Source organism: Pseudomonas sp. PSB11 (genome assembly GCF_014596605.1).
In the GTDB taxonomy this organism is placed as follows: domain Bacteria; phylum Pseudomonadota; class Gammaproteobacteria; order Pseudomonadales; family Pseudomonadaceae; genus Aquipseudomonas; species Aquipseudomonas umsongensis.
The window spans coordinates 1-225528 of the sequence record NZ_NOIO01000007.1 but is presented as its reverse complement, the minus strand read 5'-3'; the positions used below and the strand labels follow the sequence as shown (position 1 = coordinate 225528).

Here is a 225528-nt window from a genome sequence, read left to right as displayed (position 1 = left end):
AAGGCGAACAACGGCAGGATGCCGTAGGCCACCCAGGGGTGCAGCGCGTGTTCCAGTGTCAGCAGGGGCGACGGTTCGGCGTTTTTCGTGCGCAACGGTATGCAGAAGGCCAGGGTCACCCCCGCCAGCGTGGCATGCACACCGCTCTTGAGTACGCAGACCCAGAGGATCAGGCCGATGATCATGTACGGTCCGAGCTTTACCACGCCGAGCCGGTTCATTCCGATCAGCGCCGCGATGCAGGCTGCAGCCAGTGCCAGGGACAGGGTCGATAGCTCGCCGGAGTAAAAAATCGCGATGATGACGATGGCGCCGAGGTCGTCGATGATCGCCAGGGTCATCAGGAACAACTTCAGCGACACCGGAACGCGTTTGCCCAGCAACGCCAGTACACCCAGCGCGAAAGCGATGTCGGTGGCTGTCGGGATCGCCCAGCCGTTCAGCGCCGGCGGGTTGTCGCGGTTGAGGAACCAATAGATCAGCGCCGGCACGACCATGCCGCCAATGGCGGCTGCGCCGGGCAGGACGATCTGTGACGGCTTGGACAGTTGCCCGTCGAGGACCTCGCGCTTGACCTCCAGACCGATCAAAAGGAAGAACATCGCCATCAGCCCGTCATTGATCCATAGCAGCAGGGGCTTGGCGATTTTCAGCGCGCCGATCTGGGCGACGACGGGGGTTTCCAGCAGGCCGTTGTACAGCCACGACAGCGGGGAGTTATTGATGATCAGCGCGAGGATAGCCGCGGCGATCAATAACAGACCGCTGGCAGCTTCCAGCTGAAAGAAACGCGTGAACGTGCTACGCAGAGGCATAGTCGCTCTCCATCGATAAAGTCAAAAGGTGGCACACCCTAACCCGTACCGTTAGTTGTTAAAACAAAAGTTATATTCTTTTTTGTTATATGTCGTAACAGCACGATTTTTCGGCAAGGTCTTGAGCCTAGCAGTTGCCCGATGCATTGGAACCCAGCTGTATCTGTGCTGGATGTAGGATTTTTCCTAAGCTTGAAGGTTGAGGCTTGTGAAAAGGCCGCCAATTGCCCGATCCATCGAGATAACTACCATGAGCGACAACCGACAGTGGTCCCGCGAAGCCATCCGGATCATCGAAGCCGATTTCCAGCGCAGCGCCGACACTCACCTGATCCCCTTGTCGCTGCCAGGCTTTGCCGGCATCGAGTTGTACTTCAAGGATGAATCGAGCCACCCCACCGGCAGCCTGAAACACCGCCTGGCGCGGTCGCTGTTCCTGTACGCGCTGTGCAATGGCTGGCTCAAGCCCGGAGCGCCAGTCATCGAGGCGTCCAGCGGTTCGACGGCGATTTCCGAGGCGTACTTCGCGCGTTTGCTGGGGGTGCCGTTCATTGCGGTCGTGCCGGCCAGCACGTCGAAGGAGAAGATTGCGCAAATCGCTTTCTATGGCGGGCAAACGCATCTGGTCACGGACCCTACGCAGATCTACGCCGAATCCGAACGCCTGGCGCGCGAACATGATGGTCACTTCATCGACCAGTTCACCTACGCCGAGCGCGCGACCGACTGGCGGGCGAACAACAACATTGCCGAATCGATCTTCCAGCAGATGCGCTTCGAAAAGCAGCCGGAGCCGAGCTGGCTGGTGTCCAGCCCCGGTACCGGGGGTACGACGGCGACCCTGGGACGTTACGTACGCTATCGCCAGCACGCCACCCGCGTGTTGTGTGCCGATGCCGAACGCTCGGTGTTTTTCGATTACTACCAGAGCGGCGATGCCAGCCTGCGCCTGTCTCACGGTTCGCGGGTCGAGGGCATTGGACGGCCCCGGGTGGAAGCGTCATTCCTGCCCAAGGTCATCGATGCGATGGTCAAGGTGCCGGACGCGTTGTCGTTGGCAGCCATGCATTACCTGGCGAAACGCCTGGGGCGTCACGTCGGCGGATCGAGCGGGACGAACCTGATCGGCGCCCTGATGGCCGCGCAGCAGATGGCAGCGGCGGGGGAGGAGGGGTCGATCGTGGCGATTCTGTGCGACAGCGGCGAGCGTTATGCCACGACGTATTACGATCAGGCCTGGCTTGAGGCCGAGGGGTTTGAGTTGAGCGGGTTGATCGATGCGGTTGCCGCGACGGTCGAACGCGGCGAGGCGCTACCGGCGAGCGTGTTGCGCGCCAATATCTGAATTAATCATGCGCAGAAATCACTGTGGGAGCGAGCCTGCTCGCGAAAGCGGTAGACCAGTCAACATTTCTGTTGAGTATTAATCCGCCTTCGCGAGCAGGCTCGCTCCCACAAGGGATATGCGTCAGGCTTGGAGGCCGAGGATATCCCGAGCCACCGCTTCGGCGATGCGAATGCCATCGACACCCGCCGACAGAATCCCGCCCGCATAACCCGCGCCTTCGCCGGCCGGGAACAGGCCCTTGACGTTCAGGCTCTGCATCGACTCGTTTCGCGTAATTCGCAGCGGCGACGAAGTGCGGGTTTCGATCCCGGTCAACACCGCGTCATGCAGCGAGTAACCGCGAATCTGTTTCTCGAATGCCGGCAAGGCTTCGCGAATCGCCTCGATGGCGAAGGCCGGCAAGGCCAGCGCCAGGTCACCCAGGGCAACGCCCGGTTTGTAGGACGGTTCAACGCTGCCCAACTCGGTGGACGGCTTGCCGGCGATAAAGTCGCCGACCAGTTGCGCCGGTGCCTCGTAGTTGCTGCCGCCGAGCACAAAGGCGTGGGATTCCAGGCGTTCCTGCAACTCGATACCGGCCAACGGACCGCCCGGGTAATCGACTTCCGGGGTAATCCCGACAACGATCCCGGAGTTGGCGTTGCGCTCGTTACGCGAGTACTGGCTCATGCCATTGGTCACCACGCGATTTGGCTCGGACGTCGCCGCCACCACCGTGCCGCCCGGGCACATGCAGAAGCTGTAGACGGAACGGCCATTCTTGGCGTGGTGCACCAGTTTGTAGTCGGCGGCGCCGAGTTTCGGGTGGCCGGCGTACTTGCCCAGGCGCGCGCGGTCGATCAGCGACTGCGGGTGCTCGATGCGGAAACCTACCGAGAATGGCTTGGCTTCCATGAACACGCCACGGCCGTGCAGCATGCGGAACGTGTCCCGGGCACTGTGGCCGAGGGCCAGGATCACGTGTTTGGAGTGGATCTGCTCGCCGCCATCGAGTTCGACGCCAACCAGTTGGCCGTCCTCGATAAGCACGTCGGTAACCCGCTGCTGGAAGCGCACTTCACCGCCCATGGCGCGAATCTGCTCACGCATGTTTTCCACCACGCCTGTCAGACGGAACGTACCGATGTGCGGTTTGCTGACGTAGAGGATTTCTTCCGGGGCGCCGGCCTTGACGAACTCATTGAGGACTTTGCGCCCGATGAACTTCGGATCCTTGATCTGGCTGTAGAGCTTGCCATCGGAGAATGTCCCCGCGCCGCCCTCGCCGAACTGTACGTTGGACTCGGGGTTGAGCACGCTTTTACGCCACAGGCCCCAGGTGTCCTTGGTGCGCTGGCGCACTTCGGTGCCGCGTTCGAGGATGATCGGCTTGAAGCCCATTTGCGCGAGCAGCAGGCCGGCGAAAATCCCGCACGGACCAAAGCCGACCACGACAGGGCGCACACTCAGGTCGGCGGGGGCCTGGCCGACCATTTTGTAGCTGACATCCGGTGCCACGTTGACGTTACGGTCATCGGCGAACTTGTGCAGCACCGAGGCCTCATCGCGAACATCGAGGTCGATGGTGTAGATGAAGCACAGCTCGGAGGACTTTTTGCGCGCATCATAACTGCGCTTGAACAAGGTGAAATCGAGCAAGTCATCGCTGGTGATGCCCAGGCGCTGCAGGATGGCAGGGCGCAGGTCTTCATCGGGATGGTCGATTGGCAGCTTGAGTTCGGTGATTCGTAACATGGCAGGATCCGGTTCGCGGGGCGCACAACTGCGCCAGGGCGTTTGAAACCGGCGATTATAAGCCTCAAAGGCTCAGGCCCGTGAGGCTTAAACGATCAGTCGTCGCGCGATCCGCCGAAATACCCACAACCCCGTTGCACCTGGCCGTTGATTCGCAGTTCAGCACTCATGTGCTGGATGCTGCCGGTGCTGTTGTCGACGCAGCGTTGCGGTGCGACCCACAGTTCGATGTGCTGCTGGTTGGCTTCGGTGCTGAGGTTGAAGCGGCCTTCGCCCAATTGTTCCTCGACATAGGGCACGGCCAACGGCGCCTGGCCGGCGCGTTCAAGGACCATGCCTTTGCCCGTGACTCTCACGCTCCACTCAGGGGCATGGCCGGCGGCGCGCAGGATCAGCTTCTTGAAGTCGGGATGGGCACAGGCATTGCCCGAACGCTCGATGCGATACAGCTGTTCGAGGTCCAGTTGCCCATCACCGGAGCCGGAAACGATTTGCCCGCGCACATCGGCAAACAATTTGCCCTGGGCATCGGCCAGGCTCGCGGCCTGTTGCAGGACGCTGGTACCGCCCGTGTCGTTGACCGCATAACGTTTCTGCTCGCCGCATGGCTGGAACAACAGCTTGCCATCGGCTGCGCTCAACTGGCCCTGCATGCGGGCCTGGCCGACGTGGGAAGCGCTTTCCCGCGAGCCATCGAACAACTGGCATGCGGCGAACAGCGGAAGAAGGGCAACGAGGACTAAGGAACGGGCAGCACGCATCTTGGGGTCTCCTGACAGGTGCCGTCACGTTACTCAGGCTGACCGTTCATCACAACCCATGAGTGAACTTGCTTTGGAAACGCCGCCGCGCAAGAAACATTCAGCTGTACTTGAACCACCAGGGTGAAAGGCCTTTGGCCGTAACCTGTCGGTCTTGTTTATGCAGGAGGTGTTATGAGGGGCTCAGGCAAGCTGATTTTTGTGGCATTGGGAATGTTGGCAGCGATGCAATGCCTGGCGGCAGACATCGATCTTTCGTCCAGGTCGGACTTTACGGAAATGAACCTGGAGCTTAAGCGGGTCGATGATCCAAATCCGCAATCCATTGCGCTCAGGGTCATGCTCTGCCCTGATGCGCAAGGTCGCCTGGAGCAGGTAACGCGTCAGCAAATGCATCAGCCTTTGCGGCTGTCCATCAACGGCATCCTGGTCTCGACCGCGACGATCCAGACGGTGATCAAGGGTCCCGGTCTGATGATATCCGTACCGCGCGAGATCGCTGGCAATCTACTGCCTACGCTGCTGGAACCTCCGGCAACCTGATGCGACGCTGAGTCAGCGCCGCACCTTGGTCTGTTCAGATGTGAAAGGTCTGACCTGTCTGCAAGCCTTCGACGCTCTTGGCGTAGGCCAATGCCACGTCGGCCGCCGGAACCGGCTTGAAGCCGCGGAAGTAGGGTGCGTATTTGCCCATGGCTTCGACCAGCACGTTCGGGCTGATCGAGTTGACCCGCAAGCCACGCGGCAATTCGATCGCGGCGGCACGGACAAAGCTGTCCAGGGCACCGTTCACCAGCGCTGCGCTTGCACCGCTGCGGATCGGGTCGTGGCTGAGCACGCCGGTGGTGAAGGTGAACGACGCGCCGTCATTCGCGAACTCGCGACCGATCAGCAGCAAGTTGACCTGGCCCATCAACTTGTCTTTCAGGCCCAGGGTAAAGCTCTCTTCGGTCATTTCATCCAATGGCGCGAAGGTCACGTTGCCGGCGGCGCAGACCAACGCATCGAACTTGCCCGTTTGTTCAAACAGTTTGCGAATCGACGCACTGTCACTGATGTCCACTTGGAAATCACCGCTATTGCGGCCGATGCGCACGATCTCGTGGCGCTGGGACAGTTCCTTGTCGACGGCCGAACCGATGGTGCCACCTGCACCGATCAAAAGAATTTTCATACTGGCTGATCCTCGTATCGATTGAGTGAGGCCTCAGTTTAGAGTGGTTTTTTCCACGGATAAGCGAGCTAATAGGCAACCTTTAGTTTTCAAATGGAAACAATCCATGAGCGAGATGGATGACCTGGCGGCATTCGCCGTGTTGGTCGAAGCAGGCAGCTTTACCTTGGCGGCGCAGCAATTGGGTTGCAGTAAGGGCCAGCTGTCCAAGCGCATAAGTCAGTTGGAAGCGCAGTTTTCCGTGGTCCTGCTACAACGCACTACGCGACGCTTGAGCCTGACGGCGGCAGGCGCTGCGTTGTTGCCCCAGGCCCAGGCGCTGGTGGTGCAAGTCGAGCGCGCGCGCCAGGCCCTGGCACGATTGAAGGATGACATGGCGGGCCCGGTGCGGATGACCGTTCCTGTGTCGCTTGGGGAAACGTTCTTCGATGGCTTGTTGCTGGAGTTCTCGGCCCGGTATCCCCAGGTGCAGATCGAGCTGGAGCTCAACAACAACTACCGCGATTTGTCCCGTGACGGCTTCGATCTGGCGGTCCGCTCCGATGTGGCGATTGACCAGCGCCTGGTGGCGCGCCCGCTACTGGCGTGGCGGGAGTTGACCTGTGCCAGCCCGGCCTATCTGGAGCAATACGGTGAACCGCAGTCTCCTCAGGCGCTGGCCGAGCATCGCTGCTTGCTCAACAGCCACTACAGTGGTCGGGAGGAGTGGTTGTATCACCAACAACACGAGTTGTTGCGGGTGCGGGTTTCGGGACCGTTCGCCAGTAATCATTACAACCTGTTGAAAAAAGCCGCACTGGCTGGCGCCGGCATTGCCCGCTTGCCGTCCTATGCATTGCCAGAGGAATTGGCTGACGGGCGTTTGCGCTGGCTGCTGCGTGATTATCAGACACGCAGCATGCCGATGTATCTGGTGCATCCGTATCAGGGTGGGCTGCCCAGGCGTACGCAGGTGCTGGCGGATTATTTGATGGGCTGGTTCAAGCGCAGCGGCGAGGCGCTGGACAGGCTTTGAATCATCACACGCCCCCTGTAGGAGCGAGCATGCTCGCGATGAGTCCGACAGCGCCGCGGGGCATCAGGTTTCCAGCGTTATCGTTGACGTCCATCGCGAGCATGCTCGCTCCTACAGGGGGCAATGTCGTTGTTGAAGTTTGGTGGGCATAAAAAAACGGCCCGCAAAGGCCGTTTTTTTGTTTACCGCAAAGGCTTAGCCACCGAGGTACGCATCGCGCACTTTCGGATCGGTCAACAGCGCTTCACCGGTGCCTGTCATCACCACTCGCCCGTTCTCCAGCACGTAGGCGCGGTCAGCGATTTTCAGCGCCTGGTTGGCGTTCTGCTCGACCAGGAACACCGTTACACCGTCCTTGCGCAGCTGTTCGATGATATCGAAGATCTGCTGGATGATGATCGGGGCCAGGCCCAGTGAAGGCTCGTCGAGCAGCAACAGCTTGGGTTTGCTCATCAGCGCACGGCCGATGGCGAGCATTTGCTGTTCGCCGCCGGACATGGTGCCGCCACGCTGGCTAAAGCGCTCTTTCAAGCGTGGGAAAAGTCCGAGGACCTTGTCCATCTGTTCCTGATAGTCGCCTTTGGCGGTGAAAAAACCACCCATCGAGAGGTTTTCTTCGACGGTCAGGCGGGAAAACACCCGACGACCTTCCGGCACCACGGCAATGCTCTTGCGCATGATCTGCGAAGAATCCTGCCCGACCAGCTCCTCACCCATGTAGCGGATGCTGCCGCTGTGGGCCCGCGGCGAACCGCACAGGGTCATCAGCAGCGTGGACTTGCCGGCACCGTTGGCGCCGATCAGGGTCACGATCTCGCCCTGGCGGACTTCGACGTTGACGCTGTGCAGGGCCTGGATCTTGCCGTAGAAGGTGGAAACGTTTTCGAACTGCAGCATTTACGCTTCCCCCAGGTAGGCTTTGATCACTTCAGGATTGTCACGGATCTGTTCCGGCGTACCGTTGGCCAGAGGCGTGCCCTGGTTGATCACGACGATGTGGTCGGAAATGCTCATGACCAGTTTCATGTCGTGCTCGATCAGCAGCACGGTGACGTTGTGCTCTTCACGCAACACGCTGATCAGCGCCTTGAGGTCCTCGGTTTCCTTCGGGTTCAGGCCGGCGGCCGGTTCGTCGAGCATGAGGATCCGCGGACGGGTCATCATGCAGCGGGCGATTTCCAGACGCCGCTGTTGACCGTAGGCCAGGGTGCCGGCCGGACGGTTGGCGAACTCCTTGAGGTTGACCTTTTCCAGCCAGTACTCGGCAAATTCCATGGCCTCGCGTTCGCTCTTGCGAAACCCCGGGGTCTTGAACAGGCCGGACAGGAAGTTGGTGTTCAGGTGGCGATGCTGGGCGATCAAGAGGTTCTCGACCGCGGTCATGTCCTTGAACAACCGCACGTTCTGGAAGGTACGCACCACGCCCTTGAGGGCGATCTTGTGGCCCGGCAGGCCTTCGATCGGCTCGCCATCGAGCAGGATGCTGCCGCCGCTTGGCTTGTAAAAGCCGGTGAGGCAGTTGAACACGGTGGTCTTGCCGGCGCCGTTGGGGCCGATCAGGGCAACCACTTGTTTCTCTTTCACGCTCAAGGCAACGCCGTTGACCGCCAGCAAGCCGCCGAAGCGCATGCTCAGGTTTTCTACTTTAAGGATCTCGCGGCTCATTTGCGCAGCTCCATGTGAGGACGTTGCATGGGCAGCAGACCCTGAGGGCGCCAGATCATCATCAGTACCATCAAGGCACCGAACATCAACATGCGGTACTCACTGAACTCACGCATCATTTCCGGCAGCAGGATCATTACCACGGCGGCCAGGATCACACCCAGCTGCGAGCCCATGCCACCCAGTACCACGATGGCGAGGATGATCGCCGACTCGATGAAAGTGAAGGACTCCGGCGTCACCAGGCCCTGACGGGCAGCGAAGAAGCTACCGGCGAAACCGGCGAAGCTGGCACCCAGGGTGAACGCCGACAATTTGATCACGGTAGGGTTCAGGCCCAGTGCACGGCAGGCAATCTCGTCCTCACGTAACGCTTCCCACGCGCGGCCCAGGGGCATGCGCAGCAGGCGATTGATGACGAACAGCGCTCCGAGCGCCAGCAACAGCGCAACCAGGTACAGGAAAATCACCTTGTTGATCGAGTTGTAGGCGATGCCGAAATACTCGTGGAACGTCTGCATCCCTTCAGCGGCCTTACGTTCAAAGGTCAGGCCGAAGAACGTTGGCTTCTCGATGTTGCTGATGCCGTTCGGACCGCCCGTGAGGCCGGTCAGGTTACGCAGGAACAGACGGATGATCTCACCAAAGCCCAGGGTCACGATCGCCAGGTAGTCACCGCGCAGACGCAGCACCGGGAAACCGAGCAGGAAACCGAAGGTGGCGGACATCAGGCCGGCAATTGGCAGGCAGATCCAGAAGCTCAAACCGTAGTAGTGCGACAGCAGCGCGTAGCTGTAGGCGCCGACGGCGTAGAAACCGACGTAACCGAGGTCGAGCAGGCCAGCCAGGCCGACCACGATGTTCAGGCCCAGGCCCAACATCACGTAGATCAGCACCAGCGTCGCGATATCCACTGCGCCGCGAGAGCCAAAGAACGGCCAGACCAGGGCGCCGGCGATCAACGCAATGATGATCCAGCGTTGGGTGGTCGGCAGGGTCAGGAAGTTACTGGCCTTGGCCGGAATCAGCGGCATGCTCGGCGAGGAGCGCCAGGCCGAGCTGATCTGCTGGTCGAACAGAACGCGCAGGAACATCAGCACCGAGCACACGGCGATGGTGATCAACGTGGCGGTGCTGGTGCCATGGACTTCGAGGTTGATGCCAACGATGCTCAGCTTCAAACCCAGTACCGGATAGGCGACGGCCCATACCAGCAAGGCACTGAACAGCGCCTGTTTAAGATTCCTAGTCATACTTTCTCAACCTCCGGGCGGCCCAGCAGGCCGGTTGGCCGGAACAACAACACCAAAACCAGGAGGCCGAACGCCACGACGTCCTTGTATTGGTCGCCGAAGATATCGGCACCAAAGGCTTCCGCCACACCCAGCACCAGTCCGCCAAGCATGGCGCCCGGAATGCTGCCGATACCGCCCAGTACCGCGGCGGTGAAGGCCTTGAGGCCGACCAGGAAACCGGCGTTCGGGTTGATCACGCCGTACTGCATGCTCAGCAGCACGGCCGCGATGGCCGCCAGCGCGGCACCGATGACGAAGGTCAGGGCGATGATGTTGTTGGTGTTGATACCCAGCAGGTTGGCCATCTTGATGTCTTCGGCACAGGCGCGGCAGGCGCGACCCAGGCGAGAGCGGGAGATGAACAGCGTCAGGCCGAGCATGGCGATCAGGGTCACCACGAACACCACGATTTGCATGTAGGAAATCAGCACTTCATGTGCGCCACCTGGTCCGAAGGCAAAGTTGCCCGGAATCAGGTTGGGGATGGATTTGTCCTTGGAGTCTTGCGCCAGCAGAACCGTGTTCTGCAGGAAGATCGACATGCCGATGGCGGAAATCAGCGGGATCAGACGGTTGCTGCCGCGCAAGGGGCGGTAGGCGATCCGTTCGATGCTGTAGCCGTAGGCACTGGTGACGACGATGGTCGCCAGGAAAGCGGCGGTCATCAACAGCGGAACACTGTCGAGTCCCAGCATGGCCAGCCCGGCGATGGCGATGAACGCCACGTAGGAGCCGATCATGTACACCTCGCCGTGGGCGAAGTTGATCATTCCAATGATGCCGTAGACCATCGTATAGCCGATGGCGATCAGGGCATACGTGCTGCCAATGGTCAAACCATTAACCAGCTGTTGGAAGAAGTGATAGATGTCAGGCATTACAGCGCTCCTAAAAACCTGATACGCATTTCACTGGTGGAGTCATTTTCCCGCCCGGGCCCCGTGGATCTGCATCCACTTCGAATCCGGGATTTGCCAGCGAACCGCTGATGACGGTTTTGAGATTTTCAGGTGGGGAGACTAGCGGATCACGCCAGCGCGGCCCAGATACGTTCGTAAAACAAAGCCCACGGCACGCCGTGGGCTTTGTTGGCAGTCAGTCAGGCAGGGCCTTACTGAGGCTTGGCTTCAGTTTTTGGTTTGCCGAAGTGCCACTCGTAAACCACGAATTTGAAGTCTTTCAGGTCGCCCTTCTCGTCGAAGCTCAAGTCGCCGGTAGGGGTCTTGAAGGTGCCTTTGTGGATGGCTTCAGCCACTTTGGCGGAGTCTTCGGACTTGGCCGCCTTGATGCCTTCGGCAATCACTTCCACAGCCGAGTAGGCCGGGAATACGAACGGACCGCTTGGATCTTCTTTCTTGGCCTTGAACGCGTCAGCCAGGGCGATGTTGGCCGGATCCTGGTCGAAGGATTTCGGCAGGGTCACCAGCAGGCCTTCGGAGGCGTCCTTGGCGATCTGCGAGATGGAGTCGTTACCCACGCCTTCCGGACCCATGAACTTGGCTTTCAGGCCTTTTTCCTGGGATTGACGCAGGATCAGGCCCAGTTCCGGGTGGTAGCCGCCGTAGTAGACGAAGTCGACGTTGGCTTGCTTGAGCTTGGCGATCATCGACGAGAAGTCCTTGTCGCCGGCGTTGACGCCTTCGAACACGGCAACCTTCACGCCTTTGCCTTCCAGGGTTTTCTTCACGGCAGAGGCGATGCCTTCACCGTATTGCTGTTTGTCGTGCAGGACGGCGACGATCTTCGGTTTTACGAAGTCGGCGATGTAGTTACCGGCGGCAGGGCCCTGGGCGCTGTCCAGGCCGATGGTGCGGAACACCATTTTGTAACCACGGTTGGTGATGTCCGGGCTGGTGGCTGCCGGGGTGATCATGATCACGCCTTCGTCTTCGTAGATGTCCGAAGCCGGTTGAGTGGAGCTGGAGCACAGGTGGCCAACCACGAATTTCACGCCGTCGTTGACGACTTTGTTCGCGACCGCTACCGCTTGTTTTGGATCACAGGCGTCATCGTATTCAACGGCTTCGAGCTTCTTGCCGTCTACGCCGCCTTTGGCGTTGATCTGTTCAATGGCCATTTTGGCGCCGCTGAACTGCATGTCGCCGTATTGGGCTACAGGGCCGGTTTTTGGGCCGGCGATGCCGATCTTGATGGTGTCAGCTGCGAACGAATGGCTGGCAACCCCGGCCAGAACCATAGCGGCAAACAGTTTGGAAATCTGCTTAGTAGCCTTAGTCATAGTGCTCCACTCTTACTGTTGTAATTTTTATAGTCCTGGCGCCGTCGGCGGCAGAACCGGGTCAGTATCTACGACATTCCCCGGAAAAGCCCCTCGGCAACTGTACCGGTACAGTGTAGAGCGCCGATCGTCAGCCTGGGAAGCTGGCGTCAGGGGGCAAAACTTGGGGGTGTCGCTTATTTGAAAGAAAAAGTCAGAATTGCGGCGGGGCTTTGACGGGCTTATAGCCAGATTCCGTGCATTCCTTGGCATTCCTGCGCTTTTCATTCAATCCTGCAAATTGCATCTGGGTTTTTCTGCCTGATCACCGACGTTATCATTGCGTCGATTTCTTTTCCGGACCGGACCCATGATTGAAGAACCTAGCACCCTCTATGCCAAGCTGCTTGGAGAAACCGCATCTATTACCTGGAAGGAGTTGGAGCCGTTCTTTGCCAAGGGTGCCCTATTGTGGGTCGACCCCGGCCTTGATTTGATCGCTGCCGCCGAAGCCATGGCGACCGATGACGGCGAGAAAGTGGCCGCCTGGCTGGCTGACGACAAGGTCGCCAAGCTGTCTGAATCGCGGGCGCTGGATCTTTTCGAGCGCGATCCGTCGTTGTGGGCAGTGGTGGTTTCGCCGTGGATTATGATTCAGGAAAAGGCGCAGGGCTGATTGACTGCACCCTATTGGTGCGATGACCTGGCAGGGATAAGTGTGTAGCCGAGTAGCGTGATGGCACGTTGCCGTAGAGAAAGGCCACAGGTTCACGGTGACGTAAACGTAACGGGAACAGTTGGGGGGACAATTAAACAGCTGCTCAATTGTTTCTGAATGTTGTTTACCTGCAGTTTACGCGGTGAATGTCAGATCGCTTTCGCGAGCAAGCCCGCTCCCACATTCGACCGCGTTCCGTCAGTAGGGATGCGGTCGAATGTGGGAGCGGGCTTGCTCGCGAAGGGGCCGACTCAGTGTTGCGCCGGGCTTAGAAAGTCTTGCCCGTATGGTTATTCAACGAAATCACCTTGGTCTTGCCAATCCGGTGACGATAGATCTCCCGCAGGTACTTGATCGCTTTCTTCACGCAATCGCGAGACAGGCGGATGTCGTTGATCGAGACAAACTTGTCCTTGTCGTTGATCAGCTCGCGATACTTCTTCTCGTACATCGGTTTGATCGCATACCAATTGGTATCAAGAATTTTCGCCGGGTTCTCGAACTCGTTGAGCAGGTCGTCGATCAGGTCTTCGTCGAATTGTTCGTTGATGATGAAGTCCAGGACCGAGTTGTCCAGGGTGTCATCGAAGCGGTAAGGGGCGCGCGCGAAGCAACGCTTGATGAACGCCACGATCAAGGTCAGGAAATCGTCCGACAGGCATGGGCTCTTGGCGATCAGGGTGGTCAGCGACAGGTTGGCCGAGGCGCCGATCACCAACGCATAGCGCTTGAGCGTGGTGTTGGGAAACAGGTTGTTGAGGTGCGTCTTCAGCCGGTTCAGGTCCATGTAGGACAGCTTGTAGTCCTTGGGCAGGGAAACGATCGACACCACCGACGAACAGTTCTTGAAGAAATGCAGGTCGTGCAGGGCCGCTGCGTCATATCCTGAATTCTTGTATTGCTCCAGCGACGCACGATAGCGCTTGGACTCGATCGGCAAGAGGCTAATGCCTTCGATGGCCTGGGTGACCTTGTTGAAGTGCGGCAGGTCGATGGACCGGAAGAACAGATCGTCGATGTTCAGGCGCTGTGGCTCTTTCTCGAACACCTTGAACTTGTCGCCGGCAGGCGCCTGGGTTTCCGGCACCACGGACTCGGCGTAGGCAATCGCCACGGGGCCGGCCAGACTCATGAACAGGTCGTTGGCATCCAGGCGAATGGTTTCGCCGATGTCGATGCCGGCACGGCGGAAATAGTTCTGGTCGTAATCGGTCGTGACAGCCTGCGCGGTCAGGATGTTGAAGATCTGCTGCGAAATGTACTGGTTGGCATGCTTTTCCATGGCGTTGACGTCGATGTTCTGGATGTTGCCGTCATCGCTTTCCTCGGCATAACGCATGATGTCATTGGAAATCAGCATCATGGCGTTCCATGGGCGGATACGTCCCATGACACTGGCTTCGCTGCTGTCTTCGTTGGCGAAGTTGTAGGAGAAGTCCCACTCTTCCGACAGGTATTTGCACAGCAGGCGACCGGCGTTGATGTGCAGCGCTTCGGACATTTCACTGCGGTGATCGGAGATGTTCGGCAGTACGCAGATACCGCTGGTGAAGATCGGCTCGAAGACGAAGGCGTGGCCGCTCTTGCTGTCGTGCTCGTCCATCGGCTTGGTGTCGAACGTCTTGTTCATGTACGAGTGTTGCTGGGCCAGGCCGAACTCCGAGGCCATGCCCGAACCGGTGCCGCCACCGGCACTGAAGATCGAAAAATACAGGCGCGACTGGTTGGCCTTGATGCCACAGCTGTCGATCAAGTACGAGTGAATCATCTTCCAGTCCGGGCTGGAGAAGCGCTGGGTGTCCTTGTTCAGGATGATCTTGGCCAGGTACTGGCCGAGGATCGGTGCGTTACCGGCACCGCCGGCATGGACTTCCGACAGGTCCATGATTTTCATCTTGCTGTAGTCACGCAGGAACCCGCTCTTTTCGCCCTTGCGCGAGAAGCGGATACGCCCCGCAATGTCTTTGTCCAGGTCGCCCAGCATCACCAGGGGTTCTACCAGGAACACCGGCTTGGTGGCCTTGTTCGACCCCAGGCGCAAGTTGTTACGAATCCATTGCGCCGGGCTATAGCCTTTTTCCGCATAGCGTTTGTCTGGCGAGAGGCGATCTTCGTTGTTGAATTCGTTGAGGTAGAACTTGCGGGCGTTGTAGACCAGTTCTGCGACATCCAGCGCGATGTTCGAACCGCAGCGGCCCAGGCCAATAAGGCACACCGACGGGAATTGCTGGTCGTTGTGCTGTTCGTTGTCGCCTTCCAGATGCGGCGGGCGGGGGAATACCATGTCGCGCAGGCCGTCGAGGTTGTCGAGGATGCGATCGGTGTTGGTTTCGGTGAAATACAGGTATTGCTGGGTCGCCAGGGGGCGCGACGGGGTCAATGGCTTCGACGGTGCGGGGCTGTTCGCCGCCGGGCTCAACGTCAGGTCGGAAAGCGCAGGGGCCGGGTTGTTTTTAGAAGTCATCGTTCGCCATGTACCTGGACTGGTTGGTCGGGGGACATACTGTCGTCGACCATCACGGAATGAGAACTCGCGTCTTTTATCAGCGCGTATTAGTCCCGGGCGGCACAATCAGCTTGCGCGTCGCTCGGCGGAATCCTTTCCTGAGTCTTGATGAATCGGCCAATATTCGGTGTTCTTTAATAAAAAGGAGGCAATATGATGTCAACGCTACCGGCCCTGGGGTTTGCAGGAATCGGCCTGATGGGCCTGCCAATGTGTCGGCGTTTGCTCGCCGCGGGTTACCCATTGACGGTGTGGAACCGCAATCCGGCCAAGTGCGCGCCACTGGTCGAGGCCGGTGCACGCCAGGTCGCAACGCCTGCCGAGTTGTGCCAGCACGCCGAAGTGGTCATGTTGTGCCTGGCGGATACCTCGGTGGTTCGCGAGGTGGTTTTCGGCAAGTCGGGCATTGCCGAAGGGGCGAAGAAGGATCAACTGCTGGTGGATTTTTCCAGCCTGGAACCCACAGCGACCCGGGAAATGGCGACAGAGCTCGGCAAAACCGGCATGGGCTGGCTGGATGCGCCGGTGTCCGGTGGCGTGGTGGGTGCCGAAGCGGGTAGCCTGGCGATCATGGTCGGCGGCACCGTGGCAGACCTTGAGCGGGTCAAGCCGGCCTTGTTTACTCTCGGCCAGCGCGTGACGCACATGGGCGCCGTGGGAGCAGGGCAGGTGACCAAGGCCTGCAACCAGATGATCGTTGCCTGCAATGCGCTGGTCATCGCCGAAGTGGTGGCCTTGGCGGAACGCTCCGGGGTCGACGCCAGCCTGATCGCCGAGGCATTGGCCGGTGGGTTTGCCGATTCAAGGCCCTTGCAGTTCCTGGCGCCGCAAATGGCCGAGAGCCGTTTCGAACCCATCAAATGGCACGTGCGGACCTTGCTCAAGGATCTGGACAGCGCGGTGAAATTTTCCCGCGAACAAGGTTCGGCGACGCCGATCAGTGGCCTGGCCGCGCAATTGATGCGCCTGCACGGGGGGCAGGGGTTCCTGGAGAAAGACCCTTCTACATTAGTGCAGTTGTACCGTGAACCAGACCCAAGTGCGTGACGCTGTACGATGCCTTGCGCTGGTTGATTTCGTTCAGCACCGGTTGAAGTTCGGTCAAAGGTATCGGGCGGCTGAGCAGGTAGCCCTGGACGAAATCGCAACCGTGGCATTCGAGAAACTGGTGCTGCTCGAAGGTTTCTACGCCTTCGGTAACCACCTCCAGATGCAGGGTGTGGGCCATGACGATGATGGCCTGGACGATCTCCATGTCCTGGGTGGATTTCGGAATGTCCTGGATGAAAGAACGGTCGATCTTCAGCGTGTTCAGCGGTAAGCGCTTGAGGTAAGCCAGGGATGAATAACCGGTGCCGAAGTCATCAATCGACAACGAAACGCCGAGGGCGCGTATCTGCTGCAGCAGCACCAGCGTCTCGGCAATGTTGCCCATCAGAGCGCTTTCGGTGACCTCCAGCTCCAGTCGATGGGGCTCCACCCCGGCGCTGCGCAACGCCAGTGAGATTTCGTCGCTCAGTTCTTCGCGTGCCAGGGTCAGGGGTGAGCAATTGATGGCGATCTTCAAGTCCCCGCAGCCCTGGCGTGCCAGCTCGCCCAGGTCGGCGCAAGCCTTGCGCAGCACCCAATTGTCCAGCTCGGTAATCAGCCCATTGGCTTCCGCTATGCCAATGAAGCGGTCCGGCGTGAGGAATCCGTGGACAGGGTGTTGCCAGCGGATCAACGCTTCGAGCTTGCTGACCTGGTCGGTCTTGAGGTCAAGGATCGGTTGGTAATAGAGCATCAGGCCGGTGTCTTCGCGCAGGGCGTGGCGCAGCTCTTCCTCCATTTGCAGTTCGAGCATGGCCCGTGCCTTGAGGTTGGCACTGAAGAAATTCAGGCCATTACGGCCACCGTCCTTGGATTGATAGAGCGCCAGGTCGGCGTTTTTCAGCAGTTCTTCACAGGTCTTGCCGTCTTCGGGAAATACGCTGATGCCGATGCTGGTGGTCATGACCATCCGCCGCCCGGACAGCTCGATGGGTTCCTTCATTTTCAGCATGATGCGTTGGGCCATCTGTCGCGCCTCATCACGGTCATGCAGGTCGATGAGAATGCAAAATTCGTCGCCGCCAAAACGTGCTACTACATCGTCATGGCTGCGCACTGAACTTTTGATGTGCCGGGCGAGCACCTTGAGCAATTCATCGCCGGCATCGTGGCCGAGGCTGTCGTTGATACGCTTGAAATGGTCGATGTCGAGGAACAGGACGGCGAGCATGCCGCCTGCGTGAGTGCGCTCCAGAAGCTTTTCGGCGAAGAGCTGGTTGAACCCGCGACGGTTGAGCAGGTTGGTCAGTGCATCATAGTGCGCCACCTGTTGCAGGGACATGCGCGCCTGGTCCAATTGGGTGAGTAGCGAATTCACCCGCAGCAGATCGCGATCCTTGTGCTGCAGCTTCTTGTCCGCCAGCGCCGCACTAATGCAACTGCCTATTATCAGGAGCGTCATGACGGCTACCGTCAGGCCCAGTTGTAGATGGTTGTTTTCGCCAGGCTGGGTTAACAGGCTGCCAGTTGGCAGGGCCAGGTCGAAGGCGGCCATGCCGGTGAAATGCAGGCTCATGATGCCTGCGCCCAGTACCAGGCTGGCGGCGCATTTACGCAGTTGGTGAAAAATACCCAAGCCATTACGCAGGTAGCTCGCCAGCATCAGTGCCGCCAGACTGGCTCCGATGCCGATCATGATCGAAAGGATGAACAGCCCCGGATGGTAGTAGGGCGTCGCTTGCGAGCGCATGGCGGCCATGCCCACGTAGTGCATGGTGGCGATACCCAGGCCAATGATGATCGACGCCTTGCAGCATTGTCGAAAATTCAGGGTAGGCAAGCTGAGGGTGTGCATGGCCAGCCACGACGCACACAGGGCGATCAGTAGCGACAAGAGTGTGATGGGCAAATGGTAATGCACGTCGATCGGCGCCTGGAACGCCAACATGCCAATGAAGTGCATGGCCCAGATTCCGCCGGCCAGGCACCCGGCGCCGATCCACCGCCAGAGGCGTTGGGACGCTGGTTTTTGCGCATGATTGATCCGTTCGGCCATATCCAGCGTGGCAAAACACCCGGCGCAGGCGACCAGAAAAGCCAGCAGCACCAGAAAAGGGTCATGTACACATTGGAGTATGACCTGTCCGCTTTCTGCTAGCCCTGTAGTGAAATGCAGACCAAGCCACTCCATTAGCATGCCCCGTGTTTGTCTCCCTGGCCGACGTAATCAACGCTGGCGAATGTCTTGGAGTATAGAGGCCGTGGATTGAACGCAAGGGATGGTGGCACATTGTCTCCCAATGATTTTGGAATGAACCTTAGTCCGTTTGGAAATAAAATGTTGCCTGGGCCGCGTCTGTCCCCATGGGCGGGTATCAGCTTTACGAATAATTACAGACAGTCCCGGCCTGCCTGACTAGATTGCAGGTTCCGGGCTCGGATGCACTGGCAGTGAAGCCCCCATAACAATAAAAGAGACGGACCCATGCAGAACTCGACCCAAGCGGCGAATGCCTGGCGCATTCTGTTCCTGCTGTTCCTGGCCAACCTGTTCAACTTCTTCGACCGCACGATCCCAGCCATCATCATTGAACCGATCCGCATGGAGTGGCACCTCAGCGACTTTCAACTGGGGATCATCGGTACTGCCTTCACTATTGTCTACGCGATCGCCGGCCTGCCACTGGGACGAATGGCCGATACCGGCTCGCGCAGCAAGTTGATGGGGTGGGGCCTGGCGGCGTGGAGCGGCCTGACCGCCGTCAACGGCATGGTCGGCAGCTTCTGGAGTTTCCTGATCGTGCGCATGGGCATCGGCATCGGTGAAGCCAGTTACGCACCGGCCGCCAATTCGCTGATCGGCGACTTGTTCCCGGCGCATCGCCGGGCGCGGGCCATGGGCATTTTCATGCTCGGACTGCCGTTGGGCTTGTTGCTGGCGTTCTTCACCATCGGCGCGATGGTCAAGGCTTTCGACAGCTGGCGTGCTCCATTCTTTATTGCCGCAGTACCGGGACTGATCCTGGCGATCTTCATGTTTTTCATCAAGGAGCCGAAACGCGGCGCGGCTGAAAGCGTGCAGGTGTCGCAAGAGAAGATTGACCGGCCGATTCGCCGGGTGCTGGCGGTGCCGACTTTCCTGTGGCTGGTGATGGCTGGACTTTGTTTCAACTTCGCCACCTATGCCTGTAACTCGTTCCTTGTGCCAATGCTGCAGCGTTATTTCCTGATGCCGTTGCAGGAGGCTGCGGTGGCGACCGGGGTGATTGTCGGTGTGACAGGGTTGTTCGGACTGACACTGGGCGGTTGGGTGGCGGACAAGATCCACCAGCGCGTCGCCAACGGTCGTCTGCTGTTCGCCGCGTTCAGCCTGATTATCTCAACGCTGTGCACGGCGTGGGCGCTGCATTCTGGGCGAATAGAGATCGGCGTATTCGTGGCGGTGTTCAGCCTGGGCTGGTTGTTTGCCTATAACTTTTACACCTGCGTCTACACGGCGATTCAGGACGTGGTCGAGCCGCGGTTGCGGGCGACGGCCATGGCGCTGTTCTTTGCCGGGTTGTACTTGCTGGGCGGTGGTCTTGGACCGGTCGTGGTAGGCGCGTTGTCCGATCACTTTGCCCACACGGCGATGCTCTCGGCCGGTGCCGGGCAGATGACCGAGGCGTTCAAGGCGGTCGGCCTGCATGACGCGATGTACCTGATTCCGGTGGCGCTGTTTTTCACCATGGTGTTTCTGGTGTTGGCGTCGCGGTGTTTTGTGAAAGATGCCAAGCGTATGAAGGAAGGCTTGGTGGCGGTGGTTGAGCCGGTGGGTTCTGCAGCGACTGCCTAGCCGCCTTCGCGAGCAAGCCCGCTCCCACACTTGGCCTCTGTCGTATACAAATCTTGTGTCCACCGAAGATCCAATGTGGGAGCGGGCTTGCTCGCGAAAGGGGCATCAGCAGCACTACAAAACTCAGATAAATAAAAAGGCCCGCATCACTGCGGGCCTTTTTATTTACCGGTAGAGCAGGGGGGGCTTAACCCGCCACCAACACCCGAATCGCTTCCAGTCGCAGCGCAGCCTTGTCGAGCATCGCCAGGCCTTGTTCGCGTTGCTTGCGCAAGGCAACCAGTTCGCTGTCACGAACCGTCGGGTTGACCGCTTGCAACGCGGTCAGGCGTGCCAGTTCTTCGTCGGTATCGGCGGCCAGGCGGCGTTGCGCCTCTGCCACGCGTTCGGCGTGACGTGGGTAGATCTTGTCCTCGCCAGCGTTGATCCGTGGCGTCAGCTGGTCGCGCTGGGCCTGGATGAACTTGTTGGCGCTGGCGCGCGGCACGCTTTCCAGTTGATCGTTCAAGGTCTCGAACGACACCCGGGCCGACAGGTCGTTGCCATTGGCATCGAGCAGGCAGCGCAGGGCGGCCGGCGGTAGGTAGCGGCCCAGTTGCAGTGAGCGCGGGGCAACCACTTCACTGACGTAGAGCAGTTCCAGCAACACGGTGCCAGGTTTCAGCGCCTTGTTCTTGATCAGCGCCACGGCGGTGTTGCCCATGGAGCCGGACAGTACCAGGTCCATGCCGCCCTGGACCATCGGGTGCTCCCAGGTAATGAACTGCATGTCTTCGCGAGACAGCGCCTGGTTGCGGTCGTAGGTGATGGTCACGCCTTCGTCGTCGCCCAGCGGGAAACTGGCGTCGAGCATTTTTTCGCTCGGCTTGAGGATCAGGGCGTTTTCCGAATGGTCTTCGCTGTCGATGCCGAATGCATCGAACAGGGTTTCCATGTAGATCGGCAGGGCGAACTGGTCGTCTTGCTCAAGAATCGCTTCGACCAGCGCATCGCCTTCGCCAGCGCCACCGGAATTGAGTTCCAGCAAGCGGTCACGGCCGGTGTGCAGTTCGGCTTCCAGGCGCTCGCGCTCGGCACGGGCTTCGTCGATCAACGCTTGCCACTCGCCATCGTCGGCTTCTTCGAGCAGCGGCAGCAGGCGCGGGCCAAACTGATGCTGCAGGGCGTTGCCGGTCGGGCAGGTATTGAGGAACGCGTTCAGGGCTTCGTGGTACCACTGGAACAGGCGCTCTTGCGGGCTGGTTTCCAGGTACGGCACGTGCAGTTCGATCGTGTGCTTCTGGCCGATCCGGTCCAGACGGCCGATACGTTGTTCAAGCAGGTCCGGGTGCGATGGCAGATCGAACAGCACCAGGTGATGGGAGAACTGGAAGTTGCGGCCTTCACTGCCGATTTCCGAGCAGATCAGCACTTGCGCGCCAAACTCTTCGTCGGCGAAGTAGGCAGCGGCGCGGTCCCGCTCGAGGATGTTCATGCCCTCGTGGAACACCGTGGCCGGGATGCCGGAACGCACGCGCAACGCGTCTTCCAGGTCCATGGCGGTTTCGGCATGGGCGCAGATCACCAGCACCTTGGTGCGCTTGAGCATTTTCAACTGGTCGATCAGCCACTCGACACGCGGGTCGAATTTCCACCAGCGCTCTTCTTCGCTGGCGTCCGGCTGGGCCTGGAAACTGACTTCCGGGTACAGCTCGGCGTGATCGCCCAGCGGCAGTTCAAGGTATTCGTCCGGGCACGGCAGCGGGTAAGGATGCAGTTTGCGCTCCGGGAAACCCTGGATCGCGGCACGGGTATTACGGAACAGCACGCGGCCGGTGCCGTGGCGGTCCAGCAGCTCGCGCACCAGGCGGGCGCTGGCTTCGGTGTCGCCATCGTTGACGGCGGTCAGCAGGGCTTCGCCTTCGTTACCGAGGAAGCCGTGAATGGTTTCATGGGCTTTCGGCGACAGGCGACCTTTTTCCAGCAGCTCCTGAACGGCCTCGGCCACCGGGCGATAGTTTTCGCTCTCGGCGCGGAAGGCGGCCAGGTCGTGGAAGCGGTTCGGATCGAGCAGGCGCAAACGCGCGAAGTGACTGTCCTGGCCCAACTGTTCCGGGGTCGCGGTCAACAGCAAGACGCCCGGGATCGTTTCGGCAAGTTGCTCGACCAGAGAGTATTCAGGGCTGACCTGATCTTCGTGCCACACCAGGTGATGTGCTTCGTCGACCACCAGCAAGTCCCAACCGGCTGCGAACAGCGCGTCCTGGGCTTTCTCGTCGTCGACCAGCCACTCCAGCGCCACCAGGGCGAGCTGGGTGTCTTCGAACGGGTTGGAGGCATCGCTTTCGATGAAGCGTTCTTCGTCGAACAGCGCGACCTGCAGGTTGAAGCGACGGCGCATCTCTACCAGCCACTGGTGCTGGAGGTTTTCCGGTACCAGGATCAGCACGCGATTGGCGCGGCCCGAGAGCAGTTGGCGATGGATCACCAGGCCGGCTTCAATGGTTTTGCCCAGGCCTACTTCGTCCGCCAGCAACACCCGTGGCGCAATCCGGTCGGCCACTTCGCGGGCGATGTGCAACTGGTGCGCGATCGGTTGCGCACGCACGCCACCCAGGCCCCACAGCGACGACTGCAGTTGGCGGCTGGTGTGTTCCAGAGTGTGATAGCGCAGGGCGAACCAGGCCAGGGGGTCGATCTGCCCGGCGAACAGACGGTCGCTGGCGAGACGGAACTGGATGAAGTTCGACAGTTGGGTTTCCGGCAGGGTGACTACTTCGTTCTGCGCGTTGAGACCGTGGTAGACCAGCAGGCCATCGATGTCGTCGACTTCGCGAACGGTCAGTTTCCAGCCTTCGAAGTGAGTGATGGTGTCACCCGGCGAAAACCGTACACGTGTGAGGGGCGCATTCCGTAGCGCGTACTGGCGAGTGTCGCCAGTGGCCGGGTAGAGCACGGTCAGCAAGCGGCCGTCCTGTGCCAGAACGGTGCCCAAACCCAGCTCCGCTTCGCTGTCACTGATCCAGCGTTGCCCCGGTTGATACTGCTGCGCCATGCTGCCTGACTCCCACCTTGAAAAAGCGGGCTATCTTAACGGAATCAGGTCTCCAGACCAAAGGAATACCTGTGCGGGAACTGCCTTTGGCTACGATCCTTTGATCTTGCCAGGCTGAAGAAATCGTAGCCTGTGACAGTTCTTGTCGTGCCCGTGGACACACAGTTTGCGACCGATGGCTCAAGTCAACGTCGCCGCGGCCGACAGCCTGCAGACAGGAGACCGAAAAAATATGCTGCCACCCATGCTCCCCTTGAGTGCCGTGCCGATCACTTCCCAGCACGACCCGGTCCGCCCGCGCCCGGACATCGCGCCCGTCGTGCCGATGCAGGAAAGTTCCAGCGACAGCACCATCGACCTGCAAAATCGTGATCCGGAGGAGGCCGCCCTGCTGCTGCGCGAGGAGCAGCGGCGCAAGCAAGAGCAGCAAAGGCGCCGCCGTGAGGCCGATGAAGACCCTGAGGCGCACCTGGCGATCCCGGGCGACGAACTCAATGCCGACAAAACCGTGCCGGTGGCCCCGCTGATGGAAGGCCAGACTCGCCAGGGGCTGTGGGTCGATATCGAGATTTGAGTCGGTGGCTGGTCAGCGCCGTCGCCAGACCGCATTATTGGCACAGTCCCGCCGATCCCTGCGGCAATTGAATTTCATTTCAAGCGATGCACTGACGCCATGAGCCAAGATGACAAGCTGATCGACCTTAATGCCGAACGCGCCAAGCGTGTCCACGATCTCAACGACAAGCGCCTGAATGAAGTGCGCCAGGCGTTCGAGCAGGCCATGCCGTTGGGCAAGGCGAAGAAGAAGCCGAAGAACAAACCGAAAAAGCGTTGAATCCCCCTGCATCGATTGATGCAGGTCAGTTTTTCCCTCCTTCTATGCCCGGTCCCGGGCAACATTGATCCCGGTCAATATTCTCTCCTGCCCGAATGGTTACCTTGGCTCCATCGCAACAGGGCAACTGCAGGAGACGCGTCATGTTTTTCGACAACGTGGTGATCGCCGGAGTGCTGACCGTCAGCCTCATGCTGGTGTTTTTTGCAGGGTTCGGATTCTTTATCTGGAAAGACTCGCACAAGCGCAAAAAGCCGTAGGTCTTTCTGGATGCAATGAGCACGCAAGGCATTTTGGGCAACTTCGGTTGCCCTTTTTTTTGTCTGCGATTCCTGTCGAGACGTAGCAAGCCCAATGTGGGAGCGAGCCCGCTCGCGAAGACGGAGGTCGTCGCAATGAAAATGGCGACAGGTTAATCGCTTTCGCGAGCAGGCTCGCTCCCACATTGGAACAGGGGTGATTGAACGAAAGCGGTAATAAAAAAGGCGCGGTCCTCACGGAGCGCGCCTTTTTCCGTACGACTGCGTATCAGCTACCCAGCGCCTTCGATGCCAGCCAGAACAGGCCGGCCGACAGGGCCACGGTTGCCGGGAGGGTCAAGACCCAAGCCAGCAGGATGGTCTTGACGGTGCCGCCTTGCAGGCCGCTTTTGTTGGCGACCATGGTGCCGGCCACGCCCGAGGACAGGACGTGGGTGGTGGACACTGGCAGGCTGAAGATGTTGGCCATGCCGATCAGGCTCGCCGTGGTGATCTGCGCCGACATGCCTTGGGAATAGGTCATGCCTTGCTTGCCGATCTTCTCGCCGATGGTCAGTACCACGCGCTTCCAGCCAACCATGGTACCCAGGCCCAAGGCCAGGGCGACCGCCAGAATGACCCAGAACGGAGCGTATTCGGTGGTGGTGGTCAGGTCCTTGCGCAGCTTGTCCAGGTCAGCCTTTTCACGGGCGCCCAGGATTGGCAACTTGCTGACTTTCTTCGCCGTGTCGTCCAGGCACAGCAGGTAACGACGTACTTCGATGCGGCTTTCCGACGACAGCGAGTGGTAGTCGGATACACCTTTGAGGGTGCCAAGCAGTGCGTCGATGGTCGGTTCGGTCTGCTGAGGGTTGCAGCGGAACTTCTCCGGCAGGTCGCCTTCGACACTTTTGCCCAGGGCCAGGAACTCGCCCAGGGAGTCGGCATTGCGCTTGTAGAACTGGCTCAAGTGCAAGGTGGCGTCGCGGGTACGTTCGATCTGGTAGGTGGTGCTGTTCAGGTCGAGCACGAATTGCGCCGGCACGATACCGATCAGCACCAGCATGATCAGGCCGATACCTTTCTGACCATCGTTGGAACCGTGCACGAAGCTCACGGCCATGGCGGAGATCACCAGCACCAGGCGGTTCCAGAATGGCGGGTGTTTCTTGTCGTCGATCTTGCGGCGCTGTTCCGGCGTCTTGTGCATCTTCGACAGCGGACGCCACCATTTAAGGCCGATCAGTACCAGGGCGGCAATCAGGAAGCCTGCCATCGGCGAGAACACCAGCGACATGGCGATATCGATCGCCTTCTGCCAGTTCACCCCGTCGGCCAACGCAATATCGTTGATCAAGGCATTGGCCAGGCCTACGCCGAGGATCGAACCGATCAGCGTGTGGGAGCTGGAGGCCGGGATACCGAAGTACCAGGTGCCCAGGTTCCAGGTGATGGCCGCCGCGAGCAGCGAGAAAACCATTGCCAGGCCGTGGCCGGTGTTCACGTTGATCAGCAGTTCAACCGGTAGCAGGTGAACGATGGCATACGCCACGCCCACGCCACCGAGCAATACGCCGAGGAAATTGAACACACCGGAAAAGAACACCGCCAGATGGGGTGGCATGGCTTTGGTGTAGATAACAGTGGCTACCGCGTTAGCGGTGTCATGAAATCCATTGATGAACTCGAAGGCGAGGACAAAAGCCAGGGCGAGCAAGAGGCTCACAAGCACCCAAGCATCCAGTCCGCTGAATAAATCGATCATGAAGGTTTTCTGACCCGGTCATAAGGGGGCGCGATTATGCCAGAAAAGACTGGAAATCGATGCACTTGCTGCTCATCGGTAACATTCTTCAACGAATTATTTTGCAACGGTGCCGATAACCCCCGTGAATTACAGGGTTTTGCAAGTGATTGAATTTCTTTGAGAAGCCCGCAGGCACAGGGGTTTGCCTCACCTGAAGGGGGTGTGAGCATGCTTGTATGAAATTTCTGAAAAAAGGGTCAGATTCGAGCCTTCAACCTCGTCCGGTGGGAAAGGCGGCCGCTGCCCGCTCGTAGCGGGCGCAAGAGGCAACATCTATACATTCCGCTTTTAACGGATGCAGCGCAGACCCCGGCAGGCATTCAAGCCCAAGCCTTCATGGCTCCTCGGCTTTGAGTTCCTTTTCCATTTTTTCCAGTTCTTGCTTGAAAACCTGATCCTGAACGGTGGCGCGTTTGCGCCATGGCTTGCGTTCCGGTTCTGGCTGGGCGGCGTAGGTGGTGACTTCCCCGCCGTAAACTTCCTTGTAACGTTGTTCCTGGCGCTCAAGTTCCGCGCGCAGTTCGTCTTTTGTCACGGTGCTACCTGATTGAGTTGAGATGAGTTCTGGTGAAACGCACTGCACCTGATGTATTGACCGCACGCGTCGAATGCAAAAAGCCTTTGCAGGCATCGCGTTTACGACAGGGCGATCATACTTCCATGTTGCAGGCGGCCACGGCACCAGAGATATACAGCTGACGTAGCATCAGATCCTGTTTCAGCGAGCGCGTTGGCGCGATGCGGATGCAGTCGGCGTCAGGTGCTTGCTGTGGAGAGCGGCGATGGAACATCGCGCCACCGGGTAGCGGGATCGGCCAATAAAAAACCGAATGGCTACTGAACTACATTATAGCGAGCGATTTAGAGAACACTATCACGATAGAGTTAAAAGTGGATCTTGATGTGTGACTGTTTTCACTCATCACCGTTACTGGCAACTAGGGCATTGGAGGATGCCACACTACGGTGATGTCTTTCTGACGTCATTAAGTCGCACAACTTAAGACAGTTACATTGCGTCATGAAGTCTGCAGCGCCTGCACAAAAAAACTTGTATCGATGGCTGCATGGTCGATTGCATCGTGAGCAGTATCGATTGCGATTATCGCGCAATGGTTCGATAATCGCCCGATGTTACCAGGCCGGGCTTGTATACCCTGCACCCAGTGCCCTGTAATAGCTCGCCGATCCGGCCGGGAAAAGGACCTTGTATGAACGATCAATTGCGCAACTCCTTCGCTTCGGTGGCACCGCCGATCGTAGCTTCACCCGCCAAGCGAATCCAGGCCCTGACGGGTGATCCGGATTTCATGACCTCGCTGGCGCGTGGGCTGGCCGTGGTGCAAGCCTTCCAGGAGCGCAAGCGGCACTTGACCATTGCGCAGATCAGCCATCGTACGGAAATTCCCCGCGCCGCCGTGCGACGTTGCCTGCACACGCTGATCAAACTCGGTTATGCCACGACCGATGGCCGAACGTATTCGTTGTTGCCCAAAGTGCTGACCCTTGGCCATGCCTATGTGTCCTCGACGCCGCTGGCGGTTTCTGCGCAACCCTACCTGGACCGTATGAGCGAGCAACTCCATGAGGCCTGCAACATGGCTACCCTGGAAGGCGATGACATTTTATATATCGCGCGTTCGGCGACCACCCAGCGCCTGATTTCGGTCGACCTTTCGGTGGGCGGGCGCCTGCCGGCCTATTGCACGTCGATGGGCAGGATCCTGCTCGCCGCCCTCGATGACACTTCATTGCGCGAGTATCTCGACCACGCCGACCTGCAAGCCAAGACCAGTCGAACCATTCATACCCCCCAAGCCTTGCTGGAATGCCTGCAGGAAGTACGTCAGCAGGGTTGGTGCATCGTCGATCAAGAGCTCGAGCAGGGGCTGCGTTCGATCGCCGTCCCCGTGTACGACGCTTCCGGTCAGGTGGTTGCGGCGCTCAACGTCAGTACCCACGCCGGTCGGGTCAGCCGCAGCGAGCTCGAGCAGCGTTTCCTTCCTGGCCTGCTGAGTGCCAGCCGTGACCTCAGTACCCAGCTGTTTTCCTAAGCTGTTCGATAAACGCACAGACTCGCGTTTGACGAATTGACGCTCTTTACCTTGCCTCATTAATGTCGCGCCAGCGCCACCCGGCGCTGTCGATCTCGATCCGGCACCGGCCGGCGACCCCATAATAATGAGAAGAGGCACCCATGCGCACATTCCCAGACTGTCGCCGTTCTCCCTGGTTTTTTTGCCGGAGCTCGATCACCTGATCCTGGCTTCCCCCTTTCTCGTGACAGCCTCGTTAGAGGTTGATATCTGTTCGACTGCGTTCTTTGCGTGGGAAAAAAATAATGAACCAGCCCCAGTCTGCTGTAGGTAACTGCCTCGACGTGCAGTCCTTCATCAATGCCCAACCCATTTCGCGTTATCAGTGGCGAGTGGTGATCCTGTGTTTCCTGATTGTCTTCCTAGATGGTCTCGATACGGCGGCGATGGGCTTCATCGCGCCCGCCCTGTCCCAGGATTGGGGTATCGATCGCGCCAGCCTTGGCCCGGTGATGAGTGCGGCGCTGATCGGCATGGTCTTCGGGGCGTTGGGCTCCGGGCCGCTGGCTGACCGGTTTGGGCGAAAGGTCGTACTGGTCGGGGCTGTGCTGCTGTTCGGTGCCTTCAGCCTGGCGTCGGCCTACAGCACCAATGTCGACCAGTTGCTGGTGTTGCGCTTCCTGACCGGCCTCGGCTTGGGCGCGGGCATGCCCAACGCCACGACCCTGTTGTCGGAGTACACCCCGGAGCGCAAGAAATCCCTGCTGGTGACCAGCATGTTCTGCGGCTTCAACCTGGGCATGGCCGGTGGCGGATTCATTTCGGCCAAGCTGATCCCGGCGTTCGGCTGGCATAGCTTGCTGTTGATCGGCGGGATCCTGCCGTTGATCCTTGGCGTCGTGTTGCTGATCTGGCTACCCGAGTCGGCGCGTTTTCTGGTCGTGCGTAATCGCGGCACCGACAAAGTACGCAAGACGCTGGCCCCCATCGACCCGAAGGTGGTGGCCCAGGCATCGAGCTTCAGCGTGCCGGAACAGAAAACCGTGAAGGCGCGCAACGTGTTTGCCGTGATCTTCTCCGGCACCTACAGCGTCGGCACCTTGCTGCTATGGCTGACCTACTTCATGGGCCTGGTGATCGTTTACCTGCTGACAAGCTGGCTGCCGACCCTGATGCGCGACAGCGGTGCGAGCATGGAGCAGGCCGCGTTCATTGGTGCGCTGTTCCAGTTCGGCGGGGTGTTGAGCGCGGTGGGCGTTGGCTGGGCCATGGATCGCTTCAATCCGCACAAGGTCATCGGTACTTTCTATCTGTTGGCCGGGGTGTTTGCCTACGCGGTAGGGCAGAGCCTGGGCAATATCACCTTACTGGCGACCCTGGTGTTGGTGGCGGGCATGTGTGTCAACGGTGCGCAATCGGCGATGCCTTCGCTGGCGGCGCGGTTTTATCCGACTCAAGGGCGTGCCACCGGGGTGTCATGGATGCTCGGGATTGGCCGCTTCGGCGCGATCCTGGGTGCATGGATGGGCGCGACACTGCTGGGACTGGGCTGGAATTTCGAGCAAGTGCTAACGGCACTGGTGATTCCGGCGGCTTTGGCGACTGCGGCGGTGGTGATCAAAGGTGTGGTCAGTCATGCGGATGCGACCTGACATTTAACCTTGATCGTTCCTGCGCTCTGCGTCCGCTTCGGCAGGGATGCGGTGCGTCCCGGGCTGCATTCCCACGCAGAGTGTTGGGAACGATCATAGGCAAGGCAAAACGGTAGCCTGACAACAATGTGTTCGATAAACGAACACTCAGTCGATTATCGGATTGTTTGGTGTGGGGCACGCGCTTAATCTTTAACCACTCCGGCGCTGCGCATCGGCGCCTTTTTATCAGTTGGTTAATAACAAACGGGAGCCTGCCCCGATGGCTGAAATTCTTTCGCTGCACGACGCGGTTAAGCAATTCGTGAACGACGGCGATACGGTCGCACTCGAAGGCTTTACCCATCTGATCCCGACAGCGGCGGGTCACGAAATCATTCGCCAGGGCAAGAAAGACCTGACCCTGGTGCGGATGACCCCCGACCTGATCTACGACCAGTTGATCGGCGCCGGTTGTGCACGCAAGCTGATTTTCTCCTGGGGAGGCAACCCGGGTGTCGGTTCGTTGCATCGTCTGCGTGACGCCGTCGAGAAGCAGTGGCCCCATGCCCTGGAAATTGAAGAACACAGCCACGCCGACCTGGCTAACGCCTATGTTGCCGGCGCATCCGGCCTGCCGTTCGCGGTGCTGCGTGCCTACGCCGGTTCCGACCTGCCCAAAGTCAACCCACTGATCAAGTCCGTCACTTGCCCATTCACCGGTGAAGTGCTGGCCGCCGTGCCTTCGGTACGCCCGGATATCACCGTGATTCACGCGCAAAAAGCCGACCGCAAGGGTAACGTGTTGTTGTGGGGTATTCTCGGCGTGCAGAAAGAAGCCGCGCTGGCTGCCAAGCGCTGCATCGTCACCGTTGAGGAAATTGTCGACGACCTGAACGCACCGATGAACTCCTGTGTCCTGCCCACCTGGGCCCTGAGCGCGGTTTGCCACGTCCCTGGTGGCGCGCATCCGTCCTACGCACACGGTTACAACGAGCGGGACAACCGTTTCTACCAAGCCTGGGACCCGATTGCCCGCGACCGTGAAACCTTCACTGCGTGGATTAACGAGTACATCCATGGCAGCGCTGACTTCAGCGAGTTCCAGGCCAAACTGGCCGCTGCTTCGGAGGCGAAGTAATGACTTACACCACCAATGAAATGATGACCGTTGCTGCCGCCCGCAGGTTGAAGAACGGTTCTGTGTGCTTCGTGGGTATCGGCCTGCCGTCGAAAGCGGCCAACCTGGCGCGCCTGACGTCCTCGCCGGACGTGGTCCTGATCTACGAATCGGGCCCAATCGGCGCCAAGCCGAGCGTACTGCCACTGTCGATCGGTGATGGTGAACTGGCGGAAACCGCTGATACCGTGGTCCCGACCGGTGAGATTTTCCGCTACTGGCTGCAGGGCGGGCGTATCGACGTCGGTTTCCTCGGCGCTGCGCAAGTCGACCGTTTCGGCAACATCAACACCACCGTGGTCGGTGATTACCATGCGCCGAAAGTGCGTCTGCCGGGTGCCGGTGGCGCGCCGGAGATTGCCGGTTCCGCCAAGAGCGTGCTGATCATCCTCAAGCAGTCGTCGCGTTCGTTCGTCGACAAACTCGATTTCATCACTTCGGTCGGCCATGGCGAGGGTGGTGATTCACGCAAGCGTCTAGGCCTGCCGGGCGCCGGTCCAGTGGGAATCATTACCGACCTGTGCATCATGGAGCCGGAAGCCGGCACCCACGAGTTCGTGGTCACCGCACTGCACCCGGGCGTGACCCGCGAGCAAGTGGTCGCGGCGACCGGTTGGCCGATCCGCTTTGCCGATAGCGTCGACACCACTGCCGAGCCGACCGAAGTCGAGCTGACCGCGCTGCGTGATCTGGAAGCCCGCACCGCAGCCGCCCACGGCCAAACCCCAGGAGAAGCATGATGCGTGAAGTTTATATCTGCGACGCGATTCGTACCCCTATCGGCCGTTTCGGCGGTGGCTTGTCGGCGGTTCGCGCCGACGACCTGGCCGCCGTGCCGATCAAGGCCTTGATGGAGCGCAACCCGTCGGTGGACTGGAATGCAGTGGACGAGGTGTTCCTCGGCTGTGCCAACCAGGCCGGTGAAGACAACCGCAACGTGGCGCGCATGGCGCTGCTGCTGGCGGGTCTGCCGGAAACCATTCCCGGCGTGACCCTTAATCGCCTGTGCGCTTCGGGCATGGATGCCATCGGTACCGCGTTCCGCGCCATCGCCAGTGGCGAAATGGAGCTGGCGATTGCGGGTGGCGTCGAATCGATGTCACGCGCGCCGTTCGTGATGGGCAAGGCCGACGCCGCGTTCTCGCGCAACATGAAGCTGGAAGACACTACCATTGGCTGGCGCTTCATCAACCCGCTGATGAAGGCCCAGTACGGTGTGGATGCGATGCCGCAGACCGCCGACAACGTCGCCGACGATTATCAAGTGTCCCGCGAAGATCAGGACGCTTTCGCCCTGCGCAGCCAGCAACGCACCGCTGCCGCGCAGGCGGCGGGCTTTTTCGCCGAAGAAATCGTCGAAGTGCGCATTGCCCACAAGAAGGGTGAAACAGTGGTCAGCCAGGATGAGCATCCGCGCGCCGACACGTCCCTGGAAACCCTGGCCAAACTCAAACCGGTCAATGGCCCGGACAAAACCGTCACCGCCGGCAACGCTTCCGGTGTGAACGACGGCGCGGCGGCCTTGATCCTGGCCTCGGCCGAAGCGGTGAAAAAGCACGGTCTGACTGCTCGCGCCAAAGTATTGGGCATGGCCAGCGCCGGTGTTGCACCTCGGGTGATGGGTATTGGCCCGGTGCCAGCGGTGCGCAAGTTGACCGAACGCCTGGGTTTGGCGGTCAGCGATTTCGACGTCATCGAACTCAACGAAGCGTTCGCCAGCCAGGGCCTGGCGGTGCTGCGCGAACTGGGGCTGGCGGACGACGCACCTCAAGTCAACCCGAACGGTGGCGCCATTGCCTTGGGCCATCCGTTGGGCATGAGCGGTGCGCGCCTGGTTTTGACAGCCCTGCATCAGCTGGAAAAAAACGGTGGCAAGAAAGGTCTGGCGACCATGTGTGTCGGTGTCGGCCAGGGTCTGGCCCTGGCGATCGAGCGCGTCTGACGCGCTCGAAAAGACTTATAAGCACTGAGGAATGTTTCATGACTGACAAGCCTGGTTACCGTCGCCCGCAGGAAGGCACCCAGCCTGCCTACCTGCACCCGACCTATCAATCCACCAACCTGCGCTCGCCGTCCAAGCCGCTAGTGTTCTTGCCGCACTCGTTGTCGGAAATCACCGGTCCTACCGTTGGTGCCGAGCGCATCAACGAGAAGGACAACGACCTGACCGCCCAGCACGAGGGGCAGCCTCAGGGTGAGCGCATTATCATCCATGGCCGTGTGCTGGATGAAAACGGTCTGCCGGTACCGGGGATTCTGGTTGAGATCTGGCAGGCTAACGCCGCCGGTCGCTACAACCATCCCCGTGACCTGCACGACGCACCGCTGGACCCGAACTTCACCGGCACCGGCCGCACCGTGACCGACGCCGATGGCTGGTACCAGTTCCAGACCATCAAGCCCGGCGCGTATCCGTGGGGCAACCACCACAACGCCTGGCGTCCGGCGCACATCCATTTCTCGCTGTTCGGGCCGAGCATCCTGACGCGCCTGGTCACGCAGATGTATTTCCCCGGGGACCCGCTGCTGGCGTACGACCCGATCTACAACTGCGTGCCCGATACCCGCGCCAAGGAGCGTTTGATCGCCACGTTCGATCTTGAAAAAACCATCCCTTCCTATGCCCTCGGGTATCGCTGGGACATCGTGTTGCGTGGCCGCGACGCCACGCCGATGGAGAAATAAGATGACGCTGACTGCGACCACGTCCCACACCGTAGGGCCTTACTACCACATCGGCCTGACCTGGCTGAATCGCGAAAACCTGACCGTCGAGCAAACCCTGGGCGAGCGCGTGGCGATCACCGGGCAAGTGGTCGATGGCAACGGTGATGTCGTCAACGACGCGATGCTGGAAGTCTGGCAGGCCAATGCCGCCGGCAAGTACGACCATCCTGAAGACGATCAGGACAAACCCCTGGACCCGAACTTCGAAGGCTTTGGCCGGGTGCCGGTGGATGCCGAAGGGCGCTTCCGGTTCACCACCATCAAGCCGGGTACGGTCGAAGGCCTCAAAGGCACGACCCAGGCACCGCATCTGGTGGTGCTGGTGTTCGCCCGTGGTTTGGTGAAGCATTTGCTGACACGGATCTACTTCGATGGCGAACCGGCCAACGTGGACGACCCGTTGCTCGAATGCGTTCCGGCCGAGCGCCGCAGCACCTTGCTGGCCAAGCAGGATGCCAGCGGTGTTTACCAGTGGAATGTGATTCTGCAGGGCACTGACGCGGAGACGGTGTTCTTCGACTATTGAGCGAACACCACAAATCCCTGTGGGAGCGAGCCTGCTCGCGAAAGCGGACTGACAGTCGACATGGATGTTGAATGGAGCGGCCTCTTCGCGAGCAGGCTCGCTCCCACAAGGGATATGCATTGGTGATCCATCTGCGGAACGGGACTATTGCAAAGTGTGTCTAGACTCTCACTGTCCCCATTGAGTGAACAAAACAATGACAACCCCAACTACAGCTCCTGAAGCGCTATACACGGGTGAAGAACGCAGCAAGCGGATCTTCGCCATTGTCGGTGCTTCTTCAGGCAACCTCGTCGAATGGTTCGACTTCTACGTCTATGCGTTTTGTGCGATCTATTTCGCGCCAGCCTTTTTCCCGTCCGACAACCCCACGGTGCAGTTGGTCAACACCGCGGGCGTATTTGCCGCCGGGTTCCTGATGCGCCCGATTGGCGGCTGGATATTCGGCCGTGTCGCGGACAAGCACGGGCGCAAGAATTCGATGCTGATATCGATTCTGATGATGTGCTTTGGCTCGCTGCTCATCGCCTGCTTGCCAACCTACAAGGATATTGGTGTCTGGGCCCCGATCATGCTGCTGTTCGCGCGCTTGCTCCAGGGCCTGTCGGTGGGCGGCGAGTATGGCACCACGGCCACCTACATGAGCGAAGTCGCCCTCAAGGGCCAGCGCGGTTTCTTTGCCTCGTTCCAGTACGTCACGTTGATCGGCGGGCAGTTGCTGGCGGTGTCGCTGGTGGTGATCCTGCAGCAGTTCCTCACCGAGGATGACCTGCGTGCCTACGGCTGGCGGATTCCGTTCGTGGTCGGTGCCATGGCGGCTCTGGTTTCGCTGTACCTGCGTCGTTCGCTGAAAGAAACCACCAGCAAGGAAATGCGTGAAAACAAGGACGCCGGCAGCATTCGTGCGCTGTTTCGCGACCATAAAGCCGCGTTTATCACCGTGCTCGGTTACACCGCCGGTGGCTCGCTGATTTTCTACACCTTCACCACGTACATGCAGAAGTACCTGGTGAACACCGCCGGCATGCACGCCAAGACCGCCAGTTACATCATGACCGGCGCGCTGTTCCTTTATATGTGCATGCAGCCGTTCTTTGGCATGCTCGCGGACAAGATCGGCCGCCGTAACTCGATGCTGTGGTTCGGTGCCCTGGGTACGCTGTGTACCGTGCCGATCCTGCTCAGCTTGAAAACTGTTAGCAGTCCGTTCCTGGCTTTTGTGTTGATCACGCTGGCATTGGCGATCGTCAGTTTCTACACCTCGATCAGCGGCCTGGTGAAAGCCGAAATGTTCCCGCCCGAGGTACGCGCCCTGGGTGTTGGCCTGGCTTACGCAGTGGCGAATGCAATCTTCGGCGGTTCGGCGGAATATGTTGCCCTGAGCCTCAAGGCAGTCGGCATGGAAAACTCCTTCTACTGGTACGTGACGGTGATGATGGCCATTGCGTTCCTGTTCAGCCTGCGTCTACCCAAGCAAGCGAAGTATCTGCATCACGACCTTTGATCTAATAAGCGGGCCCAAGCGGCCCGCGCTTCCAGGGACTGTTTATGAACGAGCGACCGGGCAATCAATTGTTCGATGCCTATTTCACTGCCCGCGATATGCGCGAAGTGTTCTGCGATCAGGGCCGGGTCCAGGCCATGCTCGATTTCGAAGCGGCGCTGGCCCGGGCCGAAGCGCGGGTCGGCGTGATTCCGCCTACCGCGGTGGCGCCGATTGAAGCGGCGTGCCAGGCCGGGCATTACGATTTTGCCGCCCTCGGCGAGGCAATTGCCACGGCGGGTAATTCGGCGATCCCGTTGGTCAAGGCGCTGGGCAAGCAAATCGCTGCGAGCGATGCGCAAGCCGAACGCTACGTGCATCTGGGCGCCACCAGCCAGGATGTAATGGATAGCGGCCTGGTGTTGCAATTGCGCCGGGCGCTGGCATTGATCGACAGCGATCTGGCGCAACTGGGCGACACCCTCGCCACCCAGGCCCAACGTTATGTCGCCACGCCACTGGCCGGACGCACCTGGTTGCAACATGCGACGCCGGTGACCCTCGGCATGAAAATCGCCGGTTGGCTGGGCGCCGTCACCCGCAGCCGTCAACGTCTGCAAGCGCTCAGGCCGCGCCTGCTGGTGCTGCAATTCGGTGGCGCCTCCGGAACCCTCGCGGCCCTCGGTGAACAGGCGATGCCGATTGCCCAGGCGTTGGCCGAAGAGCTGCAACTGAGCTTGCCGGACCAACCCTGGCACACTCAGCGCGATCGCCTGGTGGAGTTTGGCTCGGTGCTCGGATTGATCGCCGGAAGTCTCGGCAAGCTCGGTCGCGATATCAGCTTGCTGATGCAAACCGAAGCCGCCGAGGTGTTCGAGCCTTCGGCGCCGGGCAAGGGTGGTTCTTCGACCATGCCGCATAAACGCAATCCAGTCGGTGCGGCGGTGCTGATTGGCGCGGCGACTCGCGTGCCAGGCCTGCTGTCGACACTGTTCAGCGCCATGCCGCAGGAGCACGAGCGCAGCCTGGGGCTGTGGCATGCCGAGTGGGAAACCCTGCCGGAAATTTGCTGCCTGGTGTCCGGCAGTCTCAAGCAGGCGCTGCTGGTCACGGGCGGACTGGAAGTGGACGCCGAACGCATGGCCCGCAACCTCGACCTGACCCAGGGCCTGGTGCTCGCCGAAGCGGTGAGCATCGTCCTCGCACAACGGGTCGGCCGCGACACCGCGCATCACCTGCTGGAACAATGCTGCAAACGCGCCGTCGCCGAACAACGCCATCTGCGTGCCGTACTTGGCGACGAACCGCAAGTGACTGCCGAACTGTCGGCCACTGAACTCGATCATCTGCTGGACCCCGCCCATTATCTCGGTCAGGCCCGTACCTGGGTCGAGCGAGCGGTGGCTGAACATTCTGCATTGACTGCCTGAAGGAGACTGCTGTGGCTTTCGTACAACTCGCCGATGGCGAACTACATTACCAACTAGATGGACCGGTCGATGCGCCGGTGCTGGTGCTGTCCAACTCGCTGGGCACCGACCTGCACATGTGGGACGCGCAGATTCCGGCGTTCACGGAGCACTTTCGTGTACTGCGTTTCGACACCCGCGGACACGGCCAATCGTTGGTGACGCCGGGCCCTTACAGCATCGAACAACTGGGCCGTGACGTATTGGCACTGCTGGATGCCCTGCACATCGAACGCGCACATTTCTGCGGCCTGTCCATGGGCGGCCTGATCGGCCAGTGGCTGGGGATCAACGCTGGCGAACGTCTGAATAAGCTGATCGTGTGCAACACGGCGGCGAAAATCGGCGATCCGTCGATCTGGAACCCGCGTATCGAAACGGTGTTGCGTGACGGTCAGGCAGCGATGGTCGCCTTGCGCGATGCATCGATTGCACGCTGGTTCACCCCGGATTTCTCCGAAGCCAACCCGGCGGCGGCCAAGCAGATTACCGACATGCTGGCGGCGACATCGCCTGAAGGCTATGCGGCCAACTGTGCGGCGGTGCGCGATGCCGATTTCCGCGATCAGTTGTCTGCGATCAAGGCGCCGCTGCTGGTGATCGCCGGCATCCAGGATGCGGTCACGCCGCCGTCCGGCGGGCACTTCATCCAGGAGCACGTACCGGGTGCGGAGTACGCCGAGTTCTATGCCGCGCACTTGTCCAACGTCCAGGCCGGTGCTGATTTCAGCGACCGCGTACTGGCCTTCCTGACGGCTCGTTGAGGGGAATTGCGTGGACGAGAAACAACGTTACGACGAGGGCATGAAGGTCCGTCGCGCTGTTCTGGGCGATGCCCATGTCGATCGCAGCCTGACCACCCTGACCGAGTTCAACTCGGAGTTCCAGGAAATGATCACCCGCCACGCCTGGGGTGACATCTGGACCCGTCCGGGCCTGCCGCGTCACACCCGCAGCCTGATCACCATCGCCATGCTGATCGGCATGAACCGCGAGGGCGAACTCAAACTGCATCTGCGCGCTGCCGCCAACAACGGCGTGAGCCGCAGCGAGATCAAGGAAGTGATCATGCAGAGCGCAATCTACTGCGGGATTCCGGCAGCCAATGCGACGTTCCACCTGGCTGAGTCGGTCTGGGATGAGTTGGGGGTTGAATCGCGGGAGTGATCCCCTGCGATTGATCGTTCCCACGCTCTGCGTGGGAATGCCTCAATGGACGCTCTGCGTTCGGCTTTGGAAGGGACGCGGAGCGTCCCGGGCTGCATTCCCACGCAGAGCGTGGGAACGATCGGCCTCTAGAGCAGGCTGATCGGGTAGCTGATGATCACGCGATTCTCATCGAACTCGTTGTTGCTGTAGTCGCGACGTATCGTCGAGTTGCGCCATTTCACGTTCAGGTCTTTCAGCGCACCGCTCTGCACGGTGTAGCCCAGTTCACTTTCACGACCCCATTCCTTGCCATCGGTGATGGTGCCGGTGTGCACGTTATCGCCGCTGATGTAGCGGTTCATCAGGGTCAGGCCCGGCACGCCAAGGGCAACGAAGTTGTAGTCGTGGCGCACTTGCCAGGATTTTTCCCGGGCGTTGTCGTAGCTGGAGTTGTAGCTGTCGTTGGCCAGGGTGCCGCCGCTGGTGCCGTTGACCCGCATCCACGGGCTATCGCCGGTGAGTTTCTGCAAGCCGACGTAGAAGGTGTTGCCGCCGTACTTGGCCGAGAACAGGCCAAACATGGTTTTGTTGTCCAGCTCGCCGGCCCGGGCGCTGCCGTCATCCTTGCCGTAGAAGTAGCCGAGGTTGGCACCGAGGGTCCAGGCACCGATGGGTTGGCTGTGGGTCAGGTTGATGAATTGCTGGCTGTAGATGTCCTTCAGTTCGGCGTTCCACACACCGATCTGGGTGCGTTTCTCGTTGAACAGGTACTCGCCGCCCTGGAAGTTGAAACGGTCGGAGGTGAACGCGGCTTTGCCGGTCATCGACATGTCGCCCATGCTGCTGTCGTCGCGCGGGCTGTTCTGGCGGAACTGTCCGCCGTACAGCGTCAGGCCGTCGATTTCCTTCGAGGTGAGTTGCCCGCCGCGGAAGGTTTGCGGCAGGGAACGACCGTCGTCCGAACGCAGGATTGGCAGCACTGGCATCCATTCGCCGACTTTCGCTTCGGTTTGCGACAGCTTGGCCTTGAACGCCACGTTGGTGCGACCGAAGTTGTCGGCCGGGCGGCCGTCACTGTCCAGCGGCAGCAACTGGGTACCGCCAGTACCTTTGCCGCCATCGAGTTTCACCGAGTACAAGCCCAGCACGTCCATGCCGAAACCGACGGTGCCCTGGGTAAACCCGGACTTGGCGTCGAGAATGAAGCTTTGCGTCCACTCTTCGGCCTTGCCCTGGGCCTTGGTGGGGTTGGTGAAGTTGCGGTTGATGTAGAAGTTGCGCAGGTTCAGGTTGACCTTGGCCCCTTCGACAAAACCCGACTCTTCGGCCTGGGCGGGCAGGGCTGCGCTCGCCAGGGCTACGGCGATCAAGCTGGGAACGAAATACTGCGCGGAAGAAGGCGTCATGGGCTTGGGTCTCTCTAATTCTTGGAGATGAAACAGGGTGATGCCGCAACCCAAGGTTGCAGACGTGCTGGGAAATCAGGGCAAGCGAGGCGGATCAGCCGGAGAGGGCAGGGCGCGGGGGCATGGCATCGAACCTGTTGTTATTGGTTTTGTGGGTCGAATGGTGATGTGAATGTACTAGATGGTTCAATCTGTGAAAACAGATTTTGGGCGATTATCGAACGTTAGATTGCCCAGGGTTTGCGTTGTTAGTGCTGGCCCCTTCACGAGCAAGCCCGCTCCCACATTGGCCGCATTCTTTCTGGAGGAACTCGGTTGAGTGTGGGAGTGGGCTTGCTCGCGAAGGGGCCAGAACGGTCCTCACACCTTTTCCGGCGGTCAACAAAAAGCCCACCGAAAGGTGGGCTCCTTGTTTTCACAGCACTATCAGAAATACTTCATCTTCGGCGCTTCTTCTTTCAACGGCTCGTTCTTCGCCGTCTGTTCGTTCCAGCCACCGCCCAGGGCCTTGTACAGGTTGACCTGGCTGACCAGTTGCGCCAGACGGTCGGTGATCAATGCCTGTTGGGCACTGAACAGCTGGCGCTGGGCATCGAGGAAGGTCAGGTTGCTGTCGACACCGATGCGGTAACGACGCTCGGCCAGGCGGTAGTAGTCCTGGTTGGCATTGACGAAGTCCTGCTGCGCCTGCAGCTGCTGGACGTAGGTCTGGCGCGCGGCCAGGCCGTCGGCGACTTCCTGAAAGGCGGTCTGGATGGACTTCTCGTAGTTCGCCACGCCAATGTCTTTCTGGATTTTCGAGTAATCCAGGCTGGCACGCAGGCTGCCGGCGTTGAAGATCGGCAGGTTGATCTGCGGCTGGAACAGCCAGGTACCCGAACCACCCTTGAACAGGCCGGACAGGTCCGGGCTCAGGGTCCCGGCATTGGCCGTCAGGCTGATGCTCGGGAAGAACGCTGCCCGCGCCGCGCCGATGTTGGCGTTGGCGGCCTTGAGGTTGTACTCGGCCTGCAGGATGTCCGGGCGACGCTGCAGCAAGTCCGACGGCAGGCCAGGTGGCACTTCGGCCAGCAGGTCGTCGTTCAGCGGTTTGGCCGCTTGCAGGTTGGCCGGGATGCCGGTGCCAAGCAGCAGCACCAGGCTGTTTTCATCCTGGGCGACCTGACGGGTGTACTTGGCCAATTGCGCACGGGCGTTTTCCACCGAGGTGCGCGATTGTGCCAGGTCCAGGGCCGAAGCGACGCCCACTTCGTTGCTGCGCGCGGTGAGCTTGTAGCTCTCCTCGAACGCGGCGAGGGTGTCCTGGGTCAGCTTGAGCAGTTCCTTGTCGGCCTGCCAGGTCAGGTAGGCATTGGCCACGCTGGCCACCAGGCTGATCTGGGTGCTGCGCCGGCCTTCTTCGGTGGCAAAGTACTTCTGCAGGGCTTCTTCGTTCAGGCTGCGAATCCGACCGAACATATCCAGTTCATAGGCGCTGATGCCAACCGTGGCCGAGTAGGAACTGGTGATGCCAGCCTCGCCGGTCTGCGAAGCGTCAGCCGGCAAGCGCTGGCGGCTACCTGTACCGTTGGCCGAAACGGCCGGGAACAGATCGGCTCGCGAGATGCGGTATTGAGCCGCAAAGGCGTCGATGTTCAAGGCCGCGACACGCAGGTCGCGGTTGTTTTCCAGGGATACCTGAATCAGCTGCTGCAGCGCCGGGTCATGGAAAAACTGCTTCCAACCCTGCTCGGCAGCGGCCTGCGCCGGTGCCTGGGCCGGCGAATACGCCTGGCCCTGCGGGTACTGATCTGCCACCGGTGCTTGCGGCCGCTGATAGTCAGGTATCAGCGAGCAGCCACCAAGCACGAACGCGGCGACGGCCAGGGAGAGTAGCGACTTGCTCATTAGCCAGCCTCTTTAGAAGTTTCAATGGCGTCTTGCTGGTCGACGTTTTTACGCTGACCCAGGGCCGACACGGTGACGAAGAACAGTGGGACCCAGAAGATCGCCAGAACGGTTGCGGTGATCATACCGCCAATCACGCCGGTACCGATGGCATGCTGGCTACCGGAACCTGCACCCGTGGATATCGCCAGGGGCACCACCCCGAGCACGAACGCGAGCGAGGTCATGATGATGGGGCGCAGACGCATGCGGCAGGCTTCGATGGCCGCCTCGCGCAGGCTGCGCCCTTGTTCGTGCAGTTCCTTGGCGAATTCGACAATCAGGATGGCGTTTTTCGCCGCCAGGCCGATGGTCGTCAACAAGCCCACCTGGAAGTACACGTCGTTGGACAGGCCGCGCAGGCTGGTGGCCATCAGCGCACCGATGATCCCCAGCGGTACCACCAGCATGACCGCGATCGGAATCGACCAGCTTTCATAGAGGGCCGCCAGGCACAGGAACACCATCAGCAACGACAAGGCGTACAGCGCAGGCGCTTGCGAGCCCGACAGGCGTTCCTCGTAGGACAGGCCGGTCCAGGAAATACCGACGCCGGCCGGCAGTTTCTTGGCGATGGCCTCGACTTCGGCCATGGCTTCACCGGTGGAGTAACCCGGTGCCGGGGCGCCGAGGACTTCCACCGCTTCCACGCCGTTGTAACGGGCCAGTTTCGGCGATCCGTAGATCCACTCACCCTTGGCGAACGCCGAGAACGGAACCATGGTGCCGACGCTGTTGCGCACGTACCACTTCTGCAAGTCCTCAGGGCTCATGCGCGCACCGGGCTGTCCTTGCACGTAAACCTTCTTCACCCGACCACGGTCGATGAAGTCGTTGACGTAGCTACTGCCCAGGGCGATCGACAGGGTGTTGTTGATGTCGGCGATGGTAATGCCCAGGGCACTGGCCTTCTCATCGTCGATTTCCAGCTGGTATTGCGGCTCATCGTTCAAGCCGTTCGGACGCACTTGAGTCAGGATCTTGCTTTGCGCCGCCATGCCGAGGAACTGGTTACGGGCTTCCATCAGCTTGTCGTGACCGATACCGGCGCGGTCCTGCAGGAACACGTCGAAACCGGTGGCGTTACCCAATTCCAGTACCGCCGGTGGCGCGAAGGCAAACACCATGGCGTCACGGAAGGTGAAGAAGTGCTGCTGGGCACGGGCTGCGACCTTGAACACGCTGTTGTCGGCGTTACGGTCTTCCCATGGGCGCAGCATGATGAACGCCATGCCCGAGCTTTGGCCACGGCCGGCGAAGTTGAAGCCGGTCACGGTAAACACCGAGTTCACCGCGTCGCCTTCACCGCCATCCTTGCCCGGACGCAGCAGGAATTCACGCATTTCGTCCACGACCACCTGGGTGCGCTGGGACGTCGATCCGGCGGGGGTCTGTACCTGGGCGAACAATACGCCCTGGTCTTCTTCCGGCAGGAACGCGGTTGGAATGCGGGTGAACAGCCAGATCATGCCGACGACGATGATGATATAGGCCAACAGGTACGGCGCCTTGTGCGTCAGCATGCTGCCGACGCCACGCTCGTAGCTTTTGACACCACGGTCGAAGTTGCGGTTGAACCAGCCGAAGAAACCGCGTTTCGGGGTGTGGTGCTCGCCCTTGGGAATCGCCTTGAGCATGGTGGCGCAGAGCGCCGGGGTGAAGATCAGGGCCACCAGTACCGACAGGGCCATGGCCGAGACGATGGTGATCGAGAACTGCTTGTAGATCACACCGGTGGAGCCGCTGAAGAAGGCCATTGGCAACAGCACCGCTGACAGCACCAGGGCGATACCAACCAGTGCTCCCTGGATCTGCCCCATGGATTTCTTGGTCGCTTCCTTGGGCGACAGGCCTTCTTCGCTCATCACCCGTTCGACGTTTTCCACCACGACGATGGCATCGTCCACCAGCAAGCCGATGGCCAGCACCATACCGAACATGGTCAGGGTATTGATGCTGAACCCGGCCGCCGCGAGGATCCCGAATGTACCGAGCAATACCACCGGGACCGTCATCGTGGTGATGATGGTGGCGCGGAAGTTCTGCAGGAACAGGAACATCACCAGGAACACCAACCCGACCGCTTCGACCAGGGTGTGAACCACGCCCTTGATCGATTCGGTTACCACCGGCGTGGTGTCGTACGGGAACACCACTTCCATCCCTTCAGGGAAGAACGGCTTGAGGTTGTCGATGGTGGTGCGCAGGGCCTTGGCGGTATCCAGGGCGTTGGCGCCAGTGGCCAGTTTCACGGCCAGGCCGGACGCCGGGGCGCCGTTGAACTGGGCGTTGATGCTGTAGTTCTCACCACCCAGGCCGACGCTGGCGACATCCTTGAGGCGAACCTGGGAGCCGTCCTTGTTGACCTTGAGCAGGATCTTTTCGAATTGCTCGGCGGTCTGCAGGCGGGTCTTGCCAATGATCGTCGCGTTCAGCTGCGTGCCGGGCAGGGCGGGCAGGCCGCCGAGCTGGCCGGATGAGACCTGGACGTTCTGTGCGGCGATGGCGGTTTTGACATCGATCGGGGTCAAGTTGAAGTTGTTCAACTTGGCCGGGTCGAGCCAGATGCGCATGGCGTACTGGGAGCCGAATACCTGGAAGTCGCCGACACCGGCGGTCCGCGAGATCGGGTCCTGCATGTTGGACACGATGTAGTTGGACAGGTCGTCCTTGGTCATGCTGCCGTCACGCGACACCACGCCGATCACCAGCAGGAAGTTCTTCACTGCCTTCGTCACGCGGATACCTTGTTGCTGCACTTCCTGCGGCAACAGCGGGGTGGCCAGGTTCAGCTTGTTCTGGACCTGGACCTGCGCGGTATCGGAGTTGGTGCCTTGCTCGAAGGTCGCGGTAATGGTCATGGTGCCATCGGAGTTACTTTCCGAAGACACATAACGCAAATTGTCGATACCGTTGAGCTGCTGCTCGATCACCTGGACCACGGTGTCCTGCACGGTTTGCGCAGAAGCGCCCGGGTAGGTCACGGAAATGGCGATGGCTGGAGGGGCAATGCTCGGGTATTGGTTGATCGGCAACTTGAGGATCGATAGAGCCCCGACCAGCATGATCACCAGGGCGATTACCCAGGCGAAGATCGGACGGTCGATGAAGAATCTGGACATGAATTACTCCCCTTGGCCGCTGGAAGCCTGCTCAGCTGGCTTGGCGGGGGCCGGGTTTTTTGTGCCGACGTTGGTGGCGTCAGTGGGCTTGACTTCGATGCCCGGCTTGACGAACTGCAGGCCTTCGGTGATCAGGCGATCGCCGGCCTTCAGGCCGTCCTCGATCAGCCATTGGTTGCCGACGGTGCGGTTAGCCTTGAGCTGACGCAGTTCGACCTTGTTGTCGGGACCTACGACCAGCGCGGTCGGCATGCCTTTGAGGTCGCGGGTGACGCCTTGCTGCGGCGCCAGGATCGCGGCGCTGTTCACGCCTGCCTGCAACTGGGCGTGCACGAACATGCCCGGCAGAAGGGTGTGGTCAGGGTTCGGGAACACGGCGCGCAGGGTGACGGAGCCGGTGGTCTGGTCAACCGAGACCTCTGAGAACTCCAGCTTGCCGTCGAGCTTGTACTGGCTGCCATCCTCGAGGGTCAGCTTGACTTTCGCGGCGTTGTCGCCGGCCTTTTGCAGACGACCGCTTTCCAGCTCGCGGCGCAGCGTAAGCAGCTCGACAGAAGACTGGGTGACGTCGACGTAGATCGGGTCCAGCTGCTGGATCACCGCCATCGCTTCGGCCTGGCCATTGCTGACCAGTGCACCTTCGGTGACCGACGAGCGACCGATCCGACCGGTCAACGGCGCATACACCTTGGTGTAGCGCACATTGATCTGGGCCGTTTGCAGTGCGGCTTCCGATTGCAGGCGGTTGGCCACGGCGGTGTCGTATTCCTGGCGGCTCACGGCCTGTTCGTCGACCAGTTGCTTGTAGCGGTCAGAGATCGACTTGGTCGAACGCAAGTTGGCTTCGGCGCTTTTGAGCGTAGCGTCATAAACCGATGGATCGATCTGATACAGCTGCTGGCCGGCCTTGACGTCGCCGCCTTCCTTGAAAAGACGCTTGAGAATGATGCCGTTGACCTGTGGGCGCACTTCGGCAATGCGGAACGCACTGGTGCGTCCCGGCAGATCGGACGTCAACGTAAACGTTTGCGTCTGCAGGGTGACGACGCCGACCTGAGGCGGTGGTGCGGCCGGAGGGGCCTCTTCTTTTTTACATCCGCTGAGCAGCGATGCCAGGGCGACGGCGGCGACCAGAGCGGTAACAGCTGGCTTGAATTGCATGAAAATCCTCGGGTCAGGCGCGAAACAAACGCACAAGAAAAAATTGAAAGGTTAAAAAGTGGGGGCCGAGTGGATAAGTAGCATGCTAAGGAATATACTTACGTTCATGGCTGTTTGTAAATACCTTGGTCACGTACCCATCCCGTTACAAACGCCGTCGCAAGGTTCGAATTGTAGGCCCGGGGACGAAACCCAAGAGCACTCGCCCCGCTTTTATTCAGCTGATATCCAGACATCGCTGAAGCATCCTGATTGAGGTTGTACTGCCATGGTCCGTCGTACCAAAGAGGAAGCCCAAGAAACCCGCAACCAGATACTCGAAGCGGCCGAGAAAGCCTTTTTCGAGCGGGGCGTGGCGCGCACGACCCTGGCGGACATCGCGACCCTGGCCGGCGTCACTCGCGGGGCGATTTACTGGCATTTCAGCAACAAGGCGGACTTGGTTCAGGCCATGCTCGACACCCTGCACGAGCCTCTGGATGAAATGGCCAAGGCCAGCGAAAGCGCAGATGAACCCGACCCCCTGGGTTGTATGCGCAAGCTGTTGATTCATTTGTTTCATCAAGTTGCCCTGGACCCGAAAACCCGGCGCATCAACGAAATTCTCTTTCATAAGTGCGAATTCACCGATGAAATGTGCGACCTGCGCCAACAGCGCGTGGCAGCCAGCCTGGATTGCAATGTACGAATCGGCCTGGCCCTGAGCAACGCGGTGAATCGCGGGCAATTGCCGGAAAACCTGGATACGGCGCGCGCGGCCGTCAGCCTGCATGCCTACATCGATGGCATCCTGTACCAGTGGCTGCTGGCGCCCGAGGGTTTCCAACTGCACATCGAAGCCGAGCGTTGGGTCGATACAGGGTTGGACATGCTGCGCTTGAGCCCCAGCTTGCGCAAATGAAACAAAATGCATGATTAGAGGCGAGTGCTGATCATTCAACGCTCGCCTGTACGCCGTGGGCTACTTTTATATACGCGCGCTCGCCAGGTTGAAAGGTAGCGGGCTTCGTATTTTGTAGGAATTTTGTGTCGTATAGGGTGTGGGCCGGTCGCAAGAGGTGAGTCCTCAAGTGACATTCCCAGACTGGCCTGGCTGTGGAACAGGCGGGTGGGTTGCCCTCAACCCAAGGTAATTTCTACCTCGAAGTGGAAGGGCGCACCCTCACCCATCCGGGTTGTTTTGGTCGAGCACTTGATTGGGGATGAGCCAATCGACTTGACGGTGTTTTTTACACTGGGCCTGAGTGTTGGCGAAAGAAGGCCAAACGAAGTATTCATTATCAGGCCTAAGTCAAAGCGGACGCCGATAGTGTCATCGAAGAAGTCTACAAATTGATTGAACATGATTTTGTTCTTGGGCCAAGGGTAGGCATAGTTGTAGTTGAATTCGGATTTGAACGCAGTTTGTTGCTCGCAGGGGATCTGGAACGATTCGCGCTCTGCCTTGCTCAACGGCAGAGTGGTCTGGGTAATGTTGAATGTATGAGTTGTTTGATTGATGATTCTGACAATAACACGTGTGGTTCTCGTGCCCCTTGCCTGATTTCGCCATTGGTCGATTTTCTGGTTCAGCGCGTGCGTATATTGCGCATGCTCCAGCAGATTGATGACTTCTACCTTGGCGTTGCCCAGCATTTCATCCAGCAGCGCCTGGTGCTCCTCGCTGAGCAGGTTGGGCAGAAGCTGGTAAAGCATGCCGATGGAGGTATTGTTGAACGTTGCGAACAGTTGGTCGTAGGGTTGGCCAACTTCACTGTCAGGGTTGTCGCTAATATTCATGTCGATTCCTTTCGATGAATTGAGTGTGGCATTCAACATTAAGTGCAGGATTGTCCTGCTGTTGAAAGTTTATTATCTGTATTGGTAGTGGGGGCTGGAAGAAAAGGATGGTGTCTGGATGTGTTAAATGCTTATTTAATGCATGCGAAAGTTTTGTATAAAAAAGCCCCGGCTCTCTCGAGTCGGGGCTTATACATTTTAACCTTGACGTTTACAGCGTTGGGTAGTCGATGTAACCCACCGGGCCCTTGGCGTAGAACAACTCGGGACGCGCCTCGTTCAGCGGCGCATCCGCTTTCAGGCGTGCCGGCAAGTCCGGGTTGGCAATGAACGGCACGCCGAAGGCGACTGCGTCAGCCTTGCCGCTGGCCAGCCAGGCATTGGCGCTGTCCTTGGTGAAGCGTTCGTTGATGATGTACGGACCCCCGAAGGCTTCCTTGATTTGCGGACCCAGGCTGTCGGTGCCTTCTTTCTCGCGCGAGCAGATGAAGGCAATGCCACGTTTGCCCAGTTCGCGAGCGACGTAGGTGAAGGTTTCGGCCAGGTTGTCGTCACCCATGTCATGGGAGTCGGCGCGAGGTGCCAGGTGCACACCGACACGGCCGGCGCCCCAGACTTCGATGGCGGCATCGGTCACTTCCAGCAACAGGCGGGCACGGTTCTCCACCGAACCGCCGTATTGGTCGGTGCGCTGGTTGGTGCTGCTTTGCAGGAACTGGTCGAGCAGGTAGCCGTTGGCACCGTGGATTTCCACGCCATCAAAACCGGCGGCCTTGGCGTTTTCGGCACCCACGCGGTAAGCGTCGACGATGTCGGCGATTTCAGCGGTTTCCAGCGCGCGGGGCGTTGGGTAATCGGCCAGCGGACGCACCAGGCTGACGTGGCCTTTAGGCTGGATGGCGCTCGGGGCGACCGGTTTTTCGCCATTCAGGTACGACTCGTGGGACACCCGGCCGACGTGCCACAGTTGCAGGAAGATCTTGCCGCCCGCGCCGTGGATTGCCTTGGTGACGTTGGTCCAGCCGCGCACCTGGTCGTTGGACCAGATGCCCGGGGTGTCCGGGTAGCCGACGCCCATCGGGGTGACCGAAGTGGCTTCGCTGAGGATCAGGCCGGCCGAAGCACGTTGTACGTAGTACTCGGCCATCAACGCGTTGGGCACACGGCCTTCATCGGCGCGGCAGCGGGTCAGCGGGGCCATGATGATGCGGTTGGCCAGCTCGAGGTCGCCCAGTTTGATCGGATCGAAAATAGTCGTCATGAAATAGCTCTCTTGTGAAGATCAGTGGGTAACGGGGGCCAGTTCGGGGTCGCCGCTCTGACGGAAAGTGATCAGGGTCGCCAGCAGGGCGAGTACCGCCAGGGCGGCTGCCGCGAGAGGCACGCTGGTCAGGCCGAAACCGTGGGCGATGACGCTGCCACCGACCCAGGCGCCCAGGGCGTTGCCGACGTTGAAGGCGCCGATGTTCAGGGTCGAGACCAGGTTCGGTGCCGCCTTGCCGTAGGTCACCACGTTGACTTGCAGGGCCGGCACGGCGGCGAAACACGCGGTGGCCCAGAGGAACAGGGTGATTTCGGTCGGGATCAGCGCGACGCTGGTCCAGGTCAGTACGGTGGAGACCACGGCCATGGCGATGAAGACGCCGATCAGGGTCGCCGCCAGGCCCTTGTCCGCCAGCTTGCCGCCGATGATGTTGCCGACGGTCAACCCCAGGCCGATGAGCATCAAGGTCCAGGTAACGCCGCGGGGCGAGACACCGGTGACTTCGCCCAGCAGTGGTGCCACATAGGTAAACAGAGTGAATACCGAGGCGGCGAACAGTGCCGTCATGCTCAGGGACAACCAGATACCGGCGCCTTTGAGGGCGCGCAATTCGGCGCGCATGTCGAGTTTTTCTTCATCGCGCTTGGCCGGCAGGAAGCGGATCAGGCCGATCAATGCGATTACGCCGATGACGGTCACCGCCCAAAAGGTCGAGCGCCAGCCGGCTTGCTGACCGAGCGCAGTACCCAGCGGCACGCCGAGGACGTTGGCCAGGGTCAGGCCGGTGAACATCAGGGCTACTGCCGAGGCGCGCTTGTTGGCGGGCACCAGGCCTGCCGCCACCACCGAACCGATGCCGAAGAACGCACCATGGCACAGGGCGGTCACCACACGGGCAAACATCAGCACGTTGTAGTCACTGGCAACCGCGCAAAGCAGGTTGCCGACAATGAAAATGCCCATCAGCGCCACCAGGGCGGCCTTGCGCGGCAGCCGGGCGGTGGCCAGTGCCATGAAGGGCGCACCAATAGCCACGCCCAGGGCGTAGCCGGTCACCAGCCAGCCGGCACCAGGGATCGACACACCGAGGTCGGCCGCCACGTCAGGCAGCAAGCCCATGATGACGAACTCGGTGGTGCCGATGGCGAAGGCGCTTAACGCCAATATGAGTAGCGAGAGGGGCATGGGTGGATTCCTTGTCGGCTGGCTGACGTAAAGGGTCAGAGCTCTTTGCTGAAGACTTTGAGGAACTCCTGGATGGTTTCCTCGTTACGTTTGAAAAAGTGCCACTGGCCGACCTTGCGGCTGCTGATCAGGCCGGCGCGTTGCAGGGTCGCCAGGTGTGCCGACACCGTGGACTGCGACAGGCCGCAACGTTGATCGATCTGCCCGGCGCAAACGCCGTGCTCATTACTGTGGGACTGGTCTGGAAATTCGACGTCCGGATTCTTGAGCCAGTGCAGGATTTCTCGCCGTACCGGGTGCGCCAGGGCTTTTATTATTTCGTCGAGTTCAATGGTCATGGTTTGGGGGCTCGTGATCAGTAAAACGCTATATCGCGATAAGGCGAACTTTAAATCGGTATTTCGCGATATACAAATATGATTTTGCTCTGAGGACAGAGCAAATCGATATATCGGGTTATAACGATATGTTGGTTGCAATGAATCAAGGGGGCAGTGCTAAGCTGCGCCCATGAACTATCTCGCACATCTTCACCTCGGTGGCCAGCGTCCCGGTCAATTGCTCGGCAGTCTCTATGGCGACTTCGTCAAGGGACGGCTGCAAGGGCAGTTCGATCCGGAAATCGAAACGGCCATCCAGCTGCATCGCCGCATCGACGTATTCACCGATCGCCACCCGCTGGTGGATGGCGCGTTATCGCGTTTTTCACTCACGCGCCGGCGCTACGCCGGGATCGTCCTCGATGTGTTTTTCGACCATTGCCTGGCGCGGGACTGGGCGCTCTACGCCGAGCGGCCGCTGGAGCTGTTCACCTCGGACGTGTACCGGGTGCTGTCCACCCAGACTCAACTGCCGGAGCGCCTGGCGAAAATCGCGCCGCACATGGTGGCCCATGACTGGTTGGGGTCTTATCGGGAATTCGAAGTGCTGGAGCAGGTATTGCGGGGGATTTCACGACGCTTGACCCGACCGGAGGAACTGGCGGCGGCGATGCAGGAGCTGCGGGTGTTGTATGAGCCGTTGAGCGAGGATTTTCGGTTGTTCTATCCGCAGCTTCAGGATTTTGCCCAAAACCAGCCAACACCATAAAGCTATTGTGGGAGCGGGCTTGCTCGCGAATGCGGTGTGTCAGTCGACATCTATGCCGGCTGACACACCGCATTCGCGGGCAAGCCCGCTTCCACAGGAGATCTATGTTTATGCCGCGATAGCGGGTCGCATTGGGACTTTCTGCGTTTGCGCGATCGCGCCAAACAACGCCTTCTGCACCGCCTGCTGCGCTTCGAATGCCAGCGCAGCACGTTCGCGGCCTTCGCATGGGATCGGCTTGAGCAGATGAATCTCCACCGCGCCGCGGTCGCTGGCAAACAAGCGCATCAGGTGCGACAGCAAATCATCATCGCCAATGAACGGTGCCAGTGTGTCGGGCTCACCGTTGCGCACATAACGAATCGCCACCGGTTGCAGTTTCACCTCGGAGTCGATTGCCGCCGACAGCAGGCGACCGTGAAAGGTGCGCAGCGAACGGCCATCGGTAGTCGTGCCTTCCGGGAACATCAGCAGCGGATGTGCCTGTTGCAGGTGGCGCGTCATCTGTTTGCGGATCAACTGGCTGTCACCCGAACCGCGACGGATAAACAGGCTGCCGGCCTTGGCCGCCAACCAGCCCGCCACCGGCCAGGTGCGCACTTCGGCCTTGGACAGGAACGACAGCGGTGTGAGCATTCCCAGCAGCGGGATGTCGGTCCAGGACACGTGGTTGCTGACCCAAAGCATTGGCGTCTTGGGCAACTCACCGTGCAGGGTCACGTCGAAGGGCAGGGCGTTGCCAAGGCGTGCCATGAAAAACCGCGACCAGCGCTGGCGGCGTTCCATCGAGTGAGCCAGCCCCAGGCGTTCGAACATACCGAACACGCTGGCCATGCTCAGGCCGAGCGCGACCACCAGAAGCACCCGGGCGACTCGCGCGTACACGCGCAAGCGACTCATTAGACAGCCGCCTTGAAGTGTTTGGCGTAACGCGGGCAGAGTTCGTCGCGCTTGAGCAGGATGAACACATCGGCCACCTGGAAATCTTCGTCCCAGCACGGCTCGCCGCAGATCTTCGCGCCCAGGCGCATGTAGGCCTTGAGCAGTGGCGGCATTTCGGCGATCACGTTCGAGGGAATATCCAGGGTGGGCAGCGGCTTTTTCGGTTCGGCCCGCAAGTGTTCGGTGCACAGGTAGCGTTCACGCAGACGCTGCATGATCGCGTGGGCCTGGATCCCGCCGTCTTGCATCGGAATGCTTGCGCAACCCATCAAGTAACTGTATCCGCCCTGGTTCAGGACTTCGGCCAGTTCGCCCCAGAGCACGGCGATGGTACCGCCATTGCGGTAGGCCGGATCGACGCAGGTACGACCGATTTCCAGGATCGGGCCTTTGAGGTGAACGAGCCCGTGCAGGCTGAATTCTTCTTCGCTGTAGAACTTGCCCAGGCTGCTGGCGGCGGCATGGTCGAGCAGCCGGGTGGTCGCCACCAGGCGCCCGGTGTTCAGGTCACGCACGCCGATGTGAGCGCAGTGAACATCGTAGTCGTCCATGTCCAGACCCAATTCCGCGCCCTTGAGCTTGGCGTTGAACTCGCCGCTGAACACGTTGAAACGCAGGGCCTGGGCTTCCTGCAAAGCCTCGGCGCCGACCAGGCGTTCGGCTTGCAGGCGGCGTTCGTTGCCGGTGTCGCTGATGCGTGCGATCTGAGTCATGGCGAATCTCCGTGCGGGCTGCTCACCCGTCTTGGGGTTACAGCGAATCGACTTTCTTTATCCAGCCGTGTTGTGCAAAGTCAGGCTATGTAGCCCCGGTGTCATCGCCGTTAAGCTTTGGTGATGCTTGTATGACAGCCCACGAGGAGCCTCTTATGCCCTGGCAAACCCTGTTGAAACGCCACGCTCGCTTGCCCGCCAACCCGGACCTGGGCGAGGGCTTCGCCACGCTGTTGCAGCAAGTGGGCAATGTCACTCCGTTCGAGTTGGCCGTGGTTGGTGCACGCATGATGGCGACGCCGGGGCTGGCGTTCCTGGTGGGCTATCAGGCGGCGTTGCGCATGCTGTGGCCAAGCGCGCCGTTGAGCCTCGGCGCACTGTGCGCGACCGAGCAACGCAGCCTGCGGGTGGCTGACATGCAGACCCGCCTGCACGATTTGCGCTTGAGCGGACGCAAGGATTTCGTCACCGCGGGCGATGCTGCCGACTGGCTACTGATTGCCGCCCGCAGCGAACAGCAAGGCGAAGCTCCGCGCCTGAGCCTGGCGGTGGTCTATCCCGATGAACCGGGCGTGCGGGTGGAAAAACTGCCGCCGATTCCGTTGATGCCGGACATCAGTCATGGCCGGCTGTTTCTCGACAATGCATTGTGCGAATTGCTCGCGGGGGATGGCTGGGATGCGTACGTCAAGCCGTTCCGAACCCTGGAAGACATCTATGTCTTGAGTGCCATGACCGCCTGGCTGTACGGCGTTGGCCAGGACAGTGACTGGCCGCAAGCCTTGCAGTTGCGCTTGTTGGCGCTGCTGGCCGGGTGCGCGGAAGTCAGTCGACATCCCCCCGTCAGTCCGGCGGGGCATGTGTTGCTCGGTGGTCTGTTTGCGCAGTTCGAAGGGCTCAAGGGTGAGATCAACGCAGCGCTGGCCGATGGCCCGCCACAGTGGGCGGCGATGTGGCAGCGCGATCAGGCGGTTATGGATCTGGCGGCCGGGGCCCGGGGGAAGCGGTTGGCCAAGGCACTATCCGGATCTTCGCTGAATTGACTGACGCCTTCGCGAGCAAGCCCGCTCCCACATTTGATCGCAATCATTCTGGGAACCCGGTTAAATGTGGGAGCGGGCTTGCTCGCGAAGGCGGTCGCAGTAACAACACAAATCCCGGAACTGTCATCAACCTCGACTAGGCTCAGCAGGTTCATCGCCACGAGCCCCCGCCATGCCAAAAGGCCTGTTCCTGTTTTTCATGCTGTTGCTCAGTCTCCCGGCCCACGCTGAAGACTGGCCCACTGAGCAATGGCCCACGGGTCCAGCCATCACCGGTCCGGCGCTTCAAGCACTAGAGGCATACGCCTTCCCACCCCGCGACGACACCACCCGCCGAGGCATCCGCAGCGACGCCTTGCTCGTCATCCGCGACGGCCAGTTGATCTACGAACGCTACGCCGGCCCGACCAACGCCCAGACGCCGCATCTCACCTGGTCCATCAGCAAAAGCCTGATGACCACGGTCCTCGGCGTAGCTTATGGCGACGGCCGGTTCAGGCTCCAGGACCCGGTGGCCAAATTTTATCCGCCAATGGAAAAACACCCGGACCTGACCATGGCCGACCTGCTGCACTGGGCTTCCGGCATCGACTGGCAGGAAGACTACGAATACGCACCGTTGAAGTCGTCGGTGGTGGCCATGCTCTACACCCGTGGTCGCCAGGACATGGCCGCGTTCACTGCCGATCACGACACATACGCCGCACCGGGGCAGGCGTTTCGCTATTCCAGCGGTGACAGCAATCTGTTGTCTGCCGCACTGAAAACCATCGTCGGTCCGGATCGCTACGCGGACTATCCGTGGACCGCGCTGTTCGAGCCTCTGGGCATTCGCCGAGCGATCTGGGAAACCGACGCCACGGGAACATTCGTTGCTTCGTCCTACGCTTACCTCACCGCCCGGGATCTGGCCCGCATCGGTCTGTTGATGGCGCGGGACGGTCGCTGGGGCGATAAGCAATTGCTACCCAAGGACTGGGTTGCATTCAATCGCGAACCCTTCATTGGCTATCGCGCCAATCAGGATGAGGCGGTTCCCGGCGGCCACTGGTGGCTCAATCGTGCAGCAGGCGGTGGCGCCCGACCCTGGCCCGATGCACCTGCCGACACCTTCGCTGCGCTGGGCCACTGGGGTCAGGCGATGTACGTGATTCCCGGTGCAAACCTGGTGATCGTCCGCTACGGCGATGATCGCGACGGCAGCTACCGGCACAATGAGTTGCTCAGGCTTGCGCTCAAGGCGTTTGCCGGGAGTGAGCAGCCATGAGCAGCTTCATGCGTCGCCGTCCTTTCAGTGCGCTGCTGCTGGTCCTGTTGCTCGCCTTGGTCGGCTGGGTCTGGCATGAGCGAGTGGCGCTGATGGCGTTCCCCGACATCATCAGTGCATACACTGCGAAAGAATATTGCTCATGCCGCTACGTGATGGGTAACGACACCGAGTATTGCCTCAGCTATGTAAAGCAGTGGTTGCCCACCAGCGGTTTTTACGATGACGTCACCAACAAGCGCATCACCGTCAGCGGCATGGGGCGTACTAATCGTGCAGCCTGGATCGGTGAACGCCAGGGCTGCCGCTTGAACCCCTGACTCCACACACAACACCTGTGGGAGCGAGCCTGCTCGCGAAAGCGTCGGCAGGCTCAACGCAAGCAGTGGGGCTGGCAGAGCATTCGCGAGCAGGCTTGCTCCCACAGGGTATTGGGCGAATTTCAATTGATCGGCCCCCCAGGTTCCACGCAGTGGAACCACATTTGATTGTCCTCGTGCGTGACTCGCGGTTATCTGGTGGCGAACGCGACCTGCCGTTGATACGTCGCGCAATCACAGCGAACAAAAAGAACGGGAATACACCCGGCCCGAGGACATTCGACATGACCCGACATCAGCACATCCTTGCCTGGCTCAACGACGTCGCCAGCGACCTGCATGCCACCCGGCAGGATATCCACGCCCATCCGGAACTCGGTTTCGAGGAAAGTCGCACCTCGGCGCTGGTCGCCAAGTCTCTCGAAGAGTGGGGCTACGAGGTTCACACAGGTATCGGCAAGACCGGCGTAGTTGGCGTCCTGCGCAACGGCCGCAGCCCGCGCAAGTTGGGGATACGTGCCGACATGGATGCACTGCCGATCATCGAGAACACCGGGGCGGCCTACAGCAGCCGGCATCAGGGCTGCATGCACGCCTGTGGACACGATGGCCACACCGCGATGTTGTTGGGCGCGGCGCGCTACCTGGCGGCGACTCGCCAGTTCGATGGCACGCTGACCCTGATTTTCCAGCCAGCCGAAGAAGGCCAGGGCGGCGCCGAAGCGATGCTCGCCGATGGCCTGCTCGAACGTTTCCCTTGCGACGCACTGTTCGGCATGCACAACATGCCGGGCTTGCCAGCGGGACACCTGGGGTTTCGCGAAGGGCCGATGATGGCTTCGCAGGATTTGCTCACCGTAACCCTCGAAGGCGTGGGCGGGCACGGCTCGATGCCGCATCTGGCGGTAGACCCATTGGTGGCGGCGGCCAGCGTGGTCATGGCGCTGCAAACCGTGGTCGCGCGCAACATCGATGCGCAGCAGGCGGCGGTGGTGACGGTCGGTGCATTGCAAGCCGGCGAGGCGGCCAACGTCATCCCCCAGCAGGCGACCCTGCGCCTGAGCCTGCGGGCGCTGAACGCCCAGGTGCGTGAGCAGACCCTCGACCGAGTGCGCGCGATCATCCAATCCCAGGCGCAAAGCTTCGGTTGCAGTTCGAAAATCGAACACCGTCCGGCTTACCCGGTACTGGTCAATCACGCCGCCGAAACCGAATTCGCCCGGCAAGTCGGCGTCGAGTTGGTCGGTGCCGATGCCGTCGATGGCAACACCCCCAAACTGATGGGCAGCGAGGACTTCGCCTGGATGCTGCAACGCTGCCCCGGCGCCTACCTGTTCATCGGCAACGGCGTGTCGCGGCCGATGGTGCATAACCCCGCCTACGACTTCAACGACGACATCCTGCTGACCGGGGCTGCGTATTGGGGCGCGCTGACCGAGAGCTGGCTCAAGCCGGCCTGACCCTTTCACTTTCTACTGCCGCTGGACCGGGCGCGTCGAGTCGCGTTCGGCATCACCCAACAGGTTATTGGAGAGTTCCCCATGCACACTTCGAGCACAGGTGTTTCGCGCACCCGGCAGGTGGTCGCTGCCGTTATCGGCAACGCGCTGGAATGGTATGACTTCATTGTTTACGGCTTTCTGGCGAGCATCATTGCCCGACAGTTTTTTCCGTCGGAAGACGAATACGCGTCGTTACTGATGGCCCTGGCGACGTTCGGCGTCGGTTTTTTCATGCGCCCGGTGGGCGGCATCCTGCTAGGCATGTATTCGGACCGCAAAGGCCGCAAGGCGGCGATGCAGATGATCATCCGCTTGATGACCGTGTCGATCGCGCTGATCGCCTTTGCGCCGAACTATGCCGCTATCGGCATGGGCGCCCCGTTGTTGATCGTAGTGGCGCGGATGCTTCAGGGTTTTGCCACCGGCGGCGAATACGCCAGTGCCACGGCGTTCCTGGTGGAAAGCGCGCCAGCGCACCGCAAGGGGTTGTACGGTTCGTGGCAGTTGGTGGGGCAATGCCTGGCGGTGTTTTCCGGGGCAGGGATGGTGGCGCTGTTCACCCATCTGCTGACCCCCGAGGCCCTGGACAGCTGGGGCTGGAGGATTCCGTTCATGATCGGCCTGTTGATCGGCCCGGTCGGCCTGTGGATTCGCAAGCACATGGAGGAACCGGAAGAATTTCTCGAGGCACGCAAACAAGCCAAAGGCGCGAGCCCGGGTTTGCTGCAAGTGATCCGCGAACATCGCCGCGCCATCCTGGTGTCGATGGGCCTGGCGTGCGGCGCGACGGTGTCGTTCTACGTGGTGCTGGTGAACATGCCGACCTTCGCTCACAAAAACCTTGGCTTGCCGCTGGATCAGGTGCTACTGGTGCAAATGCTCGCGGTGGCGGTGATGACCGTGGTGATTCCGCTGTCTGGCGCATTGTCGGACCGTCTCGGTCGCCGTCCGGTGTTGATGGCTTTCACCCTGGCATTTTTCCTGATGGTGTATCCGCTGTACGTGTGGGTCGCGGCGGCGCCCTCGGTGGAGCGCTTGCTGGTGATGCAACTGCTGTTGTGCAGTTCGATTGGCGGCTTCTTTGGTCCGGCACCGACGGCGCTGGCCGAGCAGTTTCCGATCGAAGTGCGTTCCACTGGCGTGTCGGTGGCCTATAACGTTGCGGTCATGGTGTTCGGCGGTTTTGCTCCGCTGATCGTCACCTGGCTGAGCAAGGTGTTGGCGACACCGGTGGCGCCTTCGTTCTACGTGTTGTTCGCTTGCGTGCTGACGCTGTTGGGCACTTACTGCATGCAGGAAGCACCACGGGCAAAGCGATCCGTTGCACTTGAACTTGGGGTGAAACCTTGAACATGAATCCGATTGTTGAAATGGACGCCGATGCATTGTCCCGCGCTATCCACGGGCGGCAGGTGTCCTGTCGTGAAGTGATGCAGGCCTACCTGGCGCAGATCGAGCGCTTCAATCCACAGGTCAATGCGCTGGTATCGCTGCGACCTGCCGAGGAGCTGCTGGCAGAGGCCGACGCCTGCGACCGACAACTGGACCAGGGCCAGTCCCGTGGCTGGATGCATGGCATGCCGCAAGCGGTGAAGGACCTGGCGGCCACCGCCGGGTTGCGCACGAGCATGGGATCAACGCTGTTCGCCGAACACATTCCACAGCACGATGCCATCAGTGTGGCGCGGGTTCGTGATTGCGGCGCGATCATCATCGGCAAGTCTAACGTGCCGGAATTCGGCCTCGGCTCGCAGACCTACAACAGCGTGTTCGGCACCACCACCAATGCCTACGACCCGACATTGATTGCCGGTGGCAGCAGCGGCGGGGCGGCGGTGGCGCTGGCGTTGCGCATGCTGCCGGTAGCCGACGGCAGTGACATGATGGGCTCGCTGCGCAACCCGGCGGCGTTCAATAACGTGTTTGGTTTGCGTCCGTCCCAGGGCCGCGTGCCGCATGGCCTGCAGCCGGAGGTGTTTGTCCAGCAACTGGCCACCGAGGGGCCGATGGGCCGCACCGTCACCGATGTCGCGCGTTTGCTCGGGACCCAGGCCGGGTACGACCCTCGCGTGCCATTGTCATTGACTCAGTGCCCGCAGGTTTTCCATCAGTCGCTGGCACGGGACTTCAGCGAGGTCCGCGTGGGTTGGCTGGGCAACTACAACGGTTATCTGCCGATGGAGCCTGGCGTAATGAGCTTGTGCGAGTCGGCGCTGCAGGACTTTGCGAGCCTGGGCTGCAAGGTCGAAGCCTGTCAGCCGGATTTCTCCATGGAACGCCTGTGGCAGACTTGGTTGGTGCACCGTCACTGGCTGGTGCACGGCAATCTCGGTGCGTTGTATGCCGACCCGCGCAAGCGCGAACAACTCAAGCCCGAAGCCCAGTGGGAAATCGAGGGTGGCCTGCGCCTGACTGCGGCCGATGTCTATCAAGCCTCGGTCAGCCGCAGTGAGTGGTATCGCGCCTTGAACGAATTGTTCGAGCGTTACGATTTCCTGCTGTTGCCCACTGCCCAAGTGTTCCCTTTTGATGCACAAACCCCTTGGCCGCGTGTGGTCGGCGGGCAAGATATGGACACCTATCACCGCTGGATGGAAGTGGTGATAGGTCCAACCCTGGCAGGTTTGCCAAGCATGAACGTACCGGTGGGTTTCAACCCGGCCGGACTGCCGATGGGCCTGCAAATCATTGGCCCGGCCCAGGCTGACCTTGCGGTTTTGCAGCTGGCTTACGCCCATGAGCAGCTAACGCAATGGGTTACGCGTCGGCCACCCGGTTGTCTGCAAACTGCGTGAAACCTTCGGGCAGGCCCGCATCTTGCTGTGCTTTTTAATAAAAAGAGAGCAGCGATCATCCGATCCGGGCTTGGGGATATCGAATCCATGGAAAACAAGGCAGAAACCGGCAGCGTACGTTCCGTCGAGCGCGCTTTGGCGATCGTCGAGTTGCTGGGCGAGCATCAGGCATTGGGCCTGGAGGAGTTGCACTACTTGACCCGCCTGCCCAAGGCCACGGTGTCGCGCATGTTGCTGACGTTGCAGGAGCAGGGCTGGATCTATCGCGGCTTGAGCGACCGGCGCTACCGCTTGTGTGCCAAGCGCCTGTTCGGTGACAGTCGGCAACGCTTCAAGCGGCGCCTGGTGGAAAGCGCCGCGCCGCTGTTGCTGGAGTTATGCGAGCGCACCGGCTTGGTGGCGGACCTGTCGTGCTTCGATGGCGAACGGGTGGAGGTGATGGAAAGTGCGATCCCCTCGGTGCTGCGCAAACGCTATCCGAACAACTGCCAGATCGTCGGCCAGCATGCCAGCCTGTTTCACTCGGCCATGGGCCGAGCCTGCCTCGGTGAACTGGAACGTCATGAGGTGGAACGCCTGGCCGAGCGTGAACGGGTGAGCGACGAATCTCTGTTCAGCGCCACCGAACAGGCATTGCATCAAGGTTTCGGCCAGCGCACCGAAGGCTACTGGGAATACCCGGTGCGCCTGCCCTTCCTGATTCGTGCGGTGGCCTTGCCGATTCACACCGATGGTCGGCTGGTCGGCAGCATGGCGTTGCACTGGCCGATGGACCAGGCACCGGTGGAGCGCGTGCTGAGCCTGCACCTCAACAGCCTCGCCGCCACGATTGGCGATGTGCAGCAGGCGATGGCTTGATTGACGCCTAACCTGTAGGAGCGAGCCTGCTCGCGATGGTCGTTAACGATAACGCGGGGTTGCAGGATAAACGTGGTGCTCTTGAGTCCATCGCGAGCATGCTCGCTCCTACAAGTTTGCAATTGGCTCGTGGGCAGTTAAGGTTCAGCACAGGTTTATCTGCCCCCACGAGTTTTTATGTTCAAGCGGTCTGTCACCCAAACCCTCGCCTGCCTGCTATTGGCCGGCGCTTCGCTGTCGGCCCAGGCTAACTGGTATCTGGACGGCGAATCCTCGCGGCTGTCGTTCGTCAGCACCAAAAACGCCAATGTTTCCGAAGTGCAGCGCTTTTTAGTGTTGCACGGCAAAGTCGATCCCAACGGCAAGGCCGAGGTAGAAGTCGAGCTCGAATCGGTCAACAGCGGCGTTCCCCTGCGCGACGAACGCATGCGCAAGGAGCTGTTTGAAATCCAGACCTTTGCCGAAGCGCTGATCAGCACTCAAATCGATCTGCGGCCGATCAACGATCTTGCGCCCGGTGCGCAACTGGAATTGCGCCTGCCGCTGACCGTTGACTTGCACGGCAAGCAACACACCTACAACGCCGAACTGCTGGCCACGCGGCTCGATGACCGGCGTTTCCAGGTGGTGACGCTGGAGCCGGTGGTGATCAATGCCCAGGATTTCGATCTGGCGCCCGGCCTGGAAGCGCTGCGCAAAGTTGCCGACTTGTCGGCCATCAGTCTGTCGGTGCCGGTGGGTGCGGTACTGATCTTCACGGCGCGTTGACATGGCCGGCCCGATCTTTCCCTGGCGTGAAGGCAATCGCTTCGAGTTGCTGGTCGATGGCCCGCAATTTTTCCCACGCATGCTGGTGGCGATTGCCCGCGCCGAAGAACAGGTAGAGCTGGAACTGTACCTGGTGGAGGCGGGCGCTTGCGCCGAAGCCATGGTTCAGGCACTGGTCCAGGCCGCCGAACGCGGTGTGCGGGTGCGCTGTCTGTTCGATGATTACGGCAGCCTCGCGTTTACCCTGACCCTGCGCCAGCGACTCATGGCCGCCGGCGTCGAACTGCGCTTCTACAATCGCCTGAGCTGGCGGCGCTGGGTCGGCAATTTCTACCGCGATCACCGCAAGCTGCTGCTGGTGGACCAGAGCATGGCTGTGGTTGGCGGCACCGGTGTGACCGATGAGTTCTGGACGCCAAACGAGGACGTCAGCGAGTGGCACGAGGTGATGGTGGAAATCACCGGCCCGCTGGTGCTCGACTGGCAATTGCTGTTCGATCGCCAGTGGATCGCCAACCGCCATCGTCGCGCCTGGCGACCGGCCTCGCATTTCGGTCTACCACGCCTGCCCCGTGTGCCGGCCATGGGCGAGGGCATGGGCCGGGTCGCCTATGCCGACGCCCGCCAGCACCGAGACATCCTGCAATCGCTGATTCGCGCATTGAACAGCGGGCAGAAGCGGATCTGGCTGGCGACCCCGTATTTCCTGCCGACCTGGAAAGTCCGCCGTTCACTGCGCCGCGCGGCCTCCCGCGGGGTCGATGTGCGGCTGCTGTTGACCGGGCCACGCACCGATCACCCGTCGGTGCGGTACGCCGGGCATCGCTACTACCCGCGACTGCTCAAGTCCGGAGTGAAGATTTTCGAGTACCAGCCGTGTTTCCTGCATCTGAAAATGGTCCTGATCGATGACTGGGTGAGCATCGGCTCGTGCAACTTTGACCACTGGAATTTGCGTTTCAACCTGGAGGCCAATCTTGAAGCGTTAGACCCTGAATTGACCCGTGACGTGGTGGCGAGCTTCGTGAAGGACTTCTCGCTAAGCCAGGAAGTCAGCCTGGAGGCATGGCAACGCCGACCGCTGTGGAAACGGGTCAAACAGCGGGCGTGGGGGTGGGTGGACCGGCTGGTGGTGAATCTGCTGGATCGACGGGGATAGTCGTTTCACCACAAACCAAATGTGCGAGCGGGCTTGCTCGCGAAAGCGGTCTGTCAGTCGACATCATCGTCGTTTGACAGTCCGTCTTCGCGAGCAAGCCCGCTCCCACAGTGGTTTTGTGTTGCTTCAGGGGTTAGAGCAGTTCGAAGCTCTGTTGTGTCACGTCCTGGGAGTCCAGGCCGATCTGCACGTTGAACTTGCCTGGTTCGGCTGCGTACTTGAGTTGGGTGTTGTAGAACTTCAAGTCGTCTTCGGTAATGGTGAAGTGCACGACTTTCTGTTCACCGGCCTTGAGCATGACTTTCTGGAAGTTCTTCAGCTCCTTGATCGGGCGGATCATCGAACCGGTCTCGTCCTGGATATACAGCTGCACCACGGTTTCACCGTCACGCTTGCCGGTATTTTTCACCGTGATGCTGGCGTCGAGCTTGCCGGTCTTGTTCAGGGTGGTCGACGACAGCGCCATATCCGACAGGCTGAAATCGGTGTAGCTCAGGCCGTAGCCGAACGGGTAAAGGGGCCCGGTGGTGTCATCGAAATATTGCGAGGTGTAATTGCCCGGTTTGCCCGGGGTGAACGGCCGGCCAATGGTCAGGTGGTTGTAGTAGGTCGGAATCTGCCCTACCGAGCGCGGGATGGTGATTGGCAGTTTGCCCGACGGGTTGTAGTCGCCGAACAACACGTCGGCGATGGCATTGCCGCCCTCGGTGCCGCTGAACCAGGTTTCCAGGATCGCGTCGGCCTGTTCCTTCTCTTCGAGAATCGACAGCGGACGGCCGTTCATCAGCACCAGCACCAGCGGCTTGCCGGTGGCTTTCAGGGCGCGAATCAGCTCGCGCTGGTTTGGCGGAATGTTCAGGTCAGTACGACTCGACGATTCGTGGGACATGCCACGGGACTCGCCGACGGCGGCAACGACAACATCGGCATCCTTGGCGGCTTTCACCGCTTCGTCGATCAGCACATTGGCCGGACGCGGGTCATCCACCACTTCCGGCGCGTCGAAGTTGAGGAAGTTCAGGTAACCGAGAATTTTCGGATCGCTGGTGATGTTGGCGCCACGGGCGTAGATCAGCGTCGATTTATCACCCAGGGCGTTGGTCATGCCGTCGAACAGGGTCACCGATTGCGCAGGGCGACCGGCGGCGGCCCAACTGCCCATCATGTCGATCGGCGCCTTGGCCAGCGGGCCGACCAGGGCGATTTTCGCGGTTTTCTTCAGCGGCAGGGTTTCGTTCTGGTTCTTCAGCAACACCAGGCTGCGACGGGCCACATCACGGGCCTCGGCACGGTGCAGGCGGCTGTCGGCGTAGGTGTCGGCCGGATCGTCCTCGGCCTTGCCGATGCGCAGGTACGGGTCCTTGAACAGTCCCATGTCGTACTTGGCGTCCAGCACCGCACGCACGGCGTTGTCGATGTCGCTCTGCTGGATCTCGCCGGCCTTGAGCAGCCCCGGCAGTTCCTTGCCGTACAGGGTGTCGTTCATGCTCATGTGGATGCCGGCCTTGATCGCCAGCTTCGCCGCCTCACGACCATCGCGAGCGACACCATGCTTGATCAGCTCGAAAATCGCTCCGTGGTCGCTGACGGCCAGGCCCTTGAAACCCCATTCCTTGCGCAACAGGTCGTTCATCAGCCAGGTGTTGGCGGTGGCCGGCACGCCATTGACTGAGTTCAGCGCGACCATGACCCCGCCGGCGCCGGCGTCAATCGCGGCGCGGTAAGGCGGCAAGTAGTCCTGGTACATCTTGACCGGGCTCATGTCGACCACGTTGTAGTCGCGACCGCCTTCGACTGCGCCATACAGGGCGAAGTGCTTGACGCTGGCCATGATGCTGTCGGCGGCGTTCGCGCCCGTGCCCTGGAATGCCTTGACCATCACCCCGGCAATACGTGATACCAGGTAAGTGTCCTCGCCGAAGCCTTCGGAAGTGCGGCCCCAGCGCGGGTCGCGGGAGATGTCGACCATTGGCGCAAAGGTGATGTCGAGGCTATCGGCCGCGGCTTCCTTGGCGGCGATGCGCCCGGACAGGCCGATGGCGTCCATGTCCCAGCTCGAGGCCAGGGCCAGCGGGATCGGGAAAATGGTGCGGTGGCCGTGGATCACGTCGTAGGCGAAGAACATCGGGATCTTCAGGCGGCTGCGCATGGCCGCGTCCTGCATCGGACGGTTTTCCGGGCGGGTGATCGAGTTGAACGTACCGCCGATGTTGCCTGCCGCGATTTCCTTGCGAATCAGCTCCCGGGGCATTTCCGGGCCGATGCTGATCAGGCGCAACTGGCCGATTTTTTCATCGAGGGTCATCTGCTTCATCAGGTTGCTGACGAAAGCGTCCTTGTTCTCCAGGGGTGCGGGCGTCGTGGCGGCCAGTGCGTTATGACTGGCCAGGCTGACGAACAGGCCCAGCAAACACAGCTTCTTCATGAATAGTTTTCTCAAGGGCCCAAGCGGCGATGTAAATGCCGGCCAGCCAAAATTTAGGGAGCGACTATTGTTGTTCGGGGGCTGCTTGGAAAAGCGGCAACCGAATGCCCGATGCGATTTTTGCGCAGGGCATCTTTTAGCCCATTGCCCGGATGCAATCCAGTGGCGCGGCCGATTATGCCCCAAGAGCCGGCCGAGAGGGTCGCCGGTTGTTTTTTCCATGAAATGTGAAGGGAGTACCACCCTGATGAATGTTCGACAGTCCTACCGGTCGAGGCTGCAAGTCGTCACCTTGCTGATGCTGGCCACGTTGCTGACCGCCTGCGGCATCAACAACATACCGACCCTCGATGAACAGGCCAAGGCGGCCTGGGGCCAGGTGCAGAACCAGTATCAGCGCCGTGCCGACCTGATTCCCAACCTGGTGGAAACCGTGAAGGGCTACGCCGCGCATGAGAAGGAAACCCTGACGGCCGTGATCGAAGCCAGGGCCAAGGCCACCTCGATCCAGGTCGATGCCTCCACACTCGACAACCCGGAAAAGCTCAAGCAATACCAACAAGCCCAGGATCAACTCAGCGGCGCCTTGAGCCGCCTGATGGTGGTGTCCGAGCGTTATCCGGACCTGAAGGCCAACCAGAACTTCCTGGCCTTGCAATCGCAGCTTGAAGGCACCGAGAACCGGATCAGCGTGGCCCGGCGCGATTTCATCCTGGCGGTGCAGAAATACAACACCGAGATCCGCACGTTCCCCGGTCGCCTGTGGCACAGCGTGCTGTACAGCAGTCTGCCGGAACGCGAGACCTTCGAGGCCACACCGGGGTCGGAAAAGCCACCTGAAGTCAAATTCTGATCTGGATGAATAACCCTGTAGGAGCTGCCGCAGGCTGCGATCTTTTGACTTTGCTTCTCAAGATCAAAAGATCGCAGCCTGCGGCAGCTCCTACGGTTGGATCGATGAGGTTGCCAATGCGAGCGTTGAAGATCGGCCTGGTGCTGTTGCTGTGGGTGTTTGCCCTGGCGGTCCAGGCTCAATTGAAGTTCCCGGAGCTGACCGGGCGGGTGGTGGACAACGCCCAGATGATCGAGCCTTCGGTGCGCGAGCAGTTGACGCAACAGCTTCAGGCCCATGAAAAAGCCACCGGTGAGCAGCTTGTGGTCGTGACTTTGCCGGACTTGCAGGGCACCGACATTGCCGATTTCGGCTATCAACTGGGCCGTTACTGGGGGATCGGCCAGAAAGACAAGAACAACGGCGCGCTGCTGATTGTTGCCCGTGATGAGCGCAAACTGCGCATCGAAGTCGGTTACGGCCTGGAAGATCGCCTGACGGACGCCCAGAGTTCGGTGATCATCCATCAGGTCATCACCCCGGCGTTCAAGGCGGGCAATTACAGCAAAGGCATCAGCGACGGGGTGGCAGCGATGCTGGTGGTACTTGGCGGCAATCCCCTGGACGAACCCTCGACTGTCTACGAGTCCCGCGGCGATCCGGGCGATGATTTCATGTCGCGGCATCCGGGGCTGTTCATATTCCTGGTGTTGTTGTTCATCCTGACAGTATTCGTTTGCCAAATGCTCGGTATCCTTCCGGCTGGTCGCGGCGGCTCCGGTGGTTCCGGTGGCGGTTTTGGCGGCGGTGGATTCGGCGGTGGTGGCGGTGGGGGCTTCAGTGGTGGAGGGGGCAGTTTCGGTGGCGGCGGTTCGTCGGGCGGCTGGTGATGACACAGTAAAAAAAACAATAGCGAGCAGGCATTCAACGACATGGCATTACTGACTGAACACGAACAACGCAAGGTTGCCGAGGCGATTGCCCGGGTCGAGCGCGACACCGATGCGGAACTGGTCACAGTGCTGGCGGCCCGTGCCGATGACTATGTATACGTCCCGCTGCTCTGGGCCAGCCTGCTGGCACTGGTGCTGCCCGGGATCGTGCACTACCTGACCGGCTGGTTGACCTTGCACAGCCTGCTGCTGGTGCAATGGATCACCTTCATCGTGCTGTGCCTGGTATTGCGAATACCGAAAATCACCACGTACCTGGTTCCGCGTTCGGTGCGTCACTGGCGTGCCTCGAACCTGGCGCGCCGGCAATTCCTGGAGCAGAACCTGCACCACACGGTGGGCAGTACCGGAATCCTGATTTTTGTCTCCGAAGCCGAGCGCTATGTGGAAATCCTGGTGGATGAAGGTATTTCCAGTCGGCTGGACAACAGCCATTGGGATGCGATTGTCGCGGCGTTCACCCGGCAGGTGCGACAGGGTCAGACGTTGCAGGGTTTTGTCACCTGCGTCGAGGCGTGCGGTGAGTTGCTCAGGGTGCACGTTCCGGTGACGCATGAGCGTAATGAGCTGCCAAATCGACTGGTGGTGCTCGGCTAGGGCTGGTTATCGAACACTTTTGTAATGCTTGGCGGTACAACTGCGGCAAGTTGTTTGGCTACTGTTCAGTCTTCAACATCTCCCTCCAATACCGAACGCCCTGTGATGGGTGTTCTGACGCAGAGGGAGTATTTATGTCAACGCATCTACCGCTCGACTCTTTTGCCGGTGCCGCCCCCAACGGCGGGAGAGATGTATCGCCGGTCCATCTGACAGCGAAAGAAATACAAGCCTTAATATGGTGTTACAAGGGCAAGACTTCCTGGGAGATCGCCAGGATCCAGAATTGCTCACCCACCACGATCAATTTTCACTTCTTCAACATTCGCCGAAAGTTTGCTGTCAGGTCCCGTCATGCCGCCTTGCTCAAAGCCATAGAATCGGGAGTTATTGTCATCGACGACGTCGATGAGCGAGGCCTCCATGAACTGGACTGATTCGGCTTATAACAGCATCAGTGGGCTCCTGCTGGGGTTGGGGGTCGCGACGCTGCCTGCAATTGATGGCGAAGCGCTATTCGGTGCATCGCTTGGAGCGTGGCTGGTCACTACCACTCGCGTTGACTTCAAGGCCTGGCAGCGTATTGGTTCCTGGGTGCTATCGGCGGGGGTCGGTTATCTATTTACCCCCGTGGCGTTGCCGCTGGCGCCTTTCCTGACTGCTGGGGTAACGGCATTTATGTGTGCGCTGATCATTATTCCCATCAGCATCAAGGTGATGCAGTGGGTCGACAGTGCTGGCCTGGGCGAAATTATTGAGCGCCTTAAAGGGCGACGCTGAGGGATGTTAATTCATCATGGTCAAGTGTCCTGGCAATATTGCCCGTCTTAAGTGTCTTCAAGTAAAGCGCATATGACCTTATGTTTCGCGCAGCTGTTGAAGTGTTGACAGGATAGACGCCATCTCTGAAAGTTTGAGTTCCATTTCACGCAGGCGGCGTTTTTCCTCCAGAGCATGTTGTATGGCGTTGCGATCTTCTTCATTGAGCAATCGCCACATCGCGAGAATTGTATTTTCCCGTGTGACTGTTTCCTGGTTTTGTTCCAAGGCATTGCCAGCAGTGCTTTGCCGCAGGATCGGTCCTTCGCCAAGCAATAACCAGTCAAGTGAAATGCCGCGGGCCTGGGCGATTTCTACGCATAATGAGTACGGTGTGCTGTCTCGACCTTTCCAGCTGCTGAGGGTTTGCGGACTGACTTTCAGCGCAGAAGACAGGGAGGCATCACTTTTTGTACCAGTAATTTGTTTTAGGCGGGCTAAAACAGTCTGAGATTTTTTGCTACGCAATTTGAGCCTCTACCTTTTGACACATGCTTTTTGAGTGCTTAATGTATGCGCAATGAGTATTTTTATAATGAGTAATCAATCTTCAACTATGAGTCAGATGAATGTGATGTCGAAACTTCCTAATGGTAGCAGGGTGATTTCCTACATGTTTGGTTCTTGCCCATCGCACCGTTTTCCGCTGCACTTGCTTTTATCAGGTGAGCGTCACTTGCAGCGCCAGGTTGCAGCGATCCTCGCTCGCAGCAGTATTGCGTTTGATTATGTTGATTACCACCCGATGAACAGTGGGACCCAAGCATGAGTACTTACAAAATGGTGTGTCCGCATTGCTTGAGCCGCATGCGAATCCGCACCAGCGAAGGCCGACATATTTTCCTGCGGGTGGCTTACTTGCAATGCACGTCGGAAGCCTGCGGCTGGTCGGTTCGGGCCGAGTTCGAAATGACCCACGAGCTCTCTCCCAGTGGCATGCCCAATCCTGCCGTACGCCTGCCTTTCGCCGGACCCGATTTGCGGCACGCCGCCCGGCCCGTTGCGCCAATTGAGTCGACGACGTCGGCGCCTCTGGAGTCATGAACATGGGCGCAACTGTTGAAGACGATGATTTGAACGAGCAATTGTTGACCATTGCCCAAGGGTTTTTGGCGCGCCATGAAAGCGATGCGGTCGTTGATGACCAGGTGCTGTTCTGTCGTGCCGTGAAGCACTTGCAAGGGATTGACGTGCCGATGCACCTGGCGGAGCGGCTGGTCAGCCATGCTTATGGGGAGCTCAAGTCCTGCAATGATCGACGACGCCTGGACATCGGCGCCAGCTCCGAAACCGTCGCTGTCATCACTGATCCGGCCAATGGCCTGACGTGGGCCGTACCGGTAGGATTGATCGTCAGGCATGTGATCAATTCACCGAGCAATCGCAAACTTCGGCTGGTGGAGCCCTGAGGTATCGGCCATTACACTGCAGGTCTGGGGGGGATGACCGGGCCTGCGAAAAATAACCCCGTGCCCAAAACCCGCATCCCCCCTAAAATACCGGGCATTCTCCGATTTGCTCTGCCCGAGGCCGTTTTTTCCATGTCCGTCACCGCCACCCCCGCCAGCCTCGCGCCGGACCATCACTCCCAGTTCATCGACCTGCTGCAATCGAGCCTGGATCAGAACGCCTTCATCAAGCTGGTGCTGGCCAAGTACGCTGGCGATGAAGCGGACTTGCAGCGCATCATCATCAAGCCGGTGACGGTCAAGGCGCAGGCTTGCCTGTCCTTCGTCTATCGGTACAAGACCCGCGACATCACCAAGAACCTGCCATTGGCCGAAAGTGTGGCCCTCATCAAAGACTTGTTGCCGGCATCGTTCAAGAATGCGCATTTGTTGTCATTGACGGATGAAGCCCAGCTCGAATACAGCAAAAAGGGCAAATCTTCGCTGTTCAAGAGCAAACCCCAGCAATTGCGTGAAGTGCCATCCGCCGGGCACAACCGTGAGAAAAACCGCTTTCTCGATTTGAACCGACCCTTTCTCGCCGACTTGGGCGTCACCAACAAGCAGCATGAATTAATCCCTGCGATGTCGCGCAAGTGGAAGCAGATCAACAAGTTCATCGAAGTTTTCAGCCATGCGCTGACCTCGTCGCCACTGGCCCTGGATAGCCCGGTTCGCGTGGCCGACTTCGGCTCCGGCAAGGGTTACCTGACGTTTGCGATCCATGACTATCTGCGCAACACCCTGAAGGCCGAGGCGCAAGTGACGGGTGTCGAGTTGCGTGAAGACATGGTCAGCCTGTGCAACGCCGCCGCGGCAAAGCTCGAGCACCCGGGGCTGGTCTTCAAGTGCGGTGATGTACGCAGCGTGGCACCGAGCGAGCTGGATGTGATGATCGCGCTGCATGCCTGCGACATCGCCACGGATTATGCGATTCACACCGGCATTCGTTCCGGTGCCTCGATCATCATGTGTTCGCCGTGCTGTCACAAACAGATTCGCCTGCAAATCCAGAGCCCGGCATTGCTCAAGCCGATGCTGCAGTACGGCTTGCACCTGGGACAGCAGGCGGAAATGGTCACCGACAGCTTGCGTGCGCTGTTCCTCGAAGCCTGCGGTTACGAGACCAAGGTGTTCGAGTTCATCTCGCTGGACCACACCAACAAGAACAAGATGATCCTGGCGGTCAAGCGTGCCGAACCGGGTGATCCGGCCCAGCTGTTGGCGAAGATCCAGGAACTCAAGGCGTTCTACCACATCACCGAGCATTGCCTGGAAACCCTGTTGCGGGCTGACGGTTACCTCTGAAAGCCGTTCGATTTACGCCGTGGCAATGCGTGCGGGCTTGACCGCCGTCTTGCATCCCAGCACGACGGTCAGGATCACCCCGCCAGCAAACAACCACGTAATCGGTTCGACGTGTTCGCCAAAGAACAGCGCGGAAAAGCCGATGGTGAAGAAAATCTGCAGCAACTGGATCTGGCTGACCCGGGCAATGCCACCGATGGCCAGCCCGGCATACCAGGCAAAGAACCCGATGAATTGCGAAAACAGCGAGACGTAGCCGAAGGCCCACCAGGTCTTGGACGAAATCTCGCCCTGGTGTTGCAACCCAAGGTACAGCACCGGCCCGATCAATAGCGGGGTCGACAGCACCAGTGCCCAGCAGATCACTTGCCAGCCGCCCATTTCCTTGGCCAACCGGCCACCTTCGGCGTACCCCAGGCCGCCGACCGCAATTGCGCCGAGCATCAACAGGTCGCCCGCCTGAATGCTGCCGGCCCCGCTGATCAGTGCGTAACCGAGCACCAGCGCACTGCCCAGCGCGGCGCAGGCCCAGAAGGCTTTCGACGGGCGTTCGTGGGACAACCACGCGGCGTACAGCGCCACACACAGTGGCTGCAAGCCATTGACCAGCGCGCCATGGGACGCCGGCAAGGTTTGCATGGCCCAGGCCGATAGGTCTGGAAAACCGAGGATCACCCCGGCAATCACCAGCGTCAGGCCTTTGACCTGCTTCCAGGTTGGCCATTTCTCGCGCCGCCACAACAACAGCAACGCCGCGGGAACAGCCGCGAACAGTGCCCGGCCGAGGCCATTAAGCAGTGGATGCATCTCTTGTACGACGATGCGCGTGAAGGGCAGGGTAAGGCTGAAGATCACAACGCCGAGCAGGCCCAGGGCCATGCCGGTGTTTTCGCGGGTGGACATGATGGCAACCAGAATTTAATAGATGCTGTTATCTAGCCATAAACCCAAGGTAGCCGGCTGTTACAGCTAGGCGCAGAGTTATCCGTACAGTTGGGAGCGAAGCTCCCAACGTAGGAGCTGCCGCAGGCTGCGATCTTTTGATCTTGTTTTTAAGTCAATATCAAAAGATCGCAGCCTGCGGCAGCTCCTACCAAGTGATCGGCGTAGTAGCAGGTTATTACCCACCCCCACGGATAAGGACTACCTTGAATACTCCTGCTTGCCCATGCATTTCCCAGAGGAGTCCTCCCCATGGCCGCGAAAAAAATTCTGATGCTGGTCGGCGATTACGTCGAAGACTATGAAGTTATGGTGCCGTTCCAGGCCCTGCTGATGGTCGGTCACACGGTGCATGCCGTTTGCCCGGACAAGAGCGCCGGCCAAACCGTGCGCACCGCTATCCATGACTTCGAAGGCGACCAGACCTACAGCGAAAAACCCGGTCACCTGTTTGCCCTGAACTTCGATTTCGCCAAGGTCAATGCGGCGGATTACGACGCCGTGCTGATACCCGGAGGTCGTGCGCCAGAGTACTTGCGCCTGAATGAAAAAGTGTTGGAACTGGTGCGCGATTTCGACAAGGCCGGCAAGCCGATCGCCGCCGTGTGCCACGGAGCACAATTGTTGGCCGCCGCCGGGATTCTTGAGGGGCGTGAGTGCAGCGCTTACCCGGCCTGTGCACCAGAAGTGCGCCTGGCGGGCGGTACGTTTATCGATATCCCGGTGACGGACGGCCATGTTCAAGGCAATCTGGCGACGGCACCGGCCTGGCCTGCCCACCCGAGCTGGCTCGCCGGTTTTCTCGGCTTGCTGGGCACAAAAATCACGCTGTAACAAAGGACCCGTCCATGTGCGAGCTCTACGTCAAGGCCGATCCGATTCTCTACGAATCACGCTCCCGCTCGCTGCGCATTTGCGGGGTGGTCACCACCTTGCGGCTGGAGAATCAGTTCTGGGACATCCTCAGCGAAGTCGCCGAGAGCGACGGTATGACCACCAATCAGTTGATTGCCAAGCTGTATGAGGAAGTCATGGACTACCGTGGCGAGGTGGTCAATTTCGCCTCGTTCCTGCGGGTGAGTTGTACGCGATATTTGAGCCAGCGGCGGATTGCTCCTCCTCAGATGAGTGTGGTGCGAACGGCGTGAAAATCAAAAGATCGCAGCCTTCGGCAGCTCCTACAGGGATCGATGTAGGAGCTGCCGAAGGCTGCGATCTTTTGATCTTGTTGTTCCGGTGGTCTTTACTCTGAAGCGCGCAACCTCTCAATCGCCAAGGAGAAAAGAACATGTCCGGATGGTACGAAGTGAGCAAGAGCAGCAGCGGTCAGTTCAGGTTCGTTCTGAAGGCGGCGAACGCCGAAACCATTCTGACCAGCGAGTTGTACAGCACCCGCGCCGCGGCCGACAAAGGCATCGCGTCAGTCCAGGCCAACAGTCCGCTGGATGAGCGCTACGAGAAGAAAACTACCAAGGATGGCCATCCTTATTTCAACCTCAAGGCGGGCAACCACGAGATTATTGGCAGCAGCGAAGCCTATTCCTCTGCATCCGCGCTTGAGAAAGGCATCGCCAGTGTAAAGGCGAACGGCCCGACCAAGGTGATCAAGGACAAGACCTTGCCGGTGCTCTAACACTCAACACAAATCCCCTGTGTGAGCGAGCCTGCTCGCGAATGCGGTTTAACAGTCAGCAAGATGTTGACTGACACGCCGCCATCGCGAGCAGGCTTGCTCCCACAGGAAGAATGCATGCCATTGTGGGAGCGAGCCTGCTCGCGAAGGCATCAGCTCAAACCACTAAACTTCCACTGGAACCGCTAGCTTCGGGCTACCCAGCGCATGGGTCTTGGAATCAAAAAACCGCAACTCAACCCCAGTCCCCTCGAACAGCTTCGCGTAATGCCGCTTCTGGTGCTGGACGAACGCCTTGCTGCGCGGGTAAATCGAGATGGCCACACTCTTCGGTTTCGCCACGCGCAAGGCGTGCACGATGTGACTGTCCTGCTCGCCCAATGCATGCCCGAAAATGCACAACCCGCCGCCATGGCCGAGTAACTGCTCGTAGCAGAACGACAGGTAGTCGGAACTGCGGATGGTCTTGAGCTTGTCTGCGCTCGGCCCTTCATTGATGAACAACGGTACATCGTCAAGGGTCTTGATCGTGTTGTTGATGGCGAAATTGCCCAGCAACGTGCCTTCGGTCGACATCAATTTGCGCGCCGTGCCGTCCTGGTTGCGCACCAGGTGCAGACCGCCGTGCAAGTACAGCAAACGGGTTTTGTCGGTGGCGGTAACGCTCAGGTCGAAGGAAGGTTCTGCCCCCTGGAACAGATCGCTGATCGCTTCGGGATGCTGCTGGATCGCCCAGTAATTGAGCAAGTCGTAGTTAGTGGTGAACACCGTACGATAACGGCCCAGTTCCTCACCGATGGTCGCCAGGCTCGAGGCCTCGACCAACCGCCAAGGAATGTGGACGGCGTGCACGGTGTTGATCAGCGCTTCCTTGATCGCGTAGTAACGATTACGCGGTGCGGCAGAGCTGACGGCCAGGGCCTTGTTGACCCGGCTGGTGGTTTTCAAAGCGCTGAGCACCTGCTCGAAACTGCGTGTCTGCAGCGCATCGAACACACTCAACTCGGATGGGCTGAGGGGTTTTTCTTCGACGGTGCGGGCGTTTTCGAACAGCGAGTCGTAACCGAAGTCATCCCACACCGCACGGCTGGCCCCATTACCCACCAGCAAACCGTCGAACGCAGCGCCGCTGCGCAAGACGTTCCAGTCTTCAAGTTGGGCGTCGACATCCTGGAAATCGGTCATTGCGGTGCTCATCTCGAAGCAAAAGGTCTGATGGGCGGCGACTTTATCATGGTCGGGCACTGAGCCTGGTCTGCATCACTCAGATCATCGCGCCAATCGCGGCAGCCGTCAGTTGATGGACGAATCCACTCAGCGCCATCGCATAAGCACCGCCGACCGGCGCTGTTGTGGGACTTGCCGCAGAAGCTGCGCACGCCCAACACGTTCTGACGGTTACTGAAACCTGCAGCGCCTGCAGATAGCAATGCATTCCCCTGTGGGAGCGAGCCTGCTCGCGAAGACTGACTGACAATCAACATTGAACGCTCGGTAACTACTTCAACCCGCAGCCGCCAAAGACTTGGCCGGCATGGCCCCAAACTGAATCAACACCACCCCGCCGATCAGCAACACCGCCCCAGCCAATCGCGGCAGCGTGATGTGCCGCTCCACCAACCCAAACCACCCAAAGTGATCCAGCACCAGCGAGGCCACCACTTGCCCCGCCAGCGCCAACGCCATGAATCCCGAAGCGCCAAGCTTGGGCAGCAACACCAGCGCCAGTGAAATAAAACACACCCCAAATGCACCACCGGCCCACATCCACAGCGGCGCCTTGCCGATGAACGCCATCGATGGCAATGGCAAACGCATCGCCAGCATGATCGGCAGCAACACCAGGATGCTCACCATCAATGAAGCGAGGGTCGCCCACAATGGATGACCCAGGCCGCGCCCGAGATTGGCGTTGATCGCGCTCTGGAACGGCACCACCGCTCCGGCGAATGCAGCAAGGAGCAACAGACCCACCCAATGCAACGTACTCATTTTCATTCTCCAACAGGTTTTGCTGGACTCTAGAGCATTCGTCACGCAGATTTAAATTCCGTTTTACTATCTAGAACATGCATCAGATGAATGATCTGCGGCGCATCGATCTCAACCTGCTGGTAATCCTTGACGCCTTGCTCAACGAGCAACACGTGACTCGTGCGGCCGAGCGCCTGCACCTGAGCCAGCCTGCTGTCAGCCATGCCCTGGCACGCTTGCGCGATCTGCTCGGTGATCCGTTGCTGGTGCGCGCTGGCGCCAGCCTGGTGCCGACTCCTCGAGCGCTTGAGCTGATGGTGCCGCTGGGTGAAGTGTTGGCCCAGGTGCAATCGCTGCTGGCACCGAATGCCTTTGATCCGGCCACGGCCAAACGCACTTTTCGCCTGGCGATGTCTGATTACGGTGCCGCTATCCTCCTGCCGGGTCTGATCCGTACGCTGCGCCGCGAAGCGCCCGGCATCGACCTGCAGATCAGCCACGCCAGCCGTGAAGGCATGCTCGAAGGGGTGCTCAACGGTGATATCGATGCTGCCGCTGGGGTGTTTCCGGAAATGCCCAACGAATTGCGCAGCACGCCGTTGTTCGAAGAGCACTATGTCTGCCTGCTGGACCGCAACAGCCTGGCTGACGCGAGCGTGCTCGAGCTTCGCACCTATTTGAGCCACCCCCACGTCTTGCTGGAAATGCGTGGCAGCGGTACTCCGGAAATCGAGCGCGCCCTGACCCGCCTACGCGAGCGTCGCCGAATCGCCGTCAGCCTGCCGCACTGGAGCGTCGCCCCGCAATTGATCAGCGGCACCGACCTGATCCTCACGGTCGCCTCCCGTGCCTTGCGCGATATCGACGAGCAGTCATTGATTATCGTGCCGCCGCCGTTTGATATCCCGTCGTTCACCTTTGTCCTGGTCTGGCACAAACGCCGGGGCAGCGATCAGGCGTTGAAGTGGCTGAATGCGCAAATCGAGCGAGCCTCAGCTGATATAGACTGGCGCCCATTCACCCAAACAGCGCAAAAGGACTTCCCATGACCTCCTCCCTGCTAATGGCCGTTCTCGCCTCGGGCTTCATCTATGGCATCACGCCAGGGCCTGGGGTATTGGCGGTGTTCGGCATCGGCGCCGCCCACGGAAGGCGGGCGGGGGCGGGGTTTCTCTGCGGGCATTTGTTGGGCGACGTGGTCTGGTGCAGTACCGCATTGATAGCGATTGTCGGTGCGCGGGAAATCGGCAGCACTGCCTTCGATGTACTGGGCGTGCTCAGCGGGCTCTACCTGTTCTGGCTCGGCTGGCGCGCGGTGCGCGCGCGCCAGCGGGTAGGCGAGGCGCCGCAGGGGCCTGCGCGGCAACCATTCTGGCACGGCATTCTGTTCGGCCTGACCAATCCGAAAGCTTACCCGGTGGCAGTGGCCACCTTCACTGCGCTATTGTCCAGCCGGGCAGAATTGCTGACCTGGTCGATGTTGCCGTGGCTGATCGTCTTGAGCTTCGTCGGCGGCCTGCTGGCCTACGCTATCCTCATCGGCATCGTTGGCGCGCGGCGGGTGCGCACCTTGTATCAACGCCATGAACTGGCTATCACCCGGTTATGCGGGCTGATGTTCATCGGTTTCGCCATCAACGCCCTGGCGCATGCACTGCCGGGGCTGGTGACGAACAAAGCGTAACGCTGATTGAAGGGATACGTCGGTTGTGCCGTCGGCGCTCAGGCGCCTGACCGGTCAGGGAGGGTTTCCAATGGCTGCAATGTCCGGACAAAATTACGGCACCATGACCAGCACAAACTCCGCGCCGTTGGCGAGCTACATTGATCTGCTGCTGGACGCCGTTTGCGCGGTCGACAAACAAGGCCGCTTCGTATTTGTCAGCGCGGCGTGCGAGCGCATTTTCGGCTATACCCCCGACGAACTGATCGGCCAGCCAATGATCGACCTGGTGCACCCGGCCGATCGCCAGCGCACCCTCGACGCCGCGCGGGAAATCATGGGTGGCGAACCCAAGCTGAATTTCGAAAACCGCTACCTGCGCAAGGACGGCCGGGTGGTCAATATCCTGTGGTCGGCGCGTTGGTCGGAGGTCGATCAGCTGCGCATCGCCGTGGCCCGCGACATTACCGAGCGTAAGCTGGCCGAATCCCGACAAGCGGCGTTGTATGCGATTTCCGAAGCGGCACATGCCGCGGAAGACTTGCTGGCGTTGTTCAAGCGTATCCATCTGATCATCGGCGAATGGCTACCGGCGTTGAATTTTTCCGTGGCGCTGTACGACGAGCAGTGTGGACAGCTGAATTTTCCCTATCACGTCGACGACCACGAACCGCATCCCGAACAGCCCGGAACCATCACCGCACGCCTTTGCGCGGAGGTCGTCCACAGCGGCCTGCCGATCCTGCTGACGCCGGATCAGAGCGACCTGCCCTTGGAGTTCGAGTCGCTGGTGAGTGGGCAGCATTCGCCGTGCTGGCTGGGTGTACCGCTGAACTCGCAAAACGGCACGATTGGTGCCCTGATCGTCAAAACCAAGCCGGGCGATGAGCGCTACACCGAACAGGACAAGGAGTTGCTGCAATACGTTTGCGCACAAGTCGCGACGGCGATCGAGCGCAAGCAATTGCACACGCGCCTGCAGCACATGGCCCAGTACGACCAGTTGACCCAACTACCCAACCGCGAACTGCTACGGGACCGACTGAAGCTGGCCTTGGCGTCGGCGCTGCAAGAGCGCGGACGCATGGCCCTTTTGTACGTCGATCTGGACCGCTTCAAACAAGTCAACGACACCCACGGGCACGCGGTCGGCGACATGTTGCTGCAAACCGTGGCCAATCGGCTCAAGGGCTGCGTGCGTGAGACCGACACGGTGGCGCGTATTGGTGGTGACGAATTCGTGGTGTTGCTGCACAGCATCCACGCCTCGGGGGATGCCGACTGTGTGGCCGGGAAAATTCGCCAGGTACTGTCTGCGCCCATGCGCCTGGACGGACACAGCTTGCATATCCAGCCAAGCATCGGCGTCGCCCAATACCCCGAACACGGCACTGAAGAAAAGCAGCTGTTCAGGCACGCCGACGAGGCGATGTACAGCGCCAAGCGCGAGCAACACCTGCGGCTCATCTGAAATTATCGCCACCGTTCGTCGTGGCGATAGCAGCTTTTCTAAACCTTTTGATGGATGGAAATTCAGATTCTATGCGGGCAATGGCTCGCCGAGATCATCATCAAGAGGTAGAGAATCATGCCTAACTCAAGAAACTCGAGCTCGGGACACGCCAACGATCGAACGAAGACGTCTGAAGCCGGTCGTAAAGGTGGGAAAACCACGACCACGACTGTTGATAAAGACTCCACGAAGTCCGAGATGGGCCGCAAACCCGGCCAGAAATCCAAGTAATGGATGCAGGTGGTTCTGATTGAGAAGCGGGAGCGAAAGCTCCCGTTTGAATTTTTACTGAGGAGGGCGCGACCATGAACCCTATGGCCACCCGATTACGCAACTGCGGTCTAGCCGCGTTACTGGGCCTGTGTGTCAACAGTGCCTTCGCCCAGACGCCCACCGAATTCATCAACGATGCGTCGGCCAAAGGCATCGCTGACATCGAAGCCAGCCGACTGGCGCACCAGAAGTCCGAATCCAAGGAGGTCAAGGACTACACCATCGTTGTGATCAACGATCGCACGACCGCCAACCAGCACCTGGCCAAAATCGCCAAGCAACTGGATCTGCCGGTGGCACCGCGTGAAGAAGTGATGGAAAAAGCCAAGGCGCTGATGCCGCAAGTCATGGAAGGCGAGACCTTCGACCAGGCCTACGCGGCCAGTCAGGTCAAGACCACCCAGGAAGCCATCGAGCAGCTGGAGCAAACGGCCCAGACCACCGAGGTGCCGCAAATCAAGGCGTTCGCAGAAGAGACCCTGCCAAAGCTGCAGAATCACCTGCAAATGGCCAGGGCCTTGCAAGCCAGTCGCTAACGCTTCGCGTGCGCGGGTGACGTGCGGTCACCCGCGCACGGTCGATCAGCATTTATTCAGATCCTGTTTGCCTTTTTCCTGGACCACGGTGCCATCAATGGAAATGGTCTGGCCTTCGCCAAGGCTGCGGTAGTGCTTTCTCAAGGCTTCCAGCTCCTTGAGGTCCAGGGCTTCGAGCCCGAGCATCGCGTTCTGCGCTTCTTTCGTCACTCGCAGCAACTCATCGACCTTCAGGTGCAGAATGTCGGTGTCGCGGTTCTGTGTGTTCTGGATCAGGAACACCATCAGGAAGGTGATGATGGTGGTCGAGGTGTTGATGACCAGCTGCCAGGTATCGTTGAAACCGAAGATCGGCCCACTGAATCCCCACAGCAAAATCAGGATGATCGCCCCGAGGAATGTCGATGGGCTGCCGGTCCACAAAGCAAGTTTCTGTGCGATTTTTGCGAATTTCATGGCCGTTTTCCTTATAAGAGGGCGCTTGAATTTCAGACAGTGGCGGCGGGGTGAAAATTCGGCTTATTTCAGATCAAAAGATCGCAGCCTGCGGCAGCTCCTACGGGTTGATCCGATGTAGGAGCTGCCGCAGGCTGCGATCTTTTGATCTTGAAGTTTTGCCCATTGAAAGGCTCGCAATGTGTTGCTGGCGTTGTATGGTTACGATTGAAATTTTTTGCCCGTGCTGAAAAAAACAAATGCACCGACAGGAGAACGCAATGAGTTGGTCGGCCAAACAATACGTCGCTTTCGAAGATGAACGCACCCGTCCCGCCCGCGACCTGCTGGCCGCCATCCCGGTTGGGACAGTGCGCTCGGCCATCGACATCGGTTGTGGACCGGGAAACTCGACCGAGTTGCTGGTGGAGCGCTTCGCTGATGCCACGGTGCGAGGGCTGGACAGTTCCACCGACATGATCGAGGCTGCGCGCAAGCGCCTGCCACAGGTGCGCTTCGATGTCGCTGACATCGATACCTGGAATGACACTGGCCCATTCGATGTGATTTTTGCCAACGCGGTACTGCAGTGGGTGCCCGATCACGCAACGTTGCTGCCGGCGCTGGTGAGCAAGCTCGCACCCGGTGGCAGTTTGGCAATCCAGATGCCCGACAACCTCAATCAACCCTCACACCGCTTGATGCGCGAAGTCGCGGCGGACGGTCCCTGGGCGGGCAAACTTGCCGAAGTTGCCGGACAGAGAACCGAAATGGCCGATGCCAGCGTTTATTACTCGATGCTGAAAGCCTGTTGCACCCGCGTCGATGTCTGGCGCACCACGTACCATCATCTGCTGGCGGGCGGCGCGTCGGGGGTGGTGGAGTGGTTCAAGGGCAGCGGATTGCGGCCCTTCCTCGAACCGCTGGATGAGGCCGAACGCACGCAGTTTCTGCAGCAGTACCAGGCTGCAATTGCACAGGCCTATCCGGCATTGGCCGATGGTTCGGTATTGCTGCCGTTTCCGCGGTTGTTTCTGGTGGCGACTCGCTGATTCATCCATCAGCGCGGAACACTGACCAACATCATCAGGCGGCTGCTTTTGGGCCAGTGCCGGTTGCGCGGCGACCTCGGTATCTGAGGGGCCCCATTCGTTGACGAAAAACCGGCCACGCGGGCCGGTAGATAGATCGCTGCAATCAGCTTATCAACGTTGTTGCAATACCTTGAGTGCGGCCGAAGCCAGAAAACCCGAACGGCTTTTCTCTTCCGGGTGGTGCAGCACATACTCATCAATACGGTTGAGCAGGTAACCGGGCAGTGTGATGTTCAGCTTCTGGGCCTTGCCTAGATACTTGGTAACGTCGATGTCCACCAGTGCCCATGCGCACCCCGCGTACTTGGGATTGGCTGCGTGCAATGTCACTTTATTCGCAGGAGGAATGGGTGAACCGTCTTCGGCCAGAATCTCGAAATGGCCTTCAATGGCTTCTCGGGCCATCGCCATCGCATCATCCAGATCTTCCCCGGCGGAAAAACAGCCCGCAATGTCAGGGACTTCAACACCCCAGGCATGCTCCTCATCTCCCATTGAAATCGCAATCGGGTAAAGCATTGTCATTGTCCTCCGAGGACTCAGCGCAGCGTTAATCAGAGCAGCGCCTGTTGCAAAATACTAATGGCCGTTTTCTTGAGAAGATCTTTCTTCGGGTGAGGGACGGTCACCAGCCCCGGTTTGGTCGGATGCTTGAAGTGATGGTGGCTGCCTCTGATACGTACCAGATACCAGCCGTCCGCAACGAGTTGGCTAATCAAAAATCGGCTATTCACATCACCTCCTTGTGGTGAGCTTGTGGTTACTATACCCACTGATTTTTTTTAATCAACACTATAACCACCAAAGTCTTCCTGGCTCGGTGGGGCAGCGATAGGAATCGAGTCTAGGGGGCGATGCGAAAAAGCCTTGGACAACCCAAATGGATGTATTGCGAAGGTTTTCCGTCAGGCTTTCCAGCCGATGCTCCTGTGCTCTCTGGAAGGTCCTGAAACCTAGGCGAAAACGCTAGTGTAAGCAGAGCGGCTGGGGGCACTGCAGTGGCGACCCGCGGAAATGACAAGCTGGAATCTCACCAAACTCAAGGCATAAAAAAACCGGCCCTGTAGGCCGGTTTTATTCATACCTGCATCCCCCGTCTAAAAACAACGTGAGATAAAAATTCGATTGGAGCGGGTGAAGGGAATCGAACCCTCGTTATCAGCTTGGGAAGCTGGAGTAATGCCATTATACGACACCCGCTCAGAGCGGTGACTTTGTACCAGATGTGCGCGTGGAAATGAAGTTTTTCTTTGCGTTTGATGGCTTTAGCTCGGGTGAATTACGTCACAGACCGCGTGACGGTCATTCGCGGGCAAGCCTCGCTCCTGCAGTGGAGGGTGGGGCTTGCTCGCGATGACGCTACTTCACAGGGACAATGCATGGTGGTCCTGAACGTGGTGGAAACGCGGTCGGCTTTCGTGCTGTGCTGGCTTCAGGAACCCCAGCAGTGCATTGCGGCTGTCTCGGCAGGCGGCTTTGTGCTCCATGTCGAGAAAGTGGCCAGTGGCATCCAGGGTCGTGAAGGTGGCGTGTTGCACGTGGTCGGCGAACAACCGTGCGCCCTCGGCGGCGGTGTATTCGTCCCATTCGCCGTTCATGAACAGCACCGGTACGTTGATTTGCTGTGCCGCCTTGAAGAAGCACTGGCGGTCGCTGTGCAGCAAGTCGTTGATGTGGAAGTGCATCTGCCCGTATTCGTGATCGGCCAGGCTGCTGACGTGGCGGTAGTTGAAGCGCTTGAACAGCGTCGGCAAGTGCTTGCCGATGGTGCTGTTGACCAGGTTGCCGACCCGGTCGCCGTCGCGGCTGCCCAGGTAATCCACGCCGCGCTCGAGGTAATCGAGCATGTGCGCATTGATCTCCGGGGAGAACGAGCTGATCACGGCTTTTTCGATGCGCCGAGGCTGTTGGGCCAATGCGACCAGCGTCGCGGCGCCACCCCAGGAAAACGACAGCACGTGTTCGGCGGCGAAGTGGTCGATCAGTTCCAGGAGGATCTGCCCTTCGACTTCCTTGGTTAGCAATTTCTCATGCAGGTTGTGGGCTTTGGATTTGCCCGCGTAGGGCTGGTCGTAGCAGACGACATTGAACTGTGGGTGGAGGTTTTTCACGGTTTGTGCAAACGACGCAGTCGTGGCAAGCGAGCCGTTGACCAGAATAATGGTCTTTTCTGCGGCGTCTGCGCGATAGAACTCCGTGTAAACCCGATACTGACCCTGTATATCCAACACAGCGATTTCTGGCCTCATGTCATAAGACTCCTGGCAAGCGGGTATGCGCGCAAATGAGATTGCACGAGCTTTGTGACAGGTAGGCATACGCCTTGAAATTGTTAGCCCATGTCGATCCATGCAGCCCGGTCGACGGGTATTGTTATTGGCGGGCAGTCTGCCGGGTGAGGCCGGAACCCAGGGGTTCCTACCGGCAAAAAGTTTCTTGGATGTAATCCGTGACTCATCGGTCACATTTCGGCCGACGTCCTGATTCAAGCAGGCGTCACGTCATCGCGCAAGTGTCTTTGGTAAATTGTTCGACAACTTCTGCTGAGCGGTAGATTGCTTAGATCAATTCGATCTCATGGTTGCTCAAAGGGCGGTATTCGCCTGGTTTCAGCGCGTTGTCGAGCGTCAGCGGGCCCATGCGTTCGCGGTGCAGGCGCGTCACTTTGTTGTTGAAGTGACCGAACATGCGCTTGACCTGGTGATACCGGCCTTCGACGATGCTCAGGCGCGCGCTTTTGGGGCCCAGAAGCTCTAGCCCGGCGGGTAGGGTGGTGAGGTCTTCGAAGGCGAAATACAGCCCCTCGCGGAATTTGATCGCGTATTCGGGGCCGATGTCTTGCTCGGTTTCAACGTAGTAGACCTTCGCCAGTTTGGTCTGGGGCTGGGTCAGGCGTCGCGACCAACTGCCGTCATTGGTGATCAGCATCAGGCCGGTGGTGTTGAAGTCCAGGCGGCCGGCGATGTGCAGGTCATCCTTGTCCGGCTCCGCGATCAGGTCCAGTACGGTGCGGTGTTGGAGGTCGCGGGTGGCGCTGACACATCCGGCGGGTTTATGCAGCATGAAGTGACGCAGCGCCTTGCCGGCTTGCAGCACTTCGTCGTCGACTTCGACGCGGCTGAATTCGCGGACGTCGGCGTGGGGATCGCTGACGGTCTGGCCGTCGATCCTGACGCGTTTTTCCACCAGCAACAGGCGCACCTGCTTTCGGTTGAAGCAGGGCAGGTTGCTGAGAAAACGGTCGACGCGCATGACTTGAAGATCGGTGAGAAAAGGGCGGCGTATCTTACGTGATCGGCCGGGCCGTTGCTTGCAACTGCGCCTCGACCTCGGCGCAACGCGGGCACAGGCAGGCTGCGTTGCGCAGCTCTGCAGGCAGCGCCTGGAGCACCGCCGGATCGATGCTGACGCCGTAGCACCAGCACGCCCGGTCCGCGGTTCGCGGGTCGGCCAGGGTGCAATCGTTGGGTGCGCCGCAAGCGGGGCAGAGGTCAGGCTGGGACATAGGCAGGGTGTGGGAGCTCCACGCAGGTTCGGTTGCGGCCCGATTGTTTGGCCCGATACATCGCATGATCGGCCCGCGACAGCAGGGTGTGCAAGGTGTCATCGGGTTGCAGGCAGGTCAGGCCGATGCTGACGGTCAGTTGCAAGCGGTTGCCATTGTACGCATAGGGCTGGTGTTCCACATGCTGGCGTATTTTCTCGGCGATCACTTGACCCGCCTCTGCGTCGGTGTCCTTGAGCAGCACGATAAATTCCTCGCCGCCCCAGCGACTGACGATGTCGGAGTGGCGCAGGCAGCTTTCCAGGTCACGGGCGAAGCCGATCAGCACCTGATCGCCGGCCAGGTGGCCGTAGGTGTCGTTCAAGGCCTTGAAGTGGTCCAGGTCCAGCAGCAATGCCGTCAGCGGCCTGGGTTCGCGCTGGGCTTCTTGCATCGCTTGCGCGGCCAGCAGGTCGAAGCCGCGACGGTTGGGCAGCTCGGTCAGGCTGTCGAGCGTTGCCTGGGTCTGGATCTGGCTTTGGTAGCGTTTGATCACGCGGTTGAGCAGGGCCAGCACGGTCAATGTGACCACCAGGCAAATCAGCAAGTTGAGGTATAACGAGCGACGGATGTCGTTGAGGTCGCCGTCTTCGCGCTTATCGACGAACAGGTACCAGTTCAGCTCCGGGATGAACCGCACGTTGAGGAAATGCCCCTGGCCTTGGCCCGAGTATTCGTAGCTGCCGCTGTGGGGCTTGGGCAACTGGCTGAGCAGGTTTTTCATGCTGTCGAGTTCGGCCAGGGTCTGCCCGGCCAGGGCACCTTGCGGTCCGCCCTCGGCCCCGGTGAGCACCAGGCGGCCGAAGGTGTCGACGAAGTACACGCTGCGCTGGTAGCGCTGCTGGTATTTGTCGATCAGCTTGATCACCGCGTCGACCGTTAGCCCGACACCCGCGGCGCCGATGAAGCGGTTGTGGTAGTCGTAGACCTTGTAGTTGATGAAGACGGTCAGGTTGTCTTTGTTGGCGAGGTCCGGATCGACGTTGATCTCGTAGGGGTCTTTCATGTCACGGACACGAAAGTACCAGGCATCTCGGGGTTCGGTGGTCTTGACCTGCTTGAGCACGCCTTTGGCGTGGTAGTAGGTCAGGCTGGCGTCGGAAACGAAAAACGCCGTGTAGGCGCCGTAGTGGGTCATGACCTCGTTGAGGTAGCGGGTCATCTGACCGGTGTCGCGCTCGCCATTGACCACCCAGTCGCGCATGAAGGTGTCGCGGGACATCATTGAGGAAATCAGGATTGGCCTGACCAGGTCTTTCTGGATTTCCGAGTAGACGGTGTCCGAGGTCAGCGGCAGTTCGGTATTGACGATGTTGTCGCGGATCGACGCGCGCGAGGCGTAGTAACTGAGAAAGGAGGTGGCCAGGAAGCCTGCACCCAGCAACGCGACCAGCGTGAGGACCAACGATCGTTGGGAGTACAGCGGCGAGCGAAGCGGCATGGCAGTTCCATTGTCAGCTATCCGGTGGCGAGCATTCTAAGGACTGTCGGGGGAAATAGCTGCTCCATGTACGTCGCGAATGGTCGTTCCTGTGTTTTGACACAGATCGTTCTCACGCTCTGTGTGGGAATGCCTCAACGGACGCTCCGCGTTCGGCTCTGGATGGGACGCGGAGCGTCCCTGGCTGCATTCCCACGCAGAGCGTGGGAACGATCTCAGGTCCGGGATTGCAGGTAGGCACGCCAGCCGCCCAGGTGGCTGATATCCACCGCCCCTTCCAACCCATAGGCCTCACAGATAAACCCGCTTTCCCAGCGACCATCCGCCAGTTGCACCTTACCCAACCCCAACGGTGCCGGGATGCCGGTGAGGAACGAGCCCAGTTCGCTACTCGGCAGTTCCCAGACTTCCACGGCAATCGCCACGCCGCCGTCCTTGACCCGAACCATGCCCGGACGAAACGGCGGGCCACCGGCCAAGGCATACAGTTGGTAGTCGGGTGAGCTGAACGTACTTTCCACCAGGCGCGCACCGCGCTGTTTGAGCTGCCAGTTCAACGCCAGGCCATCCAGGTGCGCGCCACAGACCACCAGCCGCGCCCGGTCATTGCGCGCAACAGCCGTCGGTGCCGGTGCCGCCAATCCTTGCTGGCGCTGCAAGCCATCGGCCAGGCTCAACAGGTATTGATCGGTGAACGCCCGTCCGAACAGGGTCACGCCCCAGGGCAAACCGTTGTCCATGAACCCGCTGGGCACGGCGATGGCGGCGTAGTCGAGCAGGTTCATGAAGTTGGTGTAGTAACCCAGTTCGCTGTTGCGCTGGACCGGTTCGGCGTCGAGTTCCGCCAGTGTGACCGGGCGGCCAATGGTCGGCGTGACTACGCAATCGAGGCCATCGAGTGCCTTGTCGCACAAGGCTTTCAGTGCTTGCAGGCGATACTGTGCGCGGAAGGTTTGCACGCCGTTGACCGCCGGCGCCTTGGCCAATACGGCGCGGATCACCGGCAACACGGCTTGCGGATTTTCTTCCATCAGCTCGCCGGCCACGCTGTAGCGCTCGGCCACCCAAGGGCCTTCGTAGAGCAAGCGCGCCGCTTCGAGGAACGGCGACAGATCCAACTCCACGGCCTGGCCGCCCAAAGCCTTGAGTTGCTCGACGGCGTCGGCGAACAACAACGGGCCTTCAGCGCAGCCGAAAAATGCCAGGTCTTGCGCCCGGGGCACACCGAAACGGAAGGCACGCATTGCACCGAACGCCGAGCCGTCATTCCACGACGGATTGCTGCGGCTGTACTCGTCCCGGGGGTCGAGTCTGGCGGTCAATGCAAGCAACTGACTGGCCTCCCGGGCGGTTGCGGTGAACGTCGTCACGCAATCGAGGGTGCGACAGGCCGGCACCACGCCGGCGGTGGAAATCAGGCCCTTGGTGGCTTTCATCCCGACCAGATTGTTCAACGCCGCCGGCACGCGCCCGGAGCCCGCCGTGTCGGTGCCCAGGGAAAAACTCGCCACACCGAGCGCCACCGCCAGTGAAGAACCGGCGCTGGAACCACCCGACGGATACTCCGGCAACACACTGTTGGGGCATGCTCCATAGGGCGAGCGAGTGCCGTTAAGGCCGGTGGCAAACTGATCGAGGTTGGTCTTGCCCAGGGGAACTGCGCCCAACGCCAGCAGTTGCTCGACGATGGTCGCCGAACGTTGCGGTACGTAGGCGAATGCCGGACAGGCCGCCGTGGTCGGTATGCCCGCCAGGTCGATGTTGTCCTTGATCGCGAACGGCACGCCGTACAGCGGCAGGCTGTCGATGTCGCGGCCGTCGAGGGCGGCGAGGTAGGGCTCCAGTTCTTCGGCGCTGAGCAAATGGATGAACAGGTGATAGTCCGGGTTCAGTGCCGCCGCTTTGTCACGAAGGCCCGGCAGCAGTTGCCGGGGCGTGGTGCTGCCATCGCGGTAGGCGTTGCGCAGGGCGTCGAGTTGCAGATTGATGTTCATGGTATTTGTCCTTTCGAAATGGCTTCAGTCGAGTTCCAGCACCACGACGCGTTGTCCGGCACGCACCGCCGAACCTGGCTGCACGCGAATCTCACGCACCACGCCGGCCACCGGCGCGAGCAGCGGGATTTCCATCTTCATCGACTCCAGGATCACCAGCACGTCTCCGGCCTCGACGCGATTGCCAGCCTGCACCTGAACCTGCCAGAGGTTGCCGGCGATATGGCTGTCGATGCTCTGCTGACCGTTGGCCAGAGGCGCGTCTTCGGTCACCTCCGGGGCCAATTCCTCGCTGTCGAAATGTGCCTGGCCGCTGGCGATCCAGCGTTCGCGTTCGGCATTGAATGCGCCTTTTTGCTGATCGCGAAACGCGTTGATGCCTTGGGCCTCCTGCGCCAGGAAGGCCTGGTAATCGGCGAGGTTCAGCTGACTGTGCTCGATGTCCAGGGGGAAGCGTCCGAGGGGGAAGTCCCGGCGAATGCGCAGCAGTTCATCGGCGCTGACCGGGTAGAAACGGATCTGGTCGAAGAAGCGCAGCAGCCATGGCTTGCCATCGAAGGCGGCGACTTCGCGGTAGCGATTCCACATCTGCAGCGTACGCCCGACGAACTGATAACCACCGGGGCCTTCCATGCCGTACACGCACATGTAGGCGCCACCGATGCCCACCGAATTTTCCGCGGTCCAGGTGCGGGCCGGGTTGTATTTGGTGGTCACCAGGCGATGGCGCGGATCGAGCGGAGTGGCGACCGGTGCGCCGAGGTACACATCGCCCAGGCCCATCACCAGGTAGCTGGCGTCGAACACCGTGCGCTGCACCTCATCGAGGTTCGGCAGGTCGTTGATGCGCCGGATGAACTCCAGGTTGCTCGGGCACCAGGGGGCGTCCTTGCGCACGGTGGTCATGTATTTCTCGATGGCCAGCTGACAGGCCGGGTCGTCCCAGGACAGCGGCAGATGGACGATGCGCGAGGGGACCTGCAGGTCCTTGGCGGCGCACACGGCGTCCCATTCGCCGGCAACGATGCCGAGCAAGTCGGCAAGCGGCAACTGCTCGGGTTGGTAGTGCACTTGCAGCGAGCGAATGCCCGGGGTCAGGTCGATCACGCCGTGCAGGTGTTTGCTTTCCAGGGCTTGCATGAGGGCGTGGGCGCGAAAGCGCAGGACGAGGTCGAGTTGGGGGGCGCCGATTTCCAGGAGCAGGTGTGTATCCCCCGACAGTCGCGCGACCAGCCGCGTATCCCCCTGGCCAATATCCAACACCACAGGCGACACAGCCCCCTGTGGGAGCGAGCCTGCTCGCGAAGAAGTTGATGCGGTGTCTGATCTGGCCCCTTCGCGAGCAGGCTCGCTCCCACAGGGGGTATTCCATTTCAAGGCGAGGTTGCGGGCAGTCTTGAGGTCGACCGGTTGGAACTGCACCTTGTCCCCAGCCTTGAGTTGCCCCAGCTGCCAGAGATCCGCCTCGATCACCGTCACCGGGCAGACGAATCCGCCCAGGCTCGGACCATCCGGGCCGAGGATCACCGGCATGTCGCCAGTGAAGTCCACTGAGCCGATCGCGTAGGGATTGTCGTGGATGTTCGACGGATGCAAGCCGGCTTCACCGCCGTCGGCGCGCACCCATTGCGGTTTCGGCCCGATCAGCCGTACGCCGGTTCGGCTGGAGTTGAAATGCACTTCCCACTGGGTCGCGAAGAAGGTGCCGATGTAGTTTTCAGTGAAGTATTCCGGTGCCCCATGGGGGCCGTAGATCACGCGTATTTGGCGTACGGCAGGCAACTCGGCGATTTCAGGCAGTTGCGCACCGACGCTCCGGTCGTTCAACGCCAGCACATGCAGCACATCACCCGCCCGCAATGCACGACCGCCATGCCCGCCAAACTGGCCGAGGGTGAAGGTACTCTTGCTGCCCAGGTAATCCGGAACCTGCAAGCCGCCGCGCACGCACAGATAGCTGCGCGCGCCAGCACCGGCAATCGTCCCGAGGCTCAACGTGGCACCGGCTGGCACCAACATTGCCGTGTTCATCGGCACGGTTTCGCCGTTCAACGTCAGCGCAATCACCGCGCCCGTGACGGCAACGACCGCGTCGCAATTGAAGCGTAGCAAGGGCCCGCTCATGGTGATTTCCAGCGCTGCGGCGCCTGCATCGTTGCCCAGCAGAAGGTTACCCAAGCGCAGCGCACGACTGTCCATCGGCCCCGATGGCGGCACGCCTACCGCCCAATAGCCGAGGCGACCGGGATAGTCCTGGACGCTGGTCTGGGTGCCGGCGCTGAGCACTTCGAAGGTGTTGGCCTGATACGCCAGGGCTTCCAGGCAACGGGTCCAGGGCTGACCGCTGGCGAAGGGCGCATCGAGCAGGATCTGCCTCAGGTAGTCCCGGTTGGTTTGCACCCCGTAGAGCAGGCTTTCGCCCAAGGCCTGATGCAGATCGGCTGCGGCTTGCTCACGGGTCGGGGCCCAACTGATGACCTTGGCGATCATCGGATCGAAGTAGGGTGGGATCTCGCAACCGGCCTCGACCCAGGTGTCGATGCGCAGTTCTACGCCGTTGGCCGGCGGAAAGTGCACCGCCGTCAGCAAACCCGGACTCGGTTGAAAGTCCCGCCCTGGATCTTCCGCATACAACCGTGCCTGAATCGCATGACCCTGCGCTTTCAAACCCTGGCTCAACGCGCTCAACGGCGGCAGGTCACCCGCTGCCAGTTGCACCATCCAGCGCACCAGGTCGACGCCCCAGACTTGCTCGGTGACGCCGTGTTCCACCTGCAAGCGGGTGTTCACTTCAAGGAAGTAGAAACGCTGGGCATCGCTGTCAAACACGAATTCGACCGTGCCGGCGCTGCGGTAATTCACCGCCTTGGCCAGTTTGATCGCCGCCGCGCACAGTTCATCGGCCATACCCTCTGGCAGGTTCGGTGCCGGGGTTTCTTCGAGGACTTTCTGGTTGCGCCGCTGCACCGAGCAGTCGCGCACGCCGAGGGCAATCACCTCGCCACGGCCGTCACCGAACACCTGCACTTCCAGATGTCGGGCGCGCTGGATGTACTTCTCGATGAACACCCCGGCGTCGCTGAAATTGTTCTGCCCCAGACGCTTGACCGCTTCGAAGGATTCGCTCAATTCGGCCGCGCTGCGGCACACGCGCATGCCGATGCCACCACCGCCGGCGGTGCTCTTGAGCATGACCGGATAGCCGACTTGCGCGCCGGCGATCAGTGCCGCATCGAGGCTGTCGAGCAGTTCGGTGCCTTCGAGCATCGGCACGCCGTGTTGTTTGGCCAGGGCGCGGGCGGTGTGCTTGAGGCCGAACACGCGCAACTGCTCCGGGGTCGGGCCGATGAAGGCAATGTCGGCGGCCTCGCAGGCTTCAGCGAACGCAGCGTTTTCCGAGAGAAAACCATAGCCTGGATGGATTGCGGTGGCGCCGGTGGCCTTGGCGATGGCGAGGATTTTTTCCACTGCCAGGTAGGTGCCGGCGGCGGCACCCTCACCCAGGCTGTGGGCCTCGTCGGCTTGCAGGATGTGCAGGCTCGCGGCATCGGCTTCGCAATACACGGCAACGCCTGCCACTTGCAGTTCGCGCAAGGTGCGCAGGATGCGGCAGGCAATGGCGCCACGGTTGGCGATCAGGACTTTTTTGAACATGGCATAACCCCTGGAGGGGTGCGGGCCGTCCCGCAGTTTTTCGATGAGCGCCAGGGTCGTCCCCGACGGAAAAATCAGTTTTTCTTCAAAACACCGCTGAACCCTTGTGGGAGCGGGCTTGCTCGCGAACGCGGTGTATCAGTTGGCATTGATGTTTCTGACACACCGCATTCGCGAGCAAGCCCGCTCCCACATTTGGATTTGTGGCGGGCTTATTTTTTGAGGCACTGCCCTGAGCGGGCCTGGCACAGGGCAAACAACCAGCGGCGCAAACGACTCAGTTCCATACCAGCACCTGCGCAGGAGTCGGGTTATAGGCATTGCACGGGTTGTTCAGTTGCGGGCAATTGGAGATCAGCACGATCACGTCCATCTCGGCGCGCAGGTCGACGTATTTGCCCGGTGCGGAAATCCCGTCCTCGAAGGTCAGCCCGCCGTCCGCCGTGACCGGTACGTTCATGAAGAAATTGATGTTCGGCCCGATGTCGCCTTTACCCAGGCGCCCGTCGTGGACGCAGGCACGCAGGTAGTTGTCGCGGCAACTGTGCATGTAGCGTTTTTCCAGGGCGTAGCGCACGGTGTTGCTCTCTTGCGCGCAGGCACCACCGAGCGTGTCGTGGCGGCCGCAGGTGTCGGCGATGATCGTCAGCATCGGCTTGCCGAGGTTGGAATACAGCACGCTACCGGTGCTCAGGTACACGCTGTTCTGGCGGCGCAACGTGCGCTGCACGTCGTAGCGCTCCCTGGGATTGGCGACGCTGTAGAACAGGGTGTCGACGGCCTGATTGCCTTCCAGATCGAGGATGCGCAGGGTCTGGCCGGCCTTGACCTCCATCAGCCAGGGTTCGCCGGCGGGGATGGTGGCGCGGTAGACCGCAGTTTCGGGTTGCCTGCTTGTAGTAACGTCGGCAGTGGCGATTGCGAGTGACATGGCAGCGATCCTCAGGCGAACAGACGGTCGGTGTTGATGAAGCCGCGCTCGTTTTCCGGGCGCGAGGTGCGGCAGTGTTCGGCGACGCTGGGGTCGGCGTTCATCCAGCTGAGCTTCAGTGGTTTGGGGGCATATTCCGGCGTCGGGTCCATCGGGTGCTGCAGGGCGGTGAGCACCACCAGGGTGTCCATCGGTGCGTATAACTCGATGTAGTCGCCAGCTTTGGAATTGCCTTCAACGAAGTGAAAGCGCCCGGCGTCATCGACGTTCACCCGGCTGAACAGGTTGAGGGTCATCAGCAGGTCGGACAGGCCCAGCCCCCACTTGCCCAGCTCCACCAGCAGGTTGTCGGTGCCGTTGCGGAAGAAGCCGTTGCGCAGTTCCTGATAGCGGCCCTGGCCGTATTTTTCGGCCACTTCTTCAGCGCAGAGCACGCCGCCGAGGCTGTCGCTCCAGCCGCAGGTGTCAGCGGTGATTGCGGCCAATATGCGGCCCATGTCCGAGTACAGGCAATGGCCGGCGGTGAGCTTGGCGGTGTGTTGGCATTTGAGGCTGTCGGGCAGGTTCAGGCGTTCGGTTTTTTCGTTGGCGTTGAGCAGCGTCAGGCTCACGTTGGCACCGCCGCGCAGGTCGGTCAGGCGCAGCAGTTGGCCGCGCTTGAGCACGAAGGAGCGATGGCCGCCGCCGGGCAGCATTTCTTCGGCGAAGGGCGGGAACAGTCGGGTCGAATCAGTCATTGTGCAAGTCCTCTCAAGCGGTTCTAAGCGCGCCTGCCAGTTGCACCGGCAAGGCATCGACGGCGGCACGGCAGGCGCGGCGGTCGCTGTTCAAAGGGATGTCGTAAGTGATGCGTGCGCCATAGGCGCCGGGGGCGTGCGGGTCGACGCGGACCTTGTCGAACACCAGCAAGCGGGTGCCGAGGCTGAAACCTTCGGACAGGTCATGGGTGACCATGAAGACCGTCAGTTGGGTCTCGCGCCACAGCTCCAGCAGCAAGGCGTGCATGTCCTTGCGGATGCCCGGATCGAGGGCGCCGAAAGGCTCGTCCAGCAGCAGCACCCGCGGTTTCATGATCAGCGCCTGGGCGATGGCAAGGCGTTGCTGCATGCCGCCGGACAGTTGCGCCGGGTACTTGTCCAGCGAATGACCGAGGCCGACTTTGTGCAGCAGCACCGAAGCCTGTTCGCGGGCAGCTTTTTTGGCACTGCCGAACAACCTGCCCAACAGCGCTGAACGCGGCAGTTCCAGGCCAAGGGCGACGTTGTCCAGCACGCTCAAGTGCGGGAACACCGAGTAGCGCTGGAACACTACGCCACGACTGGCATCGGGCTCGGCTGACAGTGGTTGACCGTCGAGGAGAATCACGCCGCGACTGGCTTTTTCCTGACCGAGCAACAACCGCAGGAAGGTCGATTTACCGCAACCGGAAGCGCCGACCAGGGTGCAGAACTCACCCTCGTTGACGCTCAGGTTCAGGCCTTCAAGCACCACCTGGTCGGCGTACTGCTGCCAGACATTTTTCACCGTGATGAAACTCATGCCCGCGCTCCTTCATACCAGGGGAATGCGCGCAGGGTCAGGCGCTTGAGCCCCCAATCCATCAGCCAGGCGAGCAGGGTGATCCACACCACGTAGGGCAAAATCACGTCCATCGCCAGGTAGCGGCGCACCAGGAATATCCGGTAGCCGAGACCGTCAGTGGAGGCGATGGCCTCGGCGGCAATCAGGAACAGCCACGCCGAACCCAGCATCAGGCGCAGCGAGATCAGCAGGCGTGGCAGCAACTGCGGCAGGACCACCCGCAACATCAGGGTCCAGGTCGATGCCCCGAGGGTCTGGGCCTTGATCAGCAGTTCCACGGGGATTTCCCGGGCGCGCTGTTCGAGGTCGCGGGCCAGGGCCGGGGTGATGCCGATCACGATCAGCATCACTTTCGACAATTCCCCCAGGCCGAAGACGATAAACAGGATTGGCAGGATCGCCAGCGGAGGCACCATCGAAAGCACGGTCAGTAACGGCGACAACGGCGCGCCAAACAATGGCAGGGTGCCCGCAGCGATGCCCAGGCACAGCCCGGCCAGCGCACTGATGCCCAGGCCGATGGCCAGGCGTCGCAGGCTCGCGGCGCTGTCCTGCCACAGCAGGTATTCGCCGGTGCGGCTGTCGGCAACGAAGGCCAGGCGCTTGACCGCGTCGCTCATTTGCAGGGCGCTGGGCAGCAGTTTGTCGTTGGGGTTGTCCGCCAGGCGCTCGGCCGAGCCCATGAAGTAGGCGAACAGCAGCAGGGCGAATGGCAGGATCACCAGCAGCAGGCGGCTCGAGCGATCCGGGTGGCGATTGATCAGGCGCATGGCCAAGTCCTCTGGTTACAACTTGGCGTCGGCGGCCATTTGCACGTAGCTGGGGTCGAAACGCAGCTTGAGGTTGCCCTTGTCGCCGCTGGTCACCCCATTGGCGAAGGCCATGCCGACCGCGCTGGTGTCCTTGGCGCCTTCACCGAGCAAGCCGTGCTGGAAGGAGAATTCCGCGACCTTGCGCATGGTTTCCGGCAGTTGCTTGCTGGTGCTGAACGCCAGGGCTTCCTGAGGAGTGGCGAACAATTTGGTGGTGTCCAGTTGCGCCTGGAAACCGGCCAGGTCGGTGCCCGAGGCTTTGGCCATGTGCTCCAGTGCGGCCTTGCCCGTGGCATTTTTCGCATTCATCAACTCGACCACTTCGAACCAGGCGCCGGTTAACGCCTTGCCCAAGGCGGGGTTGTCCTTGAGGGTCTGGGAGTTGACCACCATCATGTCCATGATCTCGCCGGGGATCTGGCTGGAATTGAACACCTCGGTCACCCCGGGCTTGGCCTTGATGTCCGAAAGCATCGGGTTCCAGGTGGTGACGGCGTTGACCTGATCAGTGTTGAAGGCGGCGGAGATGTCGGCGTCGGAGGTGTTGACCACTTTCAGGTCTTTCTCGGTGAGGTCCACCGAGTCCAGGGCCCTGGCCAGCAGGTAGTGCGACACCGAGAGCTCGACCAGGTTGACGTCCGCACCCTTGAGGTCGGCGACTTTCTTGCCTTCGCCCTTGAGCACGATGCCATCGTTGCCGTTGGAGAAGTCGCTGACGATCAGCGCGGTGCTGTCGACGCCGCCAGCGGCCGGAATGGTCAGCGCATCCATGTTGGTCATGGTGCAGCCATCGAACTGTCCGGCGGTGTACTGGTTGATCGATTCGACGTAGTCATTGAGCTGCACGACATCGATCTGGATGCCGTATTTCTTCGCCCACTTGTCGACGATGCCTTGGCTGCCTGCGTATTCCCAGGGCATCCAGCCGGCGTAGATCGTCCAGCAGACGCTGAAGTGGTCTTTTGGGGCGGCGTGGGACGAGACGCTCACGAGGGCTGCGAAGGCCGCGGCGAGGAGGACGGGTAAACGATGCTGGGACATGGTGGTTCTCCAGTTGATCAAGGGCGGACAGGAAGGCAGCGGCACCGCGAACGGTGGCTTGTCTCCCGGGCTTTTGTCCCGCCGTGTAACCTCAACTGGAGGTCGCCAACTCTCGGACCAGTCACTCGCGCTTGCGAGCCGGAACCCTAGTCAGCCATTGCAAATTGTGGTGCCGCGAACCTGTGATGACTCCTGCACGTCTCTGCTAAAGCGAGAGACGTGCCAAGTCGAGCGAAGCGCTCTGGCACGCGGGATTGGTCGATTGGTGATGTAGGCAGACAGTGTGTGTTTGCCTTGCAATGGTGCGCGACTGCACCGCAATGGGACGTGCCGGCCGCTGATCCGAAGGTTGCCGGGGCGTTGCACTTGGTCGGGGATAATGAGTCAAAACAGGTGTCAGCCGGCCTATACCGGTTGTGGGTCTTTCAGGAGGCCGCCATGTTTCGTCGATTGTTGCTCGGCTGCGTACTCGGCTTGGGCCTTGCCGGTTGTTATTACTATTCCGGTGGTTACGACGTCGCGTATCCCGCACCTTATTACTATCCCGGTTATTCGCCTTACTCCTACTACAGAGGCCCGCGTTTCTATGGGGGCTATCGCTATTACTATTGGGGTGGTCACGCGCCACGTTATTACGGCGGTGGATATCGTCATGGCCACCACTAGTCAGCGTGTGAATGGATGAAAAACCTTTCATCGGCGAGATGTTTCAACGTGTTGCGGGAGCGCACCGGATCGTCAATTCGATGTCTGATCTATCGACAGTCGCAGAATCTTTGACTGTCGCCTGCCAGCGTCGCTGGTATGGCTCACTCGCGGTCCAGGAGGCCGCCAATGTATCGACGAATTCTTCTGATTGCCGTGTTGGGTTTGTCACTGGGTGGATGCGTAGCTTATTCCGATGGAGGCGGTTACTACGGTTCAGAGGTCTACTCATCGCCGGCGCCCTATTACGCTGGCGGCAACTCCTACTACTCCAATGGCGGCGGTTACTACACGCCACCGCGCCGGTACTACGCGCCGCCTGCCCGGTATTACCAACCAACGCCGCGCTATTACCACCAGCCGCGGGTTTATCAACCGGCGCCGCGCTATTACCAGCCGGCTCCCCGTTACTATCAGTCCCGGCCGGACTACAGGGCGCATCAGAACCAGGGTTGGGACGGTCGCAACCGCGGCGGCTGGGACAATGATCATCGTCGCGGGCGAAACGACAATCACGATCGTCGAGGCGGCCGCAATGGGCGTGGCGATCACGACGGCCGGGGTAATCACCGCTAATCCGGTTGAAATCCATACCCTCCTGTAGGAGCGAGCATGCTCGCGATGGACGTCAACGATAACGCGTGCTTAAAGGTTAAACGCGTTGTCATGACGTTTTTCGCGAGCATGCTCGCTCCTCCAGAGTCATTTTTTTCAGTACTCTGACAGGTCCGCCAAGGGATGCCGACCTTCCCAGATTTTGTGAAAATGAGCCTCCACCACCGCCTCCGGCACATTGTTGACGTCCGGCCAATGCCAGCGAGGTTTCTGATCCTTGTCGATCAATCGCGCACGCACGCCCTCGCTGAATTCCGGATGGCGACAGCAGTTGAGGCTCAGGGTGTATTCCATCTCAAACACCTGCGCCAGAGACATATGCCGGGCACGTTTGATCTGCTCCCACACCAGATGCGCGGTCAGCGGCGAGCCTTCGCTCATGGTCTGCGCAGCGCGGTTGAGCAGCATGTCGGTGTGATCGAGCAGCGTGACAATGGCTTTCCAGGCACAACGCACATCACTGACGTCCAGCAATTCATCGATCTGTTCGCGGCGCGGCAACCACTGGGCCTCGGGCATTTGCGCAACGGCTTTCTGCTGCAAGGCCTTGAGCAGGCTGTTGAGCTGCATTGGCGTCTGTTCCTGCCAATTCAATTGCAGCAGGCCTTCGATCAGTTCCTGCTGCTGCTCGTCGAGCAGGAAACGGTCGGCCAGGTCCAGATCGATCGCGTCGCGACCGTTCATGTGGGCGCCGGTCAGGCCGAGGAACAAGCCGAGCTTGCCCGGCAGGCGAGACAGGAACCAACTGGCGCCCACGTCTGGATACAGGCCGATACTGATCTCCGGCATCGCCAATCGACTGCTCGGTGTGACAATGCGAATGCTTGCCCCCTGCAACAGGCCCATGCCACCGCCGAGCACATAGCCGTGGCCCCAGCAGATCAACGGTTTCGGATACGTGTGCAGGCTGAAGTCCAGGCGATATTCGGAGTTGAAAAAGTGCGCGGCCAGCGTCGGCACTTCGCCCGGATGGGCCCGGCAGGCCTCGACCAGGCTGCGCACTTCACCGCCTGCGCAGAAGGCCTTGATGCCGTTGCCGCGCAGCAGGACGCAAACGATTTGCGGTTCCTTGGCCCAGGCGTCCAACTTGTCGCGCATGGCATTGATCATCGGCAGGGACAGGGCGTTCAACGATTTTTCGGCATCCAGCGTGGCAATGCCAATGCGGGCGCCATCAGTGCCGGTGAGTTCTTCGAAGTGCAGATTCATCGTGACCTCGCTCGGGAATTTGAGGGTTAAGTATGATCGCTGTGTGGGAAAGTGCCGGATTGGTGTCAGATCAATTGACAAGCGTGACGGGCTTTCCTAGGGTGCGCCCCATTGCTTTTGCCGGATATAACCATGACTGCTGACGACCGTATCAAACTCGAACAGAGCTGGAAGGAGGCACTGCGTGCCGAATTCGACCAACCCTACATGGCAGAGTTGCGAAAATTCCTCCAGGACGAGCGCGCGGCGGGCAAGGAAATCTATCCGCCTGGCCCGATGATCTTCAACGCGCTCAATTCCACTCCGCTGGACAAGGTCAAGGTGGTCATTCTTGGCCAGGACCCCTATCACGGCCCCGGCCAGGCCCATGGCCTGTGCTTTTCGGTGCAGCCGGGCGTCCCGGCGCCGCCGTCGCTGGTCAATATCTACAAAGAGTTGAAGCGCGACCTGAACATCGACATCCCCAATCACGGCTATCTGCAAAGCTGGGCCGAGCAGGGCGTGTTGATGCTCAACACCACCATGACCGTGGAGCGTGCCAACGCCAATGCGCACAAGGACAAGGGCTGGCAGTTTTTCACCGACCGGATCATCGAAGTGGTCAGCCAGCAGCAGCCGCATCTGGTGTTCATGCTGTGGGGCGCCCATGCCCAGAGCAAACAGAAGTTGATCGATGCCACCAAGCACCTGGTGCTGACCTCGGTGCACCCGTCACCGCTGTCGGCCTATCGTGGCTTCCTCGGGTGCGGGCACTTCAGCCGGACCAACAAGTTTTTGGAGCAGAATGGCGAGACGCCGATCGAGTGGCGGTTGCCGCCAATTTGACGCGTTGAATGGTCGGGCCCCTTCGCGAGCAAGCCCGCTCCCACATTTGTTCCGTGTTATCCCTGTGGAATGCGATCAAATGTGGGAGCGGGCTTGCTCGCGAATGAGTCGACTCGGTCTGTCAGGTTGACTCAGACTGACGGTTCCAATACCTGAACAACGGCTCCGCCAGAAACAACACGAACAACAACCGCATCACCTGCATCGCCGTCACCAGCGGCACCGACAGTTGCAAGGTTTCGGCCGTCAGGCTCATCTCGGCAATGCCGCCGGGCATCATGCCCAGGGTCAGCGAGCGCAAATCCAGGTGGGTCAGCGCACTCAATCCCAGTGCAGCCGCCGTGGCGATCAGCATGGTCAGCAGCGTGCCGATCAACGTGCGCCCCATGAACGACGGCGCGCGACGGAAAAACTGCCGATTGAAGTGACAGCCCAGGCCGCTGCCAATCAGCCATTGGCCGATCTGGCTGCCGCCGTTGGGCAAGCCGATATGCAGGTCCCAGCCGATGCTGACCGCTGCGCTGACCAGCAAGGGCCCGAACAGCCATGGGTTGGGTTGCCGCAGGCTTTCCCAGATCCAGGCCGCCACCGCCCCCGCCGGAAACAATAGCGCCAGCCAGCGCCAATCGATGCTGCCGGCGTGGGACATCGGTGCGCCGTCCCCCAGCAGGTATTTGAACGCTGCCGGAACGCAAAGCACCACCACCAGTACCCGCAAACTCTGGCCCGCCGCCACCCGGCTGAGCACCGCGCCGTTGCGGGCACCGAGGTTGACCATCTCCCCGGAACCGCCGGGCATGCTGGAAAAAAACGCAGTGGCGCGATCTTCACCGGTGCGACGCATCAGCCAGACACCGACCACCGCCGAGAGGCTGGTGACCAGTGCACCGAAGAAGATCAGACCGAAATGACTCAGCACCTGCTCCATCACCACCGGGGTGAAGTGCAGGCCGATGCCGATACCGACGATCCACTGGCCGCACTTGCGGCCGCCAGGGATTTCCGCCAGTTGCCAGGGCGTCAGGCAGCGCACCAGGATGATCGCCAGCAACGAGCCGACCATCCACGGTAGCGGCCAGCCGACCTGGCTGGCGAGGAAACCGCCCAGCAGGCCGACCAGCGGTGTACCCCACCAGGCTTTGAACGGTGTTCGATCAGACATCGGCGATGGCGCGTTGCGCAGCCGAACGCTTACGCCAGATCCGCAGGATCGGCATCAACAGCATGATCGCTGTCAGGACCCAGCAACCGAAAGTGATCGGGCTCGACCAGAGGATTTCCAGCGCACCGTTGGAAATCGACAGGGCGCGGCGCAGGTTTTGCTCCATCAGGCCTCCGAGAATGAACCCCAGCAGCACCGGCGACAGCGGGAAGTCCAGCTTGCGCAGGATATAGCCGAAGATGCCGATGCCGATCATCAGGAACAGATCGAAAGTGGTGGCATGCACAGCGTAGACGCCGATCCCGGTAATGATCGCGATCACCGGCACCAGTGCCCAGTTCGGCACGGCGAGGATACGGGTGAAGATGCGGATCATCGGGATGTTGAGGATCACCAGCATGATGTTGGCAATGAACAGCGAGGCGATCAGGCCCCAGACGATGTCCGGTTGCTGCTGGAACAGCAGCGGGCCCGGGGTGATGTTGTACAGCGACAGGGCGCCGATCATCACCGCCGTGGTGCCTGAGCCTGGAACACCCAGGGTCAGCATCGGTACCAAAGCGCCGCACGCTGCGCCGCCGATGGCCGTTTCCGGAGCGGCCAGGCCGCGCATGTCGCCTTGGCCAAACGTACCCTTGGCCCCTGCGATGCGTTTTTCCGTCATGTAGGCCACGGCGCTGGCCAAGGTGGCACCGGCTCCCGGCAACACGCCCATGATGAAACCCAGAACGCCGCAACGGATGTTCACCACGAACACCGACGCCGCTTCCTTGAAGTTGAACATCATGCGCCCGGTGGCTTTCACCGCTTCCTGGCCGTGATGGGTTTTTTCCAGCAACAGAAGAATTTCACTGATGGAAAACAGGCCCAACACCAGCACCACGAACTGAATACCGTCGGTCAGGTGAATGTTGTCCCCGGTGAAGCGGTACACACCGCTGTTGGCGTCGATGCCGACCGTCGACAGGAAAAGTCCGATCAATGCTGCAATAAAGGTTTTCAACGGTCGGTCACCGGCCATGCCGCCCAGGCAAACGATCGCAAACACCATCAACACGAAGTATTCCGCCGGCCCGAAGGCAATCGCCCATTTCGCCAGCAGCGGGGCGAACAGCACCATGCCGCAGGTGGCGATGAAGGCGCCGATGAATGAACTCCACGCCGACAGCGACAGCGCCACGCCGGCCAGGCCTTTGCGCGCCATCGGATAGCCGTCGAGGGTGGTCATCACGGTGGAGGCTTCGCCCGGTATGTTCAGCAGGATCGAGCTGATCCGGCCGCCGTATTCACAACCCAGGTACACGGCCGCCAGCAGGATCAATGCCGATTCCGGCGGCAGGCCGAGGGCAAATGCGATGGGGATCAGCAATGCCACGCCATTGATCGGCCCCAGGCCCGGCAACAGGCCGACCACCGTACCGATCAACGTGCCGCAAAGGGCGGTTACCAGGTTGTACGGGCTCAGCGCGACGCCGAAGCCCTGACCCAAATAGCCAAGAGTATCCATATCAGTTCTCCAGAACGTCGAGCACGCCCAAGGGCAACGGTACGTCCATCAACTTGTCGAACAGCAGGTAAAGGCCGACGGCCATCAAGCTGATGATCACGATGCTGGGCAGCCAGCGGCCGCCATACAGGCGCGCCATCGGCACACCGATGAGGATGCTGGCAACGATGAAGCCAAGCGGTTCGAAGGTGCCGGCGAACACCAGCAGCAGCGCCACGCAGATGGCGATCTTGGTCAAGGTTTCGCGATCCAGCGGCGGCTCGTCATCACTGTGCTTGATCGGTGCGGGACGAAACACCATGTACAGCAGCGCCGAGCCCATCAGGCCGAGCATCAGCAACGGGAAGGCTCGAGGGCCCACCGGTTCGTAGGAAAAGGCCGCCTGATACGGCCAGGCCATCAGCGCCAGGCCGAGACAGGCCAGCAACAGCACCGAAGCAAAAATGCGTTGTAAGAGCATGGGGAACTCCTGGGTCACGGCGGCGCTAGCCCGCCGTGACCGCTAGACAGAGACGATCACTGGATCAGGCCGAACTCTTTGGCCAGCACTTTGTAGTCCGCTACCTGCTTCTTCACGTAGGTGTCCAGTTCCGGGCCGGTCATGGCGAACGGGAACAGTTCACGCTGATCGCGCAGCTTGGCGAACTCGGGTGAGGCCAGCAGTTTGTCGAAGGAGTCCTTCCACCAGGCATAGTCTTCATCGCTGACTTTTGGCCCCAGGTAGAAACCGCGAACCACTGGCCAGACGATGTCGTAGCCTTGTTCCTTGGCGGTCGGGATGTCTTTCATTTCCGGCTCGTCCAGGCGTTTCTCGGAGAACACCGCGAGCAGGCGCATGTCGCCGCTCTGGATGTGCGGCATGGAGTCGGAGATGTCGGTGCTGCCGACCTGGATGTGGCCGCCGAGCAAGGCAGTGGCGATTTCACCGCCGCCTTCGAGCGCCACGTAACGCAGGTCGCGCGGGTTGATCCCGGCGGCCTTGGCGATCAGGGCGGTCTGCATCCAGTCCTGGCTGCCGACGGTGCCGCCGGAACCGATCACCACTTTGCTCGGATCTTTCTTCAGCGCCTGGACCAGATCGTCCAGGGTCTTGTAGGGCGAATCGCTCTTCACGGCGATGGCGCCGTAGCTGGTGCCGACGGCGGCCAGCCAGCGCACGTTGGTTTCATCGAAGCGACCGAACTTGCCCTGGGCCAGGTTGAGCAGCGAACCGCTGGACCAGGCCACCAGCGTGCCGGCGTCCGCTGGGCGCTGGGCGACTACCGCGTTGTAAGCCACCGCGCCGACACCGCCAGGCATGTAGGTCACGCGCATTGGTTTGGTCAGCAGCTTTTCGTTGACCAGCGCGCTTTGCGCCAGTTTGCAGGTCAGGTCGAAACCGCCGCCGGGCGATGCCGGTGCGATGCATTCCGGGCGTTTGGGCTCGGCCATCAGTGGGCCGGCGAACAGCATGACGCTGGCGGCGAGGGCGAAACGGCGCAGTGATCGATTCATTGTTGTCTCCACAGGAGTTGTTGTTTTTTGGGATGTTTCAGATGCAGCGGTTTCGCTTCGCGCAGGCGTTGACGGCGCCGGCAAGCGAATACGAGGGGGTTCGAGAAAAGGGGCGGGACGGACAAATGTGGAACTGGGTGGACAGCATGGCGACGTACCTCGTTATTGTTCTTATTGGCGAAAACGCATCGAGGCGTTTTTCGGGAGCTACATTTCAAAGCACGATCGATGGCTGCGAGATAAACCATCCGTAGATCGACTCTAACGGTCCAACCTTTCGCTAACCTTTCATCGGGCTTTCACGGTTTTTCAGGCTTCACAGCGGCGGATGCCGCTGTAAACTCCGCGCCAAAGAATGGCGTCGACCATCCCTGAACGAGGTAATGATCCATGCGTGTCCTGCTCGTCGAAGACCATCTGCAGCTCGCTGAAAGTGTCGCTCAGGCGCTCAAGAGCACCGGCTTGACCGTGGATGTGCTACACGACGGCGTGGCGGCCGACCTGGCGCTGGGTAGCGAGGAATACGCCATGGCGATTCTCGACGTCGGCCTGCCGCGCATGGACGGTTTCGAAGTGCTGGCGCGCCTGCGTGCCCGGGGCAAGAACCTGCCGGTGCTGATGCTGACCGCCCGCAGCGACGTCAAGGACCGGGTCCATGGCCTGAACCTGGGGGCGGACGACTACCTGGCCAAGCCTTTCGAACTCACCGAACTCGAAGCCCGGGTCAAGGCTTTGTTGCGCCGCAGTGTGTTGGGTGGCGAGCGCCTGCAGCGCTGCGGTGTGCTGGCCTACGACCTGGAGACCCGGCGCTTTACCCTCGGTGAGGAACTGCTGACCCTGACCTCCCGCGAGCAGGCGGTTCTCGAAGCCCTGATCGCCCGTCCCGGCCGGGTGATGAGCAAGGAACAACTGGCGTCGCAGGTGTTCGGCCTGGACGAGGAAGCCAGCCCCGACGCCATCGAAATCTACGTACACCGCTTGCGCAAGAAGCTCGATGGCCACCCGGTGGCCATCGTGACTTTCCGCGGTCTTGGCTATTTGCTGGAAAGCCGTGATGCATAAGGCCAGCAGCCTGCGCTGGCGGTTGTTGTGGAACCTGGCGCTGTTGCTGGTGGTATTGATGCTGGCCAGCGGCTTGAGCGCTTACTGGAACGGTCGCGAAGCGGCCGACACGGCCTATGACCGCACGTTGCTGGCCTCGGCGCGAACCATCGCCGCTGGCCTGTCCGAGCGTGATGGCAGCCTCAGCCTGGACGTGCCTTACGTGGCCCTCGATACGTTCGCCTACGACAGTGCCGGGCGGATTTTCTACCTGGTCAACGACATCAACCAGAAGCTGATCTCCGGTTACGAAAATCTGCCACCACCACCACCCGGCACACCCCGCACCGATGATTACCCGGCGCTCGCGCGTTTTTACAACGCGACTTATCGGGGACAGAACGTGCGTGTGGTCAGTTTGCTCAAGGCGGTCAGCGAGCCAAACATGAACGGCATGGCGGAAATCCGCGTGGCGGAGACCGACGAGGCCCGCGTCAGCATGGCCCGCAGCCTGGCCGGCGATACCTTGCTGCGCCTGGGCATGCTGGCGGTCGGGGCCCTGATGATCGTGTGGTTTGCGGTCAGTGCGGCGCTGCGCCCGCTGGAGCGATTGCGCACCGCCGTGGAGGAACGTCAGCCGGATGACCTGCGGCCGCTGCCCCTGGTGGAAGTACAACGCGAGTTGTGGCCGCTGGTGCGTGCGCTCAACCATTTCACCGAACGCCTGCGCGGGCAGTTCGAGAAGCAGGCGCAATTCATCGCCGACGCCGCCCATGAATTGCGCACGCCGTTGGCGGCACTCAAGGCCCGGCTGGAATTGGGCTTGCGCTCGAACGAGCCGCAAACCTGGCGCAGCACGCTGGAAACCGCTGCCCAAGGCACTGATCGCCTGACCCACCTGGCCAATCAATTGCTCTCGCTGGCCCGGGTGGAAAACGGCGCCAGGGCGATTGCCGAGGGCGGCGCGCAGCTGCTCGACCTCAGTCAATTGGCCCGCGAGCTGGGCATGGCCATGGCGCCGCTGGCCCATAAACGCGGCGTGGCCCTGGCGCTGGAAGCTGACGAGCCGGTCTGGTTGCGCGGTGAACCGACCTTGTTGAATGAGCTGTTGAGCAATCTGGTGGACAACGCCCTGGCCCACACGCCACCGGGCGGCAACGTCATTTTGCGGGTCCTGGCGCCGGCGGTGCTGGAGGTCGAGGACGACGGGCCGGGCATTCCCCTTGATGAGCGCGATCGGGTGTTCGAGCGCTTTTACCGGCGCAATCAGCAAGTGGCCGGTTCAGGCTTGGGGTTGGCGATTGTTGGCGAAATCTGCCGGGCGCACCTGGCGCAAATCAGCCTGCATGATGGGGCGCGGGCGGGGTTGAAGGTGCGGGTGAGTTTTATGGCCGGGGATTGATGGTGTCTGGTCTGTCCCCTTTGCGAGCAAGCCCGCTCCCACATGGATTTGTGGTGCTGCATAGATCCCATGTGGGAGCGGGCTTGCTCGCGAATGAGGCGACTTTGATCAATAAAACATCAACCGCGTTTCTTCCAGATCGGCGCACATCGCCTTGTCGTCCGGATCGATCCCCAGCTTGACGAAGGCCGGTACGCTGAAGGGGTCGATTCGCGAGATCGGATGCTCGGTGTCTTTGTAGCAGTACAGGCTGGCCACCTGAACCAGGTCGACATAATCGATCTGCGCGGACTGTCGCTTGAAGTCCAGGTAAAGCTGCGGCACCTGCACCAGTGGCTCCGGAAACTCCCAAACGCGCAGCAGCTTGTCGCCGAGCAATGGATGTATGCGGTCAATCACATGATTGAGGCTGACCGGATCGGACAGCAGTTCATAGTGATCCTCGGCGTACGTCAGGATCGGCAAGATACCGATCTGGTGCACCAGCCCGCCAAGAGCCGCCTTATCGGGCTTGAGCTGGGTGTAGTGGCGGCACAGCGCATAGCTGACGCCGGCGATTTCCAGGCTTTTGCGCCAGACCTCGCGCATTTTCTGTTCCACCACCGCGGAGCGGGCATGGAAAATCTGTTCCATGACCAGGCCGATCGCCAGGTTGCTGCTGTAGTTGATGCCCAGGCGGGTGATTGCCGTGTGCAGATCGGTGACTTCCTGCGCTGCGCGCAGCAGTGGGCTATTGACCACCTTTATCAGCCGCGCCGACAGCGCGGCATCGCGGCCAATCACTTTGCTCAAGCTACCGATACTGATTTGCGGGTCTTCGGCGGCCTTGCGAATCTGCATGGCCACTTCCGGTAACGTTGGCAGAACCAGGTCATCGTTATCGATGGCCTCAACCAAATCCTGTTGGACCTTTTCCGCCAGCTCACTCATTACGCTTCTCTAGGTGTTGCAAAAAAGTACTGCGCTTAACGCTGGATTTCGCGATCGCGGTCCAGTTGGTACGGCAGGTCGAGCAATTTCAGGGCCGGGCCGTCGAGGGCGCCCAGATGAATGTCGCCGCCTTCGGCTGCTTCCGCTTGCAACACGGCCAGCAGTTCGATGTGACCGGCAGCATTGGCGGCCAGCACCACTTCACCGATCGAGCTGCCGTGACTGGGGGCAAACAGTTGGGTGCCGGGTTCCGGTAGTTCGTCGGCAACCAGTTGCAGGCGATACAGGCGGCGCTTGAGTTTGCCCAGGTACTGCATGCGCGCGACGATTTCCTGGCCGGTATAGCAGCCTTTCTTGAAACTCACGCCACCGACGGCTTGCAGATTGAGCATCTGCGGGATGAACAGCTCACGGGTGCTTGGCATCACCTGGCCGATCCCGGCCCGAACCTGGCCCAGAAGCCACTGATTGAGTTCCCCTTCGCTCAGTTGGGCGGACAGTTTGTCCTTGATGTCATCGGCTTGATCGGCCGCCACCCACAGCTCGGCGCGTCCAGGCGAGACGCGAATGGCGATCAAGCCGTCATGACGCACGACGCTGTCGGTGTCTTCCGGCAGTTCAAGGCCGAGGTTTTTCAAGGCCTCATCGCCTTGCTCGACGCCGAAGCGAACCCAGGCAGCGCTTTCATCGGTCAATTTGGACTTGGAAAACACCGCGTATTTTTTCAGGTCCGCCAATTGCGGTTCGAGTAATCCGCTGGCCATTGCCAGGAGTACGCCGTCACCTTCAAGCAGGATGCGGAAGCTCGACTGCATCCGGCCTTTCTGCGTGCAACGCGCGCCAAGGCTGGCCCGGGTGTCGCTCAGGTAATTGAGGTTGCAGGTCAGTTGGCCTTGCAGGAACTTGCCGGCGTCCGCGCCGCGGACCGCCAGGACACCTTCATGAGACAGCGTGCAGAAAATAGCAGAATCGGCCATGGGTCATCGCAGGGTAAAGAGTCTGGCGGACATGATAAGGGGCTGCCCTTGAAATGGGTAGTTCACAAAGGATCGTCCGTGCCCGACCAAAGCCGACTGTTCGATGAGGCGCGGCGCTGTATACTTGCGGCCTATTTGAGGAGCGCTCCATGGTCGAAGATGTTGAACTGAATCGCCTCTACTGGCACAGCCGCCGCGGCATGCTTGAGCTTGACGTGCTGCTGGTGCCATTTGTGAAAGAGGTTTATCCGCACCTCAACGAAGTTGATCGCGCCTGCTACGTCCGGCTGCTCGAATGCGAAGATCAGGACATGTTTGGCTGGTTCATGGAACGCGCCGAATCGGAAGATCCGGAGCTTCAGCGCATGGTTCGCATGATCCTGGACCGTGTCCAGCCCAAGTAACGGGTTCGAATGCCGCTGGCATGCCTCAGGGCAGTTGCTGGCGGCGTATCTTGTGGCCCAGCTGTTCGCGTTGGGTTCGCTGTTTCTTCTCGCCATGCCGCTCTGGGCCACTTTGCCCGGCGTTTTTTGCTGCCTGCTGCACGGTTTTTGGGTATTGCCTCGTCAGATCCTGTTGACGCACCCGCAAGCATTTTGCGGCTTGCGGCGCGATGCCGATGGCTGGCAATTATGGAATCAGGCGCAGGGATGGCAGCCGGTGCAACTGCGTCCGGACAGCCTGGCATTGCCATTGGCGGTGGTGCTGCGTTTTCGCCTGCGGGGTGAGCGGCGCACCAGGACTGTTTGCGTGCCCCGGGATTCGCAGGCGGCGGATGTGCACCGACGCCTGCGGGTGCGGCTCAAGTTCACTCGGCGTAGGTGGACGGCACCAGGATAGTGTCCAGGGCAACCGGCAGCATCTTCGGATAGTCGAGGGTGTAATGCAGGCCGCGACTCTCCTTGCGCTCCATCGCTGAGCGAATCATCAACTCGGCCACCTGGGCCAGGTTGCGCAACTCGATCAAGTCCCGGCTGACCTTGTAGTTGCTGTAGAACTCGTCGATTTCGTCAAGCAGCAAGCGCACGCGGTGCTGGGCCCGTTGCAGGCGCTTGTTGGTGCGCACGATGCCGACGTAGTCCCACATGAATCGCCGCAACTCATCCCAGTTGTGCGCAATGATCACGTCTTCATCGGAATCGGTCACCTGGCTCGCGTCCCAGACAGGCAGGGCAGCGGGGGCTGACACCTGCGGCAACTGTTCCAGGATGTCAGTCGCTGCCGAGCGGGCGTAGACGAAGCACTCCAGCAAGGAGTTGCTGGCCATGCGGTTGGCACCGTGCAGGCCTGTGAAGCTGGTTTCGCCAATCGCGTAAAGCCCTGGCACATCGGTGCGACCGTGTTGATCGACCATGACGCCACCACAGGTGTAGTGCGCCGCCGGAACCACCGGAATCGGTTGTTTGGTGATGTCGATGGAAAATTCGAGGCAGCGTTCGTACATCGTCGGGAAGTGCGACTTGATGAACGCTTCGGACTTGTGGCTGATGTCCAGGTACACGCAGTCGATGCCCAGTCGCTTCATCTCATGGTCGATGGCCCGGGCGACGATGTCCCGTGGCGCCAGTTCGGCCCGGGGGTCGAAGCGCTGCATGAAGCGCTCGCCATTGGGCAGCTTCAGGTGTGCACCTTCTCCGCGCAAGGCTTCGGTGATCAGGAAACTCTTGGCTTGCGGGTGATACAGGCAGGTAGGGTGGAACTGGTTGAATTCCAGGTTCGCCACCCGGCAGCCCGAACGCCACGCCATGGCGATGCCATCACCGCAGGCGCCATCGGGGTTGCTGGTATAAAGGTAGACCTTGGCTGCGCCGCCGGTGGCGAGGATCACGAAGCGGGCGCCGTAGGTGTCGACTTCCCCCGTGCCGCGATTGAGCACGTAGGCTCCCAGGCAACGATCACCTTCCAGGCCCAGGCGCTTTTCGGTAATCAGGTCGACCGCGACCCGTTGCTCCAGCAACTCGATGTTCGGCCTTTGTTGGGCTTGGGTGAGCAGCGTTCGGAAAATCGCCGCGCCGGTGGCGTCGGCTGCATGGATGATGCGGCGATGGCTATGACCGCCTTCACGGGTCAGGTGGAACTCGAATCCACCGTCTTCAGTGCCGGACTGTTCGTCGCGGGTGAAGGGTACGCCCTGGTCAATCAGCCATTGAATGGCCTCTTTGCTGTGCTCGACGGTGAAGCGCACGGCGTCTTCATGACACAAACCGCCGCCGGCGTTAAGGGTGTCATCGACGTGGGACTCGACGGTGTCGGTGTCATCCAGGACGGCGGCGACCCCTCCCTGGGCCCAGAACGTCGAGCCATTGGCGAGGTCGCCTTTGCTCAATACGGCGATGCGCAAATGACCCGGCAAGGTCAGCGCAAGGCTCAAGCCGGCAGCACCGCTGCCAATTACCAGGACATCGTGTTGAAACTGTTGGCTCATTTCAGGATTCCGCTCAAAGCGACCCGGGTCGGGGTAGGCGCCAGACATCTGGACAGGCATGCCCGGCAGCCGCACAGCCCACTAGTATATAGAGGGGGGGAGCGGCACAATAGCCGAGCCGATATGGCATTGTGAAACTACTGTGACGGAAAACTGCTGACGCTTCGTCGGATGTTTTTTCCACCGGTTCGGCGTCAAGCGAACTGTATCGTGGATTTAACACTCTTTTTCGGCTCAGGGTTGAACAATGTCGGTTCTGCCAAGCTATAAATATTTGAACTTTTGCCAAAGGCCCAATATCAATAGACGGTTGCCTGAATCAAGGGACAGTGTCGGTTTCATCGCTGGATCGCGGTTGGGTCCTTGCCGGTCAAGCCGATGACAAGATTATTTGCGCAGCCGGGGAATCTCGCGCTGCGCTTTTCGTGCGTGCCGAATCAGAGCCCGCAGGAAACTTGCCTGGAGGGGGAGAACTTTTGCGAAAAGCCCGAGTCTATGTTTGCAAGCCCGGTCGTTTAGTAATGCAAGCCTCCTCCGAGCTTATCGAGGAGTGTTCATGCTAACCCAGGAAGAGGATCAGCAGCTGGTCGAACGCGTTCAACGCGGCGACAAGCGCGCATTCGATCTGCTAGTGCTGAAATACCAGCACAAAATTCTCGGGTTGATCGTGCGTTTCGTGCACGACACCCATGAAGCCCAGGATGTAGCGCAAGAAGCCTTTATCAAGGCCTATCGCGCACTTGGTAATTTTCGCGGAGACAGCGCGTTTTATACGTGGCTTTACCGCATCGCCATCAACACGGCGAAGAACTATCTGGTTTCACGCGGCCGTCGGCCGCCGGATAGCGATGTCAGTTCCGAGGATGCAGAGTTCTACGATGGCGATCATGGCCTCAAGGATCTCGAGTCGCCAGAACGGGCTTTGCTGCGGGATGAGATCGAAGGCACAGTCCATCGAACCATTCAGCAACTGCCAGAAGATTTGCGTACGGCCTTAACTTTACGTGAATTCGATGGTCTGAGTTACGAGGACATTGCGAGTGTCATGCAGTGTCCGGTGGGTACCGTGCGCTCCCGGATTTTCCGCGCCCGGGAGGCCATCGATAAAGCCCTGCAGCCGTTGTTGCAGGAAAACTAAAGACAGCGGCGACAGCCAAGAGAGGAACGCCATGAGTCGTGAAGCCCTGCAGGAATCGCTGTCCGCAGTGATGGATAACGAAGCGGACGAATTGGAATTGCGTCGGGTATTGAATGCCTGTGACGATGTTGAAACCCGTGAAACCTGGGCTCGTTATCAGATCGCTCGGGCGGTGATGCACAAGGATCTCCTGCTGCCACGCCTGGATATTGCCGCGGCTGTTTCTGCTGCATTGGCTGATGAAGCCGTACCGGCAAAAGCCACTCGTGGTCCATGGCGCAGCCTGGGTCGCCTGGCCGTTGCCGCTTCGGTGACACTGGCGGTACTGGCAGGTGTTCGTCTGTACAACCAGGACGAGATCGCTGGCGTCGAACTGGCGCAGCAATCCACTCAACCTGGCCTGGCTGTTCCACAAGTCAAGGGCCCGGCTGTTCTGGCAGGCTACAATGAGAGTTCGGAAGCCACGGGCCCGATGGCCAATGGCGTATTGCAAGGTCAACCAGGCTGGAACGATCAGCGTCTGCCAGGCTACTTGCGCCAACATGCTCAACAGGCTGCACTGAAAGGTACTGAGAGCGCTCTGCCTTACGCTCGTGCAGCAAGCCTGGAAAACCGTTAAGGAGGATCATGCGCGCCATACCTCTACTTACGCTATTGCTCAGTGGCTGGTTCGTTGTTCCAGCCCACGCCGATCAGGCTCAAGACTGGTTGACCCGCTTGGGCCAAGCCGAGCAGCAGCAAAGCTTTCAAGGTACTTTCGTCTACGAGCGTAACGGTAGTTTCTCTACCCACAATATCTGGCACCGTGTCCAGGATGGCCAGGTCCGCGAGCGTTTGGTCCAGCTCGACGGGTCCGCCCAGGAAGTCGTGCGCGTTGATGGACAGACTCAATGCGTCAGCGGCAACCTGATGGCAGGGCTGGGAGATACTTCCAGCTCGGCTGCTCGTGCACTTGATCCACAGAAGCTCAAGAATTGGTATGACCTTGCTGTCATCGGCAAGTCGCGCGTGGCCGGTCGCCCGGCAGTGATTGTTACGCTGACGCCGCGTGACCAGCACCGCTACGGTTTTGAACTGCATCTTGATCAACAAACCGGCCTGCCTCTGAAGTCATTGTTGCTCGATGACAAGGGACGGCTGCTGGAGCGCTTCCAGTTCACTCGACTCGATCCCGTCGCGGTCCCGACCGACAGTGACCTGCAGCCAGGCGCGGATTGCAAGACGGTGAAGCTCGACAGCGACAAGGCTTCGGCGGTCAAGGAGGCACGGGCCTGGCATTCGGACTGGTTACCGCCGGGTTTCGAACTGACCAGCAGTACGGCCCGCAAGGATCCCCAGACCAAGGTCCAGGTCAACAGCTTGATGTATGATGATGGCCTCGCGCGGTTTTCAGTGTTCCTCGAGCCTTTGAGTGGTAGCGGGGCCACCGATACCCGTACTCAACTGGGGCCAACCGTTGCCGTTTCCCGGCGTTTGAGTACGCCTCAAGGCGAGATGGTGGTGACGGTGGTGGGCGAGATCCCCATTGGCACTGCAGAACGGATTGCGTTATCCATGCGCACCGACGCTACTGCAACCCAGCAGTGACGTGAAATCGAAATGTTTCGTGAGCATTTCAATTTGCAAATCCCTCCAATATTTTTTATAGGTCAGAACCCCTCGGCTCTGGCCTTGTTTGTTGTTCCCGGAACAAAAATACCGGCGTATCTTTCTCGGTGTTCCTTGCTCCATATCGCTTAACCATGCTCGTCGTAACGGGAGCCGTATGTCGATACCACGCTTGAAGTCTTACCTCTCCATTTTTGCCACCGTGCTGGTGCTCGGTCAGGCGGTCGCCGTTCAAGCGGTCGAATTGCCTGACTTCACGCAACTGGTCGAACAGGCTTCGCCTGCGGTGGTGAACATCAGTACCACGCAAAAGCTGCCTGACCGCAAAGTGAGCCAGCAGATGCCTGACCTCGAAGGCTTGCCGCCGATGCTGCGCGAGTTTTTCGAACGCGGCATGCCGCCGCAGCCTCGGTACCCCCGTGGCGATCGTCAGCGCGAAGCGCAATCCTTGGGTTCAGGTTTCATCATTTCGCCTGACGGCTACATCCTGACCAATAACCATGTGATCGCCGATGCCGACGAGATCCTCGTGCGTCTGTCCGACCGCAGTGAAATGAAGGCCAAACTCATCGGCACCGATCCTCGATCCGATGTGGCGCTGCTAAAAGTCGAAGGCAAGGACCTTCCGGTCCTGAAGCTGGGCAAATCCCAGGATCTGAAAGCCGGGCAATGGGTCGTAGCCATCGGCTCGCCATTCGGTTTCGACCACACCGTGACCCAGGGCATCGTCAGTGCCGTCGGCCGCAGTCTTCCGAATGAAAACTATGTGCCGTTCATCCAGACCGATGTGGCGATCAACCCGGGTAACTCGGGTGGGCCGCTGTTCAACCTCAACGGTGAGGTGGTCGGCATCAACTCTCAGATCTATACCCGTTCCGGCGGCTTCATGGGCGTATCGTTCGCGATCCCTATCGACGTGGCGATGGACGTTTCCAACCAGCTCAAAAGCGGTGGCAAGGTCAGTCGTGGATGGTTGGGTGTGGTGATCCAGGAAGTGAGCAAGGACTTGGCCGAATCGTTCGGCCTGGACAAGCCGGCCGGTGCGCTGGTTGCGCAGATACAGGATGACGGCCCGGCTGCCAAGGGTGGACTGCAAGTGGGCGATGTGATCCTGAGCATGAATGGTCAGCCGATCATCATGTCCGCCGATCTGCCGCACCTGGTGGGCGCCTTGAAGGCAGGCTCCAAGGCTAATCTGGAAGTGATCCGCGAGGGCAAGCGCAAGAATGTCGAGCTGACGGTTGGCGCTATCCCGGAAGAAGGCAAGGAGCTGGACGACCTGCCGCTGTCGAGCATCGAGCGCAGCAGCAACCGCCTGGGCGTCTCGGTGGCGGAGCTGACGGACGAACAGAAGAAAACCTACGACCTCAAGGGCGGTGTGGTGATCAAGGAAGTCCAGGACGGCCCGGCGTCAATGATCGGCCTGCAGCCAGGCGATATCATCACTCACCTGAACAATCAGGCGATCGGTTCGGCCAAGGAGTTCACGGACATCGCCAAGGCGTTACCAAAGAACCGTTCGGTGTCGATGCGCGTCTTGCGTCAGAACCGCGCGAGCTTCATCACCTTTAAGCTGGCTGAATAATCCACTCATCGGCTGAACGAAAAACCGCCTCGAAAGAGGCGGTTTTTTTTGGGGGGGGGCTTTCACCTGTCTCACGCCATTCCCTGTAGGAGCTGCCGCAGGCTGCGATCTCTTGATCTTGCTTGATTAAAATCAAAAGATCGCAGCCTGCGGCAGCTCCTACAGGTTGTGTGTTATCCGGGTTTTGTTGAAGCGTCAGCCCATCATGTCCTTGATCATGCGTTCCTGCTCCATCAGCTCTCGCTGGCGGGCATCGATTCGCGAGGCCAGCGGGAAATTGTTGCCGGCCTTGCGCTTGGCAAAATCGAGTTGCTGGATGGCCTGGCGATAGTCGCCCACCAGTGCGAAATACTCGGCACGCGCCTGGTGCAGGCCGATGATGTTGCCTGACAGGCCACGGGTTTCGGCAACCTGATACCATACGTCCGGATCGTCCGGGCGCGACTTGAGCAGGCCTTCGAGCGCTTTCTCGGCATCGGCGGCGCGGTTCTGTTTCAGCAGCAGGTCGACGCGTACCTGGTTCAGTGGATAATTGCCGGGGTATTGCGTCAGCATCCGGTCAACCCTGGACTGTGCATCCGGCAGGCGATTGTTGGTAATGTCCAAATCGACCTGGGCGAGGTTGTAGATAATCTCGTTCGGCGCCTTGGCCAGCAGCGGCTTGAGGTTTTCCCGTGCTTCGTTCAGTTGACCGCCTTTGATCTGCGCAATCGCAAGGCCGTAGCGCGCCGCATCGTTTTTCGGATTTTCCTCCAGCAGGGCGCGGAAACGCTTGGCGCCCAGGCCTGGGGTTTCCTCGTAGATCAACTGAACCCGCGTACGAATCAATTGATAACGCAGGGTGTCTTCGATGCCGCCCTTTGGGGCCTGCTCGGCACGGTTGCGGGTGTCGGCGATTCGCGATTCGGTGACCGGGTGAGTCAGCAAAAATTCCGGTGGCTTGGCGTCGAAGCGGTATTGGCGCCCCAGGCGTTCGAACATGGTTGGCATGGAACGGGGGTCGTAGCCGGCCTTTTCCAGGTTGAGGATGCCGATGCGGTCGGCTTCCTGTTCGTTCTGTCGGGAGAAGCGCCGTTGTTCCTGGATGGCTGCCGCCTGTGTGCCGGCAATCGCCGCAATACCGGCGTCGCCGGCGCCGGCCGCGGCAATCACGATGCCAGCCAGCAACGCGGCCATCATCGGTACCTGCATGCGCTGCTGGGCCTCGACACCGCGGGCAAAGTGGCGTTGCGACAAGTGAGCCAATTCGTGAGCCAGCACCGAGGCATATTCGCCCTCGGTCTGCGCATTGAGGAACAGGCCGCCGTTGACACCGACGATCCCGCCAGGCGCCGCGAACGCGTTGAGCTGTGGGCTGTTGATCAGGATGAACTCCAGGCGCCGGTCATTGACCTGGCTGGTCTCCACCAGGCGGTAGACGCTGGATTCGACGTAATCCTTGAGCTGCGGGTCGTTGAGCTGTGCTACCTGGCTGCGCAACAGGGCAAGCCAGGCGCGGCCCAACTGATACTCCTGTTGCGGCGAGACGATGGCAGAACTGGCGTCACCGAGTGACGGCAGGTCGTCGGCGAAGCCCGGTGAGGCGAGCAGGCAAGCGAGCGTCAGCAGGGTGGGGCGCAAAAAAGTCATGCACAAGGCCTTAGTCGACAAAGAGCTTACTGTAGCCGGACACCAGCCTTGCGACCAGATATTCTAGGCAGCTCAACCACCTGAACCGGAGTGATGCAATGATCGACGCTGTAGCCCATGACGTTGAACTCGACGCCAGTGGCCTCAATTGCCCGCTGCCGTTGCTCAAGGCCAAGATGGAACTCAACCGGATGGCCAGTGGCGCGGTGCTCAAGGTCATTGCCACCGATGCAGGCTCGCAGCGTGATTTCCGCACCTTTGCCCGATTGGCAGGTCATACGCTGCTTCGTGAAGAAGATGAAGCGGGCATTTACCGTTACTGGTTGAAAAAAGCCTGAAACCTGCTGCCTTCGATCTTAAGGATTATTGATGTTCAAAGTGTTGCGCGACTGGATTCAGCGCTATTTCTCAGACGAAGAAGCCGTGGTTCTGGCGGTCCTGTTGTTCCTGGCATTTACCGCCGTGCTGACCCTGGGCGGCATGCTGGCGCCAGTGCTGGCCGGGATGGTGCTGGCTTACCTGATGCAGGGCCTGGTGGTGAGCCTGGAACGAGTGCGCGTACCGGGCGGGGTCGCGGTGGGGCTGGTCTTCGCCCTGTTCATGGGATTGCTGCTGGTGTTCATCTTGGTCGTGGTGCCGTTGCTCTGGCATCAACTGATCACGTTGTTCAACGAATTGCCCGGCATGCTCGCCAAGTGGCAAACCCTGTTGCTGCTGCTGCCGGAGCGCTATCCGCATCTGGTGTCCGACGAGCAGGTGCTGCGGGCCATTGAGGCGGCGCGGGGCGAGATCGGCAAGTTTGGCCAATGGGCGCTGACGTTTTCGCTGTCGAGCCTGCCGTTGCTGGTCAACATCATGATCTACCTGGTGCTGGTGCCGATCCTGGTGTTCTTCTTTCTCAAGGACCGGCAAATGATCGGCCAGTGGGTTCGCGGCTACCTGCCCCGTGAGCGCGCGCTGATCACCCGCGTCGGTCGTGAGATGAACCGGCAGATCGCCAACTACATTCGTGGCAAGGTCATCGAGATTTTCATTTGCGGCGGGGTGACCTACATCGCCTTTGTCGTCCTCGAACTCAACTACGCGGCCCTGCTGGCCTTGTTGGTGGGCATCTCGGTGGTGGTGCCCTACGTCGGGGCGGTGGTGGTGACCGTGCCGGTGTTCCTGATTGCGCTGTTCCAGTGGGGCTGGAGCGATCAGTTCATCTATTTGATGGCGGTGTACGGGATTATCCAGACGCTGGACGGCAACGTGCTGGTGCCACTGTTGTTCTCGGAAGCGGTGAACCTGCATCCGGTGGCGATCATCTGCGCGGTGTTGTTGTTTGGCGGGCTGTGGGGTTTCTGGGGCGTGTTCTTCGCGATCCCCCTGGCGACGCTGTTCAAGGCCGTGCTGGATGCGTGGCCGCGCAAGGAGCCGATCGTGGCGCCGTTGCTTTAACGATCATCCCCGATCATTTCGTGGGGCTGATGGCCTCTTCCCGAGCAGGCTCGGTCCCACAGTTGATCCGCTTAACTGTGGGAGCGAGCCTGCTCGCGAAAGCGTCAAGACAGGCATCGAAGAAATCAGGCCTTATTCAATGCCTGCGCCGCCGCGAGAACCGCATCCACATGCCCCGGCACTTTCACGCCACGCCATTCCTGGCGCAACACACCGTCCTTGTCGATCAGGAACGTGCTGCGATCCACGCCCATGTATTCCTTGCCATAGAGCTTTTTCAGCTTGATCACGTCAAACAGCTGGCAGAGCGCTTCTTCCTTGTCGCTGATCAGCTCGAAGGTGAAGGCCTGCTTGGCCTTGAAGTTCTCGTGGGACTTGAGGCTGTCGCGGGACACGCCGAACACCTCGGTGTTGGCGGCCTTGAAGGCGTCCAGCTGGTCGCGAAAGCCCTGGCCTTGGGTGGTGCAGCCCGGCGTGCTGTCCTTGGGGTAGAAGTAGATCACTACCTGCTTGCCCTTCAGATCCGCGAGACGCACGGTTTGCCCGCTGGTGGCGGGTGCTTCGAAATCGGCAACCGGTTGGTCGAGTGCAACGGCCATGATGTTTCCTTACATTGGGTTCTGTGGGCGCCACGGTTCGATCAGGGCATCGAGGTTCAGCGCGTCGGCAAAGTCCAGGAACTGGTCGCGCAACCAGCTGATTTGCACGCCGGCCGGCAAGGTCACGGTAAACGTGGCATTGAGCATGGTGCCGCCGGTCTGGGGTGCCTGGTAGGTGTCACAGGTCAGGTTTTCCAGTTCGACGTTGTGGTCCATGAAGAACTGGCACAGCTCGTTGATGATGTCCGAGCGGTAGGCAGAGCTGACATACGCCACGTAGGGCAGGGCCTGGGGACGGTTCTCCAGGGCAGCGCTGCGCACCACGTTGACGGTAAAGGCGTGCCGTTTTGCCAAGGTCGGCAGGCTGCCCTCCAGGCGAGCCAGGGCGTCCCAGGTGCCGGAGATCTCGAGGACCAGCGCACTGCACTCGCCGTGACGCGTCAGGCGGGAGGTGACCACGGCGCAGCGATTTTCATGGCTGGCGCGGCACAGGACGTTAGTCAGCTCCATGGGGTTGGCGCCGAGGGCACTGATGACAAGGAATTGTTCGCGAACTGTGGGGGTGGACATGCAGCATTCCTAAAGCGATGAGCGGTCGGTACTTCTATCGGCTGGTTTTGCCGGGAGCGAGCCTGCGCATGCGAATCATCAAAGCCCCGGGCACAAGGTCACAACGTGGCTCCAGAGTGGCGGGAGCGGGGGTGGCAACGCTGGATCGGGGGCTTGAGATGTCGAAAATGGAGGCGCGAACCCGAAATACGAGCTTAGCAGTATCGATCAAAGTCTGAAGGGTAGCGAAAAGCAGCGCCAAGGGGAATGGCGGCAGCGCAGTACTTCGCTTGTGCAAGCATCTTGGCGCCAGTACCATTACGGCTCTCTTTTTCCGGCAGGAGCGGTTGCATGATTGCGGGCAGTATGGTGGCACTGGTCACACCCATGGATGCACAAGGTCGTCTCGACTGGGACAGCTTGAGCAAACTGGTGGACTTTCACCTGCAAAACGGCACCCACGCCATCGTGGCGGTCGGCACCACAGGTGAATCGGCCACCCTTGATGTGAGCGAACACATCGAAGTGATCCGTCGCGTAGTCAAGCAGGTCAACGGTCGCATTCCGGTCATCGCCGGCACCGGCGCCAACTCGACCCGCGAGGCGATCGAGTTGACCACCAATGCAAAGACCGCGGGCGCCGATGCTTGCCTGCTGGTCACGCCTTACTACAACAAGCCGACCCAGGAAGGCCTGTACCAGCACTTCAAGGCGATCGCCGAAGCCGTCGACATCCCGCAGATCCTCTACAACGTGCCAGGCCGCACCGCCTGCGACATGCTGGCCGAGACCGTGATTCGCCTGTCGAGCGTCAAGAATATCATCGGTATCAAGGAAGCCACCGGCGACCTGCAGCGCGCCAAGGCCATCATCGATGGCGTCGACAGCAACTTCCTGGTGCTCTCCGGTGACGATGCCACCGCGGTCGAGCTGATCCTGCTGGGCGGCAAGGGCAACATTTCGGTGACGGCCAACGTCGCCCCGCGTGACATGGCCGACCTGTGCATCGCCGCGCTGAACGGCGAAGCCGAGAAGGCGCGCGCCATTCACCAGAAGCTGATGCCACTCAATAAAACCCTGTTTATCGAGTCCAATCCAATTCCCGTGAAATGGGCGCTGCATGAGATGGGCCTGATGCCGGACGGAATCCGTCTGCCGCTCACCTGGCTCAGCGCTGAATGTCACGAACCGCTGCGGCAGGCCATGCGCCAGTCCGGCGTCCTGGTTTAATTGAGGAAGTACAACGCATGAAGCGAATGGCCGGACTTTCCGCACTTGCCCTGATCATCTCCAGCACCAGTGGCTGTGGATGGGTCTGGGGCCCGGAAGGTTATTTCCGTGACCGTGGTAGCGATTACCTGGAAGCGCAACAGACTGCACCCATGCAATTGCCGCCGGATGTCACCACCGCCAAGCGTCTGGATCCGCTGCTGCCGATTCCGCGCAACGTCGCCGATGACACCGCCAAGGGCGAATACATCGTGCCTCGTCCGCAGCCGTTGTCGGCCGCAGCCGACGCCAGTGCCTACTCCCTGCAAAAGAGCGGCGATACGCGCTCGATCCTGGCGCAGAACCCGCCGGCGGAAGCCTGGCCCGTGGCCGTACAGTTCTTCCAGGACAACGGTTTCCGCCTGGACGAACAGCGCCCGCAAACCGGTGAATTCACCACGACCTGGCAGCGTTCCGACGAGCTGTCCGCCGCCATGGCCAAGCGCCTGAGCGCGGCCGGTGTCGGCACCGACAGTGAAACCCGCGTGCGGGTGCGCATCGAGCCGGGCGTACAGCGCAATACCAGTGAAATCTACGTGGTCAGCGCCGAGCGTCCTGCCGGCAGCACTGCCGATGTCCCCTTCACCAACCGTTCGGTCAACACCGGCCTTGACGCGGCACTGGTCGACGACATGCTGGCAAGCATGAGCCGCATTTCCGAGAAGGGTGGTTCGGTCTCCATGCTGGCCTCTCGCGATTCCGACGCGCCAAGTCGCGTCAGCCTCAGCGAAGACGGCAGCGGCAACCCGGTGCTGAACGTCGGTACCGACCTGGATCGTGCCTGGTCGAGCGTCGGTCGTGCGCTGGAACAGGGCGAGTGGCGCGTTGAAGACATCAACCGCAGCCTGGGCCTGTACTACATCAACCTCGCTGAAAAAGCCGAGAAGAAGGACGACAAGCCCGGGTTCTTCAGCGGTCTGTTCGGCAGTGCGCCGAGCAAGGAAGAAGTCGAGTCCCGTGCCGAGCGCTACCAGGTTCGCCTGAGCAAGGTGGGCGACAGCGTCCAGGTCACCGTCGAGAAAAACATCAATACCGTGGCGCCGGCTGACGTGGCGCGCAAGGTGTTGAGCGTCATTCAGGACAACCTGGGCTGATCACATGCGTTTTGCCGTTCTCGGCAGCGGTAGCCAAGGGAATGGCACGCTGATAGCCAGCGCTGATACGTATGTGCTGGTGGATTGTGGTTTCTCCCTGCGGGAAACCGAAAAACGCTTGCTGCGCCTGGGTGTAGATCCTGCGCAGCTAAGCGCGATACTCGTGACCCACGAACATGCCGACCACGTGCATGGCGTGGGTTTGCTGTCTCGGCGTTACAATCTGCCTGTCTACCTCAGTCGCGGGACCCTGCGCGGGATGCGCAAACCGGTCGAGCCCGCGGGCTTGCTGGCCGGTGGCGAACAACTGCAGATCGGCGACTTGAGCATCGAGGTCATTGCCGTGGCCCACGATGCGCAGGAGCCGACGCAATACGTTTTCAGTGACGGTGAGCGGCGCTTCGGCCTGTTGACCGACCTGGGCTCGTATTGCGACAAGGTGCTATACGGCTATCGCGACCTCGATGCATTGATGATCGAGGCCAACCATTGCCGGGACATGCTGGCTCGCGGTCATTATCCGTACTTTCTCAAGCAGCGGGTGGGCGGTGAGCTGGGACATTTGAACAACCATCAGGCGGCATTCCTGGTGTCCGAGTTGGGCTGGAAAGACCTGCAACACCTGGTCCTGGCCCATCTGAGCAGCAAGAACAACCTGCCGCGGCTGGCCCGGCAATGTTTTGTCGACACCCTCGGGTGCGACCCGGACTGGCTGCAACTGGCCGATCAAGATTCAGGGCTCGACTGGCGACACATCGCCTAGCCCACCTACTTAGCAAGCGGAGCCCATCATGGAAAAACGTGAAGAACTGTACCGCGGCAAAGCCAAATCGGTTTACAAGACCGACGACGCCAACCGCTTGATCCTGCTGTTTCGCAACGACACTTCGGCGTTCGACGGCAAGCGCATCGAACAGCTCGACCGCAAAGGCATGGTGAACAACAAGTTCAATGCCTTCATCATGCAGAAACTCGAAGCCGCCGGCGTGCCGACTCAATTCGACAAGCTGCTGGGCGACAACGAATGCCTGGTGAAGAAGCTCGACATGATTCCGGTAGAGTGCGTCGTGCGTAACTACGCCGCCGGCAGCCTGGTCAAGCGCCTGGGTGTTGAAGAAGGCATGAAGCTCAACCCTTACACCTTCGAACTGTTCCTGAAGGACGACGCCAAGGGCGACCCGTTCATCAATGAATCCCACGTCGTGGCGTTCGGTTGGGGTACTGCCGAGCAACTGGCGCGCATGAAGGAGCTGTCGCTCAAGGTCAACGAAGTGCTGACCAAACTGTTTGACGACGCCGGCCTGCTGCTGGTCGATTTCAAGCTGGAATTCGGCGTGTTCCACGACGGCTCCATCGTCCTGGGCGACGAATTCAGCCCGGACGGCTGCCGCCTGTGGGACAAGGCCACCATGAAGAAGATGGACAAGGACCGCTTCCGCCAGGGCCTCGGTGACGTCATCGAAGCCTACGAAGAAGTCGCCAACCGTCTGGGCGTACCGCTTTAATCGACGCAAGCATCTGATAGCACAGAAAAAATTGCGAAAGAGGGTTTGCTTTCGGTAAAAGTGTTGTTATGATGCGCGCCGTTGGAGAGATGCCAGAGTGGCCGAATGGGACGGATTCGAAATCCGTTGTACCTTCACCGGTACCTAGGGTTCGAATCCCTATCTCTCCGCCATTACATGGAAAAAGCCCCGTAGCTGAAAAGTTACGGGGCTTTTTTGTTTGTGCGAACAACGGTCAGGGTTTTTAGCCACGCGGGGTACGCGGGGCCAATCAGTTACCCATGGTGACGTGGGTGATGATTTCGTTCTCGACCAGCAGGTTGATGCGTGCAGGGTTGTAGTCCTTGGTCATGATGAACCCAATACCCGTCGGGCGCACTGCCAGGCAGGTCTTGTTGGCGAGTTCTGCGCGAAGCTCCTCGGTGTATTGCCGACCGATGTATTGTTTGGCGGTTTCCAGGTGTTGATTCAAATCGGTAGTCATGTGTTGCTTCCTTGCGATCATTGAAATGAGTGATGTGCTCCCGTCATCCGGACTGGATGACACGGGAAATTCTGGAGCAACTGCGCTGCTTTATCACCCGTTTGACTGTGTCGCGATGTTTGCCTTCGCCGTCCGCACTAAAGGGATTTAGAGCCCTGCGCGTGAGCCTGTTGGCACTGAGCGCCAATCGCTCATGACATTCGCTCAGTCGCGTAGACACCGCTTGTTACACCTCCCTAAACTGTCGATTGTTTTTGAGCGGGGTCAATGGATGAATCGCAACGAGCTACGCAAGGCCGACATCAACCTGATGGTGGTGTTTGAAGCGTTGATGCTGGAACGCAACGTTACCAAGGTGGCGAAGAAGTTGTTCCTCGGTCAGCCGACCATCAGTTCGGCGCTCAACCGCTTGCGTACCCTGTTCAACGATCCGTTGTTCATACGCGTCGGGCATCGCATGGAACCGACGGCGCGGGCTGAGGAGATCTTTCGGCATTTGTCGCCGGCGCTGGATTCGTTGTCGGTGGCGTTGAGCCTGACCCATGATTTCGACCCGAGCAGCAGCACCATGACTTTTCGCATCGGGATGTCCGACGATGTCGAGTACGGCCTGTTGCCGCCGTTGCTGCGGGCATTGCGCCAGGAAGCGCCGAAGGTGGTGTTCGTGGTGCAGAATGTCGATTACTGGCGCATTCCCGACTTGCTGGCATCTGGCGACATAACGGTCGGCGTCAGCCAGACCCGCGGTCTTCCAGCCAACGCCAAGCGCAAGTTGTTGCGGCACATCCAACCCAGCGTGTTACGAGCCGATGCCAGCGATACACCGCTGACGGTCGATGAATACTGCTCGCGCCCTCATGTGCTGGTGTCCCATATTGCCAACGTCAGTGGTTTCGCTGACGAGTGGTTGTCTGCGATCGGTCGCTCGCGCCAGGTGGTGCTCTCGGTGCCGCAATACAGTTCATTGCCGGCCCTGCTCGCCGGTACCGATCTGTTGGCCAGCCTGCCGGATTACACGGCAGAGGCCATGGCGGCGTCCGGTCAGTTGTTCAAGGAGCCATTTCCGTTCAAGACGCCGACCCTGGAGTTGTCCATGGTCTGGCTCAGCCACGTCGACAGCGACCCTGCCGAGCGCTGGTTGCGCTCACGACTTGAAGCCTTCATGGGCGAGCGCAATCTGTTGTCGCTGCCCCAGTGAACAGGTGGCGCTGTGCTATATGTAAGAATTTGCCCCAACCCATAGGAGTGATGTCATGCCTCACCTGCACCTGGAATACACCGCCAACCTGCCTGACCTGAACGCCGATGTTGCGTTGATGCGCCTGAACAATACGTTGGTGGGGTCCGGTCAGTTCGGTGCCGAAGTCGACATCAAGAGTCGCGCGGTGAAGCTCGAGACGTTCAGGGTCGGCACGGCATTGGCCGAGCGGGCGTTCGTTCATGTGAAGCTCGCGATACTGAGCGGTCGCTCGGAGCAGATCAAGAAACAGTTGTCGGAAAGCCTGCTGGCGGTGGTCAGGGATCTGTGTGAATGGCCGGCAGAGGTGGAACTGCAGCTGTGCGTGGAGATTCTCGATATCGATCGGGAATCATATTCGAAGACATCTGTGGGTCATTGAGCCGTATCGCGTCATTGTTCAGGTTGACCAGGCGTCTCTAAACCATAGGCGGGTTACGACTCATGGCCGGTATTCGGAAAGTTGCTCAGCTGGGCTGCTCATCGCAAGCTGGAACCTATGCCAAGGGGCGCCCGAGCTATCCAGGCGAGCTGGTTAGTTAGCTTAGAGAAGCGCTTGAGATTCATCCGGGATCGACGGTTGTTGATTTAGGCGCCGGCACCGGTAAATTCACTCAGTAGTCATTGAGCGTGGCCGGGCGCGCCGGTGCTTTTACGCTTGCGCGCAGGCCGCGATCACTTGCTCACGTAACCAGGCGTTGGCGCTGTCCTGATCGGTGCCTTGGCGCCACTGCATGTCGAGGGTGAATCCGGGCAGGCCATCGGGCGCTTCACAGCGTTCGAAGGCGCTCTCATCGGCCAGCAATTGCTGGATGCGTCGGGGCAGGGTGAGGAGGAGGTCGGTGCCGCTGATCATCTTCAGGGCCGCGCCGTAGCTGTTGGCCCGCGCGACGATCTGGCGTTGCAGGGCTTGCTGGGCCAACCAGCCGTCAACCATGTTGCTGGTGGATGTCCAGGGTGTCGGAAACACATGCCGGCGCTCGATGAAGGTTTGCAGGCCCAGGCGTGGTTGCGACGGGGCCGCACGACGGTCGAAGACGCAGACGAAGTCATCTTGCAGCAACGTGTGCACATTGAAGTCAGCGTGCCTTCGATGGAAGTCCGGACCGAAACCGATTGCCAGATCGAGGCTACCATCGCGCAGTGCCTGGGCCGGTATGTCGGTTTCGAGCTTGTGGACATTGACCGTCACTGCATGCTCGAAGCGCGCGAAGCGTTTCAACAGGTGGGGTAGAACCAGTTGCTCGAAGTATTCCGGTGCACAGAGATTGAAAACCGTCGGCTGCAGGGACGGATCGAACGCTGACGCACTGGCATGGCACAGGTTGATGCTGTCGAGGATCTTCAGCACGTGGGGGTACATGCTGTCGGCCTTATAGGTGGGACGCATCCCGGTGCGGGTATTGATGAACAATTCGTCTTCAAACCCGGCGCGCAGTTTTTTCAGGCAGTAACTCACGGTGGACTGGCTGACGCACAGCGCCTCGGAAACGCCGGAGACGCTGTTTTGCTCATACACGGCGACGAATACCATCAAATCCTGCATGTCGAGCTTTCGTAGCACGTTACTGTTCAGCATCCTTTCCGGCTCATGCGCAAACTTGTGCGAACGATCCTAAAGCAATGAGGGCAGCAGGAGAATCTTTCACAGGCATGCGAAGCGCGCTGCGAGTCAGTGCATGTGCCTGGGGTAATGCCGTGGATCGAAGCGCAACGCCATCAGGATCATCAGTGCCATGGCCCCGGTGAGTGACCACCAGGCCCATTCGAAAGTGCCGAACTGATCGCGGATCATCCCGGCAACCAGCGGCGAGAGGCCGGCGATCAGATAGCCGATGCCTTGCACGAACGCCGTGAGCCCCCCCGCGCGTCGGGGATCGTCCAGATGATCCAGCGAGACAATCAGGCTCATCGGGAACAGTCCGCCTATTCCCAGTCCCAGCAGGCATGGCCACAGAAGGCCGAGATGTTCGGGGCTGAGGATCAACCCGCAAAAGCCAGCCATGATCAGCGCCAATAGCACCACCAGCACCAGGCGTCGATCACGGCTACGGTTGGCGATGGCCGGAGTCAGCAGGCCGGACAACACCTCCATGGCGGTCAGGAAGCCCAACAGCAACCCGGCGTTTTCTTCACTCCAGCCTTTTTCTACGTAATACGGGGCCAGCCACGCCAGTACGCAGGTGTAGGACGCCGTGCCCAGCCCGAAAAAAGCCGCAAGCAACCAGGCACGTGGATGGCTGAAGAACGAGCGGTTGCTCGAGGAAGCCGGCATCGGCGCCCCCGCTCGCTGGCTGCACCAGAACAGCAGTGCAATCACGGCCAGCACCGCCCAGATCGCCAGGCCGATGCGCCAACTGCCTGTACGGACCATCACCAGTGGGGCGAAGGCGGCCGCAATGGCGGCGCCGCCCATGATCGACGTGACGTAGAGCCCCATGCAAAGGGCCACGTTGTCGCTGAATCGGGATTTGATCAGCGTCGGCATCAGTGCCTGGATCAGGGCGATGCCGATGCCGGCGAGCACGGCGCTAAGGATCAGTTCCAACGCAGTATCGAGGAACAATCGCGCAGCAGTGGCCAGGCCGATGACCAGCAGCGACAGTACGACCGTGCGGCGTTCACCGAGGCGTTGGCTGACCGCCAGTCCAAAGAACATCGCCAGCCCCATGGTCATGACCGGCAGCAGGGTCAGCAGCGACGCGAGACTGAAACTCAGCGGGATATCGCCGCGAATCGCCGACAGTAAAGGCCCGACGGCGGCCATGGAGGGGCGCAGGTTGAGGGCGACCAAAATGATGCTGAACATTATCCACAGCGCGGGACGGGAGGTTTCGCGAATGTTTTCCATAATCGGACCTTGATGAATCAGGAGCCGATTAGGCGCGAGTGGTTGGCAAGCGGCAAATCAGAAAGTCTTGCGCACTATCGGGAAATTAAATACGGCTGACATCAGCATGACTTGCAGCCTTCAGATGCTTAGAGCCCCGAGCTTGCTGAACAAGACCTGAACGATTCTCAAATAAGTAGAAAGTTTCATCGTGTATCAGGTTGGCAACCAATCGTTGGCTTCTTTTTCACGAAAAATTGATGGTTGGATGCCTAAAGTTAGTGTCGCCGCGATAAATGAAATTTTCACATTTGTCGCAGGCACTTCTTTTCAGGAACAGTCGATCACCATGTTGAAGATTAAAGCCGTGCGCCCGGAGTGGGTGACACTGATTGCCAGCGCCTTTTTATTGACTGCCTTCAATTTTGTATTGTGGCAGCACCTTTTCGAAATCACCACCGCGGACGGTAAAGGCATCGTCATGCGCGTGGCGTTCGGTGCGATGATCCTCGCGGCTTTCAACATTATCCTGACTCTGCTGGCGTTCCGGCCGGTGCTCAAGCCCGTGTTGACCCTGTTGTTCATGATCAGCGCGGGCGTGGCGTATTTCATGGGGCAATACGGCGTCCTGATCGACGTAGGCATGTTGCGCAACTTCGCTCAAACCAACGCCACGGAAGTGCGTGACTTACTGTCTTTAAAGTTGCTGGCTTATATTGTTTTCCTCGGTGTACTGCCGTCCTGGTTGTTGTGGAAAACGCCGGTTAGTTATCGACGCTGGCATCGCGAGTTATTAAGCAAGACACTCGTGACTGTTGCCTCGACGGCGGTCATTGGTGTTGTCGCGCTGATTAATTATCAAGGGCTTTCTTCACTGTTTCGCAATCACCATGAACTTCGCCTGATGGTGGTACCTAGCAACTACATTGGTGCGTTCTCCGGTTACTTGCGCGAGCAGGTCGCGTCAGCGCGCCAGCCCTTCGTCAAAATCGGTGAAGACGCGCAGCGCAATCCTGCCGTGCAAAACCATGATCGCAAGTCCCTGACGGTTCTGGTGGTCGGTGAGAGTGCCCGCGCCGAGAACTTCGGCATCCTCGGCTATAACCGCGACACCACGCCGAAACTGGATAAGGAAGCCGGGCTGATCGCGTTTACCGACGTGAAATCCTGCGGTACTGAAACGGCGGTGTCGGTGCCTTGCATGTTCTCCAATATGGGGCGCAAGGATTACAACGCGAGCAAGGCCAAGAACGAAGAAGGCCTGCTGGATGTACTCAAGCGGGCGGGCCTCGATGTGATCTGGCGTGACAACCAGTCTGGCTGCAAAGGCACCTGCGATCGCGTCACCCTCGACGACGTCAGCAATCTCAAAGACCCGGTGCTGTGCGCCAACAGTGAATGCCGCGATGAAATCCTGCTGCAAGGTTTGCAACACTTCATCGATACCCTGGATAAAGACACGGTACTGGTATTGCACCAGATGGGCAGTCACGGTCCGGAGTATTACAAACGCTATCCGAAGGAATTCGAGCGCTTTACCCCGGTCTGTCAAAGTAATGCACTGAACAATTGCAGCCGCGAAAGCATCATCAATGGCTATGACAATACACTGGTGTATACCGACCATGTGCTGTCGACACTGATCGATCTGTTGCGCAGCAACCAGGACAAAGTTGATACCGCGATGCTATATCTGTCGGACCACGGCGAATCCCTGGGCGAATACAACTTGTTCCTCCATGGCACGCCTTACATGCTGGCACCGGAACAACAGAAACATGTGGCGATGCTGGCCTGGTTCTCCGACAGCTATCAGAAGTCGTTCTCGGTGGACACCCATTGCCTGCAAATGAGCCGTGAAAAGCCCTTGAGCCAGGACAACCTGTTCCATTCGATGCTGGGGCTGCTGGAGGTCAACAGCAAGGTTTATAACCAGGACCTGGATATGTTTTCCGGGTGCCGCAGGGCGGCGATCGATGGCGTACTGGCCAAAGATTGAGTGCTGCGATCCCTATTTCATACGACGGCCTGCGGCCTGCACTTCTACGCTCGAGAGCCCATGCACATGCCTGCTCAGTCACCTTCCGCCATCGAGCTCGAGTTCGCCCGGCATTATGACCAGGAGCACGCCCGCGTCTGCCTGCAGCCGCGAGCGCAAGGCCTGGGCGTGCGCCTGGCGTTCTGGCGTGACGAGCAAATGGTGCGCCGGGCGCTCAAGGTCGCCGGCGAACCGGGCCTGATTCTCGATGTGGCTTGCGGTGTGGGGCGCTACTGGTCAGTGCTGGGTGAGCATGCGAATCGGGTGATTCTCGCGACGGATCAGTCCCAGGCTATTCTCGAGCACGCCCGTACCCACCATCCGCAGAGCCTGATGAAGCGAGTCCGGACCTTTCAAAGCTCCGCCTTCAACATTGGCTTGCCGGAAAATGCCGTTGACAGCATTTTTTGCATGCAGCTGTTTCAGCACATTGCCTGTCCCGAACTTCGTTTGGCGATGTTGGGCGAATTTTACCGGGTCAGCCGCGATACGGTGATTGTGACGGCGCGTGTCGCAGGCCGTTTCAAGGGGTTGCGCACGGACGGACAGGGGGCTGCAGCAGGGCCACTGGTCAGTAAGACCGAGCTCGAGACGCAATTCAAGCGGGCAGGTTTGCGCGTGCTCAGCCATCAGGATTTTCTGCCCGGCCTCGCAACGAGGCGGATTTACGTACTGGGTAAGGTCGGTTAGGCCAGGTTTGTCAGGCTATTCTTGCAGTCAGGCAGGCATTTTCGCTAAAGCTCTTGTTCAGTGGATGCGCGGAAATCGTCGGGGGCGATATATACTGCGCGCCATTCTTCAAGGGAGAGCCGTGTGGCCATCGATATTCACTGGATTCGCGACAACGATAGCCTCGGTCGGTTTTGCACCGAGTGGCAGCAGCTGCCGTTCGTTGCCCTCGACACCGAATTCATGCGGGTCGACACCTTCTACCCGATCGCAGGCCTGCTGCAGGTCGGCGATGGCGAACGTGCCTACCTGATCGATCCGCTGACCATCGATAACTGGCAGCCGCTGGCCGCCTTGCTGGAAAATCCAGCGGTGGTCAAGGTTGTCCATGCGTGTAGCGAAGACCTCGAAGTCCTGCTGCGCCTGACCGGCAGCCTGCCGGCACCGCTGTTCGATACGCAGTTGGCCGCCGCTTACCTGAACCTGGGTTTTTCCATGGGTTATTCGCGGCTGGTGCAGGAGGTATTGGGGATCGACCTGCCCAAGGGCGAAACCCGTTCCGACTGGCTGCAACGCCCGCTTTCCGAGACCCAGATCAGCTACGCCGCCGAAGATGCCGTGCACCTGGCGGAAGTTTTCGTGAAATTGCGCCCGCAACTCTCCGATGACAAATACGCCTGGGTCCTGGAGGACGGTGCGGAGCTGGTGGCTAACCTGCGTCGCGAAATCGATCCGTTCGAGGTCTATCGCGACGCCAAGCTGGCCTGGAAATTGTCCCGGGCGCAGCTTGCTGTGTTGCGAGAACTCTGCGCCTGGCGCGAGCAGGAGGCGCGTGCCCGTGACCTGCCGCGCAACCGCATCATCCGTGAGCATTCGCTGTGGCCGCTGGCGCGCACGCAACCGGACAACCTTGGCGCATTGGCGAAAATCGAAGACATGCACCCGCGTACCGTGCGTCAGGACGGCGAATTTTTGCTTGATCTGATCAAGCGCTCTGCCAGTGTGTCGCCCGAGCAGTGGCCGCCCGCCGTGCCTGAGCCGTTGCCGGTGGACGCCGCCGCGCTGCTCAAGCGACTCAAAGCCATCGGCCAGGCCGAAGCCGAGCGCTTGAACATCGCGCCTGAGCTGATGTTGCGCAAGAAAACCCTGGAAGCCTTGCTCAAGAGCGGCTTCCCCAATGGTCCCTATCAATTGCCTGATTCGCTGCGTGGCTGGCGCCGCGAGTTGATGGGCCAGGCGCTGCTCGACAGCCTGGCCACCCCCGGAGAACAGCCTTGAAACGTATTTGCTCCATCTACCGCAGTTCGAAAAGAAACGAGATGTACCTCTATGTGCTCAAGAGCGATGCTCTGGAGCGTGTGCCAGAGCCCCTGATGGTTGCCTTCGGCAAAGCTATCCACGCGTTTGACCTGGTATTGAGCCCCGAGCGCAAACTGTCGCGCGAGGACATCACCGTCGTGCTGGAAAACCTCGAAAAGCAGGGCTATCACCTGCAAATGCCGCCAGCGGAAGACGAATACATCGAGCACTTGCCGGAAGAATTGCTGCGACGCAACGACCCCATGTGATCGACACTGGAATGATTTTGGCAAGGGCCGCATGGACGGAGCAGGACTCTGTCGGCGGCCGTCTGCACTGTTTTTCGAAAGGTTTGAAGCATGCGCGTCCTGATTGCTGAACACGATCACCCGGTCTACGCCCGATTGTTGCAAGAGGCTGTGCCAGAGGTGGAAGTACTGACCAGCGGCGATTCCGCTGAACTGGCGCGTCTGGCTGCCGATTGCCCGGTCTGGCTCGGCCAGCCCGACTTGCTGGCGACCCTGTTGCGCCAGGGGCATCAGCCTCAATGGTTGCAATCGACCTGGGCCGGCATTACGCCGCTGCTGGCCGATGGCTTGCCTCGGCACTATCGCCTGACTCGCGCGGTGGGGATTTTTGGTCAGGTCATGGCCGAATACGTGCTCACCTACATGCTCGGCCACGAACGTGAAGTGCTGGCACGGTTGGTCAGCCAGGTCGAGCGCAAATGGGACAGCCGTCACGGCCAGAGCCTGGCGGGGCGCAAGGTGTTGATCGTCGGTACCGGTGATATCGGGCAGACCGTGGCGCAATTTCTCGTACCCTTTGGTGTGCAGCTGTATGGCATCGCCAGCGAAGCCCGTGAGCAGGCACCCTTTATCGAAGTCGGTTCGCTGGCGGACCTGCCTCGGTTGGTCGGTGAAGTGGATTATGTGGTCAATCTGCTGCCAAATACCCCGAACACCCACGATATCTACGATGCAGCGCTGTTCAAGCAGTTCAAGCCCAGCGGCTTGTTCATCAACGTCGGGCGCGGTGTAGCGGTGGTGGACGCGGATCTGGTGGAGGCCTTGAAAGAAGGGCACCTGGTGGGCGCCGTGATTGACGTCTGTCGCCAGGAGCCGCTGCCGCAACGCCATCCGTTCTGGACGGCCTTCGGCCTGCTACTGACGGGCCATAGTTCGGCACCGACTTCGCCATCGCTGATGGTGAATCTGTTCGTCGAAAACCTGCGGGCGTATCAGGCGGGTGAGGCGTTGCGCGGGGAAGTGGATTTCAATCGCGGGTACTGAAGACACCTCAATCAAAATGTGGGAGCGGGCTTGCTCGCGAATGCGGTGTGTCAGTCGACTTCAACTTGGATTGACACTCCGCATTCGCTAGCAAGCCCGCTCCCACATTGTTTTGCGGTGTGGCTTAGAGGGTGAAATCGCCTTCAGCGGCGAGTTCGTTCAACGGCCGCCGCGGGCTTGGCTCTTCGCGTGCTTGCAGGTACTGCGCCAGTGTCGCCTTATCCCCCAGCTTACCGACTGCCACGGCGGCATGCAGGGCATAGCCTTCAGGAATGTTCAGCGCCTTGCGGGTCAATTCCTGATCGAAACCAGCCATGCCGTGGGTATACCAGCCACTGATGCTGGCTTGCAGCGCCAGGTGGCCCCAGGCGGAACCGGTGTCGAACGTGTGCCACAGCGCCGGTGTTTCTTCGGTGGCGCCAGGCGCGGTGAAGGTGGTTTTCGAGATCACGATCACCAACGCCGAGGCGTGTTGCGCCCAGCTGCGGTTGAATTCGTTAAGCAAGCCCAGGTAACGCTCCCAGTTCGGCGTATCCCGACGCGCATAGAGAAACCGCCAAGGCTGCGAGTTGTACGCCGACGGTGCCCAGCGTGCTGCCTCAAAGAAACTCAGCAGGGTTTCCTCAGGAATGGTTTCGCCCGTGAAGGCGCGTGGCGACCAGCGATCGGTAAACTGCGGATGGATGGCGTAATCGGCAATGCGTGGATTTGCACTCATCAAGAGATTCCTTGCTACGTTTGAAAGTGGGAGCGACGCAAAACCCTACTTGGCGGCGCAATAACTGACAAGCCTGTTGTACCGACAGTCGCCAATGCTTGGCCCGCAGGGCTGCGGGCACTAGACTGGCGGCCTTTTCACCACCTGATGTCGATGCTCGAACCATGGCCGCCAAAGTAGAACCGTTCTGGATACGCAAAACCCTCGATCAACTCGATCAGCAGGAATGGGAATCGCTGTGCGATGGCTGTGGCCTGTGCTGCCTGCAAAAGCTCGAAGATGAAGATGACAACAGCGTCTATTACACGCGTATCGCCTGCAAACTGCTGGATTTGAAAACCTGCCAGTGCAGCGATTACCCCAACCGTCGCGCCTCGGTGCCAGACTGCATCCAGCTCACACCGGGCAAGGCCGACGAGTTCAAATGGCTGCCACCGACCTGCGGCTATCGCCTGGTCAGTGAGGGCAAGGATCTGCCGTTGTGGCATCACCTGGTGTGCGGTGATCGCGACGCGGTGCACCACGAACGTATATCCCAGTCCGGGCGCATGCTTGCCGAAGGCAGCGTGGCTGAAGAGGATTGGGAAGACCATCTGATCTTCCGCGCAGGTTAAGGTTTTACAAAGGAGTGTGTATGGCTGTGGGATGGCGGCGGGCGCTGGCCGTTGGGTTATTGACCCTGAGCGCTCCCGTGTGGGCGGCGACGAAGAAGGTCGATCTGGATTACCACGTGCGCCTGTTGCCGCAAAGCGACCAGGCTGAAGTGCGCCTCACCCTGGCCCAGGGCTCGGCGGTACGCAGCCTGGATTTCAACCTCGGCGACGGCAGCCATTACAGCGATTTCAAGGCTGATGGCCAATGGCAGCAGACACCGGGCAAACTCACCCGTGGCGTATGGCTCCCGGCCGGGGACAAGGCCAGCCTGACTTACCGGGTTCGTATCAGCCATGGCCGCAAGAGTGGCAGCTTCGACACGCGCATGACCCCGGCCTGGGCGCTGATGCGCGGTGACGATCTGGTGCCACCCGCCAAAATCGATCAGCAGGACGGTATCGAATTGGTGTCACGCCTGGAATTCGAGCTGCCCAATGGCTGGCAAAGCGTCGAGACCGCCTGGCCGCGCATCGGCAAGAACAAGTTTCGCATCGATAATGTTTCCCGGTTGTTCGACCGGCCCACGGGCTGGATGCTGGCGGGTCACCTCGGTAGCCGACGTACCCGATTGGGTGAAACCGAAGTCACCGTCACCTCACCGCGAGGCCAGGGCATGCGGCGCATGGACGTGCTGACGCTGCTGACGTTTGTCTGGCCACAGGTGCAAGCCGTGTTTCCTCGTCACCCGACCAAGTTGTTGATTGTCGGCGCCAACGACCCGATGTGGCGTGGCAGTCTCTCGGCGCATGAGTCAATTTACCTGAATGCCCGCCTGCCGCTGGTCAGTGAAAGCGGTACGAGTGCGTTGGTGCGCGAGTTGGCCCAAGTGTTCGGGCGGATCAATGATCAGCAGCGCAGCGATTGGATCAGCGAAGGGTTTGCCGAGTACTACGCCATCGAACTGGTGCGCCGGGCCGGCGGTATGAGTGATGAGCGGTATGAGGGCCTGCACAGGAAGCTGGTCAAGGACAGCCAGAAAGTCACCAGTCTGCGCGGCGAGCAGATCAATGCTGCGCAGTTGGCCAAAGCGGTGCTGTTGCTGCAGGAATTGGACCGCGAGATTCGCCTGAAGACCCGAAACAAGCGCTCGCTCGATGATGTGATGCGCGGGGCGATGCATCTGGGGAGCGTGGATACCAAGGAATTCGTGCAGCTTAGTGAGAGCGTGATTGGAGAGTCTTCCAAAGTCCTTGACACAGGGTTGCTTCAATAAAGATCAAAAGATCGCAGCCTGCGGCAGCTCCTACATTGGGGGGCGTACACCCTGTAGGAGCTGCCGCAGGCTGCGATCTTTTGCTTTAAGGTTTCGGCGACTTCAAAGAATCATTGCCGGTCACGGTGGCAGTTTTGGTCGCCGCTTCGGCATTGGCCTTCAGCGTCCTCAACTCTTCCCCTGCACGCTCGATCTTCGCCCGCACGTTATTCATGTCCTGACGGCTTTTTTCCAGCAGGCTTTTTGCCGAGCTGTGACCGGTGATGCCACGGGCCAGGGCCACACCGCCGATGGCCACCTGGATCAAGCCGAGCAGGCCGCCACGACGCAAGCCCTTGCCGACCATCACTACGCCGCCAGCCAGTGAGCCGATGCGTTCCCAGCCCTGTACATTCTGCTCGGAAGAGGTCTGGAACGGGGTGGATTCGATGCGCTCTACGCGTTTGAGTTCGCTCATGATCTGACTCCAGGCTTGAGTAATGGATAGATAAGCTGACTGCTTCGACTGGCCACTTGTTCCATCGAATGTATGGCGATTCAGCGGAATTTCGGCCCGGAACGGGTGTTGAGGCCCTTGGCCATGCGGTCGTAGAGCACCACATTGACCGTGGCGGCGAGGTTCATGCAGCCGGTGGTCGGGATATAGACCACGTCTTCGCACCAATCACGGATCTCTTTGTCCAGCGAGCCGTCTTCCGGGCCGAAGATATACAACGCGCGGTCCGGATGGGTGTACTCCGGCAACGGGCGGGCACCTTCGACAAGTTCCACGGCAACGGGTACGCAGTTGAGGGGCAGGATTTTCTTCAGGTCGTCGATGCCGATCAGCGGGATATCGTAATGAACGCGCTTGGTGTCGGTGACGAAGTCGGCGGCGCGCTCATAGCGCTTGCCGGTGTAGAACACTGACGCCACGCCATAACAGCCTGCGGCGCGCATCACCGAACCGACGTTCTCCGGTGACTTGGGGTTATATAAACCAATGCAGCTGTACCGTTTGTCTGCCACGAGCGGGGTGCCTTTGGGAAAAAAGCACGATTATACGGGGATTGGGTGGCAGCGGTCAGTTTGGAGATTGAGCAATCGCCTTCGCGAGCAGGCTCGCTCCCACAGGGGATTTTCGCTGCAACAGAGATCCAGTGTGGGAGCGAGCCTGCTCGCGAAGGGGCCGGCTCGGGCGCTGAATATCTTCAGTCTTCTTTCTTCATTAACCCCGCCAACGCCGCAAACGGGTTATGCGTTGCCTTGGCGATTTTTGGCGTGCTCAGCGAGCCCTCGCCGAAATATTGCTGGTCGGTATAACGCGAGTGTTCGTTGTCGTGGCAGTACAGGCACAACAATTCCCAGTTCGAACCGTCCTGGGGGTTGTTGTCGTGGTTGTGGTCGCGATGGTGAACGGTCAGTTCGCTCAGGCGCTTGCCGGAGAATTCCCGGGCGCAGCGGCCGCACACGTGCGGGTACATCTTCAGGGCCTTGTCGCGGTAGCCCATTTCCTTGTCGCGCTGGTTGTCGGCGAGGATGCGGTCCAGCTTCGAGGTGTTGGTCGGGGTGGACGAACTCATGGGTTCACCTTTGTTGAATGACTAATGACGGTATAAACGCAGTTTAGCTCAGCCCTTGAGCTTCTCGGCAATCCAGATGGTGTGGCGGGTGCCCTTGTTGCCGTGGGCGAAGACCTGCACTTCCTCGGCCTTGAAACCGGCTTTTTTCAGTTTGTCGGAAAACTGTCGGTCTGCGCTGGCCGACCAGACCGCCAGCACGCCCCTGGGTCGCAAGGCCTTGGCGCAGGCGCTCAGGCCCCCGGCGGAGTAAAGCCAGCTGTTGGCCCTCTGGGTCAGGCCTTCGGGGCCGTTGTCGACGTCGAGCATGATCGCGTCAAAACCCTGCGGCTCTGCCTGCAGGACTTTGGCCACGTCTTCCAGGCGGATCACCGTGCGCGGGTCTTGTAGCGGGTTTCCGGCTTTTTCGCCCAGCGGTCCGCGGTTCCACTCCACCACACCTGGCACCAGTTCGGCGACCACCACTTGAGCGGACTTGCCCAGGTGCTTGAGCGCCGAGGCGAGGGTGAAACCCATGCCCAGGCCCCCGATCAAAACCCGTGAGTCGGGTCTTCCCGCGACCTTGCGGCAGGGGATTTCGGCCAGGGCATCCTCGGAACCGTGCATGCGCGTATTCATCAATTGTCCACCGTCGCCGCCCTGGATCTTGATGACGAAATCTTCGCCGTACTCGAACAGGCACAGGGCACCGCCGTTCTCGGGAATAGGGGCGGTATCGAGCAGAACAAAACGTTTCATGGGGCTCACTTGAGGAAAAATGGCGGCACAGGGAAGGCAAACGGACGCAGTTGGGAGTAGCCTGCAAGTGACCACAAGGCCAACGGAGCCATTGATGAAGCGCACCATTCTAACGGCCATTGCCCTGGCCGCGCTCTCGATAACTGCAGTGCAGGGCCAGCAGCTACAGACTACGCCGATCAGTCCCGCGCCAATGCCTGGCTCGCCGGGCACGGCAACGCCCACACCGTATCCGCAGATCAGCCCGGCGCCGCTGCCAAAAGTGGGGCCGGGCAGTAGCGGCCCACCGTTGGTGCCGATCGAGATGCCAAGCCCACCGACCAAGGACCAGCCGGTGCCGGGGATCGAGCCGAACCCACCGAAGGTCAAGTCGCCCGGCGGTTAAACCTGCTGCGAGAGCAACTGTCCATCAACCATGCGCAAGCGCCGGGAGAGTGAGACGGCGAGGGCACGGATGATCTTGGCCGCGACTTTCGGCGCGTCATTGAGCATCTTTTCCAGCGAATCCTTGCCCAGGTTGAGCAACTGGCAGTGAGTCGCGGCCACGCAACTGGCCGAGCGCCGTTCGCCGTCGAGTACGGCCATTTCACCGAACGAGCGGCCGCTGCGCAGCGTTGCAATGGTCACCTGCTGGCCATCGCTGGCGGTTTTCTGCACCGCCACCTGGCCGGTATGGATGATGCACATGAAGCTGCCGGCATCGCCCTCGTGGAAAATTTCCTCGCCCTGGGCAATGGTGCTGAGGTTGAAATAGCCCGAGGCTGCGGCGAATTCCGCCGGTAGCAATTGGTTGAACAGGCCGCAGTCCATCAGCCAGTTGCGAATTTCGTTGTTCAGTAAAGTGGGTTCTGACATGTCGTGCGGTCTTTATTGTTGTCTGGTTCTGTCACCACGAATTCCTGTAGGAGCTGCCGCAGGCTGCGATCTTTTGATCTTAAAAAAACAAAGTCAAAAGATCGCAGCCTGCGGCAGCTCCTACAGGGGGATCGGAATTGTATCGGCCCGAGGCGCCTGCAATTAAGACCGGAGCACCGCGCCAAGTTCCTCAGGCAACACCCAGCACCTTGAACAAAAATGCGTATTCGAGCGCTACGTCACGCAATCCCTGGTATCGACCGCTCATCCCGCCATGCCCGGCGCCCAGTTCGGTCTTGAGCAGCAGCGGATTGTTGTCGGTCTTGGTAGTGCGCAATTTCGCCACCCATTTGGCCGCTTCCCAGTACTGCACGCGGCTGTCGTTGTAGCCGGCGATCACCAGCATCGGTGGATAGGCTTGCGCGGTGACGTTTTCGTAAGGCGCGTAGGCCTTGATCCGCTCATAAACGTCAGGCTCTTGAGGGTTGCCCCACTCGTCGTATTCAGTGACGGTCAATGGCAGCTCCGGGTCGAGCATGGTGTTGAGCACATCGACGAACGGCACTTCGGCAATCGCCGCGCCAAACAGCTCAGGCCGCTGGTTGAGCACCGCCCCGATCAACAGGCCGCCGGCGCTGCCGCCGCTGATCGCCAGTTGCGGCGCGGTGGTCAGCCCATTGGCGATCAGGTGTTCGGCGCAGGCGATGAAGTCGCTGAAGGTGTTCTGCTTGTGCTCCTGCTTGCCGGCGCGATACCAGGCTTCACCCAGTTCACCGCCGCCGCGCACATGAGCGATGGCAAACGCCATGCCGCGATCGAGCAAACTCAGGCGGGCGTGGGAGAACCACGGGTCGAGGCTTTCGCCATAGGCGCCGTAGCCGTACAGGTAGAGCGGAACCGGCTTGCCGAGTGCTTCGCGCTTGACCACCAGGCTGATCGGCACTTGCGTGCCATCGGGCGCCGTGGCCCACAGGCGCTGGCTGACATAGGCGTCGGCGTCGAAGGGGCCAAGCACCGGAGTTTGCTTGAGCACTTTCTGCTCGCCGCTGACCAGTTCCAGCTGGCGGATTTGCGCAGGACGGTTCAACGCTTCGTAACGCAGGCGAATTCGCTCGCTGACGAATTCCAGGCTGTTCTGCACGTGCAGGCTATAGGCCGCGTCTGGCAATTGAACCCGATAGCTCGGCAGGCCCTGCGGGTGAACTTCGATCACCGGCAAGCCGCCGACCCGCAGGCTCAGGGTCATGGCGCCGGCATTCAGGCTCATGCCATCGATCATTACCGTGTCGCTGTGGGGAATCAGGTTCTGCCAGTCGGCCTCGGCTGGAGCCACGCCGTTATCGACGGCGGTGTACAGGGCAAAGTTGATGCCGTCGCGGTTGCTGCGGATGAACCAGGTCCATTGGCCATCGAGCGCGCCATGGTCAACGTCGTACTCGTGGTTTTCCACCCGTGGCGCTACGCAGGTAAAGGGCAGTTGCGGGAGGTTGGCGTCGAGCACCCAGACCTCGCTGGTGGTCTTGCTGCCCACCGACAGCAGCAACTGCTGTTCGGAGCTCGAACGGTAGCAGTGCATGAAGAAGCGGCCGTCCGTTTCATGGAACACTTCTTCGGCTGCCGTGCCATCCAGGCGATAGCGCAACAGCTTGTGCGGGCGATGGGTGTCGTCCAGCTCGCCAAAAAACAGGGTCAGGCTGTCGTTGGCCCAGGTCATGCTGCCGTCGCAGTCCTGGAACTCCAGTTCACTGACGCGACCGTCGGACAACTCCTTGACGAACAGCGTGTAGATTTCGTCGCCCGTGGAATCGATGCTGTAGGCCAGGCGCTGGTGATCGGGGCTGATGCTGAACGCACCGAGGGAAAAGAAGCCGCCTTTGGCCAGCTCGTTAGGGTCCAGCAGCAGTTGTTCCTGGCTTTCGTCGAGGACCAGGCTGTCGTCGGCCGGGCGCGGGCAGCGGTAGTGACGGGCGTATTCGTCACCCGCCGTGGTGCGCGTGTAGTACAGGTAGGGGCCCCATGGCGAGGGCAGGGACAGGTCGGTTTCGAGAATCCGGTTCTTGATCTCCTCGAACAGGGTTTCGCGCAACCCGGCCTGATCAGCGGTTTGCGCCTCCTGATAACGGTTTTCGGCCTGCAGGTAGTCGAGCACCGCAGCGCTGTCGCGCTCCTGCAGCCAGGCATACGGGTCGGATCCTTCGGCCTTGCGGGCAATCGGGGCATCGGAAACGTTGGCGGGTAGGGGCATGAGGGGCTCTCGAACAATGTACTGAATAGGGACTGGCAACCTGTAGGAGCTGCCGCAGGCTGCGATCTTTTGATCTTGATTTTTTAAGATCAAAAGATCGCAGCCTGCGGCAGCTCCTACATGAAGGAGCCTGATGGACGAAAAGCCGTTATCATAAGCGCCTCTTTGCCTGCCTTGCCATGGACACCATGACCGAGAACGACTATCTGATCGCTTGGGGCCTCTACGCCTTTGCCGCTTTGGGCTGCCTGCTGGTGTGGATGCGCATCACCCGCTGGATGTGGCGCTGGCTGCGCGAACCCCTGCGTTTGCTGGTGGCGGTGCTGCTGTTCAGCCCGACCATCATCGACCCGGTGAAGGAAAAAGTGGCCCCGGCCATTGCCATCACGGCGCTCGACCTGTTGTTCAAGGTCGGCAACAACGCGTGGCGGGCGATTTCCGACCTGCTGATGTACGGCATGATCGCTTTCGGCATCTACCTGGTGTTCGTGGCGATTCGTTTCGTCCTCGAGCGTGGCGCCAGGGCCCGCAAGGAACAGGCCGCCGCCGCCCAGGCTGCGGTCCGTGCCGACGAACCGGAAGAGGATCACCCCTTCGGCGGTGCCGGCGATGATCGTTACGGCCGCCCGCCTGTGCCGGGAAATCCCCAGCGGATGCGCGTCGAACCCCGTCTGTAACCGTGCCCCTGCCATAAAGCGAGAGTTCGAGCATGTGTGAGTTATTGGGCATGAGCGCCAATGTCCCGACCGATATCGTGTTCAGCTTCACCGGGCTGATGCAGCGCGGTGGGCGTACCGGTCCACATCGGGACGGTTGGGGCATCGCTTTCTACGAGGGTCGGGGTTTGCGCTTGTTCCAGGACCCGGCGGCGAGCTGCGAGTCGGAAGTCGCGAACCTGGTGCAACGCTACCCGATCAAGAGCGAAGTGGTGATCGGGCATATCCGCCAGGCCAACGTCGGCAAGGTCTGCCTTTCCAACACCCATCCGTTCGTACGCGAGTTGTGGGGGCGTAACTGGTGCTTCGCGCATAATGGCCAGTTGGCAGACCTGCAACCGTCGGCCAGCTTCTACCGCCCGGTTGGCGATACCGACAGCGAAGCGGCGTTCTGTGACTTGCTCAATCGTGTGCGGGCTGCGTTTCCCGAACCCGTGGAGGTCGAAGAGCTGCTTCCGGACCTGGTCGCCGCCTGCGCCGAATACCGCAGCAAGGGCGTGTTCAACTGCCTGCTCAGCGATGGCGACTGGCTGTTCTGTTATTGCTCGACCAAACTGGCGCAGATCACCCGTCGCGCCCCGTTCGGCCCGGCACGCCTGAAGGACGTCGATGTGATCGTCGACTTCCAGGCCGAAACCACGCCCAACGATGTGGTCACGGTGATCGCCACCGAGCCCTTGACCGAAAATGAAACCTGGACCCGCTACGAGCCAGGCCAATGGAGCCTGTGGCGACGCGGTGAATGCGTCAGCCAGGGCCGGACCGAATAAGGATCATCCCCCATGTTGCTCAGTTATTTGCGGCTGGTGTTGTTTGCGGCGGGCCTGTTGATCGGTGTCCAGGTGCCGGGTTTCATCAATGATTACGCCAAGCGGGTCGAAGCGCACCTGATTGAAGCGCAGGCCGGCCTGAGCGGGTTTCAGAACACCGCCAATCAATTCTTCAAGGGCGACATGCAGGCCCTGGTCGCTCACTATCGCGCCAGTGAAGACCCGATCTTTCGCAGCGACGCCGACAGCCTGGGCAACCTGCTGACTCGCCAGGTGGCGTTGGACAAGCAATTCCAGGCGATGCAAGGGCCGTGGTATATCCGCTTCCTGCAAGTGGTGCTGGCCGCGGATCCGGACATTCGCAAGGAAACCTGGAACGGCTACAGCTACCAGATCCTGCTGACCCCGGAGGCGATGATCTGGGGCATGAGCGGCGCGTTGCTGCTGTCGTTCGGGATCGAGTGCCTGTTCCGCCTGATCGATTGGGTAGTGTTGGGCGGCAAGCGCCTGCGCCAGAGCCGGCCGATCGAAGAGCGGGATCTGCGCGGGCTCTGATGATCGTTCCCACGCTCTGCGTGGGAATGCCTCAACGGACGCTCCGCGTTCGGCTCTGGAGGGGGCGCAGAGCGTCCCGGGCTGCATTCCCACGCAGAGCGTGGGAACGATCAACCAGCCAAAACGATGTAGTTTTCACCCACCCGCCGCGCATAGTCCTTAAGCACTTGCTGACACAACGTCACAATCTCCTCGACCCATTCCACGCCCACCCGCCACGACACCACCACTTGCAGGTCTGGTGGTCGCTGGTCGATGTCCAGCAAGGTCAATTCACCCCGTGCCAGTTCCTCCGCCACCAACACCGGCGGCAATGCACCGATGCCAAAACCGTCGCGCAGTAACCGGGTGATCGCCGAGACCGAGTTCACGCAGTTCAACCTTGGCGCAATGACGCCGTTGGCCTGCATCAGTGCGAGCACTTCCTGATGGGGGTGGGAGTTTTTCGAGTAGGTAATGATCCGCTCGTTCGCCAGGTCCGCGATGCCTGAGTAGTTGCGGTTGTAAAGCGAATTGCTGGCGACGATCCAGCCCATGGGATGGCTGGCCAGTTCCAGGCTGCGCACGCTTTCCTGGCGCAGCAGGTCGGTTTGCAGGATCACATCGAGAAAGCCTTTTTGCAGCTGATCGCAGAGGTTGAGCGATGTATCGGCCACCAGTTCGATTTCCACCAGGGGGTAGTGATCGGTCATCTGCGCCACCAGCGGGCTTAGCCAGGTGTGGATCACCGTGTCCATGACACCGATGCGCACGCGGCCGGCCTTGCTTGAACGGGTCTCGATCGAATGCTTGAGCGCCTGCATGGTGTCCATCATCTGCTCGGCGTACTCGAGCACTTTCAAGCCTTCCGGCGTCAGGCTCACACCGCGCGAGTCGCGCAGGAACAGCTTCACCCCAAGCTCGCCTTCGAGCACGGCGATGCGGCTGGAAATCGACGCCTGGGTGGTGAAGAGCTTGTCGGCGGTGAGGCGGAAACTCTTGAGCCGGGCGACCCAGACGAAGGTTTCGAGAAACTTCAGGTTCATGTGATCAAGTTTTTCTTATGGCTAGGGCGGGTTTTTATTAGTTGGACGCAGAGGGCTGGCGCGTCCAAGAATCGACACATCCGGTCCCCACGATAGGCGTCGTCGGGGCTCAGAACAATACCAATAAAACCAGCGCGGAGATTTGCCATGAGTGCGCCCGACACCACCGTCATTTCGAAAGCCACGGCTCGCCCGGGACCTTTCGATTGGTATCGCAACATCAATCAGCAGGAACGCCGCACCTTCTGGAGCTGCAAGATCGGTTATGGCCTGGATGGCATGGACACCCAGATGCTCAGCTTCGTGGTGCCGACCCTGATTGCCATGTGGGGTATCACCACCGGCCAGGCCGGGCTGATCCACACCAGCACGCTGATCGCTTCGGCCATCGGTGGCTGGGTGGCGGGCATTCTGTCCGACCGCATTGGTCGCGTGCGCACCCTGCAACTGACCGTGCTGTGGTTTGCCTTCTTCACCTTCCTTTGCGGTTTTGCCCAGAGTTACGAACAGCTGCTGATTGCGCGGACCTTGATGGGCTTCGGTTTTGGCGGCGAGTGGACCGCCGGCGCGGTGTTGATCGGCGAAGTCATCCGCGCCCAGGACCGCGGCAAGGCCGTGGGCATGGTGCAATCGGGGTGGGCGCTGGGCTGGGGCCTGACCGCGATCCTGTACGCGCTGCTGTTCTCGGTCATGCCGCCGGAAGACGCCTGGCGCGCACTGTTTATCCTCGGCATCGTGCCGGCGATTTTCGTGATCTTCGTTCGCCGCCTGGTCAAGGACCCGGAAATCTACCGCGAAGCCAAAGCCAAGGAGGCGCCGAGCAATCCGTCGAAGTTCTACGAGATCTTTGCCCCCGGCATGCTCTTCACCACCATTCGCGCTTCGCTGCTGACCACCGGCGCGCTGGGCGGTTACTACGCGATCACGTCCTGGCTGCCGACGTTCTTGAAAAACGAGCGTGGTTTGAGCGTACTCGGCACCGGCGGATACCTGGCGATGGTGATCGTCGGCTCGTACGTCGGTTACGTCATCAGCGCCTATTTGACCGACATCCTCGGTCGCAAAAAGAACTTCATCCTGTTCGCCGTCGGCTCGTTCACCATTGTGCTGCTGTACACGCAAATGCCGGTCAGCAATGGTGTGATGCTGTGGCTGGGCTTTCCGCTGGGCTTCTTTGCCTCGGGGATTTTCAGCGGCATGGGCGCGTTCCTGACCGAATTGTTCCCGACCCGCATTCGCGGTTCAGGCCAGGGGTTTTGCTACAACATCGGCCGCGCGCTGGCGGCGTTGTTCCCACTGCTGATCGGCCTGCTCAGCCAGACGGTGCCATTGAGCGTTGGCATCGGTGCCTTTGCGGCGGTGTCCTACGGCGTGGTGATTCTGGCGGCCCTGAGCTTGCCGGAAACCCGTGGCAAGCAACTCGACGCCCAGTAACTGATAATCTGCGGGCGTGTCATACGGATATGTCCCACAGTTAAAAAGAATAAAGCCTACAGGAGTGTTCAGCGTGAGCCGCCTGCTATTGAACTGCGACATCGGCGAGAGTTTCGGTAACTGGACCATGGGTCTGGACGCGGAAGTCATGCCCTTCATCGATTGCGCCAACATCGCCTGTGGTTTCCATGCCGGCGACCCGAGCATCATGCGCAAGACCGTCAGCCTGGCCCTCAGCCATGGTGTACAGATCGGCGCGCATCCGGCTTACCAGGATCTGGTCGGTTTTGGCCGTCGTTCCATGGCCTATGGAGCCCAGGAACTGCAGGACATCCTGCATTACCAGATCGGCGCCCTCGACGGCATCTGCCGGGCCCAGGGCGGTCGGGTCAGCTACGTCAAACCCCACGGTGCGATGTACAACGACATGATGGCCAACCCCGCGCAATTGCGCGCCGTGCTGCAAGCGGTGGCGTTCTACGATCGCAGCCTGCCGTTGATGCTGATGGCCACCCGCGACAACAGCGCCGCGCAGCAATTGGGCGAGGAATATGGCGTGACCCTGTGGTTCGAAGCCTTCGCCGACCGCGCCTACGACAGCGCCGGCAGGCTGGTTTCGCGGCAACTGCCGGGAGCGGTGCATCACGAACCGGAGAAAATCATCGAGCAGGCGTTGATCATCGCCCGTGGCGATCACCTCACCGCCAGCGACGGCAGCGCCTTGCACTTGCAGGCCAACACCCTGTGCGTGCACGGCGACAATGCCAGTTCGGTGGCGGCCGTGCAGCGCATTCGTGAAGCCTTGAACCAGCAGGGCGCGTCATGAAACTGCGGGTAGAAGTGGTCGCGCTCGATTGCCTGATGGTGCGTCTGTTCGATGAAATCGCTGAAGCCAACATGCCATGGATGCTGGCGGCCAGCGAAAGCCTGCGGGCGGCGTTCGGCAAGGATCTGATCGACCTGGTGCCGTCCTATACGACTTTGATGGTGCATTACGACCTGACCGCGTTGAGCCCGAGCCAGGCCCGGGAATTGATTGGCGAAGCGCTTATCGACCTGTCGCCCAATGCGCGCACTCGTGGCAAATGTCACGTGTTGCCGGTGTGGTACGACTTGAGCGTCGGTCCGGAGCTGAGCTTGTTGGCGCAACGCAGTGGGCTGGCGGTGGAAGAGGTGATCCGTCGTCATAGCGAACATGAGTATCAGGTGTTCGCGCTGGGTTTCGCACCGGGGTTCGCGTTCATGGGCCTGGTGGACGAGGCACTCGCCGCACCGCGCCTGAACACGCCACGCAAGAAGGTTGCCGCCGGCAGTGTCGGCATCGCCGAAAGACAGACGGCCGCCTATCCAGTGGTATCGCCCGGCGGCTGGAACCTGATCGGCCGCACACCGGCCAGATTGTTCGACCGCAACCGTGACGGCTACAGCTTGATGCAGCCGGGCGACACCGTGCGTTTCGAAGCGGTCGGCCATGCCGAATTCATTAACCTGGGCGGTGACGACACGCCACTGGAGGCCCAGGCATGAGCCGTCTGACGATTGAAGCGAGTACACCGCTGTGCCTGTTGCAGGACGCCGGCCGTTTCGGCGTGCGCCATCTGGGCGTGACCCAGGGCGGCGCGGCAGATTGGCGTTCGATGTCGTGGGCCAATGGGTTGCTGGGTAACGGGCTGGATGCGCCGGTGATCGAAATCACCCTCGGCGGGTTCACCGCAGTGGCCGAGGACGATTGCGTGCTCGCGCTGGCCGGGGCGGATCTTGGTGCGCGGGTGGACGACGAGCCGCTGGCACCCTGGCGCAGTTTCCGGCTGAACAAAGGTCAACGTTTGCAGTTCAGCCAGCCCTTGCTCGGCGCCCGGGCCTATCTGGCCGCGCCAGGTGGTTTTGATGCGCCGAAGGTCTTGGGCAGCTGCGCGACGGTGGTCCGTGAGGAACTCGGCGGACTGGATGGCATGGGCCATGCGCTGAGCAAAGGCGCGAGCTTGAGCTATTCGGGCAATTCGGTGATGTTGCTGCGCGAATTGACCGCCGATCAGCGGCCGGACCTGAAGCTTGATGCGCCGTTGGACCTGGTGCTCGGTGCGCAGATCGGTGAGTTCAGCGGGCAGAGTCTGTTCGATGCGTTCAACAGCGTGTGGACCCTCGACAGCCGTGCCGACCGGATGGGTATTCGGCTGTTGGGCACATCCTTGCAATACCAGGGAAAGCCGATGATTTCCGAAGGCATTCCATTGGGCGCTGTGCAAGTGCCGCCGGATGGTCAGCCGATCGTGCTGCTCAATGATCGGCAGACCATTGGCGGTTATCCGCGGTTGGGGGCATTGACGCCGTTGGCGTTGGCGCGATTGGCGCAGTGTTTGCCGGGGGCGCAGGTGCGGTTGCGACCGGTAGTGCAGGAGGTGGCGCATCGCGAACAGGTCGAATATCTGCAGCGATTCATATACCGCTAAAAGCTTCGTCGGAACGCCGCCCGGAGCAAGCCAGCTCCCACATTCGACCGCGTTCTTACAATAGAAATGCGATCGAATGTGGGAGCGCGCTTGCTCGCGAAGAGGCCCTTGCAGGCGATGCATTTTTATTTGGACAAAAACCGCATCCCTTCCTCCAAACCGCGAAGGGTCAACGGATACATCTGGTCCTCAATCAAATCCCTGACGATATTGGTCGACGAGGTATAGCCCCAGGTATCCTTCGGGTAAGGATTGATCCAGATGAGCTTCTTGTACTTCTCCTTGAACCGCTGCATCCACACGTAGCCGGCTTCTTCGTTCCAGTGCTCGACGCTGCCACCGGCCTGGGTGATTTCGTAGGGCGCCATGGCGGCGTCACCGATGAAGATCACTTTGTAATCTGCGCCGTATTTATGCAGCAAGTCCATGGTCGAGGTGCGTTCGGAGGTGCGACGCATGTTGTTCTTCCACACCGATTCATAAATGAAGTTGTGGAAGTAGAAGTACTCCAGGTGCTTGAACTCGGTCTTGCACGCCGAGAACAGCTCTTCGCAGATCTTCACGTGGGCGTCCATCGAACCGCCAATATCGAACAGCAGCAAGAGCTTGACGGTGTTGCGTCGTTCCGGGCGCATCTGGATGTTCAGCAACCCGGCATCTTTCGCGGTGTGGTCGATGGTGCCATCGATATCGAGTTCTTCCGCTGCACCCTGGCGGGCAAATTTGCGCAAGCGGCGCAAGGCGACCTTGATGTTGCGCGTGCCCAGCTCGACCGAATCGTCGAGGTTCTTGTACTCGCGCTGATCCCAGACTTTCACGGCCTTGCCCTGGCGCTTGCCGGCATCGCCGACCCGAATGCCTTCCGGATTGAAGCCGCCGGAACCGAACGGGCTGGTACCACCGGTGCCGATCCACTTGTTGCCACCGGCATGGCGTTCCTTCTGTTCTTCCAGGCGTTTCTTGAATTCTTCGATCAGCTTGTCGAGGCCACCGAGGGACTGGATCGCCGCCCGCTCTTCGTCGGTCAGGGAGCGCTCGAATTCCTTGCGTAGCCAGTCTTCCGGGATCAACGCCTGAAGATGATCATCGAGCTTTTCCAGACCATTGAAGTAGGCCCCGAAGGCCCGGTCGAACTTGTCGAAATGCTTTTCGTCCTTCACCAGAATCGCCCGGGACAGGTAATAGAACTCGTCCATGTCGGCGAAGGTTACGCGCTGCTTCAGCGCGTTGATCAGGTCCAGCAGCTCGCGCACCGAGACCGGCACCTTGGCTGCACGCATTTCATTGAACAGATTGAGCAGCATGGCATTGGCCCCAGATGATCAACGACTACCGCGACGACTCATGAACGCCAGGCGCTCAAGCAATTGCACGTCCTGTTCGTTCTTCACCAGCGCACCTGCCAGCGGCGGGATGGCCTTGGTTGGATCGCGTTCGCGCAGCACCGCTTCGCCGATGTTGTCGGCCATCAGCAGCTTCAGCCAATCCACCAGCTCGGAGGTCGAGGGCTTCTTCTTCAAGCCTGGCACCTTGCGCACGTCGAAGAACACGTCCAGTGCTTCGCTGACCAGGTCTTTCTTGATGTCCGGGTAATGCACATCGACGATCCGCTGCATCGTGGTGCGATCCGGGAACGCGATGTAGTGGAAGAAGCAGCGGCGCAGGAAGGCGTCCGGCAGCTCTTTCTCGTTGTTGGAGGTGATGATGATGATCGGGCGCTTCTTGGCCTTGATGGTCTCGTCGATCTCGTAGACGTAGAACTCCATCTTGTCGAGTTCTTGCAACAGGTCGTTGGGGAACTCGATGTCGGCCTTGTCGATTTCGTCGATCAGCAGGATCACCCGCTCTTCGGACTCGAAGGCTTCCCAGAGCTTGCCTTTCTTCAGGTAGTTGCGAACGTCGTGGACCTTTTCCGTGCCCAGCTGCGAATCGCGCAGGCGGCTGACCGCGTCATACTCGTACAGGCCCTGGTGCGCCTTGGTGGTCGATTTGATGTGCCAGGTGATCAGCTTGGCGCCAAAGGAGTCGGCCAGTTGCTCGGCGAGCATGGTCTTGCCGGTGCCTGGTTCGCCCTTGACCAGCAGCGGCCGCTCCAGGGTGATGGCGGCGTTGACCGCCAGCTTAAGGTCATCGGTGGCGACGTAGGCCTGGGTGCCTTCGAACTTCATCTGCTAATCCTCGAACGGTAACGCCGGCCTGAGCGAGGCAGGGCGGTAATATAAAATGGTCAACCTCGACTATAACGCGACGTCCGGTCGACTGTGAACGCAGACGGCTTATTCAGTCTCTGAATGGAGCGTCACATCTTGACTCAGTATTGGCGGCAACGTTAACCGGCGTCCGGCTTGGGTCGTTCATAGCGAGCATTGAACGCCTGAATGAAACCATTGCGTAAAATCTGCAAAAACGCCTCGAACGCGTTGATATCTTTCTGATGCACATTCCCGCTTAGCTCGACACGGGTCGCAAACTGGTTCTTGCCCTGGTTTTTCAGCACGGTTTCGGTGCCGCCGACGAGCGCCTCCCAGATGGAACGAAAAATCCCCTTGTCCTTGTTTTCCACGTCCTGTTGCCAGTTAAACACGTCGACATCCCTGAGCAGCGGTTTGATATAACCCGTCAACTTGGCTTTTTTGGCTTGTGCTTCGATCACGACGTCGCCATGGCCGGCATTGAAATCGAACTTGCCATAGGCCGAAGCGAAGTCGTTCATGCGTTTGAGCTGAATGTCCCGGGCTCGCATGCGAAACTCGAAGTCCTCGAAGTTACTCAGTGGATCGAAAGTGGCCGTGGTTTCCAGGGGCGCATGCCCCAGCAGCAGGGCCTTGCCTTCGAAGCGGGCGTCGCGCTTGCCTTTGGAATCGGCCACGTTGGTCAGGTTGTAGATGTTCAGGTCGACCTTGGTGGCATTCAGGTTCACCGGTGGTTTGGAGTTGAAATTGCGAAAGCTGATCTTGCCATCATCGATTTTTACTTCGTTGAGGGTTATTGGCAGCAATTTACCCAGTTGGGCGCGCCAGTCGGTGCCTTCACCGGTTTGCGAGTTTTGCTTGTTGGGTCCGCCATCGACGAAGTTGACCTCAGGCTTGACGAACTTCACTTCGGCGACCACCGCGTGGTCATACCACAGGGAATGCCAGCTGACCGAAAGGTCGATCAATGGCGCGTTGACGAAGGGCACCGGCACCTTGCCCTCGACCTTGACGATTTTCAAACCGTTGATCTTGTAGGCTCCGCGCCACAGGGCCAGGTCCACGTCGGCGATCTGGCCGCGGTAGGCGCCCATGTTCGCCAACCTGTCATTGAGGTAGTCGCGCACCAGGTAGGGCAGGGCGAAGTGCAGGGCAACCAGCAGCACAACGAGGCCGGTGAAGCTCCACAACGGCCAGCGGTATCGACGTTTCATGGTGGTAATTCTCTGGCGTTCTAAAGCATTGACTACAGTCACATCCGGACGTTCGACCTGACTGGACGCCTACGGGCAAGAGGCTTACCTTGGTGCCCTATTTCAATGCTGTCGTTAAGGACCCAGCCATGAGCCGTATCTACGCTGACAATGCCCACTCCATCGGTAATACGCCGTTGGTGCAGATCAACCGTATCGCGCCGCGCGGCGTCACCATCCTGGCCAAGATAGAGGGACGCAACCCCGGTTACTCGGTCAAGTGCCGGATCGGTGCCAACATGATCTGGGATGCCGAAAGCACAGGCAGGCTCAAGCCGGGCATGACCATTGTCGAGCCGACTTCCGGCAACACCGGCATCGGCCTGGCTTTCGTGGCCGCCGCGCGAGGCTATAAATTGATACTGACCATGCCGGCCTCCATGAGCATCGAGCGTCGCAAGGTACTCAAGGCGCTGGGGGCAGAGCTGGTACTGACCGAGCCGGCCAAGGGCATGAAAGGTGCGATCGAAAAGGCTGGGGAAATAGTTGCCAGTGATCCGGCCCAATACTTCATGCCGGCGCAATTCGACAACCCGGCCAACCCCGCCATCCACGAAAAGACCACCGGGCCCGAAATCTGGAACGATACCGACGGTGCGGTGGATGTATTGGTTGCAGGTGTCGGAACAGGCGGAACCATTACCGGCGTTTCGCGGTATATCAAGAATACCCAGGGCAAACCTATCGTCTCGGTGGCGGTGGAGCCCGCTGTATCACCGGTGATTTCCCAAGCGTTGGCCGGTGAAGAAATCAAACCGAGCCCGCACAAGATCCAGGGCATCGGTGCCGGTTTTGTGCCGAAAAACCTCGACCTGTCGATCGTCGACCGGGTTGAGCTGGTCACCGACGAGGAGTCCAAGGCCATGGCCCTGCGCTTGATGCAGGAAGAAGGCATTCTGTGCGGCATTTCCTGCGGCGCCGCGATGGCAGTGGCGGTGCGCCTGGCGGAGACCCCGGAAATGCAGGGCAAGACCATCGTCGTGATCCTTCCGGATTCCGGTGAACGTTACTTGTCGAGCATGCTGTTCAGCGATCTGTTTACCGAGCAGGAGAATCAGCAGTAACGGGCAGCGAAGCTTCAAACGATGGAGAGGGGCCTTCCCTTCTTCATCGAGTGTGGATGACGTGGATCAGCAAGCGTTCAGGCACGCTGTGTTAAGAAATGCTTTGTTACGCATTGCTTGACACTGTATCTCGGGTTCCGCGGGTTTTCCCCGTGATTGGTAGTGGTTATCATGCCAATGGCCGCGTCGGGGAATGGCGTTGCGCAGATGTCTATCGATCAAGGAGTTGTTGATGAGCGTTTCGATTGCCGCGAAAGCGTCGTTGTTGCTGCTGTTTCTGGGCAGTACCTACTATGTGCATATGCGCGGCAAGGCGCGGTTGCCGGTCTTGCGTCAATTTGTCAACCACTCGGCCCTGTTTGCCCCCTACAACGCCCTGATGTACCTGTTCTCCGGCGTGCCTTCAAAACCCTACCTGGACCGCAGCAAGTTTCCCGAACTGGATGTGCTCAAGGACAACTGGGAAATTATCCGCGACGAAGCGATGCACCTGTTTGATGAGGGTTACATTCGCGCTGCGGAAAGAAACAACGACGCCGGGTTCGGTTCGTTTTTCAAGAAGGGCTGGAAGCGTTTTTACCTGAAGTGGTACGACAAACCCTTGCCTTCGGCCGAACTGCTGTGCCCGAAAACCGTGGCGCTGGTCAGTGCGATTCCCAACGTCAAGGGGGCCATGTTCGCCCTGCTGCCGGGGGGCAGCCATCTTAATCCGCACCGCGATCCATTCGCCGGCTCCCTGCGCTATCACCTGGGGTTGGCGACGCCCAATAGCGACGCTTGCCGCATCTACGTCGACGGTCAGGCCTACGCCTGGCGTGACGGTGAAGACGTGATGTTCGACGAAACCTATGTGCACTGGGTCAAGAACGAAACCGACAAGACCCGGGTCATCCTGTTCTGCGACATCGAGCGACCGCTCAGCAATCGCCTGATCACGGGAATCAACCGCTGGATCAGCGGCCTGCTGGGACGCGCCACCGCGCCGCAGAACCTTGCGGATGAACGCGTAGGCGGAATCAACCAGGCCTATGCCTGGAGCAAGCGATTCAGCGACAGGTTCAGTGGGGCGATCAAGCAGTGGAAACGTCGTTATCCCAAGGCGTACCGGGTCATGCGGCCGGTATTGGCGATCGGCGTGCTGGCTTTGCTGGCTCATTGGCTGCTGGGCTGAACAAACTGCTGGCCACAATGACAGGAAAAAAGATCGCCACCAGGCGATCTTTTTTTTTATTTTTTGGAGCTTTGCTATATTACAAATGTCGCCCGTAAATGCCGTCAGGGCGCCCAGAGAGTATATGGAGCCGGTCGCAGAACTGGCGTGCGCTGAATGTTCAAAACCTAATTAAACCCTTGCGACAGCACAATTGCCTTGGCCGTAACGCCATTGGGTTTTAACCGGGCTGCACGGTTTTCAAGCCTGCCGGTTTTGAAGGGGCAATGCGTCTTTGAGAACCTGGGCCCGATCCTCGCAACCTTACTGAAAAAGGTCTGAATCAATGACCATCCTGGTAACTGGCGGTGCAGGCTTCATTGGGGCAAATTTCGTACTGGACTGGCTCGCTCACTCCGACGAAACCGTAGTCAATCTGGACAAGCTGACCTATGCCGGCAACCTGGATAACCTCAGCAGCCTGACGGGCAATACGCAGCATGTATTCGTGCAAGGCGATATCGGCGACAGCGCCTTGGTCGAACGCTTGCTCGAAGAGCACCGGCCCCGTGCCATTCTCAATTTTGCCGCCGAGTCCCATGTCGACCGCTCCATCCACGGGCCACAGGCATTCATCGACACCAACATCGTTGGCACATTTCGTTTGCTGGAAGCCGTACGCGCCTACGTCAAAGGGCTGGCGAGCGATTCGTTGCAGGCCTTTCGCTTCCTGCATGTGTCTACCGATGAAGTCTATGGTTCGCTGGCCAAGGACGAGGCGGCGTTCACCGAACGTCACGCGTATGAACCCAACAGCCCCTACTCGGCGAGCAAAGCCGCCAGCGATCACCTGGTGCGCGCCTATCATCACACCTATGGCCTGCCCGTGCTGACCACCAACTGCTCGAACAACTATGGGCCATATCATTTCCCGGAAAAGTTGATTCCACTGATGATCGTCAACGCGCTGGCCGGTGAGGCATTGCCGGTCTATGGCGATGGCCAGCAAATCCGCGACTGGTTGTATGTCAAGGACCACTGCAGCGCCATCCGCCGTGTGTTGGAGGCCGGCAGCGTGGGTGAGGTCTACAACGTCGGTGGCTGGAACGAAAAAACCAACCTGGAAATCGTGCACACCGTCTGCGCGTTGCTTGATGAGCTACGTCCGCGCGCCGACGGCCAACCCTACCATGCACAAATCAGCTACGTGACCGATCGGCCAGGGCACGACCGTCGTTATGCCATCGATGCCCGCAAACTCGAACGTGAACTGGGCTGGAAGCCGGCAGAAACCTTCGAGACGGGCATTCGCAAAACCGTCCAGTGGTACCTGGACAACCAGGAGTGGGTGCGCAATATCCAGTCCGGTGCCTACCGCGAATGGGTCGAGAAAAATTATGCCGGGCGCCGCGCATGAAGCTGCTCTTGCTTGGCAAGAATGGCCAAGTGGGGTGGGAGCTGCAACGCAGCCTTGCGCCCCTTGGAGAAGTGCTGGCGCTGGACTCCGCAAGCCAGGCGTACTGCGGGGACCTGAATGATCTGCCGGGGCTGGCCGCTACCGTGCAACGCTTCGCGCCAGACGTTATCGTTAACGCCGCGGCCTACACTGCGGTCGACAAGGCCGAAAGCGAATCGCAGCTGGCCTATCGGATCAATGCCGATGCGCCGGCAGTGCTGGCTCGAGAGGCGCTACGGCTCAAGGCTCTGCTGGTGCATTACTCCACCGATTATGTGTTCGCAGGGCTTGGCGACCAACCCTGGCAGGAATCCGATCCGGTGGCGCCATTGAGTGTCTATGGCGCCAGCAAGCTGGCCGGCGAACAGGCGATTGCCGCCAGCGGCTGTGCGCATCTGATCTTGCGAACCAGCTGGGTGTATTCCGCGCGGGGCAACAACTTTGCCACGACCATGCTGCGCCTGGCCCGTGAACGGGAAAGCCTGGCCGTGATCGATGACCAGTTCGGCGCGCCAACCGGTGCCGAATTGCTGGCGGATGTGACCGCCCATGTCATCCGCAGCGTACTGGCCGACCCGCAATTGGCCGGGATCTATCACCTTGCCGCCACTGGCGAAACCACCTGGTGTCGCTATGCTCGATTTGTACTCGAACAAGCCGAGCGCGCAGGCATGAACCTCAAGGTAACCCCGGCAATGGTCGAGGCGATCGGCACCGAGGCGTACCCGACGCTGGCACGACGCCCAGGCAACTCCCGACTCGATACGCGAAAACTGCAAAAGGCCTTTGCGCTGAGCTTGCCTGACTGGAAAGTCGGCGTGACACGGATGCTCGCAGAAATACTGGAGAAATGAATATGCTCAATCGTAAAGGCATCATCCTTGCCGGCGGCTCCGGTACACGTCTGCATCCGGCGACATTGTCCATCTCCAAGCAGCTGTTGCCGGTTTACGACAAGCCGATGATCTACTACCCACTGAGCACCCTGATGCTGGCGGGTATCCGCGATATCCTGATCATTTCCACACCCCAGGACACCCCGCGTTTCGAACAACTGCTGGGGGATGGCGCCCGTTGGGGCCTGAACATTACCTATGCCGTGCAGCCTTCGCCTGACGGCCTGGCGCAAGCCTTCATCATCGGCGAAGACTTTATCGGCAACGACCCCAGCGCCCTGGTCCTGGGTGACAACATCTATCACGGCCACGACTTCATCAACATCCTGCAAAGCGCCATGGCGCGCCAGTCCGGGGCGAGTGTCTTTGCCTATCACGTCAATGACCCGGAGCGTTACGGCGTGGTCGAGTTCGACGGCCAGGGCAAGGCGATCAGCCTTGAAGAAAAGCCACTCAAGCCCAAGTCGAACTTTGCGGTCACCGGCTTGTATTTCTATGACCAGGACGTGGTCGAGATGGCCAAGAGCATCAAGCCATCGGCGCGTGGCGAGCTGGAAATCACCGATATCAACAGCCTTTACCTGGACCAGGGCAATCTGTCGGTCGAAATCATGGGGCGCGGTTATGCCTGGCTGGATACCGGGACTCACGACTCGCTGCTCGATGCCAGTCTGTTCATTGCCACGCTCGAACGTCGCCAGGGCCTGAAAGTCGCGTGCCCTGAAGAGATTGCCTTCCGGCAGAAATGGATCGATGCCGATCAGTTGCAAAAACTGGCGGCGCCCCTGGCAAAAAATGGTTATGGCCAGTACCTCAACCGTCTTTTGCAAGCGGGTTGATGCCTGTCACGCCTTCCAATGCATTGCCAAGGGTGTCGCGCTCTGGGTATAGTCAACACAAGCAGGTCCTCATGACCTGCTTTCTTAATCCTCGAAAAAGATCAGCCCAATGCCTGCATCCCTCATCAACGCGGTAGTCGATTCAGCGGTCAACGCTGGCGTCGTGCCGTGCGGGAACCAGCAGCCTGTGCAGATCAGTCATTACCCTCCACCTGTCAGTAGCACGTCGGTGTGCGCAGTCGTAGCGCCGCCGGGTGTTGGCATTTCGGGCTGATCAGCGTTTTCGGCTGTTTCCCTGCCTGCAAATACGCCCGCAAAAAACTACTGGATTTCAGCTTCGGCTGAGTTGGCTTCTTGCCTGACTACAGGTGGTATTCATGTTTGTCCTTTCGAAAAAATCCGCGCTCGCGGCGGCTTCCACGAGCCTGTTCGTTCTGCTGTGGAGCAGCGGGGCGATCTTCTCCAAATGGGGGTTGGCCCATGCCTCACCCTTTGCCTTTCTGTTGATTCGCTTCGTCATCGCCTTGTGCGGCCTGGTGTTGTTGATGCCGTTGCTCAAGTTGAAGTTGCCCAAGGGCGGCAAGGCGATGCGGTATGCGATGGCCACCGGTATGGTGTTGCTGGGGGCGTACCAGATTTTTTATCTGCTGGCGCTCGACCTCAAGGTCACGCCCGGTGTGATGGCGACCATCATGGGCGTGCAACCGATTCTCACCGTGGTGCTCATGGAGCGTCAGCGCTCAGCCAGCCGAATGTTCGGCCTGTCGCTGGGCTTGACCGGTTTGATCATGGTGGTCTACCAGGGCATCGGCCTGGCCGGTATGTCGCTGGCCGGGATGCTCTTTGGCTTGCTGGCGCTGGTGAGCATGACCTTCGGTTCGATCATGCAGAAACGCATCACCGACAATCCCCTCGGCACGCTGCCGGTGCAGTACCTGGCGGGGCTGTTGCTTTGCGGGATTTTCGTGCCGTTCCAGCCCTTTCATTTCGAACACGGTAGCGGTTTCATCGTGCCCGTTTTGTGGATGGGCCTGGTGGTGTCGGTGCTGGCGACCTTGTTGCTGTACCGCCTGATCGCCCGGGGCAATCTGGTGAATGTCACCAGCCTGTTCTATCTGGTACCCGCCGTGACGGCCGTGATGGATTACCTGATATTCGGCAATCGGCTGGCGACGTTGAGCATCCTCGGCATGTTGCTGATTATCGTCGGCCTGGTGTTCGTGTTCCGTAAACACGCGTAAACGCATTTCCCTGTAGGAGCTGCCGGAAGCTCGGGCCGCGTTCGGACGATCTGTTGATCTTGCTTTAAAAGATCAAAAGATCGCAGCCTCGTTGCACTCGGCAGCTCCTACAGTTTGCTCAACGCCTGCTCGGCACGCACCGAGTTCATGAACGCCTGCATCGCCGACGACTGAATGCGATGGCGACGGGTAATCAGCCCGTACGGTGGCAAGCGTGCTTCGAACTGGATCGGCAATACCGCCAGCAGGTCACGACCAGGATAATCCTCGACCACCGACACCGGCGTGACGCCGAGCATATCGGTCTGCTGAATCAATGAGAGCAAGGTCATGATCGAGGTGGTTTCGACGATGCTGCTGGGGATATCGACCCGCGCATTATGGAACACCTGATTGATGATCGCGCGCATCGGGCTGGGTTGCTGTTGCAGCACCCAGGTCATGTTCTGCAGCTCTGCCCAACCCAGTTGCTTCTCCTTCGCCAGCGGATTCTGTGCACCGGCGATCACACACAGGGCTTCTTCGCCAAGGCTGTCGAACAGCAGTTCTTCGGCCCGTGCTCCGGGCGGAATCCTGCCCAGGACAATGTCCAGTTGATCCTGCAGCAGCGCCTGCACCAGCACGTCGCTGGTATCGACCTGAATGCTCATGGACAAGCGTGGATGACTTTGCTTCAAGGTCGCGATGGTGCGGGTCAACAGCCCCGAGGCCAGCGCCGGAATCGCGCCAACGGCGACTCGGCCCAGGTTGCCTGATTGCAGGGCCACCAGTTCTTCGCGCATGCCGCTGAGCTCGGCGAAGACCATGCGCGCGTAGTAGATGACAGTTTCCCCGAATGGGGTCGAACGCATGCCACGAGGCAGGCGTTCAAAGAGTTCGACGCCGAGCAAATCCTCAGCCTCGTGCAGCATCTTGGTCGCTGCCGGTTGAGTCATGCCGATGTGGTCGGCGGCGCGGCGCAACGAGCCGAATTCCTCCAGCGCCAGCATCAGCCGCAGCTGGCGCAGACGCAGTCGACTGTGGATTACATTGGCATCGGGAATTCGGGACATGGGCCGTACTCGCAAACAAAACTGTGGCAAGCCTGACAACAAATGCCAGGCGTTGCCAGCATTGCTGTGTCACAGCACCGATTTTGCCTTGGCGACCTGGGGTTTGCGCAGGCCCATCAGGGTTTGCAGCGCCTTGGAAATCAACGGCCAGAACAGCATCAACAACGCCGCCGTGGTCAGGCTGCCCACCAATGGGTTGGACCAGAAAATTCCCAGGTGCCCGTCAGAGAACAGCATCGACTGACGGAAAGCATCTTCAGCCTTGTCGCCGAGCACGGCCGCCAATACCAGCGGCGCGATCGGGTAGCCAAGTTTCTTGAACAGATATCCCAGCGCGCCGAACCCGAGCATCAGCACCACGTCGAAGAACGAGTTGTGCACCGAATAGGCACCGATGGCGCAGACCATGATGATGATCGGCGCGATGATCGAGAACGGAATGCGCAGGATCGAGGCGAACAGCGGCACGGTGGCCAACACCACGATCAGGCTCACCACGTTGCCCAGGTACATGCTGGCGATCAGGCCCCAGACGAAGTCATGTTGCTCGACAAACAGCGTTGGCCCCGGGTGCAGGCCCCAGATCATCAAACCGCCGAGCATCACCGCCGCGGTGGCTGAACCGGGAATGCCCAGGGTCAGCATCGGCAGCAAGGCACTGGTACCGGCCGCGTGGTCGGCGGTTTCCGGGGCGATCACGCCTTCGAGTTCACCCTTGCCAAAGTTGTCGCGGTTCTTCGAAAAACGCCGCGCCAGGCTATAGCTCATGAACGATGCGGCGGTCGGCCCGCCCGGCGTAATGCCCATCCAGCAACCGACCAGGGTGCTGCGCACAATGGTCCACCAGTAGCGCGGCAGCTTGGCCCAGGTGCGCAGGATCACCATCGGGGTAATGCGCGCATGTTCGCCGCGGAACACCAGGCCTTCTTCCACTGTGCAGAGGATTTCGCCGATGCCGAACAGGCCGATCACCGCCACTTCGAAGCTGATGCCGGTCATCAGGATCGGTTGGTCAAAGGTCAACCGCAGGTTGCCGGACACAGTATCCATGCCGACCGCCGCCATGGCGAAACCGATCATCATCGCCACCACGGTTTTCAGTGGCGGGTTCTTGCTCATGCCGATGAAGGTGCAGAACGCCAACAGGTACACCGCAAAGAACTCCGGCGAACTGAACGACATGGCGAAGGCGGCGATTTTGGTCGACAGGAACGTCAGCAACAACACCCCGGCCAGCGCACCGATCAGTGCCGAGCTGAACGCGGCGGTGAGGGCTTCGGCGGCGCGGCCTTCGCGGGCCATCGGGTAGCCGTCGAACGTCGTCGCCACCGATGAGGGCTCACCGGGGATGTTGAACAGGATCGAGGTGATCGAGCCGCCAAACAGCGCGCCCCAATACATGCACGACAGCAGGATGATCGCCGACACGGGCGACATGGTGAACGTCAACGGTAACAACAGTGCCACGCCGTTGGGGGCGCCGAGGCCAGGCAACACACCGACCAGGATGCCCAGCAGCACGCCGATCACCATCAGGCCGATGTGGCCCGGGGTCAGGATCAGGTTCATGCCTTGCAACAGGGAATCGAATTCGCTCATTTGAAATTTCTCCCGGCCAGGGCAATCCAGTCGCCCAACGGGCCTGCATCCAGCGGAACCTTGAACCACAGCGCGAAAATCAGGTAGCTGGCCAGGACCGCGCCGAGGGATACCGTGGCGATCATCCATTTGCCGTAAGGCTTGGCGCGGACCCTGTCACGCCACATGAACCAGGCGATGAAGCATGCCGAGGCGACGTAGATGCCGGTCAGTGGCATGGCTGCGACGAACAGCGCAATCGGGATGAATACCGACAGCACTTGCCTGAATGCACTGCGACTGACAAATGCAATGCTCAGCGCTTGCCAGCGCACCACGGTCAACACGCCGTTGGCCACGCTTGCGGCGCTCAGCATCAGGCCGATGTAGAAGGGGAAGTAACCCGGCTCGGGGCCGGCATCACCCCAGCCGATACCTTGTTCGACGCTGCCGAACATCACCACTACGCCGATCAGCGCGGTGAAGAGTGTCAGGCCGAGTTCGACCCAACGGGTGCCGACCAGCGCGGGTGAATCCGAAGAATGGGACATGCAGACACCTCCAGCAGATGACGGCCGCCCGCAAGCGAGCGGCCGCGACAACGTCAGTTTTTCAACCAACCGGCTTCTTTGAATACCGGGGTGACGCGGGCGGTGTCTTTTTCGATGTAGGCAGTCAGCGGCTCGCCCTCGAGGAAGGTAGGCACCAGGGCGTTCTGCTTGACGTAGGCCTTGAACTCCGGCGTTTCGGTGACTTTACGCATCAGCTCGACATAGAACGCGCGTTGCTCGGCGGAAACGTCGCCGGGCATGAACACGGTGCGCGGGAAGCGGTATTGATCGATGCCCAGGCCTTGCTCGTGGCAGGTCGGCACATCGGCCCAGGACTTGTCGCCGGCGACTTTTTCAGTGTAGGCCATGCGCTCTTTACTGAAGACGCAGAGCGGTTCGACCTGGTCGCCGCGCCATTGGCTGATGCTTTCGCTGGGGTTGTTGACGTTGGCGGCGATGTGCTTGCCAGCCAGTTGGGTGGCGGCTTCGCTGCCGCTCTTGAACGGGATGTACACCAGTTTGCTGTTGGTGGTCTGGTTCAGCAGCAAGGTCAGGGTCTGGTCGACATCCTTGGACTGGCTGCCACCCATGCGCAGGTTCGATGGGTCGGCCTTGACCGCTTCATAGAAGCTTTTTGCATCCTTCCACGGCGCGCCTTTGTAGCTCCAGAGAATGAAGTCATCCTCGGCCACGGCGGCAATCGGCGTCAGCTCCTGCCATTGGTAACCGAGCTTGGACACCAGCGGCAACAAGTAGATGTTGTTGGTGCCGATCACCAGTTTCTCGGCATCACCCTTGTTCATTTTCATGTCGAGGAAGGCTTCGGCGCCATTGCCGCCGCCCTTGTTGAGGACGATGGTATTAACGTCCAGCAGTTTATGCGTGGTGATGATCGACTGGATCAGGCGACCGAGTTGATCGGTACCGCCACCGGGGCCACCGGCGACAACGATTTCGACGTTCTTGTCCGGTTGCCAGGCGTGGGCCAGGGCGGGGAGGGCACCCGCGGCGACCAACGTGCAGCCAAGAAACAGACGGGATGTGCGACGGACGAATGCATTTCGCATGATGGAAGAGCCTCGTTTTTGTAGTTGTTATGAGTGACTTGTTGGCGTTCGAAAGCTGCAAGCCTGGCCAGAGTGTGGGAAGACGCCGTCGCCGCGTCTAGTCAAAACAATACATACACCGATAGCCTGGGGTTATAGCTCCTCCAGAACAATGTATGCCTACGTTGAAAGCCCATTGAAAGCTTGGCATGCCATAACCCAAAGCTATCACCTGATTTCAAGTTTTGATTAGACGGTTATCACTGGTCCTTCGATAGTGCTCACCAACACCGCTACAAATGCGGCACGTCAAACCTGTAGGAGCCGGCTTGCTGGCGATAGCGGCGCCTCAATTGACATTGATGGCGCCTGACACTCCGCTATCGTCGGAACGCCGCCCGCAGCAAGCCGGCTCCTACAGGTCGATGTTTGCAACTTCACAAAAATAATAAATCGAGGTACGCACCATGGCTCGTCCCAGTGCTTCCCTGCATCTGCCCACGGCAGATGCGATCCCGCAGGCCGGCGCCGCGAAAGCCAGCAATGTGCGTTGGCGGATCTTCGCGATCGTCTTCGCGCTGACCATGGTCAACCTGATCGACCGGGTGTCGCTGTCCATCGCCATGCCGACCATCGCCCATGAATTTTCCCTTTCTCCGAGCATGCAGGGCTTGATCCTCAGCAGCTTCTTCTGGGCCTACGCACTGTTGCAGATTCCCGGTGGCTGGTTGATCGATCGCTTCGGGCCGCATCGGGTCATCAGTTGGTCCACCGGGTTGTGGGGCACGTTCCAGGTGCTGGCGGCGTTCGCCACTGGCGGCTTGTCGTTGCTGTTTGCCCGCGTGGCGCTGGGGGCCTCGGAAGCTCCATTGTTCCCGTCCGGCGGTAAATTGATTTCCTTGTGGCTGGCGCCCAGCGAACGCAGCCGCGGTGCGGTGTTGATGGACAGCGGCAGTCCGTTGGGCGTGGCGCTCGGCGGGTTGATCATTGCCTATCTGATTGCTTCGCTGGACTCCTGGCGCCTGGCCTTTGTGATCGCCGGTGTGGCGACCCTGGTGCTGGCGTGGCTGGCGCGGCGTTATCTGCGTGATGATCCGGCCGGTCACCCGCAGATCAATGCCCTGGAGCTTGCGAAAATCAACGCCGGACGCGCCACCCCCGCCGCCGAAGCCGCCCGTGCCCCGGTCAAGGGCCTGGGCATTGCCGGCCGTTCACTCACCGGATTGCTGATCGGTCGTGCCAGTTGGGCGATGGTGTATTTCGGCCTGTTGACCTGGGGGCCGAGTTATCTGGCGCAAGCCCGGGGATTTGATATCAAGGGCATTGGCGCGGCGACCTTCGTGATTTTCGTCTGCGGTGCATTGGGATCGTTGACCGGTGGTTTCCTCTGCGACGGCTTGATCCGCAAAGGTGTCAGCCGTGGTGTCGCGGTCAAGAGCCTGCTGGCGTTTTCCGGCCTGGTGGCCCTCGGCGCGTTCCTGCTGTTGCCGACGCTCAGCAATCCTTTTGCGGCCGTCGCGCTGTTGGCCATGACCGCGTTTTTCCTGATGTGGGGCAGCCTCTACTGGAGCTTCCCGGCATTGCTGGCAGCGCCGGCGCGGGTTGGGTTGATCGGTGGCGTGATGAACATGGCCGGCAGCACCGGCGGTATCGCGGTGCCGATCCTGGTGGGGGTGATCCTGCAAATGAGCGGTGGCTTCGCCCCCGTGCTCGGGTTCTTCGCCGCGTGCTCGGCAGTGTTTGTGCTGGCGACGTTGTTCATCAGTCTCGACGAGGTGCGTTATGGCTGAGCGTTGGAATGGACCGATCATCGATGCCCATCATCACTTCTGGGACCCAACAATCAACGACCATCCGTGGCTGGCGCCCGAAGCCAACATTGCGTTTCGCTACGGTGACTACAGCGCGATCAAGCGCCGCTATTTTCCCGAGGATTACTTCGCCGATGCCGGTGAACACCGGGTGGTGCAAACGGTGTATGTGGAAACCGAATGGAACCCCCGGGACCCGATTGGCGAAACCCGGTTCATCGAGCAACTGGCCGCCCGTTACGGCGCGCCGAATGCGATCGTCGCGCAAGCCTGGCTCGACCATCCGGACGCCATTGCGGTGCTGGCCGAGCAGGCCACCTACAAGTGCGTGCGCAGCGTGCGGCACAAACCGGGCGGGCCGACGTCACCCGAACAGTTCGGGCGGGTGCGCAGCCTGATGAGTGACGAGCATTGGCGGCGCAATTACGCCGCGTTGGAGGGACTGGGCCTGCACTTTGATTTGCAGACGCCCTGGTGGAACCTGCCCGAGGCCGAGCGGCTGGCCCGGGACTTCCCCGGCATCACCCTGATTCTCAATCACGCCGGGTTGCCCAACGATCGCAGCGCCGAAGGCTTGGCGGGATGGCGAGCAGCGATGGCGCGGTTGGCGCAGTGGCCGAACGTGCAGGTCAAGATCTCCGGCCTGGGCCAGGCGGGCCGGGCGTGGCGCACCATCGACAACGCCTGGATCGTGCGCGAAATCATCGCGATGTTCGGCACCCGACGAGCGATGTTCGCCAGCAATTTTCCGGTGGACAGCCTGTGCGGCTCGTTCGACGACATCTACAGCGGTTTCAAATCCATCGTCGCCGATCTGCCAGTGGCCGATCAGGAGCGACTGTTCTACAGCAACGCGCAGCGCATCTACCGCTGCGAACCTTGCGCCATTGACCGGGCGTGGCCTGAATCCTTGAGGAGTGAAGCATGAACAAGACAACCATCGCGATGGTCCTGGGTGACCCGGCGGGCATTGGCCCGGAGCTGATCGCACGCTTGCTCGCTGAGCCCGATGTGCGCGGCCAGGCCAACGTGATCCTGATTGCCGACGAAGCGGAAATGCGTCGCGGCATGCGCATCGCCGGCGTGGAGTTTCCCTATCGTCGGGTGGAGTCTCTGGAGCAGCTGTCTTTTGTTGATGACACGCCGTTGTTCTACGATTTTCGCGGCGACACCCTCGGTGAATTCCCGCGCAGCGAGGCCAGCGTCATTGGCGGTCGCTACAGCCTCGACACGTTGGAAAAGGCGCTGCGCCTGACCGAGGCCGGGACCACCGACGCAATATTGTTCGGGCCGTTGAACAAGACCTCGCTGCACATGGCCGGCATGGCCCACAACGATGAGCTGCACTGGTTCGCCGAGTTGCTGGATTTTCACGGGCCATTTTGCGAGTTCAACGTGCTCGACAATCTCTGGACTTCACGGGTGACCTCTCACGTCGCGTTGGCCGAGGTGCCGGGGCTGCTCAGCCAGGAGCGGGTGGTGGAAGCGATTCAGTTGATCGACACCGCCCTCAAGCGCAACGGCCTGGAAAAACCGCGCATCGGCGTCTGCGGATTGAACCCGCACAACGGTGATAACGGTTCGTTCGGCCGTGAGGAACTGGACATCATCGGCCCGGCGGTGCGCAAGGCCCAGGCGCTGGGAATCGCGGCGGAAGGACCGTACCCGGGCGACACGATTTTCCTCAAGGTCCAGGGCGACGCCAGCGCCTTTGACGCGGTCGTCACGATGTATCACGACCAGGGGCAGATCGCGATCAAGTTGATGGGCTTCTCCCGTGGCGTCACGGTTCAGGGCGGCCTGCCCATTCCCATCACCACACCGGCCCACGGCACTGCGTTCGATATCGCCGGGCAGGGCAGGGCGAATGTCGGCGCGACTCGCCAGGCGTTCGAGATTGCTTGCCGGATGGGTGGCAACAGCTACTGACACAACGCACAACCTCCTGTGGGAGCGGGCTTGCTCGCGAAAGCGGTGGGTCAGTCACTGAAGAAGTGCCTGGCCTGACGCCTTCGCGAGCAAGCCCGCTCCCACATTTTTTTGCGTGAAACCTGATAACTCGATCTACCTGATAACTGCTTTTTCCTATCACCCCAGGTTATCGCCGGATACGCATAAGTGATTATCCGCAGCCCCCGGGCGCTGGCTACAGTCGCTCCATCGAATGCCTGGCACCCGGGCAGCGACACAACAATGACAAGAAGCCGGCAGCGCAAGGAATCTGTATTCATGAAAATCAAAGCGATCCGTACCCGCGTTTTCGAGTGGAAAGGCAAAGTCGTCCCGCCTCAAGCGCACTTCTGCACCAACGCCAGCGACATCCTGTTCGAACGCGGCGACGCCATGGGCTCGTTCCGTTTCCACGGCTGGCTGGTGGTGGAAGTCGAGACCGACACCGGTCTTGTCGGCATCGGCAACTGCGCCCTGGCGCCACGGGTGGCCAAGGAAATCATCGACACCTACCTGGCACCCATCGCGGTGGGCGAAGACCCGTTCGACAACGAATACATCTGGCAGAAAATGTACCGCCAGAGCCACGCCTGGGGGCGCAAAGGCATCGGCATGGCGGCGATCTCGGCGATCGACATCGCCATCTGGGACATCATGGGCAAGGCGGTCAACAAGCCGGTGTTCAAGCTGCTCGGCGGCCGCACCAAGGAAAAGATCTGGACCTACGCCTCCAAGCTCTACGCCAACGACAACCTCGACCTGTTCCTCGAAGAAGCCCAAGGCTATCTGAACCAAGGCTTCACCGCGCTGAAAATGCGCTTCGGCTACGGCCCGAAAGATGGCCCGGCGGGCATGCGCAAGAACATCGAACAAGTGCGCGCCCTGCGTAATTTGGCCGGTCCCGATGTCGACATCATGCTCGAATGCTACATGGGCTGGACGCTGGAATATGCCCGCCGCATGTTGCCGAAACTGGCCGAGTTCGAGCCGCGCTGGCTGGAAGAACCGGTGATCGCCGATGACATCGAAGGCTACATCGAGCTGAAAAAAATGGGGATCATGCCGATCTCCGGCGGTGAGCACGAATTCACGTCCTACGGCTTCAAGGACCTGCTCGAACGTCGCGCCGTCGACGTGATCCAGTACGACACCAACCGCGTCGGCGGCATCACTGCAGCGCGCAAGATCAACGCCATGGCCGAAGCCTGGTCAGTACCGGTCATCCCGCACGCCGGGCAGATGCACAACTACCACCTGACCATGTCCACCACCGCCTCGCCGATGGCCGAGTTCTTCCCGGTGTTCGACGTCGAGGTCGGCAACGAGCTCTTCTACTACGTGTTCAAGGGCGAGCCGCAACCGGTCAACGGCTATATCCAGCTCGACGACAACAAGCCGGGTCTTGGCCTGGAAATCTCCGATGAGTACCTGAGCGACTTCAACATCATCGAGTGATCCTCACTACACATCCAAGACTTTGCGGAGGGCCGACATGCGCCTGATTCAATTCGAAAACACGGCCGGTGAACGCCAGGTCGGGCTGGTCGACGGGGCCCAGGTCCTGGTGCTCAAAGGCACACGCAACACCCGCGAACTGGCACTGGCAGCGATCCGCGCCCAGCGCAGCCTGCAAGAAGAAGTCAGCCTGCGCGGCACCGAGCCGGGCCCGGACTACGCACAGCTGTTGCGCCAGGGCCAGGTCCTGCCACCGCTGGACCACGAAGACCCGGCCCATTGCCTGATCAGCGGCACCGGCCTGACCCATCTGGGCAGCGCCTCGACGCGGGACAAGATGCACCAGCAGGAGGGCGCCGTCGAAGCCGGCATGACCGACACGATGCGCATGTTCAAATGGGGCCTGGAGGGCGGTAAGCCAGCGGCCGGACAGGTCGGTGCGCAGCCGGAATGGTTCTACAAGGGCGACGGCAGCATCGTCGTGCGTCCCGGCGCGGATTTCCCGGTGCCGCCCTTCGCCGAAGACGCCGGTGAAGAACCGGAACTGACCGGGCTCTATGTGATTGGCGACGACGGCCAGCCATATCGCGTCGGTTATGCCTTGGGCAATGAGTTCTCCGACCATGTCATGGAACGGCGTAACTACCTGTACCTCGCCCATTCGAAATTGCGCTGCTGCTCCTACGGACCCGAGTTGCGCGTCGGTGAATTGCCCAGGCACCTGGTCGGCACCAGCCGCATCAAGCGCAATGGCGAAACGATTTGGGAAAAGGAGTTTCTCAGCGGCGAAGACAACATGTGCCACAGCCTGGCCAACCTCGAGTTCCACCACTTCAAGTACGCACAGTTCTTGCGGCCCGGTGACGTTCATGTGCACTACTTTGGCACCGCCACACTGTCGTTTGCCGACGGCATCAAGACCCAGCCGGGCGATCGCTTCCAGATCAGCCTCGATGAGTTCGGTGCGCCACTGGTGAACGGCATCGGCGAAAGTGCCCAGCCGTTGCCTATCGGTCAGGTGCGCACGCTCTGACCCCCTGTAGGAGCCAGCAAGCCGGCTCCTACAGGTCTGCCATTGATCAAGGAACTCACATGACTCAATTTCTTGGCCACAACTACATCGGCGGCCGCCGCAGCGCCAACGGCACCTTGCAACTGCAAAGTCTCGATGCGAGCACCGGCGAGCCATTGTCCGGCACCTTCTTTCAGGCGTCCGAAGCCGAAGTGGATGCCGCCGCCAAAGCCGCCGCGGCGGCGTACCCGATCTACCGAAACCTGAGCGCGGAAAAACGCGCGACCTTCCTCGACGCCATCGCCGATGAAATCGATGCGCTGGGCGAGGATTTCGTTGCCACCGTTTGCCGCGAAACCGCGTTGCCGGCCGGGCGTATCCAGGGCGAACGCGGTCGCACCAGCGGCCAGTTGCGCTTGTTCGCCAAGGTGTTGCGTCGCGGTGATTTCTACGGCGCACGCATCGATCGGGCGCTGCCGGAGCGCCAGCCATTGCCGCGCCCGGATCTGCGTCAGTACCGCATCGCCCTGGGGCCGGTGGCCGTGTTCGGCGCGAGTAACTTTCCGTTGGCATTCTCCACGGCCGGTGGCGATACCGCCTCGGCCCTGGCCGCCGGTTGCCCGGTGGTGTTCAAGGCCCACAGCGGGCACATGGCAACCGCCGAATGGGTGGCGGACGCGATCATCCGCGCCGCCGAGCGCACGCAAATGCCGGCCGGGGTTTTCAACATGATTTATGGCGGTGGTGTCGGTGAGTGGCTGGTCAAGCATCCGGCGATCCAGGCCGTCGGTTTCACCGGTTCGCTCAAAGGTGGCAATGCCTTGAGCCACATGGCCGCGACCCGACCACAGCCGATTCCGGTGTTCGCCGAGATGTCGAGCATCAACCCGGTGTTCCTGCTGCCCGAGGCGCTGGCAGTGCGCGGCGAGCAGATCGCGGCGCAACTTGCAGGCTCTGTAACCCTGGGCTGTGGTCAGTTCTGTACCAATCCGGGCCTGGTCATCGGCCTGCGTTCGCCACAGTTCACCAGCTTTCTCGAAACCTTTTGCGCGAGCATGAACCAGCAACCTGCGCAAACCATGCTCAATGCCGCAGGGCTGGACAGCTACAGCCGAGGTTTGGGTGAGCTGCACGAACATCCGGGGCTGACTCATCTGGCGGGCAAGCCGCAACAGGGCAAGCAGGCGCAGCCGCAAGTGTTCAAGGCCGATGTCAGCCTGTTGCTCAAGGGCGATGAGTTGCTTCAGGAGGAAGTGTTCGGGCCGGCCACCATCGTCATCGAAGTCGAAGACCGCGCGCAGTTGGCGGCGGCGCTACAGGGCCTGCGCGGGCAGTTGACGGCGACCTTGATCGGCGAGCCTGGCGAGTTGCTGGCGTATCGCTGGCTGGCGGAGATGTTGCAGGAAAAGGTCGGGCGGATTCTGCTCAATGGCTATCCGACCGGCGTCGAGGTGTGCGAAGCGATGGTACATGGCGGGCCGTATCCGGCGACGTCCGATTCGCGTGGGACCTCGGTCGGCAGCCTGGCCATCGACCGCTTCCTGCGCCCGGTGTGCTTCCAGAATTACCCGGACGCGTTGCTGCCCGAGGCGTTGCAGAACGCTAATCCGCTGGGGATTCGGCGGTTGGTGGATGGGGAGGTGAGTCAGTCGGCCTTGTAGTGTCTGGGCAATCGCCTTCGCGAGCAGGCTCGCTCCCACAGTTGATCCTCGTCGTGACGCAGATCGAATGTGGGAGCGGGCTTGCTCGCGAAGGCTTAATCAGCCGCACCACAAACCTACTGGCCTGCCACCTTCACCACAGCAGGCTTCAACACCAGCCACAATGCCGCCGCAATCAACACCCCGCCGTAGACATGCGCCATCGACAATGGCTCATCCAGTAACAGCGCCCCCCACAACACGCCGAACGGCGGGATCAGGAAGGTCGTGGTCATCGACCTCACCGGCCCGACCGAACTGAGCAAGCGGAAGTAAACGATGTACGCAAGCGCGGTACACACCAGCCCCAATCCCAGCAACGACAACCAGACACTCCAGCCGCCCCAGCTTGCCGGCGGTTGGCTGATCACGCTGTAGCCGAACAACGGCAACAGGAACAGCGTGGCGCCGAGCATGCTGCCCAATGCAGACAAACGGCTGTCGAGGCCGCCGGCCTGGTCCAGCCAGCGGCGGGCGAGGAATCCGGCGAATCCATAACAGGTGGTGGCGAGCAGGCAGGCGAGGGCGCCCATCAGCAACTGCAGGTCGAATGCGACCGGGCCCGCGCGGGTCAGCACACCAACGCCAAGCAATCCGAGCAATACCCCGCCGAGCTTGGCGGCGGTGAGTCTCTCATGAAAGAACAGACCACCGATCAACACGCCCATCAGTGGTGTGGTGGCGTTGAAAATCGCCGAGTACCCGGCCGGCAGCACCTGGGCGGCCACTGAATACAGGGTTGCCGGAATCCCGGAGTTGATCACCCCAAGCAGCATCACAGTCTTGAGCTTGCCTTTGAAATCCCAGCTGATGCGCATCAGCCCGAGGATCAGCAACAAGCCGGTAGCGGCAATCGACACGCGGAAAAAGGCCGTAGGGATCGTGCCAATCACCGGGGCGATGATGCGCATGAATAGAAAGCTCGCACCCCAGATGGCCGCCAGTGACAGTAAACGGACTATATCGACGGGGTTCACGCTGCTCTCCTTCCTTGATCGGGACGAGAGTGTTGCCGAGCGGCTGATCCATGGCAACCGGAAAACGGGCAAATAACCCGCGCGCAAAATTACACTTCTCCTGCACCCGCTTCACTGGCTAAGCTCAGGGCTCACGAATTCCCGCAGAGGTCTCACCATGCCGCAGCAATGGCCAGCCGCCGACATCGCCCGCCTGATCCTCGATGGCTTTGACGATTACCGCGAGCATTTTCGCCAGATCACCGACGGCGCCCGGGCCCGCTTCGAGCAAGCCAGGTGGCAGGAGACGCAGTCGGCGTCGGCGGCGCGGATCAATCTCTACGAAGAAAAAGTCAGTGAAACGGTGGCCCGACTGCACACCGCCTTCGACACCGACACGCTGGACGTCAGTTGCTGGCCGCTGGTCAAGAGCGCGTACATCACCTTGATCGACCTGCGCTTCGACGATGAATTGTCCGAGACCTGGTACAACTCGATTTTCTGCGGCCTGTTCAGCCATGACCTGATCAGCGACGGCTGCATGTTCATCCACACCACACGCCCGAGCCTGCGCCGGGCCCGCGCCGCGCAAACCCGCACCTACAAGCCCCAGGGCCAGCTGGCGGGCATGCTGGCGAGCATCTTCGCCGATTATCGCTTCAGCGAGGACTACGCCGACCTGCCCGGCGACCTGCGCCGCCTTGAAGCGCAACTGCGCGAGAACCTGCCCGATTGGGTGTGCAAGGACCCTGAGCTTAGCGTCGAGCTGTTTTCCTCGGTGCTCTACCGCAACAAGGGTGCCTACCTGGTGGGACGCATCTACACCGCCGATGAGCAATGGCCATTGGCGATCCCGCTGCTGCACCTCGAGGGGCGGGGCATCCAGATCGATGCACTGATCACCGACGAGGCGGACGTGTCGATCATCTTTTCCTTCACCCGTTCGTATTTCATGGTGGACGTGCCGGTGCCGGCGGAGTTCATCGGCTTCCTCAAGCGCATCCTGCCGGGCAAGCACGTCGCCGAGTTGTACACCTCGATCGGCTTCTACAAGCATGGCAAGTCCGAGTTCTACCGCGCGCTGATCAACCACCTGGCCAACACCGACGACCAGTTCATCATGGCGCCGGGCGTGCGCGGCATGGTCATGAGCGTGTTCACCCTGCCGGGTTTCAACACGGTGTTCAAAATCATCAAGGACCGTTTCTCGCCGTCGAAAAACGTCGACCGCGCCACGGTGATCGAGAAGTACCGGCTGGTGAAAAGTGTCGACCGTGTCGGGCGAATGGCCGACACCCAGGAGTTCGCCGACTTCCGCTTCCCGCTGAGCAAGTTCGACCCTGCGTGCCTCGAAGAACTGCTGGAAGTCGCGCCGTCCACGGTGTCGGTGGAAGGCGACACGGTGTTGATCCGCCACTGCTGGACCGAGCGACGCATGACGCCGCTGAACCTGTACCTGGAAAACGCCAACCCGGCGCAGGTTCGCGAGGCCCTGGAGGATTACGGCCTGGCGATCAAGCAACTGGCGGCGGCGAACATCTTTCCCGGGGACATGTTGCTCAAGAACTTCGGCGTCACGCGGCATGGGCGCGTGGTGTTTTATGACTATGACGAGATTTGCTTCCTGACCGAAGCCAACTTCCGCCACATTCCGCAACCGCGTACGCCGGAAGATGAGATGGCGTCCGAGCCTTGGTATTCGATCGGGCCGCTGGACGTGTTTCCAGAGGAATTCCCGCCGTTCCTGTTTGCCGATTCGGGCCAGCGCAAGTTGTTCGATCAACTGCACGGCGAGTTGTACAACGCCGATTACTGGAAGAGCCTGCAAGAGGCCATCCGCGCCGGCAAGGTAATCGACGTGTTCCCGTATCGCCGCAAGGGCCTCGATAACGAGTAACCCCCCCCACACAGATCGTTCCCACGCTCTGCGTGGGAGCGATCAGGGAACCAGCGATCACATGGCAGCGCAAATCTGCGACAATCGCCCCCCTGCGCCACTAGACGACTGAATTGCGTACCTGATGACCGACGAATCGCCCTCCATCGACAAACTGCTGAAAAACCTCGATCACGCCATGCTCGCCGACCGCCACCGGCTGCGGCGGCAGTTGCTTGAGCTGCGCAAGAAACCCGACGAGGCCAAACTGGCCCAGTGGGTAGCGCGGATGCAGGCGTCCTGTGACCAGGTGCTGGCCCGCCGTGCCAGCCTGCCGGTGATTCGTTACGACGACAGCCTGCCGATCGCCGCCAAGCGCGACGAAATCAAGAAAGCCCTGCAACAGCATCAGGTGCTGATCATTGCCGGCGAAACCGGGTCGGGTAAAACCACCCAGTTGCCGAAGATCTGCCTGGAAATAGGGCGCGGCCAACATGGCCTGATCGGCCACACCCAACCGCGTCGGATCGCCGCGCGCAGCGTGGCCGCCCGGGTGGCCGAAGAACTCGGCACGCCGTTGGGCGCCCTGGTCGGCTATCAGGTGCGGTTCGAGGACCAGAGCGATTCCAATACGTTGATCAAGCTGATGACCGACGGCATCCTGCTGGCGGAAACCCAGAACGACCGTTATCTGGAACGCTACGACACGATCATCGTCGACGAAGCCCACGAACGCAGCCTCAACATCGACTTCCTGCTCGGTTACCTGAAAACCCTGCTGCCGCGTCGTCCGGACCTGAAAGTCATCATCACTTCGGCGACCATCGACCTGGAGCGCTTCTCCAAGCATTTCGACGATGCGCCGATTGTCGAAGTCTCCGGTCGCACCTTCCCGGTGGACACCTGGTATCGCCCGCTCACCCTGGAACAGGACGAGGAGGGCAACCGCGTCGAAGACGACCTGACAGTGGATCAGGCGATCCTCGCCACCCTCGATGAAATTGCCGCCTATGAGCGCAGCGAACGCCGCAGCCCCGGTGACGTGCTGGTGTTCCTGCCCGGCGAGCGCGAGATTCGCGACGCTGCCGACATGCTACGCAAGGCCCAGCTTAAACACACCGAGATCCTGCCGTTGTACGCGCGCCTGTCGCCGGCCGAGCAGCAGCGGATTTTCCAGTCGCACCCGGGCCGGCGCGTGGTGCTGGCGACCAACGTTGCGGAAACCTCGCTGACCGTGCCGGGCATCCGATACGTGATCGACAGCGGCACCGCGCGCATCAGTCGCTACAGCTACCGCGCCAAGGTCCAGCGCCTGCCGATCGAAGCCATTTCCCAGGCCAGCGCCAACCAGCGTAAGGGCCGATGCGGACGGGTCGAGCCGGGCATCTGTGTGCGCCTGTATAGCGAAGAGGATTTCCTCGGGCGTCCGGAATTCACCGATCCGGAGATTCTGCGCACCAACCTGGCCGCGGTTATTTTGCAGATGCTGCACCTGCGCCTCGGCGAGATCACCGCGTTCCCGTTCATCGAACCGCCAGATGGCAAGGCGATCAGCGACGGTTTCAACCTGCTGCAAGAACTCTCGGCAGTAGACCGCAACAGCCAGTTGACCCCCCTCGGGCGCCAGTTGGCGCGGCTGCCGGTGGACCCGCGCATGGGCCGCATGCTGCTGGAAGCGGCGAAGCTCGGCAGCCTGCAGGAAGTGCTGATCGTCGCCAGCGCCATGTCGATCCAGGACCCGCGCGAACGTCCGCCGGAACGCCAGCAAGCGGCGGATCAGGCCCATGCGCAATGGAAAGATACCGACTCGGACTTCGCCGGGCTGGTCAACCTGTGGCGCGGTTTCGAAGAGCAGCGCCAGGCGCTGACGGCGAGCCCGCTGCGTAACTGGTGTCGCAAGAATTTCCTGAACTACCTGCGTCTGCGTGAATGGCGCGACTCCCATCGCCAATTGAGCCTGATCTGCCGCGACATGCAGTTGAGCCTCAATAAAGAGCCGGCGGACTACCCGAAACTGCACAAGGCGGTACTGGTGGGGTTGCTCAGCCAGATCGGCCAGAAAACCGAAGACGGCGATTACCTCGGCGCGCGTCAGCGACGATTCTGGATTCACCCCTCGTCGGGTATCGGCAAGAAGCGCCCGCAATGGTTGATGACCGCCGAACTGGTGGAAACCACCAAGCTGTATGCACGCATGGTGGCCAAGATCGATGCTGACTGGATCGAGCCGCTGGCCGGGCACCTGATCAAGAAAAACCACTTCGAACCCCATTGGGAGAAGAAGCGTGGCCAGGTCGTGGCCTTCGAGCAGATCACCCTGTTCGGGCTGATCGTGGTCGGCCGCCGGCCGGTGCATTACGGTCCGGTTGATCCCGTGGTGTCCCGTGAACTGTTCATCCGTGAAGCGTTGGTGCGCGGCGAGATTCAGTCGAAAGCCAAATGCCTGACCGCCAACAAGCAATTGCTCGAACAACTCGACGAACTGGAAGCCAAGGCCCGTCGCCGCGATATCCTGGCTGACGAAGAAACCCTCTACGCCTTCTACGATGCGCGCCTGCCGGCCGAGATCCACCAGACCGCGACCTTCGACAGCTGGTATCGGATCAACAGCCAGAAAGACCCGCAACTGCTGATCATGCGCGAGGAAGACGTGCTGGCCCGCGAAGCCAGTGAAGTCACCGCCCAGCACTATCCGGACACGCTGCACATCGGCGACCTGGAACTGGCCCTGAGCTACCACTTCGAACCGAACCACCCGCGCGACGGCGTGACCCTGCGGGTACCGGCACCGCTGTTGCCGATGCTGCCGCCGGAGCGCCTGGAGTGGCTGGTGCCGGGCGTGATCGAAGCCAAGTGCATTGCGCTGGTGCGTAACTTGCCCAAGGCCTTGCGCAAGAATTTCGTGCCGGTGCCGGATTTCGTCAAAGCCGCATTGCAGCGCATGACCTTCGCTGAAGGCTCGTTGCCCCAGGCCCTGGGTCGCGAGTTGTTGCGCATGACCGGTGCCCGGGTCAGCGATGAGGCCTGGAGCGAGGCGGCGCAGCAGGTCGAAAGCCATCTGCGGATGAACCTGGAAATCGTCGACGCCCAGGGCAAGTTCCTCGGCGAAGGACGCGACCTGGCCGAACTGACGGCGCGTTTCGCCGAAGCCAGCCAGGCTGCCCTGGCGGTACCGCAAACCGCGAAAAGCCAGCAGCCGGTCGAACCGAAAGTGTTCGCCGCCGTCGCCGAAAAAACCCAGCAGAAGATCGCCGGCCTGTCGATGACGGTCTATCCGGCGCTGGTGGAAGAGGCGGGGACGGTCAAGGAAGGACGATTCTCGACCCCGGCCGAAGCCGAGTTCCAGCATCGCCGTGCCCTGCAGCGCTTGCTCCTGCAACAGCTGGCCGAGCCGGCGAAGTTCCTGCGCGGCAAGTTGCCGGGCCTGACCGAACTGGGCCTGCTGTATCGCGACATGGGCCGTGTCGATGCACTGGTCGAAGACATACTGTTGGCCAGCCTCGACAGCTGCATCCTCGACGGTGAAGACCCCTTGCCCCGTGATGGCGCCGGGTTGGCATCGTTGGCTGAGCGCAAGCGCGGTGCCTGGACCGAACATGCCGAACGCGTGGCGAAACTGACCCTGGAAATCCTCAAGCTCTGGCACGGCCTGCAAAAGCGCTTCAAGGGCAAGATCGACCTGGCGCAAGCCGTGGCCCTGAACGATATCAAGCAGCAGCTCAGCCATCTGGTGTATCCGGGGTTTGTCCGGGAAACGCCGATGCAGTGGCTCAAGGAATTGCCGCGCTACCTCAAGGCCATCGAACAGCGTTTCGAAAAAATCGGCGCCCAGGTGCAACGGGATCGGGTCTGGAGCGGCGAGTTGTCCGGCCTCTGGACGCAATATCAGACCCGCGCCAACAAACACGCCCAGGAAGGCAAGCGCGATCCACAGCTGGAGCTGTATCGCTGGTGGCTGGAGGAGTACCGGGTTTCGCTGTTCGCCCAACAGCTGGGGACCAAGGTGCCGATCTCGGACAAGCGCCTGAACAAGCAATGGAGCCAGGTCGAGCCCTGACATGGCCCCCTGTAGGAGCGAGCAGGCTCCGGGCGGCGTTCCGACGATGGACTTCAACGATGACGCTGGGTGCCTGATACCCCGCGGCGTCCTCAAGCCCATCGTCGGAACGCCGCCCGGAGCCTGCTCGCTCCTACAGATATCGAGTTGTACCGCCTTACTTGCAAAAGGGGCGAAAATCCAAGGTTTATGGCAAACTTCGCGACCATAAGCGCCAGTTTCACGGGCTAGAGCCTTCGGCCAGCTCGCGCGACGGATCAAGCGATGCCAGGTTTGCGTCCCCGGGATGGGAATAGACCCTTTGCGTATTGGTACGCCTGTACCAATACTTTCTGCCTGAACAGATTAGAGACACGACCATGCATAACGTCGTCATCAGCGGCACCGGCCTGTACACCCCGGCCAACAGCATCTCCAACGAAGAGCTGGTGCAGTCTTTCAATGCTTATGTCGCTCAATTCAACACCGACAACGCCGAAGCCATCGCCCGCGGCGAAGTCGAGGCGTTGACCGAATCCAGCGCAGCGTTCATCGAGAAAGCCTCCGGCATCAAAAGCCGTTTTGTCATGGACAAGGAAGGCATTCTCGACCCGCAGCGCATGGCGCCACGCTTGCCGGAGCGCTCCAACGACGAATGGTCGGTGCTTTGCCAGATGGCCATCGGCGCAGCTGAACAAGCCCTGCAACGTGCCGGCAAGACCGCCGCGGACATCGACGGCGTGATCGTCGCCTGCTCCAACCTGCAACGCGCTTACCCGGCCATCGCCATCGAAGTCCAGGAAGCGCTGGGTATCGAGGGTTTCGGTTTCGACATGAACGTGGCGTGCTCCTCGGCTACTTTCGGCATCCAGGCCGCGGCCAACAGCGTCCAGCTGGGCCAGGCCCGGGCGATCCTGATGGTCAACCCGGAAGTCTGCACCGGCCACCTGAACTTCCGGGACCGCGACAGCCACTTCATTTTCGGCGATGCCGCTACCGCGGTGATCATCGAGCGTGCGGACCTGGCCACCTCTGGTCACCAGTTCGACATTGTCAGCACCAAGCTGCTGACCAAGTTTTCCAACAACATCCGCAACAACTTCGGCTTCCTCAACCGCGCCGCGGAAGAGGGCATCGGCGCCAAGGACAAACTGTTCGTGCAGGAAGGGCGCAAGGTGTTCAAGGAAGTCTGCCCGATGGTCGCCGAGCTGATCGCTGCGCACCTGGAAGAGAATCAGCTCAACGTCAATGACGTGAAGCGCTTCTGGCTGCACCAGGCCAACCTCAGCATGAATCACCTGATCGTCAGGAAGCTGCTGGGCCGTGAAGCTACCGAGCAGGAAGCGCCGGTGATTCTCGATACCTATGCCAACACCAGTTCGGCAGGTTCGGTGATTGCGTTCCACAAGCACCAGGACGATCTGGCCGCGGGCTCGCTGGCGGTGCTCAGCTCGTTCGGCGCCGGTTACTCGATCGGTAGCGTGTTGCTGCGCAAACGCTGAGTTTTTCGCCGTAGCTGAAAAGATCGCAGCCTGCGGCAGCTCCTACATGGATCGCTGTTCAATCGCGATATCGCGTTGAACCCGATCGTGTAGGAGCTGCCGCAGGCTGCGATCTTTTTTTACGCCATAGAAACAGCCCGGCGTCGACCTATCGGAGGATGATGGGGACCGATAGATCAACGCCAGGCTGCAAGAGTGGCTCAGGCATCCGTGCCGGAGTCGTGTAGCGGGAAATCAGAACTTCGCTTCGGCATCCAGTTGCAGGGTGTTGATGTCGGAGTCTTTCAGGTTGACGCTGGCGTTGGTGTAGTCGGAGTTCGCCATGAAATACGTCGCACCCAGGGTGAAGTTCTTGTCGAGCTCGTAGCTGACTTTCAGCTTGCTGCCACGCGAACCGGTGAAGCCGTTGGCGAAGTCGGAATCGGTGAAGGCACCCACCACCGCGTTCTGTTGCACGTCGCGATAGTTGTAGTCCAGGCCAAAGCCGTAGATCTTGGTCTTGACGCCGGCCAGCCAGCCGGTGTCCTTGTCGTTGCTGGCTTCGGCGTTGTGCACGTACTGGCCGTACAGCGACAGCGGCATTGGCAGGCCGCCGATGTCGATCTGGCTGAACCCTTCCCACAGACGGAACTGCTCGCCCGGGGTGTTACCGTTGACGGCCAGTGCGCATGGCGAGGTGCTGGCGGTGCAGGCGCTGTCTTCGTCGTTGTCGTAGTTGTAGAGGCTGCCGCCCACGGTCATTTTCAGGTTGTCGGTGATGGCGAAACGCGCACCCAATTGACCAGCGTACAGGCGCAGGTCGTGCTTGAACTGCACCCCTTCGCCGTCGACGTTGTCCTTGAGAGTGTAGTGACCGGCGCTGCCGAACAGTTCGGTGTTGCCCAGCGGGTATTTGTAGGTCAGGGCCAGGCCTTCGGGGTTGATGTCGCTGTCCCAGATGATGTCGCCCATGCTCACCCACGGCTGCAGCATCTTGCCGCCGATCACGTGCAGGTTCTTGATGGCGTCGGGGTGGTAGTCGACATAACCCAGGTCCAGCCAGATCTGCTTCTTGTCGAAGTAGTTGTTGAGGTCCTGGTTGGTGGAGCGAGCGTCGTCGCTGCTGCCGGTGGCAATACGAATGCCGGTGTCCACTTGCGGGTTGATTTCGCTGAACGCACCCAGGCGGGCACGAATGCGCTGGCGATCCTGGTCTTTGTTGTTGGGAACGCCATCGTTGTGCACGTTTTCCTGACGGAAACGCACGTCGCCCTTGAATTGGGTCTTGGCAGCCCACGCCAGCTTCTGGTCGAAGGTACTCAGCTCATTGGTTTTCTTCGCGGTGGCCGCGATCTGCTCGTTGGTCTCTTGCTGGGCCTGGCGAGCGATTTGCTGGTCTTTCTGATCCCTTGCCAGCTCGGCTTGCAGTTCGCTGTACTGGGCGTTGGTAATCGAGCCGTTAGCCTTGAGCATGTCGAGCAGTTTGGCGTCGACTGCGGCGCTGGCAGGCACACTCATGGCCAGCAGCAGGCCGCCACACAAGGCCGCCGCAGTTTTCGTGGAAGCAAGACGCATATCAATCTCCGAAGATGAGAGTGGATGGCTGGACCATCCTGGGCACAACCGACCATGGGGTGGACGGAAAACAGTGGCCGGATATAACCCGGCGCTCTAAAAACAGGCGCCAGTATCGCGATGCTTTATGACAGTGCAGTGGCAGAGTGATGGCATGTCTGTGACGGTGCCCAAGCGTTGCAAACGACTGATCCAGAGCGCTGTCGTCGAATTGCCCGTGTGCAATGCACTGCGATAAGCGATACTCGCCAAGCTTTCACGCCATGAAGAGTGAGGACGGTGATGCCGTTGCAACGTCTGCAAAGTCTGTCGGAAATCGACCCGCAAACGTGGGATGCACTGGTACCCGAGAACCAGCCATTTCTGCGCCACGGGTTTCTCGGCGCGTTGGAAGACAGTGGTAGTGTGGGACCCCATTCCGGCTGGCAACCCGAGCATTTGCTGCACGTCGAAGGCGATCGACTGATCGCCGCGTTGCCCAGTTACCGCAAATGGCATTCCTACGGCGAGTACGTGTTCGATCACGCCTGGGCCGATGCCTGCGAACGCGCCGGCATCGATTACTACCCCAAGCTTTTGACTGCCGTACCGTTCAGCCCGGTCAGCGGGCCACGCTTGCTGGCGACCAGGGTCGAAGATGGTTTCGAATTGCTCAAGAGCCTGCCGGGCTACCTGGAGATCGAACAGCTCTCCAGTGCCCATATCAACTTCACCGACCCGTTCACCGACGCCGCACTGGCCGAACAACCTGGCTGGCTGCAACGCATCGGTTGCCAGTACCACTGGCAGAACCGTGGCTATCGGGATTTCCAGGATTTTCTCGACGCCCTGAGTTCGCGCAAACGCAAGCAGATGCGCAAGGAACGCGAGCAAGTGGCCGGGCAGGGGATCGAATTCGAATGGCTCGAGGGTCGGCAACTGACCGAGGCACAATGGGATTTTGTCTATGCCTGCTACGCCAACACCTACGCGGTTCGCCGGCAACGACCTTACCTGACGCGGGAATTTTTCAGCCAGTTGGCCGAGCGCATGCCGCAGGCGATACGAGTGGTGTTGGCCAAACAGGGCTCACGCCCGGTGGCGATGGCCTTCAGCCTGGTCGGTGGCGACAGTTTCTACGGTCGTTACTGGGGCTGCCTGGCGGAGTTCGACCGCCTGCATTTCGAGACCTGTTTCTACCAGGGCATGGACTACGCGATTGCCAATGGATTGGCGCGTTTCGATGCCGGTGCCCAGGGTGAGCACAAGCTGATTCGCGGTTTTGAACCGGTCATTACGCACTCCTGGCATTACTTGCGTCATCCCGGCCTGAAAGCGGCCGTGAAGGACTTTTTGCAGCAGGAGCGGATCGGTGTGTTGGCGTACGCGGATGAGGCAAAGACCGCCTTGCCTTACCGGCAAGGCTGATCTTCGCCGTGCTGGCGCTCAGAGCTTTTCCTTGCCCAGCCAGCGATACAGTACGCCGCCGACCACCGCGCCGAGCAGCGGCGCGACCCAGAACATCCACAATTGCTGGATCGCCCAGCCACCAACGATCAGTGCCGGGCCGGTACTGCGTGCCGGATTGACCGAGGTGTTGGTGACCGGGATCGAGATCAGGTGGATGAGGGTCAAGGCCAGGCCAATGGCAATCGGCGCAAGCCCCGCCGGCGCGCGGTTGTCGGTGGCGCCGAGGATGATCAGGATGAACATGGCCGTCATCACCAACTCACAGACAAACCCCGCCGCCATCGAGTAGCCGCCAGGGGAATGTTCGCCGAAGCCGTTGGACGCCAGGCCTCCCGCCAGTTCGAAACCGGGCTTGCCACTGGCAATGAAGTACAACAGGGCGGCCGCAATCACCGCGCCAATCACCTGGGCAATGACATAGGCCGGCAGTTCCTTGGCCGGGAAACGCCCGCCGACCACCAGTCCCAGCGATACCGCCGGATTGAGATGACAACCGGAAATATGGCCAATGGCGAATGCCATGGTCAGCACCGTCAGGCCAAACGCCAGGGATACCCCCAGCAAACCGATGCCGACATCCGGGAACGCAGCGGCCAGTACAGCGCTGCCGCAACCACCCAACACCAGCCAGAAGGTACCTACCAACTCCGTAGCGGAACGTTTGAACAGAGACATGAGGGAATGTCCTTTCGAGATTTTACTGCCTTTCATCCAGTTGATGGACTGCAGAACCACCTCCAGAACCCTGTGTCAGTACAGCACCGTTTTCATAAAGTTCCAATGGGCATAAAAAAACCGCCAACACCCTTGGTGCGGGCGTGGCGGTTGTTTTTGCGGCGGTTACAACGCCTAGTCGATCCCCACAAACCCCCCGGTCTGGTGTTGCCACAACCGCGCATACAAACCGCCGTGGGCCAGCAATTCGGCATGGCTACCGGTTTCGGCGATCTTGCCATTCTCCAGCACCACCAGCCGGTCCATCCGCGCGATGGTCGAGAGTCGGTGGGCGATGGCGATGACGGTCTTGCCCTGCATCAGGGTTTCGAGGCTTTCCTGGATGGCCGCCTCGACCTCGGAATCCAATGCCGACGTGGCCTCGTCCATGATCAGGATTGGCGCGTCCTTGAGCAGGACGCGGGCGATGGCAATGCGCTGGCGCTGACCGCCAGAGAGCTTGACCCCGCGTTCCCCGACATGGGCATCGAAGCCGGTGCGGCCTTCGGCGTCCGACAAGGTGGGGATGAAGCTGTCGGCCCGGGCCTTGTGCACCGCTTCCCAGAGTTCGGCATCGGTGGCGTCGGGTTTGCCGTACAGCAGGTTGTCGCGTATCGAGCGATGCAGCAGCGAGGTGTCCTGGGTAATCATGCCAATGCGTTCGCGCAGGCTTTCCTGGCTCACCTCGGCGATGTTCTGCCCGTCGATGAGGATGCGCCCGCCTTCCACGTCATACAGGCGCAACAGCAGATTGACCAGGGTCGACTTGCCCGCACCGGAAGGACCGATCAGGCCGATCTTCTCCCCGGGTTTGATCGTCAGGTTGAGCCCGCCGATGATCCCGCTCTGTTTGCCGTAGTGGAAATCCACATTTTCGAAACGTACTTCGCCTCGGGCTACCGCAAGGGGTTTGGCCTGGTCGCGGTCGGTGACGCTGACCGGTTGCGAAATGCTCTGCAAGCCATCCTGGACCATGCCGATGTTTTCGAAGATGCCGGTAACCACCCACATGATCCAGCCGGACATGTTGACGATGCGGATCACCAGCCCGGTCGCGAGTGCAATGGCGCCCACGGTGATCAGCGACTGCGTCCACAGCCACAGGGCCAGGCCGGTGGTGCTGACGATCAACAGGCCGTTCATGCTGGTGATGACCACGTCCATGCTGGTCACGACACGGCCGGCCAGTTGGGCTTTTTCGGTTTGCTCCTTGATCGCTTCGCGGGCGTACTGTTGCTCGAAGTTGGTGTGGGCAAACAGCTTCAGGGTGGTGATGTTGGTGTAGCCGTCGACGATCCGCCCCATGAGCTTGGAGCGCGCATCGGAGGCCACCACCGAGCGATCCTTGACCCGTGGCACGAAGTAGTAGAGCGCACTGATGAAGGCGATGATCCAGGTCAGCAGCGGGATCATCAGGCGCCAGTCGGCTTCGGCGAACAGCACCAGCGAGCTGATGGCGTAGATCAGCACATGCCACAGCGCATCCACCGCCTGCACCGCTGAATCGCGCAGGGAGTTGCCGGTTTGCATGATGCGCTGGGCGATGCGCCCGGCGAAGTCGTTCTGGAAAAAATTCAGGCTCTGCTTGAGCACGTAGCTGTGGTTCTGCCAGCGGATCAGGCTGGTCATGCTGGGGCTGAGGGTCTGGTGCACCAGCAGGTCATGCAGGCCGACGAATACCGGGCGCAGTACCAGCGCTACCACCACCATCCAGGTCAACTCGAGGCTGTGTTGCTTGAAAAAATCCGCGTTGGGCGTGCCCTGGGCCAGGTCGATGATGCGGCTCAGGTAGCTGAACAGCGCCACTTCAATCAGTGCGCCGATCAGGCCGACGATCAGCAGGGCGGCAAAACTGGGCCAGACCTGCTTGAGGTAGTAGGTATAGAAGGGCAGGACCCGATCCGGCGGTGCGGCAGTCGGGGCATCGCGGAAGACGTCGATCAGTTTTTCGAAACGGCGATAAAGCATCGGTTATTCACCCGCGAGCGGGCTCTCCTTCAACGGTTTGAGCGTTGCCGGCAACACCGGCAACGGCCCGGACATCCTTGTCCAGCTTAGTCTTAGTCGATGCGCTTGGCCGACTTGATGAACACCGGGTCGGCGGGCACATCCTTCATGCCATTGCGCACGGTAGTGGGCGAATTGACGATGATGTCCACCACGTCCATGCCCTTGACCACTTTGCCGAACACCGCGTAGCCATCACCCTGGTCGAGGAAATCGTTGTCCTTGACGTTGATGAAGAACTGGCTGGTGGCTGAGTCAGGTACCGAAGTACGGGCCATGGACAAGGTGCCACGAACGTTGACCAGGCCGTTCTTGTGCTCGTTCTTGATCGGCGCCTTGGTTTCCTTTTGCTGCATTTGCTGGGTGAAACCGCCGCCCTGGACCATGAAGCCCGGGATCACACGGTGGAAGATCGTGTTGTTGTAGAAGCCGCTGTCCACGTACTCAAGGAAGTTCTTGGTACTGATCGGGGCCTTGACCGGGTCCAGTTCGATTTCGATCTGGCCGTTGGTGGTTTCCAGAAGAACGTGTGGCGCCTTGGCGGGCGTTGCCGCCATCAGGTTGGCGGCAAACAGTACGGAGCCAGCGGCGAGGGCGATTTTTTTCAGCATGGGTCAGTGATCCTGAGTGTGGAGGTGTCGACTGCGGTGAGAAACTCGAGCAGCGTCTGGTTGAAGCGTTCGGGCTGGTCCAGCGGGGTGGCGTGACGCGAATCGGCGATCACGGCCAGCCGCGCATTCGGCAGCAGCCTGACGTAGTTTTCCTTCAGCGCGACCGGCGTGTAGTCGCGGTCGGCACTGACGATGAGGGTTGGACAGGAAATCCTCGAAAGTCGTTCCTGCACCCCCCAGCCAACAATGGCATCGAAGCTGGCGAGATAAGCATGTTTGTCGTTTTTTGCCCAGCGCTCGGCCATCTTTTGTCGCAAATCAGCCTGTTCTGGCTTGGGGAACAGTTTGCCGCCCAAGGCTTTGCCGATGCTGTGAAGACTGAGTACGCGCATCAGGCTCCAGCGTTTGAACCACTGCCAATAATCGTCGCGGGTGCGCAACTTGACCTCGGGTGCGCTATTGACGATGCACAGGCTCTTGAGCAATTGCGGCTGGTCCGCGCCCAACTGAAAGCCGATCATGCCCCCCATCGACAACCCTACGTAATGCACGGGCTCCAGGTTCAGGTGCTCGATCAGCGCCACCAGGTCGGCGCTGAACCCGGCGATGCTGTAGCGCTCGCGGGGCTTGTCGGAGCGCCCATGGCCGCGCACATCCGGAACGATCACCCGGTAGCGGGCGGCCAGCGTGGGGATCTGTTCTTCCCAGTCGAGGGTACTGGAACCAAGGCCGTGGACGAGCAGCAACGGCGCGCCGTGGCCATATTCCTCGTAGTGCAGGTTGCAACCTTCGTGTTCGAAATAGGCCATGCATTACCTCCGTGTCAGGCTTGTTCTGGGGCGGCGAACGGTGCGTCCAGGGGGGCGGTGTCGAACGTGCGCAGCAGCTCGACAAGAATCTGCGTCGCCGGGCCGAGTGGTTTTTCCTTGTTCGAATACAGGTAAAAACTCGGGTTGCGGCTGCCGCCCTGGTCCAACGGTAGCACCTTGAGCGTGCCTTCCTTGAGTTCCCGTTCGATCATGTGCCTTGGCAACCAGGCGAATCCCAGGCCGCTGCCGACAAAAGTGGCGGCGGTGGCCAGGCTGCCGACGGTCCAGCGTTGTTCGGCACCGAGCCAGCCGACGTCCCGTGGTTGCTGGCGCCCGGAGTCGCGGATGACCACTTGCAGCTGGCTTTCCAGGTCCTGGAAATTCAGTTCGCGATTGAGGCGGTGCAGGGGATGTTCCGGATGCGCGACCGCGACGAACTCGACGTCGCTCAATTCCGCGCCCAGGTAACCGGGAATGCTGAAACTGCTGATGGCCAGGTCGGCCACGCCTTCGAGCAGGACCTCCTCCACACCCGATAGCACCTCTTCGCGCAGGCGCACGCGACAGCCGCGGCTTTGCGGCATGAACGCGGTCAGCGCGCGGACCAGGCGGGCGCTCGGGTAGGCGGCATCGACCACCAGGCGCACTTCGGCTTCCCAGCCTTGCTCCATGTGATGGGCCAGGTCTTCGAGCTGACTGGCCTGTTTCACCAGTTGCCGGGAGCGGCGCAACAACACCCCGCCAGCCTCGGTGAGTACCGCCTTGCGCCCGTCGATGCGCAACAACGGCACGCCGAGCTGGTCTTGCATGCGCGCCACGGTGTAGCTGACCGACGATTGCGAGCGGTGCAGCGCTTCGGCGGCCTGGGCGAAACCGCCGTGGTCGACCACGGCTTGAAGCGTTCGCCATTGATCAAGGGTCACGCGGGGCGCTTTCATGATGGGCTCCTGTTGTCCTAAGCTGCGCAGTTCTTATTGGAGACTGCTGAATGAAAAAAATCTGTTCTTTGTTGCTGGCGATGCTGCCAATGACTGCGTTTGCTTATCCGATCGACGTACAGAAAGAGCTCAATGGACTGAAGATCGACTACACCACCTATGCCTCCGATTACGACATGGGCTCGATCACCGTGAACAACTACGGCGACACCGCTGCCGAATGCTCGGTGGTGTTTCGCAACGGTCCTGAATCGCCAAAGACCCGCAGGGTCAACCTGGACGCGGGTAAAAGCGCGGATCTTTCCGCCAAGTTCAATCGCAAGATCATCAAGCTGTACATCAGCATGACCTGCAAGCCGAAATGACCTCCAGCGGAGCACGCCCATTGCTGATGCTCCGCTTATAAACGAAATTATCGATTGGTTATAGCAGTTATTTGCGCTTTTTTATCGATATGACTCTGTTTAACCTTCACTCCATCGACTTACAGCATTCTCAGATGGAGCCTACAAACCATGTCCCGTGTTCTGATCATCGAAAGCAGTGCCCGTCAGCAAGATTCGGTTTCCCGTCAACTGACCCAGACCTTCATCAGCCAGTGGCAAGCCGCGCACCCCGGCGACCAGATCACCGTTCGCGACCTGGCTGTCAATCCGGTACCGCATCTGGACATCAACTTGTTGGGCGGCTGGATGAAGCCCGCCGAGCAACGCAGCGACATCGAACAGCTTTCCCTTGAACGCTCCAACCAGCTGACCGACGAGTTGCTCGCCGCCGACGTGCTGGTAATGGCCGCGCCGATGTACAACTTCGCCATCCCGAGCACCCTCAAGGCCTGGCTTGACCATGTGCTGCGTGCCGGCGTCACCTTCAAGTACACCGAAACCGGACCGCAGGGTTTGCTCAGTGGCAAGCGCGCTTATGTACTGACGGCGCGCGGCGGGATCTACGCCGGCAGCACCGCGGATCACCAGGAACCCTACCTGCGCCAGGTCATGGGCTTCATCGGCATCCACGACGTGACGTTCATCCACGCTGAAGGCATGAACCTGGGCGGCGACTTCCAGGAGAAAGGCCTGAACCAGGCGAACGCCAAGCTTTCCCAGGTGGCCTGAGTTGTTAATCGCCAGATAATCACTGGATGGTCTAGTGACCTGGCGCGTAACCCTTCAAGCCTGCACGCGCATCGAACCTCCCTTTGCACTTGTTGCTCCTGAGTGCTCTAGCCCGATTGAACGCTTTAGCGAGATCGGGCTTTTTTTTGCCTGGTATCTGGGATGCACACACCTCTGTAGGAGCCGGCTTGCTGGCGATGACGGGGTCTCATTCAGCAGTGATATCTGCTGATACATGACCATCGCCAGCAAGCCGGCTCCTACAGGGTGCGATCACAGGCAAAAACCGCTATCTTCGCCGCCATTCAAAACGAGGCGAGCATGGGCTATCTACTTTTTGTCACGCTGATCCAGGCGTTTTCCTTCAGTCTGATCGGCGAGTACCTGGCCGGTCATGTCGACAGTTACTTCGCGGTGCTGATACGCGTGTTGCTGGCGGGGCTGGTGTTTATCCCGCTGACCCGCTGGCGCTCGGTGGAACCGGGCTTCATGCGCGGCATGCTGCTGATTGGCGCCCTGCAATTCGGTGTGACGTATGTCTGCCTGTACCTGAGCTTTCGCGTGCTGACGGTGCCGGAAGTGCTGCTGTTCACCATCCTCACGCCGCTGCACGTGACCCTGATCGAAGACGCGTTGAACCGTCGCTTCAACCCCTGGGCCCTGATCGCGGCACTGGTGGCGGTGGCGGGGGCCGCGGTGATTCGCTTCGACCGGATCAACCCGGATTTCTTCATGGGTTTCCTGCTGCTGCAACTGGCCAACTTCACCTACGCCGCCGGGCAGGTGCTCTACAAACATCTGGTCGCACGTCATCCCAGCGACTTGCCGCATTACCGGCGCTTTGGCTATTTCTACCTGGGCGCATTGGCGGTGGCATTGCCGGCGTTCCTGCTGTTCGGCAAACAGAACTTCCTGCCTGAAGCACCGCTGCAATGGGCGGTGCTGTTGTTCCTCGGCCTGGTATCGACCGCGTTGGGGTTGTACTGGTGGAACAAGGGCGCGTGCCTGGTGAATGGCGGGACCCTGGCGGTGATGAACAACTTGCATGTGCCGGTGGGGTTGCTGATCAATCTGTTGATCTGGAATCAGCATGAAGAATTGGGACGATTGTTGCTCGGTGGTTCGGTGATCTTGATGGCTGTGTGGATCAGCCGGTTGGGTGTACGCCAACCAGCTATTGCGCATTAGTGGCCGCGAGATTGATTTCGACGATGGCACTGTCAACCATCAGGCAGTGCTAGCGGCGACTGGATGAACCCACCCCCCCTTGAAACCCGCTGATTCCAGAAACGGCTGAATATCGCCACTCTCCTTATCGAGCACCCTGATTCCCCCGCTTGTAGTCCCTGATGAAGATTCGCCAGTCCTGGTAAATCTTCAGGCCGCTCGGCCCGCCGTCAGTACAAACCAATTCCCATCCGCCTTTAAGCGAGTCGATCGCACGCCGTTGGTCGTGGGCGTTCGCTCGCGGTAAAATGCAATTGCGTTTCAAAATAAATCATTACAAGGAAAAAGGCGACTCTGTTTTTTAGCCGGTAATGCAGGATTTTATTGATTTTCATCGAAGGCTTGACGAGGCGTATTGTTTTTTGAGTATCTATAAAAAGAACGTCGTTTCAAAAAACAATAAAATTGGAGTGATTTGCATGTTCAACTTTCCATGGCACACCCCCCGCCTGCCTTCCATATGCCGCATTGCCACATTCGCTGGTTGTGGGTTTGCAGCCACCGTTGCCCAGGCTGATTTCCTGAAGGACAGCCATGCCGATCTGTCGATGCGCAACTTGTACTTCAACAGCGACAACCGTGACGGTGCAGCCAACCCTTCAAAAACGGAGGAGTGGGCCCAGGGTTTCATTCTCGATTACCGCTCTGGTTACACATCCGGGCCTGTCGGCGTCGGTGTCGATGCCATGAGTATGCTTGGCGTAACGTTGGACAGCGGAAAAGGCCGGCACCTCGGTAGTACGATGATTCCTTCCGATGGCGACAGCGCGGCCAGTGAGTGGAGTAGCTTCGGCGCTACGGCAAAGGCAAAGCTGAGCCAGACCGAGCTACGATATGGTCAATTAATGCCAAAGATTCCGGTGCTGTTAGCGTCGGATGGTCGGTTGCTACCGCAGACGTTCCAAGGCGTGCAGCTGCAATCCAGGGATCTGGATAATTTCACGTTCACAGGTGGTGCGCTGAACCGTGCGAAGGGGCGAGCCTCGACCGATCGCACGGGCTTGGCGGTAAACGGCGGAACCCAGGAAAGTAACCGGTTTTACTTTGGTGGCATCGACTACCGCGTCAGCCGCTCCTTGTTGCTTCAGTATTACGGGGGGCAGTTGGAGGATTACTACACGCAACATTTCGCGGGGCTCAACCACAACTGGGATCTTGGCGATAACGGCTCCTTAACCAGCGACCTCAGGTATTTCAGAACCCGTTCCGATGGCGCCAATGGCACCACTTCCGGACGTAGTCAGGGGTACGTGGCGAGCGGATACACCTCGGGCGGCGACGGTGAGATCGACAATAATCTGTGGAGCGCTGCCTTCACCTATCGCTTGGGCGGGCATGCGCTGACCCTGGGTCATCAAGAGGTATCCGACGACAGCAACTTTGTGCAGATCAACCAGGGCTCGATCGATAAGGGGGCCGGTGGTAGCAGTCTTTATCTTTTGACCGACAAAATGCTGCTTAACTTTACCCGTGCGGGTGAGCGGACAGGGTTTGCGCAATACGCCTATGATTTCACCGCTCTTGGCGTACCTGGGCTCAAGGCTACCGTGATGTACCTGAAGGGTGATCACATCCAGACATCGAGTGGCATCGAGCAGACGGAATGGGAGCGTGACCTGTCTCTGGATTACGTTATCCAGAGTGGCACCTTCAAGAATATGGGCTTCACTTGGCGCAATGGAATGTCACGCAGCGAGGCGACGCGCAACGGTGATCAGAACCGCCTGATCGTCAATTACACATTGCCGCTGTTCTAGACGCAAAAAAATAGAACGGCGTTGCATTTTGTTATTTGTAAAGGCACTGTATGTGCCGCGCCCCGTCCTTGATTCATGAGCTGATACACCGATTCAAACGGCTCCCTGGAGTTGAGCGCATACCTATTCAAAAATTACCGGATTTCCGCCGAGCGTAGGTGAGACAAGAAAATGGCCAAAGCTGCCGATGTGGTTGTGCAATGCCTGGAAAGTGAAGGCGTCGAGTATGTATTCGGCATTCCCGGCGAGGAAAACCTTGACCTGCTTGAATCCCTACGCAAGTCGACGATCAAGCTTGTGCTCACGCGTCACGAGCAATCCGCCGGCTTCATGGCCGCCACCTACGGCCGTCTCACGGGTAAGACTGGCGTCAGTCTTTCCACCCTCGGCCCTGGTGCAACGAATCTGGTGACTGCCAGCGCGTACGCCTATCTGGGCGGCATGCCCATGATGATGATTACGGGCCAGAAGCCGATCAAGAAGTCCAAGCAAGGCCGTTTTCAGATCATTGATGTGTGCGGCATGATGGCGCCGATTACCAAGTACACCCACCAGTTCGCCTCGGCAGACAACATCCCGGCGCGGATGCGTGAAGCGTTTCGCCTCGCTGAAGAGGAAAAGCCCGGAGCCGTCCATCTGGAACTGCCGGAAGATATCGCCGCTGAGCAAACCGATAGCATGCCGATGCCGCGGAGCTTGCATCGCCGTCCATTGGCCGAGCACAAGGCTGTCGAGGCTGCTGTCGAGAAGTTGCAGAACGCTCGCAGTCCAATCCTGGTGATTGGCGCAGGTGCCAACCGCAAAATGACCGCCAAGGTTTTGAAGCAACTGATCGACGATACCGGCATTCCCTTTATCACCACCCAGATGGGCAAGGGCGTGGTTGATGAGCGCCACCCGCGCTTCCTCGGCAACGCCGCGTTGTCGTCGGGAGACTTCGTGCACCGCGCCGTCGAGGCTGCCGACCTGATTGTCAACATCGGGCACGATGTGATCGAGAAGCCGCCATTCTTCATGGTGCGTGGCGGCACCGAAGTCATCCACATCAACTTCCGCTCTGCTGAAGTCGATGCCGTGTATTTCCCGCAGATTGAAGTCATTGGCGATATCGCCAACGCCGTCTGGCAGATCGGCGAAGCGCTGAACGATACCAGCCATTGGGATTTCACACGGCTGATGGCGATTCGTGATGCGAACGAAGCCCAGATCATCGAAGGGGCGGACGACAACAGGTTCCCGGTCTACCCACAGCGCCTGGTTGCCGACATTCGTCGCGTGTTGCCGTCCGAGGGCATCGTTGCCCTGGACAATGGCATCTACAAGATCTGGTTTGCCCGCAACTATAAGGCGCACAAACCCAACACCGTGCTGCTGGACAACGCGCTGGCGACCATGGGGGCAGGGCTACCGTCAGCCATGGCCGCGCATTTGGTGTACCCGGATCGTCCGGTGATCTCCGTGTGTGGGGACGGCGGCTTCATGATGAACAGCCAGGAGTTGGAGACAGCGGTTCGCCTGAACATGAATTTGACCGTGGTGATCCTGCGGGACGACGGCTACGGCATGATCCGCTGGAAGCAGGCGAACATGGGCTTTACCGATTTCGGCCTGGATTACGGTAACCCCGATTTCGTGAAGTACGCCGAGGCCTATGGCGCCAATGGCCACCGCGTGGAGAGCGCCGAGGGTTTCCTGCCGTTGCTGGAACACTGTGTGAAGACACCTGGTGTGCATGTGATCGACTGTCCTGTCGATTACAGCGAAAACGACCGCATCCTGAACATGGAGTTGCGCCAGCGTAGCGCGGCCATTTGATCTAAAACCAGGTTCTTAACCCCTGCCAGTGTGGTGCGATATAGCACCTCACTGGTTTTTTTGTTTTTAAGGCTGCTTCCAGCGAGTGGAGTGGCCACGAGGATGGCGAGGATATCGTCCTTGTCGGATAATCGATGTTCCGGCCCTTGCAATGATTTGTTAACGGGCTCAATAGGTGAGGTTTTTCTGATGGCGAATGCGCGGCCGCGTCCAGCGGTTAATGGTGTGGCTTCGGCTGACCGGGTCTTGACCGTGCTCACGGCTTTTCGAGTCGGCGATACGGCGTTGAGCCTGGTGGAACTGGTTGAGCGTACCGGGCTGATAAAAAGCACGGTCATGCGCTTGATGGTCTCGCTGGAGAATCATGGCCTGATCAATAGGATGGCCGATGGCCGTTACCAATTGGCCAGTGAGGTCATGAGGCTCAATGCTGTTTACCAGGAGGCCCTGGATCTTGAGCGTCATGTGATGCCAAGGCTGCAATACCTTTGCGAACAGTCCGGCGAAACCGCATCGTTCTACGTCCGTCATGGCGCGTACCGGATGTGCCAGTACCGGGTGAATTCCTTCCACAGCCTGCGGCTCAACCTGCAGCCAGGCGATATGCGTCCCATGGACGAAGCGGCCGGTGCCCAGGCGCTGCGTGCACCTTTCCAGGTAGGCATCGCACTGGCAAAACCTTATTACTCGCGCGGTGCAACGGATCCTCACGCGGCCTCGATGGCCCTGCCTATCTATGGCGCTCAGCAAGAACTGATGGGCGCGCTGGTCATTTCCGGGCCTGCAAGCCGATTGACTGAAGAAGCTGCCGACAGCATCTCGGCCATCTTTTTCGATACCGCGCGTGACCTGATGCGAAGCCTGGGTTTCAAGCCAACGGACAGTACCCCCGCCAACAGCGAGCTGGAAACCGTAAAGTGATACCGGGTTGTCGCCAGGCAACAGAACCCTCGCTTTTTTGTAGTATCGAAACAACGATGCCCATGTTCCCCCCAAGGGGAAATGGGCATCGAGCGTTGGGTGAGGCAGTGTCTACTTGGCGCTGACTGTCTCGACAAGCGCCGCTTGTTCAAGCTGGCGTTTGCGACCGATGACCAGAACCATTAGCCCGGCAGCGGTGCAGAGTGCTGCCAGCGGCATCAATGCCAGTGCATAGCTGCCGGTTGCATCGTGAATCGCGCCGTAGGCATTCACCATCAGGCCTCCACCGATCAGGTTGGCCATGGCGCCAACCGCTGCCAGTCCTGCCGCGGCAGTGGAAGAAGACAGCCAGCCAGACACCAGCGCCCAGAATGGCCCCTTCATCGAATACGCCCCGACCAGAACCATGGTCAGCATCACGATCGTGGCAGACAACGATGAGGTGAACAGGGTCATGAGCAGACCGGCAGCAATGAGCAGCAAGGTCATTGCCGTGTGCCAGCGACGTTCACCGGTACGATCGGAACTGCGGCCCCACAGAATCATCAATACCGAAGCGACGCCGTAGGGAATGGCATTGACCAGGCCAATCTCCATGGAGGTCAGGCCAAAGGTCTTGAGCAACTGAGGGGCCCAGACGCTCATGGTGCTGCCGGCAGCGGATGCTCCGGAATAGATGAGGGCGAGGACCCAGATATCCTTGTGGCGCAGCAGCTTCCACAACGAGATATGGCCGATTGCGGTTTTCTTCGAAGCTTCCTCGGTCAAGCGCTGGGTCAGCCAGTTGCGCTGTTCATCGCTAAGCCACTTGGCATGCTCGGGACGATCCGTGAGTACAAACAGGCAGGCAATGCCCAGGAGGACTGCCGGAATGCCTTCAATGATGAACAGCCAGTGCCAGCCGCGCATGCCCATCCAGCCATCGAGGCTCAGCAGCAGCCCGGACAACGGCGAGCCAATGAAGTTGGCGGCAGGGATGGCGACCATGAAGATGGCGACCATGCGGGCACGATAGGCCGAGGGTAGCCAGTAGGTGAGATACAAGAGCACCCCTGGGAAGAAACCGGCCTCGGCGGCACCCAGCAGGAAGCGCATCACGTACAGGGAGTTAGCCCCCTGGACGAAGGCGGTTCCCGTCGAAATGATGCCCCAGGTGATCATGATCCTGGCGATCCAGATCCGCGCACCAAATTTTTGCATGGCCAGGTTGCTGGGCACTTCTACAAGGAAGTAAGCAAAGAAAAACAGGCTGCTGGCAAAGCCAAAGACCTTCGCGGTCAGGCCCAGGTCTGCGTTCATCTGCAGCGAGGCCATGCCGATGTTGCCCCGATCAATGATCGCGATCAGATAGCACAGGATGAGGAACGGCAGTAAGCGCCAGGCGACTCGGTGCATCGTGCCGCGTTCAAGTTCGCTTATGGTGGAAGTGGGTGAAGTCATGAGGCTCTCCAATTGTTTTTTTTCTGGAGTGTCGCGTTTAGAGGGCGCTCCCTGGGGTAACGGAGCGCGCGGACGCATTCAATCAGCAGTCGAGCAGGTGTCGGTTAACCACGCTGCGCGGATCCAGCGCCCTGTTCGCCAGGACATCCAGGACTTGGCGTAATGCCATGACCCCTACGCGATCACGTGCCTCAGAGGTGTTGGCGCCGACATGGGGCGTCGCCACGAGCGTCGGCAGGCCCCAAAGCGGGCTTTCGGCGGGTGGCGGCTCGGGATTGAACGTATCGAGTCCCGCGCCGGCAATTTTCCGTTCGCTCAGTGCCTCTACCAGTGCCTGGGTATCGACAAGCTCTCCACGAGCCGTGTTGATCAGGATGCTTCCCGGGCGCATGCATTCCAATTGCGCTGCGCCGATGAGGTTGTGATTGGCCTCGGTCAGCGGGCAATGCAGGCTAATGATATCGCTTTCGCTCAGAAGACGATTGAAGTCAACTTCACGCTCTACATGTTCGCGCTCCGGTAACTGCTGGAGATAGGGGTCGTAGACCTTCACTTTCATCCGCAGTGGGGCGACCAGATCCATCAGGATGCTGCCGATCGAGCCCAGGCCCACCAGGCCAAGCGTCTTGCCGAACAATTCAATGCCGTTCGCCTCGGACTTGTCCCAATGCCCGTCGCGCATGCGCGCATCCAGCAGTGCGGTCTGTCTCGCAACACTGAACATCAAGGCAAAGGCGTGCTCCGCGACGGACTGGGCATTTGCACCCACTGCAATGCTCACCGGAACGCCACACGCGGCGGCGGCCTCGATGTCAATGGTGTTGTAGCCAACCCCGTGCTTGGCGATTGCCTTGAGTTTCTTCGAGGCCTTGATCATTGACCCGGTCAATTGACCCTGGCGAACGATGATGGCGTCGGGTTGTTCCGCACGAATGATGGCTTCCAGTTGCTCCGCGGGCAGATAGGGGGTCGTTGGAATGATTCTCACGCCTTCTGCGGCGGCGAGTTTCATGGCGTCTGCGGCAAGTTCAGGACCGGTTAGCACAATGGTAGGGGACATCTTGGATACCTTGTTTTTATCGTTGAGATAAACGCTGGCCGCTGCAGCGGTTGCGATGGCTAACCCTATCATAATGAAACGGCGTTGCAATAGATCGATTTTTTGCGCTCGTCGGATTGCAACCTGGCTTCAAAAATCCCCATTGCGTCGCGATAAATGAAATGCAATTCTAAAAATAGACATCGAGGGTGATCGATGTGATCGAATAAAACCAAACAGAGGTATGTCACATGAGCATTGGATTTCAGGTGCTGGGTCGCGAACGCAAAGTCAGCGCAGAGTGGGTTGCACGTTATCGAGAGCTGCCGGTGGCCAACGTCAGCGACTCCATGAACCGCATGACTGCAGGGGGCGCTCGCCTGCGTCCCATGCACCGTGAAGGTGTGCTCGTCGGCCCGGCAGTGACCGTCAAGGCTCGTCCGGGTGACAACCTGATGCTGCACTACGCTATCGACATCGCCGAGCCTGGTGACGTCATTGTCGTGGACGCGGGTGGTGATCTGACCAACGCCCTGATCGGCGAGATGATGGTCGCTTACGCCGTGAAGCGCGGTGTGGCCGGGATCGTCATCAATGGCGCCATTCGTGATGCCGCTAACATCGGCACCGGTGACTTCCCGCTGTTTGCCGCCGGTGTGTCGCACCGCGGCCCTTACAAGGACGGGCCTGGTGAGATCAACGTGCCGATCGCCATTGATGGTATGGTTATTGAGCCGGGCGATCTGGTCATTGGCGATGAAGATGGCTTTCTGTGCGTGCCCTTTAACCATGTCGCCGAAGTCCATGATCGTGCGACGGCCAAATATGCTGCCGAGCAAAAACAGATGGAACTCATAGCCCAAGGCAACAATGATCGTACCTGGGTGTTGGAGTCTTTGAAGAAGAAAGGCTGCCTGCTGTCGCTCTGATCCACCGGCTACCGCGCATCAAATGCTTGCGGTGCGCGGTAGACAATGGATCGGCCAGCAATGGTGTAGCCTTTTAAGGAACCTCATTCTTGTCCAATCCACGCACTACGCATTGGCCTGCACCCGTTCGGGCACTCGCCAATAGAAACTTCCAGATCTATTTCGTCGGCCAAGGCATCTCTACCCTGGGCAAATGGGTTCAACAGGTGGCTTTGGCGTGGCTGGCCTATCACTTGACCGGCTCAGCCATTCTCCTGGGCCTCATTACATTTCTCTCCCTGGCCCCACAGCTTCTCATCGGGCCGCTCGCGGGGGCCTGGATAGATCGTCATGACAAACGCCGGTTGCTGATCGGTGTGCAAGTGGTGCTGGTTTTGCAGTCACTCACGCTTGCGGTCATCACTCAATTCGGCTGGATCGATGGGACGTCCATTGCCGCTATGGCGCTCCTGCTAGGGCTGCTCAATGCCGTGGAGACACCGCTGCGCCAGGCGCTTATCGGCAGCTTTGTCGACGACCCGGCGGACTTGCCCAATGCCTTGGTGCTCAACGCAATGTTGATCAATGCCGCGCGGTTCATCGGCCCACCCCTGGCAGGAACATTGATCGCGGTAACCAACGAGGCGGGCTGTTTCCTCCTGACGGCATTTGCCTATCTGGGCCTTATGGCGGGGTTGCTCAAGGTCAAGGCGACGGCATTGCCAAAAGCAACCGGTTCGACTTCCCAGGTGTTTCGCGAAGGGGTGGCTTATCTCTGGCACACAGTGAGCGTTCGGCAGTTGATGATCAGCGTGGTCATGGTGAACTTGCTGGCGTCCTGTTATGCAGCGCTTTTGCCGATTCTCGCCAAGACGGTGTATGCCGGTGATGCAAGGATCCTTGGCTGGCTATGGGGCGCCGCCGGGGCCGGGGCATTCGTGGCCACCTTGATCCTGGCCTTCAGTGGATCGCTCTCGCGTTTGCGATACTTCACCGATGGCGGTGCGCTTGTCTGCGGCTTTGCGCTGTTGGGCGTGTTCATCGCCGCGGACTTGCCGTTGGCATTGTTTGCATTGGTGCTGCTGGGGTTCGGCATCACGATGAGCAACGTAAGCACAAACATGCAGTTGCAGAGCGGCGCTCCGAGTTCGATGCGCGGTCGTGTCATTGCATTTTACATCGCCATGCGCTTTGGCTTTGAAGCGGTAGGCGGGATGCTGGCAGGGTTGGTCGCGGCAAGGTATGGAGCGCCTGCGACCCTGGGCATTGCAGGAGGTATTTTGCTCGTTTACCTGATCGCCAGCATCGGTGGTCGCGGGCTGAAACATCGAGATCCTGGCTGACCCAGTGACTCAGGCTTGAGCACAAAAGGGCCCTTCAAGGGCCCTTTTGGCATATGCGCTGTCTGAACTCAATGGCCAATCAAGCCTGGCGCGCTGCCATCGCCGAGTAGCTGTTCATCAGGTTGCGGTAGTTCGGGATGCGCTGGGACAGCAGGTTGCCCAGGCCTTCAATGTCGTTGCGCCAGTCACCCTGCAATTCGCAAGCGACCGAGAACCAGTTCATCATTTGCGCCCCGGCCTGGGTCATACGGTTCCAGGCTGCCTGTTGTACGGTGGTGTTGAAGGTGCCGGAAGAATCCGTGACGACGAACACTTCAAACCCTTCTGCGAGGGCAGACAACGTTGGGAAGGTCACGCAGACGTCAGTCACCACACCGGCGATGATCAATTGCTTGCGACCGGTCGCCTTGATGGCCTTGACGAAGTCTTCGTTGTCCCAGGCGTTGATCTGGCCAGGTCGGGCGATATAGGGCGCGTCCGGGAACATTTCCTTGAGTTCGGGTACCAGTGGGCCATTGGGGCCTTGTTCAAAGCTGGTGGTGAGGATCGTTGGCAGCTCGAAGAACGTTGCCACGTCAGCCAGGGCCAGTACGTTGTTCTTGAACTCGTTGGGCGAAAAGTCTTGAACCAGGGAAATCAGGCCAGTCTGGTGGTCAATCAACAAAACTACGGCGTCGTCTTTGTTCAGGCGGTTGTAGGTAGCGTTGCTCATGGTGAAATCCTTTCGAGGTAGGTGAGTGGCGTCGTTCAACATGAGCACAGATTAGAGATGGCGAGGAGGCAGAAAAAGCCGGTGAAAAGCGTTTAACTGTCAACCTGGAAGAGACAATCTGAACAGGGTTTACTTTGCTACATAACGTGTTTTTCGGCCTCCGGCATCTGGCTCGCGCCCAGCACCGCCGGCAACAGCCCGGCCCGCAAATCCCCGCCACTCGGCTGCTGATAAAGGTTCAAGCCAAACTCCGGCAACACCGCCAACAGGTAATCGAAAATATCCCCCTGGATCCGCTCGTAATCGGCCCACGCCGTGGTGCGGGTGAAGCAATAGATTTCCAGCGGAATGCCCTGCGCGGTGGTCTGCATTTGCCGAACCATGCAGGTCATGTTCGGCTGAATCTCTGGGTGACTTTTCAGATACGCCAGCGCATAAGCGCGAAAGGTGCCGATATTGGTCATGCGCCGGCGGTTGGCCGACATCGCCGCGACATTGCCCTGGGCTTCGTTCCAGGCCTTGAGTTCGGCCTGTTTACGGCTGATGTAGTCGGTCAGCAGGTGCACCTGGGACAGCCTCAGTTCCTCGTCATCGCGGATGAACCGCACGCCACTGGCGTCGATGAACAGGCTGCGCTTGATCCGCCGGCCGCCGGACTGTTGCATGCCGCGCCAGTTCTTGAATGATTCGGACATCAGGCGCCAGGTCGGGATTGAAACGATGGTCTTGTCGAAATTCTGCACCTTGACCGTGTGCAGCGTGATGTCCACGACATCGCCATCAGCACCGACCTGTGGCATCTCGATCCAGTCGCCGACTCGCAGCATGTCGTTGCTGGTCAGCTGCACGCTGGCGACGAACGACAGCAGGGTGTCCTTGTAGACCAACAGGATCACCGCCGACATGGCGCCCAGGCCCGACAACAGCAACAGCGGCGAACGGTCGATCAATGTGGCGACGATGATGATCGCGCCAAACACGTACAACACCATTTTCGCCAGTTGCACATAGCCCTTGATCGAGCGGGTGCGGGCGTGTTCGGTGCGGGCGTAGATGTCCAGCAGGGCATTGAGCAGGGCTGTGATCGACAGCAGCAGGAACAGAATCGTGAACGCCAGTGCCACGTTGCCGAGGAAAACCATCGCGGTTTTACTCAGCTCTGGTACCAGGTGCAGGCCGAACTGGATGACCAGCGACGGTGTGATCTGTGCCAGGCGTTGGAACACCTTGTTGTGCCGCAAGTCGTTGATCCAGTGCAGCGCCGGCTGGCGGCCGAGGATTTTACTGGCGTGCAGGATCAGGTAGCGCGCCACTCGTCCGAGGACCAGGGCGATGACCAGCAACACCACCAGTGCCAGGCTGGCATGCACGAGCGGGTGCTGGTCAAGGGCACCCCAGAGGTCTTGGGCATCGAGCCAGAGCTGTTTGATATCCATGGGCAAAAACGATTCTTTAATGGGACACGGGGGACGATTAGAGCACTTAAGACGTTTTGTATGACCGTTGGTGACAAATCGGGCAATAAAAAAACCACTGTTTACCGCCTTTTGCACAAAGAAACTCGGCCTACGCGCTCGAAACCGGTAACCTATGCAGCTGTTTTTTTGTATTTCTTCGAGGTAGCACCCGTGTTTTCCGAATTCGCCTTGCACGAACGCCTGCTCAAAGCCGTGGCCGAGCTTAAATTTGTCGAGCCAACGCCTGTGCAAGCAGCGGCTATTCCGCTGGCGCTCCAAGGGCGTGACCTGCGGGTGACAGCGCAAACCGGTAGCGGCAAGACCGCTGCATTTGTCTTGCCGATCCTCAACCGCTTGATCGGCCCGGCCAAGATCCGCGTCAGCATCAAGACCCTGATCCTGTTGCCAACCCGCGAGCTGGCCCAGCAAACCTTGAAAGAAGTCGAGCGCTTCGCGCAGTTCACCTTCATCAAGTCCGGCCTGATCACCGGCGGTGAAGACTTCAAGGTCCAGGCCGCCATGCTGCGCAAGGTGCCGGACATCCTGATCGGTACACCGGGCCGGATGATCGAGCAATTGAACGCTGGCAACCTTGATCTCAAGGAAGTCGAGGTGCTGGTGCTCGACGAAGCCGACCGCATGCTCGACATGGGTTTCGCCGAAGACGTGCAGCGCTTGGTGGACGAGTGCACCAACCGCCAGCAGACCATGCTGTTCTCCGCCACCACCGGTGGTTCGGGCCTGCGCGAGATGGTCGCCAAGGTGTTGAACAATCCTGAGCACCTGCAGCTCAACGCAGTCAGCCAGCTGAACGAAACCACCCGTCAGCAAATCATCACCGCTGATCACAACCAGCACAAAGAACAGATCGTCAACTGGCTGCTGGCCAACGAGACCTACCAGAAGGCCATCGTCTTCACCAACACCCGGGCCATGGCCGATCGCATCTATGGCCGCCTGGTGGCCCAGGAATACAAGGCGTTCGTGCTGCACGGCGACAAGGACCAAAAGGATCGCAAGCTGGCGATCGACCGTCTGAAGCAAGGTGGGGTGAAAATCCTGGTGGCCACCGACGTCGCCGCTCGCGGCCTGGATGTGGACGGCCTGGACCTGGTGATCAACTTCGACATGCCGCGCAGTGGTGACGAATACGTGCACCGCATTGGCCGTACCGGTCGTGCCGGTAACGATGGCCTGGCCATTTCGCTGATCTGCCACGGCGACTGGAACCTGATGTCGAGCATCGAGCGCTACCTTAAGCAGAGCTTCGAGCGCCGCACCATCAAGGAAGTCAAAGGCGCTTACGGCGGACCGAAAAAGGTCAAGGCCTCCGGCAAGGCTGTCGGCGTGAAGAAGAAAAAGACCGACGCCAAGGGCGACAAGAAAAAAGTCGCCGCCAAGACCCCGACCAAGCGCAAGAGCGTCAACCGGCCCAAGAGCGACTCTCTGGTCAGCAAAGACGGCATGGCCCCGCTCAAGCGTCGCAAGCCAGAAGCGCCGGCTGCTGAATAAGCGCTTCGGCTAGCTCAATAAAACCCGGGCAATGTCCGGGTTTTTTTACATCAAAAGATCGCAGCCTGCGGCAGCTCCTACACCAAATCACCGGTAGGAGCTGCCGCAGGCTGCGATCTTTTGATTTTTTGATCTTTAGCTTTCCGCTTTCTTCTCTGCGGTACCCAATTCCTTTAGCCGCTGATCGATCAATTGGCATTTATCCGGTAAATCCTTGGAAGCAGTGCCCAGGTCCATCTTCTGCAACTCGTCGTTGATCTCCTTGGCCTTGGCCGGGTTCTGCTCGGTGAGCTTGGTGACTTCCTTGGCCAGCTGTTCGCGCTTGAGAGTGGCCTCCTCCGGGGTGCAGGCCCAGGCGGGCAGGGCGCAGGCGAGGGTGGTGGCGAGGGTGAGTTTCAGCAGGGTTTTCATCTGTCGGGCCTCGGTTCCGGTTAAGGCGGGTTAACCGGTTGAGGCTTGCAGCAGGGAAAAAGTTCACCCTCATCCCCCATGGCAGCAGCTTGAGGGCGCCTTATCCTCATACCGGTCATGATGTCGCACCCAATCCATGATTTCATCTTCGTTGCGTCCCTTGGGCGTCAGGTCGAGGTAGTTGTAGGTCCCTACCAGCAGGTCCAGCCCTCGGGCATAAGTGGAGTAGGTGTGGAAAATCTCGCCGACGTCGTTGCGATAAAACACACTGAGGCCGGGAAGCTCCTCTTCCGAACCGTCGGTTTTTTCGTAGTTGTAGGTGGCCCTTCCGGCGGCGACGTCTTCGGGGTGGGCCGTCACACCGAAGTCATAATTGAAATCACAGCCTTCGGACGACACCCAGTCGAATTTCCAGCCCATGCGCCGTTTGAACGCCTGGAACTGGGCGAACGGTGCGTGGGATACCGCCACCACAGAGACATCGTGGTGCGCCAGATGCTGGTTGGCCCCGTCGATGTGGTCGGACAGGAAGGAGCAACCTGGACAGCCCTCGTCCCATCCGTCGGCGAACATGAAATGGTAAATGACCAATTGGCTACGGCCACCGAACAGGTCGGTGAGTTTCAGTTCACCGTCAGGCCCCTGGAAGTGGTAGTCCTTGTCGATTTTCACCCAGGGCAAGGCGCGGCGCTCTGCGCTGAGCCTGTCCCGCTCCTGGGTGAAGGCTTTTTCATGGGCCAGGTGTTGTTTGCGCGCGGTGAGCCATTCTTCCCGCGACACAACGGGGTGGTTCTGAATATTCATTTGGCTTTCTCCTGCGTGATGCGGGGAGGCGACTTACACAGCCTAGTCGTTTGACGTACCGGTAAATCGACATACCGTCGGTCGGTAGCCGTATGGAAACTCGGGCTGAACGGCTGCCGTGCTCTTTTGTCACAAGCTATGAAGACCCTCTCACTCACGGCTACTGGAGGTTGAATCAGGATGATGACTTATAACTGGGATTTGATTGAGCGCTTACTGCATGAAGTGCAGAACGGGCAGGTCAGCTTTGCGCCACGGCATTACGCTGAGGATTACGCCGCTCAGAAAGCCGCTGAAGGTGAGCAGCCTGAAAACCTGGACCACCTGAAGGCGGTGGCCGGCGAGTATGAAAAGTTGCTGCTAACGCGCGGTTATATCGAGCCGCGGCCCGAGGAGCAGGGCGGTACCGGTTCGAATTACATTTTAACGGTGCGTGGTTCGAGGCTGTTAAGCCTGATCGACAGCAGTATTCCGGGCGATGAGCATCCGCGTCAGGTGCTGGACGAGCAGGAGGACGCATTAAACGAATTGACGTTTGATGAAGTGGCTTCCAAGGCGCAGATTGCCTGACGTTCATGCACCTTGTAGGAGCGGGCAAACTCGCTCCTACGAGAAGGGATTTGTGAAGCGTTCAACTCTGCTTTGCAGCTTTCAGGCATTTCAGGTCACTGAAATCCTTCTTCACGCCCTCGATCTTCGTCAACAAGCGCTCACGTTGTTGTGGCGTACTTTGCGCCATCAAATCCACAAACAGCGCCCGCGCCTGGGCTTCGGTGTTGGCGAAGGCCTGTCGATAGGCAGGTGTCCATAAGCTTTCGCGGTTGACCAGGAGCGTCTCGATTCGCTGTGGGAATTGTGGTGCCTGGCGCTGCGCCACGGCGGCGCTGAACTGTTTCTGCCAGTGGACGCGGTTGGCAATCCACTGGGTGTTCTGGTCGCCCAAGGCATTTGACCAGGCCATGACTCGCTGTTGTTGCGAGGGGTCGAGTGGTCCGAGCCATTCATTCAGGCGTTTCACCATGCGCTCGCCACGCTGTTTTATCTGCTGGTCCAGCGGGGGTTTCACGTATCGCTCCTGACGCTTGCGCTGGTCCTTGGCGAAGGCCTCGTTCATTTCCGCGACCTGATTGTCGTCCAGGCCTTGCAGCAATTCGATGGCTGACGGGGTGATTTCCCGGGCTGTTTCGGCAATCGCTCTTTCGGCCTCCGCCGTACGCGCCTTCAGCGCGTCATCGGTTACCTGATTGGTCGCGATCATGGTCTGCAAGCGCTCCAGCCAGTCGAGATATCCCGGCATTTGTGTCGTGCAATGCCAGCTCAGGTGTTCCTTCAAGCGTTCGTTGAGCCAGCTTTTCTGCTCGCCGTTCATGTCCAGGTAATCGCTGAGCGTCCAGGGAATGATCACGTCGAGGTTGCGATAAGCCAGGCCCATGCGGTTGCACGCGCCGAGGGCGAGGGTGAGCATGAGCACAAAGGCAATGTGTTTGATCCAGCGTGACATGGGCGAATCCTTGCGAAAGCCTGGTTTCTGGCGCTGATTCTCATCTGAACGCACAATGAACCCGGCAGTTCAGCCCATCAGTAGAAGGTGCGTTCGGCCTTGAGGGTGAGGAGTGCGTCGCACTGGCTGTTTTGCCCGGTATAGGCTGAACAATAGCTGCCGCTGAGGCTGGAATCGCTATAGATCAAATCGAGGTCGATGCCCATGAACGGTCGGGACAGTTTTACCGACCAATCGGTGAAGCTGCCGACATACCCACCGTCCACGGCGACCGGCGTGTTCAATTGATGGGTGGTGTATTTCATGCTGACGCCGATGCCGAACGGCTGGTTGCCGCGCAGGTCGGCAAACAGCGTGCTGTTCTGCTTGTCTGGATCGTTGCTCAAGGCGGCGCCGAAACGGCTGCCCAGCAGGGTCAGGCCACCGAAGATTTCCTGGCTGTCGAGGGTCGCGACTTCGGGGTAGCTGTAATGGATGACGCCCACTTCGTAGCCGAGGACCTGGTCGAAGGGTTGCTTGAAGCCCGCGTAAGAGTCGATTTCGAGGTTTTTTCCCGGGCTGATGCCCATGCTCGGCGACCATTGGCCAACGTAGAAACCGCTGTCATGGGTCAGGTCCAGGCCGCCATGGAACGAGCCGATGGCCGATGGCTTGACGAGGCCTTGGGCCATGCTGCGGCTGGGACTGCTCCCGAGCTTGAGGTCGAAATCCCCCAGCTCGCGTTGAAAGATTTGCCCGTGCACCCCCTGGCACGCCAGCAGGCCGCCGAGCAGCAAGGATAAACAAGAGGGTGTGCGCATGCGTCACTCCATGAACCGCGGACAGGCTGGGGGCTGCTGAAACGCTTGATCTAGACGCGTGCAAGGATACCGACGAATAGCGGGCCGCGTAGGCCGTTCGTCGATTTTTACAAGAAAGGAGGGTCAAGCGAGAATGTTGCAGGGTTCCAGTCCAAGCGCTTCGAAGCTCAAAGCGCTTAGGGACCAGGTGCAGCTCAGGGGATTACTTCTTGCCCAAGGTGATCTGCTTGGATGGGCCGAACGACTGGCCGCTGACACCTTTGGCAATTTGCTGGATTTCACCACCGGATTTGAGGAACGCAGCGATCTGGTTGTTGATCGATTCGCTGGTTTCGACGGCTGGAGCTGGCTTTGCTTTGCTGTTGGATGCTTTTACGCGCATGGCGGCCATTAACCTGTAGAAAATTAACTTGGCCAGGCATCGTACAGGATTAACTGTCTATTTGCTTGGCAAATATCCGCTGGGGCACATTGAGTGGGGGTGCCAGAATAGGCAAGTTGGATTATGAAATATCACCCTAAGCCGCTGTTTTAACTATGAACCTGATGAAAATATAGCGTTTTCGCCTTGGGCGGGCGGCAACGAAAATCGTCGATCCGGTCTGACGAGCGGCGGCCAGAAAATGGCAAAGCCGGGAAAAATTAAGGCTTTGCAAGGAATTTCCGGTGCCATCGGGCTGACTGGCGATCCTGACCGCTAAAACCGGGTAGAATGCCGCCACGCAATGAGGGTATTGGACATGGCTTTAGTTGGGCGTTACAACAGTTTGCAAGTAGTTAAACACACTAACTTCGGTTTATATCTGGACGGTGGCGCGGATGGCGAAATCCTGTTGCCTAATCGTTATATTCCAAAAGATATTCCCAGCGAAGATGAAGACTGGCTAAACGTTTTTGTTTATCTGGACAGCGATGACAAACTCATCGCTACGACTGAAAAGCCGAAAGTTCAAGTCGGTGAATTCGCCAGTTTGAAAGTTGTTGAAGTCAACAGCATTGGCGTGTTCCTGGATTGGGGGCTGCCCAAAGACCTGTTACTGCCGTATTCGGAAGAAAAGCGCCAGATGACGGCCGGGGAATACGCCGTGGTGCATGTCTATCTCGACAAGCATACCCGTCGCATTACGGCGACCGCGCGCCTGGATCGGTACCTGGACAAGACGCCCGCCAACTACACCCCAGGCCAGGAAGTTGACTTGCTGGTGGCCGAAGCCACCGACATGGGTTTCAAGGCCATCATTAACAACAAGCACTGGGGCTTGATTCACAAGAACGAAATCTTCAAGTTCATGCGCGCTGGCAAGGAAGAGAAGGGCTTCATCAAGGAAGTTCGCAGCGACGGCAAGATCAGCCTGAGCCTGCAACCGGTAGGCGTCGAAGCGGCCAGTAGCCTGAACGCCAAGATCCTCGCCAAGTTGCGCGAGAACAACGGCAGCCTGGCAGTCAGCGACAAGAGCGATCCGACCCTGATCAGCAGCATGTTCGGCGTCAGCAAGGGCAACTTCAAAAAGGCTATCGGCGCGTTGTACAAGAACGGCCAGATCGTGATTCATGCCGATCGTATTGAATTGAGCTGAGTCGCCCATGTGCTTTGATGTCGAGGTTTCAGGGTGAGCGCCACCCGGCGCAGCGCCGACGGATTTGCCCTGCAAGTGATGGTGGGGTTGTGCCTGGTCTGGGGCATTCAGCAGGTGATGATCAAGTGGGCGGCGCCCGATATTGCGCCGGTCATGCAGGCAGCGGGGCGTTCGGGTATGTCCGCGCTGCTGGTGGGGTTGTTGATCTGCTGGAAGGGCGGCTGGAATCAGGTAGGCGCCACCTGGCGTGGCGGGCTGTTGGCCGGGGCCTTGTTTGGCCTGGAGTTCCTGTTCATTTCCGAAGGCCTGCAATTGACCACGGCGGCGCACATGTCGGTGTTCCTCTACACCGCGCCGATTTTCACGGCGTTGGGCGTGCACTGGTTGCTGCCGAGTGAGCGTCTGCGGCCTCTGCAATGGCTGGGCATTTTCCTGGCCTTCGTCGGGATCGGCATTGCGTTTGCTGCAGGGTTGTCCTGGGATAACCTCGATCGCCGCATGTTGCTGGGCGATGCTTTGGGCGTACTGGCGGGGGCTTGCTGGGGGGCGACCACTGTGGTGGTGCGCGCGTCGCGTCTGTCGGAGGCGCCGGTGACCCTGACGTTGTTTTACCAGTTGATCGTCGGTTTTGTCGGCCTGCTGCTGATTGCATTGCTCAGCGGCCAGATCACCCATGTCAGCCTGACCGGTGTCGCGCTAGCCAGTGTTTTGTTCCAGGGCATCGTGGTGTCGTTCTTCAGCTACCTGGTCTGGTTCTGGTTGCTGCGCCGTTATCTGGCGGCCAATCTCGCGGTTTTTTCGTTCATGACGCCCTTGTTTGGCGTCACGTTCGGGGTTGTCCTGCTGGGGGAGGCGCTGAGCCTCAACTTCGTCATCGGTGCCGTGCTGGTGTTGCTGGGGATTACCTTCGTCAGCGCTGAACAGTGGGTGCGTCGCCGGTTGCGCAGGGTCCTTGGGCAGGCTTGAACGGCTGCCATGCAGGCCGCCAGCGGTCGGTGATATGCCCGGATGAACTCAGGTCGTCGGATTGTGACCCATTCAGTAACAGATCGTTGTCATGTTCGGCGAGCATTGCTCGACACTTCGGACTATTATCAGTGCGAAGCGGCTACAGAATTCCGGTCGCCCGGCACTACCCTGAAGGGGGCATCATGAAAGAGAAAATTCAAAACTGGCTGCACGACTTGGGTGTTGCACTCGGTTTGATCGAACCGCCTCTGCAACCTGTGCCTATTCGCACCGACGACGAACAGCGCCGACGCCAGCAGCGTCGCCGGTAATCGCGACGCCGTCTTTGCAGCAGCAGCCAAGGGTTGCTGCTGGCTACTCCATGCGCAGTGATGCGTGCAGGAAGATCGGCCAGGTCAATGCCGCCCGATCTCCATCAAGAACCGGCTCAAGTCGTTCGCCGTCCTGGCGGTCTTGAGCATCTGGTCTTCCTCGGCGGTAAAAGCCGTCAAGCCAAGTTCGTCTTCGAGATGGAAGATCAAGTCTTCGATATCCGCTCTATCCAATCCTAACTGCGCCAGGCTGGCGTTGTCGTCGAAGTCATCCTGGCCTTCCAGCAGGCGGCTGATGAAGTGATGTACAGCGGCGCGCACGGCAGCTCTCTTCATGGCAGGTCTTCCACGATTGTGGTGACTGTCCCTGCGGGTTGTTCCTGAAGTTGAGTACAGCAGGCTTCAGGCGTGTGAGCGCTGCCACTGGTCAATCATGTGCCGCAGATGGTCCCCGGAAAAACTGCCGAAATGCCCGCCATGTACCGTACGGATCGGCAGGGCGCGCAAGCGCTGCAAACTGCGGGCGTAATCGTCGAGGTTGGAGTGGTAGGCGTCTTCGATCAACGGCCCGTCGTAGATGATGTCGCCGCTGAACAGGGTCTCGGTGGCCGCTTCGTACAGGCTGATGCCTCCCGGCGAGTGCCCCGGCGTATGCAGCACTTGCAGCACCCGGTTGCCCAGGTCGAGCACGTCGCCTTCGTCGATTGTCCCGGTGGCCGGTGCAGCCTTGACCCGATATTCGGCGTAGCACAATGGGCAATCGGGGTGCGCTTCGAACATGTCATCGCCGACAAAGGCTTTGCTCAAGTCATTTTCGCCGTCCGGAGCGGCCAGGATATCCGCTTCGGCCGGGTGTACCAGGCGCTGCGCGAATTCGTGGTGCCCGGCGATGTGGTCGAAATGGCAGTGACTGGCCACTGCCACCAAGGGCCGCTCGGTAATCCACGGCAGTTGTTCGCGCAGGCTGACCAGCCCCGAGCCGCTGTCGAGCAACAGGTCTTTGTCGCGGCCTTGAATGTGCCAAAGGTTGCAGCGATAGAAAGGGCGGATGTAAGGCTCGTGAATCAGGCGGATGCCATCACTGAGCTGTTTGACTTCGAACCACTGATCGCGGCTGACGATCTTCATGGGCGGTTTCCTTCAGGCGAAAAAAAACGAGTGTGGCAACCGACGCCACACTCGTCGAAGAAAGCATCAAGTCGTTATATGTCAGCTTAGGCGGCGCTTGCCTGCATCGCCGGGCGAGGGGACAACAGGCTGACCACCACGAAGCTCACCAGGCTGACACCGAGGCTGTAGTAGATTGGCGTGTTGGCATCCATTCCGTCCTTGAACATGAAGACCAGGGCGGTGATAAACCCTAGTGCCATGGCGGTGATTGCCCCTGCCGTGGTGGCGCGTTTCCAGAAAATTGCCCCCATTAGTGGGATCAGCATGCCGCCTACCAGCAGGTTATAGGCCAGGGTCAGGGCGCTGATGACGTCATTCACGACCAGGGCGATACCCAGCACTACAATTCCGGTCAACAGGGTGAACAGGCGGTTGATGGTGACGTTCGACTGTTTGCCACCACGCAGTTTCGGCAGCAGGTCTTCGGTCAGGGTGGTGGATGCGGCAAGCAGGCCGGCGCTGGCGGTGGACATCATGGCTGCCAGGGCTGCGGCGATCACCAGGCCACGGATGCCGTCCGGCAGCGAGACTTTGACGATAGCGGCAAAGGCGTTGTTGACATTATCCAGGTCCGGGATCAAAACGTGTGCGGCCATACCGATCAGTGCGCACACCAGACCGTAGATGACGCAGTAGATACCGGCCGAAGTGCCGGCATACTTCGCTACTTTTTCGCTGCGAGCGGTGAACACCCGTTGCCAGATGTCCTGGCCGATCAGGATGCCGAAGAAGTAGATCATGAAATAAGTGATGATGGTGTCCCAGCCAATGCTGGTGAAGCTGAAGCTGGCGGCCGGCAGTTGCGCGACCAGTTGATCCCAGCCACCGACACGGTACAGGCAGATCGGCAGCAGCAGGAACATCAAGCCGACGGTCTGGATGCCGAACTGTACGATGTCGGTCAGGGTCAGCGACCACATGCCGCCAATGGTCGAGTAGATCACGACGATGCCACCACCCAGCAGCACGGATATCCAGAATGGCAGGTCGAACAACACCTGCAGCACCGTGCCGATGGCCAGGATCGAAGTCACGCCGATCATCAGGGCATAGGCCAGCATGATGGTCGCGCTGGCGGTACGGGCCATTGGGTTATAGCGTTTCTCCAGCACTTGGGTGACGGTGAACACTTTGAGTTTCAGCAAAGGTTTGGCAAGGAACAGGTTCAGCGCGATGATCCCGCAACCCAGTGCAGCGCAGAGCCAGAAGCCAGAGATGCCATGTACGTAGCCCAAACGCACGGTGCCAACTGTGGACGCGCCGCCGAGGACGGTGGCGGCCATGGTGCCCATGTACAGGCTCGGGCCGAGGTTACGACCGGCAACCAGGTAGTCTTCGTGGGTCTTGGCCTTGCGCATGCCGTAATAGCCGAGTATCAGCATCGCGGCGGCGTAGATGAGTACGACGAATAAATCCAAAGCCATTGTGGCGTGTCTCCGATTGTCTTTTTTATGTGAAACAAAAGCGTTTCTGTGGGGCTGCTTTCTGTGGGAGCGAGCCTGCTCGCGAATACGGTCTGTCAGTCACATCAGGGTTGAATGTGCCGCCGTCTTCGCGAGCAAGCCCGCTCCCACAGGTGGATCTGCGTCAGGCCGGCTGACGCAGATCAGGTTTTGTCGTAATGCTTGTGCTCTTGCTGCGTGAATCATTGGGTCCGAACACCGCGCTCGATTCCGGGAACAGGCTCAGCAGCGCCAGGTACACCAGCGAGGCCAGGCCCAGGGTGACCGGCAGGCTGATGTCGATACCGCCAGCCATTTCGCCCAGCGGTCCGACGAATTGCCCCGGCAGGTTCACGAAGCACAGGCCGACAGCCGCGCTCGGGATCCAGGCACCCAGGCCACGCCAGTTCCAGCCGTGGGTGAACCAGTAGCGGCCACCTTTTTCGCCGCGGGTAAACACCTGCAGGTCATCCGGGCAGTAGAAGCCGCGACGCACCAGCAGGCCGATGATCATGATCACCATCCACGGGGTGGTGCAGGTGATGATCAGCACGGCGAAGGTCGAGACGCTCTGCACCAGGTTCGCCGCGAAGCGACCGATGAAGATGAAGGCAATCGACATCACACCGATCAGCAGCGTGGCCTTGACCCGCGACAGTACCCGGGGGAACACGCTGGACATGTCCAGGCCAGTGCCGTACAGCGAAGTCGTACCCGTGGACATGCCGCCGATCACCGCAATCAGGCAGACCGGCAGGAAGAACCAGCTCGGCGATACCGCCAGCAAGCCGCCGACATAGTTGTTGGCCGCGATATAGTCTGGTGCCTTGATCGCTACGATGGTGGCGGTGGTCAGGCCGAACAGGAACGGGATGAAGGTCGCGATCTGCGACATCACTACCGCTGCCATGATCCGGCGCTTGGAGGTCTCACGCGGAATGTAGCGCGACCAGTCGCCCAGGAACGCCCCGAAGGAGATCGGGTTGCTCATGGCCACCAGCGCGGCGCCGATAAACGCCGCCCAGAAACCCGGTTGTCCCATGTTCACGGTGCCGGCGTAGTTCACATCGAAGGGACCGGCGAAAGCGAAGACGCCCAGCAGGAACAACAGGCTGGCACTCCACACGGCGATCTTGTTGACCCACAGCAGGAAACGGAAACCATAGATGCAAACGGTCAGCACCAGGATTGCGAACAGGCCGTAGGCCAGGCCCAGGGTCAGGTCGGTTTCCGGCAGGCCGATCAGGCGTTTGGCGCCACCGATCAGTGCATCACCCGAACTCCACACCGACAGCGAGAAGAACGCGATGGCGGTCAACAGCGACAGGAACGAACCGACGATCCGCCCGTGCACGCCGAAGTGCGCACCGGAAGACACGGCGTTGTTGGTCCCGTTGATCGGGCCGAACAGGCCCATCGGCGCGAGGATCAGCGAACCCAGCAACACGCCCAGCACAATCGCCAGCACGCCCGCCTGAAAGGACAGGCCAAACAGCACCGGGAAGCTGCCAAGTACGGCGGTGGCAAAGGTGTTGGAACCCCCGAAGATCATCCGGAACAAATCCGTCGGGCCTGCGGTGCGTTCGTTGTCCGGGATCTGTTCGACCCCGTGGGTTTCAATTTGCGTAAGGCTTTGGTCGTTGTTGTTGTTATTCATGATCTGCTCCGATCATAAAGGCGCGCTCATCGTGCGTGAGCGTCACCTGTGTTGGCTAAGGGGATGGCAGCCCTTCCGGCATCGCGGACAAATGTTCGTGGCAGGCCAGCCATAGGCCTTGTTGTTCTTGGCCAGACGCTTGTTTCCTGAAAACAATCGTCTCGCGCTCCTGGCTAAAGTGCTGCTCCCCTTGCATGCGCAGCTCGGTGGCCACGTCATGGATGAAAATCGCCACATCACCCTGCAGGCTGACAAAAGCGTTGCTCGAGGTGCACGAGAGCACCTCGAAGCCGTCCTCGGCGCGCCAGCTGTCCCACAATCCCTGGTAGGCATCGCGCGACAGCAAGGGCTGCTCGAGGGTGTAGAAGACGAAGCTGGCATCGGCGCTGAACGCGCCGAAGTAGGCTTCGCGATCATTGCGGGCGAAGGCGGATACCAGATTGGCAGCCGCTTTCAAGACCTGATCGCGTTCATTCATGACCGATCCTCAGCGATGGACCACGCCAGGCAGTACGCAGAGCATTTCGTACAGCAGGTTGGCGGCCAGCAGCGAGGTGTTACCGGTGGTGTCGTAAGCGGGCGAGACTTCTACCAGATCGCAACCGACCAGGTCCAGGCCTTGGCAGCCACGAACGATCTCGATTGCCTGAATGGTCGTCAGGCCACCGATTTCCGGGGTGCCGGTGCCAGGTGCCCAGGCCGGGTCGATACCGTCGATGTCGAAGCTCAGGTACACCGGACCGCCGCCGACTTTCTCGCGCACTTCGGCCATCAATGGTGCCAGGGATTTGTGCCAGCACTCTTCGGCCTGAACCACGCGGAAGCCCTGGTTGCGGCTCCAGTTGAAATCGTCAGCGGTGTAGCCCTGAGCGCGCAGGCCGATCTGGACCACACGGTCCGGGTCGATCAGGCCTTCTTCGACGGCGCGACGGAACGTGGTGCCGTGGGCGATTTTCTCGCCGAACATGTGATCGTTCACATCGGCATGGGCGTCGATGTGCACCAGGCCGACCTTGCCGTGCTTTTTATGGATGGCACGCAGGATCGGCAGGGTGATGGTGTGGTCGCCTCCCAGCGTCAGGGGGATCACATCGTGTTCGAGGATGTTGTCGTAGGATTCTTCGATGATCCGTACGGCATCCAGCAGGTTGAAGGTGTTGATCGCCACGTCGCCGATATCGGCAACCGACAGCGAATCGAAAGGCGCAGCGCCAGTGGCCATGTTGTACGGGCGAATCATGACCGATTCAGCGCGAATTTCGCGAGGCCCGAAGCGGGTGCCAGGGCGCAGGGAAGTACCGATGTCCAGCGGCACGCCGACAAAAGCGGCGTCCAGACCTGCAGCGGTCGGTACGTGGGGGAGTCGCATCATGGTGGCGATGCCGCCGAAGCGCGGCATTTCGTTGCCGCCCAGTGGTTGGTGAAGAATCTTGTCCACAGGTAGGGCCTCATCGTCGTTGTTTTATTTATTGGGTTTCGCCGTTCACGGAGGGCACGGGCGAACCTTGTGGCAGCGATTCTGCGAAATGTAGTGGCCGGGAAGAATCGCTACGGGCAAATACTTAGTTCAGATTTTTCTAAACTAATGGAAGTGGGAGAGATAGACTTCACAGGTTGAACGCCGCAACCCATGTGGGAGCGGGCTTGCTCGCGAAGGCGTCGTGTCAGTCGATATCAATGTTGCCTGATACACCGCCTTCGCGAGCAAGCCCGCTCCCACAGTTGATCTCCATCGCCATGAGCATCACGCGCTATTTTGTAATCGGAGCCCCCATGGCCAACGCTTTACCCGACCTGAAACTTTTGCGCATTTTCGTCAGCGTGGTCCGCCATCAGGGCTTCGCCAACGCCCAGCAAGAGCTCAACCTTTCGACATCGGCCATCAGCACCTACATGAGCCAGCTCGAATCCGCCTTGGGGCTGGTGTTGTGCCATCGCGGCCGTGGCGGGTTCAGCCTGACCAGCAAGGGTGAGCTGTTTCATCAGGAAACCTTGCGTCTATTGGGCGAACTCGAAGGTTTCGAGCAATATGCCGCCGCGCTCAAAGGCGAATTGCGCGGTACGCTGAACCTGGGAGTGATCGACTCCACGGTCAGCGACAAGGCCTTGCCGTTCGCCGAAGCCATTGGCGCCTACAGCCAGGAGCACCCGGCGGTGCACTTGCACCTGTCGGTGATGAGCCCCTATGAACTGCAACTGGGTGTGCAGGACAACCGCCTCGACCTGGCCATCGGCGCGTTTTCCACGCGCATGAGCGGTCTGGTGTACATGCCCCTGTACCGAGAGCAGCACTGGTTGTATTGCAGCACGCGGCACCCGTTGTTCAATGAACGGCGCATTCCCGAGCAAGTCATCACCCAACAACGCATGGTCGGCCGAGGCTACTGGAGTCAGGCCGAACTGGCCCGTCACGGCTTCAAGCACAGCGCCGCGACCGTGGAGAGTATGGAGGCGCAGCTGATCCTGGTGCTGTCCGGCGCCTACATCGGTTACTTGCCGGAACACTATGCCCAGGCGTGGGCCGACAAGGGCGACCTGCGTGTGTTGTTGCCGGCGACCTTCGGTTATCAGGCTCCGTTCTCGATGATCGTGCGCCGGGGGCGTAGTCGCGAGCCGTTGATCCAGACCTTTCGCGATTTGCTCAAAGCACAACTCAACCAGGCGTGAAGAAGATGCCGAGAATTCAATGCCCCCGCTGCCTGCGTCCTCAGAGCCATTGCCTGTGCCCGCTGATCCCCAGCCTCGACAGCCGCACTCGGGTGTTGCTGTTGCAACACCCGAGCGAAGTGAACCATGCGCTGAACACCGCGCGGTTGGCGGCATTGGGGTTGAAGAACGCCGAGCTGATCGTCGGTGAGGTGTTCGAGGATTTGCCAAGGTTATTAAGTCAGCCGGGCTATCAGGCGCGGTTGTTGTTTCCTGGCGAGGAGGCGCAACCGATGCAGGCGTATACCGCATCCGACAAGCCGCTGTTGCTGGTGGTCCCGGACGGAACCTGGCGCAAGGCGCGCAAGATGTTGCACTTGAACCCGTTGCTGGCGGCGCTGCCCAGGGTAACCCTGGCCGAGGGTGGCGTGTCCCGCTATCGACTGCGCAAGGCGCCAGGGCCCGGCGCGTTGTCGACAGTGGAGGCGATTGTGCAGGCGCTGGAAGCTCTAGAGGCGCCGACCTCGTTTGCGCCGTTGCTCAAGCCGTTTGAAGCACTGATCGAGGGGCAGATTGCGGCGATGGGGGAGGAGACTTTCCTACGCAATCACACTCACTGATAGTTCCCACGCTCTGCGTGGGAATTCATCCTGTGACGCTCTGCGTCACGCTTGTAAATGGGACGCGGAGCGTCCCGGGCTGCATTACCACGCAGAGCGTGGGAACGATCGGTGGTTAGCGCTCGCGCATCGCCTCGGTCCGTGCTTTCAGTACTGGTTTAAGCAGGTAGTCCAGCACCGTCTTTTCCCCGGTAATGATATCCACCGTCGCCACCATCCCCGGAATGATCAGCAAGGGTTTCGCGTCCCCGCCAAGGTGGTTTTTATCGGTGCGCACCTGGATCAGGTAAAAGCTGTTGCCCTTGTCGTCGGTGATGGTGTCGGCGCCGATCAATTCCAGCTTGGCACTCAGGCCACCGTAGATCGTGTAGTCGTAGGCACTGAACTTGACCATGGCTTTCTGGCCCGGATGCAGGAACGCCACGTCCTGTGGCCGAACCTTGGCCTCGATCAGCAGGTTGTCTTCCAGCGGTACGATTTCCACCATGTCACTGCCCGGCTGGACCACACCGCCGATGGTGTTGACCTTCAACAGCTTGATAATGCCCTTGACCGGCGAGGCCACGGTAGTGCGGGTCACGCGGTCGTCGATGGCAATGCTCGAGGCCGTGATTTTCGACAGGTCGGTACGTTTTTCATTGAGCTCTTTCGCTGCATCCGAGCGGAACGACTGTTCGGACTCGTCGATCTTGCTGCGGATCTCGGCAATGGCCGATTCCGCCCGGGGAATGGCCAGGGTAGTGGCGTTCAGTGAGCCGCGGATTTCCACCGCGCTGCGCTTGAGTCGCAGGATCTCCACCGGCGACACGGCGCCGGTCTTGACCAGGGGCTCGGACATCGCCATCTCCTGGTTGACCAACGCCAGGCTGGAGCCGTACTGCCCGGCTTTGGAACGAAACTCCGCCAGTTCCTGGGTTTTTTGCCGCAGTTGTTCGGTCAGGGTGCGCTGTTCGCTGGCCAGTCGGCGTTGGCGCTGTTCGTACAGCGAGCGTTCGTCTTCGGCGACTTGCGGCGCCTTGGCGATCACCTCTTCCGACAGCTTGAATGGCCGTCCTTCGGCTTCCGCCGACAGGCGTTCGACCTGAGCGGTCAGCGCGTAACGATCGACCTCGCTTTCGCCCTTGTTCGACAGGTAGCGCGTGTCATCCAGGCGTAGCAGGGTATCGCCCTTGTTCACCATTTGCCCTTCACGCACGAAGATCTCGGTGACGATGCCGCCCTCAAGGTTCTGGATCACCTGGACCTTGCTCGACGGAATCGCCTTGCCTTCGCCCATGGTGACTTCCTGCAGTACCGCGAACTTGGCCCAGACCAAGGCGCTGATCAGCAATGCGGCGGCGAGCCACACGGTGATCCGCGACCAGCGTGGGGAGTCCTGCAGAGCGGCGCCAGCCGTTTCCGGCATGTACTCGGCTTCGGCACTTTTGCCGAAGCTGTCAAAGTAGCCACGTGCTTTCGAAGCATTCGATGAAGCAGACATAGGCGACTCCTAGACGGCCGCAGAGCCGACTCGGCCCTTGCGCAATGCATCGATGACCGCTTCTTTCGGGCCGTCGGCGACGATCCTCCCGTTGTCCAGTACCACCAAGCGATCGACCAGGCTGAGCATCGAGGTGCGATGGGTCACCAGCAGCAGGGTCTTGCCCTGGACCCAGGCGTGGAGTTTTTGCCGCAAGGCGTCTTCGCTGCTGTTGTCCATGGCACTGGTGGGCTCGTCGAGCAGCATGATCGGTGGGTCGAGCAATAAAGCGCGGGCCAGCAATACTGCCTGGCGTTGACCACCGGACAGCAACTGCCCACGCTCGCCGACCGGGCGGTCGAAGCCTTGCGGATGTTGCCGGGCGAGTTCGGTGACGCCGGTCAGTTCGGCCACTTCGAGCATTCGTGCGTCACTGATGTAGCGCGCGCCCAGGGTCAGGTTGTCACGCAGGCTGCCGGCCAGCAACGGCAGGTCATGGGCGACGTAACCGATCTGATGGCGCAGGTCGGCGACGTCCAGCTGGCGCAGGTCCAGGCCATCGAGCAGCAATTGGCCTTGCGCCGGTTCGTAGAATCCCATCACCAGGCGCGCCAGGGTGCTTTTGCCGGAGCCGCTGCGACCGATGATGCCAATCCGTTCGCCGGGTTTCACGCTGAAACTGACATTGGCCAGCGCCGGGGCGTTCTGGCCGTTGTAGTGGAAGGTCACGCCGACCACATCCAGGGCGCCTTGCAGTTGCGTGCGCTCCAACGGCCGTTGTTTGGCATCGCGCTCCTGGGGCAGGGACATCAGCGCGTCGGTGCTTTTCATGGTCAGTTGCGCTTGCTGGTAGCGGGTGATCAGGCCGGCGATTTGCCCCAGCGGCGCCAGGACGCGACTGCCGAGCATGTAGGTCGCTACCAACGCACCGACGCTGAGGTTGCCGGCGATGATGCTGTAGACCCCGGCGACGATGGTGGCCATGCCGGAAAACTGTTGGATGAACAGCGTGCCATTGGTGGCCAGCGCCGAGAGGTTGCGCGCGTGGCTGTCGAGGCGGGTGAGGGCGCCGTGGGTGCTTTCCCATTTGTGCTGGCGTTCGCTTTCGGCGCTGCAGGCCTTGAGGGTTTCCAGGCCGCCCAGGGTTTCGATCAGCAGGGCTTGGCGTTCGGCGCCCAGGGCCAGGCTTCGCTGCACGGTGTCACGCAAGCGCGCCTGAATGATCATGGCGAAAATGATCGTGATCGGAAACGCCAGCAGTGGAATCACCACCAGCCAGCCACCCAGCAGGCCGATCACCACCAGCATCAGCAGTGCGAAGGGCAGGTCGATCAGGCTGGTGAGGGTGACGGCGGTGAGGAACTCGCGCAGACCCTGGAAATCGTGAATGCTCTGGGCAAAACCACCAATAGTCGCTGGCTTGGCTTTCATCGCCATGCCCGTGATGCGTTCGAACAGGGTCGCCGAGAGAATCACGTCGGTCTTCTTGCCGGCGGTGTCCAGTAGATGCGCGCGCACCACCCGTAGCACCAGTTCGAAACCGGTGCCGATCAGCAGGCCGATGGACAACACCCACAGGGTCGAGGTGGCCTGGTTCGGCACCACGCGGTCGTAGGTCTGCATCACGAACAGCGGCACCATCAGCCCCAGCAGGTTGATCAGGAAGCTCGCCAGGATCGCATCGCTGTACAACCATTTCGACAGCTTCAGGGTGTCGCGAAACCACGCCTCTACCCGTGGCACCAGCGGTGAACGAAGGTCTTCGAGTTCATGCCGTGGCCGGGCGAACAGCGCCTGGCCACTGTAATGCCCGGCAAGCTCTTGCGTAGTGGTCCATTGTTCGCCGCCATCGGCTTCGCTGGGCAAAACCAGGACCCGGCCATCCTCGCCAAAGCGGCGCAGCACGGTGGTACGACCGTTGTTGAGAAACAGCAGCACTGGCAGGTTAAGTGCAGAGATGTCTTTGAGGTCGCGGCGCAACAGGCGCGCCTGCAATCCGGCCCGGGCCGCTGCGCGGGGCAGCAGGTCCAGGCTCAGGCGTTGGTGTGCCATAGGCAGCCCGGCACTCAGGCTGGCGCGACTGACCGTCGCGCCGTGGAGTTTGCAGAGGATCAACAGACCGTCAAGAAGCGGGTCATCGAAGCTCAGGCGTGGATCGACACCGGTGTTGGCGGTTTCCATGCTGGTCACATTGATCGCTCCGGTAATTGCATAGATACCTGCACATCAGCCCGTAGGAGCTGCCGCAGGCTGCGATCTTTTGACTTTGATTTCAAGAAAGAAAAGATCAAAAGATCGCAGCCCGCGGCAGCTCCTACAGGGGGTTATTTGAGTTCAGGCAGGCGAGCTTCGCTTTTCACTTCGGCCTGGGCGATTGCATCGGCGGGCAGCACCACGCGTTGCTTGCTCAGCAACTGACCCATGTTCGCCAGCACCCGGTACATCGAAAACTCCTCGATGTAGCGTACTTCGGTGTAGCGGCGATTGGCGTTGTAAAGCTCGTTTTCGCTGTCCAGCAGGTCGAGCAGGGTCCGTTGGCCGAGGCCGAACTGATCCTGATACGCCACGCGTACGCGTCGGCTGGTTTCGGCATATTCGCGGGCGGTCGGGGTTTGCTTCTTGGCGTTGACCATCGCGTTCCAGGCCAGGTGGATGTTTTCGTTGAGCTGGCGCAGGGCGTTGTTGCGAATGTCCATCGCCTGATTGATCTTGTGGGCATCGGACTGCAGGCGCGCCTTGTCACTGCCGCCGCGGAACAGGTTGTAGTTCATCACCACCCCGACCCGCCACTCGTTGTCATGGCCTTCTTCGCCCGCGATGTTGTTGTTCGCGCCCACCGCGGCTTCGGCGTCGAAGCGCGGGTAGAACGGCGACTTGGCGACTTCGTACTGGCTCTCGGCTGATTGCACGTCGGCCTGGGCGGATTTCAGGTAGGGGTTGTTCTCCACCATGCTTTGCTGGGCATCTGGCAGGGAGGCTGGCACCTCACCGCGGATCGACGGCGGGGCTTCCAGTTCATCGGGCAGGCGCCCGACGACGGCGGCGAAGTTCGACTCGGCATCGGCCAAATCGACTTCGGCGGTGTCGAGGTTGTTTTCCGCCAGTGCCCGACGGGCAGTGGATTGGTCGGCGTCGGCGTTGCTGCCGATCCCCCGCTGGGTGCGCATGCCGATCTGGTCGTTGACTCGAAGGTGCGCTTGCAGGTTGTTCCTGGCCAGGGTCACCAGTTCACGGCGCTTGAGCACTTCGAGGTAAACCTCGGCGGTGCGCAGGGCCAGGTCCTGGGCGGTGCCTTGGGCGTAGTACGCCCGGGAGTTGACCACGCCCTTGGTCCGCTCGACTTCGTTGGCGGTGTTGAACCCATCGAAGAGCATCTGACGAAGGCGCAGTTCTGATTGGGTGTAATTGAGGATCTCGGTGTGGTGATTGCCAAACGCTTGATCGTTGCGGGTGTTGGTGTTGTCGCTGTACCCGCGCCCGTATGCCGCATTCAGGTCCACCGATGGATAAAAGCCCCCCTTGGCGACCTTCACATCTTCATCAGCCGACAGACGGCTGTCCACCCGCGATGCAAGCTCCGGGTGGGTGACGATAGTGCTCTGGATCGCTTCCGTCAGTGACATTGCATGCGCTTGGGAGCTGCAGGCAATTGCCAGCAAAACTGCGCTGTAGAGGGGGCTTAAAAGGCGCATCGTGCATCTCCCTGAATCCTAATGGTGCTTTATCAGTCGCCAATTATTTGACGAAATTTATAGGCAAAACCGTTTCAAGCTTGTAACACAAGAGCTAAGAACATTTTCAGGAAGAGCTAAGAAGTATTTCTCATAACGCTTATGCCAAAAAAAACTTATGTACTCTGCAAAATCCAGCACATTGTTCACTGTGAAAGCCTTGATTTATGCGCTTTGTGGCGCACATCAGGATTTGAAAAAAGTTCAAATCCACTTATCGACAAAGAGCGGAGAAGTGCTGGAGGGGAGGGATGCGGCGCAGACTGAGGTGACGGTTTTTTGTCACTTGGGTGGTTCAGGACTGTTACGCAAAGCTGGCGGATGACGTTGTTCTCGACAGGTAGCCCAATGCCATTGATTGCAAAGGTCTTATCCGGGTCATGGACACCGGCCGCAAGCAAAACGCTGGACGAGATCGACGCCAGGGCAACGGTTACTTCAGGTAGTCCGTATTGACTGGCAGACGATCTATCCGCTATCCCGCTTGAGCCCATGTGCATCTCCGCATTCAGACAGGTGCCGACAAAGCGTTGGCAGCGGAGGGAATGCACATGGCTACGCTCATCGGTATCGTCAGCAAGGTTATCGGTCAGGTCTTCGCGGTGGCGGGTGACGGCACCCGTCGAGTGTTGATCGAAGGGGACCGGTTGTTTGCCGGCGATCAGCTGGTGACCGGGGCCGAAGGCGCGGTGGCGGTGCATCTGCAAAATGGCCAGGAACTGACGCTGGGTCGCGGCAGTAGCCTGCAAATGACCGCCCAGTTGCTGGCTCAGTCGTCGCCCCATGTGGTGACGGATGAAGCGACGACCCCGAGCCAGGCACAGTTGACCGATGTCGAGCAATTGCAAAAAGCCATCGCCGCAGGCGACGACCCAACCCAGACCGCCGAAGCGACCGCGGCCGGTCCGGGGTCGACCGAACCTGCCGATGGAGCACAGGGTGGGGGCCACAGTTTCGTCATGCTCGAGGAAGTCGGGGGGAGGGTCGAACCGACCATTGGCTTCCCCACCGCCGGGTTCAATGGCATTCCAGAGTTCCCGCTTGCGCGGCACGACGGCGATAACAACCCCGACAACGCTGAGCCTGCGCCGCTGATCAGGCCGCCGGTGGTCACACTGCCCGAAGCCCCACCGTCGGACGTCACGCCACCAGCCGTCATACCACCGGATGTCACGCCACCTGTCGTCACGCCACCTGAAGTCTTGCCCCCGGTCATCACGCCACCGGTGAACCATCCGGTCAGTCTCGATGGTCTGTCAGTGGAGGGTGGTGAACTGACCGTCAACGAAGCCAACCTGCCCGACGGTTCCGCCAGCAATCCCGCCGCACTGACCCAGAACGGCACCTTCACCGTCACGGCGCCTGACGGGCTGACCAGCCTGAGCATCGGTGGCATCGCCGTGATCAGCGCTGGCGTAGCCAACGGTTTTCCGCAGTCGATCACCACGCCGCTGGGCAGCACCCTGACCATCACCGGGTACAACCCAACCACAGGCGTCGTGAGTTACAGCTACACCCTCAACGACAACGAAAACCATTCGAGCGGCGACGGCACTCAACTCAGCGAACACTTCACCGTGATTGCCGGTGACAGCAATGGCGACACCGCCACCGGTTCCCTGGACGTCACCATCGTCGACGACATGCCCAAGGCGAAGGATGACAACAACCCCGACACCGCCTCGGAAACCCGGCTCAGCCTCGAAGGCAGCGTCCTGGGCAATGACGTGCAAGGTGCCGACCGGGTAGCGATCGGACCCAACAGCGGCCCAATCACCCCCGGCACGTTCGTCGGCACCTACGGCACCCTGGTGCTCAACGCCAATGGCACCTACACCTACACCCTCAATCCCGGCGATGCCGACTTCAAGGCCTTGCACGCGGGCGGCAATGGCACCGAAACCTTCACCTACATCCTGACCGATGCCGACGGCGACAGCAGCACCGCCCAGCTGGTGCTGAACGTGCACAACAACGATGACGGGGTGACCCTCGGCGGCCTGGACGTCGCAGGCGGCGAACTGACCGTCTACGAAAAAAACCTCATGTACGGCAGCGACCCTGATGCCCCGGCGCTGACCCAGCACGGGACCTTCACCGTCAACGCCCCGGACGGCCTGCAGAGCCTGAGCATTTCCGGTGTCTCGATCATCAGCGGTGGCGTGGTGCAGCCGTTGCCGATCTCCGGCACTACCGGGTTGGGCAGCACCCTGACCGTCACCGGCTTTGACCCGGCCACCGGCGTGGTGAGCTACAGCTACACCCTGAACTACACCGACACCCACCCCAACGCCGACGGTGCGAACAGCATCACCGAGAACTTCGAAGTCATCGCCATCGATGCCGACGGCAGCGAGGCGCGTGGGGAAATCAACGTCAAGATCGTCGACGACCTGCCGACCGCCAACCCCGATGCGACCTCGGTGGTCGAGGGCGGCACCGTCACCGGCAACGTACTGTCGAACGACGTCGGCGGTGCCGATGGCTCCGGCGGCGGCGTGGTCGGCGTGCGTGCCGGCAATGACACCTCGACCCCGGTGCATGGCGGCCTGAACAGCCAGATCAACGGCACCTACGGCTACCTGACGCTGGATGCCGCGGGCAACGCCGTGTACCACAGCTACCCGAACTCGGTCAGCGGCCCGGGTGCGAGCGACGTGTTCACCTACACCCTGCGCGACGCCGACGGTGACGAAAGCACCACCACCGTGACCATCGACGTGCACAACAGCTGCCTGGTCGCGGCCAGCGATCATGACGTCACCGTGTACGAAAAAGCCCTGGACCTGCACCAGGACGGCCAGGACCTGGCCCCCGGCAGCGTGAATGGCAGCCAGCCGAGTAGCGCCGGTGAAACCGCCAGCGGCACCCTGGTCGGCTCGGTCCATGGCGCCAGTGGCGCCATCACCTACAGCCTGCTCAGCAACGCCATCGGCACCTACGGCCAACTGCAGCTGCACTCCGACGGCAGTTACACCTACACCCTGACCTCACCGGCCAGCACCATGCCGCAGGTCAACGACGGTGCCAATACCCTGCACGAGAGCTTCACCTACCAGGTCACCGACAGCCAGGGCAATGTCGCGACCAGCACCATTGTGATCAATATCGTCGATGACGTGCCGACCGCTACTCCCGATATAGCCTCGGTGGGAGAAGGCGGCTACATCGGCGGTAATGTGCTGTGGAATGACAACGCGGGTGCCGATGGCCAGTTCGCCGGCGGCGGCGTGGTCGGCGTGCGTGCCGGCGACGACACCTCGACCCCGGTGCATGGTGGCCTGAACACCCAGATCAACGGCACCTACGGTTACCTGACGCTGGATGCCGCGGGCAACGCGCTTTACCACAGCTACCCGAATTCGGTGAGTGGCCCGGGCGCGAGTGACGTGTTCACCTATACCCTGCGCGACGGTGACGGTGACGAAAGTACCGCCACCATCACCATCGACGTACACAACAATTGCTTTGTGGCGACCAGCGACCACGACGTGACCGTCTACGAAAAAGCCCTGGACCTGCACCAGGACGGCCAGGACCTGGCCCCCGGCAACGTGAATGGCAGCCAGCCGAGCAGCCCGGTCGAAACCGCCAGCGGCACCCTGGTCGGCGCGGTTCACGGCGGCAGCGGTGCCATCACCTACAGCCTGCTCAGCAATGCCATCGGTACCTACGGCCAGCTGTTGCTGCACCCCGACGGCAGCTACACCTACACCCTGACCTCACCGGCCAGCACCATGCCGCAGGCCGACGACGGCGGCAACACCCTGCACGAAAGCTTCACCTACCAGGCCACAGATGCCCAGGGCAATGTCGCCACCAGCACCATCGTGATCAACATCGTCGATGACGTGCCCACCGCTAACATCGACCACACCTCGGTGGGAGAGGGCGGCTACATCGGCGGCAATGTGTTGTGGAACGACCACGTAGGCGCCGATAGCCAGTTCGCCGGCGGCGGCGTGGTCGGCGTGCGTGCAGGCGCGGACACCTCGACCCCGGTACACGGGGGCCTGAACAGCCAGATCAACGGCACCTACGGCTACCTGACTTTGGACGCAGCGGGTAATGCGCTGTACCACAGCTACCCCAACTCGGTCAGCGGCCCGGGTGCGAGTGACGTGTTCACCTACACCTTGCGTGACGGTGACGGTGACGAAAGCACCACCACCATCATCATCGACGTGCACAACAGTTGCCTGGTCGCAGCCAGCGATCAGGACGTCACCGTGTACGAAAAAGCCCTGGACCAGCCGTGCGACACCGGCGAAACCGCCAGTGGCACCCTGGTCGGTGCGGTCCATGGCGGCAGCGGCGCCATCACCTACAGCCTGGTCAGCAATGCGATCGGCACTTACGGCCAACTGCTGCTGCACCCCGACGGCAGCTACACCTACACCCTGGCCAGCCCGGCCAGCACCACACCGGCGGCCAACGATGGCGCCAACACCCTGCACGAAAGTTTTACCTACCAGGCCACCGACGCCTTGGGCAACATCGCCACCAGCACCATCGTGGTCAACATTGTCGATGACGTGCCGACCGCTATCGCCGATGCCACCTCGGTGGGAGAGGGCGGCTACATCGGCGGCAATGTGTTGTGGAACGACCACGTAGGCGCCGATGGCCAGTTCGCCGGCGGCGGCGTGGTCGGCGTACGTGCCGGCGACGACACGTCGACCCCGGTACATGGCGGTCTGAACAGCCAGATCAACGGCACCTACGGCTACCTGACTTTGGACGCAGCGGGTAATGCGCTGTACCACAGCTACCCCAACTCGGTCAGCGGCCCGGGTGCGAGTGACGTGTTCACCTACACCCTGCGCGATGGCGATGGTGACGAAAGCACCACCACCGTGACCATCGACGTGCACAACAGCTGCCTGGTGGCGGCCAGCGATCAGGACGTCACCGTGTACGAAAAAGCCCTGGACCAGCCGTGCGACACCGGCGAAACCGCCAGTGGCACCCTGGTCGGTGCGGTCCATGGCGGCAGCGGCGCCATCACCTACAGCCTGGTCAGCAA

Annotated in this window: 212 protein-coding genes, 2 tRNA genes, 1 pseudogene and 1 riboswitch (1 of these 216 only partly in view); of the genes and pseudogenes, 117 read left to right on the top strand and 98 right to left on the bottom strand. The window is 60.1% G+C overall.

Features of this window, described 5'->3' with window-relative positions; genetic code table 11:
• Nucleotides 1-815: the 5' portion of a Na+/H+ antiporter NhaA gene (nhaA, locus tag CGA21_RS11815; RefSeq protein ID WP_188264249.1), read on the bottom strand. 379 nt of this gene lie to the left of the window's left edge; only the first 815 of its 1194 coding nucleotides appear in the window; it begins with the start codon at nucleotides 813-815; the stop codon falls past the left edge of the window.
• A 250-nt stretch (nucleotides 816-1065) separates the two neighbouring features.
• Between nhaA and CGA21_RS11810 the strand changes: the two genes are divergently transcribed.
• A complete protein-coding gene (locus CGA21_RS11810; RefSeq protein ID WP_188264248.1) occupies nucleotides 1066-2160 on the top strand; it encodes a PLP-dependent cysteine synthase family protein in 1095 nt (364 codons plus the stop codon).
• A gap of 123 nt (nucleotides 2161-2283) precedes the next feature.
• Here CGA21_RS11810 and CGA21_RS11805 read toward each other — a convergent pair whose 3' ends face one another.
• Both CGA21_RS11805 and CGA21_RS11800 read right to left on the bottom strand, forming a co-directional pair.
• Nucleotides 2284-3897: an NAD(P)/FAD-dependent oxidoreductase gene (locus tag CGA21_RS11805; protein WP_020798118.1), complete on the bottom strand. Its 1614-nt coding sequence runs from the start codon at nucleotides 3895-3897 to the stop codon at nucleotides 2284-2286.
• A gap of 95 nt (nucleotides 3898-3992) precedes the next feature.
• Nucleotides 3993-4658: a COG3650 family protein gene (locus tag CGA21_RS11800; protein WP_188264247.1), complete on the bottom strand. Its 666-nt coding sequence runs from the start codon at nucleotides 4656-4658 to the stop codon at nucleotides 3993-3995.
• A 174-nt stretch (nucleotides 4659-4832) separates the two neighbouring features.
• Between CGA21_RS11800 and CGA21_RS11795 the strand changes: the two genes are divergently transcribed.
• Nucleotides 4833-5201 (top strand): hypothetical protein, encoded by a 369-nt coding sequence (locus CGA21_RS11795; protein WP_188264246.1) that lies wholly within the window; start codon nucleotides 4833-4835, stop codon nucleotides 5199-5201.
• A gap of 34 nt (nucleotides 5202-5235) precedes the next feature.
• Here CGA21_RS11795 and CGA21_RS11790 read toward each other — a convergent pair whose 3' ends face one another.
• Nucleotides 5236-5832, bottom strand: coding sequence for a short chain dehydrogenase (locus CGA21_RS11790; protein WP_179055441.1), 597 nt, complete (start codon nucleotides 5830-5832; stop codon nucleotides 5236-5238).
• A 106-nt stretch (nucleotides 5833-5938) separates the two neighbouring features.
• On the opposite strand from CGA21_RS11790, the gene CGA21_RS11785 reads away from it, so the two are divergent.
• A complete protein-coding gene (locus tag CGA21_RS11785; protein WP_110748908.1) occupies nucleotides 5939-6847 on the top strand; it encodes a LysR family transcriptional regulator in 909 nt (302 codons plus the stop codon).
• Nucleotides 6848-7042: 195 nt separating this feature from the next.
• On the opposite strand, the gene CGA21_RS11780 is transcribed toward CGA21_RS11785, so the two are convergent.
• From CGA21_RS11780 to CGA21_RS11760, 5 genes are all read right to left on the bottom strand, one after another.
• Nucleotides 7043-7744 (bottom strand): ABC transporter ATP-binding protein, encoded by a 702-nt coding sequence (locus CGA21_RS11780; protein WP_020798122.1) that lies wholly within the window; start codon nucleotides 7742-7744, stop codon nucleotides 7043-7045.
• On the bottom strand, nucleotides 7745-8512 hold the full coding sequence (gene livG / locus CGA21_RS11775) for a high-affinity branched-chain amino acid ABC transporter ATP-binding protein LivG (RefSeq protein WP_046816659.1): 768 nt from the start codon (nucleotides 8510-8512) through the stop codon (nucleotides 7745-7747). It abuts the gene before it with no gap.
• Nucleotides 8509-9765 carry a high-affinity branched-chain amino acid ABC transporter permease LivM gene (locus tag CGA21_RS11770; protein WP_110748910.1) on the bottom strand — a complete coding sequence of 419 codons (1257 nt, stop codon included), beginning with the start codon at nucleotides 9763-9765 and terminating at the stop codon, nucleotides 8509-8511. Before CGA21_RS11770 ends, livG begins: the two co-directional genes overlap by 4 nt.
• The gene (gene livH, locus CGA21_RS11765) at nucleotides 9762-10685 is read right to left on the bottom strand and encodes a high-affinity branched-chain amino acid ABC transporter permease LivH (RefSeq protein WP_095058735.1); all 924 of its coding nucleotides are present in this window, start codon (nucleotides 10683-10685) and stop codon (nucleotides 9762-9764) included. The genes CGA21_RS11770 and livH overlap by 4 nt, the downstream gene beginning before the upstream one ends.
• Nucleotides 10686-10918: 233 nt before the next feature.
• Nucleotides 10919-12046, bottom strand: coding sequence for a branched-chain amino acid ABC transporter substrate-binding protein (locus CGA21_RS11760; RefSeq protein ID WP_020798126.1), 1128 nt, complete (start codon nucleotides 12044-12046; stop codon nucleotides 10919-10921).
• Between the two features lie 349 nt (nucleotides 12047-12395).
• Here CGA21_RS11760 and CGA21_RS11755 point away from each other — a divergent pair, with 349 nt between their 5' ends.
• Entirely contained in the window at nucleotides 12396-12701 is a 306-nt protein-coding gene (locus CGA21_RS11755; protein ID WP_110748912.1) for a DUF2288 domain-containing protein, read from the top strand.
• Between the two features lie 310 nt (nucleotides 12702-13011).
• Here the strand turns inward: CGA21_RS11755 and CGA21_RS11750 are convergent, their stop codons facing one another.
• A complete protein-coding gene (locus tag CGA21_RS11750) occupies nucleotides 13012-15207 on the bottom strand; it encodes a hypothetical protein (RefSeq protein WP_110748914.1) in 2196 nt (731 codons plus the stop codon).
• Between the two features lie 195 nt (nucleotides 15208-15402).
• On the opposite strand from CGA21_RS11750, the gene CGA21_RS11745 reads away from it, so the two are divergent.
• Nucleotides 15403-16296 (top strand): NAD(P)-dependent oxidoreductase, encoded by an 894-nt coding sequence (locus CGA21_RS11745; RefSeq protein ID WP_110748916.1) that lies wholly within the window; start codon nucleotides 15403-15405, stop codon nucleotides 16294-16296.
• On the opposite strand, the gene CGA21_RS11740 is transcribed toward CGA21_RS11745, so the two are convergent.
• Nucleotides 16253-18469: a putative bifunctional diguanylate cyclase/phosphodiesterase gene (locus CGA21_RS11740; RefSeq protein ID WP_110748918.1), complete on the bottom strand. Its 2217-nt coding sequence runs from the start codon at nucleotides 18467-18469 to the stop codon at nucleotides 16253-16255. The two genes, CGA21_RS11745 and CGA21_RS11740, sit on opposite strands and share 44 nt — an antisense overlap.
• Nucleotides 18470-18763: 294 nt before the next feature.
• On the opposite strand from CGA21_RS11740, the gene CGA21_RS11735 reads away from it, so the two are divergent.
• Complete coding sequence (locus tag CGA21_RS11735; RefSeq protein WP_188264245.1) at nucleotides 18764-20113, top strand: spinster family MFS transporter; 1350 nt, start codon at nucleotides 18764-18766, stop codon at nucleotides 20111-20113.
• A gap of 187 nt (nucleotides 20114-20300) precedes the next feature.
• Here the strand turns inward: CGA21_RS11735 and rapA are convergent, their stop codons facing one another.
• On the bottom strand, nucleotides 20301-23147 hold the full coding sequence (gene rapA / locus CGA21_RS11730) for an RNA polymerase-associated protein RapA (RefSeq protein WP_188264244.1): 2847 nt from the start codon (nucleotides 23145-23147) through the stop codon (nucleotides 20301-20303).
• 232 nt (nucleotides 23148-23379) lie between these two features.
• Here rapA and CGA21_RS11725 point away from each other — a divergent pair, with 232 nt between their 5' ends.
• The 3 genes from CGA21_RS11725 to ccoM all read left to right on the top strand — a co-directional run bounded on the left by CGA21_RS11725 (nucleotide 23380) and on the right by ccoM (nucleotide 24242).
• Nucleotides 23380-23721 (top strand): aspartate-semialdehyde dehydrogenase, encoded by a 342-nt coding sequence (locus CGA21_RS11725; RefSeq protein WP_188264243.1) that lies wholly within the window; start codon nucleotides 23380-23382, stop codon nucleotides 23719-23721.
• Nucleotides 23722-23820: 99 nt separating this feature from the next.
• The gene (locus tag CGA21_RS11720; protein ID WP_008016476.1) at nucleotides 23821-23982 is read left to right on the top strand and encodes a hypothetical protein; all 162 of its coding nucleotides are present in this window, start codon (nucleotides 23821-23823) and stop codon (nucleotides 23980-23982) included.
• Between the two features lie 143 nt (nucleotides 23983-24125).
• The gene (gene ccoM, locus CGA21_RS30230) at nucleotides 24126-24242 is read left to right on the top strand and encodes a cytochrome c oxidase subunit CcoM (RefSeq protein ID WP_008056860.1); all 117 of its coding nucleotides are present in this window, start codon (nucleotides 24126-24128) and stop codon (nucleotides 24240-24242) included.
• Nucleotides 24243-24510: 268 nt separating this feature from the next.
• Here ccoM and CGA21_RS11715 read toward each other — a convergent pair whose 3' ends face one another.
• Nucleotides 24511-25986: an inorganic phosphate transporter gene (locus CGA21_RS11715; protein WP_110748925.1), complete on the bottom strand. Its 1476-nt coding sequence runs from the start codon at nucleotides 25984-25986 to the stop codon at nucleotides 24511-24513.
• A gap of 376 nt (nucleotides 25987-26362) precedes the next feature.
• Complete coding sequence (locus CGA21_RS11710; protein ID WP_008056863.1) at nucleotides 26363-26563, bottom strand: hypothetical protein; 201 nt, start codon at nucleotides 26561-26563, stop codon at nucleotides 26363-26365.
• Nucleotides 26564-27239: 676 nt separating this feature from the next.
• On the opposite strand from CGA21_RS11710, the gene pcaR reads away from it, so the two are divergent.
• The 11 genes from pcaR to pcaC all read left to right on the top strand — a co-directional run bounded on the left by pcaR (nucleotide 27240) and on the right by pcaC (nucleotide 38247).
• Entirely contained in the window at nucleotides 27240-28082 is an 843-nt protein-coding gene (pcaR, locus tag CGA21_RS11705; RefSeq protein ID WP_110748927.1) for a pca regulon transcriptional regulator PcaR, read from the top strand.
• A 287-nt stretch (nucleotides 28083-28369) separates the two neighbouring features.
• Nucleotides 28370-29716, top strand: coding sequence for an MFS transporter (locus tag CGA21_RS11700; RefSeq protein ID WP_020798339.1), 1347 nt, complete (start codon nucleotides 28370-28372; stop codon nucleotides 29714-29716).
• Nucleotides 29717-29978: 262 nt separating this feature from the next.
• Nucleotides 29979-30836: a CoA transferase subunit A gene (locus CGA21_RS11695; RefSeq protein WP_008054173.1), complete on the top strand. Its 858-nt coding sequence runs from the start codon at nucleotides 29979-29981 to the stop codon at nucleotides 30834-30836.
• Nucleotides 30836-31615 carry a CoA-transferase subunit beta gene (locus CGA21_RS11690; RefSeq protein ID WP_110748929.1) on the top strand — a complete coding sequence of 260 codons (780 nt, stop codon included), beginning with the start codon at nucleotides 30836-30838 and terminating at the stop codon, nucleotides 31613-31615. Before CGA21_RS11695 ends, CGA21_RS11690 begins: the two co-directional genes overlap by 1 nt.
• The gene (gene pcaF, locus CGA21_RS11685; protein WP_177411579.1) at nucleotides 31612-32817 is read left to right on the top strand and encodes a 3-oxoadipyl-CoA thiolase; all 1206 of its coding nucleotides are present in this window, start codon (nucleotides 31612-31614) and stop codon (nucleotides 32815-32817) included. The genes CGA21_RS11690 and pcaF overlap by 4 nt, the downstream gene beginning before the upstream one ends.
• Nucleotides 32818-32855: 38 nt before the next feature.
• Nucleotides 32856-33560: a protocatechuate 3,4-dioxygenase subunit beta gene (pcaH, locus tag CGA21_RS11680; RefSeq protein WP_110748933.1), complete on the top strand. Its 705-nt coding sequence runs from the start codon at nucleotides 32856-32858 to the stop codon at nucleotides 33558-33560.
• Between the two features lies 1 nt (nucleotide 33561).
• Nucleotides 33562-34128, top strand: a complete 567-nt coding sequence (pcaG, locus tag CGA21_RS11675; protein ID WP_020798344.1) for a protocatechuate 3,4-dioxygenase subunit alpha — start codon at nucleotides 33562-33564, stop codon at nucleotides 34126-34128.
• A gap of 196 nt (nucleotides 34129-34324) precedes the next feature.
• Nucleotides 34325-35632, top strand: coding sequence for an MFS family transporter (locus tag CGA21_RS11670; protein WP_110748935.1), 1308 nt, complete (start codon nucleotides 34325-34327; stop codon nucleotides 35630-35632).
• A gap of 44 nt (nucleotides 35633-35676) precedes the next feature.
• Nucleotides 35677-37041, top strand: a complete 1365-nt coding sequence (locus CGA21_RS11665; protein WP_110748937.1) for a 3-carboxy-cis,cis-muconate cycloisomerase — start codon at nucleotides 35677-35679, stop codon at nucleotides 37039-37041.
• Between the two features lie 11 nt (nucleotides 37042-37052).
• Nucleotides 37053-37844 (top strand): 3-oxoadipate enol-lactonase, encoded by a 792-nt coding sequence (gene pcaD / locus CGA21_RS11660; RefSeq protein WP_110748939.1) that lies wholly within the window; start codon nucleotides 37053-37055, stop codon nucleotides 37842-37844.
• 10 nt (nucleotides 37845-37854) lie between these two features.
• Nucleotides 37855-38247 carry a 4-carboxymuconolactone decarboxylase gene (pcaC, locus tag CGA21_RS11655; protein WP_020798348.1) on the top strand — a complete coding sequence of 131 codons (393 nt, stop codon included), beginning with the start codon at nucleotides 37855-37857 and terminating at the stop codon, nucleotides 38245-38247.
• 128 nt (nucleotides 38248-38375) lie between these two features.
• Here pcaC and CGA21_RS11650 read toward each other — a convergent pair whose 3' ends face one another.
• The 4 genes from CGA21_RS11650 to CGA21_RS11635 form a co-directional block, all read right to left on the bottom strand.
• On the bottom strand, nucleotides 38376-39635 hold the full coding sequence (locus CGA21_RS11650; RefSeq protein ID WP_188264242.1) for an OprD family porin: 1260 nt from the start codon (nucleotides 39633-39635) through the stop codon (nucleotides 38376-38378).
• Between the two features lie 426 nt (nucleotides 39636-40061).
• Nucleotides 40062-41522 carry an efflux RND transporter outer membrane subunit EmhC gene (gene emhC, locus CGA21_RS11645; RefSeq protein ID WP_110748945.1) on the bottom strand — a complete coding sequence of 487 codons (1461 nt, stop codon included), beginning with the start codon at nucleotides 41520-41522 and terminating at the stop codon, nucleotides 40062-40064.
• On the bottom strand, nucleotides 41522-44683 hold the full coding sequence (gene emhB / locus CGA21_RS11640) for an efflux RND transporter permease subunit EmhB (RefSeq protein WP_110748947.1): 3162 nt from the start codon (nucleotides 44681-44683) through the stop codon (nucleotides 41522-41524). The genes emhC and emhB overlap by 1 nt, the downstream gene beginning before the upstream one ends.
• A gap of 3 nt (nucleotides 44684-44686) precedes the next feature.
• Entirely contained in the window at nucleotides 44687-45844 is a 1158-nt protein-coding gene (locus tag CGA21_RS11635; protein WP_020798354.1) for an efflux RND transporter periplasmic adaptor subunit, read from the bottom strand.
• 268 nt (nucleotides 45845-46112) lie between these two features.
• On the opposite strand from CGA21_RS11635, the gene emhR reads away from it, so the two are divergent.
• The gene (gene emhR, locus CGA21_RS11630; RefSeq protein WP_110748949.1) at nucleotides 46113-46745 is read left to right on the top strand and encodes an efflux system transcriptional repressor EmhR; all 633 of its coding nucleotides are present in this window, start codon (nucleotides 46113-46115) and stop codon (nucleotides 46743-46745) included.
• Nucleotides 46746-46963: 218 nt separating this feature from the next.
• Here emhR and CGA21_RS11625 read toward each other — a convergent pair whose 3' ends face one another.
• The 4 genes from CGA21_RS11625 to CGA21_RS11610 form a co-directional block, all read right to left on the bottom strand.
• Nucleotides 46964-47623, bottom strand: a complete 660-nt coding sequence (locus CGA21_RS11625; RefSeq protein WP_188264241.1) for a hypothetical protein — start codon at nucleotides 47621-47623, stop codon at nucleotides 46964-46966.
• 211 nt (nucleotides 47624-47834) lie between these two features.
• Entirely contained in the window at nucleotides 47835-48884 is a 1050-nt protein-coding gene (locus tag CGA21_RS11620) for an alkene reductase (RefSeq protein WP_110748953.1), read from the bottom strand.
• 21 nt (nucleotides 48885-48905) lie between these two features.
• Nucleotides 48906-50072 (bottom strand): MFS transporter, encoded by a 1167-nt coding sequence (locus CGA21_RS11615; protein ID WP_188264240.1) that lies wholly within the window; start codon nucleotides 50070-50072, stop codon nucleotides 48906-48908.
• A gap of 35 nt (nucleotides 50073-50107) precedes the next feature.
• Nucleotides 50108-50410, bottom strand: a complete 303-nt coding sequence (locus tag CGA21_RS11610) for an ArsR/SmtB family transcription factor (protein ID WP_110748957.1) — start codon at nucleotides 50408-50410, stop codon at nucleotides 50108-50110.
• A 172-nt stretch (nucleotides 50411-50582) separates the two neighbouring features.
• Between CGA21_RS11610 and CGA21_RS11605 the strand changes: the two genes are divergently transcribed.
• Nucleotides 50583-51161 carry an ACP phosphodiesterase gene (locus CGA21_RS11605; RefSeq protein ID WP_188264239.1) on the top strand — a complete coding sequence of 193 codons (579 nt, stop codon included), beginning with the start codon at nucleotides 50583-50585 and terminating at the stop codon, nucleotides 51159-51161.
• A gap of 108 nt (nucleotides 51162-51269) precedes the next feature.
• Here CGA21_RS11605 and CGA21_RS11600 read toward each other — a convergent pair whose 3' ends face one another.
• Both CGA21_RS11600 and olsB read right to left on the bottom strand, forming a co-directional pair.
• A complete protein-coding gene (locus tag CGA21_RS11600) occupies nucleotides 51270-52061 on the bottom strand; it encodes a lysophospholipid acyltransferase family protein (protein ID WP_110748960.1) in 792 nt (263 codons plus the stop codon).
• Nucleotides 52061-52816: an L-ornithine N(alpha)-acyltransferase gene (gene olsB / locus CGA21_RS11595; RefSeq protein WP_188264238.1), complete on the bottom strand. Its 756-nt coding sequence runs from the start codon at nucleotides 52814-52816 to the stop codon at nucleotides 52061-52063. The genes CGA21_RS11600 and olsB overlap by 1 nt, the downstream gene beginning before the upstream one ends.
• Nucleotides 52817-52971: 155 nt before the next feature.
• Here olsB and CGA21_RS11590 point away from each other — a divergent pair, with 155 nt between their 5' ends.
• From CGA21_RS11590 to CGA21_RS11550, 9 genes are all read left to right on the top strand, one after another.
• The gene (locus tag CGA21_RS11590; protein ID WP_110748964.1) at nucleotides 52972-53859 is read left to right on the top strand and encodes an acyl-CoA dehydrogenase family protein; all 888 of its coding nucleotides are present in this window, start codon (nucleotides 52972-52974) and stop codon (nucleotides 53857-53859) included.
• 172 nt (nucleotides 53860-54031) lie between these two features.
• Nucleotides 54032-55126, top strand: a complete 1095-nt coding sequence (locus CGA21_RS11585) for a serine hydrolase domain-containing protein (protein ID WP_110748966.1) — start codon at nucleotides 54032-54034, stop codon at nucleotides 55124-55126.
• Complete coding sequence (locus tag CGA21_RS11580) at nucleotides 55123-55446, top strand: amidase (protein WP_110748967.1); 324 nt, start codon at nucleotides 55123-55125, stop codon at nucleotides 55444-55446. Before CGA21_RS11585 ends, CGA21_RS11580 begins: the two co-directional genes overlap by 4 nt.
• 284 nt (nucleotides 55447-55730) lie before the next feature.
• Entirely contained in the window at nucleotides 55731-56906 is a 1176-nt protein-coding gene (locus tag CGA21_RS11575) for a M20 aminoacylase family protein (RefSeq protein WP_188264237.1), read from the top strand.
• A gap of 81 nt (nucleotides 56907-56987) precedes the next feature.
• Complete coding sequence (locus CGA21_RS11570) at nucleotides 56988-58298, top strand: citrate-proton symporter (RefSeq protein ID WP_168757364.1); 1311 nt, start codon at nucleotides 56988-56990, stop codon at nucleotides 58296-58298.
• Nucleotides 58299-58300: 2 nt separating this feature from the next.
• Entirely contained in the window at nucleotides 58301-59743 is a 1443-nt protein-coding gene (locus tag CGA21_RS11565; protein ID WP_188264236.1) for an amidase, read from the top strand.
• 87 nt (nucleotides 59744-59830) lie between these two features.
• Nucleotides 59831-60601, top strand: coding sequence for an IclR family transcriptional regulator (locus tag CGA21_RS11560; RefSeq protein WP_110748977.1), 771 nt, complete (start codon nucleotides 59831-59833; stop codon nucleotides 60599-60601).
• Nucleotides 60602-60778: 177 nt separating this feature from the next.
• Complete coding sequence (locus CGA21_RS11555; protein WP_110748979.1) at nucleotides 60779-61369, top strand: YceI family protein; 591 nt, start codon at nucleotides 60779-60781, stop codon at nucleotides 61367-61369.
• Between the two features lies 1 nt (nucleotide 61370).
• The gene (locus CGA21_RS11550; RefSeq protein WP_110748981.1) at nucleotides 61371-62528 is read left to right on the top strand and encodes a phospholipase D-like domain-containing protein; all 1158 of its coding nucleotides are present in this window, start codon (nucleotides 61371-61373) and stop codon (nucleotides 62526-62528) included.
• Between the two features lie 133 nt (nucleotides 62529-62661).
• On the opposite strand, the gene bglX is transcribed toward CGA21_RS11550, so the two are convergent.
• Complete coding sequence (gene bglX / locus CGA21_RS11545; protein ID WP_188264235.1) at nucleotides 62662-64953, bottom strand: beta-glucosidase BglX; 2292 nt, start codon at nucleotides 64951-64953, stop codon at nucleotides 62662-62664.
• Nucleotides 64954-65200: 247 nt separating this feature from the next.
• Here bglX and CGA21_RS11540 point away from each other — a divergent pair, with 247 nt between their 5' ends.
• From CGA21_RS11540 to CGA21_RS11520, 5 genes are all read left to right on the top strand, one after another.
• Nucleotides 65201-65806, top strand: coding sequence for a LemA family protein (locus tag CGA21_RS11540; RefSeq protein WP_110748985.1), 606 nt, complete (start codon nucleotides 65201-65203; stop codon nucleotides 65804-65806).
• A gap of 116 nt (nucleotides 65807-65922) precedes the next feature.
• Entirely contained in the window at nucleotides 65923-66675 is a 753-nt protein-coding gene (locus CGA21_RS11535; protein ID WP_188264234.1) for a TPM domain-containing protein, read from the top strand.
• 42 nt (nucleotides 66676-66717) lie between these two features.
• Entirely contained in the window at nucleotides 66718-67335 is a 618-nt protein-coding gene (locus CGA21_RS11530; RefSeq protein ID WP_110748989.1) for a TPM domain-containing protein, read from the top strand.
• Nucleotides 67336-67469: 134 nt separating this feature from the next.
• Nucleotides 67470-67772 carry a helix-turn-helix domain-containing protein gene (locus CGA21_RS11525; RefSeq protein ID WP_110748991.1) on the top strand — a complete coding sequence of 101 codons (303 nt, stop codon included), beginning with the start codon at nucleotides 67470-67472 and terminating at the stop codon, nucleotides 67770-67772.
• Nucleotides 67759-68115, top strand: coding sequence for a putative holin (locus CGA21_RS11520; RefSeq protein WP_110748993.1), 357 nt, complete (start codon nucleotides 67759-67761; stop codon nucleotides 68113-68115). Before CGA21_RS11525 ends, CGA21_RS11520 begins: the two co-directional genes overlap by 14 nt.
• Nucleotides 68116-68193: 78 nt before the next feature.
• Here CGA21_RS11520 and CGA21_RS11515 read toward each other — a convergent pair whose 3' ends face one another.
• Nucleotides 68194-68622 carry a helix-turn-helix domain-containing protein gene (locus CGA21_RS11515; protein ID WP_110748994.1) on the bottom strand — a complete coding sequence of 143 codons (429 nt, stop codon included), beginning with the start codon at nucleotides 68620-68622 and terminating at the stop codon, nucleotides 68194-68196.
• A gap of 67 nt (nucleotides 68623-68689) precedes the next feature.
• On the opposite strand from CGA21_RS11515, the gene CGA21_RS11510 reads away from it, so the two are divergent.
• The 4 genes from CGA21_RS11510 to CGA21_RS11495 all read left to right on the top strand — a co-directional run bounded on the left by CGA21_RS11510 (nucleotide 68690) and on the right by CGA21_RS11495 (nucleotide 70910).
• The gene (locus tag CGA21_RS11510) at nucleotides 68690-68923 is read left to right on the top strand and encodes a hypothetical protein (protein ID WP_188264233.1); all 234 of its coding nucleotides are present in this window, start codon (nucleotides 68690-68692) and stop codon (nucleotides 68921-68923) included.
• On the top strand, nucleotides 68920-69198 hold the full coding sequence (locus tag CGA21_RS11505; RefSeq protein ID WP_110748996.1) for an ogr/Delta-like zinc finger family protein: 279 nt from the start codon (nucleotides 68920-68922) through the stop codon (nucleotides 69196-69198). Before CGA21_RS11510 ends, CGA21_RS11505 begins: the two co-directional genes overlap by 4 nt.
• Before the next feature lie 2 nt (nucleotides 69199-69200).
• Nucleotides 69201-69563 carry a hypothetical protein gene (locus tag CGA21_RS11500; RefSeq protein ID WP_110748998.1) on the top strand — a complete coding sequence of 121 codons (363 nt, stop codon included), beginning with the start codon at nucleotides 69201-69203 and terminating at the stop codon, nucleotides 69561-69563.
• A 132-nt stretch (nucleotides 69564-69695) separates the two neighbouring features.
• Nucleotides 69696-70910 carry a class I SAM-dependent methyltransferase gene (locus tag CGA21_RS11495; RefSeq protein WP_188264232.1) on the top strand — a complete coding sequence of 405 codons (1215 nt, stop codon included), beginning with the start codon at nucleotides 69696-69698 and terminating at the stop codon, nucleotides 70908-70910.
• A gap of 12 nt (nucleotides 70911-70922) precedes the next feature.
• Here CGA21_RS11495 and CGA21_RS11490 read toward each other — a convergent pair whose 3' ends face one another.
• Nucleotides 70923-71813 (bottom strand): DMT family transporter, encoded by an 891-nt coding sequence (locus tag CGA21_RS11490; RefSeq protein ID WP_188264231.1) that lies wholly within the window; start codon nucleotides 71811-71813, stop codon nucleotides 70923-70925.
• 291 nt (nucleotides 71814-72104) lie between these two features.
• Between CGA21_RS11490 and CGA21_RS11485 the strand changes: the two genes are divergently transcribed.
• From CGA21_RS11485 to CGA21_RS11475, 3 genes are all read left to right on the top strand, one after another.
• Nucleotides 72105-72686 (top strand): DJ-1/PfpI family protein, encoded by a 582-nt coding sequence (locus tag CGA21_RS11485; protein WP_020798383.1) that lies wholly within the window; start codon nucleotides 72105-72107, stop codon nucleotides 72684-72686.
• A 14-nt stretch (nucleotides 72687-72700) separates the two neighbouring features.
• Complete coding sequence (locus tag CGA21_RS11480) at nucleotides 72701-73000, top strand: ribbon-helix-helix domain-containing protein (protein WP_188264230.1); 300 nt, start codon at nucleotides 72701-72703, stop codon at nucleotides 72998-73000.
• Between the two features lie 140 nt (nucleotides 73001-73140).
• Nucleotides 73141-73485: a YegP family protein gene (locus CGA21_RS11475; RefSeq protein WP_110749004.1), complete on the top strand. Its 345-nt coding sequence runs from the start codon at nucleotides 73141-73143 to the stop codon at nucleotides 73483-73485.
• 165 nt (nucleotides 73486-73650) lie between these two features.
• Here the strand turns inward: CGA21_RS11475 and CGA21_RS11470 are convergent, their stop codons facing one another.
• Complete coding sequence (locus tag CGA21_RS11470) at nucleotides 73651-74670, bottom strand: DUF4917 family protein (protein WP_110749006.1); 1020 nt, start codon at nucleotides 74668-74670, stop codon at nucleotides 73651-73653.
• Nucleotides 74671-74988: 318 nt separating this feature from the next.
• Nucleotides 74989-75477: a DMT family transporter gene (locus CGA21_RS11465; protein ID WP_110749007.1), complete on the bottom strand. Its 489-nt coding sequence runs from the start codon at nucleotides 75475-75477 to the stop codon at nucleotides 74989-74991.
• A 77-nt stretch (nucleotides 75478-75554) separates the two neighbouring features.
• On the opposite strand from CGA21_RS11465, the gene CGA21_RS11460 reads away from it, so the two are divergent.
• From CGA21_RS11460 to CGA21_RS11445, 5 genes are all read left to right on the top strand, one after another.
• Nucleotides 75555-76508 carry a LysR family transcriptional regulator gene (locus CGA21_RS11460; protein WP_110749009.1) on the top strand — a complete coding sequence of 318 codons (954 nt, stop codon included), beginning with the start codon at nucleotides 75555-75557 and terminating at the stop codon, nucleotides 76506-76508.
• A complete protein-coding gene (locus CGA21_RS11455) occupies nucleotides 76505-77143 on the top strand; it encodes a LysE family translocator (RefSeq protein WP_188264229.1) in 639 nt (212 codons plus the stop codon). Before CGA21_RS11460 ends, CGA21_RS11455 begins: the two co-directional genes overlap by 4 nt.
• Nucleotides 77144-77246: 103 nt before the next feature.
• Nucleotides 77247-78593, top strand: coding sequence for a sensor domain-containing diguanylate cyclase (locus CGA21_RS11450; RefSeq protein WP_188264255.1), 1347 nt, complete (start codon nucleotides 77247-77249; stop codon nucleotides 78591-78593).
• A 117-nt stretch (nucleotides 78594-78710) separates the two neighbouring features.
• Nucleotides 78711-78866 carry a stress protein gene (locus CGA21_RS29940; RefSeq protein ID WP_080725380.1) on the top strand — a complete coding sequence of 52 codons (156 nt, stop codon included), beginning with the start codon at nucleotides 78711-78713 and terminating at the stop codon, nucleotides 78864-78866.
• A 74-nt stretch (nucleotides 78867-78940) separates the two neighbouring features.
• A complete protein-coding gene (locus CGA21_RS11445; protein ID WP_110749011.1) occupies nucleotides 78941-79444 on the top strand; it encodes a DUF4142 domain-containing protein in 504 nt (167 codons plus the stop codon).
• Between the two features lie 45 nt (nucleotides 79445-79489).
• On the opposite strand, the gene CGA21_RS11440 is transcribed toward CGA21_RS11445, so the two are convergent.
• A complete protein-coding gene (locus CGA21_RS11440) occupies nucleotides 79490-79900 on the bottom strand; it encodes a low affinity iron permease family protein (RefSeq protein WP_020798397.1) in 411 nt (136 codons plus the stop codon).
• 260 nt (nucleotides 79901-80160) lie between these two features.
• Here CGA21_RS11440 and tam point away from each other — a divergent pair, with 260 nt between their 5' ends.
• On the top strand, nucleotides 80161-80931 hold the full coding sequence (tam, locus tag CGA21_RS11435; protein WP_188264228.1) for a trans-aconitate 2-methyltransferase: 771 nt from the start codon (nucleotides 80161-80163) through the stop codon (nucleotides 80929-80931).
• Nucleotides 80932-81084: 153 nt separating this feature from the next.
• Here the strand turns inward: tam and CGA21_RS11430 are convergent, their stop codons facing one another.
• The 14 genes from CGA21_RS11430 to CGA21_RS11365 all read right to left on the bottom strand — a co-directional run bounded on the left by CGA21_RS11430 (nucleotide 81085) and on the right by CGA21_RS11365 (nucleotide 95971).
• Nucleotides 81085-81492: a type II toxin-antitoxin system HicB family antitoxin gene (locus CGA21_RS11430; protein WP_110749014.1), complete on the bottom strand. Its 408-nt coding sequence runs from the start codon at nucleotides 81490-81492 to the stop codon at nucleotides 81085-81087.
• 35 nt (nucleotides 81493-81527) lie between these two features.
• Nucleotides 81528-81707 carry a type II toxin-antitoxin system HicA family toxin gene (locus tag CGA21_RS11425; RefSeq protein WP_077184214.1) on the bottom strand — a complete coding sequence of 60 codons (180 nt, stop codon included), beginning with the start codon at nucleotides 81705-81707 and terminating at the stop codon, nucleotides 81528-81530.
• 392 nt (nucleotides 81708-82099) lie between these two features.
• Nucleotides 82100-82173, bottom strand: a tRNA-Gly gene (locus CGA21_RS11420).
• A gap of 164 nt (nucleotides 82174-82337) precedes the next feature.
• On the bottom strand, nucleotides 82338-83222 hold the full coding sequence (locus CGA21_RS11415; RefSeq protein ID WP_188264227.1) for an alpha/beta fold hydrolase: 885 nt from the start codon (nucleotides 83220-83222) through the stop codon (nucleotides 82338-82340).
• Between the two features lie 310 nt (nucleotides 83223-83532).
• Nucleotides 83533-84225: a pseudouridine synthase gene (locus CGA21_RS11410; protein WP_188264226.1), complete on the bottom strand. Its 693-nt coding sequence runs from the start codon at nucleotides 84223-84225 to the stop codon at nucleotides 83533-83535.
• Nucleotides 84226-84259: 34 nt separating this feature from the next.
• A complete protein-coding gene (locus tag CGA21_RS11405) occupies nucleotides 84260-84478 on the bottom strand; it encodes a cysteine-rich CWC family protein (protein WP_188264225.1) in 219 nt (72 codons plus the stop codon).
• A complete protein-coding gene (locus CGA21_RS11400; protein ID WP_188264224.1) occupies nucleotides 84465-85958 on the bottom strand; it encodes a sensor domain-containing diguanylate cyclase in 1494 nt (497 codons plus the stop codon). Before CGA21_RS11400 ends, CGA21_RS11405 begins: the two co-directional genes overlap by 14 nt.
• A 215-nt stretch (nucleotides 85959-86173) precedes the next feature.
• Nucleotides 86174-87952: an allophanate hydrolase gene (gene atzF, locus CGA21_RS11395; RefSeq protein WP_188264223.1), complete on the bottom strand. Its 1779-nt coding sequence runs from the start codon at nucleotides 87950-87952 to the stop codon at nucleotides 86174-86176.
• A 24-nt stretch (nucleotides 87953-87976) separates the two neighbouring features.
• The gene (gene uca, locus CGA21_RS11390; protein ID WP_188264222.1) at nucleotides 87977-91606 is read right to left on the bottom strand and encodes an urea carboxylase; all 3630 of its coding nucleotides are present in this window, start codon (nucleotides 91604-91606) and stop codon (nucleotides 87977-87979) included.
• 277 nt (nucleotides 91607-91883) lie between these two features.
• Nucleotides 91884-92537, bottom strand: coding sequence for an urea amidolyase associated protein UAAP2 (locus CGA21_RS11385; RefSeq protein WP_033039025.1), 654 nt, complete (start codon nucleotides 92535-92537; stop codon nucleotides 91884-91886).
• Nucleotides 92538-92548: 11 nt separating this feature from the next.
• Nucleotides 92549-93274: an urea amidolyase associated protein UAAP1 gene (locus CGA21_RS11380; RefSeq protein WP_110749027.1), complete on the bottom strand. Its 726-nt coding sequence runs from the start codon at nucleotides 93272-93274 to the stop codon at nucleotides 92549-92551.
• Between the two features lie 13 nt (nucleotides 93275-93287).
• Complete coding sequence (locus CGA21_RS11375; RefSeq protein ID WP_188264221.1) at nucleotides 93288-94076, bottom strand: ABC transporter ATP-binding protein; 789 nt, start codon at nucleotides 94074-94076, stop codon at nucleotides 93288-93290.
• Nucleotides 94073-94888, bottom strand: a complete 816-nt coding sequence (locus CGA21_RS11370; RefSeq protein WP_188264220.1) for an ABC transporter permease — start codon at nucleotides 94886-94888, stop codon at nucleotides 94073-94075. Before CGA21_RS11370 ends, CGA21_RS11375 begins: the two co-directional genes overlap by 4 nt.
• Before the next feature lie 15 nt (nucleotides 94889-94903).
• A complete protein-coding gene (locus CGA21_RS11365) occupies nucleotides 94904-95971 on the bottom strand; it encodes a putative urea ABC transporter substrate-binding protein (RefSeq protein WP_188264219.1) in 1068 nt (355 codons plus the stop codon).
• Nucleotides 95972-96031: 60 nt separating this feature from the next.
• Nucleotides 96032-96132, bottom strand: a riboswitch (guanidine-I (ykkC/yxkD leader).
• Nucleotides 96133-96409: 277 nt separating this feature from the next.
• Here CGA21_RS11365 and CGA21_RS11360 point away from each other — a divergent pair.
• Both CGA21_RS11360 and CGA21_RS11355 read left to right on the top strand, forming a co-directional pair.
• A complete protein-coding gene (locus tag CGA21_RS11360) occupies nucleotides 96410-96637 on the top strand; it encodes a hypothetical protein (protein ID WP_179055500.1) in 228 nt (75 codons plus the stop codon).
• A 168-nt stretch (nucleotides 96638-96805) separates the two neighbouring features.
• Complete coding sequence (locus CGA21_RS11355; protein WP_033039019.1) at nucleotides 96806-97252, top strand: hypothetical protein; 447 nt, start codon at nucleotides 96806-96808, stop codon at nucleotides 97250-97252.
• Nucleotides 97253-97387: 135 nt separating this feature from the next.
• Here the strand turns inward: CGA21_RS11355 and CGA21_RS11350 are convergent, their stop codons facing one another.
• Nucleotides 97388-98500: an enoyl-CoA hydratase/isomerase family protein gene (locus CGA21_RS11350; RefSeq protein WP_188264218.1), complete on the bottom strand. Its 1113-nt coding sequence runs from the start codon at nucleotides 98498-98500 to the stop codon at nucleotides 97388-97390.
• Nucleotides 98501-98632: 132 nt separating this feature from the next.
• Here CGA21_RS11350 and ung point away from each other — a divergent pair, with 132 nt between their 5' ends.
• On the top strand, nucleotides 98633-99325 hold the full coding sequence (ung, locus tag CGA21_RS11345; protein ID WP_188264217.1) for a uracil-DNA glycosylase: 693 nt from the start codon (nucleotides 98633-98635) through the stop codon (nucleotides 99323-99325).
• 121 nt (nucleotides 99326-99446) lie between these two features.
• Here ung and CGA21_RS11340 read toward each other — a convergent pair whose 3' ends face one another.
• Genes CGA21_RS11340 through CGA21_RS11325 form a run of 4 tightly spaced genes read right to left on the bottom strand, consistent with a single transcriptional unit; the run spans nucleotide 99447 to nucleotide 103488 of the window.
• Nucleotides 99447-100487 carry an AbrB family transcriptional regulator gene (locus tag CGA21_RS11340; protein ID WP_110749040.1) on the bottom strand — a complete coding sequence of 347 codons (1041 nt, stop codon included), beginning with the start codon at nucleotides 100485-100487 and terminating at the stop codon, nucleotides 99447-99449.
• Entirely contained in the window at nucleotides 100480-101994 is a 1515-nt protein-coding gene (locus CGA21_RS11335; protein ID WP_033039007.1) for a tripartite tricarboxylate transporter permease, read from the bottom strand. Before CGA21_RS11335 ends, CGA21_RS11340 begins: the two co-directional genes overlap by 8 nt.
• Nucleotide 101995: 1 nt before the next feature.
• Entirely contained in the window at nucleotides 101996-102454 is a 459-nt protein-coding gene (locus tag CGA21_RS11330) for a tripartite tricarboxylate transporter TctB family protein (protein ID WP_110749042.1), read from the bottom strand.
• Between the two features lie 56 nt (nucleotides 102455-102510).
• Nucleotides 102511-103488 (bottom strand): Bug family tripartite tricarboxylate transporter substrate binding protein, encoded by a 978-nt coding sequence (locus tag CGA21_RS11325; RefSeq protein WP_110749044.1) that lies wholly within the window; start codon nucleotides 103486-103488, stop codon nucleotides 102511-102513.
• On the opposite strand from CGA21_RS11325, the gene CGA21_RS11320 reads away from it, so the two are divergent.
• The 3 genes from CGA21_RS11320 to CGA21_RS11310 all read left to right on the top strand — a co-directional run bounded on the left by CGA21_RS11320 (nucleotide 103476) and on the right by CGA21_RS11310 (nucleotide 105931).
• Nucleotides 103476-103742 carry a hypothetical protein gene (locus CGA21_RS11320; protein ID WP_188264216.1) on the top strand — a complete coding sequence of 89 codons (267 nt, stop codon included), beginning with the start codon at nucleotides 103476-103478 and terminating at the stop codon, nucleotides 103740-103742. The genes CGA21_RS11325 and CGA21_RS11320 overlap by 13 nt on opposite strands.
• Before the next feature lie 136 nt (nucleotides 103743-103878).
• Nucleotides 103879-104550: a response regulator gene (locus CGA21_RS11315; RefSeq protein WP_008055965.1), complete on the top strand. Its 672-nt coding sequence runs from the start codon at nucleotides 103879-103881 to the stop codon at nucleotides 104548-104550.
• On the top strand, nucleotides 104543-105931 hold the full coding sequence (locus CGA21_RS11310) for a sensor histidine kinase (RefSeq protein WP_188264215.1): 1389 nt from the start codon (nucleotides 104543-104545) through the stop codon (nucleotides 105929-105931). The genes CGA21_RS11315 and CGA21_RS11310 overlap by 8 nt, the downstream gene beginning before the upstream one ends.
• Nucleotides 105932-106039: 108 nt before the next feature.
• On the opposite strand, the gene CGA21_RS11305 is transcribed toward CGA21_RS11310, so the two are convergent.
• Entirely contained in the window at nucleotides 106040-106861 is an 822-nt protein-coding gene (locus CGA21_RS11305) for an HDOD domain-containing protein (protein WP_110752505.1), read from the bottom strand.
• 35 nt (nucleotides 106862-106896) lie between these two features.
• Nucleotides 106897-107838 (bottom strand): YgfZ/GcvT domain-containing protein, encoded by a 942-nt coding sequence (locus CGA21_RS11300; protein ID WP_188264214.1) that lies wholly within the window; start codon nucleotides 107836-107838, stop codon nucleotides 106897-106899.
• Nucleotides 107839-107987: 149 nt separating this feature from the next.
• On the opposite strand from CGA21_RS11300, the gene CGA21_RS11295 reads away from it, so the two are divergent.
• Complete coding sequence (locus tag CGA21_RS11295) at nucleotides 107988-108242, top strand: succinate dehydrogenase assembly factor 2 (RefSeq protein ID WP_007898624.1); 255 nt, start codon at nucleotides 107988-107990, stop codon at nucleotides 108240-108242.
• Nucleotides 108226-108678 carry a protein YgfX gene (locus CGA21_RS11290; protein WP_110752509.1) on the top strand — a complete coding sequence of 151 codons (453 nt, stop codon included), beginning with the start codon at nucleotides 108226-108228 and terminating at the stop codon, nucleotides 108676-108678. The genes CGA21_RS11295 and CGA21_RS11290 overlap by 17 nt, the downstream gene beginning before the upstream one ends.
• On the opposite strand, the gene nadB is transcribed toward CGA21_RS11290, so the two are convergent.
• Nucleotides 108647-110263 carry an L-aspartate oxidase gene (nadB, locus tag CGA21_RS11285; RefSeq protein WP_179056470.1) on the bottom strand — a complete coding sequence of 539 codons (1617 nt, stop codon included), beginning with the start codon at nucleotides 110261-110263 and terminating at the stop codon, nucleotides 108647-108649. The two genes, CGA21_RS11290 and nadB, sit on opposite strands and share 32 nt — an antisense overlap.
• A gap of 556 nt (nucleotides 110264-110819) precedes the next feature.
• Here nadB and rpoE point away from each other — a divergent pair.
• The 4 genes from rpoE (at nucleotide 110820) to CGA21_RS11265 (ending at nucleotide 114594) form a co-directional block, all read left to right on the top strand.
• Nucleotides 110820-111401, top strand: coding sequence for an RNA polymerase sigma factor RpoE (rpoE, locus tag CGA21_RS11280; protein WP_003172477.1), 582 nt, complete (start codon nucleotides 110820-110822; stop codon nucleotides 111399-111401).
• A gap of 31 nt (nucleotides 111402-111432) precedes the next feature.
• A complete protein-coding gene (locus CGA21_RS11275) occupies nucleotides 111433-112020 on the top strand; it encodes a sigma-E factor negative regulatory protein (RefSeq protein ID WP_008055970.1) in 588 nt (195 codons plus the stop codon).
• 8 nt (nucleotides 112021-112028) lie between these two features.
• The gene (locus CGA21_RS11270; RefSeq protein WP_110752513.1) at nucleotides 112029-112988 is read left to right on the top strand and encodes a MucB/RseB C-terminal domain-containing protein; all 960 of its coding nucleotides are present in this window, start codon (nucleotides 112029-112031) and stop codon (nucleotides 112986-112988) included.
• Between the two features lie 178 nt (nucleotides 112989-113166).
• The gene (locus CGA21_RS11265; protein ID WP_110752515.1) at nucleotides 113167-114594 is read left to right on the top strand and encodes a DegQ family serine endoprotease; all 1428 of its coding nucleotides are present in this window, start codon (nucleotides 113167-113169) and stop codon (nucleotides 114592-114594) included.
• A gap of 195 nt (nucleotides 114595-114789) precedes the next feature.
• Here the strand turns inward: CGA21_RS11265 and CGA21_RS11260 are convergent, their stop codons facing one another.
• On the bottom strand, nucleotides 114790-116223 hold the full coding sequence (locus CGA21_RS11260) for a M48 family metalloprotease (RefSeq protein ID WP_110752517.1): 1434 nt from the start codon (nucleotides 116221-116223) through the stop codon (nucleotides 114790-114792).
• A 98-nt stretch (nucleotides 116224-116321) separates the two neighbouring features.
• Here CGA21_RS11260 and CGA21_RS11255 point away from each other — a divergent pair, with 98 nt between their 5' ends.
• Both CGA21_RS11255 and CGA21_RS11250 read left to right on the top strand, forming a co-directional pair.
• Entirely contained in the window at nucleotides 116322-116561 is a 240-nt protein-coding gene (locus CGA21_RS11255) for a sulfurtransferase TusA family protein (protein ID WP_020797803.1), read from the top strand.
• A 31-nt stretch (nucleotides 116562-116592) separates the two neighbouring features.
• On the top strand, nucleotides 116593-117663 hold the full coding sequence (locus CGA21_RS11250) for an AI-2E family transporter (RefSeq protein WP_188264213.1): 1071 nt from the start codon (nucleotides 116593-116595) through the stop codon (nucleotides 117661-117663).
• A 125-nt stretch (nucleotides 117664-117788) separates the two neighbouring features.
• Here the strand turns inward: CGA21_RS11250 and CGA21_RS11245 are convergent, their stop codons facing one another.
• Entirely contained in the window at nucleotides 117789-118262 is a 474-nt protein-coding gene (locus CGA21_RS11245) for a peroxiredoxin (protein WP_008055978.1), read from the bottom strand.
• 9 nt (nucleotides 118263-118271) lie between these two features.
• Nucleotides 118272-118832: a glycine cleavage system protein R gene (locus tag CGA21_RS11240; RefSeq protein WP_020797805.1), complete on the bottom strand. Its 561-nt coding sequence runs from the start codon at nucleotides 118830-118832 to the stop codon at nucleotides 118272-118274.
• Between the two features lie 330 nt (nucleotides 118833-119162).
• Between CGA21_RS11240 and dapA the strand changes: the two genes are divergently transcribed.
• From dapA to CGA21_RS11215, 5 genes are all read left to right on the top strand, one after another.
• Nucleotides 119163-120041 (top strand): 4-hydroxy-tetrahydrodipicolinate synthase, encoded by an 879-nt coding sequence (dapA, locus tag CGA21_RS11235; RefSeq protein WP_188264212.1) that lies wholly within the window; start codon nucleotides 119163-119165, stop codon nucleotides 120039-120041.
• Between the two features lie 17 nt (nucleotides 120042-120058).
• Nucleotides 120059-121174 carry an outer membrane protein assembly factor BamC gene (bamC, locus tag CGA21_RS11230; RefSeq protein ID WP_110752525.1) on the top strand — a complete coding sequence of 372 codons (1116 nt, stop codon included), beginning with the start codon at nucleotides 120059-120061 and terminating at the stop codon, nucleotides 121172-121174.
• Nucleotides 121175-121178: 4 nt separating this feature from the next.
• Nucleotides 121179-121937, top strand: coding sequence for an MBL fold metallo-hydrolase (locus tag CGA21_RS11225; protein ID WP_020797808.1), 759 nt, complete (start codon nucleotides 121179-121181; stop codon nucleotides 121935-121937).
• Between the two features lie 28 nt (nucleotides 121938-121965).
• Nucleotides 121966-122679, top strand: a complete 714-nt coding sequence (purC, locus tag CGA21_RS11220; protein ID WP_020797809.1) for a phosphoribosylaminoimidazolesuccinocarboxamide synthase — start codon at nucleotides 121966-121968, stop codon at nucleotides 122677-122679.
• A gap of 83 nt (nucleotides 122680-122762) precedes the next feature.
• A tRNA-Ser gene (locus CGA21_RS11215) sits at nucleotides 122763-122852 on the top strand.
• Nucleotides 122853-122950: 98 nt separating this feature from the next.
• Here CGA21_RS11215 and CGA21_RS11210 read toward each other — a convergent pair.
• Entirely contained in the window at nucleotides 122951-123163 is a 213-nt protein-coding gene (locus tag CGA21_RS11210; RefSeq protein WP_110752527.1) for a hypothetical protein, read from the bottom strand.
• A 271-nt stretch (nucleotides 123164-123434) separates the two neighbouring features.
• Here CGA21_RS11210 and CGA21_RS11205 point away from each other — a divergent pair, with 271 nt between their 5' ends.
• Nucleotides 123435-124361 carry a LysR substrate-binding domain-containing protein gene (locus CGA21_RS11205; protein ID WP_110752529.1) on the top strand — a complete coding sequence of 309 codons (927 nt, stop codon included), beginning with the start codon at nucleotides 123435-123437 and terminating at the stop codon, nucleotides 124359-124361.
• 55 nt (nucleotides 124362-124416) lie between these two features.
• Nucleotides 124417-124782, top strand: a complete 366-nt coding sequence (locus tag CGA21_RS11200) for a 5-carboxymethyl-2-hydroxymuconate Delta-isomerase (RefSeq protein ID WP_110752531.1) — start codon at nucleotides 124417-124419, stop codon at nucleotides 124780-124782.
• 270 nt (nucleotides 124783-125052) lie between these two features.
• Here CGA21_RS11200 and CGA21_RS11195 read toward each other — a convergent pair whose 3' ends face one another.
• Nucleotides 125053-125979, bottom strand: coding sequence for a LysR family transcriptional regulator (locus CGA21_RS11195; protein WP_188264211.1), 927 nt, complete (start codon nucleotides 125977-125979; stop codon nucleotides 125053-125055).
• 93 nt (nucleotides 125980-126072) lie between these two features.
• Nucleotides 126073-127251: a cyanate transporter gene (locus CGA21_RS11190; RefSeq protein WP_188264210.1), complete on the bottom strand. Its 1179-nt coding sequence runs from the start codon at nucleotides 127249-127251 to the stop codon at nucleotides 126073-126075.
• A gap of 328 nt (nucleotides 127252-127579) precedes the next feature.
• Here CGA21_RS11190 and CGA21_RS11185 point away from each other — a divergent pair, with 328 nt between their 5' ends.
• From CGA21_RS11185 to CGA21_RS11165, 5 genes are all read left to right on the top strand, one after another.
• Complete coding sequence (locus tag CGA21_RS11185; protein WP_188264209.1) at nucleotides 127580-129229, top strand: phosphoethanolamine transferase; 1650 nt, start codon at nucleotides 127580-127582, stop codon at nucleotides 129227-129229.
• Nucleotides 129230-129295: 66 nt separating this feature from the next.
• Nucleotides 129296-129958, top strand: coding sequence for a class I SAM-dependent methyltransferase (locus CGA21_RS11180; RefSeq protein ID WP_110752703.1), 663 nt, complete (start codon nucleotides 129296-129298; stop codon nucleotides 129956-129958).
• A 123-nt stretch (nucleotides 129959-130081) separates the two neighbouring features.
• Nucleotides 130082-131215, top strand: a complete 1134-nt coding sequence (gene rnd / locus CGA21_RS11175) for a ribonuclease D (RefSeq protein ID WP_020797819.1) — start codon at nucleotides 130082-130084, stop codon at nucleotides 131213-131215.
• On the top strand, nucleotides 131212-131505 hold the full coding sequence (locus CGA21_RS11170; protein ID WP_047526817.1) for a YcgL domain-containing protein: 294 nt from the start codon (nucleotides 131212-131214) through the stop codon (nucleotides 131503-131505). Before rnd ends, CGA21_RS11170 begins: the two co-directional genes overlap by 4 nt.
• Nucleotides 131506-131595: 90 nt before the next feature.
• On the top strand, nucleotides 131596-132528 hold the full coding sequence (locus CGA21_RS11165; protein WP_033041872.1) for a D-2-hydroxyacid dehydrogenase: 933 nt from the start codon (nucleotides 131596-131598) through the stop codon (nucleotides 132526-132528).
• Between the two features lie 124 nt (nucleotides 132529-132652).
• On the opposite strand, the gene CGA21_RS11160 is transcribed toward CGA21_RS11165, so the two are convergent.
• Nucleotides 132653-133246: a nitroreductase family protein gene (locus tag CGA21_RS11160; protein ID WP_110752535.1), complete on the bottom strand. Its 594-nt coding sequence runs from the start codon at nucleotides 133244-133246 to the stop codon at nucleotides 132653-132655.
• A gap of 164 nt (nucleotides 133247-133410) precedes the next feature.
• Between CGA21_RS11160 and CGA21_RS11155 the strand changes: the two genes are divergently transcribed.
• Nucleotides 133411-133860 carry a YcgN family cysteine cluster protein gene (locus CGA21_RS11155; RefSeq protein ID WP_020797823.1) on the top strand — a complete coding sequence of 150 codons (450 nt, stop codon included), beginning with the start codon at nucleotides 133411-133413 and terminating at the stop codon, nucleotides 133858-133860.
• 20 nt (nucleotides 133861-133880) lie between these two features.
• Complete coding sequence (locus CGA21_RS11150) at nucleotides 133881-135113, top strand: hypothetical protein (protein ID WP_188264208.1); 1233 nt, start codon at nucleotides 133881-133883, stop codon at nucleotides 135111-135113.
• Between the two features lie 85 nt (nucleotides 135114-135198).
• Here CGA21_RS11150 and CGA21_RS11145 read toward each other — a convergent pair whose 3' ends face one another.
• From CGA21_RS11145 to CGA21_RS11130, 4 genes are all read right to left on the bottom strand, one after another.
• Nucleotides 135199-135570 (bottom strand): DUF2892 domain-containing protein, encoded by a 372-nt coding sequence (locus CGA21_RS11145; protein ID WP_020797825.1) that lies wholly within the window; start codon nucleotides 135568-135570, stop codon nucleotides 135199-135201.
• Nucleotides 135571-135650: 80 nt separating this feature from the next.
• The gene (locus CGA21_RS11140; protein WP_007911337.1) at nucleotides 135651-136121 is read right to left on the bottom strand and encodes an RNA methyltransferase; all 471 of its coding nucleotides are present in this window, start codon (nucleotides 136119-136121) and stop codon (nucleotides 135651-135653) included.
• Nucleotides 136122-136303: 182 nt separating this feature from the next.
• Complete coding sequence (locus CGA21_RS11135) at nucleotides 136304-136675, bottom strand: YajD family HNH nuclease (protein ID WP_007944009.1); 372 nt, start codon at nucleotides 136673-136675, stop codon at nucleotides 136304-136306.
• A 48-nt stretch (nucleotides 136676-136723) separates the two neighbouring features.
• Nucleotides 136724-137410, bottom strand: a complete 687-nt coding sequence (locus CGA21_RS11130) for a spermidine synthase (protein ID WP_188264207.1) — start codon at nucleotides 137408-137410, stop codon at nucleotides 136724-136726.
• Between the two features lie 94 nt (nucleotides 137411-137504).
• On the opposite strand from CGA21_RS11130, the gene CGA21_RS11125 reads away from it, so the two are divergent.
• Entirely contained in the window at nucleotides 137505-137795 is a 291-nt protein-coding gene (locus CGA21_RS11125) for a hypothetical protein (RefSeq protein WP_110752542.1), read from the top strand.
• On the opposite strand, the gene CGA21_RS11120 is transcribed toward CGA21_RS11125, so the two are convergent.
• The gene (locus CGA21_RS11120; RefSeq protein ID WP_110752544.1) at nucleotides 137792-138265 is read right to left on the bottom strand and encodes a cyclic nucleotide-binding domain-containing protein; all 474 of its coding nucleotides are present in this window, start codon (nucleotides 138263-138265) and stop codon (nucleotides 137792-137794) included. The genes CGA21_RS11125 and CGA21_RS11120 overlap by 4 nt on opposite strands.
• A 190-nt stretch (nucleotides 138266-138455) precedes the next feature.
• Nucleotides 138456-140510, bottom strand: coding sequence for a S9 family peptidase (locus CGA21_RS11115; RefSeq protein ID WP_188264206.1), 2055 nt, complete (start codon nucleotides 140508-140510; stop codon nucleotides 138456-138458).
• A 179-nt stretch (nucleotides 140511-140689) separates the two neighbouring features.
• Here CGA21_RS11115 and CGA21_RS11110 point away from each other — a divergent pair, with 179 nt between their 5' ends.
• The 3 genes from CGA21_RS11110 to CGA21_RS11100 are packed head-to-tail and all read left to right on the top strand — an operon-like array spanning nucleotide 140690 to nucleotide 142551.
• Nucleotides 140690-141187, top strand: a complete 498-nt coding sequence (locus CGA21_RS11110; RefSeq protein ID WP_110752548.1) for an MFS transporter — start codon at nucleotides 140690-140692, stop codon at nucleotides 141185-141187.
• A gap of 32 nt (nucleotides 141188-141219) precedes the next feature.
• Nucleotides 141220-141996, top strand: a complete 777-nt coding sequence (locus CGA21_RS11105) for a class II glutamine amidotransferase (RefSeq protein ID WP_110752550.1) — start codon at nucleotides 141220-141222, stop codon at nucleotides 141994-141996.
• A 12-nt stretch (nucleotides 141997-142008) separates the two neighbouring features.
• Complete coding sequence (locus CGA21_RS11100) at nucleotides 142009-142551, top strand: DUF2937 family protein (RefSeq protein ID WP_020797831.1); 543 nt, start codon at nucleotides 142009-142011, stop codon at nucleotides 142549-142551.
• 110 nt (nucleotides 142552-142661) lie between these two features.
• Here CGA21_RS11100 and CGA21_RS11095 read toward each other — a convergent pair whose 3' ends face one another.
• Entirely contained in the window at nucleotides 142662-143576 is a 915-nt protein-coding gene (locus CGA21_RS11095; protein WP_188264205.1) for a LysR family transcriptional regulator, read from the bottom strand.
• A gap of 147 nt (nucleotides 143577-143723) precedes the next feature.
• Between CGA21_RS11095 and CGA21_RS11090 the strand changes: the two genes are divergently transcribed.
• The 4 genes from CGA21_RS11090 to CGA21_RS11075 all read left to right on the top strand — a co-directional run bounded on the left by CGA21_RS11090 (nucleotide 143724) and on the right by CGA21_RS11075 (nucleotide 147460).
• Complete coding sequence (locus tag CGA21_RS11090) at nucleotides 143724-145010, top strand: MFS transporter (RefSeq protein ID WP_110752553.1); 1287 nt, start codon at nucleotides 143724-143726, stop codon at nucleotides 145008-145010.
• 73 nt (nucleotides 145011-145083) lie between these two features.
• The gene (locus CGA21_RS11085) at nucleotides 145084-145836 is read left to right on the top strand and encodes a 5-oxoprolinase subunit PxpA (RefSeq protein ID WP_188264204.1); all 753 of its coding nucleotides are present in this window, start codon (nucleotides 145084-145086) and stop codon (nucleotides 145834-145836) included.
• On the top strand, nucleotides 145833-146537 hold the full coding sequence (pxpB, locus tag CGA21_RS11080) for a 5-oxoprolinase subunit PxpB (protein WP_110752557.1): 705 nt from the start codon (nucleotides 145833-145835) through the stop codon (nucleotides 146535-146537). Before CGA21_RS11085 ends, pxpB begins: the two co-directional genes overlap by 4 nt.
• The gene (locus CGA21_RS11075; RefSeq protein WP_110752559.1) at nucleotides 146534-147460 is read left to right on the top strand and encodes a biotin-dependent carboxyltransferase family protein; all 927 of its coding nucleotides are present in this window, start codon (nucleotides 146534-146536) and stop codon (nucleotides 147458-147460) included. Before pxpB ends, CGA21_RS11075 begins: the two co-directional genes overlap by 4 nt.
• Before the next feature lie 125 nt (nucleotides 147461-147585).
• On the opposite strand, the gene CGA21_RS11070 is transcribed toward CGA21_RS11075, so the two are convergent.
• The 3 genes from CGA21_RS11070 to CGA21_RS11060 all read right to left on the bottom strand — a co-directional run bounded on the left by CGA21_RS11070 (nucleotide 147586) and on the right by CGA21_RS11060 (nucleotide 150866).
• Nucleotides 147586-148764: a vWA domain-containing protein gene (locus tag CGA21_RS11070; RefSeq protein WP_008055445.1), complete on the bottom strand. Its 1179-nt coding sequence runs from the start codon at nucleotides 148762-148764 to the stop codon at nucleotides 147586-147588.
• Nucleotides 148765-148782: 18 nt separating this feature from the next.
• Nucleotides 148783-149628 carry an AAA family ATPase gene (locus CGA21_RS11065; protein WP_008055443.1) on the bottom strand — a complete coding sequence of 282 codons (846 nt, stop codon included), beginning with the start codon at nucleotides 149626-149628 and terminating at the stop codon, nucleotides 148783-148785.
• A gap of 161 nt (nucleotides 149629-149789) precedes the next feature.
• On the bottom strand, nucleotides 149790-150866 hold the full coding sequence (locus CGA21_RS11060; protein ID WP_110752561.1) for a DUF748 domain-containing protein: 1077 nt from the start codon (nucleotides 150864-150866) through the stop codon (nucleotides 149790-149792).
• Between the two features lie 128 nt (nucleotides 150867-150994).
• Here CGA21_RS11060 and cysK point away from each other — a divergent pair, with 128 nt between their 5' ends.
• The 6 genes from cysK to CGA21_RS11030 all read left to right on the top strand — a co-directional run bounded on the left by cysK (nucleotide 150995) and on the right by CGA21_RS11030 (nucleotide 157551).
• Nucleotides 150995-151969, top strand: coding sequence for a cysteine synthase A (gene cysK, locus CGA21_RS11055; protein WP_033043476.1), 975 nt, complete (start codon nucleotides 150995-150997; stop codon nucleotides 151967-151969).
• A 232-nt stretch (nucleotides 151970-152201) separates the two neighbouring features.
• Nucleotides 152202-153140, top strand: coding sequence for an aspartyl/asparaginyl beta-hydroxylase domain-containing protein (locus CGA21_RS11050; protein ID WP_110752563.1), 939 nt, complete (start codon nucleotides 152202-152204; stop codon nucleotides 153138-153140).
• A gap of 325 nt (nucleotides 153141-153465) precedes the next feature.
• Nucleotides 153466-154536 carry a dTDP-glucose 4,6-dehydratase gene (rfbB, locus tag CGA21_RS11045; RefSeq protein ID WP_110752565.1) on the top strand — a complete coding sequence of 357 codons (1071 nt, stop codon included), beginning with the start codon at nucleotides 153466-153468 and terminating at the stop codon, nucleotides 154534-154536.
• On the top strand, nucleotides 154533-155429 hold the full coding sequence (rfbD, locus tag CGA21_RS11040) for a dTDP-4-dehydrorhamnose reductase (protein WP_188264203.1): 897 nt from the start codon (nucleotides 154533-154535) through the stop codon (nucleotides 155427-155429). Before rfbB ends, rfbD begins: the two co-directional genes overlap by 4 nt.
• A gap of 2 nt (nucleotides 155430-155431) precedes the next feature.
• Nucleotides 155432-156310, top strand: a complete 879-nt coding sequence (rfbA, locus tag CGA21_RS11035; protein ID WP_110752569.1) for a glucose-1-phosphate thymidylyltransferase RfbA — start codon at nucleotides 155432-155434, stop codon at nucleotides 156308-156310.
• 377 nt (nucleotides 156311-156687) lie between these two features.
• Nucleotides 156688-157551 carry a DMT family transporter gene (locus CGA21_RS11030; RefSeq protein WP_110752571.1) on the top strand — a complete coding sequence of 288 codons (864 nt, stop codon included), beginning with the start codon at nucleotides 156688-156690 and terminating at the stop codon, nucleotides 157549-157551.
• Nucleotides 157552-157658: 107 nt separating this feature from the next.
• Here the strand turns inward: CGA21_RS11030 and CGA21_RS11025 are convergent, their stop codons facing one another.
• From CGA21_RS11025 to CGA21_RS11010, 4 genes are all read right to left on the bottom strand, one after another.
• Complete coding sequence (locus CGA21_RS11025; protein ID WP_110752573.1) at nucleotides 157659-158603, bottom strand: LysR family transcriptional regulator; 945 nt, start codon at nucleotides 158601-158603, stop codon at nucleotides 157659-157661.
• A gap of 69 nt (nucleotides 158604-158672) precedes the next feature.
• Nucleotides 158673-160202 carry a tripartite tricarboxylate transporter permease gene (locus CGA21_RS11020; protein ID WP_020797845.1) on the bottom strand — a complete coding sequence of 510 codons (1530 nt, stop codon included), beginning with the start codon at nucleotides 160200-160202 and terminating at the stop codon, nucleotides 158673-158675.
• The gene (locus CGA21_RS11015) at nucleotides 160199-160732 is read right to left on the bottom strand and encodes a tripartite tricarboxylate transporter TctB family protein (RefSeq protein ID WP_020797846.1); all 534 of its coding nucleotides are present in this window, start codon (nucleotides 160730-160732) and stop codon (nucleotides 160199-160201) included. The genes CGA21_RS11020 and CGA21_RS11015 overlap by 4 nt, the downstream gene beginning before the upstream one ends.
• A 53-nt stretch (nucleotides 160733-160785) precedes the next feature.
• Nucleotides 160786-161799: a Bug family tripartite tricarboxylate transporter substrate binding protein gene (locus CGA21_RS11010; protein WP_110752575.1), complete on the bottom strand. Its 1014-nt coding sequence runs from the start codon at nucleotides 161797-161799 to the stop codon at nucleotides 160786-160788.
• A 446-nt stretch (nucleotides 161800-162245) separates the two neighbouring features.
• Between CGA21_RS11010 and CGA21_RS11005 the strand changes: the two genes are divergently transcribed.
• The 6 genes from CGA21_RS11005 (at nucleotide 162246) to CGA21_RS10980 (ending at nucleotide 169667) form a co-directional block, all read left to right on the top strand.
• Complete coding sequence (locus tag CGA21_RS11005; protein ID WP_188264202.1) at nucleotides 162246-163568, top strand: MFS transporter; 1323 nt, start codon at nucleotides 162246-162248, stop codon at nucleotides 163566-163568.
• Nucleotides 163561-164517 carry an amidohydrolase family protein gene (locus tag CGA21_RS11000; RefSeq protein WP_188264201.1) on the top strand — a complete coding sequence of 319 codons (957 nt, stop codon included), beginning with the start codon at nucleotides 163561-163563 and terminating at the stop codon, nucleotides 164515-164517. The genes CGA21_RS11005 and CGA21_RS11000 overlap by 8 nt, the downstream gene beginning before the upstream one ends.
• Nucleotides 164514-165518 (top strand): 4-hydroxythreonine-4-phosphate dehydrogenase PdxA, encoded by a 1005-nt coding sequence (locus CGA21_RS10995; RefSeq protein ID WP_188264200.1) that lies wholly within the window; start codon nucleotides 164514-164516, stop codon nucleotides 165516-165518. The genes CGA21_RS11000 and CGA21_RS10995 overlap by 4 nt, the downstream gene beginning before the upstream one ends.
• A 300-nt stretch (nucleotides 165519-165818) precedes the next feature.
• The gene (locus CGA21_RS10990) at nucleotides 165819-166994 is read left to right on the top strand and encodes an L-rhamnonate dehydratase (protein WP_188264199.1); all 1176 of its coding nucleotides are present in this window, start codon (nucleotides 165819-165821) and stop codon (nucleotides 166992-166994) included.
• Nucleotides 166995-167031: 37 nt separating this feature from the next.
• Entirely contained in the window at nucleotides 167032-168027 is a 996-nt protein-coding gene (gene araD1 / locus CGA21_RS10985; protein ID WP_110752584.1) for an AraD1 family protein, read from the top strand.
• Between the two features lie 59 nt (nucleotides 168028-168086).
• Nucleotides 168087-169667, top strand: a complete 1581-nt coding sequence (locus CGA21_RS10980; RefSeq protein ID WP_110752586.1) for an aldehyde dehydrogenase (NADP(+)) — start codon at nucleotides 168087-168089, stop codon at nucleotides 169665-169667.
• Nucleotides 169668-169783: 116 nt separating this feature from the next.
• On the opposite strand, the gene CGA21_RS10975 is transcribed toward CGA21_RS10980, so the two are convergent.
• Complete coding sequence (locus tag CGA21_RS10975) at nucleotides 169784-170683, bottom strand: DMT family transporter (RefSeq protein WP_110752587.1); 900 nt, start codon at nucleotides 170681-170683, stop codon at nucleotides 169784-169786.
• 157 nt (nucleotides 170684-170840) lie between these two features.
• Here CGA21_RS10975 and aceK point away from each other — a divergent pair, with 157 nt between their 5' ends.
• The 3 genes from aceK to CGA21_RS10960 all read left to right on the top strand — a co-directional run bounded on the left by aceK (nucleotide 170841) and on the right by CGA21_RS10960 (nucleotide 178076).
• Nucleotides 170841-172559 carry a bifunctional isocitrate dehydrogenase kinase/phosphatase gene (gene aceK, locus CGA21_RS10970; RefSeq protein WP_110752589.1) on the top strand — a complete coding sequence of 573 codons (1719 nt, stop codon included), beginning with the start codon at nucleotides 170841-170843 and terminating at the stop codon, nucleotides 172557-172559.
• 124 nt (nucleotides 172560-172683) lie between these two features.
• A complete protein-coding gene (gene hrpA, locus CGA21_RS10965) occupies nucleotides 172684-176595 on the top strand; it encodes an ATP-dependent RNA helicase HrpA (RefSeq protein ID WP_110752591.1) in 3912 nt (1303 codons plus the stop codon).
• Between the two features lie 359 nt (nucleotides 176596-176954).
• Nucleotides 176955-178076, top strand: a complete 1122-nt coding sequence (locus tag CGA21_RS10960; RefSeq protein ID WP_110752593.1) for a beta-ketoacyl-ACP synthase III — start codon at nucleotides 176955-176957, stop codon at nucleotides 178074-178076.
• A 234-nt stretch (nucleotides 178077-178310) separates the two neighbouring features.
• Here the strand turns inward: CGA21_RS10960 and CGA21_RS10955 are convergent, their stop codons facing one another.
• Nucleotides 178311-179630: a putative porin gene (locus CGA21_RS10955; RefSeq protein WP_110752595.1), complete on the bottom strand. Its 1320-nt coding sequence runs from the start codon at nucleotides 179628-179630 to the stop codon at nucleotides 178311-178313.
• A 282-nt stretch (nucleotides 179631-179912) separates the two neighbouring features.
• On the opposite strand from CGA21_RS10955, the gene CGA21_RS10950 reads away from it, so the two are divergent.
• Entirely contained in the window at nucleotides 179913-181037 is a 1125-nt protein-coding gene (locus tag CGA21_RS10950) for a GNAT family N-acetyltransferase (RefSeq protein WP_188264198.1), read from the top strand.
• An 18-nt stretch (nucleotides 181038-181055) separates the two neighbouring features.
• Here the strand turns inward: CGA21_RS10950 and aqpZ are convergent, their stop codons facing one another.
• The 5 genes and pseudogenes from aqpZ to CGA21_RS10925 all read right to left on the bottom strand — a co-directional run bounded on the left by aqpZ (nucleotide 181056) and on the right by CGA21_RS10925 (nucleotide 186158).
• Entirely contained in the window at nucleotides 181056-181754 is a 699-nt protein-coding gene (aqpZ, locus tag CGA21_RS10945) for an aquaporin Z (protein ID WP_110752599.1), read from the bottom strand.
• A 174-nt stretch (nucleotides 181755-181928) separates the two neighbouring features.
• The gene (locus CGA21_RS10940; RefSeq protein ID WP_110752601.1) at nucleotides 181929-183761 is read right to left on the bottom strand and encodes an ABC transporter ATP-binding protein; all 1833 of its coding nucleotides are present in this window, start codon (nucleotides 183759-183761) and stop codon (nucleotides 181929-181931) included.
• A gap of 92 nt (nucleotides 183762-183853) precedes the next feature.
• Nucleotides 183854-184411: a peptidylprolyl isomerase A gene (locus tag CGA21_RS10935; protein WP_020801287.1), complete on the bottom strand. Its 558-nt coding sequence runs from the start codon at nucleotides 184409-184411 to the stop codon at nucleotides 183854-183856.
• A 3-nt stretch (nucleotides 184412-184414) separates the two neighbouring features.
• A pseudogene (locus tag CGA21_RS10930) lies at nucleotides 184415-185220 on the bottom strand (alpha/beta fold hydrolase).
• Nucleotides 185221-185234: 14 nt separating this feature from the next.
• A complete protein-coding gene (locus CGA21_RS10925; RefSeq protein WP_020801289.1) occupies nucleotides 185235-186158 on the bottom strand; it encodes a LysR family transcriptional regulator in 924 nt (307 codons plus the stop codon).
• A 50-nt stretch (nucleotides 186159-186208) separates the two neighbouring features.
• On the opposite strand from CGA21_RS10925, the gene CGA21_RS10920 reads away from it, so the two are divergent.
• The 6 genes from CGA21_RS10920 (at nucleotide 186209) to CGA21_RS10895 (ending at nucleotide 192993) form a co-directional block, all read left to right on the top strand.
• On the top strand, nucleotides 186209-186523 hold the full coding sequence (locus CGA21_RS10920) for a 3-phosphoglycerate kinase (RefSeq protein ID WP_110752605.1): 315 nt from the start codon (nucleotides 186209-186211) through the stop codon (nucleotides 186521-186523).
• A gap of 150 nt (nucleotides 186524-186673) precedes the next feature.
• Nucleotides 186674-187273: an FMN-dependent NADH-azoreductase gene (locus tag CGA21_RS10915; RefSeq protein ID WP_033044030.1), complete on the top strand. Its 600-nt coding sequence runs from the start codon at nucleotides 186674-186676 to the stop codon at nucleotides 187271-187273.
• Nucleotides 187274-187594: 321 nt separating this feature from the next.
• Nucleotides 187595-188461, top strand: coding sequence for a carboxylate/amino acid/amine transporter (locus CGA21_RS10910; protein WP_110752607.1), 867 nt, complete (start codon nucleotides 187595-187597; stop codon nucleotides 188459-188461).
• A gap of 458 nt (nucleotides 188462-188919) precedes the next feature.
• Complete coding sequence (locus tag CGA21_RS10905) at nucleotides 188920-190257, top strand: OprD family porin (protein ID WP_188264197.1); 1338 nt, start codon at nucleotides 188920-188922, stop codon at nucleotides 190255-190257.
• Nucleotides 190258-190428: 171 nt separating this feature from the next.
• Nucleotides 190429-192072, top strand: a complete 1644-nt coding sequence (locus tag CGA21_RS10900; RefSeq protein WP_020795415.1) for an acetolactate synthase large subunit — start codon at nucleotides 190429-190431, stop codon at nucleotides 192070-192072.
• A 189-nt stretch (nucleotides 192073-192261) separates the two neighbouring features.
• The gene (locus CGA21_RS10895) at nucleotides 192262-192993 is read left to right on the top strand and encodes an IclR family transcriptional regulator (RefSeq protein ID WP_110752609.1); all 732 of its coding nucleotides are present in this window, start codon (nucleotides 192262-192264) and stop codon (nucleotides 192991-192993) included.
• A 111-nt stretch (nucleotides 192994-193104) separates the two neighbouring features.
• Here the strand turns inward: CGA21_RS10895 and CGA21_RS10890 are convergent, their stop codons facing one another.
• Both CGA21_RS10890 and CGA21_RS10885 read right to left on the bottom strand, forming a co-directional pair.
• The gene (locus CGA21_RS10890) at nucleotides 193105-194433 is read right to left on the bottom strand and encodes an MFS transporter (protein ID WP_110752611.1); all 1329 of its coding nucleotides are present in this window, start codon (nucleotides 194431-194433) and stop codon (nucleotides 193105-193107) included.
• Between the two features lie 82 nt (nucleotides 194434-194515).
• Nucleotides 194516-195493: a hydroxyacid dehydrogenase gene (locus tag CGA21_RS10885; protein ID WP_110752613.1), complete on the bottom strand. Its 978-nt coding sequence runs from the start codon at nucleotides 195491-195493 to the stop codon at nucleotides 194516-194518.
• Nucleotides 195494-195723: 230 nt separating this feature from the next.
• On the opposite strand from CGA21_RS10885, the gene CGA21_RS10880 reads away from it, so the two are divergent.
• Together CGA21_RS10880 and CGA21_RS10875 are read left to right on the top strand one after the other, a co-directional pair.
• Nucleotides 195724-196401, top strand: a complete 678-nt coding sequence (locus CGA21_RS10880; RefSeq protein ID WP_188264196.1) for an RraA family protein — start codon at nucleotides 195724-195726, stop codon at nucleotides 196399-196401.
• An 89-nt stretch (nucleotides 196402-196490) separates the two neighbouring features.
• Nucleotides 196491-197723, top strand: a complete 1233-nt coding sequence (locus tag CGA21_RS10875) for an MFS transporter (RefSeq protein ID WP_110752617.1) — start codon at nucleotides 196491-196493, stop codon at nucleotides 197721-197723.
• A 79-nt stretch (nucleotides 197724-197802) separates the two neighbouring features.
• On the opposite strand, the gene ycaC is transcribed toward CGA21_RS10875, so the two are convergent.
• Both ycaC and CGA21_RS10865 read right to left on the bottom strand, forming a co-directional pair.
• Nucleotides 197803-198435 carry an isochorismate family cysteine hydrolase YcaC gene (gene ycaC / locus CGA21_RS10870; RefSeq protein WP_008060104.1) on the bottom strand — a complete coding sequence of 211 codons (633 nt, stop codon included), beginning with the start codon at nucleotides 198433-198435 and terminating at the stop codon, nucleotides 197803-197805.
• A gap of 137 nt (nucleotides 198436-198572) precedes the next feature.
• Nucleotides 198573-199871, bottom strand: a complete 1299-nt coding sequence (locus tag CGA21_RS10865; protein ID WP_110752619.1) for a mechanosensitive ion channel family protein — start codon at nucleotides 199869-199871, stop codon at nucleotides 198573-198575.
• A 192-nt stretch (nucleotides 199872-200063) separates the two neighbouring features.
• On the opposite strand from CGA21_RS10865, the gene CGA21_RS10860 reads away from it, so the two are divergent.
• Nucleotides 200064-201404, top strand: a complete 1341-nt coding sequence (locus CGA21_RS10860; RefSeq protein ID WP_033043023.1) for a DEAD/DEAH box helicase — start codon at nucleotides 200064-200066, stop codon at nucleotides 201402-201404.
• Nucleotides 201405-201539: 135 nt separating this feature from the next.
• On the opposite strand, the gene CGA21_RS10855 is transcribed toward CGA21_RS10860, so the two are convergent.
• Both CGA21_RS10855 and CGA21_RS10850 read right to left on the bottom strand, forming a co-directional pair.
• Entirely contained in the window at nucleotides 201540-201815 is a 276-nt protein-coding gene (locus tag CGA21_RS10855; RefSeq protein ID WP_110752621.1) for a hypothetical protein, read from the bottom strand.
• Between the two features lie 69 nt (nucleotides 201816-201884).
• The gene (locus tag CGA21_RS10850) at nucleotides 201885-202619 is read right to left on the bottom strand and encodes a DUF899 domain-containing protein (protein ID WP_188264195.1); all 735 of its coding nucleotides are present in this window, start codon (nucleotides 202617-202619) and stop codon (nucleotides 201885-201887) included.
• Between the two features lie 180 nt (nucleotides 202620-202799).
• Here CGA21_RS10850 and CGA21_RS10845 point away from each other — a divergent pair, with 180 nt between their 5' ends.
• Nucleotides 202800-203189, top strand: coding sequence for a transcriptional regulator (locus CGA21_RS10845; protein WP_188264194.1), 390 nt, complete (start codon nucleotides 202800-202802; stop codon nucleotides 203187-203189).
• A 61-nt stretch (nucleotides 203190-203250) separates the two neighbouring features.
• On the opposite strand, the gene CGA21_RS10840 is transcribed toward CGA21_RS10845, so the two are convergent.
• From CGA21_RS10840 to CGA21_RS10830, 3 genes are all read right to left on the bottom strand, one after another.
• On the bottom strand, nucleotides 203251-204120 hold the full coding sequence (locus tag CGA21_RS10840) for a DUF6279 family lipoprotein (protein ID WP_110752627.1): 870 nt from the start codon (nucleotides 204118-204120) through the stop codon (nucleotides 203251-203253).
• A gap of 77 nt (nucleotides 204121-204197) precedes the next feature.
• A complete protein-coding gene (locus CGA21_RS10835) occupies nucleotides 204198-204920 on the bottom strand; it encodes a TorF family putative porin (protein WP_188264193.1) in 723 nt (240 codons plus the stop codon).
• Between the two features lie 202 nt (nucleotides 204921-205122).
• Nucleotides 205123-205311 carry a hypothetical protein gene (locus CGA21_RS10830; RefSeq protein ID WP_020795406.1) on the bottom strand — a complete coding sequence of 63 codons (189 nt, stop codon included), beginning with the start codon at nucleotides 205309-205311 and terminating at the stop codon, nucleotides 205123-205125.
• A 349-nt stretch (nucleotides 205312-205660) separates the two neighbouring features.
• Here CGA21_RS10830 and CGA21_RS10825 point away from each other — a divergent pair, with 349 nt between their 5' ends.
• The 3 genes from CGA21_RS10825 to CGA21_RS30130 all read left to right on the top strand — a co-directional run bounded on the left by CGA21_RS10825 (nucleotide 205661) and on the right by CGA21_RS30130 (nucleotide 207777).
• Entirely contained in the window at nucleotides 205661-206497 is an 837-nt protein-coding gene (locus CGA21_RS10825; protein WP_179056192.1) for a S1 RNA-binding domain-containing protein, read from the top strand.
• A 33-nt stretch (nucleotides 206498-206530) separates the two neighbouring features.
• Complete coding sequence (locus CGA21_RS10820; protein WP_188264192.1) at nucleotides 206531-207463, top strand: EamA family transporter; 933 nt, start codon at nucleotides 206531-206533, stop codon at nucleotides 207461-207463.
• A gap of 185 nt (nucleotides 207464-207648) precedes the next feature.
• Nucleotides 207649-207777: a PA1414 family protein gene (locus CGA21_RS30130; protein WP_007914492.1), complete on the top strand. Its 129-nt coding sequence runs from the start codon at nucleotides 207649-207651 to the stop codon at nucleotides 207775-207777.
• Between the two features lie 84 nt (nucleotides 207778-207861).
• On the opposite strand, the gene CGA21_RS10815 is transcribed toward CGA21_RS30130, so the two are convergent.
• The 6 genes from CGA21_RS10815 to speB form a co-directional block, all read right to left on the bottom strand.
• Entirely contained in the window at nucleotides 207862-208113 is a 252-nt protein-coding gene (locus tag CGA21_RS10815; RefSeq protein ID WP_110752635.1) for an acyl carrier protein, read from the bottom strand.
• Nucleotides 208114-208179: 66 nt separating this feature from the next.
• Nucleotides 208180-208905: an MBL fold metallo-hydrolase gene (locus CGA21_RS10810; RefSeq protein ID WP_188264191.1), complete on the bottom strand. Its 726-nt coding sequence runs from the start codon at nucleotides 208903-208905 to the stop codon at nucleotides 208180-208182.
• An 86-nt stretch (nucleotides 208906-208991) separates the two neighbouring features.
• Nucleotides 208992-210371: a sodium:solute symporter gene (locus CGA21_RS10805; protein ID WP_020795400.1), complete on the bottom strand. Its 1380-nt coding sequence runs from the start codon at nucleotides 210369-210371 to the stop codon at nucleotides 208992-208994.
• A gap of 163 nt (nucleotides 210372-210534) precedes the next feature.
• Nucleotides 210535-212046, bottom strand: coding sequence for a purine-cytosine permease family protein (locus CGA21_RS10800; protein ID WP_110752639.1), 1512 nt, complete (start codon nucleotides 212044-212046; stop codon nucleotides 210535-210537).
• A 55-nt stretch (nucleotides 212047-212101) separates the two neighbouring features.
• Nucleotides 212102-212524 (bottom strand): YybH family protein, encoded by a 423-nt coding sequence (locus CGA21_RS10795; RefSeq protein ID WP_188264190.1) that lies wholly within the window; start codon nucleotides 212522-212524, stop codon nucleotides 212102-212104.
• A gap of 9 nt (nucleotides 212525-212533) precedes the next feature.
• On the bottom strand, nucleotides 212534-213484 hold the full coding sequence (speB, locus tag CGA21_RS10790) for an agmatinase (RefSeq protein WP_008060136.1): 951 nt from the start codon (nucleotides 213482-213484) through the stop codon (nucleotides 212534-212536).
• A 335-nt stretch (nucleotides 213485-213819) separates the two neighbouring features.
• Here speB and CGA21_RS10785 point away from each other — a divergent pair, with 335 nt between their 5' ends.
• Both CGA21_RS10785 and CGA21_RS10780 read left to right on the top strand, forming a co-directional pair.
• Complete coding sequence (locus CGA21_RS10785; protein ID WP_007984914.1) at nucleotides 213820-214713, top strand: LysR family transcriptional regulator; 894 nt, start codon at nucleotides 213820-213822, stop codon at nucleotides 214711-214713.
• Between the two features lie 5 nt (nucleotides 214714-214718).
• Nucleotides 214719-215312 carry a tRNA-uridine aminocarboxypropyltransferase gene (locus tag CGA21_RS10780; RefSeq protein WP_188264189.1) on the top strand — a complete coding sequence of 198 codons (594 nt, stop codon included), beginning with the start codon at nucleotides 214719-214721 and terminating at the stop codon, nucleotides 215310-215312.
• A gap of 115 nt (nucleotides 215313-215427) precedes the next feature.
• Here CGA21_RS10780 and CGA21_RS10775 read toward each other — a convergent pair whose 3' ends face one another.
• The 3 genes from CGA21_RS10775 to CGA21_RS10765 all read right to left on the bottom strand — a co-directional run bounded on the left by CGA21_RS10775 (nucleotide 215428) and on the right by CGA21_RS10765 (nucleotide 220463).
• Entirely contained in the window at nucleotides 215428-216792 is a 1365-nt protein-coding gene (locus CGA21_RS10775) for an HlyD family type I secretion periplasmic adaptor subunit (RefSeq protein ID WP_110752647.1), read from the bottom strand.
• Nucleotides 216793-216801: 9 nt separating this feature from the next.
• Complete coding sequence (locus CGA21_RS10770) at nucleotides 216802-218961, bottom strand: type I secretion system permease/ATPase (protein WP_188264188.1); 2160 nt, start codon at nucleotides 218959-218961, stop codon at nucleotides 216802-216804.
• A gap of 134 nt (nucleotides 218962-219095) precedes the next feature.
• Nucleotides 219096-220463, bottom strand: a complete 1368-nt coding sequence (locus tag CGA21_RS10765; RefSeq protein WP_188264187.1) for a TolC family outer membrane protein — start codon at nucleotides 220461-220463, stop codon at nucleotides 219096-219098.
• A 590-nt stretch (nucleotides 220464-221053) separates the two neighbouring features.
• Between CGA21_RS10765 and CGA21_RS10760 the strand changes: the two genes are divergently transcribed.
• On the top strand, nucleotides 221054-225528 hold a 4475-nt coding region (locus CGA21_RS10760; protein WP_188264186.1), incomplete at its 3' end, for a retention module-containing protein.

Excerpts from the sequence above, each read along its gene's own strand:
- CGA21_RS11325 (WP_110749044.1), bottom strand. The coding sequence starts at position 103,488 with ATGAATCGATCACTGCGCCGTTTCGCCCTCGCCGCCAGCGTCATGCTG.
- CGA21_RS11755 (WP_110748912.1), top strand. The coding sequence starts at position 12,396 with ATGATTGAAGAACCTAGCACCCTCTATGCCAAGCTGCTTGGAGAAACC.
- CGA21_RS10865 (WP_110752619.1), bottom strand. The coding sequence starts at position 199,871 with ATGGATATCAAACAGCTCTGGCTCGATGCCCAAGACCTCTGGGGTGCC.
- CGA21_RS11485 (WP_020798383.1), top strand. The coding sequence starts at position 72,105 with ATGGCCGCGAAAAAAATTCTGATGCTGGTCGGCGATTACGTCGAAGAC.
- CGA21_RS11600 (WP_110748960.1), bottom strand. The coding sequence starts at position 52,061 with ATGAGTCGCTTGCGCGTGTACGCGCGAGTCGCCCGGGTGCTTCTGGTG.
- CGA21_RS11135 (WP_007944009.1), bottom strand. The coding sequence starts at position 136,675 with ATGAGTTCGTCCACCCCGACCAACACCTCGAAGCTGGACCGCATCCTC.
- CGA21_RS11370 (WP_188264220.1), bottom strand. The coding sequence starts at position 94,888 with ATGCGCCTGATCAATCGCCACCCGGATCGCTCGAGCCGCCTGCTGCTG.
- CGA21_RS11415 (WP_188264227.1), bottom strand. The coding sequence starts at position 83,222 with ATGAGGCCAGAAATCGCTGTGTTGGATATACAGGGTCAGTATCGGGTT.
- emhC (WP_110748945.1), bottom strand. The coding sequence starts at position 41,522 with ATGAGCAAGTCGCTACTCTCCCTGGCCGTCGCCGCGTTCGTGCTTGGT.
- CGA21_RS11340 (WP_110749040.1), bottom strand. The coding sequence starts at position 100,487 with ATGTCTGATCGAACACCGTTCAAAGCCTGGTGGGGTACACCGCTGGTC.
- CGA21_RS11060 (WP_110752561.1), bottom strand. The coding sequence starts at position 150,866 with ATGAAACGTCGATACCGCTGGCCGTTGTGGAGCTTCACCGGCCTCGTT.
- CGA21_RS30130 (WP_007914492.1), top strand. The coding sequence starts at position 207,649 with ATGAAAGAGAAAATTCAAAACTGGCTGCACGACTTGGGTGTTGCACTC.
- CGA21_RS11650 (WP_188264242.1), bottom strand. The coding sequence starts at position 39,635 with ATGACGCCTTCTTCCGCGCAGTATTTCGTTCCCAGCTTGATCGCCGTA.
- CGA21_RS10960 (WP_110752593.1), top strand. The coding sequence starts at position 176,955 with ATGCATAACGTCGTCATCAGCGGCACCGGCCTGTACACCCCGGCCAAC.
- CGA21_RS11795 (WP_188264246.1), top strand. The coding sequence starts at position 4,833 with ATGAGGGGCTCAGGCAAGCTGATTTTTGTGGCATTGGGAATGTTGGCA.
- CGA21_RS11400 (WP_188264224.1), bottom strand. The coding sequence starts at position 85,958 with ATGCCGCTTCGCTCGCCGCTGTACTCCCAACGATCGTTGGTCCTCACG.
- CGA21_RS10810 (WP_188264191.1), bottom strand. The coding sequence starts at position 208,905 with ATGAAGATCGTCAGCCGCGATCAGTGGTTCGAAGTCAAACAGCTCAGT.
- ung (WP_188264217.1), top strand. The coding sequence starts at position 98,633 with ATGACTGCTGACGACCGTATCAAACTCGAACAGAGCTGGAAGGAGGCA.
- CGA21_RS11800 (WP_188264247.1), bottom strand. The coding sequence starts at position 4,658 with ATGCGTGCTGCCCGTTCCTTAGTCCTCGTTGCCCTTCTTCCGCTGTTC.
- bglX (WP_188264235.1), bottom strand. The coding sequence starts at position 64,953 with ATGAAGAAGCTGTGTTTGCTGGGCCTGTTCGTCAGCCTGGCCAGTCAT.
- CGA21_RS10980 (WP_110752586.1), top strand. The coding sequence starts at position 168,087 with ATGACTCAATTTCTTGGCCACAACTACATCGGCGGCCGCCGCAGCGCC.
- CGA21_RS11700 (WP_020798339.1), top strand. The coding sequence starts at position 28,370 with ATGAACCAGCCCCAGTCTGCTGTAGGTAACTGCCTCGACGTGCAGTCC.
- CGA21_RS11110 (WP_110752548.1), top strand. The coding sequence starts at position 140,690 with ATGGACACCATGACCGAGAACGACTATCTGATCGCTTGGGGCCTCTAC.
- CGA21_RS11155 (WP_020797823.1), top strand. The coding sequence starts at position 133,411 with ATGGCCGCCAAAGTAGAACCGTTCTGGATACGCAAAACCCTCGATCAA.
- CGA21_RS11075 (WP_110752559.1), top strand. The coding sequence starts at position 146,534 with ATGAGCCGTCTGACGATTGAAGCGAGTACACCGCTGTGCCTGTTGCAG.
- CGA21_RS11145 (WP_020797825.1), bottom strand. The coding sequence starts at position 135,570 with ATGAGCGAACTCAAACGCGTAGAGCGCATCGAATCCACCCCGTTCCAG.
- rfbB (WP_110752565.1), top strand. The coding sequence starts at position 153,466 with ATGACCATCCTGGTAACTGGCGGTGCAGGCTTCATTGGGGCAAATTTC.
- CGA21_RS11065 (WP_008055443.1), bottom strand. The coding sequence starts at position 149,628 with ATGAAGTTCGAAGGCACCCAGGCCTACGTCGCCACCGATGACCTTAAG.
- CGA21_RS11735 (WP_188264245.1), top strand. The coding sequence starts at position 18,764 with ATGCAGAACTCGACCCAAGCGGCGAATGCCTGGCGCATTCTGTTCCTG.
- CGA21_RS11690 (WP_110748929.1), top strand. The coding sequence starts at position 30,836 with ATGACTTACACCACCAATGAAATGATGACCGTTGCTGCCGCCCGCAGG.
- emhR (WP_110748949.1), top strand. The coding sequence starts at position 46,113 with ATGGTCCGTCGTACCAAAGAGGAAGCCCAAGAAACCCGCAACCAGATA.
- CGA21_RS11260 (WP_110752517.1), bottom strand. The coding sequence starts at position 116,223 with ATGACTTTTTTGCGCCCCACCCTGCTGACGCTCGCTTGCCTGCTCGCC.
- livG (WP_046816659.1), bottom strand. The coding sequence starts at position 8,512 with ATGAGCCGCGAGATCCTTAAAGTAGAAAACCTGAGCATGCGCTTCGGC.
- CGA21_RS11010 (WP_110752575.1), bottom strand. The coding sequence starts at position 161,799 with ATGCGAAATGCATTCGTCCGTCGCACATCCCGTCTGTTTCTTGGCTGC.
- CGA21_RS11635 (WP_020798354.1), bottom strand. The coding sequence starts at position 45,844 with ATGCAATTCAAGCCAGCTGTTACCGCTCTGGTCGCCGCCGTCGCCCTG.
- CGA21_RS10890 (WP_110752611.1), bottom strand. The coding sequence starts at position 194,433 with ATGACTTCACCCACTTCCACCATAAGCGAACTTGAACGCGGCACGATG.
- CGA21_RS10990 (WP_188264199.1), top strand. The coding sequence starts at position 165,819 with ATGAAAATCAAAGCGATCCGTACCCGCGTTTTCGAGTGGAAAGGCAAA.
- CGA21_RS11810 (WP_188264248.1), top strand. The coding sequence starts at position 1,066 with ATGAGCGACAACCGACAGTGGTCCCGCGAAGCCATCCGGATCATCGAA.
- CGA21_RS11535 (WP_188264234.1), top strand. The coding sequence starts at position 65,923 with ATGCGAGCGTTGAAGATCGGCCTGGTGCTGTTGCTGTGGGTGTTTGCC.
- CGA21_RS11520 (WP_110748993.1), top strand. The coding sequence starts at position 67,759 with ATGAACTGGACTGATTCGGCTTATAACAGCATCAGTGGGCTCCTGCTG.
- CGA21_RS11530 (WP_110748989.1), top strand. The coding sequence starts at position 66,718 with ATGGCATTACTGACTGAACACGAACAACGCAAGGTTGCCGAGGCGATT.
- CGA21_RS11505 (WP_110748996.1), top strand. The coding sequence starts at position 68,920 with ATGAGTACTTACAAAATGGTGTGTCCGCATTGCTTGAGCCGCATGCGA.
- CGA21_RS10950 (WP_188264198.1), top strand. The coding sequence starts at position 179,913 with ATGCCGTTGCAACGTCTGCAAAGTCTGTCGGAAATCGACCCGCAAACG.
- CGA21_RS11240 (WP_020797805.1), bottom strand. The coding sequence starts at position 118,832 with ATGTCCACCCCCACAGTTCGCGAACAATTCCTTGTCATCAGTGCCCTC.
- uca (WP_188264222.1), bottom strand. The coding sequence starts at position 91,606 with ATGTTCAAAAAAGTCCTGATCGCCAACCGTGGCGCCATTGCCTGCCGC.
- pcaG (WP_020798344.1), top strand. The coding sequence starts at position 33,562 with ATGACGCTGACTGCGACCACGTCCCACACCGTAGGGCCTTACTACCAC.
- CGA21_RS10775 (WP_110752647.1), bottom strand. The coding sequence starts at position 216,792 with ATGTCTGCTTCATCGAATGCTTCGAAAGCACGTGGCTACTTTGACAGC.
- rpoE (WP_003172477.1), top strand. The coding sequence starts at position 110,820 with ATGCTAACCCAGGAAGAGGATCAGCAGCTGGTCGAACGCGTTCAACGC.
- CGA21_RS11205 (WP_110752529.1), top strand. The coding sequence starts at position 123,435 with ATGAATCGCAACGAGCTACGCAAGGCCGACATCAACCTGATGGTGGTG.
- CGA21_RS11550 (WP_110748981.1), top strand. The coding sequence starts at position 61,371 with ATGGCCGGCCCGATCTTTCCCTGGCGTGAAGGCAATCGCTTCGAGTTG.
- CGA21_RS10800 (WP_110752639.1), bottom strand. The coding sequence starts at position 212,046 with ATGAATAACAACAACAACGACCAAAGCCTTACGCAAATTGAAACCCAC.
- CGA21_RS10895 (WP_110752609.1), top strand. The coding sequence starts at position 192,262 with ATGGCGAATGCGCGGCCGCGTCCAGCGGTTAATGGTGTGGCTTCGGCT.
- CGA21_RS10995 (WP_188264200.1), top strand. The coding sequence starts at position 164,514 with ATGAACAAGACAACCATCGCGATGGTCCTGGGTGACCCGGCGGGCATT.
- CGA21_RS11565 (WP_188264236.1), top strand. The coding sequence starts at position 58,301 with ATGAATCCGATTGTTGAAATGGACGCCGATGCATTGTCCCGCGCTATC.
- CGA21_RS10805 (WP_020795400.1), bottom strand. The coding sequence starts at position 210,371 with ATGGCTTTGGATTTATTCGTCGTACTCATCTACGCCGCCGCGATGCTG.
- CGA21_RS11070 (WP_008055445.1), bottom strand. The coding sequence starts at position 148,764 with ATGCTGCTCAATCTGTTCAATGAAATGCGTGCAGCCAAGGTGCCGGTC.
- ccoM (WP_008056860.1), top strand. The coding sequence starts at position 24,126 with ATGTTTTTCGACAACGTGGTGATCGCCGGAGTGCTGACCGTCAGCCTC.
- CGA21_RS11385 (WP_033039025.1), bottom strand. The coding sequence starts at position 92,537 with ATGTCACTCGCAATCGCCACTGCCGACGTTACTACAAGCAGGCAACCC.
- CGA21_RS10845 (WP_188264194.1), top strand. The coding sequence starts at position 202,800 with ATGATGACTTATAACTGGGATTTGATTGAGCGCTTACTGCATGAAGTG.
- pxpB (WP_110752557.1), top strand. The coding sequence starts at position 145,833 with ATGAAACTGCGGGTAGAAGTGGTCGCGCTCGATTGCCTGATGGTGCGT.
- CGA21_RS11275 (WP_008055970.1), top strand. The coding sequence starts at position 111,433 with ATGAGTCGTGAAGCCCTGCAGGAATCGCTGTCCGCAGTGATGGATAAC.
- CGA21_RS11665 (WP_110748937.1), top strand. The coding sequence starts at position 35,677 with ATGAACGAGCGACCGGGCAATCAATTGTTCGATGCCTATTTCACTGCC.
- CGA21_RS10815 (WP_110752635.1), bottom strand. The coding sequence starts at position 208,113 with ATGAAGAGAGCTGCCGTGCGCGCCGCTGTACATCACTTCATCAGCCGC.
- CGA21_RS11805 (WP_020798118.1), bottom strand. The coding sequence starts at position 3,897 with ATGTTACGAATCACCGAACTCAAGCTGCCAATCGACCATCCCGATGAA.
- CGA21_RS11190 (WP_188264210.1), bottom strand. The coding sequence starts at position 127,251 with ATGGAAAACATTCGCGAAACCTCCCGTCCCGCGCTGTGGATAATGTTC.
- CGA21_RS11100 (WP_020797831.1), top strand. The coding sequence starts at position 142,009 with ATGTTGCTCAGTTATTTGCGGCTGGTGTTGTTTGCGGCGGGCCTGTTG.
- CGA21_RS11160 (WP_110752535.1), bottom strand. The coding sequence starts at position 133,246 with ATGAGTGCAAATCCACGCATTGCCGATTACGCCATCCATCCGCAGTTT.
- CGA21_RS11760 (WP_020798126.1), bottom strand. The coding sequence starts at position 12,046 with ATGACTAAGGCTACTAAGCAGATTTCCAAACTGTTTGCCGCTATGGTT.
- CGA21_RS11615 (WP_188264240.1), bottom strand. The coding sequence starts at position 50,072 with ATGCCCCTCTCGCTACTCATATTGGCGTTAAGCGCCTTCGCCATCGGC.
- CGA21_RS11365 (WP_188264219.1), bottom strand. The coding sequence starts at position 95,971 with ATGTCCCAGCATCGTTTACCCGTCCTCCTCGCCGCGGCCTTCGCAGCC.
- CGA21_RS11450 (WP_188264255.1), top strand. The coding sequence starts at position 77,247 with ATGACCAGCACAAACTCCGCGCCGTTGGCGAGCTACATTGATCTGCTG.
- CGA21_RS11295 (WP_007898624.1), top strand. The coding sequence starts at position 107,988 with ATGGTCGAAGATGTTGAACTGAATCGCCTCTACTGGCACAGCCGCCGC.
- CGA21_RS10915 (WP_033044030.1), top strand. The coding sequence starts at position 186,674 with ATGTCCCGTGTTCTGATCATCGAAAGCAGTGCCCGTCAGCAAGATTCG.
- CGA21_RS11555 (WP_110748979.1), top strand. The coding sequence starts at position 60,779 with ATGTTCAAGCGGTCTGTCACCCAAACCCTCGCCTGCCTGCTATTGGCC.
- CGA21_RS11480 (WP_188264230.1), top strand. The coding sequence starts at position 72,701 with ATGTGCGAGCTCTACGTCAAGGCCGATCCGATTCTCTACGAATCACGC.
- CGA21_RS11360 (WP_179055500.1), top strand. The coding sequence starts at position 96,410 with ATGTTTCGTCGATTGTTGCTCGGCTGCGTACTCGGCTTGGGCCTTGCC.
- hrpA (WP_110752591.1), top strand. The coding sequence starts at position 172,684 with ATGACCGACGAATCGCCCTCCATCGACAAACTGCTGAAAAACCTCGAT.
- CGA21_RS11125 (WP_110752542.1), top strand. The coding sequence starts at position 137,505 with ATGAAGCGCACCATTCTAACGGCCATTGCCCTGGCCGCGCTCTCGATA.
- CGA21_RS11525 (WP_110748991.1), top strand. The coding sequence starts at position 67,470 with ATGTCAACGCATCTACCGCTCGACTCTTTTGCCGGTGCCGCCCCCAAC.
- CGA21_RS11540 (WP_110748985.1), top strand. The coding sequence starts at position 65,201 with ATGAATGTTCGACAGTCCTACCGGTCGAGGCTGCAAGTCGTCACCTTG.
- CGA21_RS11180 (WP_110752703.1), top strand. The coding sequence starts at position 129,296 with ATGCCTGCTCAGTCACCTTCCGCCATCGAGCTCGAGTTCGCCCGGCAT.
- CGA21_RS29940 (WP_080725380.1), top strand. The coding sequence starts at position 78,711 with ATGCCTAACTCAAGAAACTCGAGCTCGGGACACGCCAACGATCGAACG.
- purC (WP_020797809.1), top strand. The coding sequence starts at position 121,966 with ATGGAAAAACGTGAAGAACTGTACCGCGGCAAAGCCAAATCGGTTTAC.
- CGA21_RS10765 (WP_188264187.1), bottom strand. The coding sequence starts at position 220,463 with ATGCGCCTTTTAAGCCCCCTCTACAGCGCAGTTTTGCTGGCAATTGCC.
- CGA21_RS11335 (WP_033039007.1), bottom strand. The coding sequence starts at position 101,994 with ATGGATACTCTTGGCTATTTGGGTCAGGGCTTCGGCGTCGCGCTGAGC.
- CGA21_RS10880 (WP_188264196.1), top strand. The coding sequence starts at position 195,724 with ATGAGCATTGGATTTCAGGTGCTGGGTCGCGAACGCAAAGTCAGCGCA.
- CGA21_RS11225 (WP_020797808.1), top strand. The coding sequence starts at position 121,179 with ATGCGTTTTGCCGTTCTCGGCAGCGGTAGCCAAGGGAATGGCACGCTG.
- rfbD (WP_188264203.1), top strand. The coding sequence starts at position 154,533 with ATGAAGCTGCTCTTGCTTGGCAAGAATGGCCAAGTGGGGTGGGAGCTG.
- CGA21_RS11785 (WP_110748908.1), top strand. The coding sequence starts at position 5,939 with ATGAGCGAGATGGATGACCTGGCGGCATTCGCCGTGTTGGTCGAAGCA.
- CGA21_RS10830 (WP_020795406.1), bottom strand. The coding sequence starts at position 205,311 with ATGGCCGCCATGCGCGTAAAAGCATCCAACAGCAAAGCAAAGCCAGCT.
- CGA21_RS10780 (WP_188264189.1), top strand. The coding sequence starts at position 214,719 with ATGCCGAGAATTCAATGCCCCCGCTGCCTGCGTCCTCAGAGCCATTGC.
- CGA21_RS11750 (WP_110748914.1), bottom strand. The coding sequence starts at position 15,207 with ATGACTTCTAAAAACAACCCGGCCCCTGCGCTTTCCGACCTGACGTTG.
- CGA21_RS11725 (WP_188264243.1), top strand. The coding sequence starts at position 23,380 with ATGCTGCCACCCATGCTCCCCTTGAGTGCCGTGCCGATCACTTCCCAG.
- CGA21_RS10935 (WP_020801287.1), bottom strand. The coding sequence starts at position 184,411 with ATGCTGAAAAAAATCGCCCTCGCCGCTGGCTCCGTACTGTTTGCCGCC.
- CGA21_RS11130 (WP_188264207.1), bottom strand. The coding sequence starts at position 137,410 with ATGAAACGTTTTGTTCTGCTCGATACCGCCCCTATTCCCGAGAACGGC.
- pcaF (WP_177411579.1), top strand. The coding sequence starts at position 31,612 with ATGATGCGTGAAGTTTATATCTGCGACGCGATTCGTACCCCTATCGGC.
- CGA21_RS10955 (WP_110752595.1), bottom strand. The coding sequence starts at position 179,630 with ATGCGTCTTGCTTCCACGAAAACTGCGGCGGCCTTGTGTGGCGGCCTG.
- CGA21_RS11375 (WP_188264221.1), bottom strand. The coding sequence starts at position 94,076 with ATGAGTTTCATCACGGTGAAAAATGTCTGGCAGCAGTACGCCGACCAG.
- CGA21_RS11745 (WP_110748916.1), top strand. The coding sequence starts at position 15,403 with ATGATGTCAACGCTACCGGCCCTGGGGTTTGCAGGAATCGGCCTGATG.
- aceK (WP_110752589.1), top strand. The coding sequence starts at position 170,841 with ATGCCGCAGCAATGGCCAGCCGCCGACATCGCCCGCCTGATCCTCGAT.
- CGA21_RS11440 (WP_020798397.1), bottom strand. The coding sequence starts at position 79,900 with ATGAAATTCGCAAAAATCGCACAGAAACTTGCTTTGTGGACCGGCAGC.
- pcaH (WP_110748933.1), top strand. The coding sequence starts at position 32,856 with ATGACTGACAAGCCTGGTTACCGTCGCCCGCAGGAAGGCACCCAGCCT.
- CGA21_RS11095 (WP_188264205.1), bottom strand. The coding sequence starts at position 143,576 with ATGAACCTGAAGTTTCTCGAAACCTTCGTCTGGGTCGCCCGGCTCAAG.
- CGA21_RS11195 (WP_188264211.1), bottom strand. The coding sequence starts at position 125,979 with ATGCTGAACAGTAACGTGCTACGAAAGCTCGACATGCAGGATTTGATG.
- CGA21_RS10940 (WP_110752601.1), bottom strand. The coding sequence starts at position 183,761 with ATGCTTTATCGCCGTTTCGAAAAACTGATCGACGTCTTCCGCGATGCC.
- ycaC (WP_008060104.1), bottom strand. The coding sequence starts at position 198,435 with ATGAGCAACGCTACCTACAACCGCCTGAACAAAGACGACGCCGTAGTT.
- CGA21_RS11575 (WP_188264237.1), top strand. The coding sequence starts at position 55,731 with ATGACCCGACATCAGCACATCCTTGCCTGGCTCAACGACGTCGCCAGC.
- cysK (WP_033043476.1), top strand. The coding sequence starts at position 150,995 with ATGAGCCGTATCTACGCTGACAATGCCCACTCCATCGGTAATACGCCG.
- CGA21_RS11470 (WP_110749006.1), bottom strand. The coding sequence starts at position 74,670 with ATGACCGATTTCCAGGATGTCGACGCCCAACTTGAAGACTGGAACGTC.
- CGA21_RS10900 (WP_020795415.1), top strand. The coding sequence starts at position 190,429 with ATGGCCAAAGCTGCCGATGTGGTTGTGCAATGCCTGGAAAGTGAAGGC.
- bamC (WP_110752525.1), top strand. The coding sequence starts at position 120,059 with ATGAAGCGAATGGCCGGACTTTCCGCACTTGCCCTGATCATCTCCAGC.
- CGA21_RS11355 (WP_033039019.1), top strand. The coding sequence starts at position 96,806 with ATGTATCGACGAATTCTTCTGATTGCCGTGTTGGGTTTGTCACTGGGT.
- CGA21_RS11770 (WP_110748910.1), bottom strand. The coding sequence starts at position 9,765 with ATGACTAGGAATCTTAAACAGGCGCTGTTCAGTGCCTTGCTGGTATGG.
- CGA21_RS10850 (WP_188264195.1), bottom strand. The coding sequence starts at position 202,619 with ATGAATATTCAGAACCACCCCGTTGTGTCGCGGGAAGAATGGCTCACC.
- CGA21_RS11350 (WP_188264218.1), bottom strand. The coding sequence starts at position 98,500 with ATGAATCTGCACTTCGAAGAACTCACCGGCACTGATGGCGCCCGCATT.
- CGA21_RS10840 (WP_110752627.1), bottom strand. The coding sequence starts at position 204,120 with ATGTCACGCTGGATCAAACACATTGCCTTTGTGCTCATGCTCACCCTC.
- pcaR (WP_110748927.1), top strand. The coding sequence starts at position 27,240 with ATGAACGATCAATTGCGCAACTCCTTCGCTTCGGTGGCACCGCCGATC.
- CGA21_RS11315 (WP_008055965.1), top strand. The coding sequence starts at position 103,879 with ATGCGTGTCCTGCTCGTCGAAGACCATCTGCAGCTCGCTGAAAGTGTC.
- CGA21_RS10885 (WP_110752613.1), bottom strand. The coding sequence starts at position 195,493 with ATGTCCCCTACCATTGTGCTAACCGGTCCTGAACTTGCCGCAGACGCC.
- CGA21_RS11015 (WP_020797846.1), bottom strand. The coding sequence starts at position 160,732 with ATGTCCCATTCTTCGGATTCACCCGCGCTGGTCGGCACCCGTTGGGTC.
- CGA21_RS10925 (WP_020801289.1), bottom strand. The coding sequence starts at position 186,158 with ATGAAAGCGCCCCGCGTGACCCTTGATCAATGGCGAACGCTTCAAGCC.
- emhB (WP_110748947.1), bottom strand. The coding sequence starts at position 44,683 with ATGTCCAGATTCTTCATCGACCGTCCGATCTTCGCCTGGGTAATCGCC.
- CGA21_RS11780 (WP_020798122.1), bottom strand. The coding sequence starts at position 7,744 with ATGCTGCAGTTCGAAAACGTTTCCACCTTCTACGGCAAGATCCAGGCC.
- CGA21_RS11460 (WP_110749009.1), top strand. The coding sequence starts at position 75,555 with ATGCATCAGATGAATGATCTGCGGCGCATCGATCTCAACCTGCTGGTA.
- CGA21_RS11475 (WP_110749004.1), top strand. The coding sequence starts at position 73,141 with ATGTCCGGATGGTACGAAGTGAGCAAGAGCAGCAGCGGTCAGTTCAGG.
- CGA21_RS11695 (WP_008054173.1), top strand. The coding sequence starts at position 29,979 with ATGGCTGAAATTCTTTCGCTGCACGACGCGGTTAAGCAATTCGTGAAC.
- CGA21_RS11740 (WP_110748918.1), bottom strand. The coding sequence starts at position 18,469 with ATGGAGTGGCTTGGTCTGCATTTCACTACAGGGCTAGCAGAAAGCGGA.
- CGA21_RS11265 (WP_110752515.1), top strand. The coding sequence starts at position 113,167 with ATGTCGATACCACGCTTGAAGTCTTACCTCTCCATTTTTGCCACCGTG.
- olsB (WP_188264238.1), bottom strand. The coding sequence starts at position 52,816 with ATGACTCAGATCGCACGCATCAGCGACACCGGCAACGAACGCCGCCTG.
- CGA21_RS11300 (WP_188264214.1), bottom strand. The coding sequence starts at position 107,838 with ATGGCCGATTCTGCTATTTTCTGCACGCTGTCTCATGAAGGTGTCCTG.
- CGA21_RS11245 (WP_008055978.1), bottom strand. The coding sequence starts at position 118,262 with ATGGCCGTTGCACTCGACCAACCGGTTGCCGATTTCGAAGCACCCGCC.
- CGA21_RS11310 (WP_188264215.1), top strand. The coding sequence starts at position 104,543 with ATGCATAAGGCCAGCAGCCTGCGCTGGCGGTTGTTGTGGAACCTGGCG.
- CGA21_RS11580 (WP_110748967.1), top strand. The coding sequence starts at position 55,123 with ATGAGCAGCTTCATGCGTCGCCGTCCTTTCAGTGCGCTGCTGCTGGTC.
- CGA21_RS11455 (WP_188264229.1), top strand. The coding sequence starts at position 76,505 with ATGACCTCCTCCCTGCTAATGGCCGTTCTCGCCTCGGGCTTCATCTAT.
- CGA21_RS11000 (WP_188264201.1), top strand. The coding sequence starts at position 163,561 with ATGGCTGAGCGTTGGAATGGACCGATCATCGATGCCCATCATCACTTC.
- CGA21_RS11720 (WP_008016476.1), top strand. The coding sequence starts at position 23,821 with ATGAGCCAAGATGACAAGCTGATCGACCTTAATGCCGAACGCGCCAAG.
- CGA21_RS10825 (WP_179056192.1), top strand. The coding sequence starts at position 205,661 with ATGGCTTTAGTTGGGCGTTACAACAGTTTGCAAGTAGTTAAACACACT.
- CGA21_RS11605 (WP_188264239.1), top strand. The coding sequence starts at position 50,583 with ATGAACTATCTCGCACATCTTCACCTCGGTGGCCAGCGTCCCGGTCAA.
- nadB (WP_179056470.1), bottom strand. The coding sequence starts at position 110,263 with ATGAGCCAACAGTTTCAACACGATGTCCTGGTAATTGGCAGCGGTGCT.
- CGA21_RS11020 (WP_020797845.1), bottom strand. The coding sequence starts at position 160,202 with ATGAGCGAATTCGATTCCCTGTTGCAAGGCATGAACCTGATCCTGACC.
- CGA21_RS11185 (WP_188264209.1), top strand. The coding sequence starts at position 127,580 with ATGTTGAAGATTAAAGCCGTGCGCCCGGAGTGGGTGACACTGATTGCC.
- CGA21_RS11115 (WP_188264206.1), bottom strand. The coding sequence starts at position 140,510 with ATGCCCCTACCCGCCAACGTTTCCGATGCCCCGATTGCCCGCAAGGCC.
- atzF (WP_188264223.1), bottom strand. The coding sequence starts at position 87,952 with ATGAACATCAATCTGCAACTCGACGCCCTGCGCAACGCCTACCGCGAT.
- CGA21_RS11105 (WP_110752550.1), top strand. The coding sequence starts at position 141,220 with ATGTGTGAGTTATTGGGCATGAGCGCCAATGTCCCGACCGATATCGTG.
- CGA21_RS11410 (WP_188264226.1), bottom strand. The coding sequence starts at position 84,225 with ATGCGCGTCGACCGTTTTCTCAGCAACCTGCCCTGCTTCAACCGAAAG.
- CGA21_RS11330 (WP_110749042.1), bottom strand. The coding sequence starts at position 102,454 with ATGCTCTTACAACGCATTTTTGCTTCGGTGCTGTTGCTGGCCTGTCTC.
- CGA21_RS11250 (WP_188264213.1), top strand. The coding sequence starts at position 116,593 with ATGTTCAAAGTGTTGCGCGACTGGATTCAGCGCTATTTCTCAGACGAA.
- CGA21_RS11510 (WP_188264233.1), top strand. The coding sequence starts at position 68,690 with ATGAGTAATCAATCTTCAACTATGAGTCAGATGAATGTGATGTCGAAA.
- CGA21_RS11570 (WP_168757364.1), top strand. The coding sequence starts at position 56,988 with ATGCACACTTCGAGCACAGGTGTTTCGCGCACCCGGCAGGTGGTCGCT.
- dapA (WP_188264212.1), top strand. The coding sequence starts at position 119,163 with ATGATTGCGGGCAGTATGGTGGCACTGGTCACACCCATGGATGCACAA.
- CGA21_RS11610 (WP_110748957.1), bottom strand. The coding sequence starts at position 50,410 with ATGACCATTGAACTCGACGAAATAATAAAAGCCCTGGCGCACCCGGTA.
- CGA21_RS11465 (WP_110749007.1), bottom strand. The coding sequence starts at position 75,477 with ATGAGTACGTTGCATTGGGTGGGTCTGTTGCTCCTTGCTGCATTCGCC.
- CGA21_RS11120 (WP_110752544.1), bottom strand. The coding sequence starts at position 138,265 with ATGTCAGAACCCACTTTACTGAACAACGAAATTCGCAACTGGCTGATG.
- CGA21_RS10910 (WP_110752607.1), top strand. The coding sequence starts at position 187,595 with ATGGGCTATCTACTTTTTGTCACGCTGATCCAGGCGTTTTCCTTCAGT.
- CGA21_RS11380 (WP_110749027.1), bottom strand. The coding sequence starts at position 93,274 with ATGACTGATTCGACCCGACTGTTCCCGCCCTTCGCCGAAGAAATGCTG.
- araD1 (WP_110752584.1), top strand. The coding sequence starts at position 167,032 with ATGCGCCTGATTCAATTCGAAAACACGGCCGGTGAACGCCAGGTCGGG.
- CGA21_RS10785 (WP_007984914.1), top strand. The coding sequence starts at position 213,820 with ATGGCCAACGCTTTACCCGACCTGAAACTTTTGCGCATTTTCGTCAGC.
- CGA21_RS11715 (WP_110748925.1), bottom strand. The coding sequence starts at position 25,986 with ATGATCGATTTATTCAGCGGACTGGATGCTTGGGTGCTTGTGAGCCTC.
- CGA21_RS11165 (WP_033041872.1), top strand. The coding sequence starts at position 131,596 with ATGCGCGTCCTGATTGCTGAACACGATCACCCGGTCTACGCCCGATTG.
- CGA21_RS10920 (WP_110752605.1), top strand. The coding sequence starts at position 186,209 with ATGAAAAAAATCTGTTCTTTGTTGCTGGCGATGCTGCCAATGACTGCG.
- rapA (WP_188264244.1), bottom strand. The coding sequence starts at position 23,147 with ATGGCGCAGCAGTATCAACCGGGGCAACGCTGGATCAGTGACAGCGAA.
- CGA21_RS10795 (WP_188264190.1), bottom strand. The coding sequence starts at position 212,524 with ATGAATGAACGCGATCAGGTCTTGAAAGCGGCTGCCAATCTGGTATCC.
- CGA21_RS11305 (WP_110752505.1), bottom strand. The coding sequence starts at position 106,861 with ATGAGTGAGCTGGCGGAAAAGGTCCAACAGGATTTGGTTGAGGCCATC.
- CGA21_RS11050 (WP_110752563.1), top strand. The coding sequence starts at position 152,202 with ATGAGCGTTTCGATTGCCGCGAAAGCGTCGTTGTTGCTGCTGTTTCTG.
- livH (WP_095058735.1), bottom strand. The coding sequence starts at position 10,685 with ATGCCTGACATCTATCACTTCTTCCAACAGCTGGTTAATGGTTTGACC.
- CGA21_RS11560 (WP_110748977.1), top strand. The coding sequence starts at position 59,831 with ATGGAAAACAAGGCAGAAACCGGCAGCGTACGTTCCGTCGAGCGCGCT.
- CGA21_RS11210 (WP_110752527.1), bottom strand. The coding sequence starts at position 123,163 with ATGACTACCGATTTGAATCAACACCTGGAAACCGCCAAACAATACATC.
- CGA21_RS11495 (WP_188264232.1), top strand. The coding sequence starts at position 69,696 with ATGTCCGTCACCGCCACCCCCGCCAGCCTCGCGCCGGACCATCACTCC.
- aqpZ (WP_110752599.1), bottom strand. The coding sequence starts at position 181,754 with ATGTCTCTGTTCAAACGTTCCGCTACGGAGTTGGTAGGTACCTTCTGG.
- rfbA (WP_110752569.1), top strand. The coding sequence starts at position 155,432 with ATGCTCAATCGTAAAGGCATCATCCTTGCCGGCGGCTCCGGTACACGT.
- CGA21_RS11670 (WP_110748935.1), top strand. The coding sequence starts at position 34,325 with ATGACAACCCCAACTACAGCTCCTGAAGCGCTATACACGGGTGAAGAA.
- CGA21_RS11025 (WP_110752573.1), bottom strand. The coding sequence starts at position 158,603 with ATGTCCCGAATTCCCGATGCCAATGTAATCCACAGTCGACTGCGTCTG.
- CGA21_RS11585 (WP_110748966.1), top strand. The coding sequence starts at position 54,032 with ATGCCAAAAGGCCTGTTCCTGTTTTTCATGCTGTTGCTCAGTCTCCCG.
- CGA21_RS11790 (WP_179055441.1), bottom strand. The coding sequence starts at position 5,832 with ATGAAAATTCTTTTGATCGGTGCAGGTGGCACCATCGGTTCGGCCGTC.
- CGA21_RS11500 (WP_110748998.1), top strand. The coding sequence starts at position 69,201 with ATGGGCGCAACTGTTGAAGACGATGATTTGAACGAGCAATTGTTGACC.
- CGA21_RS11620 (WP_110748953.1), bottom strand. The coding sequence starts at position 48,884 with ATGACGACTATTTTCGATCCGATCAAACTGGGCGACCTCGAGCTGGCC.
- CGA21_RS10905 (WP_188264197.1), top strand. The coding sequence starts at position 188,920 with ATGTTCAACTTTCCATGGCACACCCCCCGCCTGCCTTCCATATGCCGC.
- CGA21_RS11430 (WP_110749014.1), bottom strand. The coding sequence starts at position 81,492 with ATGCTTTACCCGATTGCGATTTCAATGGGAGATGAGGAGCATGCCTGG.
- CGA21_RS10855 (WP_110752621.1), bottom strand. The coding sequence starts at position 201,815 with ATGAAAACCCTGCTGAAACTCACCCTCGCCACCACCCTCGCCTGCGCC.
- CGA21_RS11405 (WP_188264225.1), bottom strand. The coding sequence starts at position 84,478 with ATGTCCCAGCCTGACCTCTGCCCCGCTTGCGGCGCACCCAACGATTGC.
- CGA21_RS10835 (WP_188264193.1), bottom strand. The coding sequence starts at position 204,920 with ATGCGCACACCCTCTTGTTTATCCTTGCTGCTCGGCGGCCTGCTGGCG.
- CGA21_RS11150 (WP_188264208.1), top strand. The coding sequence starts at position 133,881 with ATGGCTGTGGGATGGCGGCGGGCGCTGGCCGTTGGGTTATTGACCCTG.
- CGA21_RS11625 (WP_188264241.1), bottom strand. The coding sequence starts at position 47,623 with ATGAATATTAGCGACAACCCTGACAGTGAAGTTGGCCAACCCTACGAC.
- CGA21_RS11030 (WP_110752571.1), top strand. The coding sequence starts at position 156,688 with ATGTTTGTCCTTTCGAAAAAATCCGCGCTCGCGGCGGCTTCCACGAGC.
- CGA21_RS11090 (WP_110752553.1), top strand. The coding sequence starts at position 143,724 with ATGAGTGCGCCCGACACCACCGTCATTTCGAAAGCCACGGCTCGCCCG.
- CGA21_RS11255 (WP_020797803.1), top strand. The coding sequence starts at position 116,322 with ATGATCGACGCTGTAGCCCATGACGTTGAACTCGACGCCAGTGGCCTC.
- CGA21_RS11270 (WP_110752513.1), top strand. The coding sequence starts at position 112,029 with ATGCGCGCCATACCTCTACTTACGCTATTGCTCAGTGGCTGGTTCGTT.
- CGA21_RS11590 (WP_110748964.1), top strand. The coding sequence starts at position 52,972 with ATGCCCTGGCAAACCCTGTTGAAACGCCACGCTCGCTTGCCCGCCAAC.
- CGA21_RS11490 (WP_188264231.1), bottom strand. The coding sequence starts at position 71,813 with ATGTCCACCCGCGAAAACACCGGCATGGCCCTGGGCCTGCTCGGCGTT.
- CGA21_RS11445 (WP_110749011.1), top strand. The coding sequence starts at position 78,941 with ATGAACCCTATGGCCACCCGATTACGCAACTGCGGTCTAGCCGCGTTA.
- CGA21_RS11200 (WP_110752531.1), top strand. The coding sequence starts at position 124,417 with ATGCCTCACCTGCACCTGGAATACACCGCCAACCTGCCTGACCTGAAC.
- tam (WP_188264228.1), top strand. The coding sequence starts at position 80,161 with ATGAGTTGGTCGGCCAAACAATACGTCGCTTTCGAAGATGAACGCACC.
- CGA21_RS11005 (WP_188264202.1), top strand. The coding sequence starts at position 162,246 with ATGGCTCGTCCCAGTGCTTCCCTGCATCTGCCCACGGCAGATGCGATC.